Source organism: Enterococcus sp. DIV0183, from assembly GCF_050541505.1.
Classification (GTDB): domain Bacteria; phylum Bacillota; class Bacilli; order Lactobacillales; family Enterococcaceae; genus Enterococcus; species Enterococcus faecalis.
Genome location: NZ_CP172932.1, coordinates 237,501 through 468,186 on the forward strand (window position 1 = coordinate 237,501; position 230,686 = coordinate 468,186).

Annotated in this window: 239 protein-coding genes, 14 tRNA genes, 1 pseudogene and 3 other annotated features (2 of these 257 only partly in view); of the genes and pseudogenes, 200 read left to right on the plus strand and 54 right to left on the minus strand. The window is 37.4% G+C overall.

The window, feature by feature from the left end:
* From IGK72_RS01205 to IGK72_RS01290, 18 genes are all read left to right on the plus strand, one after another.
* Positions 1–58: transfer RNA gene (locus IGK72_RS01205), tRNA-Asp, on the plus strand (it extends 19 nt beyond the left edge of the window).
* A 1-nt stretch (position 59) separates the two neighbouring features.
* Positions 60–130 (plus strand) — tRNA-Gly (locus IGK72_RS01210).
* Positions 131–139: 9 nt separating this feature from the next.
* Positions 140–213: transfer RNA gene (locus IGK72_RS01215), tRNA-Ile, on the plus strand.
* A gap of 14 nt (positions 214–227) precedes the next feature.
* A tRNA-Glu gene (locus tag IGK72_RS01220) sits at positions 228–299 on the plus strand.
* A 12-nt stretch (positions 300–311) separates the two neighbouring features.
* Positions 312–401 (plus strand) — tRNA-Ser (locus IGK72_RS01225).
* A 33-nt stretch (positions 402–434) separates the two neighbouring features.
* Positions 435–508 (plus strand) — tRNA-Met (locus IGK72_RS01230).
* Positions 509–556: 48 nt separating this feature from the next.
* Positions 557–630 (plus strand) — tRNA-Asp (locus tag IGK72_RS01235).
* A 5-nt stretch (positions 631–635) separates the two neighbouring features.
* Positions 636–708, plus strand: a tRNA-Phe gene (locus tag IGK72_RS01240).
* A gap of 14 nt (positions 709–722) precedes the next feature.
* A tRNA-Gly gene (locus tag IGK72_RS01245) sits at positions 723–793 on the plus strand.
* Between the two features lie 13 nt (positions 794–806).
* A tRNA-Ile gene (locus IGK72_RS01250) sits at positions 807–880 on the plus strand.
* A 10-nt stretch (positions 881–890) separates the two neighbouring features.
* Positions 891–978 (plus strand) — tRNA-Ser (locus IGK72_RS01255).
* A 15-nt stretch (positions 979–993) separates the two neighbouring features.
* Positions 994–1,065: transfer RNA gene (locus IGK72_RS01260), tRNA-Glu, on the plus strand.
* 242 nt (positions 1,066–1,307) lie between these two features.
* On the plus strand, positions 1,308–2,150 hold the full coding sequence (gene licT, locus IGK72_RS01265) for a BglG family transcription antiterminator LicT (RefSeq protein WP_002355181.1): 843 nt from the start codon (positions 1,308–1,310) through the stop codon (positions 2,148–2,150).
* Positions 2,151–2,223: 73 nt separating this feature from the next.
* A complete protein-coding gene (locus IGK72_RS01270; RefSeq protein ID WP_002361131.1) occupies positions 2,224–4,122 on the plus strand; it encodes a beta-glucoside-specific PTS transporter subunit IIABC in 1,899 nt (632 codons plus the stop codon).
* 23 nt (positions 4,123–4,145) lie between these two features.
* Positions 4,146–5,576, plus strand: a complete 1,431-nt coding sequence (locus IGK72_RS01275) for a 6-phospho-beta-glucosidase (protein ID WP_002355183.1) — start codon at positions 4,146–4,148, stop codon at positions 5,574–5,576.
* Between the two features lie 122 nt (positions 5,577–5,698).
* Positions 5,699–7,165, plus strand: coding sequence for a glycoside hydrolase family 1 protein (locus IGK72_RS01280; RefSeq protein WP_023894872.1), 1,467 nt, complete (start codon positions 5,699–5,701; stop codon positions 7,163–7,165).
* A 20-nt stretch (positions 7,166–7,185) separates the two neighbouring features.
* A complete protein-coding gene (locus IGK72_RS01285; RefSeq protein WP_002355185.1) occupies positions 7,186–8,004 on the plus strand; it encodes a histidine phosphatase family protein in 819 nt (272 codons plus the stop codon).
* A 137-nt stretch (positions 8,005–8,141) separates the two neighbouring features.
* Positions 8,142–8,885, plus strand: a complete 744-nt coding sequence (locus tag IGK72_RS01290) for an alpha/beta hydrolase (protein WP_002383919.1) — start codon at positions 8,142–8,144, stop codon at positions 8,883–8,885.
* Positions 8,886–8,902: 17 nt separating this feature from the next.
* Here IGK72_RS01290 and IGK72_RS01295 read toward each other — a convergent pair whose 3' ends face one another.
* Complete coding sequence (locus IGK72_RS01295; RefSeq protein ID WP_002355187.1) at positions 8,903–9,496, minus strand: bifunctional transcriptional activator/DNA repair enzyme AdaA; 594 nt, start codon at positions 9,494–9,496, stop codon at positions 8,903–8,905.
* Between the two features lie 111 nt (positions 9,497–9,607).
* Here IGK72_RS01295 and IGK72_RS01300 point away from each other — a divergent pair, with 111 nt between their 5' ends.
* The 5 genes from IGK72_RS01300 to IGK72_RS01320 all read left to right on the plus strand — a co-directional run bounded on the left by IGK72_RS01300 (position 9,608) and on the right by IGK72_RS01320 (position 12,832).
* On the plus strand, positions 9,608–10,099 hold the full coding sequence (locus tag IGK72_RS01300; protein ID WP_002355188.1) for a methylated-DNA--[protein]-cysteine S-methyltransferase: 492 nt from the start codon (positions 9,608–9,610) through the stop codon (positions 10,097–10,099).
* Positions 10,100–10,111: 12 nt separating this feature from the next.
* Positions 10,112–10,624: a DNA-3-methyladenine glycosylase I gene (locus tag IGK72_RS01305; protein WP_002355189.1), complete on the plus strand. Its 513-nt coding sequence runs from the start codon at positions 10,112–10,114 to the stop codon at positions 10,622–10,624.
* Between the two features lie 12 nt (positions 10,625–10,636).
* Complete coding sequence (locus IGK72_RS01310) at positions 10,637–11,311, plus strand: HD domain-containing protein (protein WP_070416048.1); 675 nt, start codon at positions 10,637–10,639, stop codon at positions 11,309–11,311.
* 142 nt (positions 11,312–11,453) lie between these two features.
* A complete protein-coding gene (locus IGK72_RS01315) occupies positions 11,454–12,389 on the plus strand; it encodes a cation diffusion facilitator family transporter (RefSeq protein ID WP_002355191.1) in 936 nt (311 codons plus the stop codon).
* Positions 12,390–12,418: 29 nt separating this feature from the next.
* On the plus strand, positions 12,419–12,832 hold the full coding sequence (locus IGK72_RS01320) for a DUF4809 family protein (RefSeq protein WP_002355192.1): 414 nt from the start codon (positions 12,419–12,421) through the stop codon (positions 12,830–12,832).
* Positions 12,833–12,929: 97 nt separating this feature from the next.
* Here the strand turns inward: IGK72_RS01320 and fabI are convergent, their stop codons facing one another.
* Positions 12,930–13,682, minus strand: coding sequence for an enoyl-ACP reductase FabI (fabI, locus tag IGK72_RS01325; protein WP_002358338.1), 753 nt, complete (start codon positions 13,680–13,682; stop codon positions 12,930–12,932).
* Between the two features lie 297 nt (positions 13,683–13,979).
* On the opposite strand from fabI, the gene fabF reads away from it, so the two are divergent.
* The 4 genes from fabF to IGK72_RS01345 all read left to right on the plus strand — a co-directional run bounded on the left by fabF (position 13,980) and on the right by IGK72_RS01345 (position 17,678).
* Entirely contained in the window at positions 13,980–15,218 is a 1,239-nt protein-coding gene (fabF, locus tag IGK72_RS01330) for a beta-ketoacyl-ACP synthase II (RefSeq protein ID WP_010821341.1), read from the plus strand.
* 1 nt (position 15,219) lies between these two features.
* On the plus strand, positions 15,220–15,654 hold the full coding sequence (gene fabZ, locus IGK72_RS01335; protein WP_002355197.1) for a 3-hydroxyacyl-ACP dehydratase FabZ: 435 nt from the start codon (positions 15,220–15,222) through the stop codon (positions 15,652–15,654).
* Between the two features lie 90 nt (positions 15,655–15,744).
* A complete protein-coding gene (locus IGK72_RS01340) occupies positions 15,745–16,632 on the plus strand; it encodes a hypothetical protein (protein WP_070416047.1) in 888 nt (295 codons plus the stop codon).
* Between the two features lie 77 nt (positions 16,633–16,709).
* Positions 16,710–17,678, plus strand: coding sequence for a dihydroorotate oxidase (locus tag IGK72_RS01345; RefSeq protein WP_031324125.1), 969 nt, complete (start codon positions 16,710–16,712; stop codon positions 17,676–17,678).
* Positions 17,679–17,716: 38 nt separating this feature from the next.
* Here the strand turns inward: IGK72_RS01345 and IGK72_RS01350 are convergent, their stop codons facing one another.
* Positions 17,717–18,364, minus strand: coding sequence for a FusB/FusC family EF-G-binding protein (locus tag IGK72_RS01350; protein WP_002361142.1), 648 nt, complete (start codon positions 18,362–18,364; stop codon positions 17,717–17,719).
* A 354-nt stretch (positions 18,365–18,718) separates the two neighbouring features.
* Between IGK72_RS01350 and efp the strand changes: the two genes are divergently transcribed.
* From efp to IGK72_RS01370, 4 genes are all read left to right on the plus strand, one after another.
* Positions 18,719–19,279: an elongation factor P gene (gene efp / locus IGK72_RS01355; protein ID WP_002355202.1), complete on the plus strand. Its 561-nt coding sequence runs from the start codon at positions 18,719–18,721 to the stop codon at positions 19,277–19,279.
* 168 nt (positions 19,280–19,447) lie between these two features.
* Entirely contained in the window at positions 19,448–19,585 is a 138-nt protein-coding gene (locus IGK72_RS01360) for a hypothetical protein (RefSeq protein ID WP_002366057.1), read from the plus strand.
* An 89-nt stretch (positions 19,586–19,674) separates the two neighbouring features.
* Complete coding sequence (locus IGK72_RS01365; RefSeq protein WP_023894876.1) at positions 19,675–20,592, plus strand: PLP-dependent cysteine synthase family protein; 918 nt, start codon at positions 19,675–19,677, stop codon at positions 20,590–20,592.
* A 13-nt stretch (positions 20,593–20,605) separates the two neighbouring features.
* Complete coding sequence (locus IGK72_RS01370) at positions 20,606–21,742, plus strand: cystathionine gamma-synthase (protein ID WP_023894877.1); 1,137 nt, start codon at positions 20,606–20,608, stop codon at positions 21,740–21,742.
* A gap of 36 nt (positions 21,743–21,778) precedes the next feature.
* Here IGK72_RS01370 and genA read toward each other — a convergent pair whose 3' ends face one another.
* The 3 genes from genA to genR all read right to left on the minus strand — a co-directional run bounded on the left by genA (position 21,779) and on the right by genR (position 25,505).
* Positions 21,779–23,209, minus strand: coding sequence for a 6-phospho-beta-glucosidase GenA (gene genA / locus IGK72_RS01375; protein ID WP_002355206.1), 1,431 nt, complete (start codon positions 23,207–23,209; stop codon positions 21,779–21,781).
* A gap of 26 nt (positions 23,210–23,235) precedes the next feature.
* A complete protein-coding gene (gene genB, locus IGK72_RS01380) occupies positions 23,236–24,570 on the minus strand; it encodes a PTS sugar transporter subunit IIC (RefSeq protein ID WP_002355207.1) in 1,335 nt (444 codons plus the stop codon).
* 173 nt (positions 24,571–24,743) lie between these two features.
* Positions 24,744–25,505 carry a transcriptional regulator GenR gene (genR, locus tag IGK72_RS01385; RefSeq protein WP_002362941.1) on the minus strand — a complete coding sequence of 254 codons (762 nt, stop codon included), beginning with the start codon at positions 25,503–25,505 and terminating at the stop codon, positions 24,744–24,746.
* 198 nt (positions 25,506–25,703) lie between these two features.
* On the opposite strand from genR, the gene IGK72_RS01390 reads away from it, so the two are divergent.
* From IGK72_RS01390 to IGK72_RS01415, 6 genes are all read left to right on the plus strand, one after another.
* Positions 25,704–26,294 (plus strand): dihydrofolate reductase family protein, encoded by a 591-nt coding sequence (locus tag IGK72_RS01390; RefSeq protein WP_002386047.1) that lies wholly within the window; start codon positions 25,704–25,706, stop codon positions 26,292–26,294.
* A gap of 131 nt (positions 26,295–26,425) precedes the next feature.
* Positions 26,426–27,793 (plus strand): TrkH family potassium uptake protein, encoded by a 1,368-nt coding sequence (locus IGK72_RS01395; RefSeq protein WP_002370177.1) that lies wholly within the window; start codon positions 26,426–26,428, stop codon positions 27,791–27,793.
* A gap of 20 nt (positions 27,794–27,813) precedes the next feature.
* Positions 27,814–28,977: a cation:proton antiporter gene (locus IGK72_RS01400; protein WP_002355211.1), complete on the plus strand. Its 1,164-nt coding sequence runs from the start codon at positions 27,814–27,816 to the stop codon at positions 28,975–28,977.
* Positions 28,978–29,105: 128 nt separating this feature from the next.
* Entirely contained in the window at positions 29,106–29,546 is a 441-nt protein-coding gene (locus tag IGK72_RS01405) for a CopY/TcrY family copper transport repressor (protein WP_002358353.1), read from the plus strand.
* A gap of 15 nt (positions 29,547–29,561) precedes the next feature.
* A complete protein-coding gene (locus IGK72_RS01410) occupies positions 29,562–32,048 on the plus strand; it encodes a heavy metal translocating P-type ATPase (protein WP_023894879.1) in 2,487 nt (828 codons plus the stop codon).
* Between the two features lie 21 nt (positions 32,049–32,069).
* A complete protein-coding gene (locus tag IGK72_RS01415) occupies positions 32,070–32,276 on the plus strand; it encodes a heavy-metal-associated domain-containing protein (protein ID WP_002355215.1) in 207 nt (68 codons plus the stop codon).
* 44 nt (positions 32,277–32,320) lie between these two features.
* Here the strand turns inward: IGK72_RS01415 and IGK72_RS01420 are convergent, their stop codons facing one another.
* The gene (locus tag IGK72_RS01420; protein WP_016626064.1) at positions 32,321–33,691 is read right to left on the minus strand and encodes a DUF5808 domain-containing protein; all 1,371 of its coding nucleotides are present in this window, start codon (positions 33,689–33,691) and stop codon (positions 32,321–32,323) included.
* On the minus strand, positions 33,691–34,080 hold the full coding sequence (locus IGK72_RS01425) for a GntR family transcriptional regulator (protein WP_002358356.1): 390 nt from the start codon (positions 34,078–34,080) through the stop codon (positions 33,691–33,693). The genes IGK72_RS01420 and IGK72_RS01425 overlap by 1 nt, the downstream gene beginning before the upstream one ends.
* Before the next feature lie 149 nt (positions 34,081–34,229).
* Here IGK72_RS01425 and IGK72_RS01430 point away from each other — a divergent pair, with 149 nt between their 5' ends.
* A complete protein-coding gene (locus IGK72_RS01430; RefSeq protein WP_002358357.1) occupies positions 34,230–35,558 on the plus strand; it encodes an aminopeptidase C in 1,329 nt (442 codons plus the stop codon).
* A 42-nt stretch (positions 35,559–35,600) separates the two neighbouring features.
* On the opposite strand, the gene IGK72_RS01435 is transcribed toward IGK72_RS01430, so the two are convergent.
* Positions 35,601–36,221 (minus strand): flavin reductase family protein, encoded by a 621-nt coding sequence (locus IGK72_RS01435; protein WP_002385390.1) that lies wholly within the window; start codon positions 36,219–36,221, stop codon positions 35,601–35,603.
* A 21-nt stretch (positions 36,222–36,242) separates the two neighbouring features.
* Complete coding sequence (locus IGK72_RS01440; RefSeq protein ID WP_070416046.1) at positions 36,243–37,217, minus strand: ring-cleaving dioxygenase; 975 nt, start codon at positions 37,215–37,217, stop codon at positions 36,243–36,245.
* Positions 37,218–37,482: 265 nt separating this feature from the next.
* On the opposite strand from IGK72_RS01440, the gene IGK72_RS01445 reads away from it, so the two are divergent.
* Positions 37,483–37,839: a DMT family transporter gene (locus IGK72_RS01445; RefSeq protein WP_002386054.1), complete on the plus strand. Its 357-nt coding sequence runs from the start codon at positions 37,483–37,485 to the stop codon at positions 37,837–37,839.
* Positions 37,836–38,147, plus strand: coding sequence for a DMT family transporter (locus IGK72_RS01450; protein WP_002355223.1), 312 nt, complete (start codon positions 37,836–37,838; stop codon positions 38,145–38,147). Before IGK72_RS01445 ends, IGK72_RS01450 begins: the two co-directional genes overlap by 4 nt.
* A gap of 95 nt (positions 38,148–38,242) precedes the next feature.
* On the opposite strand, the gene IGK72_RS01455 is transcribed toward IGK72_RS01450, so the two are convergent.
* Positions 38,243–39,289: a chitinase gene (locus IGK72_RS01455; protein WP_070416045.1), complete on the minus strand. Its 1,047-nt coding sequence runs from the start codon at positions 39,287–39,289 to the stop codon at positions 38,243–38,245.
* Between the two features lie 42 nt (positions 39,290–39,331).
* Positions 39,332–39,916, minus strand: a complete 585-nt coding sequence (locus tag IGK72_RS01460; protein ID WP_002355225.1) for a lytic polysaccharide monooxygenase — start codon at positions 39,914–39,916, stop codon at positions 39,332–39,334.
* A 274-nt stretch (positions 39,917–40,190) separates the two neighbouring features.
* Between IGK72_RS01460 and IGK72_RS01465 the strand changes: the two genes are divergently transcribed.
* The 3 genes from IGK72_RS01465 to IGK72_RS01475 are packed head-to-tail and all read left to right on the plus strand — an operon-like array spanning position 40,191 to position 42,361.
* Positions 40,191–40,925, plus strand: a complete 735-nt coding sequence (locus IGK72_RS01465) for an acyl-ACP thioesterase domain-containing protein (protein WP_002355227.1) — start codon at positions 40,191–40,193, stop codon at positions 40,923–40,925.
* Between the two features lie 49 nt (positions 40,926–40,974).
* Positions 40,975–41,808 carry a DUF72 domain-containing protein gene (locus IGK72_RS01470; RefSeq protein WP_070416044.1) on the plus strand — a complete coding sequence of 278 codons (834 nt, stop codon included), beginning with the start codon at positions 40,975–40,977 and terminating at the stop codon, positions 41,806–41,808.
* A 16-nt stretch (positions 41,809–41,824) separates the two neighbouring features.
* The gene (locus tag IGK72_RS01475; RefSeq protein ID WP_023894881.1) at positions 41,825–42,361 is read left to right on the plus strand and encodes an HAD family hydrolase; all 537 of its coding nucleotides are present in this window, start codon (positions 41,825–41,827) and stop codon (positions 42,359–42,361) included.
* A 22-nt stretch (positions 42,362–42,383) separates the two neighbouring features.
* On the opposite strand, the gene IGK72_RS01480 is transcribed toward IGK72_RS01475, so the two are convergent.
* Positions 42,384–43,736 (minus strand): aspartate kinase, encoded by a 1,353-nt coding sequence (locus tag IGK72_RS01480; protein ID WP_010713599.1) that lies wholly within the window; start codon positions 43,734–43,736, stop codon positions 42,384–42,386.
* Positions 43,737–43,922: 186 nt separating this feature from the next.
* Between IGK72_RS01480 and IGK72_RS01485 the strand changes: the two genes are divergently transcribed.
* The 3 genes from IGK72_RS01485 (at position 43,923) to IGK72_RS01495 (ending at position 47,803) form a co-directional block, all read left to right on the plus strand.
* Entirely contained in the window at positions 43,923–44,609 is a 687-nt protein-coding gene (locus IGK72_RS01485; RefSeq protein ID WP_002355232.1) for an HAD family hydrolase, read from the plus strand.
* A 185-nt stretch (positions 44,610–44,794) separates the two neighbouring features.
* Entirely contained in the window at positions 44,795–46,531 is a 1,737-nt protein-coding gene (gene ezrA, locus IGK72_RS01490) for a septation ring formation regulator EzrA (protein ID WP_002355233.1), read from the plus strand.
* Between the two features lie 126 nt (positions 46,532–46,657).
* Positions 46,658–47,803 carry a cysteine desulfurase family protein gene (locus IGK72_RS01495; RefSeq protein ID WP_002355234.1) on the plus strand — a complete coding sequence of 382 codons (1,146 nt, stop codon included), beginning with the start codon at positions 46,658–46,660 and terminating at the stop codon, positions 47,801–47,803.
* 52 nt (positions 47,804–47,855) lie between these two features.
* Here the strand turns inward: IGK72_RS01495 and IGK72_RS01500 are convergent, their stop codons facing one another.
* Both IGK72_RS01500 and IGK72_RS01505 read right to left on the minus strand, forming a co-directional pair.
* On the minus strand, positions 47,856–48,548 hold the full coding sequence (locus IGK72_RS01500; protein ID WP_002355236.1) for a response regulator transcription factor: 693 nt from the start codon (positions 48,546–48,548) through the stop codon (positions 47,856–47,858).
* Positions 48,545–49,888 (minus strand): sensor histidine kinase, encoded by a 1,344-nt coding sequence (locus IGK72_RS01505; RefSeq protein ID WP_002393835.1) that lies wholly within the window; start codon positions 49,886–49,888, stop codon positions 48,545–48,547. The genes IGK72_RS01500 and IGK72_RS01505 overlap by 4 nt, the downstream gene beginning before the upstream one ends.
* Positions 49,889–50,211: 323 nt before the next feature.
* Here IGK72_RS01505 and IGK72_RS01510 point away from each other — a divergent pair, with 323 nt between their 5' ends.
* The 5 genes from IGK72_RS01510 (at position 50,212) to IGK72_RS01530 (ending at position 55,841) form a co-directional block, all read left to right on the plus strand.
* The gene (locus IGK72_RS01510) at positions 50,212–51,189 is read left to right on the plus strand and encodes a DUF4822 domain-containing protein (protein WP_002358366.1); all 978 of its coding nucleotides are present in this window, start codon (positions 50,212–50,214) and stop codon (positions 51,187–51,189) included.
* Positions 51,190–51,373: 184 nt separating this feature from the next.
* On the plus strand, positions 51,374–52,339 hold the full coding sequence (locus IGK72_RS01515; protein ID WP_070416043.1) for a DUF4822 domain-containing protein: 966 nt from the start codon (positions 51,374–51,376) through the stop codon (positions 52,337–52,339).
* A 218-nt stretch (positions 52,340–52,557) separates the two neighbouring features.
* Positions 52,558–53,601, plus strand: coding sequence for a DUF4822 domain-containing protein (locus IGK72_RS01520; protein WP_070416042.1), 1,044 nt, complete (start codon positions 52,558–52,560; stop codon positions 53,599–53,601).
* Positions 53,602–53,774: 173 nt separating this feature from the next.
* A complete protein-coding gene (locus IGK72_RS01525; protein WP_002373191.1) occupies positions 53,775–54,578 on the plus strand; it encodes an ankyrin repeat domain-containing protein in 804 nt (267 codons plus the stop codon).
* Between the two features lie 51 nt (positions 54,579–54,629).
* Positions 54,630–55,841, plus strand: coding sequence for an amidohydrolase family protein (locus IGK72_RS01530; protein ID WP_002410452.1), 1,212 nt, complete (start codon positions 54,630–54,632; stop codon positions 55,839–55,841).
* Positions 55,842–55,950: 109 nt separating this feature from the next.
* Here IGK72_RS01530 and IGK72_RS01535 read toward each other — a convergent pair whose 3' ends face one another.
* The 4 genes from IGK72_RS01535 to IGK72_RS01550 form a co-directional block, all read right to left on the minus strand.
* Entirely contained in the window at positions 55,951–56,370 is a 420-nt protein-coding gene (locus IGK72_RS01535) for a type II toxin-antitoxin system death-on-curing family toxin (RefSeq protein WP_002355245.1), read from the minus strand.
* The gene (locus IGK72_RS01540; RefSeq protein ID WP_002358371.1) at positions 56,367–56,606 is read right to left on the minus strand and encodes an AbrB/MazE/SpoVT family DNA-binding domain-containing protein; all 240 of its coding nucleotides are present in this window, start codon (positions 56,604–56,606) and stop codon (positions 56,367–56,369) included. Before IGK72_RS01540 ends, IGK72_RS01535 begins: the two co-directional genes overlap by 4 nt.
* A 100-nt stretch (positions 56,607–56,706) precedes the next feature.
* A complete protein-coding gene (locus IGK72_RS01545) occupies positions 56,707–57,519 on the minus strand; it encodes an alpha/beta hydrolase (protein ID WP_070416041.1) in 813 nt (270 codons plus the stop codon).
* On the minus strand, positions 57,494–59,086 hold the full coding sequence (locus IGK72_RS01550) for a PucR family transcriptional regulator (RefSeq protein ID WP_002355248.1): 1,593 nt from the start codon (positions 59,084–59,086) through the stop codon (positions 57,494–57,496). Before IGK72_RS01550 ends, IGK72_RS01545 begins: the two co-directional genes overlap by 26 nt.
* A gap of 122 nt (positions 59,087–59,208) precedes the next feature.
* Between IGK72_RS01550 and fdrA the strand changes: the two genes are divergently transcribed.
* The 9 genes from fdrA to IGK72_RS01595 all read left to right on the plus strand — a co-directional run bounded on the left by fdrA (position 59,209) and on the right by IGK72_RS01595 (position 73,171).
* Positions 59,209–62,220, plus strand: coding sequence for a DUF1116 domain-containing protein (gene fdrA / locus IGK72_RS01555; protein WP_002355249.1), 3,012 nt, complete (start codon positions 59,209–59,211; stop codon positions 62,218–62,220).
* Positions 62,213–63,046, plus strand: coding sequence for a DUF2877 domain-containing protein (locus IGK72_RS01560; RefSeq protein WP_002355250.1), 834 nt, complete (start codon positions 62,213–62,215; stop codon positions 63,044–63,046). Before fdrA ends, IGK72_RS01560 begins: the two co-directional genes overlap by 8 nt.
* 9 nt (positions 63,047–63,055) lie before the next feature.
* Positions 63,056–64,309, plus strand: coding sequence for an MFS transporter (locus IGK72_RS01565; RefSeq protein WP_002355251.1), 1,254 nt, complete (start codon positions 63,056–63,058; stop codon positions 64,307–64,309).
* A 134-nt stretch (positions 64,310–64,443) separates the two neighbouring features.
* Positions 64,444–65,382, plus strand: coding sequence for a carbamate kinase (gene arcC, locus IGK72_RS01570; protein WP_002355252.1), 939 nt, complete (start codon positions 64,444–64,446; stop codon positions 65,380–65,382).
* 6 nt (positions 65,383–65,388) lie between these two features.
* Positions 65,389–66,609, plus strand: a complete 1,221-nt coding sequence (locus IGK72_RS01575; RefSeq protein WP_023894886.1) for a dicarboxylate/amino acid:cation symporter — start codon at positions 65,389–65,391, stop codon at positions 66,607–66,609.
* Positions 66,610–66,698: 89 nt separating this feature from the next.
* Positions 66,699–67,760, plus strand: a complete 1,062-nt coding sequence (allD, locus tag IGK72_RS01580; RefSeq protein ID WP_010708964.1) for an ureidoglycolate dehydrogenase — start codon at positions 66,699–66,701, stop codon at positions 67,758–67,760.
* Positions 67,760–69,181 carry a hypothetical protein gene (locus IGK72_RS01585; RefSeq protein ID WP_002385370.1) on the plus strand — a complete coding sequence of 474 codons (1,422 nt, stop codon included), beginning with the start codon at positions 67,760–67,762 and terminating at the stop codon, positions 69,179–69,181. Before allD ends, IGK72_RS01585 begins: the two co-directional genes overlap by 1 nt.
* A gap of 24 nt (positions 69,182–69,205) precedes the next feature.
* Complete coding sequence (locus tag IGK72_RS01590; protein WP_002389547.1) at positions 69,206–70,429, plus strand: amidohydrolase family protein; 1,224 nt, start codon at positions 69,206–69,208, stop codon at positions 70,427–70,429.
* Positions 70,430–70,876: 447 nt separating this feature from the next.
* The gene (locus IGK72_RS01595) at positions 70,877–73,171 is read left to right on the plus strand and encodes a WxL domain-containing protein (protein WP_023894887.1); all 2,295 of its coding nucleotides are present in this window, start codon (positions 70,877–70,879) and stop codon (positions 73,169–73,171) included.
* 91 nt (positions 73,172–73,262) lie between these two features.
* Here IGK72_RS01595 and IGK72_RS01600 read toward each other — a convergent pair whose 3' ends face one another.
* A complete protein-coding gene (locus IGK72_RS01600) occupies positions 73,263–73,442 on the minus strand; it encodes a hypothetical protein (protein ID WP_002367870.1) in 180 nt (59 codons plus the stop codon).
* A gap of 185 nt (positions 73,443–73,627) precedes the next feature.
* Here IGK72_RS01600 and IGK72_RS01605 point away from each other — a divergent pair, with 185 nt between their 5' ends.
* Complete coding sequence (locus IGK72_RS01605; protein WP_002355258.1) at positions 73,628–74,995, plus strand: PcsB-like coiled-coil domain-containing protein; 1,368 nt, start codon at positions 73,628–73,630, stop codon at positions 74,993–74,995.
* Between the two features lie 117 nt (positions 74,996–75,112).
* Positions 75,113–75,342 (plus strand) — a binding site (T-box leader).
* Between the two features lie 60 nt (positions 75,343–75,402).
* Positions 75,403–76,530: a 5-methyltetrahydropteroyltriglutamate--homocysteine S-methyltransferase gene (locus IGK72_RS01610; RefSeq protein ID WP_002355260.1), complete on the plus strand. Its 1,128-nt coding sequence runs from the start codon at positions 75,403–75,405 to the stop codon at positions 76,528–76,530.
* Between the two features lie 51 nt (positions 76,531–76,581).
* On the opposite strand, the gene IGK72_RS01615 is transcribed toward IGK72_RS01610, so the two are convergent.
* Together IGK72_RS01615 and IGK72_RS01620 are read right to left on the minus strand one after the other, a co-directional pair.
* Positions 76,582–77,766 (minus strand): AI-2E family transporter, encoded by a 1,185-nt coding sequence (locus IGK72_RS01615; protein WP_002355262.1) that lies wholly within the window; start codon positions 77,764–77,766, stop codon positions 76,582–76,584.
* A 15-nt stretch (positions 77,767–77,781) separates the two neighbouring features.
* The gene (locus IGK72_RS01620) at positions 77,782–78,297 is read right to left on the minus strand and encodes an HdeD family acid-resistance protein (RefSeq protein WP_002381189.1); all 516 of its coding nucleotides are present in this window, start codon (positions 78,295–78,297) and stop codon (positions 77,782–77,784) included.
* 192 nt (positions 78,298–78,489) lie between these two features.
* On the opposite strand from IGK72_RS01620, the gene IGK72_RS01625 reads away from it, so the two are divergent.
* The 6 genes from IGK72_RS01625 (at position 78,490) to IGK72_RS01650 (ending at position 83,847) form a co-directional block, all read left to right on the plus strand.
* Positions 78,490–79,176, plus strand: a complete 687-nt coding sequence (locus IGK72_RS01625) for a DUF969 domain-containing protein (RefSeq protein ID WP_002355265.1) — start codon at positions 78,490–78,492, stop codon at positions 79,174–79,176.
* Positions 79,173–80,117 carry a DUF979 domain-containing protein gene (locus IGK72_RS01630; protein ID WP_002355267.1) on the plus strand — a complete coding sequence of 315 codons (945 nt, stop codon included), beginning with the start codon at positions 79,173–79,175 and terminating at the stop codon, positions 80,115–80,117. Before IGK72_RS01625 ends, IGK72_RS01630 begins: the two co-directional genes overlap by 4 nt.
* 15 nt (positions 80,118–80,132) lie before the next feature.
* The gene (gene pcp, locus IGK72_RS01635; protein ID WP_002355269.1) at positions 80,133–80,774 is read left to right on the plus strand and encodes a pyroglutamyl-peptidase I; all 642 of its coding nucleotides are present in this window, start codon (positions 80,133–80,135) and stop codon (positions 80,772–80,774) included.
* Positions 80,775–80,910: 136 nt separating this feature from the next.
* Positions 80,911–81,086 (plus strand) — a binding site (T-box leader).
* An 89-nt stretch (positions 81,087–81,175) separates the two neighbouring features.
* Positions 81,176–82,621, plus strand: a complete 1,446-nt coding sequence (nhaC, locus tag IGK72_RS01640) for a Na+/H+ antiporter NhaC (RefSeq protein WP_002383673.1) — start codon at positions 81,176–81,178, stop codon at positions 82,619–82,621.
* A 151-nt stretch (positions 82,622–82,772) separates the two neighbouring features.
* Positions 82,773–83,207, plus strand: a complete 435-nt coding sequence (locus IGK72_RS01645) for a MarR family winged helix-turn-helix transcriptional regulator (protein ID WP_002362972.1) — start codon at positions 82,773–82,775, stop codon at positions 83,205–83,207.
* 4 nt (positions 83,208–83,211) lie between these two features.
* The gene (locus IGK72_RS01650) at positions 83,212–83,847 is read left to right on the plus strand and encodes a nitroreductase family protein (RefSeq protein WP_002358386.1); all 636 of its coding nucleotides are present in this window, start codon (positions 83,212–83,214) and stop codon (positions 83,845–83,847) included.
* A gap of 42 nt (positions 83,848–83,889) precedes the next feature.
* Here IGK72_RS01650 and IGK72_RS01655 read toward each other — a convergent pair whose 3' ends face one another.
* Entirely contained in the window at positions 83,890–84,723 is an 834-nt protein-coding gene (locus IGK72_RS01655; RefSeq protein WP_070416040.1) for a Cof-type HAD-IIB family hydrolase, read from the minus strand.
* 183 nt (positions 84,724–84,906) lie between these two features.
* Between IGK72_RS01655 and IGK72_RS01660 the strand changes: the two genes are divergently transcribed.
* From IGK72_RS01660 to IGK72_RS01670, 3 genes are read left to right on the plus strand one after another with little or no spacing between them, the layout of a single operon-like run.
* Positions 84,907–86,649, plus strand: coding sequence for a PTS transporter subunit EIIC (locus IGK72_RS01660; protein WP_070416039.1), 1,743 nt, complete (start codon positions 84,907–84,909; stop codon positions 86,647–86,649).
* The gene (locus tag IGK72_RS01665) at positions 86,640–88,673 is read left to right on the plus strand and encodes a BglG family transcription antiterminator (protein ID WP_016626080.1); all 2,034 of its coding nucleotides are present in this window, start codon (positions 86,640–86,642) and stop codon (positions 88,671–88,673) included. The genes IGK72_RS01660 and IGK72_RS01665 overlap by 10 nt, the downstream gene beginning before the upstream one ends.
* Before the next feature lie 10 nt (positions 88,674–88,683).
* Positions 88,684–89,118 (plus strand): PTS sugar transporter subunit IIA, encoded by a 435-nt coding sequence (locus IGK72_RS01670; protein WP_002355276.1) that lies wholly within the window; start codon positions 88,684–88,686, stop codon positions 89,116–89,118.
* A gap of 256 nt (positions 89,119–89,374) precedes the next feature.
* Here the strand turns inward: IGK72_RS01670 and IGK72_RS01675 are convergent, their stop codons facing one another.
* Entirely contained in the window at positions 89,375–89,470 is a 96-nt protein-coding gene (locus IGK72_RS01675) for a type I toxin-antitoxin system Fst family toxin (RefSeq protein ID WP_015543884.1), read from the minus strand.
* A gap of 245 nt (positions 89,471–89,715) precedes the next feature.
* On the opposite strand from IGK72_RS01675, the gene IGK72_RS01680 reads away from it, so the two are divergent.
* The 3 genes from IGK72_RS01680 to IGK72_RS01690 are packed head-to-tail and all read left to right on the plus strand — an operon-like array spanning position 89,716 to position 93,109.
* Entirely contained in the window at positions 89,716–91,488 is a 1,773-nt protein-coding gene (locus tag IGK72_RS01680; RefSeq protein WP_023894889.1) for a PTS mannitol-specific transporter subunit IIBC, read from the plus strand.
* Positions 91,489–91,502: 14 nt separating this feature from the next.
* On the plus strand, positions 91,503–91,940 hold the full coding sequence (locus IGK72_RS01685) for a PTS sugar transporter subunit IIA (protein WP_002355279.1): 438 nt from the start codon (positions 91,503–91,505) through the stop codon (positions 91,938–91,940).
* A gap of 14 nt (positions 91,941–91,954) precedes the next feature.
* A complete protein-coding gene (locus IGK72_RS01690; RefSeq protein ID WP_002355280.1) occupies positions 91,955–93,109 on the plus strand; it encodes a mannitol-1-phosphate 5-dehydrogenase in 1,155 nt (384 codons plus the stop codon).
* 68 nt (positions 93,110–93,177) lie between these two features.
* Here the strand turns inward: IGK72_RS01690 and IGK72_RS01695 are convergent, their stop codons facing one another.
* Together IGK72_RS01695 and IGK72_RS01700 are read right to left on the minus strand one after the other, a co-directional pair.
* Positions 93,178–94,293 carry an NAD(P)/FAD-dependent oxidoreductase gene (locus tag IGK72_RS01695; RefSeq protein ID WP_002361174.1) on the minus strand — a complete coding sequence of 372 codons (1,116 nt, stop codon included), beginning with the start codon at positions 94,291–94,293 and terminating at the stop codon, positions 93,178–93,180.
* A 78-nt stretch (positions 94,294–94,371) separates the two neighbouring features.
* Entirely contained in the window at positions 94,372–95,010 is a 639-nt protein-coding gene (locus IGK72_RS01700) for an NAD(P)H-binding protein (RefSeq protein ID WP_002358396.1), read from the minus strand.
* Positions 95,011–95,330: 320 nt separating this feature from the next.
* On the opposite strand from IGK72_RS01700, the gene IGK72_RS01705 reads away from it, so the two are divergent.
* From IGK72_RS01705 to IGK72_RS01715, 3 genes are read left to right on the plus strand one after another with little or no spacing between them, the layout of a single operon-like run.
* Positions 95,331–96,509, plus strand: coding sequence for an efflux RND transporter periplasmic adaptor subunit (locus IGK72_RS01705; protein ID WP_002361175.1), 1,179 nt, complete (start codon positions 95,331–95,333; stop codon positions 96,507–96,509).
* A gap of 9 nt (positions 96,510–96,518) precedes the next feature.
* Positions 96,519–97,229, plus strand: coding sequence for an ABC transporter ATP-binding protein (locus IGK72_RS01710; protein ID WP_002383683.1), 711 nt, complete (start codon positions 96,519–96,521; stop codon positions 97,227–97,229).
* A complete protein-coding gene (locus IGK72_RS01715) occupies positions 97,226–98,455 on the plus strand; it encodes an ABC transporter permease (protein ID WP_430608884.1) in 1,230 nt (409 codons plus the stop codon). The genes IGK72_RS01710 and IGK72_RS01715 overlap by 4 nt, the downstream gene beginning before the upstream one ends.
* A gap of 53 nt (positions 98,456–98,508) precedes the next feature.
* Here the strand turns inward: IGK72_RS01715 and IGK72_RS01720 are convergent, their stop codons facing one another.
* The gene (locus tag IGK72_RS01720) at positions 98,509–99,213 is read right to left on the minus strand and encodes a DUF4811 domain-containing protein (protein WP_002364955.1); all 705 of its coding nucleotides are present in this window, start codon (positions 99,211–99,213) and stop codon (positions 98,509–98,511) included.
* Entirely contained in the window at positions 99,213–100,730 is a 1,518-nt protein-coding gene (locus tag IGK72_RS01725) for an MDR family MFS transporter (protein ID WP_080442404.1), read from the minus strand. Before IGK72_RS01725 ends, IGK72_RS01720 begins: the two co-directional genes overlap by 1 nt.
* A gap of 100 nt (positions 100,731–100,830) precedes the next feature.
* Here IGK72_RS01725 and IGK72_RS01730 point away from each other — a divergent pair, with 100 nt between their 5' ends.
* The 10 genes from IGK72_RS01730 (at position 100,831) to IGK72_RS01775 (ending at position 109,849) form a co-directional block, all read left to right on the plus strand.
* A complete protein-coding gene (locus IGK72_RS01730; protein WP_002383688.1) occupies positions 100,831–101,298 on the plus strand; it encodes a MerR family transcriptional regulator in 468 nt (155 codons plus the stop codon).
* A gap of 130 nt (positions 101,299–101,428) precedes the next feature.
* A complete protein-coding gene (locus tag IGK72_RS01735) occupies positions 101,429–102,181 on the plus strand; it encodes an IclR family transcriptional regulator (RefSeq protein ID WP_023894891.1) in 753 nt (250 codons plus the stop codon).
* Positions 102,182–102,341: 160 nt separating this feature from the next.
* Positions 102,342–102,989, plus strand: a complete 648-nt coding sequence (locus IGK72_RS01740; protein WP_002367887.1) for a bifunctional 4-hydroxy-2-oxoglutarate aldolase/2-dehydro-3-deoxy-phosphogluconate aldolase — start codon at positions 102,342–102,344, stop codon at positions 102,987–102,989.
* Positions 102,990–102,993: 4 nt separating this feature from the next.
* Positions 102,994–104,001 carry a PfkB family carbohydrate kinase gene (locus IGK72_RS01745; RefSeq protein WP_430608886.1) on the plus strand — a complete coding sequence of 336 codons (1,008 nt, stop codon included), beginning with the start codon at positions 102,994–102,996 and terminating at the stop codon, positions 103,999–104,001.
* Positions 104,002–104,013: 12 nt separating this feature from the next.
* Complete coding sequence (gene kduI, locus IGK72_RS01750; RefSeq protein WP_002355301.1) at positions 104,014–104,853, plus strand: 5-dehydro-4-deoxy-D-glucuronate isomerase; 840 nt, start codon at positions 104,014–104,016, stop codon at positions 104,851–104,853.
* Between the two features lie 21 nt (positions 104,854–104,874).
* Positions 104,875–105,663 (plus strand): gluconate 5-dehydrogenase, encoded by a 789-nt coding sequence (locus tag IGK72_RS01755; protein WP_002355302.1) that lies wholly within the window; start codon positions 104,875–104,877, stop codon positions 105,661–105,663.
* Between the two features lie 229 nt (positions 105,664–105,892).
* A complete protein-coding gene (locus IGK72_RS01760) occupies positions 105,893–106,999 on the plus strand; it encodes a glycoside hydrolase family 88/105 protein (RefSeq protein WP_070416037.1) in 1,107 nt (368 codons plus the stop codon).
* Positions 107,000–107,019: 20 nt separating this feature from the next.
* Positions 107,020–108,027 (plus strand): TRAP transporter substrate-binding protein, encoded by a 1,008-nt coding sequence (locus IGK72_RS01765; protein ID WP_002355304.1) that lies wholly within the window; start codon positions 107,020–107,022, stop codon positions 108,025–108,027.
* Positions 108,028–108,041: 14 nt separating this feature from the next.
* Entirely contained in the window at positions 108,042–108,518 is a 477-nt protein-coding gene (locus IGK72_RS01770; RefSeq protein ID WP_002355305.1) for a TRAP transporter small permease, read from the plus strand.
* Positions 108,519–108,553: 35 nt separating this feature from the next.
* The gene (locus tag IGK72_RS01775) at positions 108,554–109,849 is read left to right on the plus strand and encodes a TRAP transporter large permease (RefSeq protein WP_002355306.1); all 1,296 of its coding nucleotides are present in this window, start codon (positions 108,554–108,556) and stop codon (positions 109,847–109,849) included.
* Positions 109,850–109,996: 147 nt separating this feature from the next.
* Here the strand turns inward: IGK72_RS01775 and IGK72_RS01780 are convergent, their stop codons facing one another.
* The gene (locus tag IGK72_RS01780; RefSeq protein WP_002386087.1) at positions 109,997–110,869 is read right to left on the minus strand and encodes a helix-turn-helix domain-containing protein; all 873 of its coding nucleotides are present in this window, start codon (positions 110,867–110,869) and stop codon (positions 109,997–109,999) included.
* A gap of 119 nt (positions 110,870–110,988) precedes the next feature.
* Here IGK72_RS01780 and rhaB point away from each other — a divergent pair, with 119 nt between their 5' ends.
* The 6 genes from rhaB (at position 110,989) to IGK72_RS01810 (ending at position 116,935) form a co-directional block, all read left to right on the plus strand.
* Entirely contained in the window at positions 110,989–112,500 is a 1,512-nt protein-coding gene (rhaB, locus tag IGK72_RS01785; protein WP_002381192.1) for a rhamnulokinase, read from the plus strand.
* Positions 112,497–113,783: an L-rhamnose isomerase gene (gene rhaA / locus IGK72_RS01790; RefSeq protein ID WP_430619609.1), complete on the plus strand. Its 1,287-nt coding sequence runs from the start codon at positions 112,497–112,499 to the stop codon at positions 113,781–113,783. The genes rhaB and rhaA overlap by 4 nt, the downstream gene beginning before the upstream one ends.
* A gap of 27 nt (positions 113,784–113,810) precedes the next feature.
* Positions 113,811–114,659, plus strand: a complete 849-nt coding sequence (gene rhaD / locus IGK72_RS01795; RefSeq protein WP_002363003.1) for a rhamnulose-1-phosphate aldolase — start codon at positions 113,811–113,813, stop codon at positions 114,657–114,659.
* Positions 114,656–114,967, plus strand: coding sequence for an L-rhamnose mutarotase (gene rhaM, locus IGK72_RS01800; RefSeq protein ID WP_002361185.1), 312 nt, complete (start codon positions 114,656–114,658; stop codon positions 114,965–114,967). Before rhaD ends, rhaM begins: the two co-directional genes overlap by 4 nt.
* A 251-nt stretch (positions 114,968–115,218) precedes the next feature.
* Positions 115,219–116,097 (plus strand): AraC family transcriptional regulator, encoded by an 879-nt coding sequence (locus IGK72_RS01805; RefSeq protein WP_002358417.1) that lies wholly within the window; start codon positions 115,219–115,221, stop codon positions 116,095–116,097.
* A gap of 1 nt (position 116,098) precedes the next feature.
* On the plus strand, positions 116,099–116,935 hold the full coding sequence (locus tag IGK72_RS01810) for a sugar phosphate isomerase/epimerase family protein (protein WP_002355313.1): 837 nt from the start codon (positions 116,099–116,101) through the stop codon (positions 116,933–116,935).
* Positions 116,936–117,018: 83 nt separating this feature from the next.
* Here the strand turns inward: IGK72_RS01810 and IGK72_RS01815 are convergent, their stop codons facing one another.
* Both IGK72_RS01815 and IGK72_RS01820 read right to left on the minus strand, forming a co-directional pair.
* Positions 117,019–117,219, minus strand: a complete 201-nt coding sequence (locus IGK72_RS01815; protein ID WP_002355314.1) for a hypothetical protein — start codon at positions 117,217–117,219, stop codon at positions 117,019–117,021.
* Between the two features lie 106 nt (positions 117,220–117,325).
* The gene (locus IGK72_RS01820) at positions 117,326–118,807 is read right to left on the minus strand and encodes a peptide MFS transporter (protein WP_002355315.1); all 1,482 of its coding nucleotides are present in this window, start codon (positions 118,805–118,807) and stop codon (positions 117,326–117,328) included.
* A gap of 818 nt (positions 118,808–119,625) precedes the next feature.
* Between IGK72_RS01820 and IGK72_RS01825 the strand changes: the two genes are divergently transcribed.
* Positions 119,626–120,237, plus strand: a complete 612-nt coding sequence (locus IGK72_RS01825; RefSeq protein WP_048737106.1) for a LysM peptidoglycan-binding domain-containing protein — start codon at positions 119,626–119,628, stop codon at positions 120,235–120,237.
* A 69-nt stretch (positions 120,238–120,306) separates the two neighbouring features.
* On the opposite strand, the gene IGK72_RS01830 is transcribed toward IGK72_RS01825, so the two are convergent.
* Complete coding sequence (locus tag IGK72_RS01830) at positions 120,307–120,687, minus strand: PaaI family thioesterase (RefSeq protein ID WP_002355318.1); 381 nt, start codon at positions 120,685–120,687, stop codon at positions 120,307–120,309.
* Positions 120,688–120,797: 110 nt separating this feature from the next.
* Between IGK72_RS01830 and menB the strand changes: the two genes are divergently transcribed.
* Genes menB through menC form a run of 6 tightly spaced genes read left to right on the plus strand, consistent with a single transcriptional unit; the run spans position 120,798 to position 128,142 of the window.
* Entirely contained in the window at positions 120,798–121,667 is an 870-nt protein-coding gene (gene menB, locus IGK72_RS01835) for a 1,4-dihydroxy-2-naphthoyl-CoA synthase (RefSeq protein WP_002391106.1), read from the plus strand.
* A 4-nt stretch (positions 121,668–121,671) separates the two neighbouring features.
* Complete coding sequence (locus IGK72_RS01840) at positions 121,672–123,129, plus strand: o-succinylbenzoate--CoA ligase (protein WP_023894894.1); 1,458 nt, start codon at positions 121,672–121,674, stop codon at positions 123,127–123,129.
* Positions 123,126–124,493, plus strand: coding sequence for an isochorismate synthase (locus IGK72_RS01845; RefSeq protein ID WP_002394670.1), 1,368 nt, complete (start codon positions 123,126–123,128; stop codon positions 124,491–124,493). The genes IGK72_RS01840 and IGK72_RS01845 overlap by 4 nt, the downstream gene beginning before the upstream one ends.
* The gene (gene menD / locus IGK72_RS01850) at positions 124,493–126,226 is read left to right on the plus strand and encodes a 2-succinyl-5-enolpyruvyl-6-hydroxy-3-cyclohexene-1-carboxylic-acid synthase (RefSeq protein WP_002397008.1); all 1,734 of its coding nucleotides are present in this window, start codon (positions 124,493–124,495) and stop codon (positions 126,224–126,226) included. The genes IGK72_RS01845 and menD overlap by 1 nt, the downstream gene beginning before the upstream one ends.
* Positions 126,214–127,038: a 2-succinyl-6-hydroxy-2,4-cyclohexadiene-1-carboxylate synthase gene (gene menH, locus IGK72_RS01855; protein WP_002410468.1), complete on the plus strand. Its 825-nt coding sequence runs from the start codon at positions 126,214–126,216 to the stop codon at positions 127,036–127,038. Before menD ends, menH begins: the two co-directional genes overlap by 13 nt.
* A complete protein-coding gene (gene menC, locus IGK72_RS01860; protein WP_002361194.1) occupies positions 127,039–128,142 on the plus strand; it encodes an o-succinylbenzoate synthase in 1,104 nt (367 codons plus the stop codon).
* A gap of 56 nt (positions 128,143–128,198) precedes the next feature.
* On the opposite strand, the gene IGK72_RS01865 is transcribed toward menC, so the two are convergent.
* Both IGK72_RS01865 and IGK72_RS01870 read right to left on the minus strand, forming a co-directional pair.
* Positions 128,199–128,897, minus strand: a complete 699-nt coding sequence (locus tag IGK72_RS01865) for a glucosamine-6-phosphate deaminase (RefSeq protein WP_023894895.1) — start codon at positions 128,895–128,897, stop codon at positions 128,199–128,201.
* Positions 128,898–129,148: 251 nt separating this feature from the next.
* Positions 129,149–130,675 carry an AMP-binding protein gene (locus tag IGK72_RS01870; RefSeq protein ID WP_002366111.1) on the minus strand — a complete coding sequence of 509 codons (1,527 nt, stop codon included), beginning with the start codon at positions 130,673–130,675 and terminating at the stop codon, positions 129,149–129,151.
* A gap of 220 nt (positions 130,676–130,895) precedes the next feature.
* On the opposite strand from IGK72_RS01870, the gene IGK72_RS01875 reads away from it, so the two are divergent.
* Positions 130,896–131,297, plus strand: a complete 402-nt coding sequence (locus tag IGK72_RS01875; RefSeq protein ID WP_002355332.1) for an organic hydroperoxide resistance protein — start codon at positions 130,896–130,898, stop codon at positions 131,295–131,297.
* Between the two features lie 46 nt (positions 131,298–131,343).
* Here the strand turns inward: IGK72_RS01875 and IGK72_RS01880 are convergent, their stop codons facing one another.
* A complete protein-coding gene (locus IGK72_RS01880) occupies positions 131,344–132,114 on the minus strand; it encodes a sulfite exporter TauE/SafE family protein (protein WP_225581367.1) in 771 nt (256 codons plus the stop codon).
* A gap of 169 nt (positions 132,115–132,283) precedes the next feature.
* On the opposite strand from IGK72_RS01880, the gene IGK72_RS01885 reads away from it, so the two are divergent.
* From IGK72_RS01885 to IGK72_RS01915, 7 genes are read left to right on the plus strand one after another with little or no spacing between them, the layout of a single operon-like run.
* On the plus strand, positions 132,284–133,087 hold the full coding sequence (locus IGK72_RS01885) for a PTS mannose/fructose/sorbose/N-acetylgalactosamine transporter subunit IIC (protein ID WP_002358431.1): 804 nt from the start codon (positions 132,284–132,286) through the stop codon (positions 133,085–133,087).
* Positions 133,080–133,898 (plus strand): PTS system mannose/fructose/sorbose family transporter subunit IID, encoded by an 819-nt coding sequence (locus IGK72_RS01890; protein ID WP_010777381.1) that lies wholly within the window; start codon positions 133,080–133,082, stop codon positions 133,896–133,898. Before IGK72_RS01885 ends, IGK72_RS01890 begins: the two co-directional genes overlap by 8 nt.
* A 30-nt stretch (positions 133,899–133,928) precedes the next feature.
* On the plus strand, positions 133,929–134,405 hold the full coding sequence (locus tag IGK72_RS01895) for a PTS system mannose/fructose/N-acetylgalactosamine-transporter subunit IIB (protein WP_023894896.1): 477 nt from the start codon (positions 133,929–133,931) through the stop codon (positions 134,403–134,405).
* 16 nt (positions 134,406–134,421) lie between these two features.
* Positions 134,422–135,273: a MurR/RpiR family transcriptional regulator gene (locus tag IGK72_RS01900; protein ID WP_002355339.1), complete on the plus strand. Its 852-nt coding sequence runs from the start codon at positions 134,422–134,424 to the stop codon at positions 135,271–135,273.
* 14 nt (positions 135,274–135,287) lie between these two features.
* Positions 135,288–136,178: an N-acetylmuramic acid 6-phosphate etherase gene (murQ, locus tag IGK72_RS01905; protein WP_025186939.1), complete on the plus strand. Its 891-nt coding sequence runs from the start codon at positions 135,288–135,290 to the stop codon at positions 136,176–136,178.
* A gap of 12 nt (positions 136,179–136,190) precedes the next feature.
* Positions 136,191–137,180 (plus strand): serine hydrolase domain-containing protein, encoded by a 990-nt coding sequence (locus IGK72_RS01910; RefSeq protein WP_070416035.1) that lies wholly within the window; start codon positions 136,191–136,193, stop codon positions 137,178–137,180.
* A 9-nt stretch (positions 137,181–137,189) separates the two neighbouring features.
* The gene (locus tag IGK72_RS01915) at positions 137,190–137,609 is read left to right on the plus strand and encodes a PTS sugar transporter subunit IIA (RefSeq protein ID WP_002363016.1); all 420 of its coding nucleotides are present in this window, start codon (positions 137,190–137,192) and stop codon (positions 137,607–137,609) included.
* 178 nt (positions 137,610–137,787) lie between these two features.
* Here the strand turns inward: IGK72_RS01915 and IGK72_RS01920 are convergent, their stop codons facing one another.
* Positions 137,788–138,597: a DUF1189 domain-containing protein gene (locus IGK72_RS01920; protein ID WP_002358434.1), complete on the minus strand. Its 810-nt coding sequence runs from the start codon at positions 138,595–138,597 to the stop codon at positions 137,788–137,790.
* A 193-nt stretch (positions 138,598–138,790) separates the two neighbouring features.
* On the opposite strand from IGK72_RS01920, the gene IGK72_RS01925 reads away from it, so the two are divergent.
* The 7 genes from IGK72_RS01925 to IGK72_RS01955 all read left to right on the plus strand — a co-directional run bounded on the left by IGK72_RS01925 (position 138,791) and on the right by IGK72_RS01955 (position 145,573).
* Positions 138,791–139,399, plus strand: coding sequence for a superoxide dismutase (locus IGK72_RS01925; protein ID WP_023894897.1), 609 nt, complete (start codon positions 138,791–138,793; stop codon positions 139,397–139,399).
* A 148-nt stretch (positions 139,400–139,547) separates the two neighbouring features.
* Positions 139,548–140,528, plus strand: coding sequence for a diaminopimelate epimerase (dapF, locus tag IGK72_RS01930; RefSeq protein WP_002361202.1), 981 nt, complete (start codon positions 139,548–139,550; stop codon positions 140,526–140,528).
* Between the two features lie 149 nt (positions 140,529–140,677).
* Positions 140,678–141,886 carry an LCP family protein gene (locus tag IGK72_RS01935; RefSeq protein ID WP_002393688.1) on the plus strand — a complete coding sequence of 403 codons (1,209 nt, stop codon included), beginning with the start codon at positions 140,678–140,680 and terminating at the stop codon, positions 141,884–141,886.
* 129 nt (positions 141,887–142,015) lie between these two features.
* Positions 142,016–142,717 (plus strand): glucosamine-6-phosphate deaminase, encoded by a 702-nt coding sequence (nagB, locus tag IGK72_RS01940; RefSeq protein ID WP_002355352.1) that lies wholly within the window; start codon positions 142,016–142,018, stop codon positions 142,715–142,717.
* A 95-nt stretch (positions 142,718–142,812) separates the two neighbouring features.
* A complete protein-coding gene (locus IGK72_RS01945) occupies positions 142,813–143,514 on the plus strand; it encodes an MgtC/SapB family protein (protein ID WP_002355354.1) in 702 nt (233 codons plus the stop codon).
* A gap of 158 nt (positions 143,515–143,672) precedes the next feature.
* On the plus strand, positions 143,673–144,242 hold the full coding sequence (locus IGK72_RS01950; RefSeq protein WP_002386098.1) for a LemA family protein: 570 nt from the start codon (positions 143,673–143,675) through the stop codon (positions 144,240–144,242).
* Positions 144,243–144,286: 44 nt separating this feature from the next.
* Positions 144,287–145,573, plus strand: coding sequence for a TPM domain-containing protein (locus IGK72_RS01955; protein WP_010819741.1), 1,287 nt, complete (start codon positions 144,287–144,289; stop codon positions 145,571–145,573).
* A 39-nt stretch (positions 145,574–145,612) separates the two neighbouring features.
* Here IGK72_RS01955 and nrdF read toward each other — a convergent pair whose 3' ends face one another.
* The 4 genes from nrdF to IGK72_RS01975 all read right to left on the minus strand — a co-directional run bounded on the left by nrdF (position 145,613) and on the right by IGK72_RS01975 (position 149,522).
* Positions 145,613–146,578: a class 1b ribonucleoside-diphosphate reductase subunit beta gene (nrdF, locus tag IGK72_RS01960; protein ID WP_002355357.1), complete on the minus strand. Its 966-nt coding sequence runs from the start codon at positions 146,576–146,578 to the stop codon at positions 145,613–145,615.
* Between the two features lie 200 nt (positions 146,579–146,778).
* Complete coding sequence (gene nrdE / locus IGK72_RS01965; protein WP_023894899.1) at positions 146,779–148,938, minus strand: class 1b ribonucleoside-diphosphate reductase subunit alpha; 2,160 nt, start codon at positions 148,936–148,938, stop codon at positions 146,779–146,781.
* Positions 148,919–149,296, minus strand: coding sequence for a class Ib ribonucleoside-diphosphate reductase assembly flavoprotein NrdI (gene nrdI, locus IGK72_RS01970; protein WP_070416192.1), 378 nt, complete (start codon positions 149,294–149,296; stop codon positions 148,919–148,921). Before nrdI ends, nrdE begins: the two co-directional genes overlap by 20 nt.
* Before the next feature lies 1 nt (position 149,297).
* The gene (locus IGK72_RS01975) at positions 149,298–149,522 is read right to left on the minus strand and encodes a redoxin NrdH (protein WP_002355360.1); all 225 of its coding nucleotides are present in this window, start codon (positions 149,520–149,522) and stop codon (positions 149,298–149,300) included.
* 512 nt (positions 149,523–150,034) lie between these two features.
* On the opposite strand from IGK72_RS01975, the gene IGK72_RS01980 reads away from it, so the two are divergent.
* The 12 genes from IGK72_RS01980 (at position 150,035) to IGK72_RS02035 (ending at position 164,765) form a co-directional block, all read left to right on the plus strand.
* Entirely contained in the window at positions 150,035–150,508 is a 474-nt protein-coding gene (locus IGK72_RS01980) for a ferrous iron transport protein A (RefSeq protein WP_002355361.1), read from the plus strand.
* Positions 150,505–152,655: a ferrous iron transport protein B gene (gene feoB, locus IGK72_RS01985; protein WP_023894900.1), complete on the plus strand. Its 2,151-nt coding sequence runs from the start codon at positions 150,505–150,507 to the stop codon at positions 152,653–152,655. Before IGK72_RS01980 ends, feoB begins: the two co-directional genes overlap by 4 nt.
* 6 nt (positions 152,656–152,661) lie before the next feature.
* The gene (locus IGK72_RS01990; protein ID WP_002355364.1) at positions 152,662–152,799 is read left to right on the plus strand and encodes a hypothetical protein; all 138 of its coding nucleotides are present in this window, start codon (positions 152,662–152,664) and stop codon (positions 152,797–152,799) included.
* An 81-nt stretch (positions 152,800–152,880) separates the two neighbouring features.
* Positions 152,881–152,954 (plus strand) — tRNA-Lys (locus IGK72_RS01995).
* A 278-nt stretch (positions 152,955–153,232) separates the two neighbouring features.
* Positions 153,233–154,108 (plus strand): aldo/keto reductase, encoded by an 876-nt coding sequence (locus tag IGK72_RS02000; protein WP_002384874.1) that lies wholly within the window; start codon positions 153,233–153,235, stop codon positions 154,106–154,108.
* Positions 154,109–154,130: 22 nt separating this feature from the next.
* A complete protein-coding gene (locus IGK72_RS02005; protein ID WP_002355441.1) occupies positions 154,131–154,613 on the plus strand; it encodes a VOC family protein in 483 nt (160 codons plus the stop codon).
* Positions 154,614–154,778: 165 nt separating this feature from the next.
* Positions 154,779–156,224, plus strand: coding sequence for a cardiolipin synthase (cls, locus tag IGK72_RS02010; protein ID WP_002361214.1), 1,446 nt, complete (start codon positions 154,779–154,781; stop codon positions 156,222–156,224).
* A gap of 291 nt (positions 156,225–156,515) precedes the next feature.
* Positions 156,516–156,730, plus strand: a binding site (T-box leader).
* 191 nt (positions 156,731–156,921) lie between these two features.
* Positions 156,922–158,178: a tyrosine--tRNA ligase gene (gene tyrS, locus IGK72_RS02015; RefSeq protein ID WP_002355444.1), complete on the plus strand. Its 1,257-nt coding sequence runs from the start codon at positions 156,922–156,924 to the stop codon at positions 158,176–158,178.
* A gap of 298 nt (positions 158,179–158,476) precedes the next feature.
* A complete protein-coding gene (gene tdc / locus IGK72_RS02020) occupies positions 158,477–160,339 on the plus strand; it encodes a tyrosine decarboxylase (protein ID WP_023894902.1) in 1,863 nt (620 codons plus the stop codon).
* 202 nt (positions 160,340–160,541) lie between these two features.
* Positions 160,542–161,960, plus strand: a complete 1,419-nt coding sequence (gene tyrP / locus IGK72_RS02025) for a tyrosine-tyramine antiporter (protein ID WP_002355453.1) — start codon at positions 160,542–160,544, stop codon at positions 161,958–161,960.
* Positions 161,961–162,084: 124 nt separating this feature from the next.
* Complete coding sequence (gene nhaC, locus IGK72_RS02030) at positions 162,085–163,491, plus strand: Na+/H+ antiporter NhaC (RefSeq protein ID WP_002358632.1); 1,407 nt, start codon at positions 162,085–162,087, stop codon at positions 163,489–163,491.
* A 356-nt stretch (positions 163,492–163,847) separates the two neighbouring features.
* Positions 163,848–164,765 carry a hypothetical protein gene (locus tag IGK72_RS02035; RefSeq protein ID WP_002358633.1) on the plus strand — a complete coding sequence of 306 codons (918 nt, stop codon included), beginning with the start codon at positions 163,848–163,850 and terminating at the stop codon, positions 164,763–164,765.
* 51 nt (positions 164,766–164,816) lie between these two features.
* Here IGK72_RS02035 and IGK72_RS02040 read toward each other — a convergent pair whose 3' ends face one another.
* From IGK72_RS02040 to IGK72_RS02050, 3 genes are all read right to left on the minus strand, one after another.
* A complete protein-coding gene (locus IGK72_RS02040) occupies positions 164,817–165,266 on the minus strand; it encodes a YehR family lipoprotein (RefSeq protein WP_002355456.1) in 450 nt (149 codons plus the stop codon).
* A gap of 138 nt (positions 165,267–165,404) precedes the next feature.
* Complete coding sequence (locus tag IGK72_RS02045) at positions 165,405–165,911, minus strand: phosphatidylglycerophosphatase A family protein (RefSeq protein WP_002355457.1); 507 nt, start codon at positions 165,909–165,911, stop codon at positions 165,405–165,407.
* 131 nt (positions 165,912–166,042) lie between these two features.
* Positions 166,043–166,996 carry an L-lactate dehydrogenase gene (locus tag IGK72_RS02050; protein WP_002358635.1) on the minus strand — a complete coding sequence of 318 codons (954 nt, stop codon included), beginning with the start codon at positions 166,994–166,996 and terminating at the stop codon, positions 166,043–166,045.
* Between the two features lie 166 nt (positions 166,997–167,162).
* Between IGK72_RS02050 and IGK72_RS02055 the strand changes: the two genes are divergently transcribed.
* Together IGK72_RS02055 and IGK72_RS02060 are read left to right on the plus strand one after the other, a co-directional pair.
* The gene (locus tag IGK72_RS02055) at positions 167,163–167,525 is read left to right on the plus strand and encodes a DUF4809 family protein (RefSeq protein ID WP_002361220.1); all 363 of its coding nucleotides are present in this window, start codon (positions 167,163–167,165) and stop codon (positions 167,523–167,525) included.
* Positions 167,526–167,540: 15 nt separating this feature from the next.
* Positions 167,541–167,951 (plus strand): DUF4809 family protein, encoded by a 411-nt coding sequence (locus tag IGK72_RS02060; RefSeq protein WP_070416191.1) that lies wholly within the window; start codon positions 167,541–167,543, stop codon positions 167,949–167,951.
* A 46-nt stretch (positions 167,952–167,997) separates the two neighbouring features.
* Here IGK72_RS02060 and IGK72_RS02065 read toward each other — a convergent pair whose 3' ends face one another.
* Entirely contained in the window at positions 167,998–168,825 is an 828-nt protein-coding gene (locus tag IGK72_RS02065; protein ID WP_002358639.1) for a LysR family transcriptional regulator, read from the minus strand.
* 141 nt (positions 168,826–168,966) lie between these two features.
* Between IGK72_RS02065 and IGK72_RS02070 the strand changes: the two genes are divergently transcribed.
* Both IGK72_RS02070 and IGK72_RS02075 read left to right on the plus strand, forming a co-directional pair.
* Complete coding sequence (locus tag IGK72_RS02070) at positions 168,967–169,935, plus strand: TDT family transporter (protein ID WP_002355462.1); 969 nt, start codon at positions 168,967–168,969, stop codon at positions 169,933–169,935.
* Positions 169,936–169,957: 22 nt separating this feature from the next.
* Complete coding sequence (locus IGK72_RS02075; RefSeq protein WP_023894903.1) at positions 169,958–170,917, plus strand: GDP-mannose 4,6-dehydratase; 960 nt, start codon at positions 169,958–169,960, stop codon at positions 170,915–170,917.
* A 13-nt stretch (positions 170,918–170,930) separates the two neighbouring features.
* Here IGK72_RS02075 and IGK72_RS02080 read toward each other — a convergent pair whose 3' ends face one another.
* Positions 170,931–171,278: a winged helix-turn-helix transcriptional regulator gene (locus IGK72_RS02080; protein ID WP_002355464.1), complete on the minus strand. Its 348-nt coding sequence runs from the start codon at positions 171,276–171,278 to the stop codon at positions 170,931–170,933.
* A 111-nt stretch (positions 171,279–171,389) separates the two neighbouring features.
* Here IGK72_RS02080 and IGK72_RS02085 point away from each other — a divergent pair, with 111 nt between their 5' ends.
* Positions 171,390–172,007, plus strand: coding sequence for a nitroreductase family protein (locus IGK72_RS02085; RefSeq protein ID WP_002355466.1), 618 nt, complete (start codon positions 171,390–171,392; stop codon positions 172,005–172,007).
* A gap of 186 nt (positions 172,008–172,193) precedes the next feature.
* Positions 172,194–173,207, plus strand: a complete 1,014-nt coding sequence (locus IGK72_RS02090; protein ID WP_002389569.1) for a lipoate--protein ligase — start codon at positions 172,194–172,196, stop codon at positions 173,205–173,207.
* Positions 173,208–173,277: 70 nt separating this feature from the next.
* Here IGK72_RS02090 and IGK72_RS02095 read toward each other — a convergent pair whose 3' ends face one another.
* Entirely contained in the window at positions 173,278–174,132 is an 855-nt protein-coding gene (locus IGK72_RS02095) for a M48 family metallopeptidase (protein ID WP_002382951.1), read from the minus strand.
* Between the two features lie 182 nt (positions 174,133–174,314).
* A complete protein-coding gene (locus tag IGK72_RS02100; protein WP_002382952.1) occupies positions 174,315–174,650 on the minus strand; it encodes a hypothetical protein in 336 nt (111 codons plus the stop codon).
* Between the two features lie 114 nt (positions 174,651–174,764).
* Between IGK72_RS02100 and IGK72_RS02105 the strand changes: the two genes are divergently transcribed.
* From IGK72_RS02105 to IGK72_RS02140, 8 genes are all read left to right on the plus strand, one after another.
* Positions 174,765–175,049 carry a hypothetical protein gene (locus IGK72_RS02105; protein ID WP_002364844.1) on the plus strand — a complete coding sequence of 95 codons (285 nt, stop codon included), beginning with the start codon at positions 174,765–174,767 and terminating at the stop codon, positions 175,047–175,049.
* 4 nt (positions 175,050–175,053) lie between these two features.
* Positions 175,054–175,989: a LacI family DNA-binding transcriptional regulator gene (locus IGK72_RS02110; protein WP_002355472.1), complete on the plus strand. Its 936-nt coding sequence runs from the start codon at positions 175,054–175,056 to the stop codon at positions 175,987–175,989.
* A gap of 170 nt (positions 175,990–176,159) precedes the next feature.
* Positions 176,160–176,756 (plus strand): nitroreductase family protein, encoded by a 597-nt coding sequence (locus IGK72_RS02115; RefSeq protein ID WP_002355475.1) that lies wholly within the window; start codon positions 176,160–176,162, stop codon positions 176,754–176,756.
* A gap of 42 nt (positions 176,757–176,798) precedes the next feature.
* Positions 176,799–177,644, plus strand: coding sequence for a VOC family protein (locus tag IGK72_RS02120; RefSeq protein WP_002358647.1), 846 nt, complete (start codon positions 176,799–176,801; stop codon positions 177,642–177,644).
* A 130-nt stretch (positions 177,645–177,774) separates the two neighbouring features.
* Positions 177,775–178,536: a DeoR/GlpR family DNA-binding transcription regulator gene (locus IGK72_RS02125; RefSeq protein ID WP_002371456.1), complete on the plus strand. Its 762-nt coding sequence runs from the start codon at positions 177,775–177,777 to the stop codon at positions 178,534–178,536.
* Between the two features lie 12 nt (positions 178,537–178,548).
* On the plus strand, positions 178,549–179,949 hold the full coding sequence (locus IGK72_RS02130; RefSeq protein ID WP_023894905.1) for a M24 family metallopeptidase: 1,401 nt from the start codon (positions 178,549–178,551) through the stop codon (positions 179,947–179,949).
* Positions 179,950–180,036: 87 nt separating this feature from the next.
* Complete coding sequence (locus tag IGK72_RS02135; RefSeq protein WP_002355481.1) at positions 180,037–180,687, plus strand: uracil-DNA glycosylase; 651 nt, start codon at positions 180,037–180,039, stop codon at positions 180,685–180,687.
* Positions 180,688–180,861: 174 nt separating this feature from the next.
* Complete coding sequence (locus IGK72_RS02140; RefSeq protein ID WP_023894906.1) at positions 180,862–182,202, plus strand: MATE family efflux transporter; 1,341 nt, start codon at positions 180,862–180,864, stop codon at positions 182,200–182,202.
* A gap of 24 nt (positions 182,203–182,226) precedes the next feature.
* On the opposite strand, the gene IGK72_RS02145 is transcribed toward IGK72_RS02140, so the two are convergent.
* Positions 182,227–184,053, minus strand: a complete 1,827-nt coding sequence (locus IGK72_RS02145) for a M3 family oligoendopeptidase (protein WP_002399760.1) — start codon at positions 184,051–184,053, stop codon at positions 182,227–182,229.
* Positions 184,054–184,180: 127 nt separating this feature from the next.
* Here IGK72_RS02145 and IGK72_RS02150 point away from each other — a divergent pair, with 127 nt between their 5' ends.
* From IGK72_RS02150 to IGK72_RS02160, 3 genes are all read left to right on the plus strand, one after another.
* Positions 184,181–184,690: a VanZ family protein gene (locus IGK72_RS02150; RefSeq protein ID WP_002366143.1), complete on the plus strand. Its 510-nt coding sequence runs from the start codon at positions 184,181–184,183 to the stop codon at positions 184,688–184,690.
* 130 nt (positions 184,691–184,820) lie between these two features.
* Positions 184,821–185,549 carry a YebC/PmpR family DNA-binding transcriptional regulator gene (locus IGK72_RS02155; protein WP_002361233.1) on the plus strand — a complete coding sequence of 243 codons (729 nt, stop codon included), beginning with the start codon at positions 184,821–184,823 and terminating at the stop codon, positions 185,547–185,549.
* Between the two features lie 52 nt (positions 185,550–185,601).
* A complete protein-coding gene (locus IGK72_RS02160) occupies positions 185,602–186,072 on the plus strand; it encodes a C-GCAxxG-C-C family protein (protein WP_002384891.1) in 471 nt (156 codons plus the stop codon).
* Positions 186,073–186,147: 75 nt separating this feature from the next.
* Here the strand turns inward: IGK72_RS02160 and IGK72_RS02165 are convergent, their stop codons facing one another.
* Both IGK72_RS02165 and IGK72_RS02170 read right to left on the minus strand, forming a co-directional pair.
* Positions 186,148–186,321: a hypothetical protein gene (locus IGK72_RS02165; protein WP_002355495.1), complete on the minus strand. Its 174-nt coding sequence runs from the start codon at positions 186,319–186,321 to the stop codon at positions 186,148–186,150.
* Between the two features lie 112 nt (positions 186,322–186,433).
* Positions 186,434–187,408, minus strand: coding sequence for a ring-cleaving dioxygenase (locus IGK72_RS02170; RefSeq protein ID WP_002358652.1), 975 nt, complete (start codon positions 187,406–187,408; stop codon positions 186,434–186,436).
* Positions 187,409–187,438: 30 nt separating this feature from the next.
* On the opposite strand from IGK72_RS02170, the gene IGK72_RS02175 reads away from it, so the two are divergent.
* On the plus strand, positions 187,439–188,011 hold the full coding sequence (locus IGK72_RS02175; protein ID WP_002358653.1) for an alpha/beta hydrolase: 573 nt from the start codon (positions 187,439–187,441) through the stop codon (positions 188,009–188,011).
* A 64-nt stretch (positions 188,012–188,075) separates the two neighbouring features.
* Here the strand turns inward: IGK72_RS02175 and IGK72_RS02180 are convergent, their stop codons facing one another.
* Positions 188,076–189,602, minus strand: a complete 1,527-nt coding sequence (locus IGK72_RS02180) for a UDP-N-acetylmuramoyl-L-alanyl-D-glutamate--L-lysine ligase (RefSeq protein WP_023894907.1) — start codon at positions 189,600–189,602, stop codon at positions 188,076–188,078.
* A 203-nt stretch (positions 189,603–189,805) separates the two neighbouring features.
* Between IGK72_RS02180 and IGK72_RS02185 the strand changes: the two genes are divergently transcribed.
* The 3 genes from IGK72_RS02185 to pepV all read left to right on the plus strand — a co-directional run bounded on the left by IGK72_RS02185 (position 189,806) and on the right by pepV (position 193,847).
* Entirely contained in the window at positions 189,806–191,455 is a 1,650-nt protein-coding gene (locus IGK72_RS02185) for a putative polysaccharide biosynthesis protein (protein ID WP_002364837.1), read from the plus strand.
* 108 nt (positions 191,456–191,563) lie between these two features.
* Positions 191,564–192,298, plus strand: coding sequence for a pseudouridine synthase (locus tag IGK72_RS02190; protein ID WP_002355501.1), 735 nt, complete (start codon positions 191,564–191,566; stop codon positions 192,296–192,298).
* A 133-nt stretch (positions 192,299–192,431) separates the two neighbouring features.
* Entirely contained in the window at positions 192,432–193,847 is a 1,416-nt protein-coding gene (gene pepV / locus IGK72_RS02195) for a dipeptidase PepV (protein WP_002371462.1), read from the plus strand.
* A 281-nt stretch (positions 193,848–194,128) separates the two neighbouring features.
* Here pepV and IGK72_RS02200 read toward each other — a convergent pair whose 3' ends face one another.
* The 3 genes from IGK72_RS02200 to IGK72_RS02210 all read right to left on the minus strand — a co-directional run bounded on the left by IGK72_RS02200 (position 194,129) and on the right by IGK72_RS02210 (position 196,553).
* Positions 194,129–195,310, minus strand: a complete 1,182-nt coding sequence (locus tag IGK72_RS02200) for a tyrosine-type recombinase/integrase (protein ID WP_430619610.1) — start codon at positions 195,308–195,310, stop codon at positions 194,129–194,131.
* Between the two features lie 109 nt (positions 195,311–195,419).
* Complete coding sequence (locus IGK72_RS02205) at positions 195,420–196,184, minus strand: ImmA/IrrE family metallo-endopeptidase (protein ID WP_002370874.1); 765 nt, start codon at positions 196,182–196,184, stop codon at positions 195,420–195,422.
* Between the two features lie 15 nt (positions 196,185–196,199).
* Positions 196,200–196,553: a helix-turn-helix domain-containing protein gene (locus IGK72_RS02210; protein ID WP_002370871.1), complete on the minus strand. Its 354-nt coding sequence runs from the start codon at positions 196,551–196,553 to the stop codon at positions 196,200–196,202.
* Between the two features lie 266 nt (positions 196,554–196,819).
* On the opposite strand from IGK72_RS02210, the gene IGK72_RS02215 reads away from it, so the two are divergent.
* From IGK72_RS02215 to IGK72_RS02470, 52 genes and pseudogenes are all read left to right on the plus strand, one after another.
* Positions 196,820–196,996: a helix-turn-helix domain-containing protein gene (locus IGK72_RS02215; RefSeq protein ID WP_002370869.1), complete on the plus strand. Its 177-nt coding sequence runs from the start codon at positions 196,820–196,822 to the stop codon at positions 196,994–196,996.
* A 3-nt stretch (positions 196,997–196,999) separates the two neighbouring features.
* Complete coding sequence (locus IGK72_RS02220; protein WP_002370867.1) at positions 197,000–197,287, plus strand: hypothetical protein; 288 nt, start codon at positions 197,000–197,002, stop codon at positions 197,285–197,287.
* A gap of 45 nt (positions 197,288–197,332) precedes the next feature.
* Positions 197,333–198,067 carry a phage antirepressor KilAC domain-containing protein gene (locus IGK72_RS02225; RefSeq protein ID WP_002370866.1) on the plus strand — a complete coding sequence of 245 codons (735 nt, stop codon included), beginning with the start codon at positions 197,333–197,335 and terminating at the stop codon, positions 198,065–198,067.
* Positions 198,068–198,211: 144 nt separating this feature from the next.
* Entirely contained in the window at positions 198,212–198,427 is a 216-nt protein-coding gene (locus IGK72_RS02230; protein WP_002415146.1) for a hypothetical protein, read from the plus strand.
* Entirely contained in the window at positions 198,411–199,139 is a 729-nt protein-coding gene (locus IGK72_RS02235) for a hypothetical protein (RefSeq protein ID WP_002415147.1), read from the plus strand. The genes IGK72_RS02230 and IGK72_RS02235 overlap by 17 nt, the downstream gene beginning before the upstream one ends.
* A gap of 136 nt (positions 199,140–199,275) precedes the next feature.
* Positions 199,276–199,431, plus strand: coding sequence for a hypothetical protein (locus IGK72_RS02240; protein ID WP_002370862.1), 156 nt, complete (start codon positions 199,276–199,278; stop codon positions 199,429–199,431).
* A 55-nt stretch (positions 199,432–199,486) separates the two neighbouring features.
* A complete protein-coding gene (locus IGK72_RS02245; protein ID WP_010774460.1) occupies positions 199,487–199,906 on the plus strand; it encodes a hypothetical protein in 420 nt (139 codons plus the stop codon).
* Positions 199,890–200,126, plus strand: a complete 237-nt coding sequence (locus IGK72_RS02250) for a hypothetical protein (protein ID WP_048943096.1) — start codon at positions 199,890–199,892, stop codon at positions 200,124–200,126. Before IGK72_RS02245 ends, IGK72_RS02250 begins: the two co-directional genes overlap by 17 nt.
* Entirely contained in the window at positions 200,127–200,813 is a 687-nt protein-coding gene (locus IGK72_RS02255) for an ERF family protein (RefSeq protein ID WP_002370859.1), read from the plus strand. It abuts the gene before it with no gap.
* Between the two features lie 12 nt (positions 200,814–200,825).
* Complete coding sequence (locus IGK72_RS02260) at positions 200,826–201,719, plus strand: DUF1351 domain-containing protein (protein ID WP_047648904.1); 894 nt, start codon at positions 200,826–200,828, stop codon at positions 201,717–201,719.
* A complete protein-coding gene (locus IGK72_RS02265; protein WP_104832838.1) occupies positions 201,716–202,396 on the plus strand; it encodes a putative HNHc nuclease in 681 nt (226 codons plus the stop codon). Before IGK72_RS02260 ends, IGK72_RS02265 begins: the two co-directional genes overlap by 4 nt.
* A gap of 3 nt (positions 202,397–202,399) precedes the next feature.
* On the plus strand, positions 202,400–203,353 hold the full coding sequence (locus IGK72_RS02270) for a phage replisome organizer N-terminal domain-containing protein (RefSeq protein WP_430619611.1): 954 nt from the start codon (positions 202,400–202,402) through the stop codon (positions 203,351–203,353).
* A 3-nt stretch (positions 203,354–203,356) separates the two neighbouring features.
* Positions 203,357–203,881 carry a hypothetical protein gene (locus IGK72_RS02275; protein ID WP_430619612.1) on the plus strand — a complete coding sequence of 175 codons (525 nt, stop codon included), beginning with the start codon at positions 203,357–203,359 and terminating at the stop codon, positions 203,879–203,881.
* 127 nt (positions 203,882–204,008) lie between these two features.
* Positions 204,009–204,236 (plus strand): hypothetical protein, encoded by a 228-nt coding sequence (locus tag IGK72_RS02280; RefSeq protein ID WP_104869731.1) that lies wholly within the window; start codon positions 204,009–204,011, stop codon positions 204,234–204,236.
* A 20-nt stretch (positions 204,237–204,256) separates the two neighbouring features.
* Positions 204,257–204,655, plus strand: a complete 399-nt coding sequence (locus IGK72_RS02285) for a hypothetical protein (protein WP_342839455.1) — start codon at positions 204,257–204,259, stop codon at positions 204,653–204,655.
* 33 nt (positions 204,656–204,688) lie between these two features.
* Complete coding sequence (locus IGK72_RS02290; RefSeq protein ID WP_016024377.1) at positions 204,689–204,868, plus strand: hypothetical protein; 180 nt, start codon at positions 204,689–204,691, stop codon at positions 204,866–204,868.
* Positions 204,852–205,256, plus strand: a complete 405-nt coding sequence (locus IGK72_RS02295; RefSeq protein ID WP_430619613.1) for a YopX family protein — start codon at positions 204,852–204,854, stop codon at positions 205,254–205,256. The genes IGK72_RS02290 and IGK72_RS02295 overlap by 17 nt, the downstream gene beginning before the upstream one ends.
* On the plus strand, positions 205,240–205,632 hold the full coding sequence (locus tag IGK72_RS02300; RefSeq protein WP_430619629.1) for a YopX family protein: 393 nt from the start codon (positions 205,240–205,242) through the stop codon (positions 205,630–205,632). Before IGK72_RS02295 ends, IGK72_RS02300 begins: the two co-directional genes overlap by 17 nt.
* Positions 205,629–205,991 (plus strand): hypothetical protein, encoded by a 363-nt coding sequence (locus IGK72_RS02305; protein ID WP_430619614.1) that lies wholly within the window; start codon positions 205,629–205,631, stop codon positions 205,989–205,991. The genes IGK72_RS02300 and IGK72_RS02305 overlap by 4 nt, the downstream gene beginning before the upstream one ends.
* Positions 205,988–206,341, plus strand: a complete 354-nt coding sequence (locus tag IGK72_RS02310) for a DNA topoisomerase (protein ID WP_430619615.1) — start codon at positions 205,988–205,990, stop codon at positions 206,339–206,341. The genes IGK72_RS02305 and IGK72_RS02310 overlap by 4 nt, the downstream gene beginning before the upstream one ends.
* Positions 206,338–206,634, plus strand: coding sequence for a hypothetical protein (locus IGK72_RS02315; RefSeq protein ID WP_430619616.1), 297 nt, complete (start codon positions 206,338–206,340; stop codon positions 206,632–206,634). Before IGK72_RS02310 ends, IGK72_RS02315 begins: the two co-directional genes overlap by 4 nt.
* A complete protein-coding gene (locus IGK72_RS02320) occupies positions 206,631–207,209 on the plus strand; it encodes a DUF1642 domain-containing protein (RefSeq protein WP_430619617.1) in 579 nt (192 codons plus the stop codon). Before IGK72_RS02315 ends, IGK72_RS02320 begins: the two co-directional genes overlap by 4 nt.
* Positions 207,206–207,691, plus strand: coding sequence for a hypothetical protein (locus tag IGK72_RS02325; RefSeq protein ID WP_115253426.1), 486 nt, complete (start codon positions 207,206–207,208; stop codon positions 207,689–207,691). The genes IGK72_RS02320 and IGK72_RS02325 overlap by 4 nt, the downstream gene beginning before the upstream one ends.
* Positions 207,692–208,009 carry a replicase gene (locus IGK72_RS02330; RefSeq protein ID WP_430619618.1) on the plus strand — a complete coding sequence of 106 codons (318 nt, stop codon included), beginning with the start codon at positions 207,692–207,694 and terminating at the stop codon, positions 208,007–208,009.
* Positions 208,003–208,185 carry a hypothetical protein gene (locus tag IGK72_RS02335; RefSeq protein WP_127341823.1) on the plus strand — a complete coding sequence of 61 codons (183 nt, stop codon included), beginning with the start codon at positions 208,003–208,005 and terminating at the stop codon, positions 208,183–208,185. The genes IGK72_RS02330 and IGK72_RS02335 overlap by 7 nt, the downstream gene beginning before the upstream one ends.
* Before the next feature lie 152 nt (positions 208,186–208,337).
* Positions 208,338–208,754, plus strand: coding sequence for an ArpU family phage packaging/lysis transcriptional regulator (locus IGK72_RS02340; RefSeq protein WP_010711654.1), 417 nt, complete (start codon positions 208,338–208,340; stop codon positions 208,752–208,754).
* 222 nt (positions 208,755–208,976) lie between these two features.
* Positions 208,977–209,049, plus strand: a tRNA-Asn gene (locus IGK72_RS02345).
* A gap of 168 nt (positions 209,050–209,217) precedes the next feature.
* Positions 209,218–209,637, plus strand: coding sequence for a hypothetical protein (locus tag IGK72_RS02350; protein ID WP_002406929.1), 420 nt, complete (start codon positions 209,218–209,220; stop codon positions 209,635–209,637).
* 38 nt (positions 209,638–209,675) lie between these two features.
* A pseudogene (locus tag IGK72_RS02355) lies at positions 209,676–210,092 on the plus strand (ParB N-terminal domain-containing protein); the annotation flags it as partial.
* Between the two features lie 91 nt (positions 210,093–210,183).
* On the plus strand, positions 210,184–210,792 hold the full coding sequence (locus tag IGK72_RS02360) for a hypothetical protein (protein WP_063855937.1): 609 nt from the start codon (positions 210,184–210,186) through the stop codon (positions 210,790–210,792).
* 136 nt (positions 210,793–210,928) lie between these two features.
* Positions 210,929–211,117: a hypothetical protein gene (locus tag IGK72_RS02365; RefSeq protein WP_202578753.1), complete on the plus strand. Its 189-nt coding sequence runs from the start codon at positions 210,929–210,931 to the stop codon at positions 211,115–211,117.
* Positions 211,118–211,161: 44 nt separating this feature from the next.
* On the plus strand, positions 211,162–212,079 hold the full coding sequence (locus IGK72_RS02370; RefSeq protein WP_430619619.1) for a hypothetical protein: 918 nt from the start codon (positions 211,162–211,164) through the stop codon (positions 212,077–212,079).
* Between the two features lie 59 nt (positions 212,080–212,138).
* Positions 212,139–212,903 (plus strand): phage terminase small subunit, encoded by a 765-nt coding sequence (terS, locus tag IGK72_RS02375; protein ID WP_202578755.1) that lies wholly within the window; start codon positions 212,139–212,141, stop codon positions 212,901–212,903.
* Positions 212,875–214,179: a PBSX family phage terminase large subunit gene (locus tag IGK72_RS02380; protein ID WP_202579004.1), complete on the plus strand. Its 1,305-nt coding sequence runs from the start codon at positions 212,875–212,877 to the stop codon at positions 214,177–214,179. The genes terS and IGK72_RS02380 overlap by 29 nt, the downstream gene beginning before the upstream one ends.
* Positions 214,180–214,192: 13 nt before the next feature.
* Positions 214,193–215,620: a phage portal protein gene (locus IGK72_RS02385; RefSeq protein ID WP_010815133.1), complete on the plus strand. Its 1,428-nt coding sequence runs from the start codon at positions 214,193–214,195 to the stop codon at positions 215,618–215,620.
* Complete coding sequence (locus IGK72_RS02390) at positions 215,601–215,912, plus strand: ribosomal-processing cysteine protease Prp (RefSeq protein WP_002406137.1); 312 nt, start codon at positions 215,601–215,603, stop codon at positions 215,910–215,912. Before IGK72_RS02385 ends, IGK72_RS02390 begins: the two co-directional genes overlap by 20 nt.
* Positions 215,913–217,061 (plus strand): minor capsid protein, encoded by a 1,149-nt coding sequence (locus IGK72_RS02395; RefSeq protein WP_002406136.1) that lies wholly within the window; start codon positions 215,913–215,915, stop codon positions 217,059–217,061. It abuts the gene before it with no gap.
* A gap of 160 nt (positions 217,062–217,221) precedes the next feature.
* Positions 217,222–217,872: a DUF4355 domain-containing protein gene (locus IGK72_RS02400; protein ID WP_010821545.1), complete on the plus strand. Its 651-nt coding sequence runs from the start codon at positions 217,222–217,224 to the stop codon at positions 217,870–217,872.
* 15 nt (positions 217,873–217,887) lie between these two features.
* Positions 217,888–218,925: a major capsid protein gene (locus IGK72_RS02405; RefSeq protein ID WP_002406133.1), complete on the plus strand. Its 1,038-nt coding sequence runs from the start codon at positions 217,888–217,890 to the stop codon at positions 218,923–218,925.
* 13 nt (positions 218,926–218,938) lie between these two features.
* On the plus strand, positions 218,939–219,277 hold the full coding sequence (locus IGK72_RS02410) for a phage head-tail connector protein (RefSeq protein ID WP_002415688.1): 339 nt from the start codon (positions 218,939–218,941) through the stop codon (positions 219,275–219,277).
* Positions 219,258–219,599, plus strand: coding sequence for a hypothetical protein (locus tag IGK72_RS02415; RefSeq protein WP_002406131.1), 342 nt, complete (start codon positions 219,258–219,260; stop codon positions 219,597–219,599). Before IGK72_RS02410 ends, IGK72_RS02415 begins: the two co-directional genes overlap by 20 nt.
* Positions 219,599–220,138 carry a hypothetical protein gene (locus IGK72_RS02420; protein WP_002406129.1) on the plus strand — a complete coding sequence of 180 codons (540 nt, stop codon included), beginning with the start codon at positions 219,599–219,601 and terminating at the stop codon, positions 220,136–220,138. The genes IGK72_RS02415 and IGK72_RS02420 overlap by 1 nt, the downstream gene beginning before the upstream one ends.
* On the plus strand, positions 220,135–220,497 hold the full coding sequence (locus IGK72_RS02425) for a hypothetical protein (RefSeq protein WP_002415689.1): 363 nt from the start codon (positions 220,135–220,137) through the stop codon (positions 220,495–220,497). The genes IGK72_RS02420 and IGK72_RS02425 overlap by 4 nt, the downstream gene beginning before the upstream one ends.
* 19 nt (positions 220,498–220,516) lie before the next feature.
* Positions 220,517–220,975 (plus strand): hypothetical protein, encoded by a 459-nt coding sequence (locus tag IGK72_RS02430; RefSeq protein WP_010815137.1) that lies wholly within the window; start codon positions 220,517–220,519, stop codon positions 220,973–220,975.
* Between the two features lie 56 nt (positions 220,976–221,031).
* On the plus strand, positions 221,032–221,442 hold the full coding sequence (locus IGK72_RS02435) for a DUF6096 family protein (RefSeq protein ID WP_002406126.1): 411 nt from the start codon (positions 221,032–221,034) through the stop codon (positions 221,440–221,442).
* A 32-nt stretch (positions 221,443–221,474) separates the two neighbouring features.
* A complete protein-coding gene (locus IGK72_RS02440) occupies positions 221,475–221,834 on the plus strand; it encodes a hypothetical protein (protein WP_002406125.1) in 360 nt (119 codons plus the stop codon).
* 9 nt (positions 221,835–221,843) lie between these two features.
* On the plus strand, positions 221,844–226,379 hold the full coding sequence (locus tag IGK72_RS02445; RefSeq protein WP_080388189.1) for a transglycosylase SLT domain-containing protein: 4,536 nt from the start codon (positions 221,844–221,846) through the stop codon (positions 226,377–226,379).
* Positions 226,380–226,389: 10 nt separating this feature from the next.
* Positions 226,390–226,755 (plus strand): DUF6711 family protein, encoded by a 366-nt coding sequence (locus tag IGK72_RS02450; protein ID WP_025188523.1) that lies wholly within the window; start codon positions 226,390–226,392, stop codon positions 226,753–226,755.
* A 16-nt stretch (positions 226,756–226,771) separates the two neighbouring features.
* Positions 226,772–229,189 carry a gp58-like family protein gene (locus tag IGK72_RS02455; protein ID WP_002415692.1) on the plus strand — a complete coding sequence of 806 codons (2,418 nt, stop codon included), beginning with the start codon at positions 226,772–226,774 and terminating at the stop codon, positions 229,187–229,189.
* A gap of 19 nt (positions 229,190–229,208) precedes the next feature.
* Positions 229,209–229,337: a hypothetical protein gene (locus IGK72_RS02460; protein ID WP_256968977.1), complete on the plus strand. Its 129-nt coding sequence runs from the start codon at positions 229,209–229,211 to the stop codon at positions 229,335–229,337.
* Between the two features lie 11 nt (positions 229,338–229,348).
* Entirely contained in the window at positions 229,349–230,470 is a 1,122-nt protein-coding gene (locus IGK72_RS02465) for a pyocin knob domain-containing protein (RefSeq protein ID WP_002415694.1), read from the plus strand.
* Positions 230,471–230,532: 62 nt separating this feature from the next.
* A protein-coding gene (locus IGK72_RS02470) for a hypothetical protein (protein WP_002395458.1) crosses the window boundary here: on the plus strand, positions 230,533–230,686 show its 5' portion. It continues 74 nt past the right edge of the window; the window shows 154 of its 228 coding nt (coding positions 1–154); it begins with the start codon at positions 230,533–230,535; its stop codon lies off the right edge, out of view.

Here is a 230,686-nt window from a genome sequence, read left to right on the forward strand (position 1 = left end):
TTAGAATGCCTGCCTGTCACGCAGGAGGTCGCGGGTTCGAGTCCCGTCCAGACCGCCATGCGGGTGTAGTTTAGTGGTAAAACCACAGCCTTCCAAGCTGTTGTCGCGAGTTCGATTCTCGTCACCCGCTTTTCTTTTTGGGCCTATAGCTCAGCTGGTTAGAGCGCACGCCTGATAAGCGTGAGGTCGATGGTTCGAGTCCATTTAGGCCCATAATTTTATAAAATGGCCCGTTGGTCAAGCGGTTAAGACACCGCCCTTTCACGGCGGTAACACGGGTTCGAGTCCCGTACGGGTCATAGTTTTGTTACGGAGGATTACCCAAGTCCGGCTGAAGGGAACGGTCTTGAAAACCGTCAGGCGGGTAAAACCGTGCAAGGGTTCGAATCCCTTATCCTCCTTTCTTAGGAATTAAGTTTCCTTGGTCTAATTATCGCGGGGTGGAGCAGTCAGGTAGCTCGTCGGGCTCATAACCCGAAGGTCGTAGGTTCAAATCCTGCCCCCGCAATTGCTTTTATTTTTTAAAGCATACATTTGCATAAAGCAAAAACGAATTGGTTTGGTAGTTCAGCTGGTTAGAATGCCTGCCTGTCACGCAGGAGGTCGCGGGTTCGAGTCCCGTCCAGACCGTTTTTGGCTCGGTAGCTCAGTTGGTAGAGCAATGGATTGAAGCTCCATGTGTCGGCAGTTCGATTCTGTCCCGCGCCATCCAAGAAAAATTTGCGGGTGTAGTTTAGTGGTAAAACCACAGCCTTCCAAGCTGTTGTCGCGAGTTCGATTCTCGTCACCCGCTTTTTTCTTATTTGGGGCCTATAGCTCAGCTGGTTAGAGCGCACGCCTGATAAGCGTGAGGTCGATGGTTCGAGTCCATTTAGGCCCATTTATTTCTTGGGGAAGTACTCAAGTGGCTGAAGAGGCGCCCCTGCTAAGGGTGTAGGTCGGGAAACCGGCGCGAGGGTTCAAATCCCTCCTTCTCCGTTTTTTCTTTTTAATGGCCCGTTGGTCAAGCGGTTAAGACACCGCCCTTTCACGGCGGTAACACGGGTTCGAGTCCCGTACGGGTCATAGTGAAGCATACAAACAATGTTTGTATGCTTTTTTTATTTTTATTACAAAAAAATGTCGTTGAAAGCGTTGACATTTGTTGTAAATATGTTATTCTTTGGATGTAGGGATAAGTAAATAGATGGATAGTGATTGTTTAAAGACAAGCTAAACCTAATTTTTTCATGAAGCGACAGGTGTGTCGTTCTTTTTGAAGAAATTGGGTTTTTCTTTTTTCAACGAAACACAAAGGAGGTGGGGCATTGATTATTCACAAAATTTTAAACAATAATGTGGTTATTACATTAGATGATGATAAACGAGAGCAAATTGTTATGGGCAAAGGAATTGCTTTTAAGAAACGCATTGGGGATTGGGTTCCTGATGAAAGTATCGATCAAGTTTTTTATTTAGCCAATCAAGAAACATCACTTAAGTTTCAAGAATTGTTAGGAAATATTCCTTTAGAGATGATGAAACTCTCGGATGACATTATTGTTTATGCAAAATCAACGTTGAAAAAGAGTTTGAATGATACCATTTATATTTCTCTGACGGATCATTTGTACACAGCTTTAGAAAGAAAAAAACAAGGAATTGCAATTAAGAATTTATTATTATGGGATATTAAACGTTTTTTTCCTGAAGAGTACGAAGTAGGAGTAAATGCTTTAAAAATGGTACAAAAGCGCGTAGGAATGGAATTGTCAACGGATGAGGCAGGTTTTATCGCATTGCACTTGGTAAATGCGGAGATGGAGGAAGAAGTCGGTAATATTTACGAATTGACAAAGTTGATGCAAGAGATTACAAATATCGTCAAATACTATTTTAAGGTAAGTTTTGATGAAGACTCTGTCTACTTTTATCGATTTAGCACACATTTAAAATTTTTCTGTTATCGCTTATTACACCAACGTGAAGTTGTCGAAAATGATGATGAAGAACTGTATGCGGTAATCAAAAAGAAATATCTCAACGCCTATCGTTGCGTGGAAAAGATCAGCTTGTATTTAAATGAGAACTATGACTATCAAGTTTCAAATGAAGAACGCTTGTACCTAACGATTCACATTGCACGAATTGTACAAACAACGGAACAATAAACGCACCACTTTGGATAGTGACATTCAGTTGGCTAAACCTTCAAATGAAAATAAATTTTTGGAGGAAAAAAAGATGGGAAAATATCATGAACTAGCAGAAAAAATTGTAAAAAATGTCGGTGGGCAAGAGAATATTAATAGTTTGACACATTGTATCACACGTCTTCGCTTCAAATTAAAAGATGAGAGTCAAGCGAATGATGATGTCTTAAAAAATATGGACGGTGTGGTAACTGTTATGAAAAGCGGTGGACAATACCAAGTCGTTATTGGGAACCATGTTCCAGCCGTTTACGAAGAAGTAGTTAGTATTGCAGGCTTGTCAGGAGAACGTGAAGAAGAAGCTTCCAGTGGGAATTTATTTGATCGCTTAATAGATATTTTAAGTGGTTGTTTCCAACCCTTTTTAGGGGCGTTAGCAGCGGCTGGGATGGTCAAAGGGTTAAATGCCTTATTGGTTTTCTTAAAGCTCTATACGGCTACGTCAGGGACTTATACCATGTTAAATGGGATTGGCGATGCAATTTTCTACTTTATGCCAGTTATTTTAGGTTATACAGCAGCTAAAAAATTCCGGTTGCATCCAATGGTAGGGATCGTGATTGGCGCAGCTTTATGTTACCCAACGATTCAAGGAAGTGCATTACAAACGGCCTTTGAAACAACAGCGGGTGCGGGAGCCGCAGCGCCGTATAATTTATTCGGCTTACCTGCCTATGATACATTTATGGGGATTCCTTGGGTCGGTGCGAACTATACAAGTAGTGTCGTACCAATCATCTTCATTATTGCTTTTGCGGCACAAGTTCAAAAAGTGTTTAAACGTATTATTCCAGAAGTTGTTCAAACGTTCTTAGTACCGTTTTTCGTCTTGTTGATTGCCTTACCAATTGGTTTCTTAGTAATTGGGCCAATCGTTAGCATGCTAACAGATTTATTAAGCGCTGGCTTTACAGCATTAATGAGTTTCTCACCAGCTTTGTATGGTTTGATTCTTGGTTTCTTCTGGCAAGTCTTAGTTATTTTTGGTTTACATTGGAGCGTTGTGCCATTAGCTATTATGCAAGTGACACAAGAAGGTTCAAGCCAAGTATTAACGGGATCATTTGCAGCTAGTTTTGCGCAAACAGCGGTTGTTTTAGCGATGTTCTTCAAATTGAAAGATAAAAAGTTAAAAGCTTTGTGTCCGCCAGCAATTATCTCTGGTATTTTTGGTGTAACAGAGCCAGCAATTTATGGAATCACTTTACCAAAAAAATGGCCATTTATTTATTCAATGATTGGTGGCGCTGTCGGTGGTTTATATTTGATGATCAACAATGTGACAGCTTATACAATGGGTGGTTTAGGAATTTTCGGTGTGCTAAACTTTATCAATGGTGATGATGCAAGTGGGATGATTCAGTCCTTTATTGCAATTGCCATTGCAGCGGTCGTTGGTTTTGGTCTAACATTCTTCTTCTGGAAAGACAATACAGTTGAGGAAGAAGAAGTGATTATTGATAAAACAACGATTAAAAAAGAAAATATTACAAGTCCAGTCAAAGGACGAGTGTTATCTTTAAAAAATGCAGAGGATCCTGCTTTTGCGAATGGAGCATTAGGAAATGGGGTCGTGATTGAACCAACGGAAGGCAAAGTGGTTGCACCCTTTGATGGAACGATTGTCACACTATTCCCAACAAAACATGCATTAGGTTTGATTTCAGATAACGGCACAGAATTATTGATTCATATTGGGATTGATACAGTTCAATTAGAAGGCGAAGGCTTTGAAGCTTTTGTAAAACAAGGTGACCGCGTGAAAAAAGGTCAAACATTAGTAACCTTTGATTTAGAAGGAATTAAAAAAGCTGGGTTTAGTACACAAATCCCAATTGTTGTGACGAATACAGCGGATTATTTAGATATTTTGGAAGTCGGCAGTAATGAAGTTTCAACAAGCGATGATTTGCTGACCGCTTTAATATAAAAAGATGTGGAGGAAGAGAATTTATGGCATTTAGAAAAGACTTTTTATGGGGTGGCGCAACAGCAGCCAATCAATGTGAAGGTGGCTATAACGAAGGTGGACGCGGTTTGGCAAACGTCGATTTAGCGCCAACTGGTCCAGATCGTTTTCCAGTAATCACTGGTGAAAAGAAAATGTTTAACTTTGATGAAGAACATTTCTATCCTGCACAAGAGGCGATTGATATGTATCATCGCTATAAAGAAGACATCGCCTTGTTTGGTGAAATGGGTTTTAAAACATACCGTTTATCCATTGCTTGGAGTCGAATTTTTCCAATGGGAGATGAAACAGAGCCAAATGAAGAAGGCTTGAAGTTCTATGAAGACTTATTCAAAGAATGTCATAAATATGGGATTGAGCCACTAGTAACGATTACACACTTTGACTGCCCAATGCACTTAGTGGAAGAATATGGCGCTTGGCGTAGTCGTAAGTTAGTAGGTTTCTATGAAAATCTTTGCCGTGTAATTTTCAACCGATATAAAGGATTAGTCAAATATTGGTTAACATTTAACGAAATTAATATGATTTTACATGCACCATTTATGGGAGCAGGTCTATACTTTGAAGAAGGCGAAAACAAAGAACAAGTGAAATACCAAGCGGCTCATCATGAACTACTAGCAAGTGCAATTGCGACAAAAATTGCTCATGAGGTAGATCCTGAAAACCAAGTAGGTTGTATGTTAGCGGCTGGTTCCAACTACGCTTATACTTGTAAACCAGAAGATGTTTTCGCTGCTCGACAAGCAGATCGTGAAAATTATTTCTTTATTGATGTCCAATCACGTGGGGAATACCCTGCGTATGCTTTAAAAGAAATGGCCCGTAAAGGTATTCAAATTGAAATGGAAGAAGGCGACGAAGAACTTTTAAAAGAACATACGGTGGACTTCATTTCGTTCTCTTATTATTCTTCTCGTGTCACATCAACAGATCCAGAAATTAATGAACAAACAGCTGGTAACATCTTTGCCTCTGTGAAAAATCCTTATTTAAAAGCCAGTGAATGGGGTTGGCAAATTGATCCGCTTGGTTTGAGAATTACGATGAATGACTTATATGATCGTTATCAAAAACCACTATTTATTGTTGAAAATGGCTTAGGAGCGGTAGACACACCAGACGAAAATGGTTATGTAGTCGATGATTATCGTATCGATTATTTGGCGGCGCATATTCAAGCGATGAAAGATGCCGTTGAACAAGATGGTGTCGACTTGTTAGGCTATACGACTTGGGGCTGTATTGATTTAGTATCAGCTGGAACAGGTGAAATGAAAAAACGCTATGGCTTTATCTATGTGGATCGCGATAACGAAGGAAATGGTACGTTAAAACGAAGCAAGAAGAAATCGTTTGATTGGTACAAAAAAGTAATCGCAACAAATGGTGAAGATTTAAGTAATTAATAAAATTAGCAACTATTAAAGGGCGTTTGACGTTGGTAGAAAAAACAAGGACTCTTCTGCCAGCGTCAATTCCCTTGATGGTTTCTTTGTTATGCCTAAAAACAGAGGGAAAGAGGGATTTTATGGGATTTCCAGAAAATTTTTTATGGGGCGGCGCAACAGCTGCTAACCAATATGAAGGTGGCTACCTTTCAGGAGGCAAAGGTCTGAGTACATTAGATGCAATTACTGGTGGTAGTCAAACAGAACCGCGACGGATTACGTATTTAACTAAAGAAGGCCAAAAAGCTTCGTGTACACGCGATCAAGCATTACCCGAAGGAGCGATTGGCTATATCGATGAAGAATTATACTACCCTAGTCATGTAGCGACGGACTTTTACCATCATTACGAAGAAGATATCGCCTTATTTGCAGAAATGGGTTTCAAATGTTTTCGGCTGTCTATCGCCTGGAGCCGGATTTGCCCAAATGGAACAAAAGAGATTAATGAAGAAGGCTTAGCCTTTTATGATAAAGTTTTTGATGCTTTGCTGCGCCATGGAATTGAGCCTGTTGTGACAATTAACCATTTTGATATTCCGATGTATTTGGCCGATGAATATGATGGTTGGAAAAATCGTGAAGTGATTGATTTCTTTGTTTTCTTTTGTGAAACCATTTTTACACGTTATCAGGATAAAGTGAAGTATTGGATGACTTTTAATGAAATTAATTTTTTAAGAAGTTGGACGCAAATTGGGATTCACAATAATGATAAACAAAGTAAATATCAAGCAGTGCATCATCTATTTGTAGCAAGTGCGAAAGCAGTTGAATTAGGACATTCCATCAATCCAGATTTCCAAATTGGTATGATGGTGGCTTATATTCCAAGTTATCCTTTGTCCTGCAAACCTGAGGACGTGATGGCAGCTGTTCAATTTAACCGAGAGCAAGAATTTTATATGGATGTCCAGGCTAAGGGCTATTATCCAGCGCATAAGCTCAAAGAATTTGAGCGTGAAGGAATGACAATTCAAATGGAGTCAGAGGATTTAGCGATTATTCAAAAAGGAACAGTTGATTATATCGGGTTTAGTTATTATATGTCGACCGTTTCGACTGCTTATCCCGAAGAAGTAAAATATGTCGGAGGCAACCAAATGCCTGCGGTTAAAAATCCTTATTTGCAAGAATCTGAATGGGGCTGGGCTGTCGATCCTTTAGGGTTAAGAATTTCATTGTGTCAGTTGTCAGATCGTTACAATATGCCATTGTTTGTGGTTGAAAACGGGTTTGGTGCGGTGGATACATTGCAAGAGGATGGCTCGATTGTCGACGATTACCGCATTGATTATTTTAAACAACATATTGAAGCCATGAGAACCGCAGTAGAAGAAGACGGGGTTAACTTAATTGGTTATACGCCATGGGGTTGTATTGACTTAGTTTCAGCAGGGACTGGCGAAATGAAAAAACGTTACGGCTTTATCTATGTAGACATGGATGACCAAGGTCAGGGAACCTTGAAACGAACTAAGAAAAAATCATTTAATTGGTACAAACAAGTTATCGCTAGTAATGGTGAAAACTTAACAACTGAGTAGAAAATGAGGGGAAATAAAAAATGAAAAAACGATTGACGATTGTGGGGATGCTTTTTCTGGCCATTTTAGTAATGGTTGGTTGTGGTAAAAATCAGCAAGCAACGACAAAAGAAAAAGAGACAAAACCTGAAGAACTAACTCTTTACATTGTGCGCCATGGAAAAACCATGTTAAATACGACGGACCGCGTACAAGGATGGTCAGATGCGGTCTTAACACCAGAAGGTGAAAAAGTTGTGACAGCAACTGGGATTGGCCTGAAAGATGTTGCCTTTCAAAATGCATATAGTAGTGATAGTGGCCGCGCCTTGCAAACTGCTCAACTTATTTTAGATCAAAATAAAGCAGGCAAAGACCTTGAAGTCGTGCGTGACCCAGATTTACGTGAATTTAATTTTGGTAGCTATGAAGGGGATTTAAACAAGACAATGTGGCAGGATATTGCTGATGATCAAGGTGTTTCCTTAGAAGAATTTATGAAAAACATGACTCCTGAATCCTTTGCCAACAGTGTAGCTAAACTGGATCAACAGCGCGAGGAAAGCAAGAATAACTGGCCTGCAGAAGACTATGCTACAATTACCAAACGTTTGAAAAAAGGCTTAGATAAAATTGTTGCCACAGAATCAGCCAATTCTGGGAATGGCAATGTTTTAGTGGTCTCTCATGGCTTGAGTATTTCAGCGTTGTTAGCAACTTTATTTGATGATTTTAAAGTCCCAGAAGGCGGTTTGAAGAATGCTAGTGTTACAACGATTCATTACAAAAATGGCGAGTATACTTTGGATAAAGTCAATGATGTCAGCTACTTAGAAGCAGGCGAAAAAGAATCAAAATAATCCCTGGATTAGAGAAACAGTCTATTTAGGAGTTGGTGGAGCAAGAAAAGGGTTGCTCCACCAACTCCTATTGTTGTGTTCTTTTTTTATTAAAGGTAGAATCAGAAAGAAGAATTTTTTCATTGGGAGGAAATGAGATGAAAAATAGAACAAAATCACGCTGGAAAAAAATTGTCCTAGGACTTGGGCTTTTTTTAGTAATCTTAGTCATCGGCCTGACTATTTTTATTAAAAATAGTACGTATCAAGCAACCGATTCGGCCTTAAAAATAAGTCAAAGTGCCACGCAAGAAAAAAACTATGATTATTACACAAACGGGCAAAAAAATGATACAGCACTGATTTTTTATCCAGGTGCATTGGTTGCGCCCGCTAGTTATAGTGAATGGGCGCAAGAAGTTGCTACGAAAGGTTACGATGTCTATGTTGTTCATTTTCCTTTGAATTTAGCGGTTCTTGCACCAAATGCTGCAGAACAAATTATAAAGGATCATCCACAACAAAACTTCGTTTTGGCTGGGCATTCTCTGGGTGGTGTGATGGCTAGTCGTTTTGTAGCGGAAAATGAGCAACGAATCAAAGGCATGATTTATTTAGCCAGCTATCCTGACGAAAAAGGTGCACTAAACAAGCAAAATCTGCCGGTTCTGTCAATAACAGCCACAAACGATGGTGTTTTAAATTGGACTAGCTACCAAAAAGCCAAACAGTTTTTGCCAAAAGATACGCAGTATGTATCTATCAAAGGTGGTAATCATGCAGGGTTTGGTAATTACGGTGTCCAAAAAGGAGATAACAAAGCGACAATTTCTAACGAGCAACAGCAAACAGAAATCAGTCAATTGATTGTAGCGTGGCTACAATCACGCCCCAATAAATAATCCGATGAGCCGAAATGTTATTTTTTCGGCTCATTTTTACTGCGATAAACAGAGGGGGTTACGCCTGTTTCTTTTTTAAAAGTGGTGGCAAAATATGCTGCGGTTTGGAAGCCAACTTTTTTCGCGATTTGTTGAATCGTAAGGGGTGAATGGAGAAGCAATTCTTGGGCTTGCCTAATTCGGATACTTGTTAAATAAGCTAATGGGGTTTGTTTTGTCTGTTCCTTAAAGGTTCGCTGCAAATGAAAGGGACTACCGTGGCAGGTTTGCGCTAAATAGTCTAAACTTAAAGGTTCCGCTGAATGCCGATCAATAAATTGCTTAATTTGAGCAACCCATTCCTCGTTAGGAACGACTTGCCCGGTTGGTTGACATCTTTTACATGGACGAAAACCAAGTGTTAAAGCTTCCTGAGCCGTTTTGAAGATCAGAACGTGGTTCTTATTGGGCACACGGGAAGGGCACGAAGGACGACAAAAAATTTTAGTTGTGGTCACACCATAAAAAAAATCACCATCAAATTGCGTATTATTATTTTGAATGGCTTCCCAACGTTTCTGAGTAAGTCGATACGTTGTTTTCATTGTAAGCACACCTCCCGTTTTCTTCATTGTAAAAGAATCCCTAATAAAAACAAGTAAAAAGTGATAGGAGCGCAAGATTTTGAAAGCCAAAAGAATTATAATGAAGATAAGAAAAACACGAGAAAGAAGTGTAGAAATATGGCAAAAAAAATTTATTATGCGCAACAAGAATGGCAGAACGATCACTATTATCTTGGTGTGACAGACGCTGGACTAGCTTTTGTAGGTTCAGCCAATCAATCGATAGAAGAGCTGAAAAACTGGTACCCTCAAGCACAATTAGAAGCTTCTGAAAAGAAAACTGCGCCTTATAAAGAAGCATTAATAAGTTATCTTAACCAACATTCGACAACGTTTGCTTGCCCCATAGACATAGAAGGAACGCCCTTTCAAAAAGAAGTTTGGCAGGCGTTGCAAGAAATCCCTTATGGTGAGACAATGACCTATCAAGAAATTTCAGAAAAAATTGGGCGTCCACGTGCGGTTCGAGCAGTTGGCACAGCGATTGGGAAAAATCCTTTATTAATGGTCATTCCTTGCCATCGAGTCATCGGCAGCAAGGGACAATTAACCGGTTACCGTGGTGGTTTAGCAATGAAACAAGCATTATTAACATTTGAACAGTCTTAAAAGGAGGCGGCGATGAACAACTATCAATGGTATACAGAACAATGGGGAAAACCTACAAGAGAGGATGATTTGCTGTTTTTATTGTTGACGGTGGGTGTTTTTCAAGTTGGTTTAAGTTGGAAAGCAGCCGCAGGGAAAAAAGTAGCATTCATGAAAAATTTTTGCCAAATGAAGCCGGAAAAAGTTGCCGCGCTGTTGCCTGACGAAGTCGATCGAATAGTAGCTGATCCAGATATGATTCGCAATCGGCGCAAAATTGAAGCAACCATTAAAAATGCGCAAGCAATTTTAAAAGTACAAGAAGAATTTGGCAGTTTTGCCAATTATCTATGGCAATTTGTAAAAAACGTCCCCGTTTTATCTATTTATGAAGAAGCATACCAAGTCCCGCGCACACAGCTTTTGTCAGATAACGTAGCAAAAGACTTAAAAAAAAGAGGATTTTCTTTTGTAGGTCCGATTGTCACCAATATGTTTCTGAAAGCTAGCGGGATTATCCAGGTGGAAATTTTAAATCCAGAATAAAGGAGTGTTAGGATGTTTGAAAATGAATCTCTTAGTTTTGAAGAACAAACAATTATTCAAGCAGCAGAGTGTTATGTTCAACAAGAATTAGCCAACGAAGCAAGTGGCCATGACTGGTGGCATATTTATCGAGTGACACAATTAGCAAAAACAATTGCAGAGAAAGAACAAGCAAATTTATTTTTATGTATATTAACAGCATTGTTACATGATATTGGCGATGAAAAATTTAACGAAAGTGAAGAGGCTGGCTTGCTAAAGGTGCAACAATGGTTGGAAGCAAATAACGTATCAACAGAGCAAACGAATCGCATCCTTTCCATTATTGCTAATATGTCCTTTAAAGGAGGAAATACTGGGAAAACAGTCACTACATTAGAAGGAAAAGTGATCCAGGATGCGGATCGATTAGATGCCATCGGTGCGATTGGAATTGCACGGGTGATGGCTTATTCGGGAAATAAAGGCCGTTTAATTCACGATCCTCACAAACAACCTCGTGAACAGTTAACCCAAGAAGAATACCGGAATGGGGAAGATACTGCTATTATGCATTTTTACGAGAAACTTTTAAAGTTAAAGGAACAAATGAATACAAATTATGGTCGCTTATTGGCGGAAAAGCGTCATCAATTTATGGAACTTTATCTGGAGGAATTTTATCAAGAGTGGGATGGACACCGATAAATGAGGGCCAACTAAAACAGTCAGTACATTTCTTTTTGAATTTTAAGAGAACTCTTTTTTACAAATACCTCAGAAGTGGTAAAATGATGGATGAATAAACGGGTGGTTTATCTTAGTTTTACGTTACATATAGGAGGTAATTATGGAGACAAAAAAATCGAGTGGCATGTTTGCAGTTATTGCCGCACTGATTGCGAATATTTTAGTAGCGATTAGTAAATTTGTTGGTTTTGCTTTAAGTGGTAGTACCGCTATGATGAATGAAAGTATCCACAGTGTCGTGGACTGTAGTAATCAGGTGTTATTACTTTTTGGGAATAAGCGCGCTTCTCGTGGACAAAGTGCGTTACATCAATTTGGAGAAGGCCGTGCAAAATACTTTTTTAGTACAATTGTTGCAACGATGCTCTTTTTTGGTGGGGGCGCGTTAGGCGTAATGGAGGCTATTCAGAAGTTACTGCATCCCTCTCATGAAGTAGAAAATGTGGCTATTGTCATTGGTATTTTAATTTTTGGTTTGCTTGTGGAAGGTAGCTCTTTGCGTGTAGCGATGAAAGAAATCAAAGAATTGAATACAGAGAAGTTATCGCTCTTAAAATTTTTGCGAGAAAGTCGTCACAGTGAAATTTTAATTATTTTTACGGAAGACTTTTGTGCGGTTATTGGTTTGTGTTTAGCTTTGGTGGGAACCCTTTTAACAATGGTAACTGGGATTGCTGCATTTGATGCTATCAGTGGTTTACTGATTGGTTTACTATTAATGTGTGCAGCCATTTTCTTAGCGAAAGAATTTTATAGTTTGATTATAGGAGAAAGTGTGACCGCTACAGATTTAGCAAAAATTAAAACCGCATTTGATCGGGCGGATGTTGAAAAACTAATTGATGTAAAGACCGTTCATTTAGGTCCAACTGAAATTTTAGTAGCGGCAAAAATTGATGTGGTAGAACCAATGGAAGAAGATGCACCTGATGTTGTGAATGCGATTGAACGAGATATTCGTAGTAAAATGCCTGATAAAAAAATCTATATCTATATTGAAGTTGACGATTATGATGTGAATTACGTTCGTAAATAACAAATGAAAGAATAACTTTAAAAAACAATATGGGGGAAGAAACGATGCAAGAGGCAATTATAACAAGTACAGTAGATTTAACCAGTGGTGGTTGTAACGCCTGTGGTTTAGTGGAAGATACCGTCTACACATTAGCAATGAATGGAGTGGACATTCCGTTAGATGGCTTGACAGTTGCTCATCTAGTTTCTGCTGTTGTTGCCAGAAATGGATTTAAACAGGAGCTACAAATGGATATGCTAGATGACGAATATATCCTTTATCGAAAAGAAGACACAGCAGTAACCTTTAAAGAAGCGTACAATCATTTAAGCTACGATAACGGTTCTGAAAAAATCCAATCTAAAAATAAACTGGAAGATTTACCAGAACTTTTTGAACAAGTTAATCAAATCCTAACAACTGTTTTTGGAATTGAAACTGTCAATTTTATTATAGAATAAAGTAAAAAATAGAACAGAAATTGGACAATCAATGAGTGAAAGAGATTGTCCAATCTCTGTTTTTTAATGTATAAATAGAAATAAAGACAAAAAATGATTAAGTTAAGTGAACGCCTTTATCGACATAAATGATGTCACCGACCACACCACTAGCTAGTTCACTGACTAAAAAGGCACAAGTGTTTCCGACTTCTTCAATGGTTACACCTGTTTTATCTGGTGTCCGCTCATTAGAAATACTAATCAATTGATCGTAGTCTTTTACACCAGTCACAGCCAATGTTTTAATCGCTCCTGCGGAGATTCCGTTGACACGAATTTTATCTGCAGCTAATTCAAAAGCTAGATATTTCACGGCAGTTTCTAAAGATGCTTTAGCAATCCCCATCATATTATAGTTAGGAATCGCACGTTCGGAACCTAAATACGTCAATGTGACAATTCCTGAACCAGGATTTAACAAAGGTTTCGCATAATGAGTGACTGCTAAAAGAGAGTAGCTACTAATATCTTGTGCTAATAGGAAACCATCACGAGTGATGTCACTAACGTTTCCAGACAATTCTTCTTTTTTGGCAAAAGCAATCGCATGGACTAGTCCATCGATCGTGCCCACTTCATTTTTAATTGTTTCAAAGGCTGCTTGAATGGACGCATCAGAAGCAACATCGCACTCCACCAACAAATCATTTTCATCTGCTAATTTAACCACTTGCTTTTTCATGCGTTCGTTTTGATACGTATAAATAACATTGGCCCCTTGATCTTTTAATGCTTTTGCACAGCCCCAAGCAATACTTTTTTTGTTGGCAACACCCATTACGACGACATTCTTATTTTGTAAAAACATATAAAATCTCCTTTAATAAAAAATTTTTGTTGATAGAATAGGCTTTTCTTCATCAAAATGTAAAAGTTACATTTATTGAGTTGACGAATAAAATTTCAACTGGTATTATCTGTGTGAGAATGATAACAAAATCTTCTCAATTTTCTAATCTTGAAAAAAACAGACATTTTTCCTGATGTCTGAATTATTAACCAAAATACTTTGAAAGTCAAACTATTTTTCTTATTTTTTGAGAAAAAGTGCTGGAAACCGCATGAAATAATAGTTTGATAATCAAAATAAACTCGGAGGTACAGTATGAAAAGAGTGGTCATAACCGGCATGGGTGCCGTAACACCATTAGGCAATACCGTAAAAGAATTTTGGCATAATCTAGTGGATGGCAAGCTAGGAATTGGCAAAATTACTAAATTTGATTCTGAAGATACTGGGGTGGCTTTGGCTGGTGAAGTGAAAGAGTTTGACCCAAGTGCTGTTTTAGAACGCAAAGAGCAAAAAAGAATGGACTTATTTTCTCAATATGGCTTGGTCGCTGCTTTAGAAGCGTGGGAAATGAGTGGTTTAACAGAAGCAACGATTGACCCGACTCGTTTAGGTGTGATTGTCGGTAGTGGGATTGGCGGGATGACTACCTTACAAGACCAAGTACGGGTAATGGATAAAAAAGGCGCAAAACGCGTAACACCATTTTTCGTGCCCATGGTAATTGCTAATATGGCAGCGGGAAATATTTCGATTCGTTTAGGTGCAAAAGGACCTTCTCAAACTATCGTGACTGCTTGTGCTTCTGCGACGAATGCGATTGGTGAAGCTTTTCGCACGATTAAATATGGTTTAGCGGACATGATGGTAACTGGGGGGACAGAAGCCACAGTATGTGAAATTGGGATTGCAGGCTTTGCAGCATTGAATGCTTTAAATACAACAGAAGATGCGACTCGGGCTTCGATTCCTTTTGATAAAGAACGAAAAGGTTTTGTGATGGGTGAAGGCGCAGGAATGCTGGTTTTAGAAGAACTCGAGCATGCACAGAAACGTGGCGCAACTATCTACGGCGAAATTGTTGGCTATGGCAGCAACTGTGATGCTAGCCACATGACCGCTCCTTTAAAAGACGGTAGTGGCGCGGCGGCTGCGATGGAAATGGCGATTGCAGAAGCAGGGATTACGCCGGAACAAATTGGGTATATCAATGCTCATGGTACGTCAACCCCAGCGAATGACGCTGCGGAAACAACGGCCATCAAACGTGTCTTTGGTGAGCGAGCATCGCAAATTCCAATTTCAAGTACAAAGAGTATGACTGGACATTTATTGGGCGCGGCTGGCGGTATCGAAGCGATCGCTTGTGTGCAAACATTGCAAGAAGGAAAAGCTCATCCGACAATAGGCTACCAAGTTGCTGATCCAGATTGTGATTTAGATTATGTCACAGAAGGTGCACGTGACATTACAGCGGACTATACAATTAGTAATTCGTTTGGCTTTGGTGGCCATAATGGTGTAATTTGCTTGAAGAAATGGGAGGAAAACTAGTATGAAAAAAGTAATGACTGCAACAGAAATTATGGAAATGATTCCTAATCGCTATCCGATTTGTTATATTGATTATGTGGATGAAATTATTCCAAATGAAAAGATTATTGCAACAAAAAATGTGACAATTAACGAAGAATTTTTCCAAGGACATTTCCCTGGAAATCCAACAATGCCAGGCGTTTTGATTATTGAAGCATTGGCACAAGTAGGTTCGATTTTAATCTTAAAAATGGATCAATTTGAAGGTGAAACAGCCTATATTGGCGGTATCAACAAAGCCAAATTCCGTCAAAAAGTGGTCCCTGGTGATGTCTTGAAATTACATTTTGAAATCGTCAAATTACGTGACTTTGTCGGCATCGGCAAAGCGACTGCTTACGTGGAAGATAAAAAGGTCTGCGAATGTGAATTGACGTTTATTGTGGGACGATAAAAAGATAATTAGAAAGAGTAAGCGGTGAAGGCTTGCTCTTTTTTTGTGTGAATGTGATAAAATTAGTTAAAAGGTGTTGGAGGTATAAGTATGATAAAAAAGCTACAACCCCCATTCTATAAACAAACAGTCGTATATGGTTTGTTGTTTGTTTTTTTGGGAACGCTGAACTATTTTTTTAAGAGTACTCCTAAAGGACTCAATCGCATAGTTTTCGGTGTTTTGTCGTTTACCTATATTTTTCTGTATTTGAAAAATAGAAAGAGTGTCTCTGGGAATAAAAAAGATTTAGCTGTATGGATTTTAACTATTTCAGGAATGTTTGGAATAATGGTTATCCTTTATTATTTAAATATCAATGGTAGGATAATTGGTTACATACTAGCTATTTATTTTTTAGTTCTTGCCTTAGTATTTATAGTTAGAAATCTTAAAGATGATTTTAACACTACTTTAAAAGGTTCATTAACACTAATTTTGCTTGCCTACTTTTTGGGGATGTTTAAAAGTTCTTGGTGGTCAATTATTCCGTTAGTTACTGCGGTAATCTTTTTGGCTTGTTCTAAAGAAATAATATATATTTTCTCTAAAAAAGAAATTAGTAAGGTCGATATACCATATAATTTGCAGAAAAAATGGATTTATTTAAGGTATTTTCTTATTCTTTATTCGATGATTTTATACCTTTCGTTTGTTACCTCAGACATGTTAGAAACTAAAGGATGGGTAATAAACATCTCTCATTATTTTTATGGAAAAAATGCTTTAGCAAGTTATAGTATATGTTTGGCTAGAGGAATATTGCGATTAGTTATTGTATTTATAAGTACATTAGTATTGATTTTTATAGCTAAAGTAACGCCATTAAAAAAAGTAATAACTAGCTATAAGGAAATTGCTCGAAAAGATGAGAAGGATTTTGAACTACAAAATAAAAAGTTTAAAATCCAAAAAAAAGCACGCCGCAAATACAAATAACAAATTCATCAAAATCCATGCTCCTTTTTAAATAACATGCTATAATCATAAAAAGCTTATGTGAAGGTGGTAAGCTTATGAGTAAAACAATTTACAGGAGGGTTTTTCTTTTGGATATTTCAGTAGAGTTTTCGGGACATAAATTGGCGAATGTGTTAATGAACGCATCAGGCATTCATTGTATGACAATTAAGGAAATGGACGAGTTAGCGGCTTCTCAAGCAGGTGCTTTTGTCGCTAAGACGGCAACACCTAATCCTCGTCAGGGCAATGAGGAACCACGGTATTTTGATACACCATTAGGAAGTATTAACTCAATGGGCTTGCCTAATTTAGGGATTGATTATTATTTAGATTATCAGATTGCACGTCAAAAGGAATTTCCCGAGGAGTTACGCTTTTTATCTGTATCTGGTATGAATTATGAGGAAAATATCGCTATTTTAAAAAAAGTGCAAGAAAGAGAATACACAGGAGTGACAGAATTTAATTTGTCTTGTCCCAATTTGCCTGGTAAACCGCAAATTGCTTATGATTTTGAATTAACAGAAAAGCTTTTAACAGAAGTTTTCCAATTTTTTACTAAACCATTAGGTGTAAAATTACCCCCATTTTTTGATATTGCACATTTTGACGCAATGGCTGAAATTTTAAATAAATTCCCTTTAGTATACGTGAATAGTATTAATAGCATCGGTAATGGTTTATATATTGACAGTGACAAGGAAGAAGTGGTCATTAAACCAAAAGGAGGTTTCGGTGGACTGGGCGGCGAATATGTCAAACCAACAGCGTTAGCCAATGTTCGTGCGTTTGCGCAACGTTTGAAACCAGAAATTAAAATTATTGGAACGGGCGGTATTACATGTGGAAAAGATGTTTTTGAGCATCTTTTATGTGGTGCGACATTAGTACAAGTCGGCACACAATTGCATCAAGAAGGTCCACAAGTTTTTGAGCGTCTAGCCAAAGAATTACAAGAAATCATGGCAGCAAAAGGTTATGAAAGTATTGAAGAATTTCGTGGGAAATTGAAAGAGATGTAACAAAAAAACCGTCAAGAAATTTTCTTGACGGTTTTTTGTTATTTCACAGCCTTAACATTTTCCATAAAGGCTTCCAAATATTCAGGTTGTGTTAATTGTTGGTTACAGGTGTCGCTATCATGGCAAATGTAATTGCCTTTTTTCGTGTAGGTTCCGTCACCGCCTGATTTGGTGGTAGCTAGGAACATAGACACATTCGTGATTGTTTGACAGATGGAGCAAACACCTTTAACAATGGTGGGTGAAAGGGTGCCGTGGACGCCGATTAATTTATTTTCTCGATAAGCTAAGATAAATTTTTTCTGAGTCCCAGCGTCGTTCCAACCGACATAGGTATTGTTCCGTAAATCCATGTTTTCCCACTCAGGAATCTTTAACTTTTTCACTTTGCGAAAGACTTTCGTGACTTGTGGTGTTGAAGGTTCTTTAAAGGGCAACACGGTTTCTTTTAATTCGTCTAAATATTTTTCAGCACGCGCGCGTGTTAAACGACGATCCATCACTTTGTCCAACAAAATCGTAACAGCAGGGTGTTCTTCTGGAAATAACCCATTGATTTTTTCGACACATAAGGCCTGGACAGTTTTGACAGTCGTAGCATCGTTAACAGACGTATAGGTATTTAGTAACACAGCGACTTGTTCTTTAATTATGTTAAATTGGTAAGGTTGAATAGTTGGGTTCATGATTTTAAATTCCTTTCAAATAGACCGAGTACATACGCTGAAAGGCAATTTGTCTCACCAACGTATGTTTAGTGACAGACAACCTCATGTGTTTTTGATAAAGATAGCGTTTGACGTATCATATCATCACCCCCTTTAATGATTGATTTTTTCTATGTAAAAAGTGAAAATAATTGATGAAAGCTTGGTAATTCTAACGCAATTCAAGAAAAAAGGCAAGTTAAACTCGTTTTATTTCCCAATTCAATGTCTGGGGAGTGATAAACTTCTAAAAAAGATACGTGATTTCCTAGATTAATCCTAGGTTATTTGCTACAATAATGAAGAATTAACCAGAGAAAAGGAGAAATTACAATGATTGCAGCAAGCGATTTAAAAGCCGGTATGACTTTTGAGCAAGACGGCAAATTAATTAAAGTAATGGAAGCTAGCCACCACAAACCAGGTAAAGGTAACACGGTTATGCGTATGAAATTAAAAGATGTTCGTACGGGTTCAACAACAGATACAACAATGCGCCCAGATGAAAAAGTGAAAAAAGCGCACATCGATACAAAACCGGTTCAATATTTATACAGCCAAGATGATATGGCTATTTTCATGGATTTAGAAACATATGAACAATATGAAGTACCAACTGCTTTAATTGAAGAAGAATTAAAATATTTACTAGAAAATATGGAAGTAAAAATTCAATTTTATGGTGAAGAAGTCATTGGTTTAACTTTACCAACAACGGTAATCTTACGTGTTGCTGAAACACAACCTTCAATCAAAGGCGCAACAGTAACTGGTTCTGGTAAACCCGCTACAATGGAAACAGGATTAGTTGTTAACGTTCCAGATTTTGTTGAAGCAGACGAATTATTAGAAATCAATACTGCGGAAGGTACGTATTTAAAACGTGCTAAATAAGTAGCAGAAAAACAGAAGGCTAGCCTTCTGTTTTTTTTGGTCTATTAATTCTTTTACCTATAAGAAAACCATTGGTGTGATAGGAAATAGCAATCGTTAGAATCGTTGACACTAGAAAATGGGAAATGGTATAGTTTGGTCAACACATGACGAAGGAGGAAATCAACCATGACGAAAAAACAAGCTAGCCTTTTTTTAGAAACGGAAAGCTGTTGTTGTATGGTGCAAAATAGTGCAGCATACTCTTTTGTGATGGGGAAAACCTCCGTTATTTCTGAAAAATTGCCTAACACGATTCCTCTCTGAATCTAGACAACCAGAAATAAACAAAAAAGGTGCTGATGCGATCAGCACCTTTTTGTTTTATGTACATGTATTAGAAGGAGGAATTCGCTATGATTGTTCAGTCAATTTTAGACACAATCGGAGCAACACCATTATTTGAATTTACAAGTGAACAATATCCTATGCCAGAAGGCACTAAAATTTATGCGAAACTAGAATATTTGAATCCAGGTGGCAGCGTCAAAGATCGGCTTGGTGTGCATCTTCTCAAAGAAGCAATGAAAACGGGAAAGATAAATCAAGCCACAACAATTATTGAACCGACAGCGGGGAATACAGGGATTGGACTTGCATTAGCTGCCAGTCAACTGGGCCTCAAGACAATCTTTGTTGTGCCAGAAAAATTTAGTCAGGAAAAACAACAGCTGATGCAAGCGTTAGGTGCTAAAATTGTTCTTTCGCCAACAGAGCAAGGGATTGTCGGAGCGATAACTAGTGCCCAAGACTTAGCCAAGGAAATTCCTAATAGTTACGTGCCGTTACAATTTGAAAATCCGGATAACCCTGCTGCTTACTACGAAGGATTAGGGCCTGAAATTGTTCAAGACTTAGGCGGAAAGATTACTAGCTTTGTCGCAGGTTTAGGCAGTGGTGGAACGTTTGCAGGTGTTGGCAGATATCTCAAAGAACAGAATAGTAAGACGCAATTATGGGGCGTGGAGCCAGAAGGTTCAATTTTAAATGGCGGACCTGCACACGGACATGAAATCGAAGGCATTGGCGTGGAGTTCGTGCCGCCTTTTCTTAAACAGATTCCTGTGGACGGCTTTTATACCATTTCAGACGAGGATGGTTTTTTCTGGGTCAAACAATTAGCCAAGAAAAGCGCTTTGCTGGTGGGAAGCTCCAGCGGCGCAGCGTTTGCGGCGGCATTAAGAGAGGCGCGCCGCTTACCAGCAGGCAGCACAATTGTAACTATTTTTCCTGACGGTAGTGACCGTTATTTATCAAAAAATATTTATTCTTAGGAGGAAAACTTTTATGAAATTCAATACCAAATTAATTCATGGCGGCATTAGCAAAGACACAACAACAGGTGCAGTGAGTGTTCCTATTTATCAAACGTCAACCTTTGAACAAAATGGCGTGGGCCAGCCAAAAGAATATGAATATTCTCGTTCAGGTAATCCCACACGTCACGCGTTAGAAACCTTAATCGCTGAGTTAGAAGGTGGGAGCCATGGCTTTGCGTTTAGCTCAGGCTTAGCTGGTATCCATGCAATCATTTCTATGTTTGGACCCGAAGATCATATTTTATTAGGTGACGATGTCTATGGGGGGAGTTTCCGTTTATTGGATAAAGTATTTGTAGCAAATGGGTTAAGCTACACGATTGTAAACGCCAGTGACTTATCAACAATTGAAGCCGCAATTCAGCCAAATACAAAAGCCTTGTTTTTGGAAACACCAAGTAATCCACTGTTAAAAATTACAGATATTGAAGCGGCGGCTAAGCTTGCTAAAAAACATCAGTTGTTAACTATTGTCGATAATACATTTGCGACGCCTTATTTTCAACGGCCGTTAGCGTTAGGTGCTGATATTGTGGTTCACAGCGGGACAAAATATTTAGGGGGCCATAGTGATGTAGTCTCTGGTTTAGTCGTAACGAATCACCCAGAAAGCGCAGAAAAAATTGACTTTTTACAAAATGCGATTGGTGCTGTTCTAGGACCACATGATAGTTGGCTGGTCCAACGTAGTTTAAAAACATTAGGCGTCCGGATGGCAGCGCACGCCCAAAATGCTCAAAAAATTGCAGAATTTTTAGAAGCGCATCCAGCTGTAGCAACGGTGTATTATCCAGGACTAGCGAGTCATCCTGGTCACGAAATTGCGCAAAAACAGATGTCGGGATTTAGTGGCATGATTTCTTTTGAATTAGCCAAGGATGAGCAAGTCGTTCCTTTCGTAGAAGCGTTGGAAATTTTTACTTTAGCGGAAAGTTTAGGTGGCGTAGAAAGTTTAATTGAAGTACCTGCCATTATGACTCACGCATCTATCCCCAAAGAAAATCGTGAAGCCGTGGGAATTAAAGATGGACTCATTCGTTTATCTGTAGGAATTGAAGCAGTCGAAGATTTGTTGACTGATTTAGAAAAGGGATTACAAGCATAAACAAAAGGCCCTCGTCTTTAGACGAAGGCCTTTTGTTTATAATTCTTCTCCATTCGTAGCAATCACTTGTTGATACCAAGCAAACGATTTTTTCTTTCGCCGTTCCAACGTTCCGTGACCATCGTTGTCCTTATCTACATAAATGAAGCCATACCGTTTCTTCATTTCGCCTGTACTAGCGCTCACTAAATCGATGAATCCCCAAGGTGTGTAGCCCATCAAATCAATGCCGTCATACGCAACGGCTTCTTTCATCATCTCAATATGTTCACGTAAATAAGCGATTCGGTAAGTGTCGTTAATCGTTCCGTCTGGTTCTAGCTCATCAATAGCACCAAAGCCATTTTCGACAATAAAAAGTGGTAATTCATACCGATCATTGAACCAATTCATTGCATAGCGTAAGCCCATAGGATCGATTTGCCAGCCCCAATCAGATGTTGCTACATAAGGATTTCGCACCAAGTCTTTTGCTTCATTGTAGTCAAAAGTAGGGGCCTTTTCTGCACCTTTCACAGCAAATGACATGTAATAGCTAAAGCCAATATAATCAACACAGCCATTAGCTAAATCAGTTAAATCTTCTTCTGTGACATCTAATGAAATGTTTTTTCGTTTCAAATAGCATTGAATTGCACTTGGATAATGACCGCGGACATGAACATCGGTAAACCAATAACGTTTTTGCATTGCGCTAACACTCATCATCATATCCTCAGGATTACAAGAATAAGGATAAATAGGCACCATCGCAATCATACAGCCAATTTGGAAGTCGGGATTGATAGCGTGGCCAATTTTCACTGCACGTGCGCTAGCGACTAGTTCATAATGAGCAGCCTGATACATAATTGCTTCGCGGTCTTCTCCTTCTTGGTAAGCAATACCAGAGTTAGTAAAAGGTGCAAAATCTTCTTCATAATTGGCTTGGTTGTTAATTTCGTTAAAGGTCATCCAATATTTGACTTTTTTCTGGTAACGAGTGAAACAGACTTCAGCAAATTTGACAAAAAAATCAATGACCTGGCGATTGCGAAAACCGCCATATTTTGTGACTAAATGATAAGGCATTTCAAAGTGAGACAGTGTCACAACTGGCTCAATGCCATTTTTCAAACACTCGTCAAAAAGTGCATCATAAAAACGAAGGCCTTCTTCATTGGGCGTTTCTTCATCTCCGTTAGGAAAAATTCGTGTCCAAGCAATAGAGGTTCGGAAACAATTTAAACCAAGTTCTTTGAATAGTTGAATATCTTCTTGATAGCGATGGTAAAAATCAATCGCTTCATGGTTAGGATAGTGTTCATCTGGTAAAACGCCTGCGGTAATTTTACGAGGGACGCCATGTGCACCGGCAGTCATTACATCCGCCACGCTCACCCCTTTACCGCCTTGGTCCCAGCCTCCTTCTAATTGATGAGCAGCGACAGCGCCGCCCCAAAGAAAATCATTTTTCAAAATTGACATATCGTTTCAGTCCTTTGTTCAAATTTTTATACATTTTGTGCTTCGACTTTTTCAAGGGTTTCTTCAGTAATCGGTTGATTGGTTTCTTCTGCGTAGTTAAGTGCATCCATTTTTTTAGCAAACGGTAAATAGATAAAGAAACTCATCGTCAGTACCACTACTTGAAGCAACGCGGCTTGCCAACCACCAACTAAAAGTCCAGAAATGATTGGAGGAGTAGTCCAGGGAACTTGTACCGCAGTAAAGAGAGGAACCAGTCCTGTGTACAAGGCAAAATATGTCACAACAGAAGAAACAATCGGTGTGATAATGAACGGCACAGCCATGATTGGGTTCATCACGATAGGTGTAGCAAAGACAATTGGCTCGTTAATATTGAAAACAGCTGGCCCAATTGAAAGCCGACCTAATTGCTTAAACTGAGCTGATTTGGCAAAGAAAACCATGAACACGACTAACCCGATTGTCATGCCCGCACCAGTGACAGTTAAAAATTGATCTAAAAATTGTTGTGTAACAATATGGCCACCATTAGCCAGTGTTAAGTCTTTTCCAGATTTCAAAATTTCGGTGTTTTCTAAAGAGTTTGCTTGTAAAATAGGGCCCATGATACCGCCAACGATTGTTGACCCGTGAACACCGAAAAACCAAAAGAGCGGAATGACAAAACCTAATAGTAATGCGCCACCTAGTGAATCTGTGACTCCTTGAAGTGGTGATTGTAGCACTTCGTAAATAAAGTCAAAGAATGTCGTATTGAAGACTTTATCTAGAAGAATGAAAATTAGCATTGCACCAGTTACAATGACGCTGGCAGGAATTAACGCAGTAAAGGAATTGGCCACATTTTCTGGTACAGCTTCTGGTAATTTGATACGAATATCATGACGTAAAAACCAACTATATACAACGCCGACTAACAAACCAACAATAATAGCTGTAATCATCCCTTTGCCAGCTGTCCAATCTTTGTTGATGACATTGCCAACTACTGCGCCAGAAACCGCATCTTTGACTTCAGATGACATAAACAAAATGAAAACCACCATGGCAATCATGCCCGCTGGGAGGCCTTCAAATCCCTCGCTTTTTACATATGAGTAGGCAATACCGATGACCGCAAATAACGACATAATCGCAAAAGATGCCCCATATGCTTGATTGAAATAAACAGCCAGGCCACTTGCGTTAACCCATTCAGAAATAGCTGTAACTGGGAAATTCGCTAATAGAAGAAACACGGAACCAACAATGGTAAAAGGCATCGTGTAAAGCATCCCGTTCCGTAAGGCAGTAATTGCTTTGGTATTGACGAATTTTAGTACTGGAGGTAATAATTTCTCGTTAATCCATTCGTTCATAAAAATCTCTCCTTTGAAGAATAATATAAATGCAAATGTATCCGTTTACATATTTACTATATAAGGTTATTTGAAGAAAAAATAGACTTTTGCCTGAATGAGAAACATGTACCAAGAAAAAAAACAAAAAAGCTCATGCTGTTTTAGACAGCATGAGCTTTTGTGAAAAACAACTAGGAAGGTGTTTCATCTAGTTCCTTTAAAAGTTGACTTGCTTGATGAGCTAGGAGTTCAATTAAAGCAATGACAGGGATTTGAGTGGTTGTATTGACTGATTTATCTGCAAATGGAGAACGTTCGTCGGGCATATAATAGGAGATGTTGTAGTCAGCCAAGCGGGCAATAGTTGAATGTTGATTGTTGGTAATGCTTAGCACTTTGGCGCCAGCTGTTTTAAAATCGGTCATTTGTTTAATCATTTCATTGGTTTCCCCAGATACAGACAGAATCAAGGCTAATGTATTTTCAAATCCGCGCTTGGGGATAGGCGTAAAGGGGTCAGCAATACTGTAAGAATTGATATTTAAGTTGGCAAAATAACGACTGCCATAACTACCTAAAATTCCGCTAGTACCAATGCCAGTAAAGGCAACGTGACGTGCTTGAACAATCATTTGGATTGCTGGACGAAGCATTTCGTAATAGGTTTCTTGGTTTAATTTTTTTAAAAAAGCATCGACGTGAACCGTGGCATCATAAAAATTTTCAAACGTTTGTGTTTGTTTGGCTTCTTCTTTCACTGCATATTTTAATTCGGAAAAACCAGCATAGCCCATTTTGTTACAAAATCGTAGAATCGTTGAGGTGGAGACATGACAGGAAGTAGCCAGTTGGCGAATGGTCTGTTGAGGGATTTGGTGCAGGTGTTCCAATACATAATGGTAAACGAGCATTTCTAATTCATTCAAGGTCTGAACCTTCTCTAAATCAAACAAAGTAATCCTCCTTTATATAAAAACTGAATATGTTATTTTTTTGTGTAAATCAAATAAACCAATTCTTATTTTTCTTGAAAAAAATGTAAAATAACTCAATAAAAAGTTTCTTATTTCCTATTTTACAAAAAGTAGCCCAATTATCCTAGTTTTTCTCTTTTTTCTTTTAAAAATAACAATGCGCACCCCTAGAGTTTTTTGAGAAAACAAGCTAAAATAGATAAGAAGAGAAAAGGAGGCGTTGATGTGGCACGGGAAGTAATTTTATTTATTGCAGCGAGTATTGATGGTTTCATTGCGGACAAAGCGGGCGGTGTTGCTTGGTTAGAAGAGAATATTCGTGGCGATGAAGAAGATCGTAGTTACGATGAAATGTATGAAAAAATAGACACTGTGGTAATGGGGCGGACTACTTATGATCAAGTGACACAAGAATTGTCCCCAGATGTGTATTTTTATGAAGACAAGCATTCTTATATCATTACCTCTCATCCAGAACCATCAACTGCTTCAAGAACTTTTACCAAGGAAGATCCAGTCACATTAATTCGTCGTCTCAAAGAAGAAGACGGCGCGGGAATTTGGATTGTTGGGGGCCCAAAAGTGGTTCAACCGCTTTTGGCAGCTGATTTAATTGATACCTTCATTTTGACGACAATACCACTGTTTCTGGGTGAGGGCATTGCTCTATACGAGACAATGGCTCAATCAATCCCAGTTCGTTTAAAACAGGTTTATCAAAAAAATGAGTTGGTTTATTCGATTTATCAACGTGAAAACAAAAATTAAAAAATAATTATTCGGTTGGGCAAGTTGCTTTCAAGGTTTTGAGTTTCTCATAGGGCGAGAGGAACAAAGCAACAGTTGTCTAGCCGTTTGTGTTGTTTTTGATTGACAAAGAAATGGTAGAGGAGAAAAAAATGAAACATCAGATCAAAAGAAGGTTGTATATTTCACCTGTTCAAACAATTGTCTTAGGCTTTTTTCTATTAATTGTTGTAGGCACGATCTTATTAATGATGCCTTTTTCTGCACAAGCTGGACAAAAAACGCAATGGATTGATGCTTTTTTCGTGGCAACTTCCGCCGTCTGTGTTACAGGGCTTTCGCCTTTGAATACGGCGGAACATTGGAGTCCTATCGGGCAAGTTATTATTATGATTTTGATTGAATTAGGCGGCTTAGGCTTTTTAACCGTTGCCACGATTTTCTTTAGTTTGCTACGGAAAAAAGCGTCACTAAGTGTACGGATGTTGTATCAAGAAGCTTTAAATGTTAGTGAAGTTTCCGGAGTTTTTCGTTTAATGAAATATATTATGAAGTTTGCGGCCATTATTCAATTACTTGGAGCCTTCTTGTTGTCCTTTCAATTTGTGCCAACATTTGGGTGGAAAAAAGGGTTGTTTTTTAGTCTCTTCCATGCCGTTTCGGCATTTTGTAATGCTGGCTTTGATTTGCTAGGGGATAGTATGGTTCCTTATCAAAATTCGCCTTATCTTTTACTAGTCATTAGCTTTTTAATTATAGCTGGTGGTTTAGGATTTATTGTGTGGCGCGATATTTTTACAATGATTAAAGGCTATAAAAATAAAATTAAGCACCGTGTTAGTATTCATACACGCCTTGCTTTAACGGTGACCGCCACCTTTTTAGTCTTAGGGACCGTTATTTTTTACATTTCAGAATATCGCCATTTTCCAGCTGACATGTCTTTTTGGCAGCGTCTTGTCAACAGTTGGTTCTTGTCGGTTACACCAAGAACGGCTGGCTTTTATTCAGTTGATTATTTGAAAATGAGTAATCCAGGCCTGATTGTCACGATTTTGTGGATGTTTATTGGTGGCACTTCAGGATCAACCGCTGGCGGCTTGAAAACCACTACGTTTGGTGTGCTATTTTTACAATTTCGTGCAATTTTTAAAGGGAAACAGCGAGTGGAATTCCATGAACGCACAATTCCTGAGCGAGTAGTGCTCCAAGCATTTACTTTGTTCTTCTTGGCAACTTTTTTATGTGTAACTGCTTCGGTTATTCTCTCGTTTACAGAAACATTACCTTTAAAAAACGGGATTGAGTATATTGTTTTTGAAGTGATTTCTGCATTTGGAACGGTCGGTTTAACAATGGGGTTAACACCAGATTTAACTGTTTTTGGTAAACTGGTGATTATTTTTCTAATGTTCGTCGGTCGTGTGGGTGTGTACACGGTGTTATTGTCATTAATTAAGAAAGGCTTGGAAAGTCAGTCGAAAGTTCAATATCCAAAAGAATCAGTGATGATTGGTTAATAGAGAAAGAGGGAAATAGAATGGAATTTTTAGGTATTTTATGTTTGATTTTAATTACAACGACTTTAGCAGGTGTTGCTTGTAAAAGAGTAGGAATTCCTGCGGTAATTGGGCAATTGCTAGTAGGGATTGTGTTAGGTCCAGCGATGTTAAATATTGTGCATCAAGATGTGTTTGTGCATGACTTTTCAGAAATTGGTGTCATTATGCTGATGTTTATTGCTGGAATGGAATGTGAATTGGAATTATTGAAAAAATATGCGAAACCTAGTGTCATGGTCGCTATTTTGGGCATCGTTTTACCGGTTGGTTTTACTATGTTGATTGGTCAGCTGTTTGCTTTTTCTTGGAAAGAAGCTTTTTTCCTTGGGTTAGTTTTAGCAGCAACGTCGGTCAGCATTTCAGTAGAAGTATTAAGAGAGTTGAATGTTTTAAGTAGTAAAGAAGGTGCAACGATTCTTGGGGCTTCCGTCGTTGACGATATCGTGGTCGTGATTATTTTAAGTGTCGCTGTCGGCATGATTGGTGCAAGTACAGGCGGCAATACAGAAGTCAGCTTTATTGTTAAGTTAATTGAACAAGGCTTATTCTTTATTGGGATTTTCTTTTTGGTCCGCTTTATTGCTCCCTATTTACTACGTTTAAGTCAAAAAATGAACATTGGGTCGTCTGTTATTATCATGTCATTGATTATCTGTTTGGGCATGGCTTATTTGGCTGATTTAGTTGGTTTAAGTTCTGTCGTAGGTGCTTTTTTTGCAGGGATTGCTGTGGGACAAACGGATGCAAAAACAGAAATTGATTTCAATATTGAAGCTATTGGCTATGCCGTGTTTATTCCCGTCTTCTTTGCCAGCATTGGCTTATCAGTGACATTTAACACGTTAGGAAAAGATTTACCTTTTATTTTGGTAATGACGATTATGGCGATTTTAACGAAATTACTGGGCGGCGCCTGGGGAGCGAAAATGGTTGGTTTCTCCAATACAAGTTCTTTAATGGTCGGTGCTGGGATGGTTTCGCGTGGGGAAATGGCATTAATCATTGCGCAAATTGGCTACCAATCTAAATTACTTTCAGAAGCGTATTATACGAGCATGATTGTGGTAATTATCTTAACGACCTTAGTTGCACCGTTCTTATTGAAATACTTTGTTAAAAAACAAGAATCTGCGTTGCAATAAAAAAAGATGAGCAGAAGTTGTTGACAAAAAAATAAAATAGCTATATGATGAGTTCAAGATAAACGACTACATTTGTAGTCGACAACCTTGAACTCTTTTTTTATTGATGAAGGAGGAATTTAACGAGTATGGCAAAAGATAAATTAGCGACAATTACAGATGCAGAGTGGGAAGTCATGAGGGTTATTTGGACCCAAGGCAAGACCACGAGTCGTGAAGTGCATACACTTTTAAATGAGAAGAAAGAATGGAAATCAACGACCGTCAAGACGTTACTAAGTCGTTTAACAGATAAAGGGTTAGTTGGAACGGAGAAAGCAGGTAATAAATATATTTATTATCCGCTAGTAGAAGAACGTCGGAGCGTTGAAACGGTGGCAGACGAACTTTTAGCTAAAGTGTGCAGCCGTAAAGTTGGTTCCGTGGTGGAAACAATTTTAACAGAGAGTCAGTTGAGTTATGACGATTTGGATCGATTAGAGGAACTCTTGAAAGAGAAGCGCAAGACGGCGGTTGAATCCGTCCCTTGCAACTGTATTCCTGGTCAATGCCAATGTCATTTAATTTAAAAAGGAGTGAAAAAAATGGAAAGTAAAACGTTTGATATTGAAGGGATGAGCTGTGCTTCCTGTGCCCAAACGATTGAAAAGGCTACGGCGAAGTTACCTGGGATGGCAAAGGCAAGTGTCAATTTAGCTACGGAAAAATTAAGTGTCACGTATGATCAGACGGAAGTCACAGAAGAAGAAATTAAGGAAGCTGTGTCAGATGCTGGCTACAAGGCGATTAGCCCAGCCCAGCAACGAACGTTTGCGATTGAAGGAATGAGTTGTGCTTCCTGTGCCCAAACGATTGAAAAAGCTGTGAACCAATTATCTGGTGTTCAACAAGCGATTGTTAATTTAGCCACGGAAAAACTGGTGGTTAGTTATGACGACCATCAAGTAACGAGTGCTGAAATTATCAAAGCAGTTACGGATGCAGGTTATCAAGCGACAGAAGAAGTCGCTGCAGGTGCAACAGCGGACCAAGATCGTGAAAAGAAACAAAAACATATTGCTGAGATGTGGCAACGTTTTTGGATCTCAGCGGTGTTTACAGTGCCCCTTCTTTATATTGCGATGGGACATATGGTAGGCTTACCATTGCCGGATTTTTTGAATCCAATGACACATGCGACGACCTTTGCAATGGTTCAATTGATTTTGACGTTACCCGTCCTATATGTCGGCAGAGAATTTTTCACAGTTGGTTTTAAAGCATTATTTAAAGGGCATCCGAATATGTTTTCTTTGGTAGCTTTAGGAACCAGTGCTGCTTTTGTGTATAGTTTATATGGCACAGTCATGATATTTTTAGGAGACACAAGTTTTACAATGGCTCTTTATTATGAATCAGCGGGTGTTATTTTAACCTTAATTACATTAGGAAAATATTTCGAAGCTGTTTCAAAAGGGAAAACCTCAGATGCGATAAAAAAATTAATGGGTTTGGCGCCGAAAACTGCTCATATTTTACGTGATGGCGCAGAAATTGAAGTGCCAGTTGATGCTGTTCAGTTGGATGACATTGTGATTGTTCGCCCAGGAGATAAAATCCCTGTTGATGGAGTGATTGTTTCAGGCAGTAGTTCTGTGGATGAAGCCATGTTAACGGGCGAAAGTTTGCCTGTTGAAAAGAAAGTCGGTGATGCAGTAATTGGTGCTAGCATCAATAAAAATGGCAGCTTTCAATTCAAGGCGACAAAAGTGGGAAAAGAGACGGCCCTTGCCCAAATCATTCAATTAGTGGAAGATGCGCAAGGCTCAAAAGCGCCGATTGCACAATTAGCTGATAAAATTTCGGGTGTTTTTGTCCCAATCGTCATTGGTTTGGCTGTTCTTTCTGGCTTGGCTTGGTTCTTTTTAGGACAAGAGTCATGGATTTTCGCTTTGACAATTACTATTTCTGTGTTAGTGATTGCTTGTCCTTGTGCGCTCGGCTTGGCAACGCCGACTGCGATTATGGTGGGGACAGGTAAGGGCGCTGAAAATGGCGTTTTAATTAAAAGTGGGGATGCTTTAGAAACCACTCACAAAATTCAAACAATCGTGTTTGATAAAACAGGGACTATTACAGAAGGCAAACCGGTGGTTACAGATATTTTAGTTGCTGATTCAGCACTTTCAGAAGCTGAGTTACTAACATTAGCAGCTTCTGCAGAACAAGGATCAGAACACCCCCTAGGTGAAGCGATTGTGGGAGCGGCTAAAGAACGTCAATTGCCATTAGCAGAAGGAAACGATTTTTCAGCGATTCCAGGTCACGGCATCCGTGTGACAGTCAACGAACGAGTCCTACTTTTGGGCAATATAAAATTAATGAAAGAAGAAGCCATCGAGCTATCAACGTTTGTTCAACAAGCGGATCGTTTGGCAGAAGAAGGGAAAACCCCAATGTTTGTGGCAAAAGATGGTTCGTTTGCGGGTATCATTGCGGTAGCAGATACTGTGAAGGATAGCAGTCAAACAGCCATTGCACGTTTGCATAAAATGGGGATCGAAGCCGTGATGATTACGGGAGACAACAAGCGTACTGCAGAGGCGATTGCGAAACAAGTAGGTATCGATCGTGTCTTAAGTGAAGTTTTACCAGAAGATAAAGCGTTAGAAGTGAAAAAACTACAAGCAGAAGGCAAAAAAGTTGCGATGGTGGGTGACGGTATTAATGATGCACCAGCACTTGCCCAAGCGGATGTGGGGATTGCTATTGGTTCAGGTACAGATGTTGCAATGGAATCGGCCGACATTGTGCTAATGCGTAGTGATTTAATGGATGTGCCTACAGCAGTTGAATTAAGTAAAGCGACCATCAAAAACATCAAAGAAAATCTTTTCTGGGCATTTGCCTATAATACATTAGGTATTCCAGTGGCTATGGGTGTGTTACACTTATTTGGTGGACCTTTGTTAAGTCCGATGATTGCAGCAGCAGCTATGAGTTTTAGTTCAGTCTCTGTCTTACTAAACGCCTTACGCTTAAAAGGATTTAAACCTTCGACGGTGAAAAGAACTAGTGGAAGTCAAAAATAAAATTGAAAAGGATGAAGTGAAATGGAAAAAACAGTAAAAATTGATGGGATGAAATGTGATGGCTGTGTTCAAGCGGTCACTGAAAAATTTAGTGGAATTGACGGCGTAACGAATGTTGCGGTTCACTTGGCAGATCAAACAGCCGTTGTGACAGCAGATCGTGAAGTAAGCCAGGATGAGCTGAATACCACGTTGGCGGATACAAAATTCAAGGTTGTCAGCGAATAACAAAAAAACAGGGCCTACTCATGATGGTAGGCCCTGTTTTTTTGTTATGGAAGCTTTGATTTGATTTCCTGATAAATCTTAGTCGTTTCTTGACCCTCGCGCGCAGTATAATAATAAACTTTCTCCCGCGTTTCTATTTTCAGAATCGGATGACTTTTTGTATAAATTAGTAAATAAGCAGGTTTGCCAGCGACTTTAAATTCTCCTGTTAAGTAACTATCTGTCGCAGCACCCATTGTGCGGATGCGTTCTTGAGGTAAGTCATCAATCAAAGAAACAGCAGTGATTTGGTTAAAAGGAATTGACCTCGTTTTTGCTAATGGGGCAGATAACTCAATTTGTTTCTTTTCAATAGTTGCTTGAAAGGCATGACTAGAAAAATCATTTATAAACATCGGCACTGTGGCAAAGAACAGCACCGCAATCGTTAAAATACCAGTAGCAGCTAGAATAATTTTCCCAGCAGGCCGTCCTAGGTTAATAGATAAATTCATACCAATGCGGTCAGGAACCATGATTTTGGGGTCCTTGGGATTGATATAAATCCCATACCGCCAATATTGATCATCATCCCCATAGCGATAATCGCCAGCCTGTAAAACGAATTGATCTTGTTTTTTGCGCATTGAAAATAGGTAGTAGAAGAGAAAGCCTACATAAACAAACAAAAGAATAAAATAACAAAAAGTAAGAGCCATCGCAACCGTATAATCAATTACAATTGTGAAAGTTGGTAAAATGGTTAGCGGTGCAAAAACTAAGGCGGATAAAACCATTAAAACAGACCAATGATGCCGAAATAAATCATTGATTTGCTGATTAATTTTTGAGTCACTAGTTAGCGGTTTGACAGGTAAGCGCGCAATAAAATAATAACCGCCAATGAACAAACTTAACATCAAAACAGTAATTAAGAAAAGAATCCAGGAACCAATCGCCGTTTGCAAGGAATAAAAGCCCCCAGCAAAAGTAAGAATAATTGCAGGTAAAAACCACCAAAATGAAATAAGTTTCTGGTTTTTATTTAAAACTAATTGCGTATCGATTAAGAGAGGACGCTTAGGTAGCAACCAGCCGTTTTGCATTTTTAAAGCGGCCATTTTGCGAATATAAACGATTTGCAGATAGTAGCCACTGCCAATAAAACTAAATAAAAGTAACAGAAAAAGAAACAACAAAATCGAATCATAAGGAATAAATAACAAAGGTAAACTAAGAACACTAAAAACGGCTGCTAGTTGAACCAAGCGTTTTTTATAACGTTTTCGGATTGCTTGAACGCTAGGATCTTGTAGTTTATCTTCTGGTAAAGTGTTTTCCAAAATAATATTTTTGTGAGGATTTGCATAAATCCCCATAGTAAATGCCATAAAAAAAGCGACAGAAACTAGGATGAAATAAAAGAATACCGCCATTATAATGCACGCCCTTTCGAATCAAAATTTTGATAAATTTTCTGAATAAGTGCTTGGATTTCTGCTTCGGATTGCTGATGTAAAAAACTTTCAGCCAACAGAAGTTCTAAACGCTCATGCAATTGCTGTTGCCAAACAGCGGTAGCAGGTAACTTTGCGGCAATTTTGGTGCCGTTACGACGGTCAGTCACAATATAACCTGATTGCTTTAACTTATTATAAGCTTTTGAAACAGTCATCATATTGACCCCAATTTCGTCCGCCAATTGTCGAATAGAAGGCAAACTTTCATTGGGAACCAGTTCACCTTTGGCAATGCCTACAATGATTTGATCAATGAGTTGCTGATAGATGGGCTGTTCGCTTTGTTCATCTATTTCTAAAAGCATCGAATCACTCCTGTCTTATTTGTGCTATCTGTATTATATATACTAATGCAAAAAGAGTTGGAAAGCAAGGAATTTAGAGTAAATGGTTGTTTCTGTTTAAAGAGAAGCATATAATGAAGAAGAACGTAAAATGAAAGGACGATGAAAATATGACAGCAATTGAACCAAAATTAACAGAGAAATTCCATCAAGATTTCTTGAACAATAATAAACAAAATGCCTTACAACGTAGTGTAGTAAAAAATGGTATCAGCGCTTCAGGTGAATCTGTACAAGGAGCCGTGAATAACGTACCCGTCTTTTCAGTCGACTTAGCTACTGGAAAAGTAGCCAATCAAAAACAAAGCGGTCGCTGCTGGATGTTTGCGGCGTTAAATACATTTAGACATAGAATGTTAAATGCGTTTCAATTAAAAGATTTTGAATTATCACAAAACTATACATTTTTCTGGGATAAATATGAAAAATCAAATTATTTCTATGAAAATATTATTGCAACAGCCGATCAACCGTTGACTAGTCGTAAAGTGGCCTTTTTATTAGCTACACCACAACAAGATGGTGGGCAATGGGATATGATCGTTTCAATTTTTGATAAATATGGCGTAGTGCCTAAAACGGCAATGCCTGAAAGCAGCAACAGTTCCAATTCACGTGATTTAAACAACTATTTAAATAAAAAATTACGCAAAGATGCAACAATTTTACGTAGTTTAATTGAAAAAGGCGCTTCTGCTGAAGAAGTCCAAAAAAACAAAGAAGCAATGTTACAAGAAATTTATAATTTCTTAGCAATCTCTTTAGGAACACCGCCAGAAACCTTTGATTTTGAATACCGTGACGAAGAAAAAAATTATCATTTGGATCAAAATCTAACACCGCAAACATTCTTTGAAAAATACGTTGGCGTTAATTTACATGATTATGTAAGTATTATTAATGCTCCTACAGAAGATAAACCCTTCAACAAAACATACACTGTTGAAATGTTAGGGAATGTTGTCGGCGGCAAAGAAGTTAAATATTTAAATGTAGAAATGGCTGCTTTCAAAAAATTAGCTGCTGCACAATTGGAACAAGGCGAATCTGTTTGGTTTGGTTGTGATGTTGGACAATCTTCAACACGTGACACAGGAATTATGGCATTAGACGTTTACGATATGAACGATCTTTTTGATATTGATTTTACGATGACTAAAGCAGAACGTTTAGACTTTGGTGAAAGCTTAATGACACACGCCATGGTTTTAACAGGTGTTGATATCGTTGATGGTCAAACAACAAAATGGAAAGTGGAAAATAGCTGGGGCGAAAAAGTCGGTGAAAATGGCTTCTTCGTTATGAGCGATGCGTGGATGGACGAGTACACTTATCAAATCGTTGTGCACAAAGATTTATTAACTGATGAACAGAAAAAAGCTTGGGAACAAGCGCCAACTGTTTTGGCACCTTGGGATCCAATGGGCGCATTAGCATAAAACAGAAAAAGAAGGCCCCGCCGTCATGGCGGGGCCTTCTTTTTACGTTGGGCGGCGAACTTCACGGATTTCGCCCAATGTTGTATAATCATTGCCTGCTAAACGAGCAATCGGTTGGAGTTTTTTAGGTAAAATGTACTGATGTTCTTCATCGAAAACGGCTGAATCAAAATAGAAATCGGTAATTTCTACAATGAATAAATCCGTAATAATTTGACCTTCATGGTTAGCAATAGGTACATATTGATGTAAGCGAGCTTCCATCCGAATCGGCGCGGCTTTGATTGCTGGAACAGCAACAGTCTGGCTGGCAATGGTTTCAATACCGAATGTGTCAATTTCACTGATCTCTGCTGCTAAAGGTGCCGAAGTCTGATTCATTTGAGTAAGAACGTCTTCGTTAACGAAATGGATGACAAGTTCTTTAGTAGCCAAGATGTTTCGTGCCGTATCTTTAGGCGCTTTGTCTGGTCGTAAAATGGATAACGTTGCTAAAGGAATTTCAGCTGCCGCCGCATTAAAGAAACTAAAGGGAGCAGCGTTGACGACACCTGTGGCTGTATCTTGTGTTGTAACCCAAGCGATTGGCCGAGGAATAATACTTCCTGATAAAAATTTATACGCTGTTTTTGCAGATAACTCGTTACTATTGTAATGAATCATAGGAGCCTCCTAGAAAAAATACTAATTTCTTTGAACATTCGCATCTGAAGTATCGAAAGGACGCACAAATTCTTCAATCCCTGCCCGTTTTGGTTCTAAAAATGGCGGTAATGATAATTTTTCACCAGCGTGTTCATAGGTTTCATCCTCTAAAAACCCAGGACCATCGGTTGCCAGTTCAAATAAAACATGTGTTGCTGCCAAGAAATATTCAGATTTAAAGTAAAAACGTTCCACAAAGCCAGAATTAGGAAATTCCAAACGATTAATTTTTTCAATCCAGAAACGTAGTGCTTCCTCATCGGTAACGCGCAAGGCTAAGTGATGGACATTGCCGTAGCCTTCTTGGGCCGCTGGCAAATCTTCTCGATGCTCTACGATAATGCTGGCACCATTCCCACCTTCGCCAACTTCAAATAAATGGAAACTACCTTCAGCATCAATCAATTTGAACCCTAAAACTTCAGTTAAAACTAGTTGCAGATGTTCGTAATTTTCGACAGTTACAAAGGCTGGACCTAAGCCGATTAAAGCATGTTCACTAGGGACGTTAGATTTTTTCCAAGGCGTGCCAGCTGCAACACCTTGGTTCTTTTCATCAGAAATAAGTTGGTAACGTTGATTGTCAAAGTCTTCAAATTCTAAATACTTTTTACCAAAACGTTCTTGAATTTCTCCATGATCAATTGCATATTCATTAAAGCGTGATACCCAGTAATCCAAAGCAGCATCATCTTTTACACGGAAGGAAGTACGAGAAATTGTATTGGTTCCTTTGGTTCCTTTAGGTAAGCCTGGGAAGTCAAAGAAAGTCATATCTGTTCCGGGAGAGCCGGCATCATCAGCAAAAAATAAATGATATGTTTCAATATCGTCTTGGTTGACAGTCTTCTTAATTAAACGTAGACCTAAAATATCGGTGAAAAAGTGATAAATTTTTTCAGCACTTGAAGTCATGGCAGTGACGTGGTGTAAACCTAAAATTTGTGTATTCATAATAAAAATCCTCCTAAAAGAAAAATAATTTTTTAATTAATCAACTTACTAAAAGTAAGTTTAAATGATTAGTCCTAAAAATGCAAAAGAAATGTCTCGAATTCGAACTATTATTTTTTAGTTGATTTTTTAAAAAAATAAGAATATAATAGCCTGAGATATTTTAATACATAAACTTTCGTAAACATCGCCGGATGCTTGCGACTAAAGTGTTAATGAACAGTTCTTAGGCCATAGCTGAACTGTTTGTTGGCACTTTTTTTGTTTGGAAGGGAAGGAAAACAAGATGAGTAAAGCTTGGTTAAAAGTTATTTTTGGCGCTTTTTGTGAAGTGATTTGGGTCATTGGCATGAAGCATAGTACAACATGGTGGGAGATTTTAGGGACAGTAATCGCAATCTTTATCAGTTTTTATGCGCTGATTAAAGCAGGAGAGGAATTGCCAGTCGGCACAGCCTATGCTGTATTTGTCGGCTTAGGTAGTGCTGGAACTATTGTAACAGATCATTTTTTATTCCACACACCATTGGGCATAGGAAAAGTTCTTTTTCTGTTGCTGTTATTAATAGGTGTAATTGGCTTAAAAATGGTAACTGGAAATAAAGAGGAGGAAACAAGATGAGTTGGTTATACTTAGTTATTGCAGGCTGTTTTGAAATCTTTGGCGTAGGTTCAATTAAATTATTTACAACAAAAAAAGACTTACGTTCATTGTTAATTTTAATTCTAGCGTTTAGTGGTAGTTTCTTATTTTTATATTTAGGGATGAGACAATTACCGATGGGCGTTTCTTATGCGGTTTGGACAGGAATTGGTACAGCAGGAGGCGCTATTTTAGGAATGCTCTTAGGTGAATCAAAAGACCTACGCCGGATATTTTTTATTTTTTTAATCATTGTTTCTGTGATTGGTTTAAAATTAATTGGTTAGAAAGCAAGAGAACATTGTTTGGATTATTGAAAGACAGGTGAGTAAAATTTAAAAAGAGACAGAACCAAATGCGGTGTTCTGTCTCAAAATAGCTTTTATTTTACAAGGTTACTATAACGTGTCGCAAATTCATTGTTGTAGGACTTGCCGTTGACATCTTGACCAACGTCCCAATTTGCAGACCAAGTCATTAAGCCACGGATAGGATTACCGTCTTTTGCTAACTGATCAAAAGTTTTGGCTACAGGGGTAGCCTCAACGACATAGCCGCTACCAGCAGCATCCCGATTTGCTGGTAAACCAAGGACTAATTTATCGTTTGGTATCTGTAGATAGCCGCGCGTACCATGGATTAATGAATCAGACATATAATAGAGGAACTCGTATTTTAGAGCATCGTTGCTTTGAGCAACCCAAGTCATAATTTCATCAACCCAGACACCGTCGCCGCCTTGGTTATATAATTGTGGGGCAATGTAATCATAATAACCATTTAGGGAAGTAATGTATGTTTCATAAGCGGCACCAGGTTTTAAATAAGGGAATTCTGGCGCCATCGTAATGATGAAATTTTTTCCTTGTGCTCGGTAATGGTCTTTGACTATTTTCAATGCAGCAGGGATGACGGTTTGGTTGTCGCCAGCAGTAATCGCTAATTGCTCTAAGTCAATGTCTAAACCATCAAAGCCGTATGTTTCCACTTGACGAATGATTTCATTCGCAAAGGCTTGTTCATCGCCTTTGACTAATTGGATATGTGCATCTGCTCCACCAAGTGCCAATAAAACTGCGCGACCTTGACTATTTAATTGTGCGACTTCTTGTCGGAAGGCAGTGTCTGTTTGGTTATAAGGCTTGAACGTAGGAATCCGTGTCGTGCCATCGCTTTTCATGAAGGAAACCGGTACGACATTGTAGGCTTGATTTACTTCTGAAAGGTTCAGTGATGCTGATGTTCCTTGTTTGTAACCATCGCGTCCTTTTGAGGCCCAGTTATGCCAATATCCAACCAACACTTTTTTGTCAGAGATATCTACCATCGTATCCGCAGCATCTGCAGAAGCTTGAGTAGGCGTTAACCACAAGCCAACTGCAACGGTTGAAAGAAGGAGAAAAGCAGGAATTATTTTTTTTAGCTTCATTTTTTGAGAACTCCTTTAATTTAGTTTAAGATGTGAGTATTTTTACTGAATGTTCACATCAATCGCTTGGTAAAAGGCGTTCACCGTATCACCAATGCCCCAGACAGCGTAAATGACATGATAACCTTTGCGGTCTGTCGGAATATTAATTGTTTGTTTAACAACTTTATTAGGAACTTCTTGTTTGCCGTCAATTGAAGCAATTTTGTCGAAGTTTTTAATGTCTAATGGTTGATTGGGATTCCAGCCATTTTTAGTAATATAGTAATCCCAAGAAGCAGTTCTATGTTGGGCAGTTAAGTTCCAAGTGATGTCAAGGGGACCTGTTGTAATGTTTGTTTTGTGCCAACGAGTAGCTGTTTGTTCATCCAAAGGTTCAAAACCTGAGACACCTGCACTGGCTAATTTACCAGTAATAAACGTATTTTTGGGCGCTTCGATACTTTGAGGTTCCCATTGTGCACGACCAACATTTGTATTTAAGTTACCACCAGCAGAACTACCAAAGAAAGCACGACTTCCAGGACTTGCTACGTAACCATGAGCCTCTGAAACAGTAGGGGCCAATGCAGCGCCACCTAAAACAAAACTAAAAGCCAGGACGATTGTTAATAAACTCTTTTTCACGAAAAAAACCTCCTAAAAAATTATTTTGTATGCGCTTACAGATAGGAATATAACATAATAATCTTTCGGATACAAATAATAAGAAATGTTATTTTTAAAAATAAAACATTATTTTTTAAGTAATATTAAGAATGTTTTTAAATAATATAAATAATAGTGTTTTTCAAAGTTTTGTTAATTTTTCATTCGGAATCGCAATTGAAGAAATCACGTGGTATACTTTTAAGAAGAAACAATGACACGAAAGTAGCCATTGGAAAAAGGAGATTATTTCGTGGGAAAAAAACATACATCCTCTTATGAAGTTGCCTACTATGACGGCGATTTTACTGGTGCAATGAAGATACCGGCTTTGTTAGCGGTTGTCATTAAAGTATCAGAAGAACAAACAGAATTACTAGGAAGAGATGCGGCTTATGTCGCTCAATTTGGTCTAGGCTGGGTCATCACCAATTATGAAATAGAGATTCACCGCTTACCAAAAGTTGGTGAAAAAGTAGCAATTACAACGCAAGCTATGAGTTATAACAAATATTTTTGTTATCGTAACTTTTGGGTTCATGATGAAGAAGGCAATGAATGTGTCTTTGTGAAATCAACCTTTGTCTTAATGGATCAAAAAAATCGGAAAATCAGTAGTGTGTTACCAGAAATTATTGCACCTTTTGATTCTGAAAAAATCACTAAAATTTATCGCCATGAAAAAATTGAAAAGGTCACAGAGGGGAACTTTTTACCTTATCGTGTGCGTTTTTTTGATATTGATGGCAATCAACATGTTAATAATGCGATTTATTTTAATTGGTTATTGGATGTGTTAGGGTATGACTTTTTAACAACGCATCAACCGAAAAAAATTCTTGTGAAATTTGACAAAGAAGTAGAATACGGCCAAGAAGTCGAAAGTCATTACGAAATTGTCGAACAAGAAAATCAGTTGAAAACGCGCCATGAGATTCGGATTGATGGTCAAACCTATTGTGAAGCGAATATCGATTGGACAAACTAAGTTAAGATGACGGTTTAGAAAATAAAAAGTTACGCAGAGGAGGAAGGACATGATTCGCTTAGGATTAACATCTTTTAGTGAACACGACTATTTAACTGGAAAAAAACGGGCCACGCTTTATGAATATGCCAGTCATTTACCACTAGTTGAAATGGACACGGCGTATTACGGGATTCCTCCCAAAGAACGAGTAGCTGAATGGGTCAAAGCAGTTCCCGAAAACTTTCGCTTTGTCATGAAAGTTTATAGTGGAATCAGTTGTCAAGGTGAGTGGCAAACCTATTATGCAAGTGAAGAAGAAATGATCACCGCTTTTTTAGAAAGTATGGCCCCATTAATTGAAAGTAAAAAATTATTTGCCTTTCTGATACAATTTTCAGGAACATTTGGTTGTACGAAAGAAAATGTCGCTTACTTGCAAAAAATTCGTCACTGGTTTAAAGACCTACCCATCGCCATTGAATTACGAAATAATTCATGGTATCAACCAAACTTTGTAAAACAAATGTTGCAATTTATGAAAGAAAATCAATTTTCACTTGTGATTGTAGATGAACCGCAGATTCCTACGAATCCAGTGCCCTTTTATCCTTATGTAACGAATCCTAATCTCGTGCTCTTCCGGTTTCACGGACGTAATGCGGCTGGCTGGTTAGCCAATGATGCAGAGTGGCGAAAAAAAAGAACCCTTTATCATTATAATACGCAGGAAATCGCTGATTTAAGCGAAGCTGTTTTAAAAATGTCGCAAGAAGCCAAAGAAGTGGGCGTAATTTTTAATAATAATTCTGGCGGCGATGCCGCAGAAAACGCTCTACAGATGCAAAAAGTCTTGAATTTGAGTTACGATGATTTGAATCCAAAACAATTAGATTTATTTTGAGAAAGAAGGTAGCTGAATGTCTGAAAAGCAATCCCCTTATGAAATGGCTTGTGCCTTCCACGAGGTTTTTAATCCACAACAACCAAAGCAACCAACTGCTTTTTCGCCAGAGCTAGCCAGTCGACGAGCAGAGTTTAAAGTCGAAGAACTTGTGGAATTTTTATATAGTGCTGCTGATAATGACCAAGTACTTTTTCAACAATTGGTCAACGGATTAAAAAAATCTGTCGATAAAGCAGAGCAGAAAGTCTTGGCGAAAGGCAAACCAGTATCTGATCCTTTAGTGGAGGAAGTGGATGCACTAGTTGATTTATTGTATTTTACTTATGGTTCGTTTTGCTTAATGGGCGTCAATCCAACAAAAATTATTGAAATCGTTCATCAAGCCAATATGGGGAAATTATTTCCAGATGGGCAGCCACATTATGATCCAGAAACAAATAAAGTATTAAAACCTGAAAATTGGGAACAAGATTTTGCGCCAGAAGCTAAAATTAAAGCGGAAATTCAACGCCAATTGAAAATTACTGAAACCAATGAAAAAGACGAATGAGAAAACTCATTCGTCTTTTTCATTAATCATGGAAGAACGTCCGATATAAGGCTTTGATGGCTTTTTCCTCTTGTTCTTTTTTGATACCAAACATAATACTTACTTCCGAAGATCCTTGGTTAATCATTTCTAAGTTGATTTTTTCTTTGGCTAACGCCATTGTACTTTCAGCAGTAACCCCAATTCGTTGGCGCATGCCTTCCCCGACAATCATAATCATGGAAAGGTGATGCGTGATGCGTAACTCATCAGGCGCTAAAACTTCTTGGAGTTGGGCCATCAGTTGATTTTCAATTTCAGTTGTTAACTGGTCTTCTCTTAAAACAATCGTGATGTCATCAATTCCTGAGGGCATATGCTCATAGCTCAAGGCTAATTTTTCTAGTACTTCTAAGAGCCGTCGCCCAAAACCTAATTCTCTATTCATTAAATACTTACTAATGTAAATACTTGCGAACCCTTGATCACTAGCAATTCCTACAACAGGAGCATGCTTCACTTTGCGAGAGGTGGTAATTAGGGTGCCAGGATGATGTGGGTTGTTGGTATTTTTGATAACGACTGGAATATTTGCGCGATAGGCAGGCATTAAGGCTTCGTCGTGGAGGACGGCAAATCCTGCATAAGCTAACTCCCGCATTTCTCTGTAGGTCAATTCTTGAATCGTTTGAGGCTGTTCAATAATTCCAGGATGGGCGACATAAATTCCGTCCACATCGGTAAAGTTTTCATACAAATCTGCTTGAACACCTGCGGCAACAATGGACCCTGTGATATCGGAACCGCCACGAGAAAAAGTACAAATTTCGCCGGCTTCTGTATAACCAAAGAAACCTGGAATAACCAAGATTTGTTGAGTCTCACGATAGGCACTAATTTTCTCTAAAGCTTTTGGTAAAATGCGGGCATTGCCTGGCTCAGGTGTCACTAGGAGACCTAATTCTTTTGGACTAATGTAGCGAGCATCTAAGCCATTCTGATTGAAAAAACTGGCAACAACTTTTGCATTATTGTCCTCGCCGCTAGCTAAAAAATAGTCAAATAAAAAAGCATTGTTTTCTTTTGGTAAAGTGGCTAATTGGCGAATCGAAATAGCAATATCAGCTAAAACTGCTTTATCCAAGTGTAATTCATCAAAAAGATCTTCATAACGACGAATGATGGCAGAGATTGTCGATTCAATTTCCTCATTATTTAAGTAGCGCTGATAGTATTGAATCAATAAATCAGTCACTTTAATATCTTGCGGGGTTCGCTTTCCAGGAGCAGATACAACGACAAACGTTCGGCGCGGCTCTTCCTTGACGATTTGTAAGACTTTCTGTAACTGTGGTGCTGATGCTAGCGAGCTACCGCCGAATTTAACTACGTTCACGTTTATCACTCCTGTTTTTAATTATTTTCTCATTTGTAGATTAGTAAAAGGATACCGAAAAACATTTAGAAAAGCAACCACTTATTTTCAGAAAGTTAGGAAATCATGAAAATATTTGTTCTTCATTTTTCCTTAAAATTTTGTTAAACTGTAAAGATATGAGTCGTAACGAAGGAGTTAAATAGTATGACAGAATCCAAAACCGCCATTATTTTTGATATGGACGGTGTCCTAGTAGATAGCGAAGCTTATTATTATGAGCGACGTAAAGCATTTTTAGCGGAATTTGATTTGACCATTGAGGGCCTAACCTTGCCAGAATTAGTCGGTGCGGATATGCGTTCATTATGGCAAAAGATTGAACAAGTCAACAAAAAAGAGCTAGATATTGCTTTTTTAAATGAACAATACATAGCCTATAAAAAAGCGCATCCGATAGATTATTTAGCTGTGCTTGATGAAAATGCGAAACGTGTTTTACAATTTTTAAAAAGACAAGGCTATAAAATCGGATTAGCTTCTTCTTCCACAAAAGACGCAATTGAAGAGGTTTTGACAGTGGGGCAATTAAGTAGTTATTTTGATGCGGTCGTGAGTGGGGAAGATTTCGAAGAAAGTAAACCGGCGCCGGATATTTATCTGCACACGTTACAAGAATTAGCTGTTGCGCCACAGGAATGTATAGCCATTGAAGATTCAGAAAAAGGCATTGCCTCTGCCAAAGAAGCTGGGCTAGAAGTTTGGGCGATGCGCGATGAACACTTTGGGATGGATCAAAGTCAAGCGGATGCCTTCTTAACACAACTAAGTGATATTTGTAAAAAAATTAGTGAAAATCGGATCGATGAAAGCAGTGAATCAACCCCTTCGTAAGAAGATCGCGGGTTTTATTAAAAAAGTTTGTTATAACTAGTGAATGAATATACAGTTTGTGCTATAATTTTCTATAGGTATTTCTGCAAGAATGCCCTTTTTCAAGGGTCAGGAACAATAGATAACCGTGTGAAGAGAACAAACAACCTTTCTTTTATTATAGAAAAATTATCGGAGGAGCCAAAATGAAGAATAATTGGATTATCATTTTAGTACTAGTAATCGTTATTATTGCTGCGGTGCTATACTTAATTGGTTATTTTATGCGCAAAAAAAATCAAGAACAATTAGATGAATTAGAAGTTCGTAAAGAAGCCCTGTTTGACTTGCCAGTCTTTGAAGAAATCGATGACATTAAAAAAATGCATCTAGTTGGACAGAGTCAAAATAGTTTCCGTGAATGGAATCAACGCTGGGTAGAACTATCGACGCGTTCTTTCGCCGAACTAGAGAGTCAAATTTATGAAGTCGAAAATCAAAATGAAATTTTCCGTTTCATGAAAGCGAAGAAAGCAGTCGTGGAAGCGAATGAAACGATGACCGAAATGGAAGCCGAAGTGGAAGTCATTCGTAATGGCTTGAAAGAATTACGTGAAAGTGAAGAGCGCAATTCATTAGAAGTTCAAAAAGCTTTGGATGTCTATGAAGAATTAAGTAAATCACTAAAAGATGATAAAGCTAGCTTTGGTCCAGCTTACTCCGAAATCCAAAAACAATTAAGAAACGTCGAAATTGAATTCACACAATTTGTCACACTAAATACATCGGGGGACCCAATCGAGGCTCGAGAAGTCCTAGAAGATGCGGAACGTCATACGTATGAATTGGAAGACTTAATGAAACGGATTCCACCAATGTATGAAGAATTAAATGAAACTTTCCCAGATCAATTAAAAGAAATCGAAGAAGGCTACAACCAATTATTAGCTGACGATTACGTGTTCCCTGAACAAAACTTTGCTGAAGAAATTCAACATGCGAAAAAACGTGTCGAGAATTCAATGGCTGATTTAGAGAAAACAGAGATTGCCGCAGTAGAGGTCGCAAATCGCGACACAGCAACGGCGATTGATGCATTATATGAAGTGATGGAACGTGAGATTGAAGCGAAGAAATATGTCGTGACCAATCAAAAAATTATTGACGATTATATTTCTCATTCCTTAAAAAATAACCGTCAATTAATGATTGAATTGGACCATGTATCACAAAGCTATACCTTAAACAACAACGAGCTAGGACGTAGTCGTGGTTTTCAAACGGAAATTGAAGAAATTATTCGCCGTCAAAAAGATTTGGAACCTCGAATGAAAGAACATACCGTTCCTTACTCTGAAATTCAAGCGTTCTATAAAGAATGCTATAAGATTTTAGATGATATTGAAAATCAACAATTAGAAATTGATGCTTCATTGAAAGAACTAAGAAAAGGCGAAAAAGTCGCTCAAGAAAAAGTCGACGAATACGAATTCCGTTTACGGAGTATCAAACGATATGTTGAAAAGCAACGATTACCAGGTTTGTCTGCTGATTACTTAGAATTTTTCTATGTGGCAACGGATCGAATTGAAGATTTAAGCCGAGCCTTAAATAAAATGCGCATTAACATGGATGAAATCAATCGTTTGTGTGACTTATGCGAAGATGATTTAGAGTTATTAGATAAGAAAACAAAAGATTTAGTCAATGCAGCAGCTCTGACAGAACAAATGATGCAATATGCAAACCGCTATCGTCATACTCACGAGAACATCCGAGCGGCTTTAGATAAAAGCATGTATTTATTCTCGACAGAATTCCGTTATCAAGATGCATTAGATGAAATTGGAACGGCATTGGAAGCTGTTGAGCCAGGGGCGTTCAAACGAATCGAAGATTTTTATTTTAAAAATATCAATAACCCTAATTTAACAGCAATTTAATTAAACAATCACTAAACAGAGGTTTGTCGACAGACAAGCCTCTGTTTTTTATGGCGTGGTGGTGACTTGAAGTGATACTTTAGAAAGTATATAATGGGAAAGAATTTTAAAAAAGAAGGGTGACAAATGATTTATTTTGATAATAGTGCAACTACACCGATTTACCCCCAGGCTTTAGATACATATGTAAAAACCAGTCAGCGGATTATTGGCAATCCGTCTAGTCTGCATGACTTAGGCAACCAAGCGAATCGGCTCTTACAACAAGCACGGAAGCAGATTGCGGAGCTAATCAATGTTTCAGCAAATGAAATCTATTTTACAAGTGGCGGAACTGAAGGAGATAACTGGGTTTTAAAAGGAACGGCAATCGAAAAACGAGAATTTGGTAATCATATTATTATTTCTGCAGTGGAACATCCAGCAGTTACAGAAACAGCGGAACAATTAGTCGAACTAGGTTTTGAACTTTCTTATGCGCCAGTGGATAAAGAAGGTCGTGTGAAAGTCGAGGAATTACAGAAATTAATTAGAAAAGAAACGATTTTGGTTTCTGTTATGGCAGTCAACAATGAAGTGGGAACGATTCAACCAATTAAAGAAATCAGCGAGGTTTTAGCGGAGTTTCCTAAAATTCATTTTCATGTAGACGCCGTTCAAGCAATTGGGAAAGTTAATTACTCAGAGTGGTTAACGGATCGGGTGGATTTTGCAACATTTTCTGCACATAAATTTCATGGACCACGAGGCATTGGTTTTATGTATTGGAAACAAGGAAAACGTTTAGCGCCGCTTTTAACAGGAGGCGGACAAGAAAACAACCAACGCAGTGGGACAGAAAACGTACCAGCAATTGTGGCAATGGCCAAAGCGTTGCGTTTGCATTTAGAGAACGAACAACAACGGCCGCAACATGTGGCGACATTACGGAGTTATTTATTAAAGGCGCTAGAAGAATTTCAAAATGTGACTGTTTTTTCACAAGATAATGAACATTTTGCGCCACACATTTTATGTTTTGCTTTGAAAGGGATTCGCGGCGAAGTGCTAGTCCATGCATTGGAAGAAAAACAGATTTATATTTCGACTACGAGTGCTTGTTCTAGCCGAAAAAAAATGGCTAGCAGCACCTTGTATGCCATGCATGTGCCTGGGGAATTGGCGACTTCCGCTGTGCGCATTAGTTTAGATGAAAGCAATACAATGGCAGAAATTGAACAATTTATGATTGTTTTCAACCAACTTTATCAAAAATTTTCTCGTGTAAATTAATAAAAAAATAAGTCGGAGCCTAGAAATAGGCTCCGACTTATTTTTGCTCTCTTTATCGATTGAAGCGGTAGCCACTTCCCCAGAGTGTTTCAATTGGAGAGTCAGAAAGATTGGCTTTTTTTAATTTTTCCCGAATCCGTTTAATGTGAACAACGACAGTCGAAACCTCAGTATCTAAGGCATCAAATCCCCAGACACTTTCAAAAAGTTCTTCTTTATTCCACACGCGATTAGGATGTTCCATCAAGAAAACCAACAATTTGTATTCTTTGCTTGTAAAAATAACTTCATTTTCTAAAACAAACACTTTGTGGGCGGCAGTGTCGACAGCGATTTCATTGATTTTTAGTAATTGTGGTGGTTGTTCTGCTTTGCTTAGCAATTGATAACGGTTCATATGGGCTTTTGCTCGAGCGACTAATTCATTGGGACTAAACGGCTTGATTATATAATCATCAGCACCTAAGCCAAGCCCACGAATTTTATCAATATCTTCTTTTTTAGCCGAAACAATCATGATCGGCGTTTGCTTTTTTTTTCGAATTGCACGACAGATTTCAAAACCATCCATAGTTGGCAGCATCACATCTAAAATAATTAAATCAAAGGGCTCATTTAAAGCTGCTTCCAATCCTTTTTTTCCATCATGTTCAATTGTGACAGTCATATCGTTAATTTCTAAATAATCTTTTTGCAAATCAGCAATGCTTGGATCATCTTCAATAATTAATACATGTGGTTTCATTTTTCATCCTCCAACAACGGCAACGTAATTATCACGTTGGTGCCGTCTCCTTTTTTACTTGTGACAGTGATTGTTCCCTGATGATAGTCAATAATTTGTTTGACAATACTTAATCCCAAGCCGCTTCCTTTAACTGTTGGGGTTCGAGATTTGTCTACACGATAGAAGCGTTCGAATAAATAAGGTAATTCTTTTTTATCGATACCAATGCCGTTATCTGTAATGGTTAAAACTAAGTCTGTTTGATTATGCGTTAAAGAAATCGTAAAGGCTAGTTGTTCTTTAGTGGGATCCGCAAATTTAATGCTATTTTGAATTAGATTGGTAATCACGCGATTCATCTGCGTGGGGTCCATTTGAACGTATAAGGCTTCGGTGGGAAGTACAGAAGTAATCACGAGTTCTTGTTCCAAACGGTATTCTTCAAGAATATGTGCAATAAAACGAGTGAAATTGGTCTTTTCCACTGTAAAGACAGCACGATCTAGGTCTAATTTAGAATACAAAAATAATTCTTCAATTAAATCATTGAGGCCTAAACTTTTTTCATGAATGACCGTTAAATAGCGCTGTTTTTTTTCTTCAGTATTGGCAACGCCATCCATCAAACCTTCAACGTAACCAATAATAGAAGTAATTGGTGTTTTTAAGTCATGAGAAATATTTGCAATTAATTCTTTCCGATTAGCTTCATATTTTTCGCGTTCCGCATTGGCTTCTTCTAAATCTTGCCACATTTGTTCAAAACTAAGTTGGAGCTGTTTGACTTCTGTTGAGACGGTTTGGTGGCTAGTTGGTGTAAATGGATTTTCTTTTTGGGCATCCTTACCCAATGTTTTAGTCGCTTTTTCTAATGCTTCTAATGGCTCGATAGTGGTTTTGGTTAAGCGCTTATTAATGAGCCAAGCTGCCGCAATTGCTACAAGGATAATTAACAAAATCATCCAGATAATCCAGCGTGTGAAGAATTCAAAAAGGCTGCTTTCGCGTTTCAAGACAATAAAGCTCCCGTTAGAACCATCTAAATAATGAAAATCGGATTTGACATAATGATATAGACGCCCTGCATTATCCAGTGTGCCAGTTGGCATAATATTATTCATTTCGTAGTTTGGAATATGTACAGACAAAGATTTTTCTACTAAATTATCCGAATAATAAGGAAACCGTGCATTCTTTCGAATAATCACACTTAATCCTTTTGCCTCAATTGTTTGAATCGTTTCCTTTAATTCTTTACTCAAAGGTGTATCTAGTAATTTCGGTGATTTTTTTAGCAGTTGATCTAAGGCCAAATAACTTTCTTCTTCGTTAGCGGTCAATGGTCGTTGCTTATTCATCATTCGGTAAGCTTGGGGCAAACTGGGGACAGTTCCTAATGTGATGTAAGAAGCTAAGGATAAAACAGCTAAAACAGAGGCTAAAGTAATAATGATGGCACTAATATAAGAAATAAAAAAGCGGCGTTTAATGGTCAAAAGCGTCCCTCCTAGTGGTTTTAATCTATTTCTTACTTATAGTGTATTACAAGTGAACAAAAAAAAGCTAGTATTGTTATTAACTTTTTTTCATTTGTTTATAATTTGTTCATTTTTCGGCAAGTAGGAGTTTATAAGGCTTTGCTATTCTAAATATATCAAAAAGAAAAAGGGGATTACCAACCATGAAAAAGAAAAAAGTTTTTAGTGCGCTTACCTTATTAACCTTTAGTACGTTGTTGATTGCAGGCTGTGCTGGCGGAGCCAACTCTGCAACAGATAAATCAAGTGCAGCTAGCTCAAGCACTGCAGTCTCTAGTTCAGCAGAAGCAGCTAAAGAGCAATCAAAAGGACAAGAATTAACAGAAATTTTATCCAGTACTGATTGGCAAGGCACAAAAGTTTACGACAAAAATAATAATGATTTAACAGCAGAAAATGCTAATTTTATTGGTTTAGCAAAATATGATGGTGAAACCGGTTTTTATGAATTTTTCGACAAAGAAACAGGTGAAACCCGTGGCGATGAAGGCACATTCTTTGTGACAGACGATGGCGAAAAGCGTATCTTAATTTCGGATACACAAAACTATCAAGCGGTGGTTGATTTAACGGAAGTAACGAAAGATAAATTTACCTATAAGCGAATGGGTAAAGATAAAGACGGGAAAGATGTAGAAGTCTTTGTAGAACATATCCCTTATTCTGACGAGAAATTAACTTTTACGAATGGCCGTAAAGATTTAGAAACAGAAACTGGCAAGATTGTTACCAGTGAACCTGGGGATGACATTTTAGGGGCTACATTATGGAATGGCACGAAAGTTTTAGATGAAGACGGTAACGATGTTACTGAAGCGAATAAAATGTTTATTAGTTTAGCGAAATTTGATAATAAAACAAGTAAATATGAATTCTTTGATTTAGAAACGGGTAAAACCCGTGGAGATTTTGGTTACTTCCAAGTAATTGATAATAACAAAATCCGGGCCCACGTTTCAATTGGTGACAATAAATATGGAGCTGCGTTAGAATTAACAGAATTAAATGATAAACGTTTTACGTATACACGAATGGGTAAAGACAACAATGGCAAAGAAATTAAAGTCTTTGTAGAACATGAACCATATGAAGGAGACTTTACGCCAGACTTCACGTTCTAATTAGTCAATCACTAGTGGATGAAGCGGCCAAAAGGAAGTAAAGGATTCTTTTGACCGCTTCATTTTTAACAAAAAAATAGTTTATAGTTGTTTTTAATCGTTTATAAATTGTTCATTTTTCTGACAGTGGTAGTTTAGAATCGTTTGTTAAGATAGGTTTATCAAAGAAAAGGAGCGATGCTTTATGAAAAAGAAAGTATTAAGTTCGATTACTTTAGTAACATTAAGTACGTTACTTATAGCAGGTTATGCAAGTCCAGCATTTGCAGGTCATGCATCCAATCCAAATAGTGCTACAGCAAATTTAGGCAAACATCAAAACAATGGCCAAACAAGAGGCGATAAGGAGACTAAGATTTTATCTGGCACGGACTGGCAAGGAACCCGAGTTTATGATGCTGCAGGTAATGATTTAACGGCAGAAAATGCTAATTTTATTGGTTTAGCAAAATATGATGGTGAAACCGGTTTTTATGAGTTTTTCGACAAAAACACTGGGGAAACCCGTGGTGACGAAGGAACATTTTTTGTGACAGGTGATGGCACAAAACGAATTTTAATTTCGCGGACACAAAATTATCAAGCCGTAGTGGATTTAACCGAAGTGAGTAAAGACAAATTTACTTACAAGCGTTTAGGGAAAGATAAACTGGGGAATGATGTTGAAGTTTACGTGGAACACATCCCTTATCATGGGAAAAAATTAGCTTTTACAAATGGACGTGAAGCATTAACCAATCAAACTGGCAAAATTGTGACAAATAAATCAGGGGATAAAATTTTAGGAACAACCTTGTGGAATGGCACAAAAGTCGTAGATAAAAACGGTAATGATGTGACAGCGGCCAATCAAAATTTCATTAGTTTAGCGAAATTTGATCCAACCACAAGTAAATATGAATTTTTCAATTTACAAACGAGTGAAACCCGCGGCGACTTTGGGTACTTCCAAGTGGTGGACAATAACAAGATCCGGGCTCATGTATCTATTGGTACGAATCGCTACGGTGTAGCGCTAGAATTAACGGAACTAAACAATGATCGATTTACGTATACTCGAATGGGTAAAGATAATGCTGGGAATGATATTCAAGTGTTCGTGGAACATGAACCTTACCAAGGCACATATCATCCAGCCTTTACTTTCTAAAAGTCTCTTGTCTTCTCTCTTATTTAACAAAAGAACGTCCCCCAACGTTCTTTTGTTTTCTCTTCCTCTATAAATAAATTGTTATTAGTTATAATTAAATGTTATTATTAAGATAATTATAATGATTATTATTTAATAATTTGTTCATATTATGGACAGGTGGAGTTAATAACTACTTGCTATCCTTAAATTATCAAAAGGAAAGGGAGTAGTCGTTTATGAAGAAAAAAATCGTTGGTACAATTACGTTGTTGGCTTTAAGTGCGTTATTAGTTGGTGGAGCAGGAGGGGCTTTGACGGCAGAAGCATACGTTCCTCAAAGCGTAGACAATCCCAATAATTTAGGGGATTTACCTGAGTATTTACGTTCAGTTGGTATTAGACAAGATGAAGGATTATCAGAAAAAGATTGGGCTGGAACACGCGTTTATGATCGAAACGGGAATGACTTAACAGATGAAAATCAAAACCTATTACATGCAATCAAATTTGATGCAACCACTAGTTTCTATGAATTTTTTGATAAAGAGACTGGAGAATCAACAGGAGATGAAGGAACCTTATTTATGACCGCTGGTATTACAGATGTTTCCCGTCTTGTAATTATTTCTGAAACCAAAAATTATCAAGGTGTATACCCACTTAGAACTTTATACCAAGATACTTTTACGTATAGACAGATGGGGAAAGATAAAAACGGAAATGATATTGAAGTTTTCGTAGAAAACAAAGCAACCTCAGGACCAGTTTATGGTCGTCCGCAGCCATACCCCAATAATCGTCCCAGAACACTAGAATTCACGAATGGACGCCGTGCCATGACAGAACAAACAGGCCAGATTGATGTAAATCGACAAGGGGATGAAATTATTGGTAAAACTTCCTTTGATGGGACACCGCAACTTCTTTGGAATGGCACAAAAGTAGTGGATAAAGATGGCAATGACGTAACTTCGGCCAACCAAAACTTTATCAGCTTAGCGAAATTTGACCAAGATAGCAGCAAATATGAATTTTTCAATTTACAAACTGGTGAAACTCGTGGCGACTATGGCTACTTTAAAGTAGGAAATCAAAATAAATTCCGTGCCCATGTTTCCATTGGAACCAATCGCTATGGCGCTGTCTTAGAGTTAACAGAATTGAATGATAATCGTTTTACGTACACACGAATGGGTAAAGATAACGAAGGAAACGATATCCAAGTCTATGTGGAACATGAACCATACCAAGGAACTTTTAATCCTGAATTTACCTTTTAAGAACAAAACATACGAATGGAAACCAAAAAAAGTTTCGACTTCTTTTGGTTTCTCTCTTTTTAAAATAGAAAAACAGAGAAAGCGTTTTAATCGACAAATAAAAAAAGATTCGTTAGATTAGAACCACTGGAGAAAAATCTCATATTTCTCTCGAGGAAAGGAAGTTGAGCACAATGAACAAAAAAATTTTAATGGGGCTATTAAGTGTCGTGACCATTCCATTACTTGCTGCGTGTCAAGGAGGAGAAACACCCTCCGCAGCGTCAAAAAATAGTCAAACGGTGACTACTCAAAGTAGTGCAAAAACTGAAAGCACCAGTACAACCCGTTCGGTGGCTCAAACAACATCAAAAGAGGAAGTGAAAGAACCGATGAAGACCTATGAAGTGGGTGCGCTTTTAGAAGCAGCCAATCAACGAGATACGAAGAAGGTCAAGGAAATTTTACAAGATACTACTTATCAAGTGGATGAAGTCGACACAGAAGGCAACACACCGCTCAATATCGCTGTTCACAATAATGACATTGAGATTGCAAAAGCGTTGATTGATCGGGGTGCCGATATTAATCTGCAAAATAGCATTAGTGATAGTCCCTATCTTTATGCGGGAGCGCAAGGACGTACGGAGATTTTAGCGTATATGTTAAAAAATGCGACCCCAGATTTAAATAAGCATAACCGTTACGGTGGCAATGCGTTAATTCCGGCAGCTGAAAAAGGACATATTGACAATGTGAAGCTCTTGTTAGAAGATGGACGAGAAGACATAGATTTCCAAAATGACTTTGGCTATACAGCATTGATTGAGGCAGTGGGGTTACGTGAAGGGAACCAACTTTACCAAGATATTGTAAAATTGTTAATGGAAAATGGTGCGGATCAATCCATTAAAGACAATTCTGGTCGAACAGCAATGGACTATGCCAATCAAAAAGGTTATACGGAAATTAGTAAAATTTTAGCACAGTACAACTAAGTATTGTGTCCTTTCGGGAAGGAATAAATACAGGTAGGAGTGAAGGAAAGCATGAATTATTGGTTAAAAAATGTTCGAATTGAAACAGGGTATCAAAAAGAAGGTGACTGGTTATCTGGGACAGTAACCAAAGAAGTGGCAATTGAAGTAACAGATGGAGTATTTACGAAAATCATCCCCAATGAAGAATTGGTAGAAGAACCTGGGGTGACAATTATTGATGGTCACCATCAATTGATTTTACCAGGTTTGATTGAAAAACATTGTCACTTTGATAAAAGTAAACTAGGTGTTCCGTGGTATCCGGTGACGCCAGCGAAGTCAATTGTGGAACGTGTCGAAGCAGAAATCCCTTATTTAGATAGTTTAGAACTTTCTTTAACTGAACGCGCCAACCATTTAATTGACTTAGAATTACCACATGGCGCGACAGCCTTCAGAACACATGTCGACGTGGAACCGATGACAGACTTACGTTATTTTGATGAAGTCCAAGCGTTGGCCCAAACGAAACCATTTGCGGTAGAAATTGTCGTCTTTCCACAGCACGGCTTACTACGTTCAGATTCCGTTGAATTAGTTGATCAAGCATTGGCAAAAGGTGCCGATTTTATTGGTGGCGTGGATCCTTATTCACTGGATGGTGATTACAAAAAATCATTGGCTGAAACATTCCGCTTAGCAGATAAACATGGTGTCGGTGTGGATATTCATTTACATGACCGTCACGAAGCTGGGACAACAACGATTAAAGAAATTATCCGTTTAACGAAAGAATATGGCCTACAAGACAAAGTATTTATCAGCCATGCCTTCGGGTTAAATGATTTCATTGGTGAAGAACGTGACGAAGTTTATGATGCTTTAGCAGCAGAAAAAATTCATATTAATTCCAGCGTGCCAATCACACCTAACACGATTCCGCCAATTATGGAATTGTTACGTCATGGAGTCAATGTCCATCTTGGTTGTGACAATATCTACGATTGCTGGTCTCCCTATGGTGATGGTTCATTACAAGAAAAATTGGCTCGTTTAGGTGAACTTTTTAATGTGAAAGATCAAGATGCTTTAACCCAATTATTGGGCTTAGTGACAGATGGTGTCACAACTTTAGACGAACAAGGGCAAGCAAATTGGCCGCAAGTTGGTGCTGAAGCAACTTACTTACTCACTGAAGCAGAATGTGCGGCGGCTTTTGTCGCTCGTCAGACACCGGTGGAAATCAGTGTGGTAAAAGGAACCACACTTTATCAAAAATAACAAAAAGAAGCGAGATTTCTCGCTTCTTTTTTTGTTATTAAATTTATTTGGATTAGACGCTTAATTTTACAATTGAAAACGACATCCATCTTATATTTCATTGATGAAATTAGTGAGAAGAAGTATGATTTAATTTAGCTCTGATTACTTTTGATACATCGTTTTTCAACTGATCAAAATCTGATCTATAAGTAGCAATAAAAACCAATAAATCAACGCCTTCTTGCGTATCTAATTGGAAATCATAACCGTTTAATTGTAAAAATAAGTCGGTTGCCATTACAGCTGTCCGTTTATTTGCATTGTAAAAACAATGCTTTGTTGCAATGTTAATCATTAAAATAGCTGCTTTTTCTTCAATTGTTGGGTACAGGTCAACGTCAAAGACGAATTGTGCTGGTTGGTTGCTAGCCATTTCTAATGCATTACGATCTTTGATGCCAATTTGTTCTGCGGGAGAATACGTTTGGATCAAGAAAGTATTCATTTGAAATAGATCATCCGCTGATAAATAATAAATACTTTTCATTTAGTAACCAATTCTTTGTACAGCTCATTATGTTTTTGTTTTGAGTTCTCCATCATTTGTTGTAATTTTTTTTGATGTTCTGACATATTTTTTTTAACAATAATATCTTTTAATTTTTCTTCGTCTACATAAACGGTGTCTGTCGCAGTCGCACCAATGCTTTCTAGAAACTCTTTTGACAATGTCATAACAACAGAATTCCCAACTTTTCTAAGTTTTCTTTCTTTGATTTCCACTAGTAACCCACCTTTCGTATACATTGTATATACAGTATATCATGGATCATAAAAAAGTTTCTATCACAAGTCTAATACTTTAATAAAATTTCTTGATTGCTTATCGTTCCTTCAGCCAGCTATCCAATTGCTCAAATAAAGCGATGACCGAAGGATCTTTGGTTTGTTTTAAAAAATCATGTTCTAAATAGTAAACCGCTTTAAAGGTACTCTCAGGAATGGTCCGTCCGATTTTTTTGCTATAGCGGAACGGCACTTCTTCGTCTGAACTGCTAGCTGTACTGAAACAAGGTGGAAAAGTTTTTAATGTTTCGTCTGACAGTGCGTAAGCAGACCAGTCCCCATTTTCTGGTAATCCGTAAAAGTGCGGCAATAGCGCTTGCTGAATACTGTAATGATACAGCAGATAGCGAGAAAGAAAAGGATCATCCCAAACAGGCTTCGTTTGGTCGATAGCAGCTATTTCTTTAGCGGAAATGGCTTGCTTTAATAATTTTCGTGGCTCTTTAATAAATTCTAAATCTGTATAGCCGTAAAAATTGACTAAAAATTGTGGCGTCAAATTTAGTGTTTGTAATTGTTTGGTTAACTGTAACATTAAATAACCGCCAGCGGAACGCCCGCACAAACCAAAGGACTGGTTTTGAATAATCTCTTCGTTTAACAATTGGAAGGTTTCTGTTAGCGTCCCTAAGATGTGATCGATTTTTGTATTTGGAGCCAACAAATAGTCCAGTGCTAAAACGGTATAGCCATTGCTTGTAAACAGCTCCTTCAGTTCTTCTGGTAAATCACTTTTGGTTCCATAAATCATCCCGCCACCGTGTAAATAGACGACATAGTTCGTTGGTTCAGTCGTAGTGGGGTAGATAGTAACTGTTGCGCCATTAGCGAGTGTTTGATTGTTTTTCAAGTGCACGTCTCCTCATCTTTATAATGTATGTGGCAATTTCATAATTTAACAATTGCAAGGGATTGGCTAAGTCAATATCAAGAAGTTGTTCCACTTTGTTTAAACGATAACGAATCGTTTTTGAATGGAGGAACATCGCTTCAGAGGTCTGTTTATAGTTGCGGTTATTTTGGAAAAAACTGTACAAAGTTTCAAATAAATCGTAGTTGTTTTCGGCTAATTGATAAAGTGCGCGAGGAATTAATTCGTCTAAATTTTCCAATTGGTCTTCGCGGATAAAATTTTTAAATACCCCAATATCGGCTAAGGTGACAATTGGTCCGTTATAAAAAGTTTCATTAAAGCGCAGAATGTCCAGACATTCAATCAGTAGCTCTTTAATCCCTTCTCGTGATTTTAAACTGCTGACGGCAACGGTAAGCGTGTCGTTTTCTTCTAAAAGTTCAGCTAATAAACGACTTAATTGCAGCTTTGTAATTTTTCCATCACTTTCATTGAAGTTAAAAAGGACCGCCGAATAATTTAGCTGATCAAAGAAGATGGATTTCACACGCAGGGTACGAAGTAAGGCAATAATTCGTTCTTTCATGAGTTGTGTATTGGTGTCTTTGGTAGAAAAAGCAATCGCTTGGTAAGAATCTAGCTCTTGCATTTGCACTTCACGAAGCAAACTGTTTAGCTCGTCAGGATTTTGCGGTGTATTTTGTAAAATAGCATCTGCTAAGTTGTTCAAACGAGTATACCGTTCTTTTTTTAACAAATTTTCGGTATTGAATTTTTCTTGTAAGACATCAATCGCATTTTCGATAATCACTAAATCCGTTTCTTTAACCTTTTCATCTTGTAAATAAACCAGAAGTAAACAATTAGTGGAATAACTATTGAAAATAGAAACTTCTAGTGCCAACTGTTTTTTGGGGTTGGCATGAGAATAAAGTGTTAAAAGAGAGTAATCATTTTTAGTGAACTCACTGTTTTTTAGTTTTTCTCTTGAGAGCACAATCGCATCATGGGGTAAGTCGCCATCGCTAATTTCCAGATGTTTATCCAACATTTTTAAAGCGAAGGGTAATTTAATGATGTCATAAAATTCTTGCATAATCGTCTCAACCGTTGGGTAGTGACGCTCTAATTTGGTGAAACGTTGGCGCACATCGTAATACGTACGTAAGACATGCGACTGATAATTCAACAAAGGCTCGTAAATCGTAAACAGAATTTTTTCATAGCTAATGTCTTGTGTGATTTTAATTAAAGGAATTTCATAATTGAAACATAATTCGATAAACCACTCTGGAATCATTTTAATGAATCGATCTGTTTTCAAAATTAAGCCGCTGATGCCAATTCGGCGCATCTTTACGAAAAAATTTTCCAACTCTTTTTCTGGTAAATCATGCAATGCGTAGAAAGAAGTCAAAATTAACTGATTCTTTCTACTCCAGTTCTCGATATCAATCGCTTCTAAGACCATTGCCGAGTCAACTTCATTGTCTAAACCAATCTCTTTCGTCAAAATTTTACCTTTTTTTAAGTCACCTATCGATAATAACTCTCTTAATTTCATCGTTTTCTCCTTTTTTCCTCTTATGGATAAAAATTATACCATTTTTTTAGAATTATGTCCGATGAAAACACTTTCTCGTTTCGATACAATAGCATTGTAAGGAATAGATAGGAGGATGAACAATGTTACACACAGTAATTTTGAAAAACAATTACCAAGACTCCATCAACTTAATGTTATTGACCAATAAAATCAATGCATTAGATGGTGTAACCATGAGTCAAATCATGATGGGAACAGATGCCAACAAAGACATCCTTAACAACACGAACTTGTTAACGGATGAGGCCAATAGTGCATCTGCAAACGACATGATGATTGTGGTTGACAGTGAAAAAGAAAACATCATGGAAGAAGTTATGCCAGCGATTGATGAATTCTTAGATGATTTATCAGCAAAGGGAACTAGTGAAGAAGCACAAGCAGCGACTTCTTGGTCAGAAGCGTTTGATCTTTTACCAGAGGCGAATGTAGCGCTATTCAGTATTCCTGGTGAATATGGTGCGCCAGAAATGGAACGTGCCTTAAAAAATGATTTACACGTGTTCTCTTTCACGGATAATGTGTCAATTGAAGATGAAGTACGTTTGAAAAAATTAGCGCATGAAAAAGGCTTACTAATGATGGGGCCTGACTGTGGAACTGGTATTATCTCAAGTATTCCAATCGCCTTTACAAATGTTGTTTCTCCAGGAAACATTGGCGTTGTTGGTGCTTCAGGAACAGGGATTCAAGAAGTTACAACGATTATTGACCGCTTAGGTGGCGGAGTTGTTCACGCCATTGGTACTGGTGGTCGTGACTTAAGCGACAAAGTAGGCGCTATCACTGTGAAAGATGCTATTGTGGCCTTAGAAAATCACGAACCAACCGATGTGATTACAGTCATCTCTAAACCACCTGCAAAAGAAGTTCGTGATGAAGTGGTTGAATTATTACAAAGTATTTCAAAACCAGTCGTTGCGATTTTCTTAGGAGAAAAACCAACAAGTCACGAAGGCAAAGTTTATCTAGCTCATACATTAGAAGAAACAGCTAAAATTGCTGTTGATTTAGCAAATGATGTGGCCGTGAAGAAAAATTACTTTGAAGCATTAGCAAAACCAGCTGTACCAACATTACCAGAAGATAAAGTTGTAAAAGGCTTATATTCAGGTGGTACATTAGCTTCTGAAGCAGGTATGTTAATTTCAGAAGCTTTAGATCTTGGCGGTTTAGTGAAAGCAGAAGGTTATGTCTTGAAATCTCACGGTTATGAAGTCATTGACTTAGGCGATGATATGTATACACAAGGTCGTCCGCACCCAATGATTGACCCAGATGTTCGTATCGAAAAAATTCGTGAATACGCACAAGATGAAAAAACGGGGATTATCTTATTCGATGTGGTGTTAGGCTATGGTGCTCATGAAGACATGGTTGGTGCATTGTTACCAGCAATTGAAGAAGCGCGTGCCACAGCCAAAGAAGCAGGACGTGATCTTTACTTTGTTGCAACTGTTTGTGGGACGACGAAAGATCCGCAAAATTACCAATCGTCGGTTGATCGTTTGAAAGAAGGCGGCGTTTTAGTTGCAGAAAGCAATGCTAAAGCTGTTCAATTAGCTTTATTACTAAAAGGAATCGAAATTTCAGAAGACGATAAAGAAGTGGTTGCTTACAACGGACCAACTGTCGATGTACCAAAACCAGGCGAAAAAGTAATGGAACTATTAACAACCAAACCAAGAATTATTAACGTTGGGTTGCAAAGCTTTACAGAATCAATCGTTGATTACGGTGGCGAAACTGTTCAATTTAACTGGCGTCCACGTGCTAACGGCAATAAAAAAATGATTAAAATTTTGGATGCCTTGGAAGATTACAGTGAACAAATCGAAGCTGAAAATCACAAAGTAACAGACAAAATTAAAAATGCACAACCATTCTTAGTAGATGTGGTACCTGCGAAATCAGTGATTCCAGAATTAAATGATGACGCACAAAAAACATTACTTCATGCTGGACCACCAATCCAATGGTCTGAAATGACTGGACCAATGAAAGGTGCTTGTATCGGAGCTGCATTATTCGAACGTTGGGCAGACAATGAAGAAGATGCTTTGAAGATTTTTGAAGCTGGCGAAGTACGTTTCATTCCTTGTCACCATGTAAAAGCAGTAGGACCAATGGGCGGTATTACTTCTGGTAATATGCCAGTCTTTGTTGTAGAAAATCGCTTAGAAGGTAACGAAGCATACTGTATCTTGAATGAAGGTATCGGTAAAGTATTGCGTTTTGGTGCTTATTCACAAGAAGTGGTTGATCGTTTAGATTGGATTAAAGATGTTTTAGGACCAACTATTGCGAAAGCCTTGAAACTTTCTGAAGAAGGCTTGAACTTAAACGTATTGATTGCGCGCTCTATTACAATGGGTGACGAGTTCCACCAAAGAAATATTGCCGCATCATTGAACTTCTTAAAAGAATTGTCTCCATTAATTATCAAAACAGATATTCCAGAAGATCAAAAATACGAAGTAATCAAATTCTTAGCTGACACAGATCAATTCTTCTTAAATGTCATGATGGCAACTGGAAAAGCAATTGTTGATGGTGCCCGTAAAGATACCAACGGAACGATTGTCACAACGATGACTCGTAACGGCGTGAACTTTGGGGTCCGGATTGCAGAAACAGGCGATCAATGGCATACCGCACCAGTAAATACACCAAAAGGTCTTTACTTCACTGGTTTCAGCGAAGAAGACGGAAATCCTGATGTCGGGGATAGTGCAATTACTGAAACAGTAGGCGTTGGAGCAATGGCTATGGTAGCTGCACCTGGCGTAACACGGTTTGTTGGTGCAGGTGGCTTTGAAGATGCGTTAGCAACCTCAAATGAAATGGCAAAAATCTGTGAAGGACACAACCCAACATTCTCAATTCCAACTTGGGATTTCCAAGGAACTTGTTTAGGAATTGATATCCGTAAAGTGGTGGAATTAGGAATTACACCAATCATCAATACAGGGATTGCACACAAAAATGCCGGTGTTGGTCAAATTGGTGCAGGGACAGTTAGAGCACCTCTAGGCTGTTTTGAAAAAGCCCTAGAAGCGTATGCTGAGAAACTAGGAATTACGGTTGAATAACCAACTAGTCATTAGTGACTACATTTTTCCTATCCACCAATATGGCAAGATGGGAACCATTCACAGTGTTTTTGAACGTTCATTTAATCTGAAAGTCCAGGATCAATTAATCAATGTTGCAAACTTCCATAATTATTTATCAAGCTTTGGTATGTTTTTGCCAGATCAATTGTTTCAAGAAATCTTTCCGTATGTACAACAAGGTAATAAAGTCAAAATCACAGAAAATCAGTTGACCTTTTACAGTACAGTCGGCGTGAAAACGATCCAACTCACACCTGCCGAGGTCGTTTCTTTAAACATTACTCATTTCAAGTTAGAAAAAGACCAATTACGCTTGTTGCGAGACCGCTTATTAGCGAGAAACTTAGAACGTAGAATTGGCCTGCCTTTAGACGAACGAGCGAAGCATATTTTCAAAAAAATGAGCCAAAAACAAAAAGTTTGGACACTATCGGAATGGCAAGAAGTAACGAATTATCTGATTGGTCGGGGCAAAGGGTTAACCCCGAGTGGTGATGACATTTTAGTGGCGTATCAAACAATTCTGTTCATACTTGCTGATGAAAGAGCTGCGGCGTTAGCCGCTACTCTTTCGGCAGCAAATTTATCCACAACAGATGTTAGTAAAGGCTATATTGCAAGCTCGGCTAAAGGATATGTAAATTCATTGTTGTATCAGTTACTCTTGGATTTGGAGAACCATCGGGATAATAGAGTTGACGAAAATATTGACAGAATTATACAAATCGGACATTCCTCTGGTAAAGATATGTCATTTGGAATGTTACTAGCTTTACAATCTGTAGAGTTAGATGAGAAGTGAGGAGAAGACATGGAGAATAGTAAAAAAAATCAAGCAGTGCAAGTGAGCAATAGTTACTGGATTAAAGTCGTAGCCATTTTCTTCGTAGGCTGGATTTTAATGTACGCAACACGAACTATTTTTAATCCAGTGATGGGGGTCATTGGAGAACAATTTGGTCTAAGTAACACACAACTTGGTTTAGCCAATAGTATCTTCTTTCTAACCTATGCTGTTGCACAGATTCCTTTTGGGATGATTGGCGATAAAATTGGGCGGAAATTAGTCATTGCTGTTGGGTTTATCGTTCTTGCTATTTCTACTTATTTTAGTGGATTAGCGACAACCTTTGTTATGTTTTTAGTCATTCGTGCAATTGCTGGTATTGGTCAAGGAGCTTACTATGGCCCGCAATATGCGCTATCGACAGAAGCGATTCCAGCAAGTAAACGGACCATCGGTAATGCCATCATCAATAGTGGGATGGCCTTCGGTACATCAGGTGGGTACCTACTTTCAAGTAAGTTGGTTTTAGAAAATGGTGAACATTGGAGCAAACCATTCTTTATCATGGCGATTCCAACGTTTATCGTAGGAATTCTTTTCTATACAATTTTGAAAGAAAAAGTGATTCGTCCTGGTGAAGAAGCTGCACGAGCAGCTGCTGAAGAAGGACCACAAGAAAAGATCTCATTAAAAGAAATTTTCTCAAATCGTAATTTATTAGCCGCATTTATTTTATGTTTCACAAGTATTTATGCAAACTTTGTCATTATTACTTGGTTGCCACAATTTTTAATTGCTGAACGTGGCTTTACAGGAGCGAGCGTTGGTTTCATTTCATCACTTGTACCATGGGCCTCTATTCCAGGCGCCTTAATCTTCGCTCGTTTGAATGATAAAACAGGTGCGACGAAAAAATTAGTCTTTACATTAGTACCTTTAGCAATCCTATCTGTCTTTGCGATTGCTTTTGTAACAAATCGGACATTGTTAATTTCTGTTTTAATTCTTTATGGGTTAACAGGGAAATTAGCGTTAGATCCAATTATGGTGACTTTTGTTACCAAACATGCACCAAAAGCGGCCTTAGGAACAACGTTAAGTGCCTATAATTTTATCGGGATGTCAGGGTCAATCCTAGCACCGTATGTCACAGGATATTTAGCAGATACAGCAGGCTCAATGCAAGTTGGCTTCTATCTTTCTTGTGTACTATTAGTTATTGGTTTACTAGCTTTTGCTTTCTTAGCTAAAGATGAGAGTAAACCGAAATTAGGTTAATTATCCCTTCGATAATGACTGAAACAATCAAAATGAGCAAGACAAAATCTTTCATTTCGTAAACAAATTATTTCTTATCCGTCGATACTGAAAAGATTTTGTCTTTGCTTTATTAAAAAGGAGCGAATCAATCAATGAGTTTAAACGTAATTGCCCTAGGTGGGAATGCTATTTTAGATACGGATCCAACAGATGAAGGCCAAAAAGCCGTCGTTAATCACGCGGCCAAATATATTGCAGAATTTGTTGCTAAAGGGGAACAAGTCATTGTCTGTCACGGAAACGGACCACAAGTAGGGAATTTGCTTTTACAACAAAAAGCAGGCGAAAGTGAAAAAAATCCAGCGTTGAAATTGGATACTTGTGTTGCGATGACACAAGGAAGCATCGGTTACTGGTTACAAAATGCTTTAACTAATGAGTTTGAAAAACGTAACATTGCTAAACCAGTTATCTCTGTAGTTACGCAAGTACGTGTGGACAAAGAAGATCCTTCGTTTAAAAAACCATCCAAACCAATTGGTCCATTCTATACAAAAGAAGAAGCTGACGCGGAAGCAGCCAAAGATGGCTCTACGTATGTGGAAGATGCTGGCCGTGGCTACCGAAAAGTTGTTCCATCACCAATGCCTAAAGAAATTGTTGAAAAAGAGGCGGTTCGTGCTTTAGTAGAGGCGGACGTTTTAACTATCTGTTCTGGTGGCGGGGGCATTCCGGTCGTAGCAGAAGACGGACAATACGTAGGCGTGGAAGCGGTTAACGACAAAGATTTCTCTGCACGTGTTTTAGCTGAAAACGTTGATGCAGACCGTTTGATTATTTTGACAGGCGTTGATAACATCTACATTAATTACAATCAACCAGATCAAAAAGCATTAGAACAAATCAGTGTAGCCGAAGCAGAAGAATACATTAAAGAAGGTCACTTTGCTGCTGGTAGTATGCTACCAAAAATCGAAGCTGCCTTAGACTTCGTAAAAGGTGATGACAAACGGAAAGCAATCATTACTTCTATCGAAAACTTAGAAAACATCGATAAAGAAGCAGGAACTGTGATCAGTCAAAAGGGGTAGTTTACCATGAAAAAACCGTCCATGATCACCCAAATTGCAATTGCTGTTGTCGTAGGAATCCTCGTAGGACTCTTGATTCCTGCTAGCGGCAATTACTTGAAAATAGTTGGAGATGTCTTTTTGCGACTGATGCAAATGGCTATTCCTATCTTGATCTTAGGGCAAATTGTCCAAGCAGTTGGCAGTATTAATCCAAAAGAATTAACGAGCCTTGGGGGTAGAACAATCGCTATTTTCGGGATTTCCTCCTTAGCTGCCGCTTTATGGGGCGTCCTAATGGCAGTCATTTTTAATCCAGGATACGGTGTTAAAATGACTGGCTTCCAAGATGCTTCTATTAAAGCGCAAGAAATCTCAATCACTGATACGATTTTAAATTTCGTTCCGAAAAATATTTTTGATTCACTGACTCAAGGATCGATTATTCAAATTATTGTCTTTGCATTATTTTTTGGTTTAGCACTGAATAAATACTTACAAAGCCATCCAGAGACGCAACTCTTCCAAATAATTGTGGACTTTAATGAAGTTATCATTACAGTCATTCGATACGTCATGTATCTAGCACCTCTGGGGATTTTTGCTTTAATTGCTTCAACAATTAGTCACTTAGGCCTTCAAATTATTTTACCGTTAGTGAAGTATCTATTGGTCTATGGATTAGGCACTATTTTATTTTTGGGCATCTGGATTTTGGTTATCACATTGTACTGTAAAGTAAGTCCACTACGTTTAATTACAAACATGAAAAATATGTCTGTGATGGCCTTGGCGACAACTTCTTCAGCAATTACTTTACCAGTAGCTTTGGAAGAAACAGAAACAAAATTAGGTTTAAGTAAGCGAATTACTAACTTAGTGTTGCCGTTAGGTATGTCATTAAACAGTAACGGTTCAGCGATGCATATGGCTTTTACTGTAATGACTATCGCTCAGATGTATCAGCTAGATTTTGATATTACGAAAATGATTTACTTAGCAATTACAGCAACGTTTGTCTCACTAGCAAACGCAGTTGTTCCCGGTGCGGGCTTAGTCTCACTGGCAGTGATTGTTCCGCAAATGGGTTTACCCATTGAGAGTATTGCAATTTTTGCAGGCGTCGAATGGTTTGTTGGCATGTTACGAACAATTTTAAATGTCAATTCAGATGTTTACTCTGCTATTCTAGTTGCAAAATCAGTGGATGAAATTGACTATACTGTCTTTAACAGTAGCAATAAGTAGTGAAAAAAGGGGAGGAAATGCAAGGACGAAGAAGAAAATCACTTGTTTTCTTTCCCTTTTTTAAGATTAATGATAAAGGAGCAAGCGCAATGGAAGAAATGGTTGTCGTTACACCGGAAAAATTAGAAAAGCTGATGAAACAAAAATTAGAAGCTGCTGGTTTACATTCTGAACATGCCGAAGAAGTTGCTCGACATTTAACTTTTGCAGATGCTAGCGGTATTCATTCACACGGGGCGGTTCGTATGGATTATTATGCGGAACGGATTGCAAAAGGCGGGATCACGATTGACCCCGAATTATCATTTGAAAAAACTGGACCGTCCACTGCCATTTTTCATGGCGATAATGGCGTGGGTCAATTTGTTTGTAACGAAGCATTAGCTGCTGCAGTTGACCTAGCCAAAGATTCAGGGTTAGCATATGTTGGCGTTTCTCAAACGAGTCATAGCGGGACGTTATCGTATTATGTTAAAAAAGCAGCGGAACAAGGCATGGTTGCTCTTTCGATGTGTCAATCTGATCCAATGGTGGTACCGTTTGGTGGTACAAGCAATTATTTTGGAACAAATCCAATCGCTTTTGCAGCACCTAGAGCAGGTCATGAACCAGTCGTGTTTGATATGGCTACGACAGTACAGGCTTGGGGGAAAATTTTAGATGCACGTTCAAGAGATGTTGAAATTCCCGACACATGGGCAGTAGACGAAAAAGGCCAGCCAACGACTGATCCTTATGAAGTACGAGGTTTATTGCCGATTTCAGGACCAAAAGGATATGGACTAATGATGATGGTCGATGTCTTAGCTGGTTCGTTGTTAGGCTTACCTTTTGGCAAACATGTCAGCTCCATGTATGCGGATTTAACGGAGAAACGGAATCTGGGTCAGATGTTTTTAGTCATTGATCCAAGCCGCTTTACAGATTCTGAACGATTTAAAGAAAATATTAATCAAATGGTGGAAGAACTTCATAGTGTGCCTACAGCAGAAGGGTTTCAACAAGTTTACTATCCAGGAGAAATTGGTCAGCTAAACTATCAAAAAGCCATGTCAGAAGGCATTGAAATTCCACAAAGTATTTATGATTATTTAGTTAGTGAGATTGTACATTACGATAAATATGGCGGGCAAGGTGCCTTTGCCAAATAATGAGGAGCGCAGAGAGTATTCGCTACTGCGTTGCTCTCGCCTTCTTTCTATTGGAGGAAAGTAAAATGAAAAAATCGTCAAAAGTAGCACTTATTTTTGCATTCTTAGTTAGTATTTTTGTGCCAGTTGCGGCCTTTGCTGATGAGATTGGGGATGTAGTTGCCCCGACAGGAATCATGGCATTAGTTGTGATTATTCCATTGATTGTTGTTTTGGTTCTATTGTTTATGAAAGTCGATATGATTATCGCTGGTTTAATTGGTGGCGTCTTAGCGATGCTGATTGGTGGCATTGGACTAGAAGAAGCGAATAAACAGATGTTGGAAGCTATCCCAATGATGTTAGGAATTACCGTTCCCATCATTAATTCAGCTGTTGCGATGGCAGTCTTTAAAGCAGGTAGTTATTCAGCTGCATTAACTTTAGCCAAACGAGGCACAAAAGGAAAAGTCGAGTATGTTTCAGCTTTTATTGTTATCTTATTAGCCGCAGCCACATATATGTCAGGAATTGGTGGCGGAAGTGCGATGGTTATTGCACCATTGGCCTTTGCTGCAGTTGGGGTTGTTCCTGAATTAATTGCAGCAATGTCTTTAGCTGCTGCGGTATCATTTACAACATCACCCGCTTCATTAGAATCAAGTATTGTTTCAAAATTAGGCGATATCAGTGTCGGTTCATATGTTTCAACCATGCGACCTTACTGGTTATTCTTCGTAGCATTAGCGATTGTTTTAGCCTTTTGGGGAACGAAACATAGAAATGTTGGCTTTAAAGAGTCGGCAGATGATGAATTTGATAAAAAGAGCAATGGTGAATTATTTAAAATTACCTTGCCAGCCATTTTCTTATTGTTTGCTGTAATTTTTGGACCAATTGTGAATGATTTAATTGGTTTTGCCTTCTTTACGCCACTTGTATACATGATTTTAACATTAGTTTTAATTTTCTTATGTACAGATTTCTCAATGAACAAATCTGTCGAAGCGATGGTAGATGGGTCTACATATATTTTGACTCGTTTATTCCAAGTAGGGATTTTCTTAGCCTTTATTAATGTTATTGCACAAACAGGAACGTTTGCTGTAATCGCAGGTGTTGCTGAAAATGCACCAGCCTTTATTGTCGTGCCAGTTGCCATTTTAACAGGGATTTTAATTGGGATTCCAGCTGGGGCCTACGTAGGTTCTGTTTTAACTTTAGTGCTACCAGTTGCTGTATCGTTGAACTTCCCGCCGTTAGCATTAGGTTTTGTAGCAATGGGTGTTGGTTTAGGTAGTCAAATGAGTTTCGTTAATATTACTATGCAAGCTTTATCTTCAGGCTTCCAAATTCCAATTTTGGATGTTGTTAAAGGAAACGTGAAATGGTTAAGTATTGCCTCTGTACTATTATTAGTTATCGGTTTAATCTTTGGATAAAAAACAATTTAGGGAGTGGAAAACATGGATTTATTAATTAAACAAGTTCGTCTTCAAGACGGTGAAGCATTACAAGATGTAGCTATTAAAGAAGGTAAAATCATTGAAATCGCCCCAGTTATTACTGGCGATGCCAAAGAAGTCATCGAAGCAGATGGTCGTGTTTTAATCCCAGGTTTTGTAGAAAGCCATTTACATTTGGACAAGGCATTAATCGCTGATCGTAAACCAAATAAATCAGGTACGTTGAAAGAAGCAATTGAAGTAACCGCAGAATTAAAACCAACATTTACCGAAGAAGACATTTACGACCGTGCCAAACGTGCTTTAGAAATGTTAATTGTTCATGGGACCACGGCGTTAAGAACGCATGCAGAATTTGACCCAGCGCAAGGTTTTACTGGCTTCAAAACAATTATGCGTTTGAAAGAAGAATACAAAGAGTTAATTGACATGCAAGTAGTTGCGTTTCCGCAAGAAGGAATTTTTAAAGCCCCTGGAACAGAACAAATGATGTATGAAGCAATGGATATGGGCGCAGACGTTGTCGGCGGTATTCCTTATAATGATGCACCAGCGAAAGAACATATTGATTTAGTGTTTGAAATTGCTAAAAAATATGATAAAGATGTAGATTTACACCAAGATTTTGCCGATGAAGCTGATGATATGAGTATTGAATATTTATGTGAAAAAACCATCGCTGAAGGCTACCAAGGCCGTGTTTCAGTGGGCCACTTAACGGCATTGCATGCCTTACCTGAAGCAGAATTGGCGCCTATTATTGCAAAAATGGCGGAAGCAAATATTAGCGTGATGGCTTTACCAGCAACGGATTTACATTTAGGGGCTCGTGGTGATCAGTACAATGTTCGACGTGCGGTAACGCCAATTCGTAAATTACGCGATGGTGGCGTGAATGTCTGTATTGCTACAAATAATATTCGCAATGCTTTTACACCATATGGCACAGGGGATATTGTTCAAACAGCGATGTTAGCCATTCCTGTTGGGCACCTAGGTGGAGCGGATGACTTAAAAACAGTGCTACCAATGGTAACAACAAGTCCTGCTCGTGCGATGGGACTAGAAGGATACGGTGTCGCAGTTGGGAATAAAGCAGATTTAGTCTTATTAGACACAAAAGTGGTTGAACATGCGATTATTGATATTCCAGAACGGTTATATGTTATTAAAAACGGCCGTGTTACAGTCAAGACAGACAAAAAAGTCGAAATCATTCGTTAAGAAAAAAAACAAAAAGCTCAAAATGTTAGTTGTCAAAACTAACATTTTGAGCTTTTTTTGATAAAGGTAAAGCTAGGAAGGTGAAAATATGATTAATTTATCCTGTTTTAGCTATGATTCTCTATTGAAAAGTTTATTTTCAGTTTATTTTTGGTCGATTTTCCTTGATATATATAGAATCTTCAGGAAATGCTCCTATCTGTTTAAAATTCGGAGTTTCAGAAATTATTCTTTTTTGCTAAACTAGTTATAACTGGTTAGTAAAAAGAAGTATTGGACGAATAGCGCTGAAACAAGTGAATGATCCAAAGTATAAAGAAAAATGAAACCGATACCACAAGACAAGACTGTTGCTGAAAATGGTAAGTGATCATTCTGCTAAGTTTAGTGTCTTAATGTTTAGTTAACTAAGAATTGTTGGATTGTTCTTTAGAAAGAAGGGACAATATGAAGCGAAGTAAATGGAAAGAATTGATAGTAACGGGCATCTGCCATATATTAGTATTCCCCATACTAATACAGACAACTGTTTTTGCAGAAACATTACCAAGTACAAAACAAGTAAGAGAAGGAACCAATCATTCATTAACAGCAGAAAAAGCCGAAAGTGAACAACCACAGACAAAGGATAAACTACATGATGAAGAACCACTAGCATTGCCAAAAAGTGAGTTAATCGATAATGAGGCTAATGTTACAAGTCAAACGATTAGAGAAAGAATTGAGACGCCTAACCTAACTTATCGTTATGGATTTATTAATGAAGAGGGGCAGCCAGTAAACGCCAATGAGATCCTTCTACAGTATCATAGTTGGCAAGGCAATTCCCCAAATGGCATAAATGTGTGGGAAGGTGAAAGTCAACCAGTGACAGCATCTACAGTGGCTAATTTAAAAGAAGTGGTAATTCCAAGTGAGAAAGTAGCCGTCTATTCCGACATGTCAACGGTGCTTGCAGCGAGTAATCAAACATTTTTTTTACCAAGATATTATACTTCTTTAAGCTTATACAATAAGAAAGGGGAAATTGATCCCGATTATCCGCTGCCAACTATTTCCGACGCATCAGGAAACCAATATCCAACAACAATTTCGCAATTTGAATTGGAAAAAATGTCTGCACAACAATATAGTCAGAAAACAGGAGTAACGTTTAACATTAGCGAGAGCCAAAAACTAATCGTTCCTTTGTACAACCAAGTGAAGGTTGATTCATCGAATCAATCTGGGCTATTGAATTACTTTAAATTTTCAGGGCCGGTTTATTATCATGTTACCAATCGCAAAGTGACAGAACATTTTGTGGATACTCAAGGGAAACCAATCCCTCCACCACCGGGGTTTAGACAAGGAAAGCAAACACTTATTGAGCGTGACCCTTACACCTTTAAACAGAAAGATCTTTTGCCAAGTAGCTATGAAATTGACTCAAAAACGTATCAATTTCAAGGATGGTATAAAGGGAAAACGAAACCTGAAAATTTAGAAAAAAGCGTAACGCCCAGTTATGATATTACCTATGACGACAATGATGATTTAACTGTTGTCTATAAGGAGATACCTCAAAAAAATTATACATTTGAGGATGTCAATGGTGTTGAAATTGCACCACCATCTGATTTTATTCAGGATCACCAACAACCAATAACTACGGATGGCTTTCGCTATTTAGCTGGAAAAAAACTGCCACAACAATACAGCGTTAACGGTAAAACTTATTTATATCAAGGTTGGTATCAAGATAAAACAAAACAAGAGAGCTTAGAAAAAACGAAGCGACCCATAAACTCCCCTGTTTTTAATGAAATGAACGCTATTACAGCAGTGTATAAGGAAATAACTGCAAAAGCTGAAATGCAAATAGAAGGACTAGTCAAAGTCATGCCAAGTGGTTATATACAAATTTGGCAGATTATGCTTACAAATGTGGGAGAAGTACCGTTAAAAAAAATAAACTTAAAGCCAGCAAGTGGTTGGTCACCAGGTCTAGCTCGGCCAATCCAAGTCACGATTCGTGTTGGATCTGAACCAAACAAAATTGTTCCTATTACTGATGAAAATTGGCGAGTTGGCATTGCTTTAAATACGGAAGTGCCTATTGGTCAGACAGCAACTATTATGATGACAACAATTGCTACAGGTGAACCAGATCAAGTGTTACAAGCGGCTGTTGAAATGAATGGAAATTTTTCTGCTGTTCACGCAGCTGATACTGTCAGAATCCAACCTAAAAATCAAGAAATTGTGGCACCAGATGAGGAAGGTTTTATCAGCACACCAACTTTTGATTTTGGCAAAGTCGCCATTTCTAGCAACACGCAGCAACATGGTTTAAAGCAGGCAGCAGATTATTATGAAAATGGTCAGGAAAATCCATATTTACGTTTGAAAAAATCACAACCCAATTGGGCACTAACTGCAGAACTATCCCCCTTTGAAGGAAGAGTGGATCAACTATCATCAATGACAAAGTTATTGTTAGGAACAACCAATGTTTCAGGTTTTATTCAGTACAATCAACCAACGGAAACTAAAGTTGCTCTTGGCAAAACAACCGCTATTCAATTAGTTGCCAACGGTGTAGCTAGCCATATTGTTGCCAATGGTCAGTTTGACGAAAGTGATGTTTATCAATTTGATTTTTCTTTTGATCAAATCAAATTAGAAATTCCAGCAAATCAAGGTAGAAAAGATCAAGCTTATCAAGCAATGGTGACTTGGAATTTAGTGACAGGCCCATAAGTCCATAAAAAATAAGTTGAATAGTTTGATCAAAAACATTGCATAGAAATAATAAAAGGCGGCTCAACGAAGCGGCCTTTTTCTTGGTTCATTACCAAAATATAACGAATTTTGTAACAAAAACGTTTGCTAAAAAGAAGGAAAAATGATTAATTTTACGAAAAAAAGCATATATCGACAAAAAAGAAGCAAAATTTGAATAAAAAAAGAAAAAATATGAAAAAAAATCGAAGAATTGTTTAACAATTGAAAACACGTGAAAACCAGTCATGACAAGGTGTAAAAGCCTTACAAAAGGTAAGTTTACCTATTATGGAGAAAGAAGGAGTGATCTGAAATGTTTTTGTAACATTTCTATTGCTTAATTGAAATATGGGTGTGGTAGAATGTTTTTGTCGTAAGAAAAGATTAAGATATTTTAAATAAACTTTAGAAATTAATTCGGAGGAATGACAAGTGAAGAAACGTCTATTTGCATCAGTATTACTATGTTCATTAACGCTATCAGCAATTGCTACCCCAAGCATCGCTTTGGCGGACAATGTTGATAAAAAAATTGAAGAAAAAAATCAAGAAATTTCATCATTAAAAGCAAAACAAGGGGATTTAGCTTCACAAGTATCTTCTTTAGAAGCAGAAGTATCTTCAGTATTTGATGAAAGCATGGCTTTACGTGAACAAAAGCAAACACTAAAAGCAAAATCAGAACAATTACAACAAGAAATTACAAACTTGAATCAACGTATTGAAAAACGTAACGAAGCAATCAAAAATCAAGCACGTGATGTTCAAGTTAATGGACAAAGCACAACAATGCTAGATGCAGTTTTAGATGCGGACTCAGTTGCAGATGCAATCAGCCGTGTTCAAGCTGTTTCAACAATCGTAAGTGCCAACAACGACTTAATGCAACAACAAAAAGAAGATAAACAAGCCGTTGTTGATAAAAAAGCTGAAAACGAGAAAAAAATGAAACAACTTGAAGCAACAGAAGCTGAATTAGAAACAAAACGTCAAGATTTACTTTCTAAACAATCTGAATTAAACGTAATGAAAGCTTCATTAGCATTAGAACAATCATCAGCTGAAAGTTCTAAAGCTGGCTTAGAAAAACAAAAAGCAGCTGCTGAAGCAGAGCAAGCACGCTTAGCTGCTGAACAAAAAGCTGCAGCTGAAAAAGCTAAACAAGCTGCTGCAAAACCAGTTCAAGCTAAAGCTGAAGTAAAAGCAGAAGCACCAGTTGCCTCTTCTTCAACAACAGAAGCGCAAGCACCAGCAAGCTCAAGCTCAGCAACTGAATCAAGCACGCAACAAACAACTGAAACAACTACACCAAGTACAGATAATAGTGCAACAGAAAATACTGGCTCTTCTTCATCAGAACAACCAGTACAACCTACAACACCAAGTGATAATGGAAATAATGGTGGCCAAACTGGTGGTGGAACAGTTACACCACCAACACCAGAACCAGAGCAACCAACACCAGCGCCTTCTGCTGATCCAACAATCAATGCATTGAACGTTCTACGTCAATCATTAGGTTTACGTCCAGTAGTATGGGATGCAGGCTTAGCAGCTTCTGCAACTGCTCGTGCAGCACAAGTTGAAGCAGGTGGTATTCCAAATGATCACTGGTCTCGTGGAGATGAAGTTATCGCAATTATGTGGGCGCCAGGTAACTCAGTAATCATGGCGTGGTACAACGAAACAAACATGGTAACAGCTTCAGGAAGCGGTCACCGTGATTGGGAAATTAACCCAGGTATTACGCGTGTCGGTTTTGGTTACTCAGGTAGCACAATCGTAGGACACTCAGCCTAATCAGCAATGATAAAAATAGACGTAAGCAGCTTCTGAAAAGAAGCTGCTTTTTTCATTACTATTTCATCCATCTCCGTTGACAAATTTGCTAAACGTGGTATTCTAATTATAATCTAATAATTTCCGTTGAATAGGAAAGTAAATACAAGACAGTTGGTAGAGAGACTTTGGTTGGTGAAAAAAGTTAGATGTCTGTATCGAAAAATGGCCTAGGAGGAATTTTTGTCGAAACGTAGGCAAAAACGTAATGTCTTTCGTTAACAAGACCGCTGATTATGATTGTCAGTTGAAGGGAAAGAGTCATCTTTCCGAAAAAAGGTGGTACCGCGATAATAATCGCCCTTTTACTAGTTACGGCTAGTAAAAGGGCGTTTTTTTATAAATAAAAATAGGAAAGAGTGAGGCAAATGAGTAGTCAGATTCCTTTTACAGTTGATCATGTGGGAAGTTTTTTACGTCCGGAAACAATTAAGAAAGCACGGAAAAAGGTCCAAGCAGGTGCTTTATCTCAAGCAGAGCTACGTCTTATTGAAGATGAGGAAATCAAAGCATTAGTAGCAAAACAAAAAGCTGGCGGTTTACGGGGAATCACAGATGGTGAATTTCGTCGCGGTTTTTGGCATATTGATTTCTTAGAAGGATTAAATGGTGTGACAGGCTATATCCCAGAAACGGGGTATAACCAAACCTTTCATGGAAAAGCAGCTCCAGCCTATAATATCCGCGTAGTGGATAAAATATCTTTTCCTGCGCAACATCCATTTTTAGAGGACTTTTCATTTTTAAAAGAGGTGGTGGAAGTTGGTGATGGCACGGTAGCCAAAGCAACGATCCCTAGTCCGACCATGATTTTACGTCAAGAAATTTTATCCAACGACGGCACCTCGCGCATTCAAACAATTTATCCAGAGATTGGTGATTTTTATAAGGATTTAGCACAAACATATAAAGATGCAATTGCGGCCTTTTACGAGAGAGGTTGCCGTTATTTGCAATTTGATGATACAAATTGGGCGTTTCTAGCGGATCAGACAAAACAAGAAGAATTACGAGCAAAAGGAATACAGCCAGAAGAAATTGCACAAGTGTGTACCACGATTATTAATGAAGCCTTAGCTGGTAAGCCAGAAGATTTAACTGTAACCACGCACATTTGCCGTGGGAACCATGCTTCGTCTTGGTTATTTTCAGGTGGTTATGAACCGATAGCAAAAGAATTATTTGCTACGAATTATGATGGTTTCTTCTTGGAATATGACTCAGATCGTGCAGGGGACTTTTCACCATTAAGACATTGGCAAAATAATGGCAGCAAAGTCGTTTTAGGTTTAGTTACTTCTAAGTTTCCTGAATTAGAAGAGACTGAACAAGTGAAAGCACGAATTGAAGAAGCCCAACAGTTTGTTCCTTTAGAAAACTTAAGTATTAGTCCGCAATGCGGTTTTGCTTCAACGGAAGAAGGAAATCGTTTGACGGAGAAAGAACAATGGCGCAAAGTTCAATTACTTCAAGAAATTGCTAGAGAAGTATGGTAAAAAAACTGGGACATAAGTCTAAACGGCTTATGTCCCAGTTTTTTCATTGTATTATTTTAAATATTGATCTTTAGTAAAATTCGTGTGTTCATACTCGCCGTTGTCACCATAAAAGCGGTTATAGCGTTGTTTGAATTTGCGGAATAAATAAATGACTGTCACTTTAACTAGGCAATACATTGGAATCCCGAAGATAACGCCCATTAAACCAAACAGTTCACCCATAACTAACAAGACAAGTAAAATAGTAATCGGATGGACTTTTAATTTATCGCCCATCACACGAGGAATAACAAAATCACCATGAATCAATTGGATGGCAAACCAGACGATAACGAATTTTACTACCATAAATGTGGAATCCTGAAAGGCAATAATCAATCCTGGAATAAAGGCAATAAATGGCCCGATATAAGGAATAATACATAAAATACCCGCAGCTAAAGCTAAAATGCTACCAAATTGTAAACCAATTAATAGAAAAGCTGGCCAATACATAATCCCTAAAACCAACGAAGCAATGACTTGACCTTTTAGATAATCGCCAATTTGAATGTTGGCAATTTGGCTATATTCATCAAAATCAGGACGAAAAGCTGGGGGAATGATGCCTTTTACAAAGCGATAAAACTTTTCTTTGTCTTTTAAAAGGAAAAAGGCGATGATAGGTCCTGTAAACAAGGTTAGGAAAGTAGAAGAGACTGCAGAAAAGACGCTTCCCAGACCTTGTGCGCCTGTTTGTAGGTAATCCCCTGCAAAGTCTTTAAAGGAGTTTGCAAGTTTGCCCCAGAGCTGATTAATCGACTCATTAGCAGATTCTAAATCTTTTGCAAAAGGTGTTTTAGCCATAAATTCTTGTACTGTTTGGAGCGTGCTTTTCCAAAAACTTGGGAATTGTTTGATTAATTCTTCCGTTTGGTCTTGGATAATTGGGAAAAGTTGCAGTCCAGCTAACACTAGTAATGCAATAATTAAGACATAGAGAATCGCAATCGCCCAAACACGGGGAATTTTTTTCTCAAGGCGTTTCACCATTGGATTAAGCAAATAAAATAGAATAATACCAAAAAGTACCGGGCCTAAGACGGCACTAAAAATAACAAAAATTGGTTTAAAGATAAATGAAACAGTGTTGAATAAAAAGATAGTTACAGCAATTAGACAAAGGATAGTTAATGTGTAAAGTAAATTTTTCCCACCTAAAAAGCGGATCCACTTGGTACTTTCTTTATCCATAAGTTGCTCCTTTCGTTAAGCTTTATTTCTAAAATGACCAATAATTTCAATGACACCCATGAAAATCAGGATAAATCCAAAGACTTGCATCAAAACTAAGAGACTTTTGAAGGGATTAAAAACTAAAACGGCTCCAGCGATTAAAACCAGAATACTGTAGATAAGCGCGCCTGTTTGACGAGTATTTAAAGCAAAAGTCAATTGAACGAGGCCGTTTATAACAATGCTAATCCCTAATAAAAACGGCAGAATCGAAACAATCACCGGTGCAAAAAATAAAAAGGCTACTGCTAAGACGACAAAGATTAAACCTGTTACGAAACCAAGTCCCCAGCTACCCGTTTGTTTTTTTATTTTGTAGTCATCATAAATATTAATTAACCCTAAAAGCATCAAATAACCAGCAATTAAATAACCGACGAACTGGAAGAAAGCACCGGGATTAAAGACAATGGCACTTCCGATAACGATAAAGACGGCGTCGCGCAATAGGGTATGGCGCCGAAAATTTTCTCTAAAAGTTTGGAACATAAAAATCCTCCTCAATGTTATTGTTTCTTTTATTCTAGCGGAAAAAAGAAAAAAGTGCGAGTGGTAGCTCTAAAAAGTGTTGGAAACTGTGTCTTTAGAAAAAATAACATTAAAAATTAAAAAAGTCTTACAAATGAGCGAAAATTGGCATATAATGGAAAGTGAAATTTTATTTTAAGAAGGAGAGATTTGATGGATTTATTACCTTTATTAGGCGTATTGATCGTCATTGTCGGCTTCGCATTGAAATTTGATGCTATCTTGATTGTGATGGTTGCTTTAATAGTGACGGCTTTTACTGGCGGACTTGGTTTGACATCGATGCTAGAAACACTAGGAACAACCTTTGTGAATAATCGAGGAATGGCTATCTTTATTATTATTATGTTAGCAACAGGAACGTTAGAAAGAAATGGCTTGAAAGAGTCAGCGGCTACGTTGATTAAACGATTCAAAAAGGTATCTGCTGGTGTGATTATTGACATTTATGGTGTCTTTCGGATTATCTTCGCCGCTTTTAACGTAAGTTTCGGTGGGGTAGCAGGTTTTGTGCGTCCGATTATTTTGCCAATGGCGTTAGGAACAATTGAATCAAAAAATTTACCAATGGTGCCAGAGTATGAAGAAGAACTAAAAGGGATGGCTTCAGCCATGGAAAATATCTGTTGGTTCTTTGGTCAAGTTCTGTTTGTTGGTGGGGCTGGGGCATTACTTGTTCAATCAACATTAAAAGATTTAGGCTATGAAGTGACATTAGGTAAATTGGCTTTAGTGGAAGTACCAGTCGCCTTAGTTGCCTTAATTTCGGCAAGTATTTACTTTACTTTAAAAGAAAAAAGATTACGTAAAAAATATTATGGACAGGAGGGACTGAAATGAGTTTTTTCACAGATCCAAGTATTGATTTGAGTGCAAAGTTATTGGAAGTCCTTTATATTTTTATGGGGATTATCTTGTTATATACAAGTTTTCGTAGTTTTCGTGATAAAACCAATCAACATGCGTATGGGACTAGTTTATTCTGGGGAATCTTAGGGATCTTAATCGGTTTTGGTCGGTTTATTCCACCAGTTGCCTGTGGCGTACTTATTTTTGTGATGACAATTCCGGCAATTCTTCAAAAAGTGACAAAAGGAGAAAGTCGCTTACCTTCGAAAGAATACATGGAAAAAATGTCTCAAAAATTAGGAATGAAGATTTTTATTCCCGCGCTAAGTATCGGGGTTTTTGCAATTCTTTTTGCCACATTGACTACTTTAGGAGCTTTAGTCGGTGTCGGTGTTGGTGTCTTTGTAGCGATTTTCATCATGATGTTCTTTTCTAAAAATAATACGCCGAAAGTATTTTTTGATGATGCGGCGGAAATGTTAGAAACAGTCGGTCCTCTTAGTACGTTGCCAATGCTATTAGCTTGTTTAGGTGCTGTTTTTACTAGCGCTGGTGTTGGTGAGATTATTTCAAAAGGGGTTAGTGCCGTAGTACCAGCAGGAAATGTCAATGTAGGGATTATTATTTATGCTGTGGGAATGGTTATTTTTACGGCTATCATGGGCAATGCCTTTGCAGCAATAACCGTGATGACAGTCGGAATTGGTGTGCCGTTTGTCTTTTCTTTAGGTGCAGATCCCGCATTAGTTGGGATGGTTGCCTTAACATGTGGTTTTTGTGGTACACTGTTAACACCGATGGCTGCGAACTTTAATATCGTACCTGTAGCCATGTTGGAAATGAAAGATAAGTACGGCGTCATTAAAAATCAATTGCCGATTGCACTTTTCATGTTAATTTTCCAAATTGTTTATATGATTCTATTCAAATAAGAAAGGATGATCGAAATGAAAGTTGTCGTTACTGGCTTTGATCCATTTGGAGGAGAAGCAATCAATCCTGCCTTTGAAGCAGTCAAAAAATTACCTGCTGAAATTGCAGGAGCTGAAATTATTAAAGTTGAGGTGCCAACTGTTTTTGGCACTAGTGGTGAAAAAGTGGCTGAAGCAATTGAAACCCATCAACCAGATATGGTGATTTGTGTTGGACAAGCAGGCGGCCGTCAAACAGTCACTGTTGAAAAAGTGGCGATTAATTTAGCGGAAGCGCGTATCCCGGATAATGCAGGACAACAACCAAGCGATGTGCCGTTGGTTGAAGATGGAGCAACAGCCTATTTTACAAATTTACCGATTAAAGCGATGGTAAAAAATTGTCATGACCATCAATTACCTGCAGCGATTTCTTATACAGCAGGAACCTTTGTATGTAATGATATTATGTATCACTTACTACACTTAATTAACACTAAATATCCAACTATTCGTGGCGGATTTATTCATGTTCCGTTCCTACCAGAACAAACAATTGATAAACCAACGTTTGCTTCTATGTCATTAGAAGCAATCACAGATTCTTTGTTCTATATGATTGAAGCAGCAGTAAAAACGCAAGAAGATATTCAACTACAAGGTGGCACAACCCATTAATTAACAGGCGCTTTCGTGAGAACGGAGGCGCTTTTCTATTTTTACAAAAAGAAAAAGTAATTTTTGTTGGCGTGTGAAAAAATTTTTTATACTATTTTCGTTGACAAGTCGGTTTCTTCTTGGTATATTGAGATTCATAAATTATTAGCCCAGTAGGAAATAGATGTTTTGTTCAGAAAGTCGATGGTTGCTGCGAATCGATCAAGTCTATTTGTGAATTACACTAATAAGTAGTAACAATTACATAATACATAAGCGAGAAGCAAGTAAGCTTCTAATTAAGGTGGTACCGCGGAGAGATTCGTCCTTATTCTTTAAGGATGAATCTCTCTTTTTATGTAGCTTTAGGAGGCGTTTTCAATGAGTTGTGGAGGGGTTATTCGTTATCATAAGATCCTTTAATGTCAGAGTATTCAGAAAAAAGATTAGAGGAGAGTAACGAAATGAAAGAAAAACAGAAAAAGAAGACCGTGAGTGTTCGAGAAGCAAGTATCGTTTTATTAATTATTGTGGCAGCTATTGCAACAGGAGTAATTGGCTTAAAGATATCGCCAAATATTACTATTTTGTTTGTGATTGCATTGATTTTAGGCTACGCAATGTTTCGTAAAGTACCATTTGATCAAATGCATAAAGGGATTGTTGATGGCTTGAAGCCAGGGATTATTCCAATTTTTATTTTTATTTTAGTGGGGGCATTGATTGCCGTTTGGATTCAAGCTGGAATTATTCCAACGATTATGGTTTTTGGTTTTAAAATGATTAGTGTTAAATGGTTTGTGCCGTCAGTTTTTATTGTCTGTGCGATTGTCGGCAGTGCAGTAGGTAGTGCTTTTACAGTGATGTCAACAATTGGAATTGCCTTTTTCGGTATTGGCAGTACCTTAGGGTTAAATCCTGCTTTAGTTGTGGGGGCGATTGTTTCTGGTTCAGTTTTTGGTGATAAAATGTCACCTTTATCAGAATCAACAAACTTAGCCGCAGCGATTGTTGAAGCGGATTTGTTTAAACATATAAAAAACTTGATGTGGTCGACTGTACCAGCATTTATCGTCTCTTTAATCTTGTTTATGATTTTAGGACAAACGTACGCGAATACTAGTCTGACAGAAGTAGTTCAAGTTATTCAAGTATTGGAAGACCACTTTACCATTTCAATTTGGTCATTGTTACCATTAGCCTTAATGTTAATCTGTGCCTGGCGCAAAATTCCAGCGATTATCACGATTTTGTTGAACATTATTGTGGCAGTAATTATGATTATTATTCAAAATCCGAAAGTATCGTTGCAGGCATTAGGAAACACGTTGGAAAATGGGTTTGTTTCTCAAACGGGGAACGCACAAATTGATCAATTATTAAGTCGTGGCGGGATTATGAGTATGATGCCGACTGTGGCACTTATTATTCTAACGTTGTCTCTAGGTGGTTTATTAATGGAATTAGGATTGATTTCTGCGGTCATGGAAGTTGTTTCGCAGAAAATGAGCAGTACACCGAAATTGATTTTATCAACGTTATTAACAGGAATTGGCGTAAATATTTTTATTGGTGAACAATTCCTATCGGTTATTTTACCAGGGAATGCCTTTAAAGAAGTTTACAAAAAAGAAGGTTTGGATCCGACTGTTTTAGGCAGAACCTTGGAGGATGGTGGGACGGTTATTAACTACCTCATTCCTTGGGGGATTGCAGGTAGCTTCGTAGCGGGGACCTTTGGCGTACCAACGTTGACTTACTTACCATTTGTTTTCTTTAGCTTATTATCGCCTGTCTTCTCAATGGTCAGTGCATTTACTGGTTTAGGAATTAAGCGGTTATCAGCAGAACCTGTTACCGAAAAATAGATTGATTAAAATAGAACAGTTGATGGGGAATACTGTAGTTTCTCCCTGTCAATTGTTCTATTTTTCTTGTAAAAAAGGTTGCATTTTTAGAAAGAAACAGTTATAGTTGACTAGTCAATTGTTGACGAGTCATCTTTTTAAGGAGGAAACTATGTCGTTATCATTACGGGAAGTCAGCCAATTATTATGTCAGTTAAAGGTATTAGATCAAAAAATTACCAAAGTTTTTGAAGAGCAAGTTGGCTTGAGTTTGACTCGTTATGAGTTGCTGATGATTTTAAAAGAACGTCAGCCGTGTCTTCAAACGGAGATTCAAGAACACTTAAAAATCGATAGTGGTGCGGTCACTCGCCATTTGAAAATTTTAGAAGAGAAACAGTATGTGACACGACAGCGAAATCCAGAAAATAATCGGGAAGTGCTAGTGCATTTAACAGAAAAAGCACAACAAGAACTACAGCAATGTACAGCCAAGCAACAAACGGTAACAGAAATTATTCCCAGTACATTTACAAAGGACGACTGTCGCCAGTTAAAAGAACTTTTGACAAAACTAGATCAAAGCATTACAACGAAAGAGGTATGATAGAATGACAACATATACAACGAATGATTTTTCAGAGATTGTTTTTGGCCGCAAATCGGTTCGGGTGTACGATGAAACCCATAAAATTTCTCATGAAGAAATGTTAACAATGATTCAAGAAGCGACCACTGCCCCTTCTTCTGTTAACATGCAGCCATGGCGTTTTGTCGTAGTGGAAAGTGAAGCAGGCAAAGAAAAATTAAAACCCTTAATTCGCTTTAATACGCGTCAAAATGAAACATCTTCTGCAATGCTCTTAATTTTTGGTGATCTAAACTGCCATGAACGAGGAGAGGAAATTTACAATCAAGCTTATGCTAGTGGTAAAATGCCTAAGGAAGTGCGGGACCAACAATTAGCAGCCATTATTCCCCATTATGAAAGTTTAAGCAGAGAACAAATGAATGACATCGTAAAAATTGATGCGAGTTTAGCAGCTATGCAATTTATGTTAGTGGCACGAGCTCACGGATATGAAACAAATCCAATCGGTGGTTTTGAAGCGGAAAAATTAGCCGAAACATTTGGTTTAGATCAAGAGCGCTATGTCCCAGTAATGATTTTATCTGTGGGTAAGGGCATGGAAACTGGCTATGAATCTGTTCGTTTAGCACCAGAAAAAATCACGACATTTGAATAGGCAATAAAAAATGACGGCGTACGCTTGCATTAACCAACTTTCTTAAAGAAAGTTGGTTAATGCAACAGCGATGCCGTCATTGTCGTTGGATAAAGTGACTTCCGTTGCGATGCTTTTAAGCTCGTCAACGGCGTTTTCCATAGCAATTCCCGTGCCGGCCCATTCCAACATAGTATAGTCGTTGTGACCATCACCAAAAGCAATTACTTCTTCAGCAGCTATGCCTAACTGTAGGGTTAGTTTTTCTAAAGAACGCGCTTTATCAATATTTTTTGCGGTAAATTCAAAATAGAAAGGAGCGGAAAAAGCAGCGGTGACGGTTTCTTTGAAAGGCGCGTAGATGGCCTCATGATATTTTTGTAAATGGGCGGGTTCACCAGCAATTAAAATTTTGTTCAAGGGAAAGTTTAGTCTGGCGGCTAAATCATGCCACTCGCATAATTGAAAGTTGCCGCCCCGTGATTCATATTCAATAATATTAAAATCACCAGTCTCTAAATGTAAGGTGTTATGAAAAACATCATTGACATACATAAATGTTTCATCATTAATCATTGGAATTACGTCAAATTGTTTCAAATGCTCTAAAATTTGTTGACTCAATGACTTTGAAATTGTCTGATTAAATAGTTGTTGCTGACTGCCGTGATGGGTGACACAAGCGCCGTTATAGGAAAGTAAGTGTCCATTATAATGAGCCATCTCCAATTCATCTGCTAAGGGCCGCATACCGTTAGTCGGGCGGCCAGAAGCCAAAATCAGTGATAGGCCTTGCTTTTGTGCAGCTACTAATGCTTGTCGCGTTTTTGGTGAAATCTTTTTTTCTGAAGTTAACAAGGTACCATCAATATCCATTACAATTGCTTTGATTGCCATAATTGGCCTCCAATCCGAAGAGTTTCTTTCTTTTAGTATAAAAGTTTTTTCTATTAATGTAAACGGATTCTCTTGTGAGGTGTATAAAAGAATTATTTTACAAAAATCTATACTATTTTTTTGTGAAATTTCATATAATAGAAGTATTCTAATTATCTACATAGAGAGCGAGGGACAAGGAATATGAAGGAAAAAGAAATGCATTCGCTCTTTTTTAAACATAAGTTTGTGAAAGTAACTCCCTATCTACGTCGTTTTGGTCATCGTTTGAGTGGGATGATTATGCCAAATTTGAGTATTTTTATTGCGTGGAGCTTATTGTCTTTGGTGGCTGGCTATACGACAGGGAATCTACGGCTAGCTCTTTCTGAAGTCGAAACGATAATGATTCGAGTTGTTTTACCGATTCTAATTGGTTTTACAGGCGGAAAAATGTTCGAGGAACAACGTGGCGGCGTTGTTGCTGCTATTGCGACAGTGGGCGTGATTGTTTCCACAGATGTTCCACAGTTGTTTGGTGCTATGTTTATTGGTCCTTTAGCAGGATATACTTTCGCCAAAATTGAACAAATTCTCTTACCGAAAGTTAAAGAAGGCTATGAGATGCTGACTAAAAACTTTTTAGCAGGAATTGTGGGAGGACTGCTTTGCTGTTTTGGTATTCTGGTTGTAGCTCCTGCTGTTGAAAGTGCTAGTTTTTGGCTGTATCAATTTTCTTCTTGGTTAATTGAAGCCAATCTTTTACCATTGGTTCACGTTTTCTTAGAGCCCTTAAAAGTGTTATTTTTTAATAATGCGATTAACCATGGCTTATTAACGCCTCTAGGTTTAGAAGGTGCTAGTCAAACAGGTCAGTCCATTTTATTTCTATTGGAAACAAACCCTGGACCAGGCGTGGGCGTTTTGGTTGCTTTTCTGCTGTTTGGGCCTGTAGGTCAACGAAAAACAGCAGGAGGTGCCACCATGATTCAACTGATTGGGGGCATTCATGAAATTTATTTTCCGTTTGTTTTGATGGACCCGCGCTTATTTTTAGCAGTAATTGCTGGAGGAATGAGTGGTACGCTTGTTTTTCAAATATTTAATGTGGGGCTAAGTGCTCCAGCTTCGCCAGGTTCATTGGTTGCGATTTTAGCCAATGCCCCGACTGATGCGAGGCTGGCGGTTTTTAGCGGAATTTTTGTTAGCTTTCTGTGCTCTTTTGCAATAGCAAGCTTGTTATTAAAACGTCAACGAGGAATTGAACCAGTTTCAATGATAAAGATGAAGGAGGAAGACCAAGTGGAAACAGTCACACCTAACTATCAGCAAATTTTATTTGTTTGTGATGCAGGAATGGGCTCAAGTGCCATGGGGGCTAGTTTGCTAAGCCGACAATTAAAAGCTGTGAACTTGGAGATGCCTGTGACTTACCAGTCCGTTCATCAGATGAAGTGGCAGCCTAAGACATTAGTGGTCATTCAAGCAGAATTGAAACAGTTAGCACAAAAGTACGTCCCAGAAAAGGATATGGTGAGTGTTCAAAATTTTTTAGAAATTAAATCCTATTACCCGCAAGTTTTAGCCAAACTGACTGCTTCTTCTCAAGAGCAATCTTCACTTGGTTCAGAGTCTACTGGAACGAACCCGACCAAACAAATACAGAAGCTTGTTTTTTTATATGCCGAGAATGTTCGAGGATCGCAAACAATGGGAATGGAATTATTGCGGCAACAAGCGGCGAAACAAGGAGTCGCGATTGAAGTATCTAAAGAACCACTGGAAACAGTCTTTTTTACCAAGGAGACAACCTACGTAGTGACTCGTGAACTGGCGCAAGCCTATCATTTAGATCTAACGCAACAAAATTTATACGTAGTTACTAGTTTTTTGAATAAGAAAGAGTATCAAGAATGGCTGGAAGGAGGAGCTGATAGATGTTTTTAACGACAAGAGAAACTGTTCTATTAACGGAATTAGTGAATAGTCCTACCCCCGTTTCAGTAAACCGCATGATGAATTTGTTAAAGGTTAGCCGCCGGACGGTATATCGTGAATTAGAAAATTTAGAAACCTCGCTAGCATCGATGGGCGCAACGTTGGAAAAAGTAGCTCGTGGGCGTTTTTCGATTCAAGCAGATGAAGCAGCGATGACGGAAATTCAGGCTGCTATTTTAGGAGAAGAGACACAGGAACTTTCTACTTTGGCGCGGCAACATGCGATTTTATTGACATTACTTCAAACAAAAGAGCCAGTCTCTATGCATTATTTTCTGGAAACGTATTGTATTAGTAATACGACTTTTTATGCCGATATTAAACAATTAGAAACACGGATTGCTCGGATTCCGTTGACGATTTCTCGGAATCAAGGCTATGAAGTGACTGGTTCTGAAAAATATCGCCGTCTTCTAATGGCGAATATTCTAAGTATGGAAATTAATGAGTACCAATTTTTTCATTTTACCGAATTAACAACAAGCGACCATTTTTTCTTTCAGTTTATTCATGCAGAACATTTAGCATTTGCACAAAAAATTGTTCAGCCAGAAGTAGAAACTTTATTTCCAGCATTAAGTGATCGCAAATTACAACATTTGATTTTAATGTTAACAATTGCGATGGATCGGGTCACTGCAGGTTTTTATTTAGCTGATGAGACCTATACTGGGCAGATGAATAAGGCCTTTCTAAATTGTTCTAAACGACTTTTTTCAAAAGTTGCTGCTGAAACGAAACAACTATACGCTGTCAGTGAGATTGTTTTTTTTGCTAGCTTATTAAGTGATTTTTCTAATTCTTTTGATGAAGATTTTTTTGATGAACATTTTGACACTCAGCTGGCTTATGCAGTGAAACAACTGATTGAAGCAGTAAGTCAAGAAACGGAAGTTAATTTTTTCGAAGATACCAATTTGTATAAAATGTTGTTGACGCATTTATCAGGTGTTTTTTCTCGGGCGGTTTTACAAGAAGAAGATTTAACGAATCCCATTTTAGAACGGATTATGAATCAATATCAAGAAATAGCTGCGGCTTTACGCCAAGCGTTGCCGCAAATTTTTCCGCAAAAGAATCTATCGGAAGAGGAAATTGCCTACATGGTACTTCATTTTGCCAATTCTTTAGAGCGGAGTCCCAAAATTATGGAAGTTGATATTGCTGGTTTTTCTCCTAGCGGTTTGGCTTCGACAAGTATGCTGGAAATGCGATTACGGCGCTACTTTCCTTTTATCAACCAGATTCATTTTTTTCGGATTGCGGATTTAGGTAAGGTGAATGTTGAGGAAAACTATGACTTAGTGATTTCCACTTCGTTATTACCAGGATACAACGGTAAATATAAATTGATCTCACCGTTACTTTTAGACGATGAAATCCGCCAATTGAAAGAAGAGTTTAAGCGGATTAGTCACGAAAAACGCTCGCTTAGGAAAGCGCCTGTGAAAAAAATAGGTGGCGAAGAAAGCTACGAAACGGTGGTCGCTTTCATGGAAGAAATTAGTAAACTATTAGAAACATTTTTCATAGCAGATTTAAATAATCAAGCGGATTTAGCAGAAACCGTTCAACAAGCTCTCGCGCAACTTTCCGCAGATTTAATCACCGATAGTGCAATCGTCTGTCAGCAATTGATGAAACGTTACGAGCAAGCGCCTATTGGGATTCCTCAGACGGAAATGGCCTTATTCCATACCTCAAGTACAGCAGTGACACAGCCTGTTTTTTGTATTTTTAATCTGGCCCAGCCACTTATGATTGAAGGTATGGATAAAAAGCCGATGCAGTTACAACGTATGTTACTCATGCTAGCGCCGATGCCGATTGATGAAACAATCGGGAAAATTTTAGGAAAAATCAGTGGTGCGATTATTATGAATGATTTAAATACAGAAATTTTTCATTCAGGAAATGAAGCCATTGTTTATCAGTTGCTTTCGTCATTATTAATTGAAGAAATGAAAGGCTAGGTGTTGAGAGATGTTTGAAATTACAGCGGAGCAAATAATGTTGAATCAATCATATGCTAGTTGGGAGGAAGCACTTGCAGCTTCTGGTGAATTACTGCTAAAAAATCAGTTGGTCACGCCTGACTATGTCAAAGCAATGTATCAACGTCAACAAAAAGTCAGCGTGTATATCGGTAACTTCGTGGCATTGCCTCATGCGGAAGGACAAGATGAACAAGTTTTAAAAGAAGGGATTTGCTTTATTCAAGTGCCTGATGGGGTCAACTTTGGTACGGAAGCAGATCGAAAAATAGCTACTTTGTTATTTGTCGTTGCTCTAAAAAGTCAACGGCAATTAAGCATGCTTCAAGAATTAGCTTTTTTCTGTTCAGATCTCGAAAACATTCAGCGGCTCAGTGATTGTCAAACAATAGATGAAGCACAAAAAATTCTGGCTCAAGCCTAAAGTTACGTCTGAAAAAAATCAATTCATTCTGAAATGTTCAATAATTATTGAAATAATTTTATATTAAAAAAATAAAATATTTTAATTTAAGAGGTTAAACAAAAAAGATAAGAAGATTCCTTGACAAAAAATAGGACCTATGATAAATTTAAGGTAACTTGTGACAAAGTCGTGCATGGATGCACTAAAAAGACACCCTATCAGTAGTAGGGTGTCTTTTTTGCTGTTTAGACAGCAGCGGCTGGAAGCAACTTGTTTATTCCTCGTTCTGTTTTTCCAACCAAATGGTTACAAGTTTCAGGACAATCCCGACAAAAATCGGCACAAGAATTTTTGTGACAATCTCGTACATGTGATGCACCTCCTTTCGAGGCAAGTCGCCAATTTGAGTATAGCATAAAAAGTTGTTCATTTATTATTGAAATTATTAGAAATGGAATAAGCACGTGTTTTCTGGTTTTCGTAACTAGAGAACACGTGCTTTTTTCTTTCAACTTTTGGCACAATGGTTTGTGCCAAAGTACGACTTTTTCCAGATTCGGAAAGCGGATACAATTTAGTCAACAAGAAAAGTTACTTGAGAGAAGGGGAATAAAAATGGAACAAGTACCAGAAAAAAATAAAGTATCAATTAAAGCAAAAGTCCAAAGACTTGGCAGTACCTTATCTAGCATGGTGATGCCCAATATCGGGGCGTTGATTGCGTGGGGCGTTTTGACAGCGCTATTTATCCCAGATGGATATCTGCCAAATAAAGCCTTTGCCACGATGGTTGGCCCAATGTTGACCTATTTAATTCCATTATTAATTGGCTACACTGGTGGGAAAGTAATTGCAGGTGATCGCGGTGCCGTAGTTGGCGCAATTGCGACAATGGGCGTGATTGTGGGAACCGATATTCCGATGATGCTAGGTGCCATGATTATGGGTCCACTTGGTGGCTTTACAATTAAGAAATTTGATCAGTATTTCCAACATCGGATTAAAGCTGGTTTTGAAATGTTAGTAAACAATTTTTCAGCTGGATTGATTGGTTTTGCGTTAGCTTTACTTGGTTTTTCAGCGATTGGCCCAATTGTCGATGCGCTGACTGCTGCAATGGCACGTGGTGTGGAAATCATTTTAAATGCTCATTTGATTCCATTAACGAGTATTTTTATTGAACCGGCAAAAGTGCTCTTTTTAAACAATGCGATTAATCATGGCATTTTAACACCCTTAGGGACAGAACAAGTCTTATCGGCTGGCAAATCAATTCTTTTCCTATTAGAAGCAAACCCTGGTCCTGGGTTAGGTGTCTTATTAGCATTTATGTTTTTTGGAAAAGGTGCGGCAAAATCTTCTGCGCCGGGAGCAATAATTATTCATTTCCTTGGTGGTATCCACGAAATTTACTTCCCATATGTAATGATGAAACCGTTATTATTCTTATCGGTTATTGCAGGTGGTGCGACAGGTAGTTTGGTTTTCCAAACGTTAGATGCTGGTTTACGTGCGCCCGCTTCCCCAGGCTCCATTATAGCTATTTTAGCGATGACACCAATGGGTTCTTACTTACCAGTTATTTTAGGTGTTTTGGCAGCAACTGCTGTTTCCTTTGCAGTATCCGCAGTCATTTTAAAAGCAGATGCGAAAGAAGAAAGTGATGAATTTGCCCAAAAAGTGAAAGAAACCCAAGCTGCTAAAGCAGCATCAAAAGGATTAACTGTCACAAATGGTAGTGCTTCATTGTCAGGAATTCAACAAATTATTTTTGCTTGTGATGCTGGGATGGGCTCTAGTGCAATGGGTGCGTCTATCTTACGGAAAAAGGTCCAAGAGGCTGGTTTAGTACAAACTGTGACGAATCGGGCCATTAATAATTTGACCGATGAGGGAAATACATTGATTGTCACACAAGCGGAATTGCAAGAACGGGCCAAACAGAAAGCACCTAATGCAACCTTTGTAGCAGTTGAAAACTTCTTGAACTCACCACGTTATGATCAAATTGTGGCTGAACTATCAGGTACCAAAGAAAAAAACGACGCACAACCGACAGTCTCCAAAGCAACACCTGCTTCTGAAATTGAGGGAGATTTAGCAAATGTCAATGAGATTCTTTTGGTTCACGATGATCGTGTCGGGTCAGCAACGATGGGAATGAAAGTCTTAGAAGAAATTTTAGATAAAGAGAAAATTTCAATGCCGATTCGAAAAATTAATATTAATGAATTAACTCAACAAACACAGGCTTTAATTGTCACAAAAGCTGAACTAACGGAACAAGCCCGTAAAAAAGCACCGAAAGCGACACACTTATCAGTAAAAAGTATGGTTAATCCCCAAAAATATGAAACAGTGGTTTCGCTCTTAAAAGAAAGTGCCTAGAGAGGAAGAAAACAATGGAAAATCTTACGAATATTTCAATTGAATTAAATCAACAGTTTAATACAAAAGAAGAAGCTATTCGCTTTTGCGGCGAAAAACTAGTCGAGGCAGGCTGTGTTGAGCCCGCTTATATTGAAGCAATGATTGAAAGAGACCAATTGCTATCTGTTTATATGGGGAATTTTATTGCCATTCCTCATGGAACAGAAGAAGCCAAAAAATTAGTGAAAAAATCAGGAATCTGTGTAGTGCAAGTCCCAGAGGGCGTTAATTTTGGCACCGAAGAAGATGAAAAAATTGCTACCGTATTATTTGGGATTGCCGGAGTCGGTGAAGAACATTTGCAATTAGTCCAACAAATTGCACTTTATTGTAGTGATATGGATAACGTGGTGCAACTTGCCGACGCATTAAGTAAAGAAGAAATAACAGAAAATTTAGCCATTGCTTAAAGGAGAGAATAAGAATGAACGCAGTACATTTTGGAGCAGGAAATATTGGACGCGGCTTTATCGGCGAAATTTTAGCTAAAAACGGGTTTCATATTACGTTTGTGGATGTTAATGAAACCATCATTCAAGCGTTAAAAGAACGTAAAAGTTATACAATTGAATTGGCCGATGCCTCACATCAACAAATTAACGTTGAAAATGTGACCGGGTTAAATAACATGACAGAACCAGAAAAAGTAGTAGAAGCAATTGCGGAAGCCGATTTAGTCACGACGGCAATTGGTCCCAATATTTTACCAAGAATTGCTGAATTAATTGCTCAAGGAATTGATGCACGTGCCGAAGCAAATTGTCAAAAGCCGCTGGATATTATCGCTTGTGAAAATATGATTGGTGGTTCAACCTTTTTAGCAGAAGAAGTGGCCAAATATTTGAAAAACCCAGCTTATGCTGAACAATGGATTGGTTTTCCTGATGCGGCGGTTGATCGGATTGTTCCATTACAAAAACATGAAGACCCACTTTTTGTTCAAGTTGAGCCTTTTTGTGAATGGGTCATTGATGATACCAACCGAAAAGCCAAAGAGATTCAGTTAGAAGGCGTTCATTACGTTGCTGATTTAGAGCCGTATATTGAACGAAAATTATTTAGTGTAAACACTGGCCATGCTACAGTTGCCTATACAGGGGCGTTGTTAGGCTATCAAACCATTGACGAAGCGATGCAGGACGCCTTAGTGGTAGCACAACTCAAATCAGTTTTGCAGGAAACCGGTAAACTTTTAGTGGCTAAATGGAATTTTGATGAACAAGAACATGCAGCCTATATTGAAAAAATTATTCAACGTTTCCAAAATAAATATATTTCAGATGCTATTACACGTGTAGCACGGACACCAATCAGAAAATTAGGTGCGCAAGAACGGTTTATTCGACCAATCCGTGAATTACAGGAACGCAATCTAGTGTCGCCGCATTTATTAGCAATGATTGGTATTGTCTTTAATTATCATGATCCAGAAGATGAACAAAGCCGTCAATTACAGGAAATGCTTGACCAAGAAAGTGTTGATACAGTGATCGCTGAAGTAACGGGCATTGAAGATCCAGAAACGGTTAAAAATATTAAACAAAACGTAGAACGCTATGCGCGACCACAAGTAGCATAATAACAAAATCCTTCTACCAAGATACTTCACATTTCTTAATTTAAAGGAAAAAAACAACCGCTCGCTGATTAAAGTGAGGGGTTGTTTTTTACATATTGACTAAGTGGTTTTTGATAAAGCTCTCCTTTGAAGGCACCTGTATTGAAGTATTCAGCTAATTGGTAACCAATGAATGGGCCAGTAGTGAGTCCTGATGAACCAAGTCCGCTAGCAACCACAAGGTGGGGCATTTCTGGCAAAGGACCAAAAAACGGAGCGAAATCAGATGTATAAGCACGTGTACCGACACGGTAATGCATGGGTTGCTTAAAAAGCTGATCTGCTTCTTTTAGAAATGGCGCAGTCCCAGAAGTTAGTTGTTGAAAAGCGCTAACAGTCTCTTCTAAATCCCAGGCTTGTTCATTTTCGTGGGTGGCACCTAATAAAATTTTTCCTTGATTAAAAGGAATTAAATCGGCTTCGCCATCTAACATAGCAACAGGCCATTGCTGACTGTTTGTAAAAGGGGTCTCGAAAACTAATAATTGTCCTTTTTGGGGACGAATGTCCACAGATAAATTTAAAGTAGCGAGTAATTCCTTTAAATGAGGACCAGGTGTTAAAGCGAGAAAATCAACGCTCTTTTTTTCTGAATTTGTGACAATTTCCCACCCTTGATTCAGTTGTCGAAAGTGCGCCCGTTGTGAGCAAAAAGTGACCCCTTTAGCTTCGGCGCGTTTCTGAAGATGGTTTAGATAAGCTGGTCCATCTAGGCGACCGCCGCCAGAAATAAAAAGTGAGGGAGTTTCCTTAAGTAGCGGTAAGAACTTCGCTGTTTGAACCGCTGACAACATCGTGATTTCTCCAATTTCGGGTGCAGTTTGCTTACGCTCTTCTGCCAAATGGGCTAAGTCTGCCAAAGCAGCTGCCGGACGCAAAATGACTGTCCCTGATTGACGATAAATATCCTCCGTCAGCTGAAAATCTTTGACTAGCTTTGGAAATAGGGCAGCGCCCTCTCGCGCTAATTGGTACCATTTCTTATTCCGACGTTTGGATAGCCAAGGGGAAATAATCCCGGCGCTCGCTTTAGTCGCTTGGCCGAGCCCTTCATCATAAACGGTAATGTCAAATTTTTGTGGATCTAAATAATTAGCTAACGTCATTCCGATAATGCCGCCGCCAATAATGGCAATTTTTTTCATGCTTCTTCTCTCCTTCGAACAGTTGTATTGTAACACAAAAAAACCGCCTCTAGACAGAGACGATTGGGAGATAACTTGTTAACGGGTCCTTCTGTGTGTGTAAATAGAATTGCCGCCTTCTAAAACGTGAACAATTTCTTGTGCCATTTCTGCCACAGGCACAGGATCATAGCCAATAAATAAGTTCTTTAAAAAGGGGATTTTCTTAAAAAAATAAATACATTTACTAAAAAGTATGGTGCCGGTACGTTCTTGACCTACAAGTAAACTAGGATAAAAAATCACTGCTTCGGCGACTTCTTGGTGGATTAGTTCCTCCGCTGCCAATTTGGCATCCATATATTTTCTCAAAGGGAAAGGAACAGTATTGGCTGAAATAAATAAAAACTTAGCTGGCTTTTTTTGTTGTGCTAAAAAAGAGCTGATTTTTTTCACTGGCGTCAGAATTAGCCGTTGATAGGTTTTCTTTTTTCGTGGATTTTCAAATAAAATACCTACTGTATCAATGACCCAGTCAGCACGCTGGACTTGTTCTTGCCAATTCGTGTCACGAGTAACATCGGAGCATACCCACTGCACTTGGTGGCTCCAAGATGCGGAGAGCGTGGCAGGCTTTCCATGACGTGAAACACTGATGACTTGATGTTGGCGTTGGACTAAAATTTTCGCGATTTGTTGACCTAAAAAACCGCTACCGCCAAAAATAATGACTTTCATGGCAAGCCCTCACTTTCAATTGTTTCTTCTAGTGTACCTTAAATAAAAAAAGAAGCAAAAAATCTCGATTGCGCATAGTTTAGTTATAAATAACATAAAAATAACCTTTTTAGATTGTTGAAATACAAAGACCCAACAATGGTTATTTATTGTCGTGAAATAAATAAAAAAATGAACAAAAATGAAATAAATCAGACTAAAGGCCTAGAGAAATGCCCTTGTTTCTTGAATTCAAGCATGGTTAAATAGTTATAAGTGAACGACCGAGCAATTTAGTTTGTTGGGGAAAATAGACAGAATGAGGAGATGAAACGAAGAAAATGAAGAAGAAAACGATAATTATATTGGGGGCAGTTGCTGTAATTGCGGTTGGGGGCATCGTAACTGTGAATGCGTTAAATAAAAATGCACAACAAGTAGCTGTCAAGCAAGCGCCTAAAGATGACTGGGGAATTGACTATTTTGATGTTCCTGACTTGCAACAAATTTATATTAACGGTGTCATCCAACCGGAACAAATGGAAGCCTTTGCGCGCGATCAAAAAATAACAAAGGATCCAGAGATTAAGGTGAAAAACGGCGATGTCGTAGATGCAGGCACAGAATTATTTACTTATGAAGATGAGGCGGTCACAAAAGAAATTGAGGCACAACAAAATAGCTTAGCCAAATTAGAAACGAAGCGGGCGAATATCTATAATAAGTGGAATCGGGCCATTGATAAATTTAATAAAACTAAAGAAGAAGACCGCACGATATCTGGTGATGATTTAAATGAACAATATCAAACAGAAGTCGATGCGGTAGATGAAGAGATTACCTTCACCAATGAAACCTTAGCGGATTTAGGAGCGAAGCAATATATTTCCACAAAGGCTAATTTCAAAGGCCGCGTATCAATTCCAGAAGTAAAAGATGCCAATTCACCGATTTTACGGTTAACTTCAGAAGATCTTTATTTAGCTGGAAAAGTGAATGAAAAGGACTTGACTAAAATTAGTGTTGGGCAAAAAGCTAAACTAACTTCTGTTTCCAACAATGTGGTTGTGGATGGCTCAATTTCTTACATCGATGATAATCCTCCTGAAGGCAACAGCGATGCCGCGAGTGGCAATCCAGAGGGCGGCACGACGATGTCTAGTTATAGCGTCAAAATTGCGTTGGCCAATTTAGACAAAGTTAAAAATGGCTATCATATGCAAGCAACCATTGATTTAGGCGATTTAGGGGCGATTGAGTTACCGAAAAAAGCAATTCAAAAAGAGGGTGAACAGGCCTACGTTTTAGTGAATGATTTTGGAACCATCATTCGTCGTGATGTCCAAGTCGGGCAAGAAAATGGCGACAAAATGGCGATTGAATCTGGCTTAGAATCAGCCGACCGAGTGGTTATTTCTTCAAAAAAACCAGTAAAAGTCGGTGATATTGTGGAATCAGATGCAGCGATTGCTTCTGATGAATCAGCAACCAACGAATCAATGACAGATGCGTCGAAATAGGAGGGCTTGATGGTGGAAGCAAACAATACAAATCAACCCCTCATTGAATTGCGGGACATTAACAAGTTCTATCCAGTAGGTAAGGAAAAACTACATGTTTTAAAAGAATTGAACTTGACCATCCATCAAGGAGAGTTCATTTTAATCATGGGGAAGTCCGGCAGCGGTAAGACAACACTGATGAACATTATCGGTTTCTTGGATCGCTTAACAGACGGAAGTTATCATTTCTCAGGAACAGATGTTTCAAAATTGTCTGAAAATAAAAAATCAGCCTTTCGCAATGAATATCTAGGATTTATTTTTCAACAATTTTTCTTGATTAATTCCTTAAATGTTAGTCAAAATGTTCAATTGCCCTGTGTTTATGAAGGGAAAAAAAGCCGCGCTGAGAAAAAAGCGATTGCTGAAAAATACCTAAAAATTGTCGGTTTGGAAACAAAAGCCAAATCAAAAGTTACTGAACTTTCTGGAGGACAGCAACAAAGAGTAGCCATTGCTCGTTCCTTGGTGAATGATCCATTATTGATTATGGCTGATGAACCGACTGGGGCATTGGATAGTGAAACGGGTACAGAAATCATGGAATTATTGAAAGAATTGAATGAACAGGGCAAAACAATTGTCATGGTGACACATGATGAAGATATGAAAAAATATGCCTCACGAGTGATTCATATGAAAGATGGTCGCTTTTTGGAAGAAGAGGTGATTAGATGATTGCTAATTTATTTGTTAGTACTTTTTTAAGTTTAAAGGCGCATAAGTTGCGGGTATTTTTAACGATGGTCGGGATTATTATTGGGATTACATCAGTCGTAACGATTTCTGCGCTAGGTGAAGGGATGAAGCGTCAAGTTGTGAAGGCATCCAGTGCAGTGAACGCGGATGTTTTGAAGATTCATTATACAATGTCGGATGGTAGCAATGACAATTTTATGTCCTACGAAGAGCCAGATTATACGTTTAGCCGAGTGGACTTGAAAAAATTACAAGACATTCAAGGAATTGAAAGTATTTATCCTCAATATGGTGAATCAATGATGGGGGGCGGAGACAATTTGTTTGTACCAATGGATTATTTTGGGGCGCAAGCGAATTTATCCATTACGTCGACTAAAGGGCAGAATGATATTTTATATGGTCGTGATTTTCAACTGAGCGATGCAAATACAGATGCAATTGTCTTAAATCATGATATCTTTGAAGCGCAAATTCGGCTTGATGATCCTAGCCAACTCATTGGAAAAGCTGTTTCAATTGGTGGTTATATGTACAAGGTGATTGGTATTTTAGCACCAAAAGATTTAGATAGTTTGGGTATGAACGATGATTGGGCAACTGCTATGAGCAGTTTTGTTTCTCGAGAATCATACAATAAATTAGCGAAAACAAAAGCAATTAGTGGCATCAATATTAAGGTTCGTGAGGGAGCAGACCGTGAAGCAATTTTAGGACAGGCAATCACTATTTTAAGTGAAAATCATCCTGAAGTGAAAGGAACGTTTAAAGAAAATGACCAAGACCAACAACTCCAACAACAAATGGAAGAAATGGTCACGGGTATGACGATGTTTCTGATGGCAATTACTGCAATCTCCCTATTAGTCGGGGGAATTGGCGTCATGAACATCATGTATGTGTCTGTCACGGAACGGAAACGAGAAATCGGGATTCGCCGGGCCATTGGTGCTAAACCACGAGTCATTTTATTCCAATTTTTAATGGAAGCAGCGTTTATCACATTGATTGGTGGTTTGATTGGTGTCGGCTGCGGCTATTTATTGGCAACTGTGGTCGGTGGGTATATTTCGATTACGCCAATTATTACGCCGTCCATCTTTGCTATTTCAACATTGGTTTCGGTCTTCACAGGTATCTTTTTCGGGATTATTCCAGCAATTGGTGCCTCGAGGATGGATCCGATTAAAGCGATTTATAATTAAAAAGAAGAGCTTGGTAGTCACATCTTGTTTGATGATCTATCAAGCTCGCTTTTTTATTTCATGTCACTAAGAATTTTCTGAATCAATTCTTGTTGAAACTCTTTGGTATATTGTTCGGTGAGTTTCGCTTGTTCTTCTTGGGACATTGATGGATTCGCCATCATAGCAGCCATCATTTTTTTGCCAACTGTTTCAGTCCCTTCTTTTTTGATATCAGCGGCATGTTGTTCCATATATTCGCCTAATTTTTTGGCTTGATCAGCACTTAAAACTAGCCAGTCACTAGCAACGTTGAAGGTGTTTTCTTGTTTTGCAAATTGGTTATCGTTGTCAGCAAGGCCAAATAGTGTTTTGGCCCAAGACTCTTGATAGGACCATTTCGTCGTTTTTTGGACTAATGTGGCTTTTTGAGCATCTTTTTGAACCGTGTTTGTGACGTTTTCCGTTCCTGTTTTTTGTAGTTTCTTTTTATCTGGTGTGTTATATAAATAAACTTTTTCGGAACCATCGCCCAACGGCTGGTACAATAACATGTTGGGGCCATCTTTGCTTGAACTACTGCTTTTTAGTTCAAACGTTTTGTCCTGAGTAACTTCGGTCATACCAAAATGATCTTTATCGTTTAAAACGATAAGACTTAACGAAGCTAAGAACCCTAAACCAAAAATAACCATACAGCATTTATGCCAGACTTTTCGGCCAAATACATTCGTATAGGCAAAGCCTAACACGCAAAGGATTAAAAGGAAAATAATCATTATTTCATTGCACCTACTTCCTTAACAGGCATCGCTTCTTTTTTATTTAAGAAGAAAGTAATCGCCAAGCCGAGAATGCCAAAGATTGTTGCCACGAAGAAGGCTGCGTGATAACCGTTTAGTGTTGCGTTTGTTGCTTGGTCGCGATAAGTGAGTGGGGCTGTTTTTAATAAGTCCGATGCAGGTAAGCCGTCTTTGGTAACATTTGTTAAAACACTAATCAAAACAGCTGTTCCAATTGAGCTGGCTACTTGTCGGAAGGTGTTGTTTACAGCAGTTCCGTGACTTAATAAATTCATTGGTAAAGCATTCATGCCAGAAGTTGTCACAGGCATCATGACCATCGAAATACCAAACATCCGAATCGCATATAGGACAATGATATAAATAATAGGTGTTGCTTTTGTTAAGAAAGCAAACGGTAACGTTGCAGCTGTTAAAATAAACATCCCAGTAATCGCAAGACGACGGGCACCAATTTTATCAAAAATGCGACCAGTTACTGGCATCATAAGTCCCATGACTAACGCTCCTGGTAAAAGCATTAACCCTGAATGGAAGGCAGATTCGCCACGAATATTTTGGATATACAAAGGTAAAACCATTTCGGCGCCAATCATTGCCATGTTGGTTACGCCAGATAAAATGGCCGCAACAGTAAAGACTTTTGATTTAAAAACGCGTAGTTCTAAGAAAGGTTGTTCTAAATGCAATTGTCGATATGTAAAAAGACATAAAACAATCGCACCAACAATTAAGAATCCATAGACTTGCGGGCTACCCCAACCTTTATCACCAACGCTTGAGAAACCGTAAAGTAAGCTACCAAAGCCGAGAGTAGAAAGAATGACCGATAAGACATCGATACTTGGATTAGATAATTGAATGACATTTTTCATTAAAAATGAAGCTAAAATTAGGACTAAAACGACAATTGGAATGACCATCCCAAAAAGGTCACGCCATGTATAAGAATCAATAATCCAACCAGATAATGTTGGACCTAAAGCGGGTGCTAATCCGATAACAATTCCCGTTGTGCCCATGGCAGCGCCACGTTTTTCAGGCGGGAAAATTGAAAGCATAATTGTTTGTAAAAGAGGCATAGATACACCGACCCCTGCGGCTTGAACAAGACGTCCAGTCAATAACATGCCGAAGTCTTGCGCTACAAAACAGATGATGGTTCCGATTAAGAACGTTGACATCGCTGTTATGTATAATTTTTTTGAACTGAATTTGTTAATCAACCAAGCACTGATGGGAATCATAATGCCGTTCACAAGTAGGAATCCAGTGGTTAGCCACTGTACACTTGAAGCTGAGATATCAAATTCTTTCATTAATGTAGGTAAGGCCGTCGTTAAAAGCGTTTGGTTTAAAATCGTACAAAATGTTCCGATTAGTAAAACACCGACTAGTAACGACCGGTTATAAGGTTTTCCGTGAATATCCACAGGTTGTTGTGAAGTCACATATATCGCTCCTTTTTCTGTAAGTTTCAAATTAAATTGCATTAACTACTTTACAACTAATTAGAATCTTTGTCAACTTACTTGACAAAGGTGTAAAAAAAACTACAATTAAGGAAAGGATAAGGGAAAGGAAGTTAAACTAATGTGGTCAAAAATGATTCAGCGTTTGTTAAATGAAGAAAATTTGTTGATAGGAATTAGTGAACTAAGTGAAATTGCTGAAGTTTCGCCACGTCAACTTCGTTATTGGGAAGAAAAAGGGTATATTTCTTCCATTGCGAAAGACGCAAACGGTCCACGGAAATATCGGTTACATACAGTCGTCAAAGTGCATTGGATCAAGCGTTTTTTAGATGAAGGATATACGTTACAAAGTGCGGTGGAAAAAGCAGAAGAGCAGCATCGTAATGTGGGGATGACGAAAAAAATCTTTAGTCAAATGTTTCATGGTATCTCAGAAGTTTGTCCCAATTACGTAGCGATTGATTTGGGCGATTTCGATGAAGAACAAAAATTATATGTTGTATTTAATGAAACCACAGAAGTCAGTGAGTATCTTTTAATTCCTAAGGATGCAGATGTTTCTGATGAGTTAAAGAAAAGAAAATAAGAATGAAATAGGACTGGGAGAAAGACCTGAAGTGAAAGTAAAACGTTACTGAATGAATCTTCGAGTTCTTTTTTTCTTGCAATTTCTTTATTTTTCTATATAATTTCTTATATGGAAAAGGAGGGTTTCGATGAAAGAAACAAAACCTTACGGAACAGTCTTGTTAAAAGCGGCTAAAATCATGGACTGTCTAAGTTTACAACCCGATCAAACCTTACAGGAAATTGCAAAGAATACCGAAATGACGGCATCAACGGCAATCAAAATTTTAGAAACCTTAACATTAATTGGCTATGTTCAAAAAGACACGAACAAGACATACCGCTTAGGAACAAAATTGATTCGCTATGCGAATCAAAGTGTGGAGCAAATCGATTTAGCTGAAATTGCGGTACCTTATTTAGAAAACCTTCAAAATACGGTCGATGAAACCATTCATTTAGGGATTTTAAATAATAATGAAATTCTGTATATCAATAAATTAGAACCGAAAAATCAAACGATTCGCATGTCCTCGAAAGTGGGAATTACTCGACCTTTGTATAATTCGGCCATGGGTAAAGCCGTTTTAGCAGAATTTTCGGAAGAACAAGTGCAACAATATTTAGACACGCAGACATTAATTCCCTATACCGAAAATACGATTACCAATCCCTTGCGTTTGAAAAAAGAATTAAAACAAGTGCAACAAACGGGGGTTGCTTACGATGATGAAGAAATTGAACAAGATATTTTCTGTAGCGGAGTATCTTTAATGAAAGATGGCGAAATTGCGGGCGCTTTTAGTGTAAGCATGCCGAAATATCGTTTGACAGAGGAAAATAAAACGACGATTAATCAAGCCCTTTTAGCAACAAAAGCAGCGATTGAAGAGAAATTATAGTAGAAAAAGAAAGACAAACAAAAGTCGATTGGGATTTTTGTTTGTCTTTCTTTTTTTATTTTTGTAAAAACGTTTGCATTTTCTTTTTTTATCTGTATAATGAAGTTGTGAATTTCTTTATAATAAATATATATTTCTAAATAAGAAATGAGGGAGTCTGTTGAAGCGAGTATCAATTTTACAAAAATTAGAAAATGCTGGCGTGATTGCTGTGGTTCGCGGAAAGACAAAAGAGGAAGCGCTAAAAGCTAGTCAAGCCATTGTAGCAGGCGGTATGCGGGGGATTGAGTTAACCTTTACTGTTCCTCAAGCAACAGAAGTGATTCAGGAATTAGTTGCGTTATATCAAGAGAATCCTGACGTAGTCATTGGTGCGGGGACAGTTTTGGATGCTACGACTGCTCGTTTAGCTATTGTAGCAGGGGCTGAATATATTGTGAGTCCAAGCTTCGATGAAGAAACCGCTAAAATTTGCAATTTATATCAAGTTCCTTACTTGCCAGGCTGTATGACCATCACAGAAATGAAAGAAGCACTGAAAAGCGGAGCAGATATTATTAAACTATTTCCGGGAAGTGTTTATGGACCGAGTGTTATTTCGGCATTTAAAGCGCCATTGCCTCAGTTAAATATTATGCCAACGGGTGGTGTCAGTTTGGAAAATATGGCCGAGTGGTTTGCTGCAGGTGTGACGGCCGTCGGTGTTGGTGGCAATCTGTTAGCGCCAGCAGCAACTGGGGATTTTGAAAAAGTTCGTGAGGTTGCCCAAGCCTATATGGAAAAATTCCAAGCAATCAAAGGGGTGTAGGCACATGGGGAAAGTCGTAACATTGGGAGAAATCATGTTGCGTTTGTCAACGCCTGTCGGAATACGCGTAGCACAAACAGAAAATTTAGCTGTACATTACGGCGGTGGTGAAGCGAATGTAGCGATTTCGTTAGCGAACTATGGCCACCAAGTGACTTTTGCTAGTAAAGTGCCCGATAATTCATTAGGAGAAGCCGCCAAAAAGCATTTAAGTCGTTATGGGGTTTCAACGGAATTTGTACGAACTGGCGGAACACGCCTAGGAACATATTACTTGGAAACTGGTACAGGAGAACGAGCAGCCAGTGTTGTCTATGATCGCGCCTATTCAAGCTTTGCTCAAATCGAAGAAATGGAATGGGACTTACATGAGCTGTTTTCAGGAGTAGAGATCTTTCATATTTCAGGGATTACAGCGGCGTTATCAAAAACGTGGCAAAGTATGACGGTTGCGCTAGTTAAAGCAGCGAAGCAAGCAGGGTGCCAAGTAAGTTTTGACATTAATTATCGAGGGAAACTTTGGTCCCAGAAAGAAGCGAGCGTGGCATTGAAGGCCATTCTTCCATTTGTTGATATTTGTTCAGCTGGGGTATTAGATGCTCGTTATTTACTGGAGATTCCAGAACCAGAGGAAGAACTTGAAGACGCATTAACGTGGTACTACCGAAAAATGCAAGAACGTTATCCCAACATTCAAGTATTTTATTCAACCAAACGTCAAGTTCATTCAGCGACAGATAATGAATTAATCGGAACGCTATGGTACAAAGGTGCGTATTATACGTCCAAATGTCATCGATTACAACCGATTGTTGACCGTGTCGGTGCCGGTGATGCGTTTGCTGGTGGGGTTTTACATGGCATATTAGCTGCCTATGATCCACAAACCTGCATTGATTTTGCGACAGCGGCTAGTGCGTTAAAACATACTGTCCATGGTGATTGTAATCAATTTAGTCAAAAAGAAGTCCTTGCTTTTTTGGTAACGGGCTCAGGAAAAATAAATAGATAGGAGATTTTAGTTATGCAAAATATGGAAACACGTTATACACATAGTCCGGCGGATATCCGTCACTATTCAACAGAACAATTGAGAGATGAATTTTTAGTAGAGAAAGTTTTTATTCCAGGTGCAATCAGCTTAACCTACACACATAATGATCGGATGATTTTTGGTGGTGTGACACCGACCACAGAAGAATTAGAAATTATTTTGGACAAAGAATTAGGGGTTGACTATTTCTTAGAACGCCGTGAACTAGGGGTTATTAATATTGGGGGACCAGGCTTTATTGAAATTGATGGCGCCAAAGAAACAATGAAAAAACAAGATGGCTATTATATTGGGAAAGAAACAAAACATGTTCGTTTTTCTTCAGAAAACCCTGATAATCCAGCGAAATTTTACATTAGTTGTGTCCCAGCACATCATAAATATCCCAACGTAAAAATTAGTATTGATGAAATTACCCCAATGGAAACGGGTGATCCATTAACATTGAACCAACGTAAAATTTACCAATACATTCATCCGAACGTTTGTGAAAGTTGCCAGTTACAAATGGGTTACACCATTTTAGAACCAGGTAGCGCTTGGAATACAATGCCTTGTCATACACATGAACGTCGTATGGAAGCGTATGTTTATTTTGATATGGAAGAAGATACGCGGATTTTCCACATGATGGGTAAACCAGACGAAACGAAACATTTAGTAATGAGTAATGAACAAGCAGCTATTTCACCAAGCTGGTCAATTCATTCTGGGGTTGGTACAAGTAATTATTCCTTTATTTGGGCCATGTGCGGAGAAAATATTACGTACACAGACATGGATATGGTTGCAATGGATCAATTAAAATAAACCAAAGAAAGAGGAGAAAACATGGAATTTAAAATGAATGATTTTCAATTAGATGGAAAAGTAGCGTTAATTACAGGTGCTGTTTATGGGATTGGCTTTGAGATTGCGAAATCCCTAGCTGAAGCAGGAGCAACAATTGTTTTTAATAACTTATCTCCTGAATCAGTTGAACAAGGCTTGGAAAATTATCGGGCTGCAGGGATTGAAGCACGTGGTTATGTGTGTGATGTCACTGATGAAGAGCAAGTTCAAGCGATGGTTGCTCAGATTAAAGAAGAAGTCGGCTCTATTGATATTTTAGTCAATAATGCGGGAATTATTAAACGAATTCCAATGGTGGAGATGTCAGCAGAAGAGTTCCGTCAAGTGATTGATGTTGACTTGAATGCGCCATTTATTATGGCAAAAGCGGTTATTCCAGATATGATTGAAAAGGGTCATGGCAAAATTATCAATATCTGTTCAATGATGAGTGAACTAGGTCGTGAAACAGTTAGTGCGTACGCGGCAGCAAAAGGCGGACTAAAAATGTTAACGAAAAATATTGCTTCTGAATATGGACAATATAATATTCAATGTAATGGGATTGGACCTGGCTACATTGAAACGCCACAGACGGCGCCATTAAGAGAACCAGGGCATCCATTTAACGAATTCATCTTGGGACGAACACCTGCTAATCGTTGGGGCACACCAGCAGACTTAGCTGGCCCAGCAGTTTTCTTAGCATCTAACGCTTCTGACTTTGTTAACGGACATATCTTATATGTCGATGGTGGAATTTTAGCTTATATTGGAAAACAACCATAAATAAGTAACAAAAAGCGGACATACCTAAAAAGGATGTCCGTTTTTTGTTATTTACTCATTGATTGAATTGGTAAAAACCGTATCTAATTTTTAAAAAAAGTCAATTTTTGACAGTAATTCGTCAAGATTAACTATATAATTTGCTAACATTCCTTGCTAAACTAAAATTACAAAAAAATGAAAGCGTTTCATTTGCGCTGGTGGGATGGAAAAGGAGTTTTGATTGCCGATGATTATTAAACAGGAACAATTCATACCAAAAGATACAGTAGAAACAACGATTGACTTATTAATTAGAAGTTTAACAACGATTAAAGATAACACAGGTGAATTTCTGTTAGATTTTGATGGTTTAAAAGTTGATGACAAAAGTTGGACGATTTGGAACTGGCCGCAAGGCGTTGGGTTGTATGGTATATATAAGAATTATCGAAATACTAAAAGTGAAAAAGCTTTACAAGTAGTTAACGACTGGTTTGAAGGTCGGATGCAAGAAGGCGCGCCGCCTAAGAATGTGAATACGATGGCTCCGCTTTTAACAATGGCTTATCTATATGAAGACACTAAAGACTCTAAATATATACCTTACTTAGAGCAATGGGCGGAATGGGTGATGGAAGAAATGCCCCGAACGAATGAAGGGGGCTTGCAACATGCGACATATGGACCAGAAAATAAAAATCAATTATGGGATGATACGTTAATGATGACTGTCTTACCTTTGGCAAAAATTGGTAAGTTGTTGAATCGACTCGATTATTTGGAAGAAGCAAAGCATCAATTTTTAATCCATATTAAATATTTACAAGATAAAAAAAGTGGTCTATGGTATCACGGTTGGACTTTTGAGGGAAATCATAACTATGCGGAAGCACTGTGGGCAAGAGGGAACTGCTGGATTACGATTGCTATTCCAGAAATTATTGAAATCTTAGAGTTGCCAAAAGGAGATAGTTTACGGGAATTTTTATTAAGTACCCTCAATGCGCAAGTGGCAGCTTTAGCGAAATACCAAGATGAATCTGGTTTATGGCATACATTAATTAATGATTCAAATTCGTATTTAGAATCTTCTGCTACAGCGGGATTCGCTTATGGGATTTTAAAAGCGGTTCATAAAAAATATATTTCTTCTGAATATGAAGAAGTGGCAAACAAAGCAATTGCTGGCTTACTAAATGAGATTGATGAAACGGGAGAAGTACAACATGTGTCAGTTGGTACAGGAATGGGTGATAATTTAGATTTTTATCGCACAATTGGAATGACAGCGATGCCTTATGGTCAATCATTAACAATCCTATGTTTGACTGAATTGCTTGTTTCTTATTGCTAGAAAAGTAAGGAGAAAAGTTCATGAAAAAAAGAAAGGTTTTATTTACAGCAGTTATGGTATTGGCAGGATTACAGTTGCTAAGTGGTTGCGGCAAAACAGAAGCTTCGGCAAGTGATACGGTAGTCTTGCGCTATGCGTATGCTAGTAATAGCCAACCAGTTATCGATTCTATGAAGAAATTCGGTGAATTGGTAGAGGAAAAAACAGATGGTAAAGTTCAAATTGAATACTTTCCAGATGGTCAATTAGGAGGAGAAACAGAACTAATTGAATTAACACAAACAGGTGCAATTGATTTTGCAAAGGTCAGTGGATCAGCATTAGAAAGTTTTTCTAAAGATTATTCTGTATTTGCCATTCCGTATATTTTTGATAATGAAAAACATTTTTTTAAAGTAATGGATAATCAAGCGCTAATGCAACCAGTGTATGATTCTACAAAAAAATTAGGATTTGTTGGTTTAACTTATTATGACTCTGGTCAACGAAGTTTTTATATGAGCAAAGGGCCTGTTACATCTCCAGATGATTTGAAAGGTAAAAAAATTCGGGTCATGCAAAGTGAAACCGCCATCAAAATGGTAGAACTTTTAGGGGGTTCGCCAGTACCTATGGGTAGTTCGGAAGTATATACTTCTCTACAATCTAATCTAATCAACGGTGCAGAGAATAATGAGTTCGTTTTATATACAGCTGGTCATGGTGGTGTGGCTAAGTATTATTCTTATGATGAGCATACTCGAGTGCCAGATATTGTGATTATGAACGAGGGGACAAAAGAACGTTTGACAGCGAAACAAGAACAAGCGATTGAAGAAGCAGCAAAAGAATCGACCGCTTTTGAAAAAACGGTCTTTAAAGAAGCGGTTGAAGAAGAAAAGAAAAAAGCACAAGCAGAATATGGTGTTGTGTTCAATCAAGTAGACAGTGAACCATTCCAAAAACTTGTTCAACCGTTGCATGAATCATTCAAAAATAGCTCAGAACATGGCGAACTGTATCAGGCTATTCGCCAGTTGGCGGACTAATTAAGGAGGTAATTATGAAAGGTTTTAGAAAATTTTTAAATCGACTTTTAGAAATACTTGGATCAATCATTCTTGCTGCAATGGTTTTGGTCGTTTTGTACCAAGTGTTTGCCCGGACAGTGTTAAAAAATCCTAGTACCTTAACAGAAGAATTTGTTCGCTTTGCATTGGTCTGGCTGGCGATGTTAGCTTCTGCTTATGTGGTTGGAAAAAAGGGACATTTAGCAGTAACTTTGTTAAGTGAAAAATTACAAGGGAAACAAAAACGCTTTTTAGAATTTATTGTTCAATTGTTGTTCCTACTTTTTGCAGGAGTGATTATGATATTTGGCGGTTGGAATGGTGTAGTAATTACGTTAGGACAAATTTCACCATCTTTGGCAATTCCTATGGGTTATGTCTATTTAGCCGTTCCAGTGGCAGGTGTTTTGATGTTTATTTATAGTTTGATGAATTTGCTAGAGTTATTCACGCAATCAAAAGATTCTTAATGCGTTTATAGAAGAAAAAGAATAGGAGTAAAAATATGGCTTTAGAAGCAGGCATTATCTTATTTGTAGTTTTTGCAGTCTTATTGGTAGTTGGTATGCCAATTGGTATGAGCATTGCGGCATCTTCAATTGCAACATTGTTATTAGTAATTCCTTTTGAAGCAGCTGCATTTACCTCAGCTCAAAAAATGGTCTCTAGTTTAAATAGTTTCTCTCTCGTAGCAATTCCGTTTTTTATTTTTTCTGGTGTGATTATGAATAATGGGGGAATTGCCCAAAAGTTGGTAAATTTTTCTATGTTATTTGTTGGTCGTGTTCCCGGCGCGCTAGCACATACTAATGTGTTAGGGAACGCATTATTTGGTTCGATTTCTAGCTCTGCAATTGCAGCATCTACTGCTATTGGTGGCGTGCTAATTCCGCAACAAGTAAATGAGGGCTACGATCGGAAATTTGCAACGGCTGTAAATATTGCCTCTGCTCCTACAGGAATGGTTATTCCACCAAGTACAGCGTTTATTATGTATTCATTGGTGGCTGGTGGGGCCTCTATTTCTTCTTTATTTTTAGGAGGTTATTTGGTAGGTTCTTTGTGGGCGTTAGGAATTATGGTGGTAGCCTATGTTATTGCAAAACGTCATAATTATCCTACTGTGGCAAAAGCAAAAAAAGGAGAAGTCAGCAAGGTTCTGCGAGAAGCGGTTCCCAGTGTATTGTTAATTGTCATTATTATTGGCGGTATTTTGACGGGGTTATTTACAGCGATTGAAGCATCAGCAATTGCTGTTGCATACTCATTATTGATTTCAATGTTTTACTACAAAACAGTGAAAATAAACGATTTACCTAAAATGTTAAAAGAGGCTGTCTTGATGAGTGGAACCATTATGTTCTTGTTGGCAACTTCTTCAATGATGTCTTTTGCGATGGCTTTTACAGGGATACCAGAAGCAATCAGTACAGCTATTTTAGGAATCACAGACAATAAATACTTAATTCTACTATTAGTAAACGTTGTCCTATTGTTTGTGGGAATGTTTATGGATGTTGGTCCAGCTATTTTGATTTTTACGCCAATCTTTTTACCAATTGTTATGAATGTTGGGGTGGATCCAGTTCATTTTGGTTTATTTGCGATTATGAACTTGTGTGTTGGTTCAATTACACCACCTGTTGGAACGGGATTATATGTTGGTGCTAGTGTTGGGGGTGTTAAAGCTGAGCAAATGCTGAAACCACTAGTTCCATTTTATCTGGTAATCTTAGCAATCTTACTTTTAATCACATATGTACCTGAACTTGTCATGTGGTTACCAAATCTAATTTCTTAATTCAATACAAATTGTCTAACAACCCCAATTGAGCGAAATATAAGTTGTTCAATCAACTAGATTTGGTAATTTACTATAAAATATTGAGTTTAGGAGGCATAGAAATAAAAAATCTCTCTATGACATTATGTGTCATAGAGAGATTTTTTAGAAGCCACTTTTACGGTATTGACTAGGAGTTAATCCAGTTCGCTTTTTAAATAATCGACTAAAGTAGGCATAGTTTTCTAAACCAACATCTACAGCAATTTCTTTCACTGTTTGATTAGAATAGCGTAGTAAATCTTTTGAATAAGAAATTTTTTTACTAATTTGATATTTAATTGGCGGTAATCCAATGTATTTGGAGAACTCTTTGTTCAATTGATATTTATTTAAATGAAAGAGTTGAGCCAAGTCTTCTAAAGAAATTGTTTCTTTGAAATGTTGATCAATGTAAGCTTTCATTTCCAAAACCAATGATGGAATCGTTTCGTAGGTAAAGTCTTGACGATACTTTTGCAACAATAATTCGTTCAGTAATTGATGAATTAAAACGGAAGATTGGTAATCAGTTTGCGCATGTTGTAAATCTTGTAATTGTAATAGCTGCTGAATGATTAAATGAATAGGATTATCTTCTGGAAGCTGATTAGTGGAGAAAACTGGTGAACCATTTTTCATAAATTCTTGGAAAAAAGCACCAGAATTTCCTCCTTCAAAATGAATCCAGTCCATTTCCCAAGGCTCTTCGCTGGTTGCTTGATAGTATTGATAATCCCGACAGTCAATAAAGAATAAATCACCTCTCTGTAAGCTGTATGTATGATAACGATAGCGTAATTCCCCAGTACCATTTAGCGTGAATTTAATTAAGTATGATGGTAAATGTGCCCGCTCCGTATAATAAGGGCGCGAGGCTTTAAACTGTCCAATTTCCTGTATGTAATAAAAAAGTGTGCGACTTTTGCTGCTAGGTGTCAAAATATGTCTCTTAGAATCGTCTGACCAAGAGTAGTCGGCTTTTTCCCAATAATCCATAAGAACCTCCTAATTACCAAGATAGTACAATTATATCTCAAAATTGTGAGAGGTGAAAGCGCTATTTTTTGTTTATGATGAATACATAAAGTTAGTCTAACGTACAAAAAATAAAAATAGTGAAAGGATTGACAACTATCAACAAAGTGAAAAAAGAACAAGTTGAGAAACGAACCTATTTAGCGGTTGATATTGGCGCTTCTAGCGGTCGCATAATGAAAAGTCAACGCTTAGCGAATGGTCAGATAACAATAGAAGAAATTCATCGTTTTAAAAATGGTTTTCATCAAAAAGATGGGTATCAGCGTTGGGATATGGCTAGTTTAGTTCATGAGTTACTGCTTGGTCTGCAAAAAGTTAAACAATTAGGTATCAAGGAATGTTTTATTGGAATTGATACTTGGGGTGTTGACTATTGTCTGCTGGATCAATCTGGACAACTTTTGGACGAACCGATTGCTTATCGAGATGGACGGACAGAAGCAGCTGTAACAAATTTTTCAAAAGGCTATTCATTAGAAAAATTGTACCAACAAACGGGGATTCAAGTTCAACCTTTTAATACCATTTTTCAGTTATTTGTAGAGGAAAAGGAACGTTTGGCTGCAGCCAGTCAATTGTTGTTAATCCCTGATTACTTAGGTTATGTCTTTACTGGAAAAGCAGTCATCGAAGCAACCAACGCTTCCACCACGCAACTGTTGAATGCTGGAACGAAACAATGGGAAAGTGAATTACTGGATTTCCTAGGAATTGATGAAACACTATTTCCAACATTAGTAGAGCCGGGCACGATTTTAGGCGACCTGCAAACAGCGGCTTTTCCAGACTATGATTTACCAAATGCAACGTTGATTACGATAGCTAGTCATGATACAGCTTCAGCAATTTTAGGTACGCCAGGCATTGGCGATGACTGGGCGTACATTAGCAGTGGTACTTGGTCTTTATTAGGCATTGAAACGACTGTTACAACAATTTCTGCTGAAGCTTTCCAAGAAAATTACACGAATGAATGGGGCGCCCAGAACACAATTCGTTTCTTAAAAAATATTATGGGTATGTGGCTAATTCAAGAAGTGGCACGGTACCAAAACTACCAATATAGCTATGCTGAATTGGCCGCCTTAGCTGAAAAAGAACCAGCATTTCAACAATTTATTGATGTAAATGATCCTCGTTTTTTAAATCCGGGAAATATGATTACTGAATTACAAGCCTATTGCCGTGAAACACAACAAACAGTTCCTGAAAGCCCTGGTGAACTCGCTCGTTGTATTTATGATAATTTAGCATTGTGTTACAGCGTAGAACTAGAAAAATTAGCTCAATTAACAGGAATCGAACGGAAAATTACAACTTTACATGTTGTCGGTGGTGGTTCCAATAATCGTTTATTGAACCAGCTAACTGCTGATGTTGCTAATGTTACAGTGAAAGCGGGACCTGGGGAAGCAACTGCTTTAGGTAATCTTTTGATGCAGATGATTGCAACAGGTGAACTTAAAGATATTCCAGCAGCTCGTACTTGTATCCAAACATCTTTTCCCACGGAAATCTATCAAGCAAATCCAATTGATTCAACAATAAAAAATCGCTATCAAGCATTTATGAAAAGGAGCTCATTATGACAACCATTACACAAAAATATGAAGAAGCGAAAGAAAAATATGCCAGTATTGGCGCAGATACCGAAGCTGTATTGGAAAAAATGGCTGATGTCAAAATTTCAATGCATGTGTGGCAAGGAGATGATGTGAGAGGCTTCTTAAGTGAGGATGAACTTTCTGGCGGTATTTCAGTTACAGGGAATTATCCAGGCGTTGCTCGAAGTCCCCAGCAACTACGTCAAGATTTAGAAAAAGCGTTTTCTTTAATTCCAGGAAAACACAAATTGAATTTACATGCTATTTATTTAGACACAGAGGAAAGGGTAGATTTAAACGAACTGGAACCAAAGCATTTTGAACCATGGGTGACTTGGGCAAAAGAAAATGGCTTAGGATTGGACTTTAATCCAACCTTTTTCTCGCATCCAATGTACCGCGATGGCTTTACTTTAGCTCATCCGAATCCGCAAGTTCGAGACTTTTGGATTGAGCATGGGAAACGTTCACGAAGAATTGCTGAATATTTTGGAAGAGAATTAGGACAAGTAGCTGTCAATAACTTTTGGGTGCCAGATGGCTTTAAAGATAACCCAGTTGATCGTTTAACGCCGAGAAAGCGGCTAATGGATTCGCTAGATGAAATTTTTTCAGAGGAAATTGATCCAGCTTATACAGTCGATGCGGTGGAAAGCAAGCTCTTTGGGATTGGTTCAGAAGCCTATACAGTTGGGTCTCATGAATTTTATATGGGCTACGGTTTAACGCGGAATAAATTAATTTGTTTAGATGCTGGTCATTTTCATCCAACAGAAGTGATTTCTAATAAGTTATCTTCATTATCCTTATTTGGCGAAGGAATGCTATTACATGTCAGTCGTCCAGTTCGCTGGGATAGTGACCACGTTGTCATTATGGATGATGAATTGCAAGAAATTGCCAAGGAGTTAGTTCGCAATGATTTATTAGGAAAAACACACGTGGGCTTAGATTTCTTTGATGCCACAATCAATCGTGTTGCCGCTTGGGTGATTGGCACCCGCAATACACAAAAAGCGTTAATGAAAGCGATGCTTGAGCCAACAAACGTCTTAAAAGAAACTGAATTGATGGGAGATTTTACCACACGTTTAGCCTTAACGGAAGAGTTAAAAGACTTTCCATTTGCCGATATCTGGAACTACTACTGTCAAGAAAATCACGTACCTATCGGCTTAGATTGGTTAACGGATGTTCAAGAATACGAAAAAGTGATTTTACCAACTCGTCAATTGCCAACAGGTAAAGATAGTTGTCGTTTTTCATAAAATTAACAAACGAGAGGAACTTCTAAAATGAAAAAAATGAACGTGTTACAAGCACCATTTGTGGAAGAAATGGTCAAAACGACCAAAAATTTATATCGTTTAGGTTGGGATGAACGAAATGGCGGAAATATTTCGTATTTATTAAAAGAGGAGGAGATTTTACCTTTTCTAAATCCAACACAAGTGCTCCGAAAGATTCCAATGAAATTTGATGCAACGAAATTAGCAGGAAAATATTTTATCGTGACAGGCTCAGGAAAATATTTTAAAAATGTCTGTGATGCACCAAGCGAAAACTTAGGGATTTTACGAGTTAGTGAAAATGGCCAGGAATTAGAACTATTGTGGGGCTTAGAAGATGAAGCTGTGCCAACGAGTGAATTACCTAGCCATTTTATGAGCCATATTGCTCGTTTAGCTGTTGATCCAGAAAATCGCATTGTCATGCATAATCATGCGAGTCATTTATTAGCAATGAGTTTTACCCACGAATTAGATGAAAAAGTCTTTACTAGAACATTATGGCAAATGTGTACCGAATGTTTAGTAGTATTTCCAGACGGTGTTGGTATTATTCCATGGTTGGTTCCTGGAACGAATGAAATTGGTGTAGCAACGGCTGAAAAAATGAAAGAATCTCGTTTGGTTTTATGGCCGCAACATGGTATTTATGGTACTGGCCGTGATATGGATGAAGTATTTGGTTTAATTGAAACTGCTGAAAAAGCCGCTGAAGTGTACACTTATGTTTGTGCGCAAGGAGGCGTTCGCCAAACAATTTCAGATGCAGATTTATGGCGCTTAGCAGAAGCGTTTGGTGTGACACCGAAAGTTGGCTATTTGGAAGAGAAAGTATCAAAACGGAGAAAGCTATGATAAAAAAAGCCTTTTGTATGCAAGTATATCCTGATCAACATGCCGAATATCAACGACGTCATGAGAAGTTATGGCCAGAAATGCGTCAAATGCTGAAAGAACATGGGGTAATTAAGTATCAAATTTTTTTAAATCCTGAAACCAGTACACTTTTTGGTTATTTAGAAATAGAAGATGAAGCTCGCTGGGAGCAAATAGCACTGACACCAATCAATCAAAAATGGTGGAACTATATGGAAGATATTATGGAAACAAATCCTGATTGCTCGCCGGTGACGGCTGAATTAAAAAAAGTTTTTGAACTATAATTTAAAATAGAACAGTTTGTTATAGTGAATCGTATGATTGTACACAAAACAACTTACTTGAGTAGAGTTGATTTCAAGGGATTGTTCTAGAACTTACAAAGAAAGCCTTTGTGGTAACGGCTGTTCCAGAAAGAAATAAATTGTACCAACATTAGCTGTAACTGTTTATTCAAAAAATAGTTAACTTCTAAAAAAAGAGGTGAATCTTGTTGAAGAGTGTAAAAGAAATCCGGAAATCACAAGTAAATAGTATGATTTCAGATCAATATGAGATCTTTCATGTAAAAGATATGGTTAGTCCAGAAAAAACCATCTATCATTACCACGATTTTTATGAAGTCCATTGTACGTTAAAAGGGGTAGCAACGTTCTTTTTAGATGGACATCAATTTGATGTTGAAGCAGGGACCGTTTTACTCATTCATTATCATGATTTACATCGAATTATTAAGCAGAGTACTGATGATTTTGAACGGATGTATATTTTTTTAACACCTGATTTTTTACAACAACGATCTAGTAAACGGACAAACTTGTCTGCTTGTTTTCAACATTTTGGTCAGCGTCGTAGTAAAGTTATCAAAGTGGATGTAGCAAAATTAGCAAACTACTTGACCCCGTTAGATCATTCTCCTTTGCCAGAAGAATATGGTGCGGATGTTCGTTATGAACAACAACTGTTAGACTTTTTAATTTACTTAAATCAATTAGTTCTGAAAGAAGAGAATGAGAGCCAACCAAAACAAATGATTGAAAATGAACGAATTGAAGCAATGATTACCTACATTTCTCAAAATTTGGATCAACCATTAACCTTAGAACAGATGGAAAAAAATTTTTTTGTGACTAAGTATTATGTAACGCGGGAATTTAAGAAACATACAGGATTTACTTTCCATCAATTTGTGCTGAAAAAGAAACTACTTTACGCTAAACAGTTATTAAAAGAATATCGCAGTGCTAGTGATGTTTACCTGAAATGTGGATTTAAATCATATCCACACTTTTTGAAATCTTTTAAAAAAGAGTTTAATATGACACCGAAAGAATTTTTGGTGCAACATAAGAATAATCAGATCATTCATTTTGATCATTACGAAGAATCTATCAAGAAAGTGAGGCTTGAATAAAATGTTGACACTTGCAGTACGTGCCCATGATGTTGGCACCAAAATATCTCCTGTGGAATTGGCTAAAAAAATTGCTGAAACGAACATAACTTCAATTCAATTTGCCTTAGGTATTTCTTATCCAGAATATGCAAGTGCTGCTGTTCTATCTCCAGGACTAGGAAGTCAATTGAAGAATATTTTCGAAGATGAAAAGATTACGATTAGTGTCCTAAGTTGTTATATTAATCTGATTCATCCAGATTTAGAAGAGCGAGAAAAACGACTGCATCAATTTGAAACATACATTCGTTACGCTTCAATGTTTGGGGCAAAAATCGTTGCAACTGAAACAGGCAGTATATATGAAACGATTTATTACACTGAAGATAATTATACAGAAGAAGCCTACGAAGAAGTTTTATTTTCTGTTAGAAGATTATGTCGAGAAGCTGAAAAGTATGGGATAATTGTTGGGATTGAACCAGGAATCAATCATCCAATTCATACAATTGAAAAAATGCAACGATTGATTGACGAGGTTGCTTCAACTAATTTAGGCATTATTTTGGATCCTACCAACTTAATTCGAGTGGATATAGATAAAACGTATTTGGAAATAGTAGAAGAAGCGTTTGAGTGTTTTGGTGAAAAAATCGTTGCTTTTCATTTGAAAGATTTCATTATAAGAAATCAGCAGATATTTCCGGTAGCCATTGGCGAAGGGCAGGTACCTCTTAAAGAAACCATTCAATTTTTGAATAAACATAAGCCCGGACTGTTCACTATTTTTGAGGAAACACCATTTGAAAAAATAGCAAGTGCCTATCAAAAAGTTTCGCAATATCATTCCATTTAGATAAAAATGTGCAACAAAAAACATCTCGATTTTTTGAGATGTTTTTCGTTGCTTAATAAGACAAAATATAAAATATACTTGCCTTAAAAACTCACATAAAAGAAAGAAGCAATCGCCACAGCAAATGAAATAATAGCAAACACTAAACTACTCCATAGTCCTAACAGAATAAATGGTGAGGTTCTTTTGCCGCCCTCTTTCTTTAAGTAGGAAAATGTCCGTCCAGTAACAATGAATTGCCAGATACTAATCAATAAAAAAATACCGCCAATTAAGTAACGCATGTCCTCGTCCTCCTTCTATTTAGTATACCACTTGATGAAAACGTTATCAAAACGCTGTATAAAAAAGTTGCCTTTCAAAAAAGAGAAAGGCAACTTTTTTGACGGTTTAACGGACGTCACCCATTAAGTTTTGGATTGGTTTTTTCACAATGAATAAGAGAATCCCAGCAACGACAGCTACAAGTCCGACAATCCCAAAATATGCTGACTCTGTTCCAGGTGTATAGAAACGAGCAATTTGAGCGTTAATGGCTTGTGAAGCGGCATCTGCTAATAACCAAATAGCAACGGTTTGAGCTTCGAAAGCTTTCGGTGCTAATTTTGTAGTAATCGATAAGCCAACGGGAGATAAACACATTTCTCCGACAATCATAATGAAGAAACTAAAGAATAACCAAAGTGGACTCACCCGTCCTTCGGTACCATAAAGTAGACCTGGCAACATTAATAAGACGAAGGAAAGACCAGCAAAGACTAGCCCTAGTGAAAACTTCACAACGGTTGATGGTTGACGTTTACCTAGTTTTGTCCATAATGTAACAAAAATAGGGGTCAAAATAACTACGAATACAGGATTTAATGATTGGAACCAGCTAGCGGCAATCGGGAAGCCAAACAAACTCGTTTGCGTCCGTTCATTTGCAAATAGAGCAAGAATAGACGAACCTTGTTCTTCCAATGACCAGAAAACAATTGCTGCTAAGAATAATGGCAAGTAAGCCAGAACTTTGGGTTTTTCTTCAGCAGTGACATCTTTAGACGTTAACATTTTGCTGAAATAATAAACAGGTAACAGGATTCCTAACACGCTGATGGTATTAATAAAGAAATCAATTGTTAAATGTCCTGTGACATAGGCGCCACCAAAAATAAGTAAAGCAACGACAATTGCCAACATAAATGCTTTAGCAAATTTCTTTTGCTCTTCTTTAGACATTGGATTAGTTGGGGCCTGACCAATTCCAGCTAGAGATTTACGTCCTTGGAAATAATATTGTAGTAGCCCGAAGAACATCCCTACTGCGGCAACGGAAAAGCCTAAATGATAATTATATTCTTGTCCTAAAGTTCCGACAACAAGGGGAGCTATTAAGGCTCCGATATTAATCCCCATGTAAAAAATGGAGAAGCCTGCATCTCTACGTAAGTCAGTTTTTGAATAAAGATGGCCAACCATCCCTGAAACGTTTGGTTTTAACATCCCAGTCCCAAATACAATCAACATAATAGAAACGAATAAGGCGGGGACACCAAATGGGGTAGCGAGAACAATATGTCCAGCAATGATTAACAAACCACCAATAAAAACAGTTTTCCTTGAACCTAAGACACGGTCAGAGACCCAACCGCCAATGATACTGGACATGAAAACCATTGATCCATAAATGGACATGATGGCTAAGGCAGTTGCTTTGGGGAGACCTAAACCGCCATTGGCTACGGTATCGTAAATGTAATACATTAGAATAGCACGCATGCCGTAGTAACTGAAACGTTCCCACATTTCTGTGAAGAACAGTGTTGCTAGTCCTTTCGGTTGTCCCAGAAAGGATTTGTCTAATTTCTCAAGTTGTTCTTTGTCACTCATAGATAAAACTCCAATTCTTATAATATTCAGAATATTTGATAATAAAATGACTTAAATGTAGATTCATATATTTTATTACTCATAGATTGGAAAATAGAAAGAGAAAAAACTGATTACGTTTTTAAATAACAAGCGTTCGAGTGATTATTTGTTTTTTATTCGTGAATTATAATAAAAATGAATATTTATTCTGCTTTGTTTTCAATACTTTGTTTTCATAGTTGCTTTAGCTGTTCCTTTTTTGAATAAGATTAAAATGAATAAATAACAAGCAAAATATAAGATTTTTTTTGTTTAACTCTTTTTGTTTCAATAGGAAGTGCTTGGTGTTTTTTCAGAATCGAAAAATGAATACGATAAAAAATTTAACTATATATAGAAGGAAAAAATAAAAATAGTGAATGATAAAAAAATTCAAAGAAAACACCTGTTCTTTTTAGGCGTGAGTTTTTGAAAAGAACATTCTCATGTCTAGTATCTTTAACATTTTGTTACTTTTTGACTGAAACGAATGTAAAAAAACCGACATTTAATGGTTAATCAAGGGTTAGAAAACGGTTTCTCGAAAATAAAATCCTGTTTTTTTAACTTTTTTTCGCAAAATATAAACAGGGTAATATCAAGCTTCCAGCAGCTTTTTATTACAAAATGTAACAAAACCGACATTCTAGTAATAAATTGTCACGAGATATTCACCTACGGCCGGCCATTCGATGATAAAGTATGTGAAGTCGTTTCGATAAAGCGAAGCAGACGTGGTTGTTGCCGAGAGCTAAGAGCAACAATCAAATATTTTTAATTACAAAGGAGAAACATACATGAAATCAATCAAAACGATTTTACTTGGAACAACTTTGGCCGCAGGTTTAGGATTATTCTTAGGAACAGACGCAAACGCAGAAAGCTTATATACAGTTAAAGCAGGAGATACTTTATCAACAATTTCTCATCAATTTGCAGGAGACAATAGCTTAATTCAAAAAATTGCTTCTGATAACAAATTGCCAAACCTTGATTTAATTTTTGAAGGAGAACAATTAGTTATTCGTTCAGAAAAAGAAGTTGCTAATACTCCAGCACCAGCTGTAGAAGTTGCACCAGTTCAACAAGTAGTTGAACAACCTGTTGCACAACCAGTACAACAAGAAGTACAACAAGAAGTACAACAACCTGTTGCTCAAGAAGTAGCGCAACCAGCAGCACCTGCCGCAAGCAGTGATGCAAAAGAGTGGATCGCACAACGTGAATCTAGTGGTTCTTACGATGCAACAAACGGTCAGTATATCGGTCGTTACCAATTATCTGCCTCTTATTTAAATGGTGACTATTCACCTGCCAACCAAGAACGCGTGGCAGATCAGTACGTAGCAGGTCGCTATGGTTCATGGGATGCAGCTAAATCATTCTGGTTAGCAAATGGTTGGTACTAAAATTAAATAAACGAAGTAATCTAATTACTTATTAAAAACCATAAACAAAAAAACAGTAACCTGTAAAGATTACTGTTTTTTTTGTCGATTTGTTAAGGTACAACGCCCCACGCTCGTCAATTGGTGGTCTGCGTTATATATTTTTGCTTCCCAAACTTGAAGGGTCTTTCCCGAGTGATCGGGTGTCGCAATCACGGTAAGGCTACCATCATGGACACTACGAAGATGATTTACTTGTAAGTCTATGCCGACAGCAAAAGTGTTTTCAGGAACGTTTTCGTTCGCACCTAAACTACAGGCAGTTTCAATTAAGACGCCGTTTAAGCCCCCGTGGACAAGGCCATAGGGTTGTTTATGCACGTCTTTTACCGTTAAAGTAAGCTGACATTTCTCAGCAGAAACCTGTTGAATCGTGATGCCTAAATACTCTAAAAGATGAATAGTAATCAGTCCTTTCTAATAAAAGAGAGAATAAAAGGTTTTTTATTTATTATACAGGAATGAAGAAAATTTGAAATAGCCATGTTTTTTCTTAAAATTCAAGCGACTTTTTCTCTAAAGTGCCGATTCTTGTGTATAATAGAAAAGATGAGATTAATGAAGGAGGTTTCCTAATGAGAAACTGGACAACAATTAAAGAATATGATGAAATTTTATTTGAGCAAGCAGGCAAAGTAGCAAAAATTACTATCAACCGCCCGCATGTTCACAACGCATTCACACCGAAAACAGTCATGGAAATGATTGATGCATTCAACATTAGTCGTGATAAAGAAGATGTCGGGGTTATTATTTTAACAGGCGCAGGTGACCAAGCATTCTGTTCTGGTGGCGATCAAAAAGTTCGAGGTAATGGTGGGTACGTTGGCGAAGACAACATTCCACGTTTAAATGTGTTAGATTTACAACGGTTAATCCGTGTCATTCCCAAACCAGTAATCGCAATGGTGAAAGGCTGGTCCATTGGCGGCGGCAATGTTTTACAATTAGTTTGTGATTTAACAATTGCGGCTGAAAATGCTAAGTTTGGGCAAACAGGACCAAATGTCGGTAGCTTTGATGGTGGATACGGCTCAGGTTACTTGGCGCGCGTTATCGGCCATAAAAAAGCGAAAGAAGTTTGGTTTATGTGTAAACAGTATTCTGCTCAAGAAGCTTTAGATATGGGCTGGATTAATACAGTTGTTCCATTGGATCAAGTAGAAGATGTGACAATGGAGTGGGCAGAAGAAATGTTAACCAAAAGCCCGATTGCTTTACGGATGATTAAAGCCTCTTTAAATGCCGATACAGATGGCTTGGCTGGTGTGCAACAATTAGCTGGTGATGCGACACTTCTTTACTATACAATGGCTGAAGCACAAGAAGGCCGAGATGCATTTAAAGAAAAACGGACACCAGATTTCGATCAATTCCCTAAATTCCCATAAACCAATGACTTGGTTAAATAAACAAGTACAAAAACGTCCCGATCATCCTGCTTTTTATTTTCAGGATGAATCTTGGACGTTTTTAGAAGTGCAACAAGAAGTCAGCCATTGGGTAGCCACATATCAACAGGTGCTTGCACCAGAAGAAAAACGTGTGGCTTTATTCAGTAAGAACAGCAAAGAGTTGTATTTTTCAATTCTAGCCTTATGGGAATTGGGGAAAGAGTTATTATTTTTAAATACGCATTTGACACTTGCTGAACTGACTTTTCAGTTAAAAGATGCGCAAGTTAAAACGATTATTGGTGCGCCTGAAACGCAGGCTTTGTTAGAGGAGATTTCTTTTGTCGACGTTCAGCCAATGGTTAAAAAACAGCATAGTCTTTCACATCAGGAGTTTCAACAGCCAAGTGACTTAGAGTCGGTGGCTTCTATTATGTATACATCTGGAACTACAGGACAGCCTAAAGGGGTCTTGCAACGGTTTAAAAATCATTTGGCCAGTGCTAGAGGCACTCAAGAAAATATGGGGATTACTGCTGAAGATTGTTGGTTGTGTGCAGTCCCATTATTTCACATTAGCGGATTGTCGATTGTTGTTCGACAACTCGTCTTAGGTTGTAGTATTCGCCTTTACGATAAATTTGATGAACAGCAAGTGACACAAGATTTACAAGAAGGCCGTGGAACCGTCATTTCAGTGGTTGCGACAATGTTACAACAATTATTGTCTGTCTATCCTGAAGCTGGCTACAGCGTCAGCTTTAAAGGAATGTTATTGGGCGGCGGACCGATTGCACCGGATAAATTAGCGCAGTGTGAGGAAAAAGGGATTCCAGTCATTCAATCTTACGGGATGACGGAAACGTGTTCGCAAGTTGTTGCCTTGAAATTTGAAGATGCGGCACTGAAAATCGGCTCTGCTGGACAACCGTTAAAAGATATGCAGATCAAAATTGTTGATGAACTAGGACAAGAACAGCCAGAAAAGCAAGTCGGGGAAATTTTACTTAAGGGACCAAACGTTGTTTCAGGTTACCTTAACCAGCGTCAACCTGAAAAATGGACAGCAGATGATTGGTTTAAAACAGGCGACATGGGCTATTTAGATGCACAAGGTTACCTGTATTTGGTTAGTCGTTTAAGTGAACTCATTATCTCTGGTGGTGAAAATATTTACCCCACTGAGGTTGAACAGGTGTTACAGGCGATAACAGGAATTAAAGCAGCGGCAGTTGTAGGAGAACCAGATGCGCAATGGGGAGCCGTCCCAGTTGCTTATGTGATTAGTGACCAAGAACTCACCTTAGCGCAAATTCAAGACCAGTGTTCACGAAAACTGGCAAAATATAAACGACCGAAACGCATTTATTTTTGTCATTCTTTCCCGCAAACAGCAAGTGGAAAGATTGCCAAACATCGTTTCATGACAGAAGAAAGAGAGGCGTTTTTAATCAGATGAAATTGCCTGATGAATTACGACAAGCCTATCAGAAGAATGCCCGTCAGTTCAGTTGGGTTTTTCCATTAGAAACAGAACAAACAGCCTTGGCAATTTTTGCCGCTGGTGAAAAGGCATACCAAGGAGAACGTTTTTTTTGGCAAACGCCGAAAAAAGATTTTGCTTTGGTTGGCTTCGGATATGAAACTATCTTAAAAGGCGCAGAAACAGAAACGCAGCAATTGAACAACCTTTTAAAAAAAGAGGCGGCAACTCGTTTTCAAAATATGTCTATTTCTGGTACGGGGGCTCTTCTGTTTGGCGGTTTGCCTTTTGATACAGAACAAACGCCTACTGAGGCCTGGGGAGAGTTAGGGGAAGGTTGGTTTTATCTACCAAGTATTCTATTTACTTTTTCAGGTTCACGTATTTATGGAACGCTGAACTTTTCAGGTTCTAGTGAACAAGAAGTCGAGGAACGTTGGTCGACTTTGGTGGCTCAGTTTGATCGCTTGTTAGCTACCTGTGAGGAGTTGCCAGCTGTAGCGGAAACAAAGATTGACAAGGAAGAAGTTGCCGTGACTGAATGGCTACAAGCTGTCAACGAAACAGTAGCAGTCTTAAGAGAAGATGGCCCTTTAAAAAAAGTGGTTTTGGCTCGACAACTTGCTGTGAGCAGTCCTGAAAAAATTCGAAGTAACCAAGTGCTCGTTAATTTAATGGCACAACAACAAAATACGTATTTGTTTGCTTTAGAAGCCAAAGACACAAGTTTCATTGGTGCAACACCAGAACGACTTCTGTTGGGTACTAAAGAAACGTTTGCGACCGCTTGTATTGCAGGAACCATTAAAACGGGTCAAACATCAGAAGAAACGAAAGCTTTAGGAGCACAACTTTTACAAGACCGCAAAAATACCGGAGAACACCAAATTGTGGTGGAACGTTTAGCGAAAGAGTTGGCGAAGATGACGACTTCTGAAAACAGTATTCAAGCACCCATTATTTTGGAAAATCGAGATGTACAACATCTTTATGTGCCAATCTCGGGTCAACGTAAGCCGGGAATTTCGTTCTTGGAAAGTGTGATGCAACTACACCCAACGCCAGCTTTAGGCGGTGAGCCCAAAGAGTTGGCAGTCGAATGGATTCGACAATATGAGCCAGGGAGTCGTGGGTTATATGGTGCGCCAATCGGTTGGATTTCAGGGAATGATGATAGTGGCGAGTTTGCTGTGGCCTTGCGTTCAGGTGTCTTTGCTGGTCAGCAAGGCGTTCTTTATGCAGGTTGTGGTATTGTTGCGGATTCCCAAGCAGAGCTAGAAAGAGAAGAAACGAAAATAAAATTTCAACCGATGTTACGAGGAATTGGAGGGCAGGTTTAATGAATCATCAAGAAACAATGACCGATTATTTAACGGCCTTTATTGAAGGCTTAAAAAATAGTGGGGTTGAACAAGCAGTCATTAGTCCAGGGTCCCGTTCCACACCACTGGCTTTATTACTTCATCGGGAAACCGCAATCCAAACTTTTGTCGATGTCGATGAACGTTCCGCTGCTTTTTTTGCTTTAGGATTAAGTAAAGCGAGTCAAAAACCAGTGGTCTTACTTTGTACCTCTGGAACAGCAGCTGCAAACTATTATCCAGCAATTTGTGAAGCCAATATTAGCCATGTGCCTTTAGTCGTTTTAACAACGGATCGGCCGCATGAGTTACGTCAAGTTGGTGCTCCTCAAGCCATGGACCAATTACAAATGTATCAAAATCATGTGAAATTATTTGTTGAAATGGCTTTGCCAGAAGCAACAGAAGAGATGTTGAATTACGCCTATTGGCAAGGCGCTAAAGGAGCAGCATTCGCGCAACAAACGCCTGCAGCACCTGTTCATTTGAATTTTCCTTTGCGGGAACCATTATTACCTGACTTAGAGAGAAAAACAAAGAGTTCTCAACAAACGGCTTTATTCGCTGGTCAATCAATCCTTTCTACAGAACAAGTGCAACAGCTAGCGGATCAATGGTACCAGAAAAACGGCGTTTTGGTTGTCGGTGGCAGTCATACAGAGGAAGAAGCGGCGTTATTTATTCAATTAGCCGAAGCTTTGCAATGGCCGTTACTAGCGGATCCTTTAGCAAACATTGTGACACATGGGCAAAATAGTGAAGTTGTTATTGCACATAGTGATCTGTTTCTAAATGTGGCGACCTTGCCACAAGAACCAGAAGTGGTAGTGCGCTTTGGTTCGCTGCCAATTTCTAAAAACATCATGTTATGGTTGAAACGCTTAGCAACGACAGAGACTACTTTTTATTTTGTGGACGAAAATGGGCAATGGCAAGAGCAATTGAAAAAATCACAAACAGTTATTCAGGCAAAGGAAACCACGTTTGTAGAACAACTGCTAACGGTTGTCAAACCAACAGAAGCGACTTGGTTAGCACAATGGCTCTTGCTGGAAAAAACGGTCTCTGAAGTTCTTCTAGAAACGCTGAACGCGACAGAATTAAATGAAACAACAGCCAGCTTAGCTGTTCACCAAACAATGAAAGAGAACGGTCAGTTATTTGTATCTAATAGTATGGCTATCCGCTACTTAGATCGATTTATGGATAGTCGCCCTTATCGGATGTTTGGAAATCGCGGCATCAACGGGATTGATGGGATTGTTTCAACTGCTTTAGGAATGAGTGCCGTAGCACCGACACAGCAAAACGTTCTACTGATTGGTGATTTAGCGCTATATCATGATATGAATGGTTTATTTTTGGCTAAACGTTATCAGTTGCCGTTAACAATTGTTTTATTAAATAACAATGGTGGCGGGATTTTCTCTTTTCTATCTCAACGAACTTTACGTGAGGACGATTTCGAGCCTTTATTTGGAACACCGCTTGATTTAGATTTCTCGTTAGTTGCTGAACTTTACGGTGCTTCGTACCAAGAAGTCAAAACAATCGTGGAGCTTAAGCAAATTTTACAAGCAGCGGCTGAAGAACCACAGTTTCAAGTGATCGAAGTCAAAGGAAATCGTCAAGAGAATGTTCATTTGTACGAATCAATTTTAGCTGAAATTGGTAGACGAGTAGAAAGACAGGGGATTTCATGGAACGGTTAATTCGGGGGATGCAGTACCATTATCAATGGTTAACACCTTTTGATGCAAAGCGAACGACAGTAGTCTGTTTACACGGTTTCACAGGAACGTTAGCCACGTTTGCAGCCGTTTTTCCCAGTCAAACACCTTATAACGTTTTAGGAATTGACTTACCTGGGCATGGCGCGACTGCTAGTTTGGTAGCACCAGAGCGTTATACCATGAAACAGGTTTGCCATGATATTGCTGAACTAACCGAATCGCTAAATTTGCCTTGCTTTTGTTTATTAGGCTATTCAATGGGCGCTCGAACAGCTTTAGGTTTTGCATTACATTATCCACAAAAGGTACAGCATCTTTTATTGGAAAGTGGATCACCAGGTTTGGCCACTGCCGCAGAACGTCAGGCTCGTATCTGTCAAGATCATCGTTTGGCGGAACGTCTCTTAGAGGAACCGCTTGTGGATTTTATTGATTTCTGGCAAGAATTACCGTTATTTCAAACGCAAAAAACCTTGTCTGTGGCACAGCAAATGGCCATTCGGCAGGAACGTTTGAGCCAATCGGCCTTTGGATTGGCTAGTAGTTTATGGTATATGGGGACAGGAGCGCAAGAGAGTTACTGGGAACGTCTAGTAGAATTGCAGCCGATTCCTACCGATTTATTGGTAGGCGGCGAAGATCAAAAGTTTATTGGAATTGCTAAAAAAATGCAGGCACGTCAACCGTTGTTGAGGCTGACAATTTTTCCTGAAGCAGGACATTGTATCCATTTGGAACAACCAACGATTTTCTATGAAAAGGTGACAGTGTTATTGGAAGGAGCCATCTGAATGAACATTCAATCAATTGAAACCTATCAGGTTCGTTTGCCTTTAAAAACGCCGTTTGTCACGAGCTATGGTCGCCTGGAAGAAAAAGCGTTTGATTTATTTGTAATAACGGATGAGCAAGGAAATCAAGGGTTTGGCGAATTAGCGGCTTTTGAGCAACCTGATTATGTGCAAGAAACGTTGGTAACCGAACGCTTCATCATCCAACAGCATTTAATTCCGTTACTTTTAACAGAAGCGATTGAACAGCCGCAAGAGGTTTCAACAATTTTTGAAGAAGTTAAAGGACATTGGATGGGAAAAGCTGCGTTAGAAACTGCCATCTGGGATTTATATGCCAAACGGCAACAGAAGAGTTTAACTGAATTTTTTGGACCAACGCGGAGGAAAATTCCTGTAGGGATTAGTTTAGGGATTCAAGAAGACTTACCTCAATTACTTAAACAAGTTCAGTTAGCTGTAGAAAAAGGGTATCAACGAGTGAAGCTGAAAATTCGTCCCGGTTATGATGTGGAACCCGTTGCTTTGATTCGTCAGCATTTTCCTAACTTGCCTTTAATGGTCGATGCCAATTCAGCGTATACATTGGCTGATTTGCCTCAATTACAACGTTTAGATCACTATCAATTAGCGATGATTGAACAGCCTTTTGCTGCAGATGATTTTTTAGATCACGCACAATTACAAAGAGAACTGAAGACAAGAATTTGTTTGGATGAAAATATTCGTAGTCTCAAAGACTGCCAAGTGGCGTTAGCATTGGGCAGTTGCCGTAGTATCAATTTGAAGATTCCTCGTGTAGGTGGGATTCACGAGGCGTTGAAGATTACCACATTTTGCCAAGAAAATGATTTATTGGTTTGGTTAGGTGGTATGTTTGAGTCTGGTGTTGGTCGCGCATTGAATTTGCAATTTGCGTCACAGCCTACCTTTTCCTTTCCAGGTGATATTTCAGCCACGGAACGCTATTTTTATGAAGATATCATCACGGAACCTTTTATTTTAGAGCAAGGGACAATGGCCGTGCCTCAGGGACTTGGTATTGGTGTTACACTTTCCCAGACGAATTTGCTAAAATACAGTCAGTATCAAAAAATCATGTAATGATAACAAAATTGCGCCTATGACTATGCAGAGAAGCATAATCTAGGCGCAATTTTTTATTTTTCTAATTGACTCGCTGCGGCTTCATCCAAGAGAACCGTTAAATTTGGATGGAGTTGAAGAATAGAAGCAGGATACGTTTCTGTGACAGGTCCTTGGAGTACTTGTTTGACCATCTGAGCTTTTTGTTCACCATTTACAATTAGGACAAGATGCTTAACTTTCATGATGCTGGCTGGCCCCATCGTAACAAAGGTCATGCCTGGCTGCATCATTTCAGGAACAAACCAAGGCTCTGAACCAGTGACGGTCACTTGATAGGTTTCATTTTTAAAATGAGTGGTAGTGGGCATGTTCCCACAAAAATGACCATCTGCTCCTAAGCCAATTAACATCAAATCTAAGCCGCCTGCGTCAGCAATCCGTTGATCTTGTTGTTGAAAGTTTTCAACAGTTAATGGATGGATGTTTTGCTCGGATATTTCCGCAGGTGTCAAATACAGCGTCCGCAAATCTGTCAGAGTAATGCCTTCCTTTTGATGAGGAACGGGGATTTCATCAAAGTTATAATAATGAACATTATCAAAGTCAGATAAATTTTTCACAATCGAGGCTAATTTTTGGTAAACAAGTGTTGGCGTTTTGCCAGCGGTAATTGATAAATTCACTCGTTTATCTTGGCTCATCGTGCTTAGAAGTAACATTTTTGCCCATTCGCTCATCGTGTCGAAATCTTGTTTAATTAAAATTTTCATACTTGCTCACTCCATTCTTTGAATAAGCTAAGTATAATTTGTGGGAACCATCCCATGTCAAGCTCTTCACAAAAAGGATTTAATTAACGGTATGCAAAAGAAAGAGGAGCAGCCGTCAAAACGACGACTACCCCTCTTTTTAAAGCTTAAGATAACCTACAACGAGTTAACTTTTTAGCTTTCTGCTCCACTTGCTCCAACGCTGGTCTAAACGTTCTTTTGACCAACACTGTTTAACAAAGAATTTTATTTTATTGTTCTTTCAACCATTTTTCTAGTTGTAAACGTTGCACTTTCATAGTAGCTGTGTGAGGTATTTCGTCAAAAGCCATAATGATAGGTTCGTTTAAATGTGGTAAATCGGCTACTTGTGTCCACCAAGCGTCCCAATCCATTTCTTCCCCAGGGACAACCGCTAAAATTGGCTGAGGTTCATTTTCTTTGCCACGGACAATAATCACTTCTTCTAAGAAATCTAATGCATCCAATAAATGATCTTCAATAGCTAAATTACTGTCGATGTTTTCAATTAGATCTACTTGGCGATCTTTCAAGAATAAGTGGCCGCGTTCATCTAACATTCCGTAATCGCCGCTGTCCCACCATTCGCCGTAGACATTTTCTGCAAAGCGGGCATCTTCTTTGTAATACGTTAAGGCCCGTCCTTTTGATAAGAATTGGATATGGCCATCCGTCATCGCAGGTAAAACTTGTCCTTTTTCATCGGTAATTCGAGCTTGTGTTAAATCCTCTAAACCAACACCCATGTCACGAGCATCTGAATCTTTTAGGGAGTCTAAAGTATGCGCTCGTAAGATCATTGGCCCGCATTCACTTTGACCATAAACTTGTAGGAAAATTGGTTCATTGGCAGCAGATGCTTTTAAGAAAGCCACCATTGTAGCGTTGTTAATTGCATCAAAAGTAGAATGATAATAATGGACACTAGCGAAGGCTTCAGGTTTTTCTTTGGCCAAACGAACCCATTGAACGAAGTTATTGGGGTGTGTTTCTACAGCGATTGGTTGATAGGTGCTGAACATTTCAGCGACTTTTTCGCTCGAAGCATTTGCTAAAGGCATCATAGGGAAGCCCATGGCCATTAAAGAAGACACGCCAATGTTAAAACGAGAATGAACTGGCGAAATATGAAAGCCAACTAATTTCTTTTCAGCAATTTTTGTGAAAATGGTTTTTTGCCATTTTGTACGCCAACCCATAGAGTGATTGGAATGACAGATAAGTTTAGGAATACCTGTTGTTCCAGAGGTGTGAGTCATGTAGGCAATTTCGTCTTTAGTCAGTTCGTCTTGAGGAACTTCCGTGGCATCAGCTTCTAAAAGAGAAGCAACCGAAAGTTTTTTATTGGCAGAGCTGTTACGAACAGCTTGAACTTTTTCAGCAGTCACATCATCAAATAAAATATAAGGATCTTCTAAACGATCAACGAATACTTCAATTGTTTCAAAAGGTAAATGATATGAAACCATTACAGGAACGGCTGCTAGATATGAGGCTGCAACAGCTAGTAAATACGTGTCGAATTTAGGACTTTTATAAATAATAATTTTGTCGCCTTTTTTTACACCTAAAGCGGCTAATTGATATGCCCGTTTCAAAATTTCTTGATGGCTTTCACCATAAGTTGTTTCTAAGCCAAGTGCAGGAAAAGCAGGCAAAGATTCATCAAAAATAATTGGAACAGTTGGTGTTTTTTCTGCGGCTTCTTGATAGTTTGTGTAGAGGTTTAATGGTTGATAATCAAGTAAGTGTGTCAAGGGAAAGTCTCCTTTGTAAAATAGTTTGTGTACAAATGTACAAGTTCACTTTATCCTATCATAGAATGGGTTCTTTTTCTACGTCAAAAATACAACGTTAAATGTTATTTTTTATTATTCACAAGCACAACGTTTGCTGTATCTGGCAAAGTTTCCTACAATAATTATGTAAGTAACAAGTTCTCAGAAGTGTAAAACTTTACAAAGGAGAGGAATTTACATGAAAAAAATCTATGAAACAACTATCATTAATACAGGTGGACGTGCAGGAGAAGTTCACTCACCGGATAAATCATTTTCTTATGCGGTTGCTTCGCCAGGTGTCAAGAAAGAAAATACAACAAATCCAGAACAATTATTCGCAGCGGCTTACAGTGCTTGCTTTAACGGTGCATTAGAATTAGTGATGGATCAAGAAAAAGTCGAAGGTAAAAGTACAGTAACTGCACGTGTTTCCTTATTCCAAGGAGAAGATGGATTTAGCGTTGGTGCTGAATTAGAAGTTCATATTGATGGGGTAGATCAAGCTAAAGCAGAAGAACTTGTTAAAAAAGCCCACGAAATTTGCCCATATTCTAAAGCAACAAGAAATAATATAGACGTTAAATTAACAGTGATTTAACTAAAAAAAGAAGCGCTTTGTCGTATAGACAAAGCGCTTCTTTTTTTTAGATAACAGTCCACAAATTATACATATTTAACAAAATAACTAAAAAAACAACTAAACTATAAATTTGGGCGACCCGTTGTTGAGATAATTTTTTACTGAAAAGACCGCCGACATAACCACCGAATAAAGCGGCAGGAATAATAGCCCAAAGCATTGTCAAATCAAAAACCGCAAAACCTGTGGTCAAGCCGATATTGCCAAGTTTGGCGAGTTGGGAGAAAAAAATAGTAATGATGGAATAAACAGTTGCTGATTTGATATCCATTCCAAAAAAGAGAATAAGGCAAGCTACATTAATGGGACCGCCACCGATGCCTAAAAAGGTTGATAGAATCCCTAAGCCTAATCCGACAATCAGAAAAATGCTCAATCCGTTGAGGTGTAAGTGCCAGTTGGAAAATTGATTGTAGAGAAGAACCAAAACCAAGGTCAGCAACATGATGATATATTGGATTAGTTGTACTTTTTCTTCATTTGGCGCTAGTGCAATCGCCTGATTAAGAAGTAAATCACCTAACATGCCGCCGACTAAGGAACCAAACGAAATACTCGCGGCTTTTTTCCATTCAATTTGGACACCATTTTGATACTGTTTATAAGTCGAAGAAATGGACATGACAAAAACAGCGACACTTGAATAGAACGCAATACTATTTAACGAATGGAACCCAAGAAAATCCAAAACAGGCTTAATAATGACGCCTCCACCCATCCCAGAGAGCGCCCCAACTGTATTGGATAGAAAAATAGTTATGAAATAAATCAGCAAAACCCGCACATAATCACTCCTAAACCGTTTTCTTTTAGTATAGCACAAAAATTATATAAGAAATGTAATTTCATTTAAAAATATTTTTAAAAAGAACTTGAAATGATATTTCTTTAATGGTATTCTACAAATACAAAAAAGAAAACGCATTCAAGGAGGATGAGAAAGCATGACAGTATCGATTGGTATTATTTTGATTTTATGTCTTTACACAGTTGTTGGTGTACTTGACCAAATTTCTATTCAGATTGGTCCATATACACCATTGTTTGCTGCAACGTTTACTGGCCTAGTCTTAGGAGATGTTCAAACAGGATTGATGATTGGGGCAACGCTTCAATTGATGACATTAGGCGTAGCGACTTATGGAGGAGCAACAGTCCCAGACTTTCTTTCGGGGGCCATTATGGGAACGGCTTATGCAATCATTTCAGGGAAAGGGGCAGAGTATGGTATCGGAGTTGCGGTTCCGATTGGGTTATTATTAACACAACTAGATATTTTAGGCAGAATGGCTAATACGTTTTTCCAACACAAAGCAGATCGCTATGCGGAAGAAGGCAATTATAAAGGGGTCGAGCGCTGCAATGTTTTAGGAATTTTTCCTTGGACGATTTCTCGTGTCATCCCAGTTTTTATTGGCCTAGCTTTTGGTGAACAAGTTGTAAACGCTATCAATAATTGGATTCCTATTTGGGTGATGAATGGGCTAAAAGCAGCAGGCGCTATTTTACCAGCGATGGGGATTGCTATTTTAATGCGTTACTTACCAATTAAAACATACTGGCCCTATTTTATTATTGGGTTCGTGTTACTTGCTTATGGGGCCCAATTCTTCTCAGTTTTAGGTGTCGCACTGGTTGGCTTGGCTTTAGCAGCGATTTATGTGATGAATCATAACAAAGGCGGCGCAGCTACAACAAGTGGCACGGTTATTTACGAAGATGATGAGGAGGTTGAGATTGATGACTAACAAATTAACAAAAAAGGATATTAATAAAGTTTACGTCCGTAATCTTTTTGGCTATCAGTGGGGCTGGAACTATGAAAAAATGCAAGGACTTGGTTACGCTTGGGTGATGATGCCTGCATTAAAGCGACTATACAGTGAAGATCCAGTAGCTATGAAGAAAGCCTTGAAGACACATCTTGGCTTTATGAATACAACGCCAGCCATGTCGCATTTAATTGTCGGAGCTGATATGGCTTTGGAAGAAGAAGTTGGCATTGAAGATGAAACGGCCATTACTGGTTTGAAAACAGGTCTAATGGGTCCGTTTGCTGGTGTTGGTGATACCATTTTTATCGCGATTTATCGTGCGATTGTTTTTTCGATTGCAGCTTACATGGCGCAAGGGGGCCAGGTTGTTGGGTTAATGATCCCGTTAATTGCCGGAGCAGTGGTCCTATGGGTTCGCTATAAATTCACTTGGATTGGTTACCATCAAGGGAAAAAAATTGCGACAGAATTTGCGGATAAAATGAAATTGTTTACGCAAGGTGCAGCTATTTTAGGGTTAACGGTGGTCGGCGGTTTGATTCCTTCGGTAATTACTTACAAATTAGATTTAACTTATAAAATGGGAGATGTAACATTATCAGTTCAAGAAATGCTGGATAAAATTTTACCCGCATTAATTCCTTTAGGGATTGTTCTTTTATCCTATTGGTTACTAGGGAAAAAGAAAATGAATTCAACACGGCTAATCTTTGTTTTAATTTTAATTGGCATGGTTTTAGGCAATTTACAACCAATGTTGGCTTGGGTTGGCGGTTTATTTTAAAAAAATAGTATATAATAGGAGAGATTTATTATGACAATTGTACATGCAAGAGTAGATGAGCGTTTAATTCACGGACAAGTTGCAACCGTTTGGACGAATACGGTTGGCGCACAAAGAATCATGGTAGTAAATGATGCCGCTGTCAAAGATCAATTACAAATTGGTGCCTTAAAAATGGCTAAGCCTGCAGGAGTTAAATTATCCATTTTATCAAAACGTAAAGCGATTGAAAAAATTTTAGCAGGCAATTATGATGAAGAAAAAGTCTTTTTAATTACGAAAGACATTACAGACATGGCGGCTTTAATTGATGGCGGTGTTCCGTTACAGAGCTTCAATGTCGGCAATATTTCTCAAAAAGAAGGCAGTCGAGCAATTAAAAAATCTGTTGCATTAACCGATGAAGATATTCAAACCGTTCGTCGTTTAACAGATAATGGGGTGACTATTACCGCACAGATGATCCCTTCTGAACCAAACGAAGCAATTTTAACTTTCATAAAATAGAAATGGAGATGAGAAGATGGAGCCAATCCGTTCAATCAGACAAAAATATAAGGACTTTTCCAAAGTAAATAAGAGAATCGCAGACTATATACTGAAGGATCCGACCCGTCTTCTCTCATTAACAGCAAACGAAATTGCTAGCAATAGCGAAACTTCTCCAGCATCAGTTACCCGTTTTTCTAAACAATTAGGATTTGACAGCTGGGAAGAGTTAAAACTATCCATTGCAGCGGTACAAGCTGCCAGTAACGGTAAAAAAGATATTGATCCAATTGTAGCGGCGGATGATTCGGTGGATACTATTTGTATGAAAGTGGAATCTTTATTAAATGCTACGATTGAGGATTTATTTTATACAGTGGATAAACAAGCCTTGGAACGAGCAATCGCGCATGTTAAAAAAGCGGAAAAAATTCATTTGGTTGGAATTGGTGCCTCTTCTTTAACGACTTATAATCTTTATCACAAGTTTAACCGCGCTGGTCGCCAAGCGATTTTTAATTATGATAGTCACATGATGTTGGAGTTTTTAAATTATGCAACGGCACAAGACATTTTGATCACGGTCTCCTATAGTGGTTTGACAAAAGAAGCCTTAATCGCCTGTGAAATTGCCAAAAATAGAGGTGCAACGGTTATTTTTATTACCAGTAACGATGGAGAAAACGTGCGATCATTGAGCGATGAAGTTCTTTTAGTCCCCAATAATGAGCACCTCATTCGAGTTGGGGCTATTTCATCGATTGCTTCGTCAATGGCAATTGGCGATGTTCTGTATTTAGGTTCAATTCAAGATGATTTAGACACAGAAATTGAACGCAATATGATTGAAACGAGTCAACTTGTCAGCCGTCTAAAAGAGAAGTAGGGGTGTGCAAGCAAATGAACTTAGAAGGATTAACGACAGAAGCCAGAAATGAAGCGACTAAAAAGATTGACCAAGTGTCAACATTAGAAATGGTAACTTTAATAAATCAAGAAGACCAAAAGGTAGCACAAGCAATTGAAAAGGTGCTTCCGCAGATCGCTGCAGCAATTGATGCAGCGGCAGAACGATTTAAAAAAGGGGGCCGTTTAATCTATTGTGGTGCAGGAACGTCTGGACGTTTAGGTGCTTTGGATGCGATTGAATTAACGCCCACATATAGTGTGTCGCCAGAACGCGCATTTGGTATTTTAGCTGGTGGTGAAAAAGCAATGTATCAAGCAATTGAAGGCGCTGAAGACTCGAAAGAATTAGCTATCGAAGATTTAACGCAACATCAATTGACCGCCCGAGATGTCGTAATTGCGATTGCTGCTAGTGGTCGGACACCATATGCTGTTTCCGCAATTGAATACGGAAAAAAAGTGGGCGCTCTAACCATTTCAGTTACCTGTAATAATCAAAGTCCGATGAATCAATTGGCGGAAATTGGGATTGCGCCAATTGTAGGACCGGAAGTCATTACAGGATCAACTAGAATGAAAGCGGGTTCAGCACAGAAAATGGTGTTAAATATGTTTTCAACAGGGATTATGGTTAAAGTAGGGAATATCTATCAAAATTTGATGGTCAACGTACAACCAACGAACGAAAAATTAATTCAACGTGCCACGAATATCATTAAAGAAGCAGCAGAAATCGAGGAATCGCAAGCCAAAGAATACTTGGAGGCATCACAGCTAGAAGTGGCACCAGCCATTGTAATGGCGAAAGCCCACGTTGATTTTCAAAAAGCCAAACAACTATTAGCAGAACATGACGGACGGATTTCAGAAGTTTTAGCATAGAAGTGGTGAACAATGAATCAAATCGCAATTCAAGAAACAATTCAGAGACTGATTAATCAGCAAGTCGTTCCGGGTGTCGCTTGGGGGACGATCACAGAAGATAGCTTATCAGAACAGTATACGGGCTTTTTAGGTAATACTGGTCCATTTGCAAGACAAAAGGTTTCATCAGCTAGCCTGTATGATTTAGCGTCCTTAACGAAAGTTATTGGGACAACAAATCGAATGTTACAATTAATCGATACAAATCAGCTTACTTTTTCAACCACTGTGGGGGAAATCCTACCTGATTATCAAGGACTATCTTGTTCGATTGGGGAGCTTCTACTGCATCAGAGCGGACTGCCAGCTGATGTTGTCGATAAGAAAAATGTCACAAAAAAAAGCTTGCAAGAAATCATTTTAACGCATTCGTTATCTGAACGAGGGAAAACCACTTATTCTGATTTAGGGTATTACTTATTGGGAGAAATTATTCAAGTATTGGATCGCTGCTCATTAGAAGAGAGCTTTCAAACATACGTATTTCAACCAATGAACCTACAGCATACAAGTTTTACGGTCAGCGATTTTGCCCAGGCAGTGCCCACAGAGATTACAAAACAACGCGGCGTTATTCAGGGGGTGGTCCACGATTCGAAAGCCTATCAACTGAAAGCGCCAATTGGCAGTGCAGGTTTATTTGCAACTTTACCAGATTTACTCACTTTTGTTCAGTGTTTTATGAACAATCGCTACCCGTCTGGCAAACCATTATTTTCTGAAAAAATGTTCACTGCTCTCTGGTCTATGAACCAAGGGGTACGTACATTTGGTTGGGAAGTGAAAAAGACGCAAGCTGGGGTAGACTATTTGTATCATACTGGCTTTACTGGAACGGTGATTGGTATGAAAAAAGAGACCAAAGAAGCCCTAATTTTGTTGACGAATCGGATTCATCCCACTCGTGAAGAACGTGGCTTTCTGAAAGCACGAACAAAAATTTATCAGCAGTATTTTTAGGAGGATATGATGAAACCAAAATTAATTTTAATGAGCCATGGACGGATGGCAGAAGAAACCTTAGCTTCTACTCAAATGATTGTCGGGGAATTAGCAGATGCTGCGATTGTGTCAATGACCGCAGAAGATGGCTTGAGCGGCACGCAAGCAAAACTGGCAGCAATCTTAAAAGAAGCTGGCAATGTCCCGACGCTTGTATTAGCTGATTTAAAAGGAGGAACACCTTGTAATGTGGCTATGATGGCCATGGGCACTTATCCGCAATTGCGAGTAGTCGCTGGACTTAATTTAGCAATGGCAATTGAAGCAGCCGTCTCACCTGTGGAAAATGTGGATGAATTAGCTGCATATTTAACGCAAATTGGCCAATCTGCGGTGACCACGATTGATTTACCTGAATTAACAGATGAAGAAGAATTTGAAGAATAGAAAGAGGTCGGGACGGAACCGTTTAGCTCCGAGAAATAAGAAGGAATTTCCGAAAATTGCTTTTTAATTTTTGGAGAATTTCGGCTTATTTCCGAAGGAGTTGGTTCTGTTCCCGCCGTTTATCAGGTTTTGAGCCTGGAACAAAAATCCAAAGTGATTTTTGTCCCAGGCTCTTTTTTTAAGAACCAGGGATATTCCGTGGTTCGTTTTTGGTTGTGACAAAGAAAAAGAATAGACTCAGTAAAATAACTAGGATGCCATCGTTAAACATCGGATTTACGAAGTTTAAAATAGCACTTAAGATGACTGGCACGGTAGCACAATACGTAATAATTTTTAAACAATCAATCAAACGTAAAGAATAAAAACGTAATTTTGAATAGAGAGATGCACCGATAGCGGCAATCAGTAAGTCTAAAACTAAACCGATTAGAACAGGGTAGATAGCCACTAAAAAGACAATGAGTTTTGTCCACCAAGGGATTGCTGCTTCACTTAGCGCAGTCTTGATACTCTGAGCGTTAACGCCATCTAAGGTTCCTTTACTATAGGGGAAGATAAATTGGTCGGTGCCTAGAATTGATTCAGTTGCTCCTGAATTCGGTAAGGCGACTACAAATTCATCTTGTAAAAAAGCCAAACCAAACGCATTACCAATTAAATCCTTTCGGACATCAGCGGCTGTACGTTTTCCATCTGGATCAAACGTAAAAATAATCGAGTCGGTTTGATAAATAAAGCCAGATTCTTTGGCCTTTGTTTGCAACGTGCCATTTTCAATAGAAAAGTCAGGCAACTTTTCTGCAATTTTTTGGCCATCTTGTTGCACCTCTTGTAGCACAGAAAAGACTTGTTTGGTAATAGGTAGTGCTAAAATAGCGCTTAAAAAAACAGCATAGAGAATTACTTTCCAAAACGCCATTTTTTTCGCATGCCGTAATTCTGAAACTGAAAAAAAGGCCTGCTTAAATAATTGCAATGTATTCATTTATTTACTCCTCACATCATTCTTCTACAGGTCATTCTAGCGAATTTATGAGGGAAACACAAGGTAATCTCCCTCTTTTGTAAAACTTTTCTTTTGGCAAGCAAACTATTTTGTAGAAAGCGGTTCACTCTGTTATCATAATAGTTGTATGAAAGACGTATGTTACATACTAAAAAATAGGGGGATTTAAAAAATGACTTACACATTACCAGAATTACCATATGCTTATGATGCATTAGAACCTTACATTGACGTGGAAACAATGCACTTACACCATGATAAACACCACAACACTTATGTGACTAACTTAAACGCAGCGATTGAAAAACATCCAGAATTAGGCGAAAAATCTGTAGAAGACCTAATTTCAGATATGAATGCTATTCCTGAAGATATCCGCACAGCCGTTCGTAACAATGGTGGCGGCCACGCAAACCATACATTCTTCTGGGAAATTATGGCACCAAATGCTGGTGGACAACCAACTGGCGCTATTAAAGAAGCAATCGATGAAACATTTGGCAGCTTTGATGAAATGAAAGTTGCTTTCAAAACAGCTGCAACTGGCCGCTTTGGTTCAGGTTGGGCTTGGTTAGTTGTGAATAACGGTAAATTAGAAATCACTTCAACACCAAACCAAGATTCACCATTAATGGATGGCCAAACACCTGTTTTAGGTCTTGACGTTTGGGAACATGCGTATTACTTAAAATATAAAAACGTTCGTCCAGATTACATTGAAGCATTCTGGAACGTTGTTAACTGGGATAAAGTAAACGAACTTTTTGCTGCAGCAAAATAAGTTTGCCAATTGTAAAAGGAAAGAGTCAAATGACAGCTGTCATTTGACTCTTTCCTTTTACAAATCCAGGGTCGAAATAGTTGTTCGTTTATGGCATACTAAAGTAAGTAGGGAAAGATAACGGATACATAAAGAAGGAGCTAAAAAAATGAATGTTATGATGCAAAAAGTACACGGGTCAGAAAATGATTTCTTTTTATTGGATGAAACACAGTTTGAGCGTTCTTTAACCGCTGAGGAAATTGAGCAATTGCGCATCCAGTTATGTTCGCGGGAAACAGGATTATTGGCGGGAGCAGATGGGTTACTTTTGGTAGGAGAAGGGACTCACGGCACGTCCAATGCTAGAATGCGAGTGATTAACAGCGATGGTAGTGAAGCAAGCATGTGCGGGAACGGCTTGCGTACGGTTGCCCGTTATTTAGCTGAAAAAAACCAAGAAAAATCATTTACAGTTGAAACAATGTTTGCAGATTTGAAAGTACGTCAAGCCCCCAATTTAGCTGAAGAAGTAGCGACTTACCAAGTGGAAATTTCGCCAGTAAGTTTTGAAGCAGTTACTATCCCAATGCATTTAGGGGTCCAAACATTAATTGATGAAATCGTACCAGCCTTATCTAACACCATTCGCTTTACAGCGGTAGCAGTGCCTAATCCGCACCTTGTAGCATTTGTGGATCACGAAACCTTAAATGGTCCAGAATTTGAACGAATCGCTACCTATGTAAATAATGAAAATCCATATTTTCCAGAAGGGATAAATGTGAGTTTTGTTGAAATTCTTGGCAAAAATCAACTATTTGTTCGAACGTATGAACGTGGTGTAGGTTTTACAAGTGCTTGTGGGACAGCTATGTGCGCAAGTAGTTTACTTTATACGTTATTGAAAGATGGTGTTTTTTATGAAGAAATAACCGTCAAAAATGCTGGAGGTATGGTGAAAACAGTCGTCCACGAAACGTCTGATGGCAGTTATTGGATGGAATTAATTGGGAATGCCACGATTACGCATTTGATTGAAGGATCACTGACTGATTTACTAAATGGTGCATTTGAGAAAATAACTATCACTGAAACGAATGAACAGAAACATTATCAAGAATTTCTGCAAACACTTTCTCAAAAATAACAATTGTTCCTTGATAAAGCGCTCTTTTATTTTACAATTGTGTTAAGTTCTTGTTCCAAAAAATAAAAAATATTGCTTGAATAAGCAAACTATGAGAAAATAAAGGGCATGAATTAAGAATTATTCTTAGATAAACGAGGAAGTGTCTTATGAAACTATGGAAAAAAGTAGTACTGGGCTTCTTGAGCGTCTTGCTAGTGGTAGTAGCTGGGGTATGTGCTTACGGGATTAAGATGTATTCAGATGCCAATTCAACAATTAATGGGATCTATCAATCAGTTAACCGTAAGTCCAATAAAGGAGCCACGGCCAATATTGATGCGCAAGAACCATTCTCTGTTCTTTTAATGGGGATTGACACAGGCGATTTAGGCCGAACAGAACAAGGTCGTTCAGATACTACAATGGTTGTAACCATCAACCCGAAAGAAAACAAGTCCACAATGATCAGTTTGGATAGAGATATTTTAACAGATATTGTTGGAAATGACACACAAGACAAATTGAACCATGCCTATGCATTTGGTGGCGCCGAAATGGCGATTAATACAGTCCAAGAATTACTGGATATTCCCATCCATCACTATGTATCCATCAATATGAAAGGGTTAAAAGACCTGATTGATGCGGTAGGCGGTATTGAAGTAGATAATACGATTGGTGAATTTACGTTGGACGGTATTACTGTTCCAGCAGGTAAAATCAAGTTAGATGGCACGACAGGTTTGGCTTATGCGCGGATGCGTCACGAAGATCCTGAAGGAGATGTGGGTCGTCAACGCCGCCAACGAGAAGTTGTTGAGAAAATTGTGCGCAAAGTCATGAGTTTTGATGGTGTTTCAAAATATCGAAAAATTCTTGATGCTGTTGAAGCCAATGTAAAAACAGACTTAACTTGGGATGACATGATGGACATCCAATCAAAATATTTGTCTGCCTTTAAAACAATTGACTCAGAGCAATTACAAGGATACAGTGCAACCATTGATGATATTTATTATCAAGTCCTAGATCCAAATAGTTTATACAAAACACAAACAACACTTAGAAAACAACTTGGTTTAAAAGAACATGCTTCTGAACGTGAAAAAGATTTAGCCTTTTATAATCAGTTTAGCTATGCTGTTACAGATACTGCACTGATTGGTGAATCTGGTGATTCAAGTGTCAATAGCTCTACTAGTTCGAGTAGCACAGCGGACACCACAGCCGGACAAACAGAATACAACGGCAATACGCAACAAGCAGCAGAAGGAGCCTATGATCCGAATACGTACGTTGACCCAAATACGTACACAGATCCAAACGCTTATGCTGATCCAAATACGTATGTGGATCCCAACGCACCACAATATTAATCTGTTAAACAAGCTCGAAAACTTCTATTTCTGATGGAAATAGAAGTTTTTTTCTTTTATTCTAGAAATTTTTTTCAGAAGGTGTTATAATTGGACTATACCAAAATAAACCGTAAGGAGCGTGTCAAAATGCAAATTATCCGTGTAGCAAATGCAGAAGAAGGCGGCAAAAAAGCGTTTGAATTAATTAAAGAAGGTATGAACAATGGTGCGAAAGTTTTAGGCTTAGCAACAGGTAGTACACCAGAAACATTATATAAAGAAATGACAGCAAGTGATGTCGACTTTACAGAAATGACTTCTGTAAACTTAGATGAATATGTTGGTTTAGGTGGCGAAGATGAGCAAAGTTACCGTTATTTCATGAACAAACACTTATTTGACAAAAAACCATTTAAAGAAACATTTGTACCAAATGGTAAAGCAGAAGATTTAGATGCTGCTTCCGCAGAATATGAAAAAATTATTGATGCACATCCAGTAGATATCCAAATCTTAGGTATTGGTCAAAATGGACATATTGGTTTCAACGAACCAGGCACACCTCTAGATAGCTTAACACATGTCGTTGAGTTGACTGAATCAACAATCAACGCAAACAAACGTTATTTTGACAAAGTAGAAGATGTCCCAACACGTGCTGTTTCTATGGGGATTGGCTCAATCATGAAAGGTAAAAAAATGATTTTAATGGCTTATGGCGAAGCAAAAGCAGAGGCCATTAAAGGAATGATTGACGGACCAGTAACAACAGACATGCCAGCAAGTGCATTACAAAACCATCAAGATGTTGTTGTAATCATTGATGATGCAGCTGCAAGTAAATTATAATCGTTGATGAAAAAGAACTTGAAATATAAGGATTTCCTTATGTTTCAAGTTCTTTTTTTGTTATACTGGAAGTAATAGAAGAAGAGGTGAAAAGGATGTTACAGCTAACAATTCCAGAAATTATTTTACGGTTAGTCCTAGCGATGGTGATGGGTGGCGCAATTGGTTTTGAAAGACAATATAAGAATCGCCCAGCAGGGATGCGCACTCACATTTTAGTTTGTATGGGCGCGGCTATTATTGCGTTAATTCAGTCGCAAATTGCAATCAATGCATTGAAAGATGCGTTAGCTAATCCGGCTTTGACGGGGGTCATTCGTTCAGATCAAGCAAGGTTGATTGCACAAGTTGTAAGTGGAATCGGCTTTTTAGGTGCTGGAACCATCATTGTAACGAAACAAAGTGTCACCGGATTGACGACAGCAGCGTCACTATGGACCGTTGCTGGTTTAGGGATCGCGGTGGGCATGGGCTACTATACGATTGCCTTAACAAGTTTTATCGGTGTATTATTTGCCTTAACCATTGTCAAACGAATTATTCACGTACCAACAATCAAAAAATTAGAAATTCGCTATCAACATAAACAAGAAACCAAAGAATTTATTAATCAGTATTTTGAAGAAAAACATATTGAAATTTATGATGTGAATTTCAATGTTTCTTGGGTGGATGATACAAAAATCTATACGAATATCTATACTATTGATTTGCCTAAAGGCCTAACGTATGCCGATGTTATCGAAGACCTATCTGTTTCAAATAATGTAACAAAATTACGATTGATTAATGTGTAGAAACATCTATTTATAATTAATGACAACCGCTATAAGTTAAAATGCTTATGGCGGTTTTCTTCTAGGACCTAGGACTGATTTTTTAAGTTTAATATTTCAAAAAGATTACAAAAGAGTTATGATTGTATTACGAGTTAGAAAGAAAGGTGATAAGTAAGATGAATAAAAAAAATAAATTTCTTAGTATTATTGTTGTTGTCGTTGTGATTATTGGTGCATTTGTGATGAAAGCTTATAATCAATTGATTACTTTAGATAATAAAGTCGAAGCAGAATGGTCACAAGTAGAGAATGTAATGCAAAGACGTGCTGATTTAATTCCGAATCTTGTCAGTAGTGTTCAAGGCAGTATGACTCAAGAAAAAGAAGTTTTAAAAGAAATAACGGAAGCACGTAAAGCATACGCAGGAGCAAAATCTTCTTCTGAAAAAGGGCAAGCAAATGAGCAAATTGAAAAAGGATTAGGTAATTTTGTTACAGTATTGAATGAAGATTACCCAAAGTTAGCTTCTTCTGAAAATGTCAAAACCTTAATGACTCAATTAGAAGGATCTGAAAATCGAATTTCTGTTGAACGCCGTAACTATATACAAGCTGTTGAAACATATAACCAACAGATTTCAAAATTCCCTGATAAAATAATTGCAAAACTTTTAGGATTTGAGAAGAAAACTAACTATGTTGCGACAGAGCAGGGAAAAGAAGTGCCGCAAGTGGAATTTAAATAAAAATTTATAGAAAATTTGGGTTAAAAAGAAAGAAGTGAGGAAGGTTGGATAAAAAAGTCGAAAAAATTCAAGAAAAAGTTCGTTTGTTTTATAAAAAGCATCAGCGGAATACAACGATTGTTGTGGTAATTAGTTTAAGTATGATTTTAATATTAGGAATGGCTGCTTGGTATGAAGGAAAGGGAATCTCTTATGAAGCAAAACAAACTGCACTGAGAGAGAAGCAACATGCCTTACAAAAAAAGAGAGACGATATTTTAGCAGGGAAAATGACTGAAGCGTCAACCCAGACAACAATAAATAACTTTTCTAAACAAGAAATAACTGGTGAAAATGAATTAGTGACAATTACTGGAACGAATGGGCAGTTGAACATTAATGATGCTAATATCTATGTTTCAGATAATGCAGGTATTGTCTCAAATCAACTTAAACAGAAAATGTTTCAATTGAATCAACAATTGTTGGAAAATGCGAATGGCGCACAATTTATGCTTATTACCGTTCCTGCGTTACCTAGTGGGGAATCTGTTGAATCTTACAGCAATAAGATTGCTAATCAATTAGGTGTAGGGGATCGTGAAAAAAATAATGGTGTGGTTTTTCTAATGGCAATTGAGGATCGCGAGTCTCGCTTGGAAGTTGGATATGGCTTAGAGAGTATTTTAACGGATAGCTATGCGGATGATATTATTAATAATGAAGAAGTAAAAGAGGCTTTTAGAGACGAGGATTATAATACAGGTCTCAATAAAATTATTGATCAAGTATCGGCTGCAATCAATTCAAAAACCGCACAAGTGGATAATGAATTAACAAATATACAAACAGAGTTAAACACTAATACAACGAAAAGAAATGTTCTTTTAATGGCAAGTATTGCTGGGATGCTCATTTGTGCTGTTTATATTTTACAAATTTTAAGAACAAGAAAACTTGTTAAAAAAATGTATCAAGATTATTTGAATTGTTTACCAACAAAGGCTGTCCTAAATAACTCAGAACAGACAAAGGAAGTATTAAATAAGATGAAAAAGACTTCTTTTTATTGTTTATATCTTAATGGAGCAACGTTATTTGCCACAAAAGGGAAAATAAGACGTGCCACTAAGCGTGGTTCTTTACTAAGTATATATCCAAATGCAAAAAAACAATCTTTTGGGCGTTTATTAGTAGGAGATACTTTATATAGTTATGATGGTAGTGTTTTGACGTATGCTTATTTAAACTCACAATACAATCCGTCTAATCATAGTAGTTCTGGTAGCGGCAGTGGTGGTTCATTCGGTGGCGGCTCATTCGGCGGTGGCGGTGCCTCAGGAAGTTGGTAAAATAAAAAGCTAGAAACGTTGATCGTTTCTAGCTTTTTGCTATTTATCTAAACCGTAAAGATAGTCATCATCTTTCATGGCTTCAACTGTTCCTAGTAAATAGCCATTTCCTACTTGGGAGAAGAAGTCATGGTTGCTAGTTCCTGTCGAAATACCATTCATTACAATCGGGTTCACATCATTGGCTGTATCCGCAAATAAGGGATCCATACCTAAGTTCATTAAAGCTTTGTTGGCGTTGTAACGTAAAAAGGTTTTTACTTCTTCGGTCCAACCTAAGTCATCATATAATTCTTCTGTATAACGTTCTTCGTTTTCGTACAATTCGTAAAGTAAATTATACATCCAGTCTTTTAGTTTATCTTGCTCATCTTCTGGTAATTCATTAAATCCTAATTGGAATTTATAGCCAATATACGTGCCGTGCACTGATTCATCACGGATAATCAATTTAATAATTTCAGCGACGTTCGCTAGTTTATTGTTGCCTAAATAGTAAAGGGGAGTGTAGAACCCAGAATAGAATAAAAACGTTTCTAAAAATACACTAGCAATTTTTTTCTCTAATGGAGTACCGTTTTTATAAATTTCGTTAATCCGTTCTGCTTTATATTGCAGATGTTTGTTGGTATTTGTCCACTCAAAAATATCATCAATCTCTTTTTTTGTATTTAATGTACTGAAGATAGAAGAATAACTTTTGGCATGGACAGATTCCATGAATTGGATGTTATTTAAGACGGCTTCTTCATGGGGCGTCCGCACATCATTTCTCAGTTGATCCATGCCGCTTTCTGATTGAACAGTATCTAATAAAGTTAAACCGCCGAAAACGTAGCCGACAGTAGTTTTTTCTAAATCGGAAAGAGTCCGCCAATCATCTAAGTCATTGGATAACGGAATCCGTGTATCTAACCAAAATTGTTCGGTTAATTTTTCCCAAGTGGATTTATCAATGACGTCTTCAATGGCGTTCCAGTTAATTGCTTCATAATACGTTGCCATGGTTATTCCTCCTGTATGCTGAGACAGCAGTCTGTTTGACTAGTTGTCTCGTTTCTTCGCTTAAAACGTTCTACAGAGTCCAAATAGGAGCGTGCAGCCGTTCTTCTTTGTCCAGTATATCTGAAAATGTCCTGTTTAAAAAGAGAACATTCCTAAAAAATAAGACGCTCAAGCAGAACGCCTTATTTAAGTGCTTTTCATTAAATCACGCAAGACTCACATTGATTGCTGCCAATTTCTTCAGCATCATCTGTAAATGTACGAATATAGTAAATTGATTTAATCCCTTTGTTGAACGCATAATGACGTAAAATGTTTAAGTCACGGGTTGTTTGTTTTGGTGTTTCTTTCCATTCATACAAGCCTTCAGGGATTTCTGAACGCATAAACAAGGTTAAACTCATTCCTTGATCAACGTGTTGTTGCGCTGTTGCGTAGACATCAATCACTTTGCGCATATCCATGTCGTAAGCAGAAGTATAGTAAGGGATTGTATCATTAGCTAAATAAGGCGCTGGATAGTAAATCTTACCAATTTTCTTCTCTTGACGTTCTTCAATCATACGAGTAATTGGATGAATGCTGGCACTAGTATCATTAATATATGAAATTGAACCATTTGGCGCTACGGCTAAACGATTTTGATGATAAAGACCATCTTTTTTCACAGCATCGCGTAACGCAGCCCAATCTTCAGCCGTTGGAATCTGAATGTCTTTGAAAATTTCTTTCACTTTATCAAATTTTGGTGTAAAGTTGCCTTCAATATATTTATCGAAGTAAGCACCAGAAGCATAATCTGATTTTTCAAAATTATGGAAGACTTGGTTACATTCTTTCGCAATTTGGTTACTTTCCATTAAAGTCCAGTAATTTAATAACATGAAATAAATGTCTGTAAAGTCTAATGATTCTTCAGAGCCATATTCCATATGATTTTTAGCGAAGAAGGTGTGTAAGCCCATTGCGCCTAGTCCGATTGTATGGCTTAAACGATTTCCATTTTGGATAGTTGGCACGACATCAATTTCAGAAGCATCTGTTACAAAAGTTAACGCACGCGTCATAGCGCGGACAGATTTTCCAAAGTCAGGACTTTCCATTAAATTAACAATGTTAGTTGAACCTAAGTTACAACTAATATCTGTTCCTAAAACTTCATATTCTTGTTTCCCATTAATAACAGAAGGCGTTTGAACTTGAAGAATTTCAGAACATAAGTTACTCATGATAATCTTGCCATCAATCGGATTGTTTTTGTTAGCTGTATCAATATTGATGATATAAGGATAGCCAGATTCTTGTTGTAATTTAGAAATTTCATTTTCTAAGTCACGGGCTTTAATTTTACGTTTACGTATGTTTGGATTGGCCACTAGGTTATCATATTCTTTGGTAATATCTACATAGGAATAAGGCACACCATATTCACGTTCCACACTATAAGGACTAAATAAATACATATCTTCGTTGTTACGCGTTAATTCGTAAAATTTATCTGGAACAATAACACCAAGAGACAACGTTTTTACACGGATTTTTTCATCAGCGTTTTCTTTTTTAGCAGATAAGAACATTTCAATATCTGGATGGAAGACGTTTAGATAAACCACACCAGCACCTTGACGTTGACCTAGTTGGTTAGAGTAGCTAAAGCTATCTTCAAATAATTTCATAACAGGGACAACACCACTTGCTGCGCCATCATAACCTTTGATTGGTGCGCCCGCTTCACGTAAGTTTGAAAGAGTAATTCCTACGCCACCGCCGATTCGTGATAATTGAAGGGCAGAATTAATTGAACGCCCAATGCTGTTCATATCATCTGTTACTTGAACTAAGAAACAAGAAACCAATTCACCTCGACGTTTACGCCCAGCGTTTAAGAAAGAAGGTGTGGCTGGTTGATACCGTTGATGGATCATTTCATCCGCCAATGTTAAAGCCAACTCTTCATCGCCATCCGCAAAATACAAGGCATTAAAGGCAACACGATCTTCATATGTTTCTAAATACTCTGTTCCGGCGTTGTTCTTTAAAGCGTATTGAGAATAAAATTTATAAGCCGCCATGAAAGACTTGAATTGGAAATGTTGTTCATCTAAGAAAGCATATAATTTTTCAATAAAGTCCATTGAATATTTTTCGATGAATTCAGTTTCAATAAAATCTTCTTTCATTAAAAAGTTGATTTTTTCTTCAGCAGAGCTGAATTTACGTGTATTCGGTTCTACATTTTCTTTAAAGAAGGCCGCGAGTGCTTCTTTATCTTTATTTAAAGGGATTTGACCATCAACAGGACGGTTAATCTCGTTATTCAGTTTGAAATAGCTGACATCTTTAATTTCTTTTAGACTCAATTTCTTCCACTACTTTCTTAAAGGTCTCCACGTCTTCGTCTGTTCCGCTAAACTCAAAGGAGTATAGAAGCGGAACGTGGTAATCGCGGGAAATATCTTTGGCGGTATAGACAAATAATTCAGCAAAATTACGGTTGCCCCCACCAGCTACACCAACTAACAGTTCTTGGTTACTTTTATAATCAAGAAAGTCATTCACTACCTCTGTAATTTCTGCATCATAGGTAGGAATGACAAGAATAAAAGGCTCATTTATTTCAAAAAAAGGATTCGCTGGCTCAAGTTCATAAGCAGGCAAATCCAATTTTTTAATAAAGCGCCTTGTTTGACCGGTGACTGAAAAATAAACAAGTTTCATCTTAGCTAGCCAATTGTTTTAATTGGTCTGGACGGAAGCCAACAACGGTTGTTGCTTCAGATGTGATTACCGGTACGCTTTGGAACCCTTGTTCTTTTAACCAGTCGATAGCATCTGGTTGTGCGTCGATATTGATTTCTTCAAAAGCGATGTTATTTTCACTTAGGAAACGTTTCGCCATTTTACATTGGATACAGTTATTTTTTGAAAAGATTTTTACGTTCATTGAAAGTTCCTCCTCTTTTTTTCTACATAGACTAGTATAAATCTATGTAGAAAAAAGTCAACACTTTAACACTATATATTGTGGTGCGTTTTTCTCATAATACTAGTTTTTGTGTTTTTGAAAGAAAAATGAAAACACGTGAATCCTCGTTTTTGGGAGAAAAAACACATTGGTCAGTGTTTGACAAACAAAAAAATTAAAATTTTGAAAGAGAACATTTAGTGAAAAAACACTAAATATTGTGTTGACATTTGAGTTAGGCACAAGAAGAAAAAATAAGTGGATTTGTTATTGAATGAGTGGAATTTTATAGTAGCTAGTAACATAAAAAACAAGAGCTGACTTTTTTCAAAAATAGTAACCTGAAAAAAGTGTCTCTATATAGAAGGAAAATAGAAGAAAACAGGAGATACATCCAGAAATTCATTGACTTTCCGTGTAAGCAAGCGTATTCTTTTAATTGAGAACGATTCTCATTTTCGTTTGAAACTTTTTCACATGGAGGGAAGTAAATGATTACGTTAGCGCAGGCAGAAGTTGGGAAAGTCTATACAGTCGAAAGCGTCCAAGCAGATGTTCAGACAAAGAAACATCTGAACAATTTAGGTGTCGTTGCAGGCCAAGCAGTTGTCCTTGTCAATTATCAGAATCAAAATGGTATTGTTTTATTACATAATAGTCGAATTGCGCTGACAGATACGATTTTACAAGCGATTCATGTGGAGGAGCGCTCGGCGAATGAGAAAGTTTGGGTCTCCTTGGATACCTTAAAAGTTGGAGAACGCGCTACAATAGTAGGGATCCACGGACAAGGAGCGGTGAAACGTCGGTTGATGGACATGGGCTTAACAAAAGGAACAGTAATTTTTATTCGCAAAGTAGCTCCTTTAGCTGATCCAATTGAAATCAATGTACGTGGCTACGAACTAACGTTACGAAAAAGTGAAGCGGAACTAATCTTGGTTGAAAAGGAGGAAAGCGAATGACTCAGCAAATTGCACTAGCCGGCAACCCTAATAGCGGTAAAACGACAACGTTCAATATGTTAACAGGAGCCAACCAATATGTTGGAAACTGGCCAGGGGTGACTGTGGAACGCAAAGAGGGGGTGGCAAAGAAAGATAAGACACTCATTATTCAAGATTTGCCAGGGATTTACTCTCTTTCTCCTTATACGCCTGAAGAAATTGTGGCACGAGATTATCTTTTGGAGGACCAACCTTCAGTGATTTTGAATATTCTCGATGTGACCAATTTGGAACGGAATCTTTATTTAACAACACAATTAATTGAAACTGGATTACCGGTTGTTTGTGCGTTAAATATGATGGATTTGTTGGAAAAAAACGGCCAAACATTGAATAGTGAAAAGTTAAGTTATGGCTTAGGCGTGCCTGTCGTTGAGGTTAGTGCTTTGAAGAATCGTGGGTTGGATCATGCTTTAAAACAAAGTAAGCAGCGAGCGAATGCCATAGAGACAGAGGTTATTTATCCTTCTTATGATAATCGCTTAGAAGCAGCACTTGCTGAAATTGTTGATATTTTAGGGAATACTGTTCCTGAAACGCAACAGCGTTGGTATAGTTTAAAACTTTTTGAACGAGATGTTCGAACCAAAGAGCAATTATTATTGAGTTCTTTTCAAGAAAAAGAAATTGAAGAAGTCATTCAAATTACTGAAAAAATCTTTCAAGATGAAAGTGAAGCGATTATCATCAATGAACGCTATGCCTTTATTGCTCGATTAATTGCTTTGTGTGCGACGAAAAAAACAGAAATGACATTTACTCACAGTGATAAGATTGACCGAGTGGTAACCAATCGGTGGTTGGCGTTGCCAATCTTTGCGTTTGTGATGTGGTTGGTCTATTACTTGTCTATTCAAACGGTTGGTACAATGGGGACAGACTGGTTAAACGATGTCTTTTTCGGGGAATGGGTTCCTCAATTTGTGGGAAATTGGTTGGCGCAATGGCAAGTAGCGCCATGGATGCAAAGTTTAATTTTAGATGGGATCATTGCAGGTGTTGGGGCTGTGTTAGGATTTTTACCACAACTGGCCGTCCTGTTTTTATGTTTAGGTTTTTTAGAAGATTGTGGCTATATGGCCCGGATTGCCTTTGTCATGGATCGCTTGTTTCGGAAATTCGGCCTATCTGGTAAGTCGTTTATTCCGATGTTAATTGCGACAGGTTGTGGGGTCCCAGGCGTGATGGCTAGTCGAACGATTGAAAACGAACGCGATCGGCGAATGACTATTATGGTCACGACTTTTATGCCATGTTCGGCGAAGTTGCCAATTATCGCTCTGATTGCAGGTGCATTTTTTCCTAACCAAAGTTGGGTCTCGCCCTCTGCTTATTTCTTAGGGGTTGCTTCCATTGTGTTATCAGGAATTGCTTTAAAAAAGACCAAGCATTTTTCGGGAGATCCAGCACCATTCATTATGGAACTTCCCGCCTATCATTTGCCACAGCTTAGAAGTGTGGTTCGGCATGCCTATGAACGATGTCGCTCATTTGTAAAAAAAGCAGGTACGATTATTTTTGTTTCCAGTATTCTCATTTGGTTCATGTCCCATTATTCTGTGACGTTTCAACCCGTTCCAGAAAGTCAAAGTATTCTAGCATTTCTAGGTAAAGGGTTGGCGGTGCTATTTATCCCATTAGGCTGGGGTAATTGGCAAGGGGCAGTTGCCACAATTACAGGATTGATAGCGAAAGAAAATATTATTGGTACCTTAGGCATTTTATTTGGCAATGTGAAAGATGTTTCTGAAAACGGGGTAGAAGTCTGGGGCGCACTGCAACACACCTTTACGCCAGTCGCGGCCTATTCGTTCTTAACTTTTAACTTATTATGTGCACCTTGTTTTGCTGCAATTGGCGCAATTCGTCGTGAAATGGGAGACCTCAAATGGACATTAGGAGCCATTGGTTATCAATGCGGTTTGGCTTATATGGTTAGTTTTGTGATTTATCAATTAGGCCATGTGTTAGTCGAAAAAGGCACACTAACTCTGGGGACTTTTTTAGCGATGGGTGTTGTTTTAGCTGGATTTTATTTCCTTATAAGAAAACCAAAGCCAGGCAAAGAAAGTGTCCAAGCAATCACTTCTTTAGAAAGAGGGTAATAACGGATGGCAACAATTATTTTATCCATTTTAATTTTTGGAACAGCAGGAATCATCACCTATCGACGAATCAAAAAAGGGGAAAGTTGTGAAGATTGTCAAACAGCTTGTCCTGTAAAAAAAGAACAATCTTCACAAGAATAACAACTGAAAAAAATTCCCTCTTGTATAAATAATAGCGGAGTGCTACAATATTGAGGTAGCTGAAAAGCCATTTTATACAACGGGGGCATAGCTCAGTTGGTTAGAGCATCTGACTCTTAATCAGAGGGTCTAGGGTTCGAATCCCTATGCCCCCATTGGGTGCCAAACCCACGAGAACGGTATTCTGTCGGCGTCTTAGGACGTTTCGAAGACGGAGTACGCGTTCTCTTTTTTTACATAAAATGTCGTGTGTCGTGAGAGATACACTAGTTAAATCGGTTAAAGAATGCTACGCTTAGAAGAGCGAGAAAGTACGTTATATAAAAAAAGTTAAAAATTTTTCAGGCTAAAAAAGCGAATTTACCAAAAAGCGCACTTTTTGGTTCCTATGAAACGAAAAAGTACGTACTATACAGCATGTACGGCACGGTATATGATGATATCAGAAAACGTTAAAGGAGCGAATCAAATGATTACATCACTAGCAGATACAGTAACATTAAACAACGGCACTAAAATTCCAGGAATGGGTCTCGGGGTATTCCAAATACCAGATGAAGAGACAGCAAAAGTGGTCGAAGAAGGGATTATCAATGGTTATCGTTTAATCGATACAGCGCAAATCTATGGCAATGAATCTGGCACAGGAGCGGGAATTAAAGCAGGCTTAGCGGCAACTGGTTTGAACCGTGAGGACTTATTTGTTACCTCGAAAGTTTGGAACGCGCATATTTCCTATGATGAAACAATTCAAGCTTTCAATGATAGTTTGGAACGTTTAGGTTTAGATTATTTAGATTTGTATTTAATTCATTGGCCAGGAAATAATTCTTACAAAGAATCATGGCAAGCTTTAGAAACTTTATATGCTGAAGGAAAAGTGAAAGCAATTGGTGTCAGCAACTTCCAAGTTCATCATTTAGAAGATTTACTTTCTTATGCAAAAGTTGTTCCGGTAATTAACCAAGTGGAACTACATCCAAAATTGGATCAAAAAGAAGTGCGTGATTTCTGTGAAAAACATGATATCAAAGTCCAAGCTTGGTCACCATTGATGCAAGGCCAATTATTATCTAATGAAACCATTTTGGCGATTGCTGAGAACCATAATAAATCAGCAGCCCAAGTGATTTTACGTTGGGATATTCAACAAGATATCTTATTAGCGGTGAAATCTGTCCACAAAGAACGGATGATTAGCAATGCAGCGGTCTTTGATTTTGAACTAAGTGCAGAAGAAATGGCACAAATTAACCAATTGAATGAATCGTTACGTGTGGGACCAGATCCAGACACGTTTGATTTCTAAAAATTAACTAGGAGGAGATACAATGAGTGAAGCAGTTAAAGGTTTTTCAGTAGTCAACCACGTGGGGATTACAGTCAGTAATTTGGATGAATCAGTGAAGTTTTATGAAGCATTAACAGGAACAAAAATCGCAAATCGTGATGAAATTGGTGGAAAACGGATGGCCCAAACACAAGGGTTAGATGATACATTAATCAAGTATGCCAATGTGCATCTAGAAAACATCAATATTGATTTATTAGAATATGTTAAACCAAAATCAGAAAAAGCTTCTTATTCCAACGAACAAATTAGTGCAATGCATATGTGTTTCGAAGTGGAAGATATTGATGCAGCTGTTGCACGTTTAAGAGCGATTGGCGTAGAACCTGATGGAGAGCCGATTACATTCCAAGAAGAAGATGGCTTGAAGAGCGGTTTTGGTACAGGGGTTGCTTACTTTACCGATCCAGATGGTACAAATTTAGAATTGATTGCTCCTAAAGGTCCATTTACACGAAATTAAGTTAAAAGACTTTCAAACAAACATCAAAAAGACCCCCTCATTCTAGTATCACTAACTAGAATGGGGGCTCTTTTTATTTTTTGAGACAGAAGTCGCTAAAGAAAAGATATTCCAAATCCGTAATTGATGGTATACTAAAACGTAACAAATAAAGGAGGAAGACAATTGATTCTTAGCGTCTTAACAGTTATTTATTTTATTAATGCAATTATTGCGGGAATTACCATTTTGTTAAAACCTCGAGATGTAGCAGCAATTTGGGCATGGCTACTCGTACTGATTGCTCTACCCGTTTTTGGTTTTTTCTTATATTTATTCTTTGGTCGAGGTTTAACCGACAAAAAGAAATTTTATTTGCAACAAAGTGATTTACGGGAATTAGAGAATTTCCAGAATTTCCAAGAAGAAAGTTTTGAACTTTATAGTCAAAAGATGCCGACGGAGGAGCAACAACAGTTTACAGACTTTTTTTCCTCGTTAAATAGGATGCCCCTGACTAAGAAAAATGATGTTGAAATTTTTACGGATGGTACGGAAAAATTCAATGCGTTGATGGCGGACATAAAAAAAGCTCAGCACTCCATTCATATTGAATATTATGCCTTTGTAACGGATCATATCGGCACCAAAATTTTGAACTTATTAGAAGAAAAGGCGGCTGAAGGGGTTGAAGTGCGGTTGCTTTACGATGCCTTTGGCTCAAAGGGCACCAAGGTTCATCATTTGAATGAATTGAAAAAAAACGGTGGTTTTGTCCAAACGTTTATTACTTCTCAAAAAGCACTTTTGAAGTTTCGTTTGAATTATCATGATCACCGGAAAATTGTTGTTATTGACGGAAAAGTAGGCTACATTGGCGGCTTTAATGTTGCCGATCAATATGCCGGAACGACTAAAAAGTTTGGCTATTGGCGGGATACACATTTACGGATTCAAGGGCCAGCAGCCTCATTACTGCAAATGCGTTTTTTAATGGATTGGAACGTCTCTTCCCCCGAGAAAAATCGTGTGGCGTATCAATTGGATTATTTCTTTAAACTTGAAGCATTGGTGCCAGAGGCAAATACATCCATTCAGATGATTGCCAGTGGTCCTAACAGTGACCGTGAACAAATTAAATTGGCCTTTATTAAATTGATTACTTCTGCCAAGAAAAGAGTCTGGATTCAAACGCCGTATTTAGTTCCTGATGATAGTGTCTTGGCTGCTTTAAAGGTTGCTGCGGCTTCAGGAGTAGATGTTAAAATTATGATTCCAGATAAGCCCGACCATCCGTTTATTTATCGAGCAACACAGTATTACGGCCGCTTATTGATGAAAGAAAATATTGAAATTTTAATTTATAACGGTGGTTTCTTACATGCGAAAACAATGATTATGGATGATGAAGTCTGCACAGTTGGTTCAGCCAATCAAGATATCCGAAGTTACAAATTAAACTTTGAAGCAAATGCTGTGTTATATGATAAAAAAATCATTGATCAATTAGAAGCAATTTTCTTAGAAGATCGAAAAAAATGTACAACAATGACTCCAGAAGTTGTTCGCGACATGTCAAAATGGTTGATTTTTAAACAACAAATTTCACGATTATTTTCACCAATTCTTTAAAACTGTTTTTCACAAAATGACGAACTTCTGATCCGAAGTTCGTCATTTTTCTTCGGGAATTTTATAAAAGTATAGAAAATCACAAAAAAAGTCAAAAAAAATTTAAAGAATATTTTTTAATTTTATTCGTTATTTTTTTATCTGTAGTTGCTGTTAAAACAAATAAATATTATTTTTAATTTGTTATTTTATTTTTGTGAAAAAGGGACATCTTTTATAAAAGTAAAAAAAATTAAGCAAAGAGTGTTGACAAAAAAAACGAAAAGGAATATGCTACATGTACAAGTTGAATACAAAGCAATGACAGAAAAGCAGTAGAGAAATAACCACTGTTACAGAAAGCTAGTGGCGCTGGAAACTAGTACACGTTATTTATCGAATTACATTCTTGAGCTTCTGCCTACAGGGCACGGGTAACAGCGTTATTTGTTAAGAGGTATATAGTATTTTAAATAAACTAAACTATGTATAAATTTGGGTGGTACCACGAGAAATTCGTCCCTAAGTCGTTTCGACGGCTTAGGGATTTTTTGTATTCTTTTTTTGAATACGTGGCAGACCAAAGAAAATTTCGTGAACCCGTGTATACATAGAAATAAACACGGAATATCGTGTAAAAACAAGTGTGTTAATCGTTTATTTCTTTAAATGAACGATTTCCTATAAAGAGATAATTATAAATATGGAGGGTGATAACATGAATATCATTGACGAGCTAGCATGGCGTGATGCAATCAATCAACAAACAAACGAAGAAGGACTAAGAGAACTTACAGAAAATACGAGCATTTCGCTATATTGCGGTGTCGATCCAACTGGAGATAGCATGCATATTGGACATTTAATTCCTTTTATGATGATGAAACGATTCCAATTAGCAGGTCATCACCCATACATTTTAATTGGTGGCGGAACTGGAACAATTGGTGACCCAAGTGGACGAACAACTGAACGTGTTTTACAAACGATGGAAGCTGTGCAACATAATGTGGACAGTCTTTCAAATCAAATGAAAAAATTATTTGGTAAAGATGCTGAGGTAACAATGGTGAACAACTACGATTGGTTATCAGAACTATCTTTATTAGATTTTTTAAGAGATTACGGGAAAAACTTTAATGTCAACACGATGTTGGCAAAAGACATTGTCGCTAGTCGTTTAGAAAGTGGCATTTCCTTTACAGAATTCACATACCAAATTCTTCAATCAATTGACTTTTACACATTGCATAAAAAACATAATATTCAATTGCAAATTGGTGGCGCTGATCAATGGGGCAATATCACTGCAGGATTAGATTTGATTCGTAAAAAAGAAGGACCAGAAGCCAAAGTATTCGGGTTAACCATTCCTTTAATGCTAAAAGCAGATGGTACAAAATTTGGGAAAACAGCGGGTGGCGCTATCTGGTTAGATCCTAAGAAAACCTCACCATTTGAATTCTACCAATTCTGGTTAAACCAAGATGATCGTGATGTCATCAAATACTTGAAATTCTTTACTTTCTTAGATAAAGAAGAAATCGATGCGTTAGCTGAAAAAGTTGAAAAAGAACCAGGTAAACGTGAAGCACAAAGACGCTTAGCTGAAGAAGTGACACGATTTGTTCACGATGATGCAGCATTAGAAGAAGCGCAAAAAATTTCAGAAGCTCTTTTCTCAGGCAATATTAAAGACTTAACGATTGAGGAAATCGAGCAAGGGTTAGAACATGTGCCAACTGTTGAAATTACCAAAGATGCTAAAAACATCGTAGATTGGTTAGTTGACACAGAAATCGAACCATCAAAACGTCAAGCTCGCGAAGATGTGAGCGGAGGAGCTATAAGTATTAACGGTGACCGAGTTACCGATTTAGATTTTGCAGTCGATCCAACACAACATTTCGATGGAAAATTCGTTGTTGTACGGAAAGGGAAGAAAAATTACTTTTTAGCAAAAGTAATGGATTAGAAATTGATAATAATTTCACGAAGAGAAGACGTGTGATTATTTGATCAAAGTTAAAATTCTATTTCTCCTTACAGGTAGTGGTGAAACCGTTAATACACCTAATAAGAGTGGGATTGTACACACAATCCCACTCTTATTTTTTTATATAATGGTTCTGACAAGACACCTTGTGAAAAAATTATAAAATTAAAGAGCTATGATAACCATTGTTATTTTTCTTCTTTACACTTTAGCCGTTTGGGTGTAAGTTGTGAATGCAAAATCTAATTCATTAAAATTTGTAAGGAGGAATTTTCGTATGAAAAACGAAAAATTAGCAAAAGGCGAAATGAACCTTAATGCACTATTCATTGGGGACAAAGCCGAAAACGGACAATTATATAAAGACTTGTTGATCGACTTAGTAGATGAACATTTAGGATGGCGTCAAAACTACATGCCACAAGACATGCCAGTTATCTCTTCTCAAGAACGCACATCTGAAAGCTACGAAAAAACTGTCAACCATATGAAAGATGTATTGAATGAAATCTCTTCTCGCATGCGTACACATTCAGTTCCATGGCATACAGCAGGTAGATATTGGGGACATATGAACTCAGAAACATTAATGCCTTCTCTATTAGCTTACAACTTTGCAATGCTATGGAACGGGAACAACGTTGCCTATGAATCTTCTCCAGCAACTTCTCAAATGGAAGAAGAAGTAGGACATGAATTTGCTCACTTAATGAGCTACAAAAATGGTTGGGGACACATCGTTGCTGATGGTTCTTTAGCTAACTTAGAAGGCTTATGGTATGCCCGTAACATTAAATCATTACCATTTGCTATGAAAGAAGTAAAACCAGAATTAGTTGCTGGCAAATCAGATTGGGAACTATTGAACATGCCAACAAAAGAAATTATGGACTTATTAGAATCAGCTGAAGATGAAATTGATGAAATCAAAGCTCATTCAGCTCGTTCAGGTAAACATTTACAAACAATCGGTAAATGGTTAGTTCCACAAACTAAACACTATTCTTGGTTAAAAGCTGCTGATATTATCGGTATCGGTTTAGATCAAGTTATCCCAGTACCAGTTGACCATAACTACCGTATGGATATCAACGAATTAGAAAAAATCGTTCGTGGCTTAGCAGAAGAACAAATTCCAGTGCTAGGTGTTGTCGGTGTAGTTGGTTCTACTGAAGAAGGTGCCGTTGACTCAATCGATAAAATTATTGCTTTACGCGATGAATTAATGAAAGACGGTATTTACTATTATGTACACGTTGATGCTGCTTATGGTGGTTATGGACGTGCCATCTTCTTAGACGAAGACAACAACTTCATCCCTTACGAAGATTTACAAGATGTTCACGAAGAATACGGTGTCTTCAAAGAGAAAAAAGAACACATTTCAAGAGAAGTGTATGATGCATATAAAGCAATCGAATTAGCAGAATCAGTAACAATTGACCCTCATAAAATGGGTTATATCCCTTATTCAGCTGGTGGTATCGTTATCCAAGATATCCGTATGCGCGACGTTATTTCTTACTTCGCAACTTACGTATTTGAAAAAGGTGCCGATATTCCTGCGTTACTAGGTGCTTATATCCTTGAAGGTTCAAAAGCTGGTGCAACAGCTGCTTCTGTATGGGCTGCACATCACGTTTTACCTTTAAACGTTGCAGGTTATGGTAAATTAATTGGTGCTTCAATTGAAGGATCACATCATTTCTATAACTTCTTGAATGATTTAACATTCAAAGTTGGCGACAAAGAAATCGAAGTCCACACATTAACTCATCCAGACTTCAACATGGTTGACTATGTGTTTAAAGAAAAAGGCAACGATGATTTAGTAGCAATGAACAAATTAAACCATGATGTATATGACTATGCATCATACGTTAAAGGAAATATTTACAACAACGAATTCATTACTTCACATACTGACTTTGCTATTCCAGATTATGGCAACAGCCCATTAAAATTTGTAAACAGCTTAGGATTTAGTGACGAAGAATGGAACCGTGCAGGTAAAGTAACTGTGTTACGTGCTGCTGTAATGACTCCATACATGAACGATAAAGAAGAATTTGATGTTTACGCTCCTAAGATTCAAGCTGCTTTACAAGAAAAATTAGAACAAATTTACGACGTAAAATAATTGAATCTTAAACGGAAAAAAGAAATGGTAACCGAACGAGGGAACGTTCGTCTGGTTGATTTATTTAAGAGATAAATCAACCAGACGGCTAACCTCTTAACCAATTCTTTGTCTGGGTAAGAGGCAGTCGAATGACTGTTTTACTCAGCGTATAACAGTCATTCATGCTCCTTATCCAAAATCTTATAAGGAGTGTACAAAATTGGATAAACAACAAGTTAAAAAAATTGAATTAGGTACTTTTATCGGTTTAACAATGGCATTGTGTGCAACTGTACGTAGTATCCCAACACTTGCTGCTGTTGGTTGGACATTAATTTCTTACACAATTTTCGCGGTCTTATTCTTTGCTGGTCCAATCGCATTGATATCTGGTGAATTATCTACGATGCTTCCTCAAGAAGGTGGCCCTCAACTTTGGGTTAAAACTGCCTTAGGTAGCAAATGGGGATTTGTTGTCGCTTGGTTACTATGGGTGCAAATGTTCCCAGGAATGGTAATGGTTGCTTCTACATTAGGCCCTTTGCTAGGTAATACATTTGGTAATGTTCATTTAGGTGAAAATCATTGGTTCGTATTAGGTTGTATCTTAGTGATTTACTGGATTATTACAATCTTGAACTTGAAATTTGATATGGCGAAAGTTGGCGGAAATATTGGTGTTTGGCTAGGTGTTTACATCCCAGTATTAGTTATGTTTGTTTTAGGTCTTCTTTCAATGATTAAAGTAGGCTTAACACCTGGCGGCTATTTAGGTGCCTTCTCTTGGTCAAAAGTTTTACCAAACTTAGAAAATATGGACACATTTAAATATCTAGCAGGGATTGCGTTTATCTTTGTTGGGATTGAAATGTCTTCTGTTTATATTCCTCGTTTGAAAGATGCAACAAAAAATTATACAAAAGGCGTTTTCATTTCATTAATTGGTTTAGTTTTATTAAACGTTATTAATGCAATGTTTGTTGCTAATATTGTTCCAAATGGCAAAATGGAATTGTCTAACATTACACAACCAATTTTGCTTTATTGTGACGTTTTAGGTTTACCAACAATTATTGGTAATATCTTTAGTTTCATGGTCTTCTTAGGTGTGTTATTACAATTATCTGCTTGGGTTACTGGACCATCAAAAACAATTATTCAAGTTGCTCGTGATGGCTTATTGCCACCAAAATTTGGTTTCCATCGCGAAAATAAATATGGCGTTTCTCGTAACGTTGTGTTAACACAATCTGTGGTTATCTCATTATTCGCTTTACTTTATGGGGTAATGGATGATGTCAACGCTGTATTCTTAACTTTAACAAATGCAACAACAATTATTTATAGTATTGTGTATGTATTGATTGCGATTTCCCTAATTAAATTACGTAAATCTCAACCAGATACACTACGTCCTTACCGAATTGGTAAAAAAGGTAATGGCTTAGCTTATTTAGTGGCAGCAATGTTAATTTTTAGTGTTATCATTGTTATTTTCGCCACATTAGGTACAACAACCGTGACTGATGCAGTCTTAGTTGCATTAATCACTATTGTCATGTTTGTGATTCCGTTAATCATTAATCGCTTTAAAAAAGCAAGTTGGGCAACGGAAGTAAAAGAAGATTTAGGTGAATAAAAAGGCCAGCAATTATTTTGCTGAGTGCCTCTTCATCTGATGACTATAGTAAATTGTCGTTTGGAAACTGAAGCAAGTTCGATTATTGCTTCAGTTTTCGCTTTCCATAAAAGGAGGTTTTCATATGAAATCAACGAAACCCACTGTTTCGTTCGCTGAAAGTTTAGGCATTTTGGTTGCCTTGTTAGCGATTCTCGGGTACTTAATTATTGGTCAAAAATTAACCCCTCACATACCGATTCTTTTTGTATTCATGTTGTTGTTGCTTTATGGCAAATGGAAAGGATTTTCTTGGGATGAGATCCACGAAGGCATTGTGGAAGGGATTAAACCAGGGATCATTCCGATTATTATTTTCTTGTTGATAGGTGTCTTAGTTGCTACTTGGATCTTGTCTGGGACGATTCCAACAATTATGGTTTATGGTTTTAAAATTATCTCAGTGAAGTTCTTCTTACCAACCGTTTTTGTGGTCTGTGCACTAGTTGGTGTGACGGTAGGGAGCTCCTTTACGACTGTTTCAACTATGGGGATTGCCTTTCTAGGTATTGGACATATTCTTGGATTCGACAATGCGATGACAGCTGGTGCAGTTGTTTCAGGTGCCTTTTTAGGGAACAACATTTCACCGTTATCTGATACAACAAACTTAGCTGCTGGAATTGGTGGCGTGAACCTTTTTGAACATATACTAAACATGATGTACACTGTTATTCCGGCGTTTATTATTTCGATTGTCGGCTATATCTTCTTGGGGCATCAATCTGGTTCGGCGGATTTACAATCGGTTGATGCAATGGTCCAAACGTTACATCAAGGATTCTGGATTTCACCGATTACATTGTTGCCAGTAGCGGTTTTATTCTTATTCGCCTGGAAAAAGGTACCGGCTATTCCAACATTACTAGTCGGCTCTACAGTGGCGGTCATCTTAGCTTTTATAAATGATCATCACCTAAGTTTAGCGAAAGTTTCTACCATCTTAATGAGTGGTTATGTGGCAGATACAGGGGACCAAAGTATTGATACACTTTTATCTCGTGGTGGGATTGAAAGCATGTTAGGTTCTGCTGCGTTGATTATTTTGGCATTAGGTTTGGGCGGCTTGTTGATTAAGTTTAACATCGTGGCTACTTTAATTGATAAAATTAAAGGCTATGTGAATAATCCAGCTAAATTAATCGCTTTAACTGCTTTAAGTTCTGTGGGAATTAACTTACTAGTTGGCGAACAATATTTGTCAATTATTTTACCAGGGGAAACATTTAAATCCTCATTTACTCGTTTAGGTATTGATAAAAAATATTTAACTCGTACTTTGGCAGATGCTGGGGCGGCAGTCAACTCGTTAATTCCTTGGGGAGTTAGTGGTACCTTCATTATGGGAACGTTAAAAGTTGGTGCACTAGAATACTTACCGTATGCCTTTTTCCCATTGCTTTGTCCCATTATCACCGTCATTTTGGGGATATTCTTAAAAAAACAACAAGGGGAAAACAAAAAAGCACCAGGGACTAACGTTGAATTGTGAGTTTTTTCAGATAATTAAACAATTGGTTACGATTGAACCTCAGTGTATCTACTGATTGGTTCAATCGTTTTTTCGTCACAGATTTTTTACAATTCTTCATATAATCTTTGAAGCTCCTTAAAGGCAATTTAATTATTCTAAGTTATGATACAAAGGATCAATCAAATAGGTGGATGAACGTGGTGTTAAACTCATAGAGACTAACAGTAGTTTATTCTTGCTCAATGTTGAGGTGTAGGTTCGAATCCTACCGTCCACTTTCTGTTATTTAAACCAACTTAGAACGAAACACAAACAAGTGACGGATACACATGATTAAGGTACAATAAGGGTAGGGAAAACAAGGAGGAATTCTTATGAAAAAGATAGGGCTTATTTCTAGTGCTTTTCTTTTAACCCTTGCTTTAGCAGCATGCGGCGGCGGAAAAAGTACAGAAAATACGGATAGTCGTTCCAGTGCTGCGGAAAGTACCACAGTCGAGAGTACAAAAGCATCTGCTACAAAAGAATCAAGTAGCAAAGCAACAACAAAATCTAGTGATGCGAAACCGTCAGGAACAACAACAGCTGATTCGAAAGCAACAGCTTCTTCTACGAAGGAAGCGGCAAATAATGGCTCAGCAGAGAAGCAATCACCAGCGAAAAATGCGAATCCAGATGACCAAGCCAACCAAGTGCTTAACCAGCTAGCAAACATGTTTCCTGGTCAAGGCTTACCGCAGGCAATTTTAACGAGTCAAACGAATAACTTTTTAACTGCAGCGACAACTTCACAAGCGGATCAAAACAATTTCCGTGTTTTATATTATGCAGAAAAAGAAGCGATTCCAGTGAATGATGCACGTGTCAATCAGTTAACGCCAATTAGTTCTTTTGAGAAAAAAACATATGGCTCTGATGCCGAAGCAAAAAATGCAGTGAACCAAATCATTGACAATGGCGGTCAACCAGTAGATTTAGGTTACAATATTACTGGGTATAAACAAGGGGCGGCAGGTTCTAGTTACTTATCTTGGCAAGAAGGCAATTGGAGTTTAGTCGTACGGGCCTCAAATATCAATGGTGAATCGCCTGATGATTTAGCGAAAAATGTTGTCAACATTTTGGAACAAGAAACATTACCAGCACCGAATACCGTTGGTCAAATCACACTGAACGTGGCAGGAACCACTGACTATAATCGCAACTCAGTAGTTTGGCAAGCCGGTACAGTCGTTTACTCTGTCCATCATTTTGACCCAATTCAGGCAGTGAAGATGGCAACATCGATTTAAATAATCAAAAGAAAGCGTGCAACAATGCCCATTGTCGCACGCTTTCTTTTATTATTTTTGTTCTGTATAACCTTGTGACTCCACCAATTCTTGGCTTTTCTTCATGCTAATTCCCTTAGAAGAATCTCCATCAATCTGGATACCATCCACTTTTTTTGCTTTATCATAATCAAGTTTTTCATAATTAATCGTCAATTTTTCGATGGCTTGTTTGTCCTCATAGGTCAGTTTGTAATCAAGCCCTTTGATGTCCTCATATTGTTTAGAAACGGGTTCCAACGCTGTTTTTGCCTCTTCTTTTGTAATCCCCAATTTGTCATAAGAAACAATGTTTTTAGCCGTTTGCGTTAAGACTTTATCTCCTTGGTACGTATAGGTTAAGGTGGAATCAATCCCATCTTGTGGCGAACCTACAAAGGTTTTTGTCTCTATTTTTGAACCGCAACTTGCAAGAAAGAATACCCCAATAAAAATTAAAAATACGCGTAAAAACTTTTTCATTTCTAGATAACCTCCTTTAGCTGTTTATTCTTGACTGTAACATAACACGGCAAATAATTACTGTTAAGTAGAAAGCTTGTGAGAAGTCCAGCAAATAAAAAACTTGCCTCTTCTCATAAAAATGAAGAGGCAAGTTTTTTATTTAGTAATATCACTTAAATCTGGTTGTGAGTGGGCCAACCGACTGGCAGCCGCAGCCGCAATTGCGCCCACGATATCATCCAAGAATGTGTGGACATGTTCGCCATCATGCGCATTTAACTCTTTTAAAATGCCTGGTTTTACCTTGTCGATATACCCATAGTTCGTAAAACCGATAGATCCATAAACATTTACAATGGAGAGCGCCATAATTTCATCAATGCCATAAAGCCCTTCATCTTCCGTTAAAATTTCTTGTAACGGTGAGAGTAGCTTGTTTTCTTCTGCCAGAATATCCAGTTGGACACCTGTAATAATCGCGTTGTGTACTTCACGCTTTGTTAACACGGCATCAACACTTTCTAAACAAGTATCTAATGTTAAATTGTCAATATAATCTTTTTGTAAAAATAACACAAGTTCAGCTAAATCATTCATTGTTACGCCACGTTCTTGCAATAAACGACGTGCGCTATTTTCTAACGTATCTCCTTGGATTACCATTTTTTGTCCTCCTAATTTCTGCTTTAGTTGAAGTTCTTCTTTCATGGTACCAAAAAGAACGATAAAGGGGAATTAGAATCTATTTTGGTAGAGAATAATTTAGTTGAAGTGTTATTTTTAGTTAAAAATTACTAAGCGTTCGGTTGTAACGATGCCATCACTTGTTTTAATTGTGTCACTGATTTTTGGAAGAGTTCTTTTTCAGCGGCATTCAGATTCAATTCAATAATGTCAGTCACACCTTGATTGCCAACGACTGCAGGAATCCCTGTAAATACATCTTGTTGCCCATATTGCCCATCTAAGTAAGCTGAGACAGGTAAAATAGCTTGTTCATTATTTAAAATGGCTTTAACAATGCGTGCAGTACTCATACCAATCCCATAATAGGTCGCTTGTTTGCGATCGATAATTTCATAAGCTGTATTTTTCACTTTATCAGAAATGATTGGTAAATCGTCACTAGTTAAGCGCTCTGTCGTATCCACAATTTCTAAAATAGGTTTGGTACCAATCATGGTATGAGACCAGACAGCCACTTCAGAATCCCCGTGTTCGCCAATAATATAGCCGTGAACATTGCGTGGATCAATCGCTAAACGTTGAGACAGTTCTTTGCGGAAACGAGTTGTGTCCAAAGTTGTACCAGTTCCAATTACTCTTGAAACAGGTAAACCAGAAGCTTGCCAAGCCACATAAGTCAGTACATCGACAGGATTTGAGGCAATCACTAAAATTCCATCAAAACCAGATTTCATGATATTGTTAACAATTGTTTTCATAATTTCTGCATTGATTGAAACCAAATCTAGACGACTTTGCCCAGGTTTTTGATTAGCACCAGCTGTAATCACGACGATATCGGCATCTTGGCAGTCTTGATAGTCGCCAGCCCAGACGTTTACATTTTCTTGACCCCAAGACACACCATCTAATAAGTCAATTGCTTCGCCTTCAGATTTGGCTTTGTCAATATCAACTAAGATTAATTCATTCGCAATCCCTTGGTTGATCATGGAATAGGCAATACTTGTGCCAACAAAACCAGTACCAATAATTGCGACTTTTTTGTTAAATACTTTCATCGTTCATCTCTTCTTTCTGTAATATTTCTTTCTTAGTGAATTATATCACGAACTTTTAGGTGTGGTTATACCAATCTGTAATAGTCTTTATTAACAATTTAAATAAGGGAAGCGTGCTTTTTTTGTTATGATAAGAGTAGGAAAATAGAGGAGATAAGGAGGCAAAATGACAACGACAACAGTGTATTATGCAAGCAATAATGAAAAACAGCCGAACTGTTTTCAACTAGTTATCGGTAGCTGTAGCTATGAACTTCCAAAAATAGAAATCTACGAAATCCTGGAATGTGTCGCTTCAGCATATGGCTATCAAAAAGAACCATTCATTGAAGAACAAACAGAATGTTTTGTTAAAGGCAACCGTTGTATACATGTTTCCCAACAAGCGACGACGTTGACTTTTGTTGTGAATGATCTGCGTTTAGTAATGGAAAAACAATGCCGGAATCACGAAGAAGTCTTTCAAGAAGTCAATCATATTTTATTGAATATTTTTGAGGAGACCCCTTGTGTTTTTCTCGAAAAGTAGGAAAGAAGGATTAAGATGAAACAGGTGAAAATAACAACTACCTCAGACTTGATTAATGGCGGCTGCAATGCCTGTCCGAATGTGAAGTGTACGAATTATCTTGTTCATGTAGAAGATGAAACAATTGCGTTAGAAATGCTAACCGTTGCAGATTTAGTAACTTTATTAGCACTCAAAGAAGGGTTTCGTCAAAAATTAGTTATGGAAATGTTCGAAGAATATACGGTGTTTGAAAGGGAAACTCATCAAGTTGTATTTAAGGAAGAGGAAACGAGAATTCTTTTTCAATCAAAAAAACAGACCATTCAAAGCACTCTTTTGTGTAAAGAGCCACAACAAGTGTTCCAAGAAACCCAGCAAATTTTACACCAACTATTTGAGTTAGAACCTTTTGAATTTGAATTGGTAGAGGAAACTGATGAATAAAAAACAGGAAAACGATTTAGCGAAAGCTAAGTCGTTCTCCTGTTTTTTAGGTTTGTCGTTCACGAATTTTTTCAACGATTCGGTTATAAACTTCAGAGAAGGAAGTATTGGCATGGTGATCGGTCTGGACAATGAAAATTTTTCGAGAAGCAAAGGACTGATCAATTGGTTGCCAAGGGATCTCATCGGAAATAGATAATCGAGAAACAATTGATTGCCCAATGTTATTTTTTAGCAATTGTAACAGGACTTCGTTGTTGTTTAATTCGATAATTGGTAAGTTGATGCTGTGTTCGTTGAGATAAAGCTCATTGAAAAAACGTAAGCCAGAGTTCTTTTCTCTTAAGAGCCAAAATTTTGAAGCGGCATCTCCTGCTAGAACTAGTTGATCTTCATAAACAATTTCTTTGTGTAGATTTTTGGTTTCAATGGGTTTTTCAATTAGTCCAATGTGGGCATGATTATTTTGAACCATATCCACGACTTCGTTTGAATTCATCAGTTGAATCGAAAAGTTGATGAGTGGAAAAGCGGTAACCAAACTCTCCATAATATCTGGCAGTAAATAAATAGCAACTGTATTTGAAGAGGCTATAATGCAGTCTTCTTTAAAATTCTCTTTTTCTGCAGCTTGCGCAAAAGAAGTAGTTAAGCTTTCAATAATCGAGAGCATTTTTGGATATAAAAAATCAGCTTCTTTGGTAGGAATAACCGATTGTTTTCCATTACGATAGAACAGCTTGATCGAAAAGTGTTGCTCTAATTTCTTGATTTGCAAAGAAACAGTTGGCTGAGAAATATACAATTGTTTGGCCGCCGCACTAAAATTTTTGGTTTCATACACAGCAATAAATGTTTTGATCCATTCGAACATAAAATCGCCTCTTTCTATTTACTATCTTAATAGTTGGTATTGCAAATATTTATTTTACAAATATAAATATTTCATTTAGTATAATAACATACTTTTGATTAATATCAATAATAATAAATAAAGACGGAGTGTGACTACATAATGGTAGAAAGTGCGAAAAAATTCTTGCGGAAAGTCCCGATTCCCATTTGCGGACTAATTTTAGGGATGGTTTCTTTGGGGAATTTACTTTATTCCTTGGGATATGCAACAATTGGGACCATTTATTGTGTACTTGGCAGTCTCTTAATGATTTTAGTTATTTTAAAAATTATTTTTACAATGAAACATGCATTAAGCACCTTAGATGATCCAATTATTGCTTCGGTATCACCAACATTTACAATGGCTTTAATGGTTATCTGTGTTTTCTTAGATCGGATATTTACCAATGCTGCTTGGATTAATGTGTTGTGGATTGGCGCAGTGATTTTACATTTTATTTTAATGATTTATTTTGTAGCGGTGCATATTTTTCCAACAAAAATCGAACTGGAACATATTTATCCAAGCTGGTTTATTACGTTTGTCGGCATTGGCGTTATTCCTAATACTTCTCAATTGTTTATCAATGAGTTGGGAAAAATTGTTTTTTGGGTAGCGTTGTTCTTTTATTTACTCTTGTTACCAATTTTAATCAAGAGAATTACGAAGTCGAAAGAAATGCCTGAATCGACCATTCCTTTATTGACGATTATGACAGCGCCAGGTTCGTTATGTTTAGCTGGCTATATTTCAATGGGTGGTCATTTGTATATGCCATTAGTTGTTTTCTTGCTAATTTTATCTCAATGTATTTATGGGATTGTAGTAGTGAATCTATATAAAATTATGCAAGTGACATTCTATCCAAGTTATGCTGCCTTTACATTCCCATTAGTAATTTCTGCGACAGCATTAGTCAAAGTTAAACCTTTATTTGCAGAAAAGGTAGGCCTAACGAGTCTGTTAAATATTTTGTCTACTTTTGAACTTTTATTAGCTGTGGCTATTGTAAGTTATGTGTTCATTCGATATTGCATTTTTTTATTCCAAAGAGAAAATAACACGAAAAAAGTGGAATTAAATTAAAAAAAAGAGAGGAAGCAAAGAGGTGAAGAAACTATTAATTACTGGAGGAGCTGGCTTTATTGGTTCTAATTTGGCTAATTTTTATAGTCAACAGTATCAAGTTTTTGTGATTGATGATTTGTCCATGGGGCGAGTGTCAAATTTGCAACAAACTGAGCAGTTGGTTTTTATTAAAGGAAGTGTGACGGATCAGCAATTATTGGACGAAGTACTTTCAAAGCATTCGTTTGAGTATATCTTTCATCTCGCGGCCGTGGCAAGCGTGGCAAGTTCTGTGGCACAGCCTCTAGAGACCCACGAGGTCAATTTTTTAAGTGTATTGAAAATACTGGAATCAATAAAAAAATATCAAAAAGAGCTCAAACGTTTTGTTTTTGCTTCGTCGGCAGCCGTTTACGGTGCAGAGCCAACGTTGCCTAAAAGAGAAACTTCGGTGATTTGCCCTTTGAGTCCCTATGCTATTGATAAGTTTGCTGCTGAACGTTATGTTCTCAATGAATACCATTTACATGGGGTACCTACAAGCGCAGTTCGCTTCTTTAATGTCTATGGTCCCAATCAAAATCCTTCTTCACCCTATTCTGGTGTCCTGTCCATTTTGATGGATCGTTATATCCAATTAGAGCAAGGGCAAGCGAGCCAATTTCAAATATTTGGAGATGGTCAGCAAACACGTGACTTTATCTACATTGAGGATGTCCTAACTGCATTAAATTTAGTAGCAACCAAAAGTGAAGCGTTGGGACATGTTTATAATGTGGGTACCGAAGTTGCCATTTCTCTTAATCAATTAATTGAAGAAATGAACCAATTAGTGGGACTTTCTTTGCCAGTTTCTTATCAAAAGGAACGAGATGGCGATATAAAATATTCTCTTTCAGATAGTTCTGCTTTGAAAGGCTTAGGTTTTTCGCCCGTTTATTCAATTCAAGAAGGACTTCAAAAATATCTTAAGTTTACCCATAATACCCAAAATAGATAAAAAAAGACGAGACTTATTTGTTAAGTCTCGCCTTTTTTTGTGCAAATGTTTCGCCCCAATGGCAGAGTGAAGAGAGGGCATCGTAAAGAGCATATCCTTCCGGAGTGAGCGTATATTCCACACGAGGGGGCAGTTCGTTAAAGGATTCTCGATGGACTAGGCCATCTTTTTCCATTTCTCTCAAGCGATCTGTCAGGACGCGCTGAGTGATTCCGTCGAGCGCACGCATCAATTCACCGTTGCGCTTGGTTCCTTGGAATAATTCATCCATTAATGATAATTTCCATTTGCCGTTAATGGTGGAAAGGGCTAAGTTGATACTGGTTTGTTTATCAGTTGTCATAGTTTCTCCTTGTGACACGTAATGGTTACTTTTTTCTTCCTAGGTGAATAAAAAGTGCGTACTTTTTTTCTCCATCATAGTGAGTAATAATAACTATGTCAAGTAAGGCAAGAGGAAGGAAGAAGAAATATGATGTATCAAGATGTTGTTCGCAGCCGCCGCTCAGTTCGGGATTTTATGCCAGATGTTGAGATTCCTAAAGAGGAATTAATGGCCATAATTGAGGAAGCGATGTTCGCGCCAAATAGTACCAATTTAAATTCATGGCGTTTTTTAATTGTCACAGAAAAAGAACAAAAAGAGGCCCTTTACGAAGTTTCGATGCAACAACCAGCAGTTAAAGGGGCAGCGGCGGTGATTATTTTATTAGGTGATTTGACTGCTTATACAGTGGCCAATGCAGATGAAATCAGTGCTAAAGCTGTCGCACAAGGAACGATGACGGAAGAAATTCGTCAAGGAATTAATGAAAATGTTTCTTGGTACTATGATGTTAGCGAAGAACAAAAAAGAGAGTGGCTAATGTTAGACCAAGGCTTAGTTGCGATGCAGCTGATGCTTTCTGCAAAAGATCGAGGCTATGATACTGTGGCGATGTCTGGTTTTGAAACAGAAGCTGTTCGCAAGTTATTTAATATTGAGGATCATTTAGTGAACGGACTGATTATTCCGATTGGCAAAGCTCAAACACCCGGCTTTGAAACAGTCCGACGAGATGTTTCAGAAGTAGTAACTTGGTTAGATTAAAAAGCTAAACAGTTCTGTAACTGCTGTTTATTAGATTTTGAGCGTGGAACAAACATCCAAAGTGATTGTTGTCCCACGTTCTTTTTTTGTTGATCATCCTCTTTTGAGAATGGCCAGAGAAGACGTTTAGTGAACCAATTTTGAAAGAAAGTGATACACTAGAAGAAAAAGAAGTGGGGCGACCTTATGCGTTATGTCATAATGCAGTCACGAGATATTCGTGAAAATTTAGCAACGGAAGATTATCTATTAAACACTCTCTCTTTTGAAGAGCCCTTAGTGTTGTTTTATATTCAGGAACCCTGTGTTATTTTAGGCCGAAATCAAAATGCTTATGAAGAAATTGACTTAGCTTATGCTAGAGAGAAGGGAATCGTTATTACTCGCCGTTTATCGGGCGGTGGTGCTGTTTATGATGATCTCGGGAATGTCAGCTTTAGTTTTGTTGTTCAGGAAGGACATCAAGCTTTTGGGGATTTTAAAGCGTTCACTAAACCAATTATTGAAGCATTACATAAAATGGGCGCAACGGGGGCCGAGATTAGCGGTCGCAATGATTTATTAATTGATGGGAAAAAATTTTCTGGCAATGCCATGTATACAAAAAAGGGGAAGATGTATACTCATGGTACCTTGATGTATGATGTTGATTTGGCAGAAGTTCAACGTGTCTTAACTGTTTCTAAGAAAAAAATTGAATCAAAAGGGACAAAATCTGTTCGGGGACGCGTAACCAATTTACGGCCGTACTTAGACGAAAAATATCAACAATTAACCATCGAGGAATTTCGCAATCGTTTACTGATGGAGCTCTTTGATGTCGAATCTCTAACTGAAATTGCGGAGAAAGAATATGTCCTAACCAAAGCAGATCAGCAGGAAATTAGGAAATTGGTCGCTGAAGTGTATGGCAATGAAGCTTGGATTTTTGGTGAAGCGCCTAAATTTACGATCAAAAAAGAAGAAAAGTTTAAAGGCGGCATTGTGGATGCACGTTTGACTGTTGAAAAAGGTAAAATAATTGAGTTAACGATTTATGGTGATTACTTTGCCAAAAAAGAAACAGCGGAAATCGTTGCAGCTTTATTAGGTGTGGACTATCAGTATTCATCAATTTGGCAAGCATTAGCAGCGTTTAACTTTGAAGACTACTTTGTAAATATCACCAAAGAAGAATTTGTTCATTTATTGGTGGATTAATAAACGTGCTGGGACAAAAGTTAAAGAATCTTTTGTCCCAGCACGTTTATTTAATGATGGTTGGCTCTCGCTAGAAAAATTTTCCATGAACATCCCAATTGCCAGTATCTTTGGCTTTTTTCAATGTTTGCATTCGACGGAAGCCAACAGGATGATCGGATAAGAAGTTACTCAATTTAAGCCAGATGGTATCATCATGTAAATCAATACTGTGAAAGTATTCTTCTAAATCCACACGACTGCCCATGTATTTTCCTGAAAATAAATAAATCATGCTTAAAGCACCTTCTTCTGCGTAGTATAAACCTGCGCGATCAGCGGTATATTCTTGCGTTCTTGTAAAACTTTTATCTAACGCAACTGGTTTCAAAATAATGGATAACATTAGTCGCCATAAATTAGTGTGCCCACATTTATGGTGTCCTAGCTCGTGTGCCAAAATAAAGCGAATCAGCGAAAAATCGCCTGTATTGTACGCGATATCCAACAAATCACTGTGAATGACAACATAGCGTCTGTGTAAAGAGCATTTTGCCGCAAAAGCGTTTAAGACACCATTCCCGTTGATTAAATAAAGACGTGGCATCCTTAATTTTTTAGTGCCAAAGCCCATTTCTTTTGCCAAATCAATATACAAGGAATAAATTTCTGGTAACTGATTTTCTGTAATTTCCACTCCGTTAGAAGCAGTATCCATGTACATATAACGAATGGTAAAAAAAGCAATGACTGGCGCAATTGGTGCAATTAAGACAATTAATAACCAGTCAGGAATCGGCAAATCACTCAATATCAATAAAGCAACTAACCCCAATGCGAAAAACAATAAAACAAAACCAATGATAATCATTGGTACTTCAAAACGATAACGTAACTTAGCAACAGAAATTTCTTTCTTTTTTTCCTGCGGTTGACACATAAACATTCCTCCCCAAACATTTCCCAAACACTTTTTCAAATAAAATGACTTATCTGTTACTTCTAATATACCATTGGTTAATCGATAATGACAATGGTGGGAACTTGAATAAAGGTAATTATATCAAGTGATTAATGAAAGGGACTCGTTGTACGCGGGGAATTGGTCTATCTTGATTAAATAAAATTTTAATAATCTAACTGTTTTAGACGTAATAAAGTAGTTTCTGGAGTTAATTTTTTAATAACATACAAACGCAAAATCGCATGTTCAATTTTTTGTTCTTCTGGCGATAGCTCCGAATTTATATAGGATAACTTCTCGATTAAATAGGTTAAAAATGAGCCAGCACCTTGGCTGCCCACTAAAAAGCCGATTTCTTCCGTTTCGGTTAATTGTTGTTTTTTTAAGTGGTAAATTTCTTGTGCAAGTGCCCCCGAGATAATGATTTCATCTGTTTGCTTGTTCAAATTTGTTAGTAAGTCGCTTTTTGTTGCTACTGTAACAGTTTCCATTGCACTCATCCTTTGCTTTTATATGATACATCTAGTATAACATGGTCTCACTTTTTTTATTTTTCCTCTTGCTCTGGTACGCGTTTCATAAGGTAAGCTATGTGTATCAAAATATTGGAGGGCATGAAAATGAATGTTATAGTGGAGATAAGCGATAGACTTGGTATGGATTACTATTTTGTCTCGGTGACTACGACGGCCAAAAGTCTGCAGTTAAATAGTCCCAAAAAATACTATAAGATTTGGCATCAAGAAATTCCGTACCATCAGATAACGGAGTGGCACTTGACACAGCAGGAGGATATTCAGGAAATTTCTTTTGCTTGGCAGGAGACCTTTTATCGTTTTGTTGATTACGGGACAGGGATTGTGCCTTATTTAACTCAATTTTGTAAAGTAATGGGGTGAAAGTATGACAACAATTCGAGAAATTGCGCGCCTTTCAGGATCTTCAGTCACGACTGTTTCGCGTGTGATTAATCATCATCCGTATGTTTCTGAAGAAAAACGACTGAAAATCCAAGCAATTATCGATGAGTTGGGCTATAAGCCCAATATATTAGCGAGAAATCTTAGCTTTGGGAAAAGTAATACATTAGGTGTCATGGTTCCTTATACGAATCAACCTTATTTTGATGCTATTTTAAGTGGGATTATCCACCAAGCATTTCAGCAAGGGATGATGGTCAGTTTGTTACCAACGGATTATGATAAAGAAGTTGAAAAAAGTTACTTGGAAAAAATGGCCACGGGTGCGTTTGATGGCATGATTGTTTTGTCAAAGGCAAATCCTTTAAGTGTGTTTGCTCCGTATAAAGAGCAAGTTGTTTTTTGTGAAAAAATAGAAGACCCTAGTTATGCTAGTATCTATATCGATCGTTTAACCGTTTATCGGCGGGTTTTCCAAGCGTTGAAACAACAAGGATGTAGTGAAGTGGCAATTACGATTAACCGTGCACCAGAAAAAAGTACAAGCGCACGCTATTTAGTTGACGCATATCAGGAAATTTATGGAGTGATTCCTGAAAATCGGTTATTTAAGGACTGTTTAACCTATGAAGATGGGTGTGAAGTAGGACGACACTGTGGGCAAGATCCAACGCTCCAAGCGGTTGTGACCAACGGTGATGAAATTGCCGCAGGGATTCAAGCCGTTATTGAAAGACCACTCTTTTTAGTGGGACAGGAACAAACTTTATTAAGTGAAATTTTAAATTTTTCAACAATCTGTCATCCATTAATGGAATTAGGGGAAAAAGCCACACATTTATTTCAAGAAAAACGGCCGAAAACGATTCAATTGACTTCTACATTTATTAATCGACAACCAGATTTTTCTTTTTCTTAGAAAAAAGCTGGTTGTTTTTTCTTTGGTAGAATAAGGTTTTTCACTAAAAAATAAAAAAACTTACAAAAAGTAAGACAAAAAGCTTTACTTACTTTTAGTAAGGTAGTATAGTAAGCATGTAAACAAAATTAAATGAATTTACTGAGGAAATTCGAAAGGATGAACATATTATGTCAAAATTTACTGAAATGATGAAAAACCGTCGTTCAATCTATGCTTTAGGAGAAAACTTACCAATTTCAAAAGAAGAAGTAACTGCTTTAGTAAAAGAAGTTGTTAGAGAAAGTCCAACAGCTTTTAACTCTCAAACACAACGTGTTGTGTTCTTATTCGGCGATGCTCACAAAAAATTATGGGCAATGACTGAAGACGCCTTAAAACCATTAACTCCAGCAGAAGCATTTCCAAACACACAAGCTAAATTACAAGGTTTTGCAGCTGGTGCGGGCACAATTTTATTCTTTGAAGATACAGATATCGTGAAAAACTTACAAGATAGCTTCCCATTATATGCGGATAACTTCCCTGTTTGGTCTGAACAAGCAACTGGTTTAACACAAGCGAACGTTTGGACTGCCTTAGCGCAAGAAAATATCGGCGCAAACCTACAACACTACAATCCAGTTATTGACGAAGCGGTTGCTGCAGAATGGTCAATTCCTGCAAACTGGAATTTACGTGCACAAATGGTCATTGGTTCCATTGAAGCGCCAGCTGGCGAAAAAGAATACATGGAAGATAGTGCTCGTTTTAAAGAATTCAACTAAATCATTGCTTTAGTAAAACGAAGAGGAAAGGAGTGAAAGCAAATGGTTCAAGCATTACCAAGTAATATTGGGATTCAACAAGTCACTTTGAAAGTGGCTGATTTAGATAAAATGGTAAACTTTTATACGAAAACAATTGGCTTAAAACTTTTAAAACAAGGAGAGGGACGTGCTTGGCTAGCGCCACAAGGCACCAACGATGCAATTCTTGTCTTAAAAGAACTAACAGCTGGGGAAGAAAATCAGGGTACCACTGGCTTGTACCATATTGCTTTCCTGCTACCAACCCGCAAAGATTTAGGCAATATGTTGCTGTGGCTTTTGCAGGAAAATGTGCAAATTGGCGCAGCAGATCATGGCTATAGTGAAGCCCTTTACTTAAGTGATCCAGAAAATAATGGCATCGAAATTTATTGGGATAAACCAGAAGAAGTCTGGGATATTCGTCCAAATGGTGAAATTATCGGTGTGACAGAAGAATTAGACGGTGATAGTTTAGCTGCAGAAGCTGACGGTCACTGGCTAGGAATTTCCGAAGGTTCTAAAATTGGGCACATTCATTTGAAAGTGGCCGATTTAGATGCCACTGAAACGTTCTATAAAAACTTAGGGTTTGGCTTAAAGTCTAACTTTGGTCAACAAGCGAAGTTTTTTGCAGCGGGTCAGTACCATCATCATATTGGGACAAATACATGGAGCGGCAAACAGCTGCCAACGATTCAAGAAAATCAATTTGGCTTAGAAAATTACACCTTCCGTTTACCAACTGCGGCAGATTTAGAGATAGTCCAAGCCAATGCGGAAGAAGCAAAGTTACATTTTATTGCCAAAGATCATTTACTTGCGTTAGAAGATCCTAGCGGCATGATTATTCAATTTACCTATTAAAACCACTCTCAAACTAGCCCTTCGTTAGAAAATGAAGGACTAGTTTTTTTGTCTTTTTTTTGCATTGTTTTGCATTTATTTGCAAAATGATGCAAAAGGTGCTATCTTTACTTAGAAGAGGTGAGGAAGCATGTTGATTGAAGAACGTTTAGCCAAGATTCAAAAAATAGTGAATGAACAAAAAAGTATTTCCATGGAAGCGTTAGCGGAGCAAGTCTCCGTTTCAAAAGATACTATTCGGCGAGATTTAATTCGTTTAGAAAAGGAAGGACATTTAAAGAGAACGCACGGTGGCGCTATCTCAGTGCAGTCTGAAGCAACTATTTACGATTATGCTCAACGAATAGTGAAGCATCCAGAGAAAAAACAAGCCATTGCCCAAAAAGTTTGGGCAAATATTCCCAAACAAGCGTCCATTTTTTTTGATTCATCAACCACGGTGGAAGCAGCTATTCGAGCGATGGAAAATAGTCCGATTCACGCGATAACGAACTCTCTCAGTCATGCGCTACTTCTAGCGCAAATGGATCAGACAAAAATTACAGTATTACCTGGGCAACTGCATAAACAACAACTCTTTTTGTTTGGGGCAGAAACAGTCGCTAAGGTTGGGGAATTTGCCCCCGACTATACATTATTAGGTGTGTTTGCGTTATCTGAACAAGGATTATTTATTCACACAGAAGAAGAAGGTCAAGTCAAGCGGCGAATGATTCAACAAGGCAAACAAGTCATTGCCTTAGCAGACCAAACGAAATTAAACAAAACGGGTTTATTTAAAATTTGCGAATTAACAGAAATTGATTGTTTAGTGACAGATACACGACCTGATGAAAAATTCTGTGAGCAGTTAGCGCAAGCAGGCGTAACGTTGATTGTCGCAGATGAATAATGGAGGATAATAATGAAGCGAAAAATTAATTATACACATATTGCTGAACCTACTGTTTTTGAGAATGTTTTTCCAATGTATTTGACGAATGAAACGATGATGGCGCGCAAGCAGAAAGTATTACAACGAATGGAAACAGAAAAATTCGATCAATTGGTCTTCTATGCAGACAAAGAGCATGGCAGTAATTTTGAATACTTAACTGGCTTTATTCCGAGGTTTGAAGAAGGACTTCTTGTGTTAAATAAGGATGGTGCGGCGACACTTATTTTAGGTAATGAAAATTTAAAACTGTGCCAACATGCCCGCATCTCAGCCGATTTAATTCATTATCCAGCTTTTTCACTACCTAATCAACCAATGGCTGGGGAACAAAAGTTGTCGCAGATTTTTGAAACGCTTCTCGATGAAACTGCTCAAAAAATAGGTATCGTTGGGTGGAAAATGTTTACGACACAACAGCAAGAACCTGCTACTATGTTTGATGTGCCACATTTTATTGTCGAAGCACTGAAAAAAGCGCTGCCGAAAGAAGCTCGTTTACTAAATGGGACCCACTTATTGATTGGAGCAAAGGGGGCTCGCGCAACAAATAATGCTAACGAATTGGCGCACTATGAATATGGGGCGAATTTGGCTTCTCGCAGTATGTTAAAGGCCTTAAATGCAATTGAAATAGGACAGCGTGAAACGGACATTGGGGCTTTGTTAAATGATGAAGGTCAAACGCCGACGGTAGTAACCATTGCGGCAACTGGTCAACGTTTTGAATATGCAAACATGTATCCGACTGCCAAAGAAATTCAGTTAGGTGATGCCTTATCATTAACTACAGGCTACAAAGGCGGCTTGTCTAGCCGAACAGGTTTTGTTATTGAAAACGAGCAGCAATTGCCAGAAGCGCAACGTGATTATTTAGAGCGCGTAGCAAAACCCTATTTTCAAGCTGTCGTTCACTGGCTTGAAACCATTCGAATCGGACTGTTAGGGCGAGAAATGTACCAAGCGATTGAAGAACAGTTACCAAAAGAAATCTATCACTGGCATTTGAATCCTGGGCATTTAGTTTCGGATGATGAATGGATGTCGTCGCCTATTTATCCAGATTCAGCCATTCGCTTGGAAAGTGGCATGCTCTTTCAAGTGGATATTATTCCTTCTGTACCTGGTTATACAGGGGTGAGTGCAGAAGAATGTGTGGCTTTGGCTGATGAAACACTGCAAAAAGAGATTCAGCAAACTTATCCAGACATGTGGCAACGGATTGCGACACGCAAAGCCTATTTAAAGGAGACATTAAAGATCGATTTACCATCGGAGGTTTTACCAATGTCTAATTTAGTTGGTTACTTACGGCCTTTTTATCTAGCTAAAGACAAAGCTTTGTGTGTAGAAAAACCAGCTCCTAAATGAGTAGGTCCCTTTTTTTGAGTTTCTTTTGGGTCCTATTTATAATCAATATAGCGAAGGAAGAACACCAGAAGAGAGGCGTGATGGTAAATGCACTATCCTGAACATCTGAAAAAAGCAGTTTTAGCTAAAGCGAAAGACTTACCATTAGAAGGTTTTGTGGAAGGGCAAGGCCCGCAACAGCCAAAAGTGATGCTGATTGGGGAAGCCCCTGGAAAAGAAGAAATTAAAGAAAACGTACCATTTATAGGGCGTTCAGGTCAATTGTTGATGGAACAATTACAACAAGTTGGCTTAAGTCGTGAAACGGTGTATATCACCAGTGCGGTTAGGAGTCGACCTTTTTCTGTGAAAACGAAGCAGATTGCAAAAACGGGAGAAAGAGTAACCAAATTTCCTAATCGAACGCCAACCAAAGAAGAAATCAAAATTTTTGCGCCATTGCTTGATTGGGAAATCGCTGTTTGCCAACCTGAACTAATTTTGACACTGGGGAATATTGGGTTGCAACGACTTTTAGGACCAAAGCCAACAATCACTGCAGTGCACGGAACGGTCATTCAGTCGCCCATTCAAACATTTGATGAGCAATCACAAAACTATCATTGGACGCAGAAAACCTATCAAATCATTCCACTCTTCCATCCAGCGGCTGTCTTTTATAATTATCGTTTAAAAGAAGTCGTGAAAGAAGATTGGCAAGTGGTTCAAAAACAACTGCAACTGCTTAAGAAAGTTTAAAATGAGAAAAATAGAAGGATGGTTGTTTTTTCGAAGAGAGAATGCTACCCTAGAAGTATCAATAAATAGACAGATTATTTAATCGCTGGGTTGAATAATTGAAGGATTCTGATTTTTGCGTAAGCCTTGAAGCAAAAAGAATGAGTCCTTTTTTTGTTAGAAGGAGATTTGGGTATGGAGCAAACACAGCAAAACCATTTTACTGCGTTGTTTTATAAAAATGTTCTGTTAGGAATTTTAAGTATGGCGGCGCAATCAATTTTTATTTTGGCGGACACATTTTTCATTGCAAATGGGATCGGCACCGAGGCGTTGGCGGGGCTTAACATTGTCTTACCACTCGTTAATATTATTAATGGATTAGGTTGGATGTTTGGCGTTGGCGGCGCTACGTTGTTTTCGACCACGGTTGCGCAAAAAGAAATCAAAAAAGCCAATCAGTATTTTAGTTTAACGATTGGGTTAGTTTTCGTTATAGGGAGTCTCTTTACTTTAGTGAGCTTGATTTTTTCCGATCAAATTATTCGGGGACTTCAGGGGACCGGTGTCTTGTTTGGTTTGGCAAAGGAATATTATATGATTTACCTTAGCTGTTCATTATTATTTATTTTAAACAATTGCCTGATTACTTTTTTAAGAAATGACCATAATCCTCGTTTGGCAACGATTGCTTTTGTCAGTGGGGGAATTGTCAATATTATTTTGGATTATGTCTTTATTTATCAATTTGGGTGGGGCATGGCAGGTGCGGCCATTGCAACGGTGATGTCACCTTTAACAAGCTTAATCCTGATTACGTTGCATAAGTGGTCGCCGCAACGAGTTTTACGTTTTGAAAAGTTTAAAGTGAAATTTCAGGATGTTCGAGAAATTATGTCGATTGGTTTTTCTTCCTTTTTAAATGAATTTTCTTCGGCCTTTGTCATGTTTTTATTTAATATTGTTTTGTTAAACTTAGTTGGTCATGTGGCGATTTCAGCTTATGCGATTGTTGCCAACCTCAATATTATTGTGATTGCCATTTTTACAGGGATTGGGCAAGGGGCGCAACCATTACTCAGCCGATACTATGGTTTAGGGGAAACGAAGGTGTTGCGTAAATTTGTTAAACTTAGCTTTATTACGTACTTGGTTGCCGGCTTCCTGTTTTTTTTAATCAGTCAAGTGTTTACAGGACAAATTATTGAGGTCTTTAATAGCGAAGGGAACGACCAGTTGGCGCAAATTGCTAGGACAGCCATCCGCTTATATGCGATTTCCTTCTTGTTTACAGGGTTGAATTTTATGGGGATTTATTACTTTTCGGCAGTTCGTAAACCGAAAATGGCGCTAATGATTTCCTCTTTGCGTGGATTCTTTTTAATTGTGCCAGTTTTATTTATTTTGGTGAAATTACTAGGATTAACCGGTGTTTGGTTAGCCATGCCCGTAGTTGAATTTGTTACGTTTGGACTAATGCTTGTGGGCTACCTTGCGTATCGAAACTATTTGAAAAAAAGAGAAGTAGTAACCTGATGTTGGTTACTGCTTCTTTTTTGCTTAGTTTACATAGTTTTCAGTTAAAGTCATGAATTGTTCCACATCTTTTAGGACTTGATCAATGCCGGCTTGCCAGAAATCAGGTTTTGTTAAGTCAACATTTAAATGTTTTTTCGCTAATTCTTCGCTTGTCATCGAAGCAGTGTCTCTTAATAACGCAATGTATTGGTCTTCAAAAGAACTGCCTTGTTGATTGGCATACGCATAGATACCCATGCTGAATAGATAGCCAAAAGTATATGGGAAATTATAGAAAGGCACATCATCAATAAAGAAGTGCAATTTGCTCGCCCAGAAATGAGGATGATAACTGCCAAGACTATCTTTGTAGCTTTCTTTTTGCGCCGCTAACATTAATTCAGTAATATCTTCTTCCGCTACTAAACCTTTTTGGCGCGCTTGATAAAAATTATTTTCAAAGATAAAACGCGCATGAATGTTCATAAACATAGCAATGGCATTTTGCATTTTTGTGTCTAAAAGGTTAATCTTTTCAACGTCTGATTTGGCCTCTTTTAAGGTGGCGTCAGCAACAATCAATTCTGCAAAGGTACTAGCTGTTTCTGCTACGTTCATGGCATACTCTCGGTTCAATGAAGGTAAATCCCACATCACGCTACTATGGAAAGCGTGACCTAATTCATGGGCTAAAGTAGCTACTTCGTTGATTGAATTGCCAAAGGTCATGAAAATCCGCGACTCTTGTGTTTCAGGTAATTCTGTACAATACCCCCCAGGACGTTTGCCTGGACGATCTTCAGCTTCAATCCAACTTTTTTCAAAAGCCATTTGGGCAAAATCGGCCATTTTCGGACTGAATTTACGGAAATTTTCTAAAATAAAGGCAGCGGCTTGATCAAAGGAATACGTTTTTTCTTCTAAATCACCTAAAATAATTGGTGCATCTTGGTCTTGCCAATCCATTTTTTCTTTGCCGAATAATTGCGCTTTGCGCGTTAGAAAGTCGACGAATGGTTGTTTATTTTTTTGGATGGTTTCCCACATAACCGTTAATGTTTCTTGACTCATTCGATTATAGTTTAAGGGATTTTCTAAATAATCTGTAGTGCCATGCAATTTGTAATCAGATAAACGGAACCCATCCAAGTGATTTAGGGTGTCTGCTAAAATTGAAGCTTTGCCACTCCAAGCTTTCTCCCAGGCTGTAAACAAACGTTGACGAACCTCTTTGTCAGGATCTCCCATCATGCGGTTAAAGGCTTGGCCTGCAGATAGTTCTGTCACAGAGCCATCTTTTTCTTCAAAAGGAATCACGATGGAAGCAACAATCGTATCGTAATGTGTACTCCAAGCATTTAACCCATCTAGAGAAAGCGTATTGATGATATTTTCTTCTTGTTCGGAAAGCAGTTTTTTTCCATCACGGCGTAATTCATTTAAGCGAAAAGCCATTGTTTTGAACGGTTCTTCGGCTAACAGGGCTTGCCAATGTTCTGCTGAAATCTCGGTGATTTTTTTAGTAAAAATGGTTTCAGCTAATTGAATCGCTGGCAACAGATTGTATAAATCGCCTGATAAAATTTTGGCCTTGGTATCATTAGTATTAGCAGAAATTAAAGCAGTTAAAAAACTATTACATTGTGAAAAGCCATTTGAGATTTTCCCTTGTAACGTTAAGATTTCAGCAAATTGTTCTTTGCCTTGGGCACTTTCTGGTGTCCATTCTGTGATTAATTGATGGTACTCTTTTGTCTGTTCGGTTAATTGAGTCATTCGTTGGCTAAGTTCTTTGGACTCGCTCCCATTGGGGAAAATACTGTCTAAATCCCATGTAATAGAATAGGTCATATCCAATCCTTCTTTCATTTTTTTCTTTTCAGTATATCATAAGACCTAAGAGAAGTTGTTTCTTTTTCCCTCGAAACCGACTATAATAAAAAAGAATTTTCCGTGGCAGGCACGGGGCAACTTGAAACCAAGAAAAGAGGATTATATGAAAAATTATTTGAAAGATAGTAATTTATATTTAGTCATTGCGTTTGTAATTATGGCCATTTTATTTTTCAGTTCATCACAGACGTATGAACAGCAATCACAAGTTGGTCTTTTAGATAAACTTCTGAGCAGTCATCCTTTTGAAGAACAATTAAAAAATATTTCTTTTCAATATGCTGGCAGTGAAGTGAGCATTCAAGCTAGTGGTTATAGTAAATTTGTTGAATTTTTTATTCGTAAGGGAGCCCATTTTGGTACGTATTTTCTATTAGGTGGTAGTTGGTTTATTGGATTAGTGCCAAGAATCAAAGGTCTGTTTTTAACAGCTGTTGTTTCCTGGCTAGCTGCTACTGGCTATGCAGGTTTAGATGAATTTCATCAAATGATCACAGGCGGAAGGACCCCTCTTTTTCAAGATGTTATGTTGGATGCCATGGGTGCTTTGACAGCCATCGTTATTTGTTTGGTGGTTCATGGTTTGAAGAAAAATAAAAAAAGAAGACGCTAATTTAGAAGAGCTTCGTTTATTCGTCAGAAAGATGGATAAGCGAGGGTCTTTTTTTGGTAGCGCTTGTTCCTAACTGAAAAGAAGAGTAGAATAAAGGAGAATAGTAACGAAAAGTCAGGAGGAATCAAGGATGTCAGGACACAGCAAATGGAGCAACATTCAAGGGCGTAAAAATGCGCAAGATGCCAAACGTGGGAAAATTTTCCAAAAAGTTTCAAGGGAAATCTATATGGCGGCAAAAGCAGGTGGCCCTGACCCCGCAATGAATCCTGCTTTACGTTTAGCAGTCGATAAAGCTAAGTCAGCCAATATGCCCAATGATAATATTGCGCGCGCCATAAAAAAAGCCAGTAGTGCTGGTGAAGGGGAACATTATGACGAGGTAACTTATGAAGGATACGGGCCAGGTGGCGTGGCAGTTTTAGTTCATGCACTAACAGATAACCGCAACCGAACGGCCACCAATGTTCGCGTCGCGTTTACTCGAAATGGTGGCTCTTTAGGTGAAACGGGTTCGGTGAATTATATGTTTGATCGTAAAGGCTATATTGTCATTAAGCGAGAAGATCATGCAATTGAGGAAGACGACATGCTAGAAGTCGTTTTGGAAGCAGGCGGCGAGGATTTAGAAACATCACCAGAAGTATTTGAAATTTACACAGCACCAGAAGATTTTACAGCGGTTCGCGATGCTTTAGAACAAGCAGGTTATTCATTAGCACAAGCTGAATTAACAATGGTTCCGCAAACCTTACTAACCTTGAACGATGAACAAAAAGCGCAATTAGAGCGCTTGGTTGACAAGTTAGAAGACGATGATGATGTGTCAGAAGTATTTACCTCTGCAGAAAATCTATAAAATAAAGGGATGCTTGGCATCCTTTTATTCATAAAATGAAAGCGGATACAGAATGGAGGGCATTTTGAAAAAGAGAATTTGTTTACAAGCAATCAGGGAAGAAGCGGAAGCCTATTATCGTAACGGTGATTTTTATTGCTCGGAAGCGATTGTGGCGACCATTCGGCAACACTTCGATGCGGAGATTCCCATTGAAGCTGTGGCCATGGCTTCTGGGTTTCCTGTAGGTGTTGGAGGAGCGAAGTGTATTTGTGGTGCTCTTTCAGGCGGGGTTATGTGTCTGGGCTACTTTTTTGGTCGGACAGAAGCCAAAGGAGAACAAGTAAATAAAACGATGGCTTTAGCCAACGAATTGCATCAAAGTTTTCGACAAAAGCATCGAGTGGTTTGCTGCAGTATTTTGACAAGTAAAATGACGATGGGTTCACCTGAACATATGGAACAATGCATTGGCTTTACTGGGGAAATCGCTGAAACAACCGCAAAAATTATTGCACGAGAACTTGCTTACGAATTAGTCTAGTAAAAAATGAGAGAGGAGCAACCAGATTCATTCACCTGAATCTGGTTGCTCCTCTCTCATTTAATGCGTAATCAATTAACCAAGCACTTTTTCATAAGCTTCCACTTGAGATAAGACACGTTGGAGCTGTAATTCATTTTCAATATAGTTGATTGAATTACCTAAATCTTCTTGGCGGTTTGTTTCTAAACGATCGACTTCTTTTTTTGCTTCGTTCAATAAGTGTAGAACTTCTTCCTTAGATAACATGTACTCACCTCCTTGCGCAGTTCATCTACTATTAGTGTACTCCTTTTTTTCAAAAAAGGGCAATAATAGGATATTAAAAAACAAAAATAGCGGTTAGAACCGCTATTTTTGTTTACTCATGGCGTTGTTGTGCTAAAATCGCTTCGATTCGTTCTCTTTGATCTGCCAAAAAGTGAGGCAAATAAAGGGGGATTTCATCAAAGTTTGAACTTTGATTTTCATAGGCTTCGGCATCTAGCAGGCCTTTTTGTGTGGCTACTTCAAATAACAAGTGGTTCGGTTCTCTAAAATACAATGATTTGAAAAATTCGCGGTCTTTAATTCCTGAGTTTGTAAAATTCTTTTCCTCTAACAGGCTATCAACTTGCGTTAATTCTTGCGTATCTTCCACCCCAAAGGCGACGTGATGAACGCCACCAATTCCTTCAATGGCAAGCGGATTGGTACGGTCATCAATGATGTGCACCTCTTGATAAAACTGTGGATGATGATTTTCCAGAACGGTTACTTCATGCGCAGTTTCAAAAAAAGGTACTGTTTCTTTTTCATGCCAATGTAAATAATCCACTAAAGGTTGTTTGGTAGCTGCGGCATATTGGACGCGTAATTGAATTGCATCAATGCCTAAAATTGCATGTTCTACTGGAATTTCAGAATGCTCAGCTGGAAAATAATCTTCCGCATTTTCAAATTCACGTAACGGAACAAGCGCCATTTGCGTATTATCGGGCGCTTCAAAACGCAAAATTGGGTGTTGGTTAAATGTTTCCACACCATAGTGGCAGATACCCGCTTGCTCAAGACGTTCTGCCCAAAAATCCAAAGAGGCGCGCGTTGGTACTTTTAAAATAGTTCGTTCAATTGTATTTGTCCCAAAGGATTGATCTTGGCCATCATTCAATTCAAAAAAAGTTAATTCGGTACCTGTTCGTTGCTCATTATCTGAGAAAAACAAGTGATACATGGTGTGGTCATCTTGGTTGATCGTTTTCATTAGTAATTTTAATCCCAGTGTATTATGATAGAAGTCAAATGTAGGCTTTATCAATCGATTTAAAATAGAGATGTGATGAATTTGTGCATACATAGTAAAATTCCTTTCTTGGAGGTTTATTAAATGAAACAATTTTTTCAAAAAGGGTCGAAACCTAATCAATTAGTTGTCGCTTTCCATGGTACCGGTGGCAATGAATATCAATTATTAACCACCATCGCAACCCTTTACCCAGAAGCGAGTGTTCTAAGTTACTTAGGGACAGAAGGTGTAGGCGAACAGCGACGCTTTTTTGCGCCATTAGTCAATGGAGCATTACCTCGTGCTAACTTTGATGAGCGAGTGACGGCGTTTCTAGAAGAAGTTTGGCAACCGCAAAAGTTATACGATGAAGTTATTTTTATAGGGTACTCTAACGGTGCCAATTTTATTTTAGGCCTATTAGAAAAGAACCCGACTATTGCTAACACTGTTATTTTACTGCATCCAAGCAATTTAGGCTATCAATATGTATCTGGTGAGTTTGCGACAAAAGTGATTGTCACAACAGGGGCTCAGGATGAGTTGAGTATTCCGGGACAAGTTCTTTCTTTAGCTAATCAATTAAAGAAACATTTCCCGGTCGACTTTTTGCTCGTTGATGGCGGTCATGGCTTATCAGAAGAAGAAGTAACGAAAATAAAAGAAGTTCTTTAAAAACAAGCTGCAACCTTTGTTGATAAGTGGTTGCAGCTTGTTTTTTCATGTGTGTTTAAATGATTTAGTTCTTTTTATTAATGAAAGCTTCCGCAAGGGCAAAGTCTCCTGCGTAAGGTTCATCTACGCCGTTTACTTTTTGATAAAGGTCGGCGCCTTTACCAGCTAAGACAATCGCATCATCAGCCGTTGTGCTTAAAGATAATGCGTGAGCAATTGCTTCGCCACGATCTAAAATGGTGTAAACAGGCATTTCTTTGGTAATATGGGCTTGAATTTCTTGGCAAATTTTTGCTGGATCTTCACTGGCTGGGTCATCGGTTGTTAGGACTGCAACATCAGCCAATTCAGAAAGAACCCTACCAAAGTCTTTGCGGCGAGAAATCGCTTTGTCTCCCGTACTACCGACAAGAACAATTAAGCGGCCGTCAGGATGTTCTTCACGGACAAAGGTTAAAAGATTCTTCAAACTGTCATAGTTATGAGCGTAATCAACATAGACGGTTGCACCGTTGGTATTCGTTAAAGATTCCATCCGGCCAGGGACGGTGGTTGCTGCGATCCCTTGTTGACACTCTTCTTTTGAAGCTCCCACAAGGACACTAGCGATCGCCGCACTTAACGCATTACCTTTGTTAAAATCACCACCTAAACGAAGGTGATAAGAGCCGGCCAATCCTAACGCATCTGCAGGACTTTCAACGATAAAACGTAAGGAATCATCTGAAGAAACAGCGAATGAATAGTCAACTTCTGGAGCTGGCTGACTGCCATAGACAATGGCAGGGACTTTTTGCTGTTGTGCGGTTTCTTTAAGTAATGGAAAATAATCAGCTTCGTGATTCAACACAATGACTTTAGAATGTGTAATCAATTGACGTTTGCAATAAAAGTAATCGTCAAAGGTTGGATGTTCAATTGGACTGATATGGTCGGGGGTAATGTTTAAAAAAATGCCGACATCAAAAAATAACTTGTAGACACGATTAGTTTTGTAGGCTTGGGAAGAAACTTCCATAATAAAATGAGTCATCCCGTTAGCAACAGCGGTTGCCATCATTCGATACAAGTCCAAAGATTCGGGTGTAGTCAAGGCAGATTTAAAGAATGTTTTGCCATCTAATGTCGAATTCATGGTAGAAAGCAAGGCTGTTTTTTGTTGTGTAGCAACATCTAAAATATATTTGGTGAAATAAGCCGCTGTTGTTTTACCTTTGGTTCCAGTAAAGCCAATCAGTTTTAATTTATTTTGTGGATAATCATAAAAAGCCATGCTTAACACAGCCATTGCTTTTTTAATGTCAGTCACGATAATTCCTAGTTGTGCTGGAACCTCATAAGGCACCTCAGAAACATAGATTTCTAGGCCGTCTTTTACAGCATTTTCTAAATAGATTTCTTTAAAGTTTAATCCTTTACAAAAAAAGAGTGTTTCTGCTGTTACGTCTCTCGAATCGTAAGAAAGAGCCGTTACTTCTCGTTGACCTAACGTGTCGGAAAGGGTCAAGTGCCAGCCTTCTGGTGAAATAAATTCTTTTAATAAATCTTCTTTTTCTAAGCAATCGCGAATTGCGAATAATGAAATCGTCACTTTTTTTGCCTCCAAACGTTTCAACGAAATTTCAAAACTGATGTCATTATAGCATTATTTTTCTTTTAAAAAAACCATCTCGTTAGCGTGAGAAAATCCATGAGAAATGTTAAAATAGGATAATTCTTCGAGAAAGTCGTTGCATATCCCAAGATGAACAATTAAAATAAAGAAAGCATACTCAAAGAATATTGGAGGACAAAATGATCAATCAACCAAATTCAGTTGATCAACCAATCCTGACGAACCAAGAAAAAATGGTCAAAGGCTCAGCTTGGATGACAGCTAGTAATATTATCTCCCGCATGTTAGGGGCGATTTACATCATCCCCTGGTACGCTTGGATGGGCGAGCACGGAAACGAAGCGAACAGTTTGTTTTCAATGGGGTATACGATTTATGCCTTATTCCTAATGATCTCTACCGCCGGAATTCCAGGTGCGATTGCCAAGCAGACCTCGCATTATAATTCATTGAACGAATATAAAATTAGTCGACAGCTTTTTTATCGTGCCTTACAACTAATGGGTGGCTTAGGTGTGGTTTTTGCTATTGTGATGTATTTGGCATCTCCGGCATTAGCAGCTTTGTCTGGCGGAGGACCTGAATTAGTTCCAACGATGCGTTCATTAAGTTTAGCCGTTTTAGTTTTCCCAAGCATGAGTGTCATTCGCGGTTATTTCCAAGGAAATCAAGAAATGATGCCCTTTGCTTTATCACAAATTGTTGAACAAGTAGCACGAGTTTTTTACATGTTATTAACTGCTTTTATTATCATGAAAGTCTTTGAAGGTAATTACGTTACAGCGGTGACCCAAGCCACTTTTGCGGCATTTATTGGGATGCTCGCAAGTTTTGCGGTTTTAGGTTATTACATGTACAAACAAAAACCATTATTTGATTATTTAGAAGAACACAGCGCCAATGAACATGAAATTGCTCCAAAAGAGTTATTGATTGAAACTTTTAAAGAGGCGATTCCTTTTATCGTAGTTGGCTCAGGGGTGACGGTCTTTAAACTTGTCGATCAGTTTACTTTCTCAAACTTTATGCGTTTGTTTACGGATTATTCAGATACCCAGTTACGAGAGCTTTTCGGTATTTTTAATGCCAATCCGGACAAATTAACCATGATTGTCGTGGCTTTAGCGACTTCGATTTCGGCTACTGGATTACCGTTAATTACAGAAGCGGTCACCTTAAAAAATCATCGTGAGTTAGCGCGTTTGATTAGTAATAATTTACAACTTTTTGTGTTTGTAATGTTGCCAGCAACGTTCGGTATGATTGTTTTAGCGCAACCACTATACACTGTTTTTTACATGCCAGATGCTTTAGGCACTTCTTTATTAGTGCAAGCTTGTTACGCTAGTTTATTCTTGGGCTTGTATATGTTAGTGTCAAATATGTTGATGGGGATGTATGAAAATCGTGACGCAATGCGTTATTTAGGAATTGGTTTAGCTGTGAAATTAATCGTGCAATTCCCCGCAATCCGTTTATTTGAAGTTTACGGTCCGTTATTAGCAACGATGATTGGCTTTACGGTTTCTTGCGTATTGATTCTAAGAAGAATTCGTCAAGTGACACGTTTTAATTACAAATTAACCTTACGGCGAACATTGTTAATGTTCTGTATTACAGTCATCATGATGATTATCGCTTTGATTTTCCGTCAGTTCTTGTATCTATTTTTAGATCCAACTAGACGTTTCCAAGCTTTCATTATCGTTGTAATTGTGGCTGCTGCAGGAGGCGCTTTTTATGGCTATTCGGTCTTGAAGATTCGCTTAGCTGATCGTTTATTAGGGAAAAATGCCGCAAAATTACGTGCAAAATTCAATATTAAATAATAGCTGATTGAACTCTTTTCAGCAGATTCTCTTAAGAGACAAGGCTTGAGACATCGATCGATTCGATTTATGTCCCAAGCTATTTTTTTAAAGGAAAGAGGAATGACGATGCGTTTAGATAAATTTTTAGCCGATGTTGGTATCGGTAGTCGTAAAGAAATCAAACAATTGTTAAAGAAAAAAGTCGTTACGGTGAATGGTGACGTCGTAAAAGAAGCCAAAACACAAGTAAATGAAGAAACAGATCAAATTGCCTTGATGGGAGAAATTCTTACGTATCAGAAATTCTTTTATTACATGTTGCATAAACCACAAGGTGTCATTTCTGCGACGGAAGATCAGCGAGATGAAACGGTAATTGACTTGTTAACTGATCAGGATTATCGTGCCGACTTGTTCCCAGTTGGTCGCTTGGATAAAGATACTGAAGGCTTGCTTCTATTAACAAATGATGGCCAGTTAGCGCATCAATTATTATCACCCAAAAAGCATGTGGATAAAGAATATTTAGCTGAAGTTGAGGGACTTGTGACAGCGGAAGATTGTCAACTGTTTGCGCAAGGATTTGCCTTGAAAGATGGAGAAATGGTTAAACCAAGTCGTTTAGTCATTGAGACGATCAATGAGGAAGAAGGGACTTCCGTAGTCCGTTTAGTGATTCAAGAGGGAAAATTCCATCAAGTCAAACGGATGTTAGCCACTGTAGGCAAACCTGTGACGTATTTAAAACGATTACGAATGGGCGAACTATGGTTAGATGAAACGTTAGAACTAGGGGAATATCGGCCCTTAACAGAAGCCGAATTGCAACAACTACAACCTAAACAATCATACCTCAATTAAAATAAACAAAAACCCAGCCCTTTCTGCGGAAAAGATAAAAAATTTCTCGAAAAATAGTGTCGGGTTTCTTTCTTTTTCTGCATAAAATGGTATGATTGACTATGTAGAACTTTATGAATAGGAGTGACAACAAATGACAATTGATTGGACAAAAGAAGTCGAAGCACGTAAAGACGACTTATTAGAAGATTTACAAAACTTATTACGGATCAACAGTGAACGTGATGATGCACAAGCAACACCTGAAGCGCCCTTTGGACCTGGACCAGTTGCTGGCTTAAAACACATGTTAGCGTATGGTGAACGTGATGGCTTTACGGTGAAAAATGTCGACAATTACGCTGGACACATTGAATATGGTGAAGGCGACGAAACGTTAGGGATTTTTGGTCATATGGACGTTGTTCCTGCTGGTGATGGTTGGGAAACAGATCCTTATGAACCAGTCATTAAAGATGGCAAAATTTATGCACGTGGCGCGAGCGATGATAAAGGCCCAAGTATGGCTGCTTATTACGCAATGAAAATTATCAAAGAATTAGGCTTACCCGTGTCTAAAAAAATCCGTTTCGTAGTAGGAAGTGACGAAGAAAGCGGCTGGGGCGATATGGATTACTATTTCCAACATGAAGAAGCGCCAGACTTTGGTTTCTCACCAGATGCTGAGTTCCCAATTATTAATGGGGAAAAAGGAAATGTGACTATTCGTTTAACTTTCCGAGGCGGTAACGGCGCTGATTATAAATTAGAAAGCTTCAAATCTGGTTTACGTGAAAACATGGTTCCGGGAACAGCAGACGCTGTTGTAACGGCTGCTTCAGCAGACGAAGCGGCTTCACTAGCTGCTAGCTTTGAAACATTCATCAAACAAGAAGCAAAAATTTCAGGTAACGCAGAACTTTCAGATAAAACAGTGACTTTCCATGTAGTTGGTAAAGGTGCTCACGGTGCTAGCCCACAATCTGGAATTAACGCAGCGACTTTCTTGGCAACTTTCTTAAATGATTACAGCTTTGCAGAAGGCGCATACAGCTTTATTAATACCATTGCTGAATTTATCCATGAAGATTTTTATGGCGAAAAATTAGGTGTGGCTTTTGAAGACGAAAAAATGGGTAAATTGACAATGAACGCTGGGATTGTTAACTTTGATCCAGAAAACCCTGAAAATAGCTTAGTAACATTAAACTTCCGCTATCCAAAAGGAACTTCAGCAGAAGAATTACAAGCAAAAGTTCAAACAACAGTCGGTGAAACGGTCACTGCAACACAAGGAGATCGCAACCAAGAACCGCATTATGTACCAGTTGATGATCCATTGGTGGCAACGTTACTACAAGTTTACGAAGACCATACAGGCGAAAAAGGCCAAGAACAAATCATTGGTGGCGGTACTTATGGCCGCTTATTAAAACGTGGTGTTGCCTATGGCGCAATGTTCCCTGGCTACACAGACACAATGCACCAAGCCAACGAATTTATGGAATTAGATGACTTATTCCGAGCAGCTGCTATTTATGCAGATGCGATTTATCGTTTAGCGAAGTAAATAGATTTTTAAATCCATTCACTTCCTTTTCATTCCTTTTTAAATGTTGACAATATGATATTATCAATTTTAAAGAAATGAATAAAATTGATTAATAGTTAGTATTTGTTGTGATAAAGTTGTGGAGTTTTGACTGATTATGTCTAAACTCCACAACCTATTTTTTTGCATTTTAACGTGATATTATCATTAATAGATATTGATTTTAAAGCATTTTAAATTTAATTAAGTTATAAAGTTGTGGAGTTAACCTACTTTAGTCAAAACGCCACAACTATTTATTAACGCTTATTCAAACGCTCTGAAACTGCACTCACTACGTTTGGAGCCGTTTCATATTTTAAATGTGTATATTTTTCTGTCATTACTTTATCAGTGTGTCCTAGATAAGCGGCAACATGTTCTTTTGGAACTCCTGCTATAGCTGCTTGAGTTGTGAAAAAATGTCTTAACATATGAGGAGTAGCTTTGATCCCACATTCTTTCGAAACTTTATCAAACCATCTATTCAATTGAGTAGGGTGAAATGGCTTCGCTGTTCTAGGGTTAATAAGTATAAAGTCATCTCGATGTAGTATTTCCCCAAAGTCTTTTTTGATTTCTCTTGCTTCAGTTAAGACAGTGTTCAAGGCTTGGGTGCCTAGTTCATCAAGTGCGATATACCTTTCACTTTCAGCTGTTTTAACTCCGCCTTTACTTTGACCATCTTTAGATGTGGCATTCGTCCTACTATCTTCTAAATGAATCATCAGATTACCTGTTAATTCATTTTGACTAATTACTTTAGGTGTTATACCACATACTTCACCACGTCTCATTCCATAAATACATAGATACACACATGAGTATTCGTATTTTGTTAGCATTCTTTTTGCAGTATCCATCCAAGACCAGTATTCGTCAAGGCTCAGATGTTTGTTTCTGGCAGGTTTTTCTGCGTCACCAATATACACACGTTGAAGCCTATTTCTTTCTATCACACCGCAGTAAACAGCATCATTTAGCATGGCCATGAAAGCTATGTGGATAGAACGAACAGAATCTTTTCTTAACTTTTTAAGTAATTCTACAATATATAATTCGTAGTCATTTCTGTTTAATTGAATAAGTGGTAAGTTACCATATTTTGGTTTTATATGGTTTTTGTACAAGGAATCATTTCCTAGTCTAGTGTCCTTAGACCATACTTTCTGCACAACTTTTTTATTAGCATATTTTTCCCAATAATCATTTACAGTTAATTTGCGGTTTAATAGTATACCAGTTTCGTTTCTTAAAGCTAAATCATCAATCTCTTTTAATCTAGCTTTTGCTGCAGTTAGCGTTTTGAATTTCGACTCATCAAATGGGGTCTTTACACCGTTAATTGTTACAGATTTTCGTATACGATACATAGTACCGTTTCTTTTTGTTTCGTAAGATAAAATACCAGGATATTTTGTTGGTTTATATTTATTTGCCATTATTAAAATTCCTTTCTATTGCCGGGCAGGCTATTAAAAAGGGTGGCACCACCTCCTTTAAAACGAATGTATGTTCTTTTTTTGCGGATTTTTTTAAGCTTAACTTTAGTTAAGCTTCTTGGTTTAATCTTTTTATAAAGCTAGGATAAGAAATTATGGATTGTAAATTTTTTAATGCTGTTTGCCCAAATACTTCTTCTTTATAAGGATTTAAATATTTGAATAGAGCAGTGTTTTTGTTTAATCCTATATTGTGAATTAAATAGTTCATTATTCTACAGTGTAGTGCAGCTTTGCTAATTTTACAAAGAGACATTATACTGTGGAACGAATTTCCTTCCAATATATAATTAATTAGTTTAGTGTCATTTAAGTATAAAATAGATGCTATTATATTTGCTTCATCTTCAAACGGTAGTATTTCTTTAGGATAATGATCTTCAATATTTAATGATGCAAAAATTTGCATATACTTTTTTGAAGAACAATGAAAATATATGTGGACTAACTCATGTAAAATAGTGAATATCAGACGATGTCTCATCATATCGAAGTTCAAAAATATTTTATAATTATATCCATCAGTTACAGTAAACCCAGAAACCCTTTCTTTAAATGTCGGGTAAATTTTGTAAATGGTGTCGTTGATAAATTTGTATTCTGGATTAATTATCCTGTCGTTATCATCGAAAAATACAATTTCAATCATGAAGTTATTAACAAAATAATCTATAACTTCATGATAAGTTATTTCGGAAACAGGTATAGAAGCCCAATCTGAAATAACCTTTAAAAGAAATAATGCATTTTCTGAATAATTATTATAGTCTTCTGAATCAACATCTCTGTATTCTAACATTTTTTTATTATACATTAGCAACAGTCCTTTTTATTTTTTCTTGTCTCTTTCAAATAAGTCTTTCGCGACAGACATTAACTTATCTAGAGATTCATTGAATTCTCTCTTTTCTTCATCATTCATACCAGCAGTATTTTTTCTAAACATTACGATTAGCTCATCTTCTTCTGGGTCTAATTTTTGCATACCAGATGTTTCCCTACCCAATAGATAATCAGTTGTAACATTAAAATAGTCTGCCACATTTTGCAATTTATCAGCAGTTGGTGTAGTTTTCTTCCACTGATAAAATAGGTTTTCACTATAACCTAGTTCTTTTGCGACTTGTTTTAAGTTTTTTCCACGCTTTGCAGATAACTCTTTTATTCTCTCAAATAGTGTCATTCTAAGCACCTCAAAATTTTGCCTGAGAAAATATAAAATTTTATGCTTTTTCTGTTGACAAAAGTATAAAATGTAGTTATTATTATCTCGTAAGCAAGAATATTTACAAAATAACGTACTAAACAATACGCATTAAAACAGCTCCCCAGCAAGAATTAATGTGATGTGTAGGTGTATTTTGTATGCATTAATTGTACTACATTTTATACTTTTGTCAACAATATTTGTAAATATTCTTGCTAATTTTATAAAAGAAGGTGAGATAAGTGAAAACGACTTTAAAAAAAGAAGTCGCAATTACTCTAGCTGTTAAGGGCAAAAATCAAGCTTGGCTAGCGGAAAAGTTGGAAATCAACGAAGGATATCTTTCTAGAATTCTAAACGGTAGAGTTCAACCAAAAAAACAAATTAAGAAAATTAGAGAGTTTTTGGAAGAGGTGTAAGTAATGAATATCCAATTTGATTCAATTAGCACAAAAAAATTTTTTGAATGGATTGCTTCTAAATTTTTAGAAATAACACTTCCGATAATAGAAAGAAAGTTATCTGAAAATCAAGATGAAGAATTATTAAACCGAAATGAAGTTTCTAAAAGAATTTTGAAGTGTGATGTAAAGACGTTTGATGAACATTATAGATATGCTAGTGGATTTCCTAAAATTGTTAAGGAAGGCAAAGAAAAATATCCTAAAAAATTGGTTGAAAAATGGATTCATGAAAATACTCAATATTAATAAGTCGGGCGGGCTATAAAAATACAAAAGGAAGGGGTATGTCTAGTGAATCAATTAATAAAAGTTACAACGAATGAAAATGATGAACAGTTAGTAAGTGCTAGAGATTTATATGGATTTTTAGGTATAAAGAAAAGATTTAGCGCTTGGTGGAAACAGTATGATGAAATGTTTATAAAAGAAGAAGATTTTACGAGTGTACCTGGAGGTACACCTGTCTCAGGAGGGAATGGAAATATTCAATATGTATCTGACTATGTATTGAAACTTGATGTTGCAAAGCATATTTCAATGTTAACTAAAACAGAAAAAGGAAAAGAAGCTCGTAGATATTTTATTCAGTTAGAAAAGTTTTGGAATAGCCCAGAAATGGTGACTAAACGTGCTCTTGAATTTCAACAGAAGAAAATTGAAAAGTTAGAACTGGAAAATCAAGAATTGAGGCCAAAAGCATTATTTGCTGATGCAGTAAGTGCCAGTGAAACTAGTATTTCAGTTAATGACATGGCAAAAATATTAAAACAAAATGGTTTTGATATTGGACAGAATCGATTGTTTGATTGGTTGAGAAAAAGAGGATATCTAATCAAAAGAAGAGGAACGAGCTTCAATGTACCAACACAAAGATCAATGGAATTAAAAATATTTGAAATTAAAGAAACTACCATCGTTCATTCTAATGGGCAAACTTCTATTAAAAAAACACCAAAAATTACTGGAAAAGGACAAAGATACATTCTCGATAAGTTTTTTGATGAAATTGATAGAGTGGGAGTTTAGATATGAAGTGGATAATGTTTCTCGACACAATAATCCTGTTGATTTGTATGATTAAAGCTTTTTATATTCAAGAATTCATTTATGCAACTGCCTTTGGGGTTCTATGGATTGGATTGACAGTATTTTATAGGAGGATAAAGAACGATGAAAGATAAATTATTTAGGAGAAGATTTTCCGCAGTAGGTTTTGTATTTTTAGCTAGCTACTTGTTAGGAAGAGGTGATACAGAACTTTTTAAATCAACTTGTGTATTAGCTATCGTTTTATTTTTATTTTCATTTGACCTTGCTGTGGAAGATGAATCTGTAAAGCGTAGAAAAAAATATAGGGAGATTAGAAAACATGACATTAACATTTAAATCGGTAGAATCTGGTGATTTTGATTTAATATACACAATTCCTTTAAAAATAGGGCAACGTTATGAAGAACTTACGTCTTTCAATCGTGGAAGAGATTTTAACAGTGAAATAAAAACGTATATGACAGGATTTGTTAAACGATTCAAGCACTGCTTAACAAGTGAAAACGAGCAAGCATTAAATGAACGATTAGTACAATACAACAAATTAGTTGTTGATTTAAGAACGGATATTCTTCAATCAGTGAAAATCCCATCAATAATGATTTGTGGCGGCTCTAATTATCCAGCTCGCCAAAAGAGAAAAGAAGTTGAACGTGTCCATGAAAAAGAACGAGAACTTTACTCTGATGAAGGGAAACATGCGAAGTTTATTGAAAATACTCGTAAGATGTTTGATCCTGTGTTAATCGAGCGACAACAAAGGATTGACGAAAAACGTCGAGAAAAAGCTGAAAAAGAAGGTTGGCAATCTTTTTATAAGGAAATCAAGCATGATGAAATTTCAGGAATTGGAATGGATTTAGGTGATAACCGAATTTTTGTTACAACGAATGGAAAGCCTTCAGATGAAGTAAAACCATTACTAAAAAAAGCAGCCATGCGTTGGTCGCCACGCAACGAACGTTGGCAACGAATTTTAACAGAGAATGCTATTTATTCAATTAATAGGAATCTTTTAGAAGTATTAAACATTAAAGAAAAATTTTGAAGGGAGATTTTAGATGTCTTTTAGTGATAAACGAAAACAACTATTTGAACAGTCAATTGTGGAGGCTAACAAATGGTACAACAAACAAAAGGGAAATATCTACATTAAGCAGCAGAAAGAAAAGCGGGGTGTTTAGATGTTTCAAGCGGTTGGCAAAGATAGTTTGAAAATTTATGTTGTCGAGAAAACGAAAGCCTTGGTATTTCAAAAGCTGAAAGAAAAATATCCAGACACTGCGATAAATAAGGCAGTATTTCCAGAAGCGTTATTTATCCGAGAAACAAAAAAGTGACTTCCGCCGGCAAGCAAAAAGTCACAAAAATATAAATCGATAGGGGAATTATACCATGGAAAACCAAAATAATGAAATGCAACAAATGATTGAAAATTTTACAAAAGAAATGACCGCTAAAGGTTACAGTATTTTGATTAGTGCAGTAAGTAATGATGATGTTGATAATTCAGTAAATGTAAATGTAAAAACAGCAGCTGGAGGAACTCCGAAGGGAATGGGGCATTCTGCTAAAGGAGCCATAGAGCTTATTGAAAATCATATTAAACCAATTGTACAAGCTAATTCAAAGTGTGATTGCCCAAATTGTAATCCAGAAAAATATCGAAAGTTTGATGAAAAACTAAAAAAACGTTTAGACGAAGTGGAGATGGATTTCAGTAGTCCAGAAGGTTTTTTTGAAAGTTTAGCGAAATCAATGAAGGTTGCAAAAGAATTAGCTAGTGAGGAAATGGCCAATGAAAATCAAGACTGATGACTTAGAAAGAATACACTTGATAGATAATCATTCGCCCTATGGATCACTGATTTTTGAAAGGGATACTACTAATAATCATGTTGCTGTTTATCAGGATAGCGAAGATGAAGAAGTTAGAACAGTATTCGAGAGTTTAGACGAAAGTGCTTATTTTAAGCAAGTTGAATTAATTGAAGGGCTAGAGCAAGTCATTTCATTGTTGAAAGGAGCTAGTTAAATGTCAGAAGAAACAGAATTAACGTTTTATCAAAAATTTTTAAAAGTAATTGAACGATTAAATGTAAAAAAAGATTTAGTAAATGATTTTAATAATTTCAATTATAGAAATGCTGAAAGTATATTACGTGAAGTCAAACCACTATGTATTGAATATGGTCTGTATATTCATACTACTAAAAATATTATTCGAATGGAAAATCGTTTTTATGTAGAAGCAATAGTGAAAATTACGGATGGAGAAAATGAAGTTAAGGCAGTTGCTTACGCTAGAGAACCAGAAGATAAGCCCAAAATGGATGCTTCACAAGTAACTGGTTCTGCTAGTTCTTATGCTAAAAAATATGCTTTGTGTGATTTATTGATGATTGATGACGGAAGAGATGACCCAGACGTTCCGAAAAATGAACAAGATATGAATGTGGAAATGGTTGATGGTAAACAACTTGCATTACTTAAAAACGAAGCTGTGATGATTGCAGGAATATCAGGGAATGAGCCGTCAGCATACACCCAAGCTTTAGCCAAAATGGCTAATGTAGCGTCTATTGAAGTATTCCCTAAAGAATATTTTAATGAAGCACTTCAAACGCTTAATAACTGGAAAATGAATGCTATACAAGAACAGCAAGCAAAAGAAATGCAACATAAACGACAACAGCCAAGACAAAGCAATGTCTTTAATTAATGGAGGTTCAATATGTCAAATGAATTAATGGCAGACCTACAAGTAACTGTGGAGGTAAGCCCCAGCAAAATTATTATCAATAATGAAAAACAATTAAGTGCAATGGTTGATGAAACAGTAAATCATTATTCGAAACTAATTTTTAATGAAAATAATTTACCAGATGCTAAACAAGCAAGAGCGGATTTAAACAAAGTATCTGGATTATTAGACAAAAAAAGAATCGAAGTGAAAAAAGAGTTTAATAAACCTTTAGATACCTTTGAAACCACTATTAACGCCTTCAAGGAAAAAATAGAAGAGGCAAAAAATATCATTGATAAAAATATTAAATCTTATGAAGAGAATGACCGTGAAGCGAGAAAAGAAAAAGTTCAAGCAAAAATCAATGAAATTTCAGCAGCAAAAAATATCCATCCTGATGTTATTAAAATTGAATCAAGTTGGACCAATAAAGGGTCATTCACACAAAAAGGCGAGTTAAAGAAAAAAGTCATTGAAGAAATTGAAACTGTTGCATCAGAAATAAACAAGGAAAAAGATCGGATTAAAAATGACAAACTTATTATCGAAGGCTATACCAAAGCAAAAGGCTTAGAACCTTATTCATGGCTAACCCTGATTGAGCAAGGAAAAACTTCGGCAGAACTTATTAAAGAAATTGATAAAGCTTCAGCTGAAAAGTTGGCCACTGAAAAAGTAGCTGAAACCCGAGGGCTAGAGCAAGTAGGAGAAAATACTATTGATATTGAAACTGGAGAAATTGTTTCAAACGTTTGTGAAGAAGAGGAAGAAAGCTCCGAATTAGAAACAGCCAGAATCCAAGTAACGGCTACACATGAAAAATTAGTTGCATTAAATAATTTCATGAAGGCCAACCAAATAGAAGTGGAAGCAATCGAATGAATTTAAATAATGTTTATTCTGCAGTGATTAAGAGTTTAAAAGACAACTCTATCACTGCCGTAATAAACGAAGCGATAAATTTAGAACGTTTGAAAACGATGTACTACGGTTATACAGGACCACGTGAAATAGAAATAAGATTTATTGATCCTAGAAAATTTAGTATAGCTCAACGTAAGTTTATTTTCGCTATGTTAGAAGATATTTATGTGGCTACAGGGCAAGAAATAGATGTACTAAAGGAAATGTTCTATCTTCGCTTTGAAGCGCTACAAGGCTACAAAATAAGCCTTAAAAACGATTCGGAAAATACAATGGATGATGCAACGATATTAGCAAACATTATCTTGAATTTCATTTTTGAAAATAATATTCCATTTCGCAATGGGTATGATATTTTGCCTGCTAATCAAGAATATTACTTTTACAAATGCATCATTAACAGAGTTTGTTGTATATGTGGCAAAACTGGTGCAGATATTGACCATTTCGATAAAGCGCTAGGGCGTAGGAAAAGAAAAAGTGTGGACCACACAGAATATACATTTGCTTCTTTATGCCGTTGTCATCATACGGAAAAACATGACATAGGAATAAAAGCATTTAAAGCTAAATATCATGTTAAAGGAATTAAATTAAATCAAGATACCATTAAAAAGTTAAACATAGGGGGTTAAACAATGGCAGAAATCAGTTGGATAAAACTAAAAACAACCATGTTCGATGATGAAAAAATAAAACTTATCCAATCGATGCCAGAAGCCGATGCAATACTAGTGATTTGGATTCGATTATTAGTATTGGCTGGCAAAACCAATGATGAGGGATTGATCTATATTCAGAGGAACATGCCATATACCGAAGAAATGTTGGCGACGTTGTTTTCTAAGCCTGTCAATGTTGTTCGTTTGGCTTTAATGACTTTACAGCAATTCAATATGATTGATTTAAACGAAGATGGATTAATTGCTATTGAAAATTGGGACAAGCACCAAAACATTGAAGGCATGGAAAAAGTACGTTTGAAAAATGCAGAACGAGTTAGAAAACATCGAGAACGCAAGAAACAACAGGCTTTAGAGGATAAAAATAGTGGTAACGTTACATGTAACGTTACAGTAACGGATTGTAACGGTACAGATAAAGATATAGATAAAGAAATAGATATAGATAAAGATAAAAAGAATAGGTCAAAAACATCTTGTAAATATTCTGACGAACATTTACGTCTTGCTGAAAAGTTAAAAAATAATTTAATCAATGATTTTCCAAGTGAAATGAAAAAAGTGAAGATTGAAAAATGGGCAGATGTTTTCAGATTAATCGAAGAACGAGATCAACAAACTATTGCAGCAATTGACTATGTTCTTGATTGGTTACCTAAAAATTCATTCTGGTTCGGAAACATCAGAAGTGCTTCTAAGCTAAGAGCTCAGTTTGAAAAACTAAAATTTGAAATCAAGAATGAAAAAGAACGTGGTCAACAACGAGCGGCTTACCAACGTCAAAACGTTAGGACTGAAAGTTTACCAGAATGGGCAAAAGAACCAAATAACCAGCAAGAAGAAAAGCTATCGCCAGAAAAGCAAGCGGAACTTGATAAACAAATAAAAGAGTTCATGGAGGGGAAATAGTGAATGACAAAGTACCCAACACAAGAATTAAAAAACAAAAGAGAAGCTCATGTCTTATTTATGAGTGCAGAGGCAATGAAGAATATTTATGAGCTAGGCTATCCCTTTGAATACTTCGAAGATAGTTGCCAATTTGCGATTGAAACGCCTGTAGGTGTCATTGATTACTTTGGGATAAATGGCACTTGGGTTGTCCGCAAAGGACAAGACCGAGGGAAAGGCATACGAAAATTGAAGCAGTACATTAAAAACAGAGTAGGTGATTACATGGAAAAAGTAAAAGTAGTGAAATGCGCTGGGTATTTGGATAAAGACGGGAACATCACTAATAAAATTAAGCAGGCGATGCATTTTACAGACGATGAATTAGCAAATCTTGCTGCAGAAGTGGCAGGTGGAAAGGTCGTAAACGTTGTAATTCCACCAGAAAAGCCAAAACAATTACTTGAAAAAGTGAAAGAAGAATCAGTTCAAGAAAAAACTGAAAAGAAAACCAAGAGCAATCAATCTTGGATGAATAAGAAATAATTTGTTGTTTTTACGGCGTAATTTAACGACAGTTAAATTCAATAATTAGTTTAGGGTAATTAATCATAAATGATTTAAAACGCCTTAAATCGAAAAATAAAGCGGTAAAATTGTGAGGTAAAAAAATATGAAATTAACTAGTGTGACATTTAAGCCGTCGGCTGAACGGTTTCCGCCAATTGTGGCAATAGATTTAGACCAATTAACACCCAATGAGTACGTGACACTTAGAAATTTGGGGTATGACACGCAACTTTCTAAAATTACAAAAAGGACCTTTGAAGAGTTGGAAGGCCATTTGGGGATTCGAGGAGACGTTGCAAAGAAAAATGGATTTTATGTATTAGTTAAATAATTGAAAGTAGGGATTTGAAAATGAAAAAGAAGATTATTTTATTATTTAGTTTATTAGCAGTTGGAACAGTTGTCACTGCGTGTGGTACTGGCACTCAAGCAAAAAAAGTATCGTACAACGTCAGTCAAGACGCTGATAACTTCAATGTGATTCGCCGAGTGGCGGTTATTAATACACGAACAGACAAAGTGGAATTTGAAGTAATCGGCAACATTTCAGTAGACACCAGTGACAAAAATAAATTGGTGATTATTGCTGAAACAGATAAAGGCGTATATAAAAAGCATTTAGTAAATATGACCGAATGGAACATGTATGTTGTAGAAGATCTAGATGGTGCGAAAGTTAATAAATACAAGTACGAAGTAAACTACATGCCAGAATCGATTATTCCATGGGATATTGTACGTAAGGACTAAATTAAGACTAAAAAAGTAGAGGAGTTTTTGAACATGAGAAAAAATTACAGATTGATTTACAAACAGTGTTTCATGGGTGAAGAATTGCAGGACACAATTATGAAATACAACAAGACAATTGCTGAGATGGAGCAATCAGTAAATGACTTGTACAGCGATCCTCATGTGTTTAGTGTTCGCTATGAAGAGGTGCAAAATGATTCCAAAGTTTAGAGCGTGGGATAAAAATACTAATGATATGGTAGACGTTAAAACAATTGATTTAGAAAAAGACGGTAGTATTGGCTGTATAGTTGATTACAACGGCATCAATTTAGATGTATCGGAATGTATCCTTATGCAATCAACAGGCTTGAAAGACAAGAACGGCGTTGAAATTTTTGAGGGGGATTTAGTCGAACATGATGACAATATAAATGGCACGTGGGAAACGTTTGAAGCTTGCGAAATTGTTTACGATGTAGAATATGCGCAATTTTGTTTTAAGAACGATGCTAGCAACTTCCTATCATATTACAGAAATTTATGTATTATCGGAAATATTCACGAAAATCCAGAACTGTTGGAGAAAGCGAGTGAAGAAGATGATTCCAAAGTTTAGAGTGTGGGATAAAAATACGAATGACATGGTAGACGTTAAAACAATAGACCTAGAAAAAGACGGTAGTATTGGTTGCATAGTAGATTATAGCAATATCAATTTAGATGCATCTGAATGTATCCTTATGCAATCCACAGGTTTAAAAGACAAGAACGGCGTTGAAATTTTTGAGGGTGATATTGTTCAGTATCGTGATGGAGAATATAGCTACTTAGGTATCGTGAAAAGAGATTGTTATCAATTTTTTATCGATGGAATAGAACCAGATGACAACTATGGTTTTATTGATGTTTCTAATACTTTTGACGGAACTAGTTCATTAGAAGTTATCGGAAATATTCACGAGAATCCAGAACTATTGGAGGGAACAGAATGAGCGAGCTAGAAAAGATGGGTAATATTCTTATGGAAACAGCTTTGAATTTTACACACCCAATATTTGAAGATACGTATCCAGAATGGGGAACGGTATGTAACATCGGGGAAGAGCTAGTCAGAATGGCAAAACCAGAACTCAACGAAAATCAGCAGATTGTGCTGGATTGGTTGAAAGAATCATGCAAATTAAACGGATTACGTGAAGTTATCGAAATTATGGGGTTTTTATCAACTACTGGTGGAAAAATGAAGTATAAGCAAGTAGCTTATGCATATGGTGATTTAAATGATGATGAATTAGCGCAAGTTATCCAAGCATTTAGCCAGTGTGCCCTTGAACAGGAGAAAGCGGAATGAGTGATTATTTAGATCGAATAAAAAAGATAATGGAGCTTAAATCAAGAGACGAAGCGCTAGAGGTTATGGAAGAATCTTTAAAAAAAGGGTTTAAATATGTGGTCAGAGACTGCGACAGCGAATATCTTTCCTTTTTTTCCTTGAAGCCTAAAAAATATATGGACCTAGGTTCGTGGGGTTATGTTAATGAAAATGCACAAGGTGCATTGCCATCAACTGTAATTCTTAAAAATACAGATATTACTGAAATTTCATGGCGTAATAAACAACCAATCATAATTACTGAATTTTTGAAGTATCAAAAAGCTGGACTAGAAGACGAACTTTTCAGAGTGGAGGAAGTCGAATGAGCTTTAAAGAAGCTTTCAAGGATGAGTATGTTGAAATTGCCATTAGCAATAACGAAGAAGCAAAAGCTTTCTTTGAAGAAAATGTATATAAAAGGGAAAGAGAAATATTAAAGAAGTCAGATGGGTTATTTAAGTGTATTAAGGAGGTAATCGTAATGGGAGAAATTGCAGAAATGATGTTGGAAGGTGTCTTATGTGCAAGTTGTGGAGTATTCCTTGATGTAGACGGGAATGGGTATCTTGAATATTGTGAAGATTGCCAAGAACAAATAATCGAGGAGGACCATCGATGATTAAACAAGAATTGATTGGTATTTTAGAAGGTTTAGAAGGTAATTCATTCATCGAAAAGTATAACGAAGGATATGATCAAGCAGTTCGTGACTGTTTGATTGCAGCAAAACAACTCGACGAACCGAAAAAAGTCATATTTTCACATGAAGAGAAATTTGTGGCTGATTGGCTCGATGGGTTAAAAGGGGAAATTAGTGATAAAAAACTAAGTTCTGGTGCTGCATTCATGGTATTCGTTGGTCAACAGTTAGAATGCTTATATTATAACGAATATACATTGATAACTGACGATGTTGAGGGTTGGCTTTTACATCCAGAAAATAAAGTAAAACTATTGAATGCGATTGATAACGGCTACGAAGTAGAGAAAAAGCAATTGTATTATGTTGATTTCATAAAAAATGATGATGTGCATAAGCGACTGGTTTTTGATCATGAAAATGGTAAATATAATATTGTTGACTGGTCAGATAATTTGATTGGGTTGGTTCAAGAAATATTCACAGAACAAGAAATCAAAGCAATTGATGAGCGCTATTGGCCGTTTGCTGTGAAAGTTGATGGTGGTGAATGAAAACTGATTTAACCAGACAAGCTGAGAAATGCTTGTGGCACTATACCAACAAAATGGGAGTATTCGGCTGTTTTGAGGTAACTATTGGTTGGTTTGGCAAGGAAAGAGTAGACTTCATGACTTATTCTACTGACAACACTATTAGATGTTATGAAATAAAAGTAACGTTGGCAGACTTAAAAAGTTCTGCGAAACAGACGTTTTTAGGTGATTATAACTATTTAGTGGTCACTAACGAATTATGGGAAAAGATTCAAGCCAATCCAGATTTAAAATGGAAATATAGCAATCAGGGAATACTAATTTTTTCTGAACTAAGGCACAACTTAGGTATTACAAGTGTCAAAAAAGCGAAAAAGCAAAATGTCACATTAGGAACACGAGCAACAGTTTTAGAAAGTATGGTGCGATCTTTAAATCGAGAAGTTGAAAAGTTTTACAATTTAAAGCCTTTTTGGGGATTAAGTGAGGAGGTCAAATAAATGAAAATTATTGCTAAAGGTCGAGGAACTGGGAAGACGACAGAGCTAGTTAAAGAATCCGCTAGAACAGGTCAGTATATTTTAGCAGCGAATAAAGCTCATGTTCAAGCCATTGAACAAATTGCCAAAAAAGTAGACGTTACTATTCCATATCCTGTAACGGTGGATGAAATTGTAAGAATGGACCGCTTTACATGTGGCAGTTCCATTCAACGAGATGGATTGCTGGTTGATGAAGCAATTGTGGTTTTAAGTAAACTAATTGGCTTAAAAATCACTGGTGCGACTATATCTCTTGAAGGAGAACAACAATGCTAAGTTATCCAGAAGTTTATATTTTAGGCCGACAAGTCGATGGAGTTTATGTTGAATATCTGAGAAGAACGTTTTATACATTATCAGATGCTAAACGTAATGCAGATTTTTATAACAAACACTATAATGGCGAATGGAAAATTTTAAAATACGGTAGACCAATAACGATGGAGGTGTGACATGGGTAAGAAAAAATCAAAAATTAAAAAGAAAAAGCGTCGCTTGCAAGAAAAGGCGATTGCAAACGGCACTCAAAATTCTAAAAAATAAAAAAGTCGGAATCGCTCCGACCAACCACATTGATATTATAACATAAAAGGAGCGATTTAACTTGATTCAATTGTTAAAAGAAGTTGATTTCAGTCAGACTAGAGCCAATGCGAGAGCCGTGTTGAAAAATTTTAGACGTTTGGACCGAATAGCTGGTCGTTCCTTAGTAGATGTTCGGTCGCCAATCATTACAGACATGCCCAAAGGTATAAAGCATGGCAACAAAGCAGAAGATGCGTTGATCCAGATGATTGATGTCGAAGTAGAGCGTGATGCAATCCTAACGGCTTTGATGTCACTAAGCATTATAAGTCGTCAAATTCTTCACTACAGTTTTTGCGTGCAGGACCATTACTCTAATTACAAGATTGCTAGAGAAGTCGGCTATTCCGAAAGAAGTATTCAACGCATGAAATCAGAAGCTTTGATTGAATTTGCTGAAGCTTATCGAAATGGAAAAATAATTGCCTATAAATAAAATTTTGGCGGTTTTTTGGCGGAAAGTTGGCGGTTTTTATACGAATTTGAGTGCTAATATAGTAACATCGAAAGTCAAAGAAATGGACACATTACACACTTTCTCGTTTAGTCACCGTTCACTTTGACTTTCGATGGTCACTTGCAGACATACGTTCTCAATAAAATGAAGTGAGGTGAATAACCTCCTCTTTTTTCTACAAGTTTGCAAGTGACACGTTAATGGAATATAGCTCAGTTGGTAGAGCATACGACTGTTAATCGTAGTGTCATGAGTTCGAGTCTCGTTATTCCAGTAAGTAGCATAGCTACTTAAATAAAAAAATCGTCAATAAGTCAAATGTAACTACCTTTACGATTGAACGACGGTTAAGATTTTCCCTCCTATCTGAGACTGCACAGTGAAAGTGCAGTCTTTATTTTATGTTATAAGACTGATATGATATTCTTATGGAGGGATAGGAATGGGATATTCAGATATTAAGGAAATGTTTATTGATGCGAAAAATCTTGCAAGCGGAGCGAATGATTTACAATTAAAAAGTATTCTTTTGGATATTCAAGGAAAAGTATATGAACTTCAAGAAGAAAATAGAGAATTACGGAATCAAATAAATGATTTAAAACAAGCAGATATAATAAAATCTGATTTAATTTGGAGTGGAAATGTCTATTTTTACCATGGAGATGGACCATATTGTACTAACTGTATGGATAGTGATTCTAAACTAATACGTACAGCATTATCAAGAATAAATTATTCAGAGTATGCTAAAGCTGAATGCCCTAGATGTGATAATGTAGTGAGGACTGCAATAAAAGTAACGGACAAAACTGAAGAAATTGATCAAAAAATAAAACAATATATAAAAGATCTCGGTTGAGGTCTTTTTTTTTATACATAAAGTAAAGGAGTAAGACAATGCATATTGAAAAAATGAAATTATCAGATTTAAGGCCGGCGGAATATAATCCAAGAGTAAAATTGAATCCAGGTATGGCAGAATATGAAAAACTTAAACAATCAATTTTAGAATTTGGCTTTGTTGACCCTCCTATTTTTAATAAAAATACAGGAAACTTGGTTGGTGGACATCAACGCGTTACTGTTGCAAAAGAATTGGGCCTATTTGATGAGATAGAGGTTTCTGTGGTTGATTTACCATTGGATAAAGAGAAAGCTCTAAACATAGCTTTAAATAAGATTTCTGGAAATTGGGATGAAGATAAACTAACAGAATTGCTTAATGAACTAACTGCAGATAATTTGGAGTTAACAGGGTTTAACAACGAAGAATTAGAAAATTTAATTGAAGATGCTGACATTCCAAATTTTGAACCAGGTAGTATTAATGACCAAGGAGATTTGACGAAACTTGAACCGAAATTTGTTAAATGCCCTTGTTGTGGAGAGGAGTTCGATTTAAGAGATGTTGAAAGTTGATTGGGCCACTCATGAAGCTACAAAGTATGCTTGCACGCACTTTCATTACAGCAAAAGTGTGCCTGTTGGAAAGCTCATTAAAATAGGAGCATGGGAAGATGGCCAATTTATAGGAGTAGTAATTTTTAGTAGAGGTGCAAATAAATGCATAGGAAGCCCATATGGATTGAAACAAACAGAATGCTGTGAACTAACTAGGGTTGCTTTAACCAATCACAAGTCGTTTGTATCAGAAATTTTGGCAAAAGCAATTAAGTTCCTAAAAGAATTTAATCCAAGCATGCAATTAATAGTAAGCTATGCAGATACAGACCAAAACCATCATGGAGGTATCTATCAAGCGACAAACTGGATATATACTGGAAAGACAGACGGGGAACGCTATTTCATTGTCAATGGAAAAAAGACGCATCCTAAATCTATTCATGCCAAGTATGGGATGGGGTCTCAAAGGCTAGAATTTTTGCATAAACATGTGGATCCAAAAGCTTCCATTTATGAATCAAAAGGTAAACATAAGTATTTAATGCCACTAAATAAAAAGATACGTAAAAAAATCATTAAATTATCAAAACCTTATCCAAACGCTAAATAAAAAGAGACAAGTGCGCTAACACTTGCCTCAATTCAACGAGATACGAATACCCCGAAGACACAGAGAATTCCCACGCGTGGATTTTCGACACCCTCCGTGTCTTTTAGCATTATATAATAGTGCGAGGTATTCTACAATGGAAACATTTGATTATGAAGTTCAACAAGCTTTAGAAAAGCAAAAGATTGCAGAAGAAAACAACAAGATTATCAGAGCAGCAAAGGCTCAATGGATAAGCAACTTTAAAGCAGGGCAGATCAAATTAAATACAGTCAAGGACCTAAAAGACTTAATTGAAATTGAAAGTCATTTGAAAGAGCTATAGGTTTTGTCGTATACTTTAATAAAAATGTATTAAAGGAGATTAATATGGCAAAAGAAAAGAATGAAAAGAAAGCTAATTCCGATAAAGGTGAAATCAAAGAAACGAAGTTAAAAAAATGTTTTTTTATAACGCCAATTGGAGAAAAGGATTCTAATGAATATAAAAAACTACAAGCTATAGTAAGTAATGTACTAAATAAAGTGTTGGAAAAGCATGGGTATGATTTAGTAGTAGCCAATGACATACATGCGATTGGTTCGATTGGAGATCAGGTATTCACAAATATAATTGAAGCTGATTTAGTTATTTCTAACTTATCTGGATGGAATGCTAACGTAATGTATGAAACGGCAGTTGCGCACTCATTTAGTATACCAACTATAATGATTTGTGAAAGAGGAACACAGCTTCCATTTGATTTAATCAATGATAGAACAATATTCTTTGAAGATACCATAGAAGGAACTGGATTTTTAATAGATGAATTGAATAAAAAGATTCCTGCATTTCAAAAAGATTCAAAAATCGATAACCCTGTTATAAGGGTTATTGGGAGAAAAGCTTTGGCAGAAAATATCGAAGGTAAAACAGATGATAATTCACAAATTATGAGATTATTACTTGACATAAATGATAGATTAGACATACATGAGAATTATTTCAAGGTTAATAATGACATGTTGAAAAACAGTGCGGAGAAAAGGATAAGTTATCCCGAGACAGTCCGTTTTAGAGTATCTTATATAAATACAGACAATATCGATGTTTATGTTGAACTTAAAGATTATTTATTTAGTAACTACAGAGGGGCTGTAAAAATTATTCCCCCAATAATGAAAGGTGCCTATGGTAGAGAGTCTGTGGAAATTATAATCAGAGAACCTGTTTTAAGTCCTTCTAAGATATCAAAGAATATTGAAAATTTCCTTCTATCATATGGAATGACTGAGATTAAAATGTAAAGGAATTAATAAAACAAAACTCAATTCAACAAGTATTGTGAGGTGGTGTTATATGTCAGATGGATAAAAAGGAACAAGCAAAGAAATATTATGAAGAAGGTTGGAAATACAAGGATATTTCTGAAAAGCTTTCTGTACCTCTCAACACATTGAAGTCATGGAGAAAACGTGATAAATGGGAAAGAGGGGGTGCAACCAAAGAGGTGCAACCTACAAACAGGGGTGCACCACAAGGCAATCAAAATGCCGTAGGTAACAAAGGAAATAAAAGTGCTTCACCGCCAAAAAGAAATAAGAATGCGGTAAAAACAGGCGAATATGAAACAATATTTGCCGATATGTTATCTGACGAAGAAAAGGACATCTATTCTACTATGAATGATGATCCTTTTTTTATTTTGGAGGAAGAAATAAGAATCCTAAAAATTCGTCAGTATAGAATGTTTAAACGCATCAAAGATGCAGAGGCTGGTTTGAATGATGAAGAAGTTGAACGTTTGCAACAGTTGCGGAAAGTTAAAGAGCCATCGGTAATTGATGGAAAAATGGTTACTGTTAAGAGAGAAGTTTTAAAAGATGTACAAGTCACTCGTAAAACATTTAGAAAACTAGATGATATTTTGGCTATTGAGGAAGCATTGACAAGAATTAGCAATCAGTTAACAAAGGCTATTAAGCAACAGAACGCTTTGTTAGCAAGTGATGCTAAATTACTACTACTGAAGGTTCAAACTGAAAAAGTTAAAGCTAGTTTAGATGCTACAAATGGAGACATGGATATGCCAGTTTTCATCGATGATATATCAGGTGATGAATATGAGTAAAAAATTATCTGAATTTCTTCCTAAAGCATTTCATACTACTTGGAAGGTAGCATTAAACTCAAATATATTACATGTTGTTGAAAAAGGTGGCCGTGGGTCAGGTAAATCATCTGGCATAGCACACATAATCGTTCAATTGATTATGAGATATCCTGTAAATGCTGTGGCCATTAGATATGTTGATAATACGATTGAGCTATCTATTTTTGAACAGATTAAGTGGGCTATTGAAGAACAAGGTGTGTCTAAGTATTTTAAAGTAAATAAAAGTCCTATGAAAATCACCTATAAACCCAGGGGGAATTATATTGTTTTTCGTGGTGCACAGAATCCAGAAAGGATTAAGTCATTAAAAGATTCAAGATTTCCATTTGCTATAGCTTGGATTGAGGAATTAGCCGAGTTTAAAACTGAAGATGATGTAAAAACCATAACTAACTCATTACTACGTGGTGAATTAGCAGATGGTCTTTTTTATAAATTCTTTTATTCGTACAATCCTCCTAAGCGACGACAATCATGGGTTAATAAGAAATATGAATCTAGCTTCCAACCTGAGAATACTTTCGTTCATCATTCAACATATAAGGATAATCCATTCATAGCTCAAGCATTTATTGAAGAAGTTAATGCCACGAGAGCTAAGAATCCGAAACGTGCTGAGTGGGAGTATGACGGCAAAGCTATTGGTTCAGGAGTTGTTCCGTTTGATAATTTACGAGTAATAAAAGGTTGTATTACTGATGAGATGGTAGCTAACTTTGATAATATCAGAAACGGTCTTGACTTCGGTTATGCTACTGATCCGTTAGCGTTCGTTCGATGGCATTATGATAAAAAGAAAAATGGTATCTATGCTATTGATGAGATATATGGTGTGAAAATTAGTAATAGGGAATTAGCTAAAAAAGTAAAAGCAAAAGGATATGAAGCTGATAGGATTGGTGCAGATTCGGCTGAACCAAAATCGATAGCTGAGCTTATTAATGAGCATTCCATAAAGAAACTATATGGAGTGAAAAAGGGACCTGATTCAGTTGAATATGGGGAAGGATGGCTTGACGATCTAGACTTCATTTGTATAGACCCTTTGAGAACACCAAACATAGCACATGAATTTGAAAACATTGATTATCAAACTGATAAAGATGGCAATCCTAAGCCAAGATTAGAAGATAAAGATAATCACACAATCGATGCTACGCGATATGCATTTAGCGATGATATGAGAAATATAAAAGTAAGCATTACGAATAAAGTTAAATTTGGATTTTAAGAGAGGTGATATTGTGTCAATAGTAGTTAATAGACAGATAGCTGGCGATTTGAATAAACCTTCAGCTGAACTTCTTAATTTTTGTATCAACAAACATGTGGAAGAGTTATTAAGATTACAAAAACTATCAGATTATTATGATGGTAAACATGATATTTTAAAACGAACAAAAGAAAATGAAGGAGCACCTAATAATAAAGTTCTAATCAATCATGCAAAATATGTTGTTGATATGAATGTAGGCTTTATGGTAGGTAATCCAATTTCATATGTTGCAGAGTCAGATAAAAATATTGGTCCTATTTTAGAAGCTTACGATCGGGTAGATATAGTCTCTCACGATACTGAACTAGAGAAAGATTTGTCTACATTTGGCGTTGGATATGAGCTTGTGTATTTGAAAAAGACTAAGGATAATGATGCCACACAGCTAGAAATCAAATGTATTGATCCAAGAGGTATCTTTTTAGTGACAGACGATACAGTAGACAAAAATCCTTTATTTGCCGTTCATTATCAGCCAGTGTTAACACTTCAAGGGGGGATAGATCATTATGTAATTAAGTATTATAACGACAACAGAGTGATAACCTATCATGCTAAATCAAGAGGATCTGGTGAGTACTTGTTTATAAATGCTAAACCACATTATTTTAAAGCAGTTCCGGTGATTGAATACCGAAACAACGAAGAGAAGCAAGGAGACTTTGAACAAGCTATATCATTAATTGACGCTTACAATCTACTGCAATCTGATCGATTAAATGATAAAGAAGCTTTTGTTGACGCAATTTTATTCATAAGAGGGTTTATGTTGGAAGATGGAGATGGTGAAAAGTTAGCAAAAGAAAAAATGCTTCAAACAGGTGCGTTGCCAAGTGAAGTAGATGCTGGTTATCTTACTAAAGAATTAAATGAAGACGGAGTGAATCTTTTAAGATCAGCAATTCTAGATGATATTCATAAGATTACGTATGTGCCAGATATGAATGATGAAAAGTTTTCAGGTAATGTTAGTGGAGAAGCGATGAAATATAAATTGTTTGGCTTGCTACAACTCATGTCTGTTAAATCAAGATACATGATTAAAGGTTTGAGGAAACGATTGGAACTATTTGAAACCATTCTAAAAGTTAAAGATAATTCTATTGATGCTCAAGGAACAAAAATCAAGCTTAAGCCTAATTTACCTGTCAATACTAGCGATATTATAAATCAAATCGTTAGCGCTTATCAAGCTGGCATCTTGCCCCTTAAAGTTCTTTTGGGATGGTTGCCTGATATAGACGATGTTGATGAGGTTCTAAAACAGCTTAATACTGAAAAAGAGAAAGCTATTGAGCTCAATCAGAAAGCGTTAGGTGTACAAGCTAAAGATAGCCATAGCGATTTAGATAAAGGTTCTGAGGAGGATAATTACGATGATTACAGCAATATTTAAAAAGGAAGATAATCAGTATGTAAGTTATTCCATTTCAGGACATGCAAACTTTGCCCCAAAAGGACAAGATATTATTTGTGCTGGTGTATCAGCTCTATATATAGCTGTGACTAATGTATTGATAAAGCAACATGCCGCAACGATTGATGTTGATGGATCTATTCAGTTAGGTATTATCAAAGATTCTCAGTATATAGTGACTGTTCTTTATGAAAACTTATGCGAAATAGCAAAAGAATACCCAAATCATATAGAAATAGTTAATCGTGATGAAAAATCAGGAGCTAATTAAATGGCTAAAAAAAAGAAACAGGACGAACAAACATACTGGCAATTACGAAATATTAAAGCGGAAAAAAGAATTAATGATGGGGCAAAAGCGCTAGAGGATAAATTAATAATAGCCTATCGTCAAGCACAATACTACTTGACTAAACAAACCCGAAAGCTCTTTGATAGGTCAAAAAAGCGTACAGGGTTAGATGAAAAAGAAGCAAGGAAATTGCTGAACGAAACTGTATCCCCTTCGGAACTTGTAAAGTTAAAGGTCTTGTCTGAACAAATAAGTAATACTACTCTACAAAAAGAAGCCAAGAAAAAGTTAACCAGTTTAGCATTTAAAAAACGAATAACTAAAGCTGAGGACTTAAAAGCCAAGTCTTTTTTAGTTTCTAAACAAATTGCTAATGTACAACTAGAAAAGCAAACAGAGTTCTATATCGATGTTATTCATGAATCCTATCGTGAAGCAACTGCTGAATCAGTTATTCGACAAGCTAAAGAAAATGCTAAGAACGGCCTTGTAATTGAAGTATGGAATAAAAAAGGTTATCAGTTTAAAGAGTTATCGACTAGATACACAAAAAACATCCTTGATAGTCATTGGCATGGATCAAATTATTCTAAACGCTTGTGGAGTGATACTGAAGCTTTAGCAACAAGGCTAGAAGCGTTGTTCACAGTTGAGTCAATGACAGGAATGTCAGAGTTTGAAATGGCTAAGACAATAGCTAGAGAGTTTGACCGATCTATTGGTGTTGCAAGGCGTTTGATTCGTACAGAAGCGAATTATATGTCAAATCAAGCGAAACTTAAAGCATGGCAAAATAGAGGCATAAAATACTATATGCTTGTCGCAGTTTTAGATTTGAAAACTTCTAAAATCTGTAAAAATAAAGATCATAAAGTCTATTTAGTTTCCAAAGCGGTTGTTAATGGGGCTAACGGAACATATCCTCCATTCCATCCTTGGTGTAGAACAATTGCCATTATCTATAGTAAACGAATATTGAACCTTCCTAGGGAAGCTATAGATCCAATCAGTGGCGATACAATGCCTATCAGAGGTGCAACTACTTATAATGAATGGATGGATAAGCTTAAAGAAAAGTATCCAGAAGAAAAGATAGCCTTGCAAAAGAAAAAAATATTAGGGTTGTGATTTATTTGGATTTTAGAGAATTGAACCTCAGGTTATAAACTGATAGAAACGAAAGCTTAGCAACTGCTGGGCTTTTTATTATGTCCAAGCGTGATGACGTTAAAAGCTCCGGAAGTGCAAGCATTTATCCACTTTAAAAGATATGGAAGGAGTACTAACTATGGAACAAAAAAAACTGTTGCTATTAAATCTACAATTCTTTGCTGAAAAAGATGAAACAGATATTCCAGACGGTTCTGAAACATCCAAAAAGTTGAATGTAGATGAGTTGAGCGATGAAGAAATTACAGCAATTAAAGAAAAATTTGGTTTTAAAGATGACAAAGAAGTTGATTCTATTGTCAAAAGCAAAAAGTCACGTTGGCAGAAAGAGCTCGAAGAAGAAAAAAATGAAGCTGCTCGTTTAGCAAAACTTAGTGAGGAAGAACGACAAAAAGAATTACTCAACAAAGAGAAGTCAGATTTCGAAAAGGAAAAAGAAGCATTTAGACAGGAACAATTATTTGTCGAAAAAGGTAACCAGTTGCAGTCAATCGGAATTAGCAAAGAATTAGCGTCGCGTATTAAAGGTGATACAGCAGAAGAAATTTTAGAAGATGTCAAAACGTTTAAAAAGGCTTGGGACGAAGCGTTAAAAATTGCTGTTGACCAGGCACTGTTGAGTTCGGTTGATTCACCGCTAGGATCGAATGCATCTATTCCTGACACAAACCCTTTTGCGCCTGAAACTTTAAACCTTACAGAACAAGGAAGATTGCTACGAGAAGACCCAGAAAAAGCTAAAGCTTTACAAGCATTAGTTAATAAATAGAAAGTAGGAGAAAAAATGAAAAAAAGTTTAATTAAAATGAATTTGCAAATATTTGCAGCGAAAACGAAGATCGAAGATGTCATCGTACCTGAGGTATTCAATAGTTATGTTATTGAACGTACAGCTGAATTATCAGCATTGTATCAGTCAGGTATTGTTGTGAAAGACCCAGAACTAGATGCGTTAGCAACTGCTGGTGGTAAGCTGATTAACATGCCGTTTTGGCAAGACTTAACTGGTGAAGATGAAGTGTTATCTGATACAGATTCTTTAGAAACAGATAAAATTACCGCTAGTCAAGATGTTGCTGCTCTTTTAATGCGAGGTAAAGCATGGAAAGTAAATGATTTATCTAAGGCTCTATCTGGGGATGATCCTATGCGTGCGATCGGTGATTTGGTCGCTGCTTATTGGGCACGTCGTCAACAAGCTACTTTGTTAAGCGTCTTAAAAGGTGTGTTTGGAGCAGCTTCTACTAAGATGAATGAAAATAGTTTGGATATTTCAGCTGAAACTGGTAATGATTCAGCGTTTACTGGCGAAACATTCTTAGATGCATCTTATAAACTAGGTGATGCCGAAGAAAAACTAACTGCGATCGCGGTTCATTCATCTGTTTATGCGAATTTACGTAAGCAAAACTTGATTGAATTCTTATTAGATTCTAACAACACGAAGATTCCTACTTACATGGGAAAACGTGTAATTGTTGATGACGGAATGCCAGTATCTGGAGATGTTTTTACATCCTATATTTTCGGACAAGGTGCTATTGGTTTAGGTAATGGGGCAGCTCCTGTTCCTACAGAAACAGACCGGGATGCATTGGCTGGAGATGATATTTTAGTTAACCGTCAACACTTCTTATTGCATCCACGCGGAGTGAAATTTACAAATAAAACTGTTACAGGTTCATCACCTACAAATGCAGAATTAGCTACAGGAGGAAACTGGGAACGTGTTTATGAGTCTAAAAATGTTCGTATCGTTCAATTTAAGCATAAACTTTGGGTTCCTAAAACTGTTATTCCTGGTGGAGGAACGGGCGAATAAAGGGGTAATCTTTATGGATAAAGAAGAAGTAATCAAGCACACAAAAGCACTTGTTGTTCGACTTGGAATTGATGAGACTGAATCTGAAAAAATCAAAGGAATGTTAGAGGATGCTATTGTTTTAGTTCTTGATTATACCAATAGAGAAAAAATGATAGACAAGCTATACTATTACGCTCGTCAACTAGTAATAATCACTTGGAATCAAGAAGGGAACGAGGGAGAGACTTCACGCTCAGAGGGTGGTGTCTCTCAAAGTTTTATTACAGATATTCCTGAAAAGCTAAAATCTGGATTGAATAACTATCGCATAGGAAAGGTTGTGAAATACTATGCGTCTAAGAAAACGTAATTTGGTTGTTGCCTACTTGAAAAAACGTCATCTTGAAAAAGATGATGAAGGAAATGACGTTGTTACCTATTCAAGTGAGTTCAATGAACTACACATGAATATTCAGTCTGCGGGTGGACAAGTAGCAGCTACAATTTATGGTCAACATTTACCTTATATCAAACTCTGTAAATATCAAGGAGATTTGTTAAAGCCAAATAGAAATGAAAAAGATGGCATTTGTTTATATGTTAAACCAGAAAATGATCCAGATTATGAGATTGAATCAATTCAGCCTTTCTCTTCTCATTTAAATATCACATTAAAGAAAAGAGGAGTGTAATGGGTGTTGAGATTAGAGGCCTAGACCGCCTTAAACGTAAAACCAAGAAAGCGACAGAGTTAATATCTGATGCAGCATGGGATGCGACTTTTGAACTTACAGAATTGATTCAGGGAGCTGCAGAACTACGCTTGGCTTCCAGCATTAAATATGGAAGTGGCGAACTGTCAGGAAGTTTAAAAAATGAGGTTGTAGTTGATGCGAGTGGTCATCTTGTCGGCCGTGTCTGGTCAGATAAAGAACAAGCAATTTACAGAGAGTTTGGTACTGGGCAAATTGGAGAAGCAAGTTCTAAAGACATTCCGACTGGAATAATGCCTGTTTATTCGCAGAAACCTTGGTTTATCCCGGCTGAAAAAGTAGCAATAGACTTAGAAGCTATGTATGGTATTCCAAAAATTACGATTCAAGGCCAAGATTTTTTCATAACTAAAGGTCAGCCCTCGAGACCGTTCTTGTATCCGTCACTTCAAGAAATGATTGAACAAGCTTCAGAAATATATATAAAGCATGTTAAAGAAAGGCTGAGGGAATTATGAATAAGATTGACTTGAAACCTATTGTTTATCAATTACTTACACAAGTTAAAGAGATTAAGAAAGTTGCAACTGATTATCCAAGTAACTGGACCTCATTCCCTTCCGCGATATATAGAACTAGCTCACAACCAAAAGAAATCGATTCGCAAAAAAAAGAGTTACAGACAACTTGGATGATTACTATTGAGTTATATGGAAATACTAGTTTGACTGCATTGACATCATTAGTTATAGAGAAGTTTAATTCTATAGGATTTACAGGTACTAGTAAAGACGCAAACACAGCTGATATGCATCGAGTTATCGTTGAACTAACTGGTGTAGTTGACAATGTAACAAAATATGTTTATAAAAAATGAAAATTTGGAGGTAGCGACAATGAAAAAATTAGATTTACAACTATTTGCTGGAGAACCAGCATTTGAAGGGCTATTATCAAAAGGCACTAAGTTGTCATACAAAGATGGGGCAACTTCAAAAGATATCGCAGCAGTAAAATCCATTCCAGCATTAGGAACAGACCCTGAAAAAGTAGAAGTGACTCACTTGGGTTCAGAAAAAAAAGCATATATTAAAGGATTACAAGATAGTGAAAGCTTAGAATTTGCTATCGTTTATCAAGGAACAAACTTCAATGATATTCATACTATGGTAAAATCTGGCAAATCATTTGATTTCACGATTACCTATCCTGATGGATTAACAGCAACTTTTTCAGGAGAACCAGATTATAAATTTGATGGAGCAGAAGTCAATCAAGCTATTGGTTTTAATTTAGTTGTAGTAGTATCCAAAGGACCAGATTTTACACCTGTCACTGCTCCAACAACAAAATAAACAACAATTTAAAGAGCAGAGAAACTCTCTGCTCTTTTATTTAGGAGGAAATGTAAATGTCAAAAAATAATTTAGTAGCTATGCCTTTAACAAAAGAGTTTGAATTTGGTGACTTAACACTTCAATTGCGTTTAGATGGGAAATCTATTCTTAACATTGAAAAGCGATTAGATGAAGGTATCATGGGATTATTTGTAAAAAAACAAGGGGAACTTAAATTACCACCTGCAAATAGTTTACTCATCATTTTGCAAGGAGCAAATAAGACGAGTGGTGTAACAGATAAGGTTATGGTTGATGCATTCGAAAAATATATTGATTCAGGCAAAACTACAATGGATTTATTTGCAGAAATCAATGATTTCTTAGATGAATCTGGTTTTTTCGGAAAGAAAAAAACGGAGAAAGAAGAGACAAATGGGGAATCTCTGGATCAGGAAGTAACCGAGGAGGAAAGCATGCTGTAACATTCAGCACTTTAAGTGAGCTTCTAGAGGCTATGTATCCACAAGCTGTAGAAGCAGGCATCCCAGCTTCAGAATATTGGCTTATGACTTTTGATGAGCTTATGGTACAGATTCAAGCCAACAAAAAGTGTAAAGAAAACGAGCTGAGAGAAAAAGCAATGTTCGATTACTCTCAACAAAAATTAGCAGTTTATGCTTTTAATGATCCAAAAAAATTCCCTAAGTTTGAAGAAGTATATCCTTTTTTGAAAGACGTTGAACAAGTGGTTAATCAAGGAATAAAAGAATACAACACTCAAGAAGACTCAATGTATAGAGATCAGGATATTTTAATGAAAAATGCCAAGGCTATTAAAGAAACTAGGAAACGAAAGATGATTGAAGAAAGGTAGGTGAAAAATATGGCGATAGAACTTGAAACATTAGAAGTTCTGCTAGATGTTAACTTATCAAGAATCGATGCAGCTATGGAGAAAGTTTGGCCTAAGTTTGATTCTATGTTAAAGAAAATTGAAGGTACTTCAAAAGATAGCATGGATAAAACTGAAAAAAATCTAAATATAGATAAAGGTGTACAAGCGTTTAGTAAGCAATTGGATGAATTGTCTAAAAATGTTGAGCGTATGACTAATACTATTTCTAAAAATACCAAAGATGCATCAAGTAATATTGGAAATAACTTTGCATCAGGTATAAGGAAAGCAAAACCAAAAGTTTCTAAAGAGGTTGACGCTCTGGTCAATGAAATTAATGCAAAAATGGGTCAAGCAAAAGCAGCGCAAGAGAAGGTTGCGTATTTAAAATCACAAAGACAAGATGCATCTGCAAAAGGTGATACGGGAAAAACAATTAAATACGATGAACAAATCGCAAGAGCGCAAGCAAATATGACTAAATTTCATGATCAAGCAAAGGGATTAGCCAAAGGGATAAAATCTGAATTTGACTCGGTGCCAAGTTCTTTAGATAATATTGTGAAAAAAATGGCACTGAACGAAATTCAAATAGAAGCTATGAGAAAAAAAATAAAAGGATTAAAAAGTACGTATGAAGACCAAAGGATTCCGAAAGGTACTTTTCAAAATGGTTTTAAAGAGTTTAAAGATACTCCTGCATCAGACAAAACGGCAGAAGCTATTCAAAAGCAATCAGTCAAAATGAATAAATTAATTAATGACAATGATAGATTGCAAAAAGAATATGCTAAAACAGAAGATAGAGCTAATTCATTGAGAAAAGCTTTAGCACGAATTAATACGGCGTTGGGATCTTCGTCAATTCGTACAGGAGATGCTGTAGATGGAGCTACTAAAACAGGAGCCGGAATGAAACAATCAGAGCGTGCAGTTTCAAGATATGGTGGAGTATTTAATCGTATGCAAAATGCTCTTTCTCATGGATCAAGAGGATTAGGCAATGGCTTTAAAGATAGTCTAGGTTTTGTAAGTAAATTCGGTAGCATATTTTCTTTAACTAGTAATAAAGTTAATCGAGGAACACAAGGAATGTCTCGGCGAACTGGACAGCTAGGTCAGTCGATGCGTGGATTGTTACCATCGTTAATTGTTTATCAATTAATTGGAAGAGCAATATCTGGATTAGCCAAAAATTTGTTTGCAGCTTTTAGGACCAATGAACAATTTTCTAATTCTTTAAATCAAATCAAAGTTAATCTTATGACTGCTTTTTATCCCATTTACACAGCGATCTTACCAGCAGTTAATACGTTAATGAATGCACTTGCAACGTTAACAGGTCAATTTGCAGCTTTTATAGCATCTATTTTTGGAACTACTTATCAAGCAGCAAAGACAGGAGCTAGTGGACTTTATGATGATATTCAAGCATTGGAAGATACTGGAGATGCTGCAGAAAAAACTAAGGAAAAAGTGAAAAAATTAGAACGAGTATTGATGGGGTTTGACGAAATCAATAAATTGAGTCTGAATAATGACAAAGAGGATGATAGTTCCTTAGATAAACCTAACAAACCGTCTACTGATTTTGGTGCAGCAACAGGGGATTACCAGCCGCCAGCGTGGATGAAAAACTTTAAAAATCTGCTTAAAGATTTTTTCAAACCATTTCAAGATGCTTGGAATAATCAAGGTAAAAAAGTAATAGATGCTTGGAACTATGCTTTAAAAGAAGTAATAGGATTGGCAAAAGCTATAGGCAAGTCATTTATGGAAGTATGGACTAACGGGACAGGTCAGCGATTTATTGAAAATCTTCTAATATTATTAGCAGATGTATTAAATATTATTGGTGACATAGCAGGTGCATTTAGAAGAGCATGGGAAGATGATGGTAGAGGGACTGCCCTTATACAATCTATATTTGATATGTGGAACTCTATTTTAGAACTTTTGCATAGTGTTGCGACCGCTTTTAGAGATGCATGGAATGACGGTACTGGCGAATCAATTGCTGCTAATATATTAGAAATCTATACTAATATTTTTAAGACAATAGGTAATATTGCTGATCAATTAAAGAAAGCATGGGAATCTAATAATACTGGAAGAGAAATCTTTTCAATAATTCTTGGAATTATTGATGATATTTTAAGTCACATAAATGGTATAACTAAAGCGACTGCTGATTGGGCTAAAACTCTTGATTTTACGCCGTTATTAAGTAGTGTTAAAAATTTACTGAAAAGCATTCGTCCATTAGCTGACAAGGTCGGAGAAGGGTTAGAATGGTTCTATAAAAACGTCTTATTACCTTTAGCAAGCTATACTATTCAAGATTTAATACCAGCATTTTTAGATACGTTAAAAGGAGTTATTGATTTACTTAGTGGCGTCATTGACGCATTTAAGCCAGCTTTTGATTATTTTTGGAACAATGTATTAAAACCCCTAGCCGAATGGACAGGGGGTATAGTAGTTGATGTATTGAAATCACTTGGTGATGTGTTGTCTACAATTGGTCAATGGCTTTCAGAACACGCAGAAGGTTTTTCAAATTTCGTTATAGCTTTTGGTACATTTGTAGGAGCGATTAAAGTAATAGGAGCTGCTGTGAAAGTTGTTGAAGTTCTATCTGGAATCTTCACTTTTCTTTCGAGTATTGGTGGCCTTAGTGGAGTGCTTTCTGCAGTAGGAACAGCGATTGGTACAGTAGTTGGTATTTTAGGAGGACCTATAACAGTAGCGATAGGAGCGGCTATTGCAGCAGGAGTGTTACTTTGGAAAAACTGGGATACAGTAAAAGAAAAAGCAGGACAATTAGGTAAATGGATTAATGAAAAGTGGAATGGAATTAAAAGTTCTACATCTGAAGCTTGGGATAGTGTAAAAAAATGGAGCTCTGAAAAATGGGAAGATACAAAAAAATCAGTTAGTGATAAAGTATCTACAATTAAAACTAATGTGTCAGATAAATGGAGTGAAATAAAAAGAGGAACATCTGATACTTGGGAAAATGTAAAAAGTACAGTATCTGATAAAGCAAATACAGCAAAAAATAATGCTGTTAGTGCATGGTCGAATATGAAAGAAAAAATGGGAAGTTATTCGAGCACAATCAAATCAAATGCAAAAAATGCATTTGATAGTGTAGCTTCTTGGGCATCTGGAATGGGTGAAAAAATAGGCTCAGGATTAAGCAGAGGTGTAAATGCTGTGAAAAGAGGAGCAGCAGCGATTGGTAATGGAATTGTTAGTGTTATTGGGGGCGCTGTAAATGGAGTCATCAATGGTATTAACTGGGTACTAGGAGCAGTAGGATCAAGTAATCGTTTAACTGCGTGGGAAGTTCCAAGGTATGCAAAAGGTACCAATGGACATCCAGGAGGGTATGCAATGGTTAATGATGCTGCTGGCAGCCGTTATCAAGAAATGTTTATGCTGCCTGACGGAAGAGCTGGTTTATTCCCTAAACAAAGAAATTTGTTAGTTAACTTACCTAAAGGTTCTCAGGTTATACCAGGAAATCAAATACCAAATTATGCTAAAGGAACTAGTGGGTGGCTGGATAATCTTCAAGATTTAGCTTCGAATATTTGGGACTATGCAACCAATCCTAAAAAAGTATTAGATGCTGCTGTATCAAAATTTACTGATTTATCTGGAGTGTTTGAACCCGCACTGTCAATTGCTAAAGGTGGAATATCAAAGATGACTGAAGGCGCAGTCGGTTTTGTTAAAAAATTCTTTGATGAGGGTAGCGAATCCCCAAAAGGTACTGGAGTTGAAAGATGGAGGCCTGTTATTAAAAAGGCTTTAAGTATGAATGGATTACCTTCTAATGAAACATATACTGGTGCTTGGTTAAGGCAAGTGCAATCTGAATCTGGAGGAAATGAAAAAGCAGTACAAGGTGGATATGTTGATGTAAACACTATTTCAGGAGACCTTGCAAAAGGGCTACTACAAACAATATCTGCTACATTCAATGCATATAAATTCCCAGGTCATGGAAATATTTTTAATGGATTTGACAATTCATTGGCAGCAATAAACTATGCAAAAAACAGATACGGAGTTACAGGAATGCTTCAAGTTATTGGTCATGGACATGGCTATGCTAAAGGAACACCTTGGGTACCTGAGGACCAATTAGCAATGATTCATAAAGGAGAAATGGTTGTTCCAGCTAGCGCAAATCCTTTTAATCCAGATAATCAATTTAAAGACTTTAAAAATCTGCGTATGCCTGACCAATTATATTCGTCACAAAGTACAATAAATAATACTGATTTTAACAATTCCTCTCCAAATAATGTAAATAGTTATGGTATTTCTAAACTAGAGAATTCTTTGGTTAATGCAATTATGTCCCTAGTGAGTTCTCTTGGTGCATCAGCTTCGCAAAATCGGGATGGTGATATAATTATAAACATAGGCGGAGAAGAATTTGCTCGAATTGCTATTTCTAAAATTAATGAGTATAATCGGAAAATTGGTTATAATGCACTTGAAATATAGAGGTGAAACTATGTCTGGAATGTTAAAAATAAACGGACAGACTGTTCGATATCCTAAAGAATATTCAGTAGGGATACAAGCAATTGATGCTGATTCTAGCGGCAGAAATGCTAACGGAGAAATGGTACGAGATGTAATTGCAGAGAAAATTAAATTAACAATGAAGTGGGGGCCTCTGAGTGATTCAGAGGTCTCTTCCATTTTGCAAGCTGTAAAAAGTAATTTCTTTCAAGTTGAATACCCAGACCCCTTGATTGGAAGGCAAAGAGTTAAAACATTTTATGTAGGTGATAGAACAGCTCCTTCTTATTCATGGAATAGTAAATTTGAAGAATTGAAGTGGGAAGGATTAGAAATGAACTTTATTGAACAGTAGGCAGAAAGGAGTATACATGTTAAAAGTTTCAGAAAGATTTTTAGAAAAAATAAAAAGCATGGATAGAAATATCGTCACTCGTATAACTGCAAAAAATAAAGTATACACTGGTAATGATGTTAATTATTTAAAACTTGACTATGGTGCAATGGTCGGAGACAGCCTACAAATTGGCTCTACGTATTCTAACTCTTTAGAAATAGAATTTTGTTCAGTAATTACAGAGTTTGAAGAGATGGACGAAATCGTAATTGAATTAGGTGTTGTAATTCATGATGCAGAAAGTGATATCAGTTCAGTTAAACCGGCAAAAGTAGGCTCAGCTAAGATAGGTTCAGCCAAATTAGTTGGATATAAGCCAACTGAATATGAATATGTTAATATGGGAACTTTCTATATTACAGAATCAGATCCTGATAGAAATGAGAAAAAGACTACAATTAAAGCTTTAGACAGTTTCGTTTATATGGAAGGAATGTACAAGCCAGAATTACCTGAAATGGAAACAATAAGAAATATTGCAATTGATATTGCTAATAAAGCTGGTATTAAAGTTGATTTATCGTCATTTAATGGATTAAGCACGGTTAGAATAAAAACTCCTAAAAACTGTACTTATAGACAAGCAATTGGAATGATAGCACAATTTGAATGCGGATACGCTCATTTTAATAGAGATGGACTTTTAACTATAAGAAACCTGACAGATCCACGCTTTCAAATAACGCCAAGTGAATACTTTATGAAAGGCCTAAAAAAGAACGAATTAATGTACAAGCTTGGCGGTATTTCTTGTGAAGTAAGATCTGATGAAGAAGGTAGTAGTGAAACTATATTACTTAAAGCTGGTTCCGATAAAGGAGCTCAGATAAAGTTATCTAATAATTCTATGACACAAACATTATTAGATGATATGTATGTGAAATTAAGGAATTTAAACTTTTACCCATACAATTTATCTTGGCGAGGTAATCCAGCATTGGAAGTTGGAGATTGGATTACTTTTACAGATAGAGAAGGTAACAAATTCAAAAGTCCTAATCTAAGCTATTCTTTAGAATATAGAGGTGGCTTAAAAGGAACGAGTTCAGCCGACACTAAAGCTATTTCATCACAAACAACTCAATTCAAAGGACCTATTCAACAACAACTAGATGATTTATATTCTAGAGTTGATGCTGCTGGTAAAAATAATGTATATAATGGGACAGACGAACCTAAAAATCCGAAAGAAGGGGACCTGTGGTTTAAACCTAATGGTCCAGATACTGAAATTTGGATATATAGAGATGGAAAATGGGTAATGCAAACCTCAACTGCTTTAGATGAAGATATTAAGGAGAAAATTGAAAATTCTACCCCTTCCGACGAAATCGTGAAAACAATTAATTTAAGTCAAGAAATGGATGGAAAAGAATGGCTTAAAATTACAGGTGCAAAAATTTGGCTAACAGATCAAACAAAAATTGATGATGCGATTATTACTCACGGGATGATAGGTTCTGTAGATGCTGGAACAATAGAAGTAGGAACTTTAGATGCTGGTAAAATAAGAGTAGTTAATCTTGATGCTAGCGCAATTAGTACGGGTACTTTGACTGCAATTAATATTGAAGGAGTAAGAATAAAGAGTGCTACAATAACGTCAATAGGACAAGATTTCACGATGATAGAAGATAATGGGGCAATTACTTGGAAAAGAAATAGTGATCAAAAAGAAATTTTCAAATTCTATACTACTCTCATAAATCAAAAAGAAGGAAATGTTAGGCTAGAAGTTTCAGATGAAGGATCTTTTACGATATTTAATAAAAAGCTTAATAAAGCATTTTTGTCATTTTTTGGCGCCACTAATAACATGTCAGGAACAGCTAATTTAGATAATTTTTATGTTGTTGGTAGTGGTCATAGTTTGAATTTTGCACCTGGGAGCTTTGGTTACTCTTCTACAGCCAGTAAGAGCCCTAATTTAAATGTAAGTAGCAGTGGTTTTAGTATAGGGAATAATGATACTAAAGTATTAGGATCATCTGGAGGAAGGATTAGTATATCCGCTACTTCTACAAGTGTCACAGGAAATCTTAGTGTTACTGGCTCTAAAAATTCTCTTGTTGATACAGAAAACTATGGACAGCGTTTATTAAATGCTTATGAAACTCCAGAATATTATTTTGCAGATTATGGAAAATCAGTAACTGGATCAGATGGCCAAGTAAAAATTGAAATCGAATCTATTTTCTTAGAAACAATTTTTACTAACAATGAAAACTACCATGTTATGTTAAGTCCTTACGGAGAAGGTTCAATTTGGGTAGAAGAAATAAAGAGTACCTATTTTATTGTAAAAAGTGACAAGCCAGAAATACCTTTTTCTTGGAATATTATTGCATATAGAAAAAATTATGAAGATGTTAGACTGAACCAACCTAAATAGTGGAAAAGGAGAATATATGATGCCTATAAAAGAAATGGAAATTTCGTCAGAACAAGTAATTGATCAATTATTAAAAAAAATAACAGAGTTAGAATATGAAAATGCAGCTTTAAAAGCAGTTCTATCTAATAAAGAGAGTAATGATTAAGGAGTGTTTTTATGTCTTATGAAAAACAGCATTGGCAAACATATGATGAACTAAAGACAGAAGAAGAAAATAAAGCGTTAGGTGCAGTTGTAACATCTGAACGCATGAATCATGTAGAAGATGGAATCGCAATCTCACATGAAAACATTGATAGTCATATTAAGCAGTTTGATAATCCTCATAAGGTAACTTCTGAACAGATAGGAGCTTATACTAAAGAAGAATCTAATAAAAAATTCGCAGCATTGGGCAGTTCGTATACAAAAAAAGAATCAGAGAATCTATTTATTGAACAAACTGAAGCAGAAAATGGTTTATTTGTAAGGAAAAATTCTAAAATATCAGATTTAAATGATGCTGTGGAGCCAGGTATTTATTCGATTCCAGCTACAGGGGTAGAAAATAAGCCATTACCAAACTCTGGAAGCTTGATTGTTAATAAAGATTCAGGTGGAGTCAGACAATTATTTCAAACAGAGAGAACAATGGTCATTCGCCAATTTGGTGGAATCCCTTCAACATGGACAGACTGGAAAGAAGTCGCATTTGCACCGAATGTTGTGAATTTATCAAATAATCAAGAAATAGACGGGGTAAAGAATTTTAAAAAAAATCCCAAAATATCAGGAGTGGATATTGCATCAACTGAAGATATACTAGCAACAAACAAAGTTTATCGTTATTTACGAACTTCTTTGGACTTGTCTAATAAAGTTCAAGCAGCAAAAGATGCAATCAATGCAACGGAAAGTAAAGTAGACATCTTTAGAGTAGGAAATACGGTATTTTTCAATATGCGTATAAATGTTAAGGATTATACTAAATTTGGTAATGATATGCCAGTTATCTATGATTTGCCAATGGGTTTTAGAACGCTTGGCGATTTAATCTCAAATACGTATTTTAATAATAGCTTGTCAGTATCACAATGGGCATTCGCACAATCCGCAGCTAAAAACTACATGGCAATTGCAGAGGGATCACCACAAGATATCCGGTTTGGTAGTTCGCACAATGGAAATACTTATGTACAAGGTTCTTGGCTGACTAAAGATCCTTTTCCAAAAGAAGGCTCTTTAAATGGCGGTACTGTTTCAATTCTTAACAGATTACCTGATGGATCGTTAACATAATTAATGAATAATACAAATATAGCCGTTTAGAAAAAAGCTAAGCGGTTTTTATTATTGGAGGAATGATTTTGTCAAATGAAATAGTTGTTGCTGTAATAGGATTAGTAGGCAGTACAGTTGGTGCATTTATTGGAGTTGTAGCTAGTGCCAATTTGACAGCTTACAGGATTGAACAGCTAGAAAAGAAAGTAGAAAAACATAATGGGGTAATTGAAA

Excerpts from the sequence above, each read along its gene's own strand:
- IGK72_RS01365 (WP_023894876.1), top strand. The coding sequence starts at position 19,675 with ATGATTGTTCAGTCAATTTTAGACACAATCGGAGCAACACCATTATTT.
- IGK72_RS01935 (WP_002393688.1), top strand. The coding sequence starts at position 140,678 with ATGAAACTATGGAAAAAAGTAGTACTGGGCTTCTTGAGCGTCTTGCTA.
- IGK72_RS01290 (WP_002383919.1), top strand. The coding sequence starts at position 8,142 with ATGAAAAATAGAACAAAATCACGCTGGAAAAAAATTGTCCTAGGACTT.
- IGK72_RS02315 (WP_430619616.1), top strand. The coding sequence starts at position 206,338 with ATGAGCTTTAAAGAAGCTTTCAAGGATGAGTATGTTGAAATTGCCATT.
- IGK72_RS02350 (WP_002406929.1), top strand. The coding sequence starts at position 209,218 with ATGGGATATTCAGATATTAAGGAAATGTTTATTGATGCGAAAAATCTT.
- IGK72_RS02095 (WP_002382951.1), bottom strand. The coding sequence starts at position 174,132 with ATGTTTATGTGTCAACCGCAGGAAAAAAAGAAAGAAATTTCTGTTGCT.
- IGK72_RS01630 (WP_002355267.1), top strand. The coding sequence starts at position 79,173 with ATGAGTTTTTTCACAGATCCAAGTATTGATTTGAGTGCAAAGTTATTG.
- IGK72_RS01620 (WP_002381189.1), bottom strand. The coding sequence starts at position 78,297 with ATGTTCCAAACTTTTAGAGAAAATTTTCGGCGCCATACCCTATTGCGC.
- IGK72_RS02410 (WP_002415688.1), top strand. The coding sequence starts at position 218,939 with ATGGATAAAGAAGAAGTAATCAAGCACACAAAAGCACTTGTTGTTCGA.
- IGK72_RS02460 (WP_256968977.1), top strand. The coding sequence starts at position 229,209 with ATGCCTATAAAAGAAATGGAAATTTCGTCAGAACAAGTAATTGATCAA.
- IGK72_RS01310 (WP_070416048.1), top strand. The coding sequence starts at position 10,637 with ATGTTTGAAAATGAATCTCTTAGTTTTGAAGAACAAACAATTATTCAA.
- IGK72_RS02380 (WP_202579004.1), top strand. The coding sequence starts at position 212,875 with ATGATATATCAGGTGATGAATATGAGTAAAAAATTATCTGAATTTCTT.
- IGK72_RS01765 (WP_002355304.1), top strand. The coding sequence starts at position 107,020 with ATGAAAAAAAGAAAGGTTTTATTTACAGCAGTTATGGTATTGGCAGGA.
- IGK72_RS01415 (WP_002355215.1), top strand. The coding sequence starts at position 32,070 with ATGGAAAAAACAGTAAAAATTGATGGGATGAAATGTGATGGCTGTGTT.
- IGK72_RS02265 (WP_104832838.1), top strand. The coding sequence starts at position 201,716 with ATGAATTTAAATAATGTTTATTCTGCAGTGATTAAGAGTTTAAAAGAC.
- IGK72_RS02120 (WP_002358647.1), top strand. The coding sequence starts at position 176,799 with ATGGTTCAAGCATTACCAAGTAATATTGGGATTCAACAAGTCACTTTG.
- IGK72_RS01505 (WP_002393835.1), bottom strand. The coding sequence starts at position 49,888 with ATGAATAAGCAACGACCATTGACCGCTAACGAAGAAGAAAGTTATTTG.
- IGK72_RS01435 (WP_002385390.1), bottom strand. The coding sequence starts at position 36,221 with ATGATTCATTACAATAGTAACGAGTTATCTGCAAAAACAGCGTATAAA.
- IGK72_RS02255 (WP_002370859.1), top strand. The coding sequence starts at position 200,127 with ATGTCAGAAGAAACAGAATTAACGTTTTATCAAAAATTTTTAAAAGTA.
- IGK72_RS02230 (WP_002415146.1), top strand. The coding sequence starts at position 198,212 with ATGAAAGATAAATTATTTAGGAGAAGATTTTCCGCAGTAGGTTTTGTA.
- IGK72_RS02035 (WP_002358633.1), top strand. The coding sequence starts at position 163,848 with ATGAAAAAGATAGGGCTTATTTCTAGTGCTTTTCTTTTAACCCTTGCT.
- IGK72_RS01925 (WP_023894897.1), top strand. The coding sequence starts at position 138,791 with ATGACTTACACATTACCAGAATTACCATATGCTTATGATGCATTAGAA.
- IGK72_RS02090 (WP_002389569.1), top strand. The coding sequence starts at position 172,194 with ATGCGTTATGTCATAATGCAGTCACGAGATATTCGTGAAAATTTAGCA.
- IGK72_RS01600 (WP_002367870.1), bottom strand. The coding sequence starts at position 73,442 with ATGACTGGTTTTCACGTGTTTTCAATTGTTAAACAATTCTTCGATTTT.
- IGK72_RS01715 (WP_430608884.1), top strand. The coding sequence starts at position 97,226 with ATGATTGCTAATTTATTTGTTAGTACTTTTTTAAGTTTAAAGGCGCAT.
- IGK72_RS02455 (WP_002415692.1), top strand. The coding sequence starts at position 226,772 with ATGTTAAAAGTTTCAGAAAGATTTTTAGAAAAAATAAAAAGCATGGAT.
- IGK72_RS01805 (WP_002358417.1), top strand. The coding sequence starts at position 115,219 with ATGATTTCAGATCAATATGAGATCTTTCATGTAAAAGATATGGTTAGT.
- IGK72_RS01300 (WP_002355188.1), top strand. The coding sequence starts at position 9,608 with ATGGCAAAAAAAATTTATTATGCGCAACAAGAATGGCAGAACGATCAC.
- IGK72_RS02415 (WP_002406131.1), top strand. The coding sequence starts at position 219,258 with ATGCGTCTAAGAAAACGTAATTTGGTTGTTGCCTACTTGAAAAAACGT.
- tyrS (WP_002355444.1), top strand. The coding sequence starts at position 156,922 with ATGAATATCATTGACGAGCTAGCATGGCGTGATGCAATCAATCAACAA.
- IGK72_RS01275 (WP_002355183.1), top strand. The coding sequence starts at position 4,146 with ATGGCATTTAGAAAAGACTTTTTATGGGGTGGCGCAACAGCAGCCAAT.
- IGK72_RS02270 (WP_430619611.1), top strand. The coding sequence starts at position 202,400 with ATGGCAGAAATCAGTTGGATAAAACTAAAAACAACCATGTTCGATGAT.
- nhaC (WP_002383673.1), top strand. The coding sequence starts at position 81,176 with ATGTCAGAGTATTCAGAAAAAAGATTAGAGGAGAGTAACGAAATGAAA.
- pcp (WP_002355269.1), top strand. The coding sequence starts at position 80,133 with ATGAAAGTTGTCGTTACTGGCTTTGATCCATTTGGAGGAGAAGCAATC.
- IGK72_RS01565 (WP_002355251.1), top strand. The coding sequence starts at position 63,056 with ATGGAGAATAGTAAAAAAAATCAAGCAGTGCAAGTGAGCAATAGTTAC.
- rhaA (WP_430619609.1), top strand. The coding sequence starts at position 112,497 with ATGACAACCATTACACAAAAATATGAAGAAGCGAAAGAAAAATATGCC.
- IGK72_RS01865 (WP_023894895.1), bottom strand. The coding sequence starts at position 128,897 with ATGAAAATTTTAATTAAACAAGATTTCGACACGATGAGCGAATGGGCA.
- IGK72_RS01980 (WP_002355361.1), top strand. The coding sequence starts at position 150,035 with ATGATTACGTTAGCGCAGGCAGAAGTTGGGAAAGTCTATACAGTCGAA.
- IGK72_RS02400 (WP_010821545.1), top strand. The coding sequence starts at position 217,222 with ATGGAACAAAAAAAACTGTTGCTATTAAATCTACAATTCTTTGCTGAA.
- IGK72_RS02045 (WP_002355457.1), bottom strand. The coding sequence starts at position 165,911 with ATGGTAATCCAAGGAGATACGTTAGAAAATAGCGCACGTCGTTTATTG.
- IGK72_RS01875 (WP_002355332.1), top strand. The coding sequence starts at position 130,896 with ATGAAAAAAATCTATGAAACAACTATCATTAATACAGGTGGACGTGCA.
- IGK72_RS01680 (WP_023894889.1), top strand. The coding sequence starts at position 89,716 with ATGGAACAAGTACCAGAAAAAAATAAAGTATCAATTAAAGCAAAAGTC.
- IGK72_RS02300 (WP_430619629.1), top strand. The coding sequence starts at position 205,240 with ATGATTCCAAAGTTTAGAGTGTGGGATAAAAATACGAATGACATGGTA.
- nhaC (WP_002358632.1), top strand. The coding sequence starts at position 162,085 with ATGAAATCAACGAAACCCACTGTTTCGTTCGCTGAAAGTTTAGGCATT.
- tdc (WP_023894902.1), top strand. The coding sequence starts at position 158,477 with ATGAAAAACGAAAAATTAGCAAAAGGCGAAATGAACCTTAATGCACTA.
- IGK72_RS01945 (WP_002355354.1), top strand. The coding sequence starts at position 142,813 with ATGTTACAGCTAACAATTCCAGAAATTATTTTACGGTTAGTCCTAGCG.
- IGK72_RS01470 (WP_070416044.1), top strand. The coding sequence starts at position 40,975 with ATGATTCGCTTAGGATTAACATCTTTTAGTGAACACGACTATTTAACT.
- IGK72_RS01515 (WP_070416043.1), top strand. The coding sequence starts at position 51,374 with ATGAAAAAGAAAGTATTAAGTTCGATTACTTTAGTAACATTAAGTACG.
- menC (WP_002361194.1), top strand. The coding sequence starts at position 127,039 with ATGAACATTCAATCAATTGAAACCTATCAGGTTCGTTTGCCTTTAAAA.
- nrdI (WP_070416192.1), bottom strand. The coding sequence starts at position 149,296 with ATGAAACTTGTTTATTTTTCAGTCACCGGTCAAACAAGGCGCTTTATT.
- IGK72_RS01810 (WP_002355313.1), top strand. The coding sequence starts at position 116,099 with ATGTTGACACTTGCAGTACGTGCCCATGATGTTGGCACCAAAATATCT.
- IGK72_RS01760 (WP_070416037.1), top strand. The coding sequence starts at position 105,893 with ATGATTATTAAACAGGAACAATTCATACCAAAAGATACAGTAGAAACA.
- IGK72_RS02150 (WP_002366143.1), top strand. The coding sequence starts at position 184,181 with ATGAAAAATTATTTGAAAGATAGTAATTTATATTTAGTCATTGCGTTT.
- IGK72_RS01675 (WP_015543884.1), bottom strand. The coding sequence starts at position 89,470 with ATGTACGAGATTGTCACAAAAATTCTTGTGCCGATTTTTGTCGGGATT.
- IGK72_RS01360 (WP_002366057.1), top strand. The coding sequence starts at position 19,448 with ATGACGAAAAAACAAGCTAGCCTTTTTTTAGAAACGGAAAGCTGTTGT.
- IGK72_RS01845 (WP_002394670.1), top strand. The coding sequence starts at position 123,126 with ATGAAATTGCCTGATGAATTACGACAAGCCTATCAGAAGAATGCCCGT.
- IGK72_RS02435 (WP_002406126.1), top strand. The coding sequence starts at position 221,032 with ATGTCAAAAAATAATTTAGTAGCTATGCCTTTAACAAAAGAGTTTGAA.
- IGK72_RS02320 (WP_430619617.1), top strand. The coding sequence starts at position 206,631 with ATGATTAAACAAGAATTGATTGGTATTTTAGAAGGTTTAGAAGGTAAT.
- IGK72_RS01695 (WP_002361174.1), bottom strand. The coding sequence starts at position 94,293 with ATGAAAAAAATTGCCATTATTGGCGGCGGCATTATCGGAATGACGTTA.
- IGK72_RS02115 (WP_002355475.1), top strand. The coding sequence starts at position 176,160 with ATGTCAAAATTTACTGAAATGATGAAAAACCGTCGTTCAATCTATGCT.
- pepV (WP_002371462.1), top strand. The coding sequence starts at position 192,432 with ATGACAATTGATTGGACAAAAGAAGTCGAAGCACGTAAAGACGACTTA.
- IGK72_RS01670 (WP_002355276.1), top strand. The coding sequence starts at position 88,684 with ATGTTTGAAATTACAGCGGAGCAAATAATGTTGAATCAATCATATGCT.
- IGK72_RS01550 (WP_002355248.1), bottom strand. The coding sequence starts at position 59,086 with ATGAAATTAAGAGAGTTATTATCGATAGGTGACTTAAAAAAAGGTAAA.
- IGK72_RS02135 (WP_002355481.1), top strand. The coding sequence starts at position 180,037 with ATGCACTATCCTGAACATCTGAAAAAAGCAGTTTTAGCTAAAGCGAAA.
- IGK72_RS02050 (WP_002358635.1), bottom strand. The coding sequence starts at position 166,996 with ATGAAAGTATTTAACAAAAAAGTCGCAATTATTGGTACTGGTTTTGTT.
- IGK72_RS01320 (WP_002355192.1), top strand. The coding sequence starts at position 12,419 with ATGGGGGAAGAAACGATGCAAGAGGCAATTATAACAAGTACAGTAGAT.
- fabI (WP_002358338.1), bottom strand. The coding sequence starts at position 13,682 with ATGTTTTTACAAAATAAGAATGTCGTCGTAATGGGTGTTGCCAACAAA.
- IGK72_RS02125 (WP_002371456.1), top strand. The coding sequence starts at position 177,775 with ATGTTGATTGAAGAACGTTTAGCCAAGATTCAAAAAATAGTGAATGAA.
- IGK72_RS02145 (WP_002399760.1), bottom strand. The coding sequence starts at position 184,053 with ATGAAAGAAGGATTGGATATGACCTATTCTATTACATGGGATTTAGAC.
- rhaD (WP_002363003.1), top strand. The coding sequence starts at position 113,811 with ATGAAAAAAATGAACGTGTTACAAGCACCATTTGTGGAAGAAATGGTC.
- IGK72_RS02360 (WP_063855937.1), top strand. The coding sequence starts at position 210,184 with ATGTTGAAAGTTGATTGGGCCACTCATGAAGCTACAAAGTATGCTTGC.
- IGK72_RS02430 (WP_010815137.1), top strand. The coding sequence starts at position 220,517 with ATGAAAAAATTAGATTTACAACTATTTGCTGGAGAACCAGCATTTGAA.
- IGK72_RS02085 (WP_002355466.1), top strand. The coding sequence starts at position 171,390 with ATGATGTATCAAGATGTTGTTCGCAGCCGCCGCTCAGTTCGGGATTTT.
- IGK72_RS01315 (WP_002355191.1), top strand. The coding sequence starts at position 11,454 with ATGGAGACAAAAAAATCGAGTGGCATGTTTGCAGTTATTGCCGCACTG.
- IGK72_RS02260 (WP_047648904.1), top strand. The coding sequence starts at position 200,826 with ATGTCAAATGAATTAATGGCAGACCTACAAGTAACTGTGGAGGTAAGC.
- rhaM (WP_002361185.1), top strand. The coding sequence starts at position 114,656 with ATGATAAAAAAAGCCTTTTGTATGCAAGTATATCCTGATCAACATGCC.
- IGK72_RS01530 (WP_002410452.1), top strand. The coding sequence starts at position 54,630 with ATGAATTATTGGTTAAAAAATGTTCGAATTGAAACAGGGTATCAAAAA.
- IGK72_RS01915 (WP_002363016.1), top strand. The coding sequence starts at position 137,190 with ATGAAACCAAAATTAATTTTAATGAGCCATGGACGGATGGCAGAAGAA.
- IGK72_RS02160 (WP_002384891.1), top strand. The coding sequence starts at position 185,602 with ATGGAGGGCATTTTGAAAAAGAGAATTTGTTTACAAGCAATCAGGGAA.
- IGK72_RS01720 (WP_002364955.1), bottom strand. The coding sequence starts at position 99,213 with ATGATTATTTTCCTTTTAATCCTTTGCGTGTTAGGCTTTGCCTATACG.
- IGK72_RS02365 (WP_202578753.1), top strand. The coding sequence starts at position 210,929 with ATGGAAACATTTGATTATGAAGTTCAACAAGCTTTAGAAAAGCAAAAG.
- IGK72_RS01910 (WP_070416035.1), top strand. The coding sequence starts at position 136,191 with ATGAATCAAATCGCAATTCAAGAAACAATTCAGAGACTGATTAATCAG.
- IGK72_RS01420 (WP_016626064.1), bottom strand. The coding sequence starts at position 33,691 with ATGGCGGTATTCTTTTATTTCATCCTAGTTTCTGTCGCTTTTTTTATG.
- IGK72_RS01585 (WP_002385370.1), top strand. The coding sequence starts at position 67,760 with ATGAGGAGCGCAGAGAGTATTCGCTACTGCGTTGCTCTCGCCTTCTTT.
- IGK72_RS01710 (WP_002383683.1), top strand. The coding sequence starts at position 96,519 with ATGGTGGAAGCAAACAATACAAATCAACCCCTCATTGAATTGCGGGAC.
- IGK72_RS01295 (WP_002355187.1), bottom strand. The coding sequence starts at position 9,496 with ATGAAGAAAACGGGAGGTGTGCTTACAATGAAAACAACGTATCGACTT.
- IGK72_RS01535 (WP_002355245.1), bottom strand. The coding sequence starts at position 56,370 with ATGAAAAGTATTTATTATTTATCAGCGGATGATCTATTTCAAATGAAT.
- IGK72_RS01525 (WP_002373191.1), top strand. The coding sequence starts at position 53,775 with ATGAACAAAAAAATTTTAATGGGGCTATTAAGTGTCGTGACCATTCCA.
- IGK72_RS02210 (WP_002370871.1), bottom strand. The coding sequence starts at position 196,553 with ATGACACTATTTGAGAGAATAAAAGAGTTATCTGCAAAGCGTGGAAAA.
- IGK72_RS02280 (WP_104869731.1), top strand. The coding sequence starts at position 204,009 with ATGAAATTAACTAGTGTGACATTTAAGCCGTCGGCTGAACGGTTTCCG.
- IGK72_RS01705 (WP_002361175.1), top strand. The coding sequence starts at position 95,331 with ATGAAGAAGAAAACGATAATTATATTGGGGGCAGTTGCTGTAATTGCG.
- IGK72_RS02285 (WP_342839455.1), top strand. The coding sequence starts at position 204,257 with ATGAAAAAGAAGATTATTTTATTATTTAGTTTATTAGCAGTTGGAACA.
- IGK72_RS02105 (WP_002364844.1), top strand. The coding sequence starts at position 174,765 with ATGAAAATGAATGTTATAGTGGAGATAAGCGATAGACTTGGTATGGAT.
- kduI (WP_002355301.1), top strand. The coding sequence starts at position 104,014 with ATGCAAAATATGGAAACACGTTATACACATAGTCCGGCGGATATCCGT.
- IGK72_RS01885 (WP_002358431.1), top strand. The coding sequence starts at position 132,284 with ATGACAGTATCGATTGGTATTATTTTGATTTTATGTCTTTACACAGTT.
- IGK72_RS01500 (WP_002355236.1), bottom strand. The coding sequence starts at position 48,548 with ATGAAACCACATGTATTAATTATTGAAGATGATCCAAGCATTGCTGAT.
- genB (WP_002355207.1), bottom strand. The coding sequence starts at position 24,570 with ATGAACGAATGGATTAACGAGAAATTATTACCTCCAGTACTAAAATTC.
- IGK72_RS02405 (WP_002406133.1), top strand. The coding sequence starts at position 217,888 with ATGAAAAAAAGTTTAATTAAAATGAATTTGCAAATATTTGCAGCGAAA.
- IGK72_RS01285 (WP_002355185.1), top strand. The coding sequence starts at position 7,186 with ATGAAAAAACGATTGACGATTGTGGGGATGCTTTTTCTGGCCATTTTA.
- nrdF (WP_002355357.1), bottom strand. The coding sequence starts at position 146,578 with ATGGCAACGTATTATGAAGCAATTAACTGGAACGCCATTGAAGACGTC.
- menH (WP_002410468.1), top strand. The coding sequence starts at position 126,214 with ATGGAACGGTTAATTCGGGGGATGCAGTACCATTATCAATGGTTAACA.
- IGK72_RS01700 (WP_002358396.1), bottom strand. The coding sequence starts at position 95,010 with ATGAAAGTCATTATTTTTGGCGGTAGCGGTTTTTTAGGTCAACAAATC.
- IGK72_RS01305 (WP_002355189.1), top strand. The coding sequence starts at position 10,112 with ATGAACAACTATCAATGGTATACAGAACAATGGGGAAAACCTACAAGA.
- IGK72_RS01895 (WP_023894896.1), top strand. The coding sequence starts at position 133,929 with ATGACAATTGTACATGCAAGAGTAGATGAGCGTTTAATTCACGGACAA.
- IGK72_RS01340 (WP_070416047.1), top strand. The coding sequence starts at position 15,745 with ATGATAAAAAAGCTACAACCCCCATTCTATAAACAAACAGTCGTATAT.
- IGK72_RS01820 (WP_002355315.1), bottom strand. The coding sequence starts at position 118,807 with ATGAGTGACAAAGAACAACTTGAGAAATTAGACAAATCCTTTCTGGGA.
- IGK72_RS02425 (WP_002415689.1), top strand. The coding sequence starts at position 220,135 with ATGAATAAGATTGACTTGAAACCTATTGTTTATCAATTACTTACACAA.
- IGK72_RS02205 (WP_002370874.1), bottom strand. The coding sequence starts at position 196,184 with ATGTATAATAAAAAAATGTTAGAATACAGAGATGTTGATTCAGAAGAC.
- IGK72_RS02200 (WP_430619610.1), bottom strand. The coding sequence starts at position 195,310 with ATGGCAAATAAATATAAACCAACAAAATATCCTGGTATTTTATCTTAC.
- IGK72_RS01780 (WP_002386087.1), bottom strand. The coding sequence starts at position 110,869 with ATGGATTATTGGGAAAAAGCCGACTACTCTTGGTCAGACGATTCTAAG.
- IGK72_RS02420 (WP_002406129.1), top strand. The coding sequence starts at position 219,599 with ATGGGTGTTGAGATTAGAGGCCTAGACCGCCTTAAACGTAAAACCAAG.
- IGK72_RS01920 (WP_002358434.1), bottom strand. The coding sequence starts at position 138,597 with ATGAATACATTGCAATTATTTAAGCAGGCCTTTTTTTCAGTTTCAGAA.
- IGK72_RS02275 (WP_430619612.1), top strand. The coding sequence starts at position 203,357 with ATGACAAAGTACCCAACACAAGAATTAAAAAACAAAAGAGAAGCTCAT.
- IGK72_RS01595 (WP_023894887.1), top strand. The coding sequence starts at position 70,877 with ATGAAGCGAAGTAAATGGAAAGAATTGATAGTAACGGGCATCTGCCAT.
- IGK72_RS01485 (WP_002355232.1), top strand. The coding sequence starts at position 43,923 with ATGACAGAATCCAAAACCGCCATTATTTTTGATATGGACGGTGTCCTA.
- IGK72_RS02070 (WP_002355462.1), top strand. The coding sequence starts at position 168,967 with ATGGTAGAAAGTGCGAAAAAATTCTTGCGGAAAGTCCCGATTCCCATT.
- IGK72_RS02290 (WP_016024377.1), top strand. The coding sequence starts at position 204,689 with ATGAGAAAAAATTACAGATTGATTTACAAACAGTGTTTCATGGGTGAA.
- terS (WP_202578755.1), top strand. The coding sequence starts at position 212,139 with ATGGATAAAAAGGAACAAGCAAAGAAATATTATGAAGAAGGTTGGAAA.
- dapF (WP_002361202.1), top strand. The coding sequence starts at position 139,548 with ATGAATGTTATGATGCAAAAAGTACACGGGTCAGAAAATGATTTCTTT.
- genA (WP_002355206.1), bottom strand. The coding sequence starts at position 23,209 with ATGTCAATTTTGAAAAATGATTTTCTTTGGGGCGGCGCTGTCGCTGCT.
- IGK72_RS01610 (WP_002355260.1), top strand. The coding sequence starts at position 75,403 with ATGAGTAGTCAGATTCCTTTTACAGTTGATCATGTGGGAAGTTTTTTA.
- IGK72_RS02175 (WP_002358653.1), top strand. The coding sequence starts at position 187,439 with ATGAAACAATTTTTTCAAAAAGGGTCGAAACCTAATCAATTAGTTGTC.
- IGK72_RS01475 (WP_023894881.1), top strand. The coding sequence starts at position 41,825 with ATGTCTGAAAAGCAATCCCCTTATGAAATGGCTTGTGCCTTCCACGAG.
- fabF (WP_010821341.1), top strand. The coding sequence starts at position 13,980 with ATGAAAAGAGTGGTCATAACCGGCATGGGTGCCGTAACACCATTAGGC.
- IGK72_RS02060 (WP_070416191.1), top strand. The coding sequence starts at position 167,541 with ATGAAACAGGTGAAAATAACAACTACCTCAGACTTGATTAATGGCGGC.
- IGK72_RS01350 (WP_002361142.1), bottom strand. The coding sequence starts at position 18,364 with ATGAACCCAACTATTCAACCTTACCAATTTAACATAATTAAAGAACAA.
- IGK72_RS02245 (WP_010774460.1), top strand. The coding sequence starts at position 199,487 with ATGGAAAACCAAAATAATGAAATGCAACAAATGATTGAAAATTTTACA.
- IGK72_RS02165 (WP_002355495.1), bottom strand. The coding sequence starts at position 186,321 with ATGTTATCTAAGGAAGAAGTTCTACACTTATTGAACGAAGCAAAAAAA.
- IGK72_RS01520 (WP_070416042.1), top strand. The coding sequence starts at position 52,558 with ATGAAGAAAAAAATCGTTGGTACAATTACGTTGTTGGCTTTAAGTGCG.
- IGK72_RS02000 (WP_002384874.1), top strand. The coding sequence starts at position 153,233 with ATGATGATATCAGAAAACGTTAAAGGAGCGAATCAAATGATTACATCA.
- IGK72_RS02235 (WP_002415147.1), top strand. The coding sequence starts at position 198,411 with ATGACATTAACATTTAAATCGGTAGAATCTGGTGATTTTGATTTAATA.
- fabZ (WP_002355197.1), top strand. The coding sequence starts at position 15,220 with ATGAAAAAAGTAATGACTGCAACAGAAATTATGGAAATGATTCCTAAT.
- IGK72_RS02140 (WP_023894906.1), top strand. The coding sequence starts at position 180,862 with ATGGAGCAAACACAGCAAAACCATTTTACTGCGTTGTTTTATAAAAAT.
- IGK72_RS02370 (WP_430619619.1), top strand. The coding sequence starts at position 211,162 with ATGGCAAAAGAAAAGAATGAAAAGAAAGCTAATTCCGATAAAGGTGAA.
- IGK72_RS02040 (WP_002355456.1), bottom strand. The coding sequence starts at position 165,266 with ATGAAAAAGTTTTTACGCGTATTTTTAATTTTTATTGGGGTATTCTTT.
- IGK72_RS01990 (WP_002355364.1), top strand. The coding sequence starts at position 152,662 with ATGGCAACAATTATTTTATCCATTTTAATTTTTGGAACAGCAGGAATC.
- IGK72_RS01410 (WP_023894879.1), top strand. The coding sequence starts at position 29,562 with ATGGAAAGTAAAACGTTTGATATTGAAGGGATGAGCTGTGCTTCCTGT.
- IGK72_RS01825 (WP_048737106.1), top strand. The coding sequence starts at position 119,626 with ATGAAATCAATCAAAACGATTTTACTTGGAACAACTTTGGCCGCAGGT.
- efp (WP_002355202.1), top strand. The coding sequence starts at position 18,719 with ATGATTGCAGCAAGCGATTTAAAAGCCGGTATGACTTTTGAGCAAGAC.
- IGK72_RS01440 (WP_070416046.1), bottom strand. The coding sequence starts at position 37,217 with ATGAATACACAAATTTTAGGTTTACACCACGTCACTGCCATGACTTCA.
- IGK72_RS01755 (WP_002355302.1), top strand. The coding sequence starts at position 104,875 with ATGGAATTTAAAATGAATGATTTTCAATTAGATGGAAAAGTAGCGTTA.
- IGK72_RS01690 (WP_002355280.1), top strand. The coding sequence starts at position 91,955 with ATGAACGCAGTACATTTTGGAGCAGGAAATATTGGACGCGGCTTTATC.
- IGK72_RS01655 (WP_070416040.1), bottom strand. The coding sequence starts at position 84,723 with ATGGCAATCAAAGCAATTGTAATGGATATTGATGGTACCTTGTTAACT.
- IGK72_RS01405 (WP_002358353.1), top strand. The coding sequence starts at position 29,106 with ATGGCAAAAGATAAATTAGCGACAATTACAGATGCAGAGTGGGAAGTC.
- IGK72_RS01725 (WP_080442404.1), bottom strand. The coding sequence starts at position 100,730 with ATGCAATTTAATTTGAAACTTACAGAAAAAGGAGCGATATATGTGACT.
- IGK72_RS01840 (WP_023894894.1), top strand. The coding sequence starts at position 121,672 with ATGACTTGGTTAAATAAACAAGTACAAAAACGTCCCGATCATCCTGCT.
- IGK72_RS01665 (WP_016626080.1), top strand. The coding sequence starts at position 86,640 with ATGTTTTTAACGACAAGAGAAACTGTTCTATTAACGGAATTAGTGAAT.
- IGK72_RS01400 (WP_002355211.1), top strand. The coding sequence starts at position 27,814 with ATGGAATTTTTAGGTATTTTATGTTTGATTTTAATTACAACGACTTTA.
- IGK72_RS01370 (WP_023894877.1), top strand. The coding sequence starts at position 20,606 with ATGAAATTCAATACCAAATTAATTCATGGCGGCATTAGCAAAGACACA.
- IGK72_RS02310 (WP_430619615.1), top strand. The coding sequence starts at position 205,988 with ATGAGTGATTATTTAGATCGAATAAAAAAGATAATGGAGCTTAAATCA.
- IGK72_RS01280 (WP_023894872.1), top strand. The coding sequence starts at position 5,699 with ATGGGATTTCCAGAAAATTTTTTATGGGGCGGCGCAACAGCTGCTAAC.
- arcC (WP_002355252.1), top strand. The coding sequence starts at position 64,444 with ATGAGTTTAAACGTAATTGCCCTAGGTGGGAATGCTATTTTAGATACG.
- IGK72_RS01450 (WP_002355223.1), top strand. The coding sequence starts at position 37,836 with ATGAGTTGGTTATACTTAGTTATTGCAGGCTGTTTTGAAATCTTTGGC.
- IGK72_RS02440 (WP_002406125.1), top strand. The coding sequence starts at position 221,475 with ATGTATCCACAAGCTGTAGAAGCAGGCATCCCAGCTTCAGAATATTGG.
- IGK72_RS01685 (WP_002355279.1), top strand. The coding sequence starts at position 91,503 with ATGGAAAATCTTACGAATATTTCAATTGAATTAAATCAACAGTTTAAT.
- feoB (WP_023894900.1), top strand. The coding sequence starts at position 150,505 with ATGACTCAGCAAATTGCACTAGCCGGCAACCCTAATAGCGGTAAAACG.
- nagB (WP_002355352.1), top strand. The coding sequence starts at position 142,016 with ATGCAAATTATCCGTGTAGCAAATGCAGAAGAAGGCGGCAAAAAAGCG.
- IGK72_RS01775 (WP_002355306.1), top strand. The coding sequence starts at position 108,554 with ATGGCTTTAGAAGCAGGCATTATCTTATTTGTAGTTTTTGCAGTCTTA.
- IGK72_RS02395 (WP_002406136.1), top strand. The coding sequence starts at position 215,913 with ATGGCTAAAAAAAAGAAACAGGACGAACAAACATACTGGCAATTACGA.
- IGK72_RS01745 (WP_430608886.1), top strand. The coding sequence starts at position 102,994 with ATGGGGAAAGTCGTAACATTGGGAGAAATCATGTTGCGTTTGTCAACG.
- IGK72_RS01590 (WP_002389547.1), top strand. The coding sequence starts at position 69,206 with ATGGATTTATTAATTAAACAAGTTCGTCTTCAAGACGGTGAAGCATTA.
- IGK72_RS01975 (WP_002355360.1), bottom strand. The coding sequence starts at position 149,522 with ATGAACGTAAAAATCTTTTCAAAAAATAACTGTATCCAATGTAAAATG.
- IGK72_RS01950 (WP_002386098.1), top strand. The coding sequence starts at position 143,673 with ATGAATAAAAAAAATAAATTTCTTAGTATTATTGTTGTTGTCGTTGTG.
- IGK72_RS02185 (WP_002364837.1), top strand. The coding sequence starts at position 189,806 with ATGATCAATCAACCAAATTCAGTTGATCAACCAATCCTGACGAACCAA.
- IGK72_RS01495 (WP_002355234.1), top strand. The coding sequence starts at position 46,658 with ATGATTTATTTTGATAATAGTGCAACTACACCGATTTACCCCCAGGCT.
- menD (WP_002397008.1), top strand. The coding sequence starts at position 124,493 with ATGAATCATCAAGAAACAATGACCGATTATTTAACGGCCTTTATTGAA.
- IGK72_RS02065 (WP_002358639.1), bottom strand. The coding sequence starts at position 168,825 with ATGTTCGAATGGATCAAAACATTTATTGCTGTGTATGAAACCAAAAAT.
- IGK72_RS01270 (WP_002361131.1), top strand. The coding sequence starts at position 2,224 with ATGGGAAAATATCATGAACTAGCAGAAAAAATTGTAAAAAATGTCGGT.
- IGK72_RS02330 (WP_430619618.1), top strand. The coding sequence starts at position 207,692 with ATGAAAATTATTGCTAAAGGTCGAGGAACTGGGAAGACGACAGAGCTA.
- IGK72_RS02325 (WP_115253426.1), top strand. The coding sequence starts at position 207,206 with ATGAAAACTGATTTAACCAGACAAGCTGAGAAATGCTTGTGGCACTAT.
- IGK72_RS02170 (WP_002358652.1), bottom strand. The coding sequence starts at position 187,408 with ATGTATGCACAAATTCATCACATCTCTATTTTAAATCGATTGATAAAG.
- IGK72_RS01425 (WP_002358356.1), bottom strand. The coding sequence starts at position 34,080 with ATGCTTTTAGAAATAGATGAACAAAGCGAACAGCCCATCTATCAGCAA.
- IGK72_RS02390 (WP_002406137.1), top strand. The coding sequence starts at position 215,601 with ATGATTACAGCAATATTTAAAAAGGAAGATAATCAGTATGTAAGTTAT.
- IGK72_RS01650 (WP_002358386.1), top strand. The coding sequence starts at position 83,212 with ATGACAACATATACAACGAATGATTTTTCAGAGATTGTTTTTGGCCGC.
- IGK72_RS01625 (WP_002355265.1), top strand. The coding sequence starts at position 78,490 with ATGGATTTATTACCTTTATTAGGCGTATTGATCGTCATTGTCGGCTTC.
- IGK72_RS02055 (WP_002361220.1), top strand. The coding sequence starts at position 167,163 with ATGACAACGACAACAGTGTATTATGCAAGCAATAATGAAAAACAGCCG.
- IGK72_RS02465 (WP_002415694.1), top strand. The coding sequence starts at position 229,349 with ATGTCTTATGAAAAACAGCATTGGCAAACATATGATGAACTAAAGACA.
- IGK72_RS02445 (WP_080388189.1), top strand. The coding sequence starts at position 221,844 with ATGGCGATAGAACTTGAAACATTAGAAGTTCTGCTAGATGTTAACTTA.
- IGK72_RS01345 (WP_031324125.1), top strand. The coding sequence starts at position 16,710 with ATGAGTAAAACAATTTACAGGAGGGTTTTTCTTTTGGATATTTCAGTA.
- IGK72_RS01815 (WP_002355314.1), bottom strand. The coding sequence starts at position 117,219 with ATGCGTTACTTAATTGGCGGTATTTTTTTATTGATTAGTATCTGGCAA.
- fdrA (WP_002355249.1), top strand. The coding sequence starts at position 59,209 with ATGTTACACACAGTAATTTTGAAAAACAATTACCAAGACTCCATCAAC.
- IGK72_RS01890 (WP_010777381.1), top strand. The coding sequence starts at position 133,080 with ATGACTAACAAATTAACAAAAAAGGATATTAATAAAGTTTACGTCCGT.
- IGK72_RS01660 (WP_070416039.1), top strand. The coding sequence starts at position 84,907 with ATGAAGGAAAAAGAAATGCATTCGCTCTTTTTTAAACATAAGTTTGTG.
- IGK72_RS01735 (WP_023894891.1), top strand. The coding sequence starts at position 101,429 with ATGAAAGAAACAAAACCTTACGGAACAGTCTTGTTAAAAGCGGCTAAA.
- IGK72_RS01455 (WP_070416045.1), bottom strand. The coding sequence starts at position 39,289 with ATGAAGCTAAAAAAAATAATTCCTGCTTTTCTCCTTCTTTCAACCGTT.
- IGK72_RS02240 (WP_002370862.1), top strand. The coding sequence starts at position 199,276 with ATGTTTCAAGCGGTTGGCAAAGATAGTTTGAAAATTTATGTTGTCGAG.
- IGK72_RS02250 (WP_048943096.1), top strand. The coding sequence starts at position 199,890 with ATGAAAATCAAGACTGATGACTTAGAAAGAATACACTTGATAGATAAT.
- IGK72_RS02110 (WP_002355472.1), top strand. The coding sequence starts at position 175,054 with ATGACAACAATTCGAGAAATTGCGCGCCTTTCAGGATCTTCAGTCACG.
- IGK72_RS02130 (WP_023894905.1), top strand. The coding sequence starts at position 178,549 with ATGAAGCGAAAAATTAATTATACACATATTGCTGAACCTACTGTTTTT.
- allD (WP_010708964.1), top strand. The coding sequence starts at position 66,699 with ATGGAAGAAATGGTTGTCGTTACACCGGAAAAATTAGAAAAGCTGATG.
- IGK72_RS02155 (WP_002361233.1), top strand. The coding sequence starts at position 184,821 with ATGTCAGGACACAGCAAATGGAGCAACATTCAAGGGCGTAAAAATGCG.
- IGK72_RS02450 (WP_025188523.1), top strand. The coding sequence starts at position 226,390 with ATGTCTGGAATGTTAAAAATAAACGGACAGACTGTTCGATATCCTAAA.
- IGK72_RS01575 (WP_023894886.1), top strand. The coding sequence starts at position 65,389 with ATGAAAAAACCGTCCATGATCACCCAAATTGCAATTGCTGTTGTCGTA.
- IGK72_RS01615 (WP_002355262.1), bottom strand. The coding sequence starts at position 77,766 with ATGGATAAAGAAAGTACCAAGTGGATCCGCTTTTTAGGTGGGAAAAAT.
- IGK72_RS01510 (WP_002358366.1), top strand. The coding sequence starts at position 50,212 with ATGAAAAAGAAAAAAGTTTTTAGTGCGCTTACCTTATTAACCTTTAGT.
- IGK72_RS01770 (WP_002355305.1), top strand. The coding sequence starts at position 108,042 with ATGAAAGGTTTTAGAAAATTTTTAAATCGACTTTTAGAAATACTTGGA.
- IGK72_RS02190 (WP_002355501.1), top strand. The coding sequence starts at position 191,564 with ATGCGTTTAGATAAATTTTTAGCCGATGTTGGTATCGGTAGTCGTAAA.
- IGK72_RS01730 (WP_002383688.1), top strand. The coding sequence starts at position 100,831 with ATGTGGTCAAAAATGATTCAGCGTTTGTTAAATGAAGAAAATTTGTTG.
- IGK72_RS02005 (WP_002355441.1), top strand. The coding sequence starts at position 154,131 with ATGAGTGAAGCAGTTAAAGGTTTTTCAGTAGTCAACCACGTGGGGATT.
- ezrA (WP_002355233.1), top strand. The coding sequence starts at position 44,795 with ATGAAGAATAATTGGATTATCATTTTAGTACTAGTAATCGTTATTATT.
- IGK72_RS01430 (WP_002358357.1), top strand. The coding sequence starts at position 34,230 with ATGACAGCAATTGAACCAAAATTAACAGAGAAATTCCATCAAGATTTC.
- IGK72_RS02295 (WP_430619613.1), top strand. The coding sequence starts at position 204,852 with ATGATTCCAAAGTTTAGAGCGTGGGATAAAAATACTAATGATATGGTA.
- IGK72_RS01900 (WP_002355339.1), top strand. The coding sequence starts at position 134,422 with ATGGAGCCAATCCGTTCAATCAGACAAAAATATAAGGACTTTTCCAAA.
- IGK72_RS01645 (WP_002362972.1), top strand. The coding sequence starts at position 82,773 with ATGTCGTTATCATTACGGGAAGTCAGCCAATTATTATGTCAGTTAAAG.
- IGK72_RS02305 (WP_430619614.1), top strand. The coding sequence starts at position 205,629 with ATGAGCGAGCTAGAAAAGATGGGTAATATTCTTATGGAAACAGCTTTG.
- IGK72_RS02335 (WP_127341823.1), top strand. The coding sequence starts at position 208,003 with ATGCTAAGTTATCCAGAAGTTTATATTTTAGGCCGACAAGTCGATGGA.
- IGK72_RS02220 (WP_002370867.1), top strand. The coding sequence starts at position 197,000 with ATGAATATCCAATTTGATTCAATTAGCACAAAAAAATTTTTTGAATGG.
- IGK72_RS02100 (WP_002382952.1), bottom strand. The coding sequence starts at position 174,650 with ATGAGTGCAATGGAAACTGTTACAGTAGCAACAAAAAGCGACTTACTA.
- murQ (WP_025186939.1), top strand. The coding sequence starts at position 135,288 with ATGAACTTAGAAGGATTAACGACAGAAGCCAGAAATGAAGCGACTAAA.
- IGK72_RS01395 (WP_002370177.1), top strand. The coding sequence starts at position 26,426 with ATGAAACATCAGATCAAAAGAAGGTTGTATATTTCACCTGTTCAAACA.